This window comes from Ruegeria sp. YTSA064, from assembly GCF_059610325.1.
Map to the genome: position 1 here is coordinate 1 of NZ_JBXWNK010000001.1, position 228,525 is coordinate 228,525.

Consider the following 228,525-nt stretch of genomic DNA (forward strand, 5'->3'; position numbering starts at 1 on the left):
TGGCGCGGTTGACGGGGCTCGAACCCGCGACCCCCGGCGTGACAGGCCGGTACTCTAACCAACTGAGCTACAACCGCGCATTTTGGGTCTATGTGTGATCCGTTTGCCCGGATCAAAGGCTGACAGTGATGGCGCGGTTGACGGGGCTCGAACCCGCGACCCCCGGCGTGACAGGCCGGTACTCTAACCAACTGAGCTACAACCGCCCACTGCCCGTTCATCTCTGAACGTTGGGGTGTATTATGGCTACCGCTGTGCAGCGTCAAGCGGCGTTTTCAAGTTTTTTGCTTAATCACGAATTTTTCCAATGCGAGTAACTTTGAACAAAGCAAATGCGTCGTGAAAACCCTACTCCAACGCAAGCGGACAGCGATTTCAGCTTGCGAATATTTCTTGGATTCTTTATTTGAGCCCGCCAAGGGTGATTAGCTCAGTGGTAGAGCGCTTCGTTCACATCGAAGATGTCAGGAGTTCAAATCTCTTATCACCCACCATGTTTTCAATAACTTATTGGCCGCAAGTAAAGTGCTGGGATCCTTTCAGATCAAACGCGCAGCGCACCCTGAACTACCCACTGACATACACGCCGGACTTCGGGCGATAGAATATCTTCTGGTCATGTAGCCTGCCGAGTAATTCGTGTGCTTTGCGCACAAAGTTCTCGCGGGCCTCTCTGTCCTCATTGCCTTCATCAACAAGTGCGACGGACCTGGCCGAAATCGCATGGCGCATTGCCTCTTCAATCAATTCCATATCTTCCACCGAAAGTTCGAACAGATCGTTGTACCGAGGCATCCTGGGGTCTCCTACAATGGCGTGGGCTCTCAGCGTGAATGATATTCCAACCCGGGTCCAGCGTTATGATACCCTGAAGATAGACACTCGTGGCAGAAAGTGCTCGAAACGACTGGAAGAACTTTCCAATTCGTTGCTTTAGGCACTGAGATTCTTTCATGATTATAGAGACTTGCCATGTTTCCTACGGCCTGCTTATCCTGAAACTGTGGTCTGTCGAACCAACGGATTTCCTGGGTGGGTTAACAAATGGCGAAACTGAAGCGGGAAATCGGCCTCGTTGGTCTAACGTTCATTTCAGTCGGCGGCATCATCGGATCGGGCTGGCTATTCGGACCCCTGCTCGCCGTACAGCATGCCGGCCCTGCCGCTATTCTTTCCTGGATCATCGGCGCCGTTGCGATGTTCATTTTGGCGATCACATTTGCCGAAATATCGGCGATGCTGCCTATCCCCGGCGGCATCGCACGCGTCCCGCAGTTTTCGCATGGCAATATCGTGTCGATGGCGATGGGTTGGACCGCCTGGATTGGCTACAATACGACCGCCCCAATCGAGGTTGAGGCCATGCTTAAATACCTCGCGCCATACGCGTCTTGGCTCCATACGGCAGAAACTGGGGAACTGACCGGGGCCGGTGTCTCTGTTGCACTGCTATTCATGCTGTTATTCGTCGCGGTAAACGCGCTGGGGGTTAAGTTTTTCACCCAGGTAAATGCGACACTGACCTGGGCTAAAATTGCGATCCCAGTTGTCATGTCAGTTCTGTTGATCGCATCAAGATTTGAAACGCAAAACTTTACGACGCCAGATGGATTCGCCCCCTATGGTCTTAGGGGTATCATGGCGGCCGTATCTACTGGCGGCGTGATTTTTTCCTTCATTGGATTCCGACATGTGGTTGATATGGCTGGGGAAGTTCGCAATCCGAAATTTTCTATACCGGCCGCATTGGTTCTTTCCATTGTGCTGTGTGCACTGATCTACCTCGGACTACAGGTTGCCTTTATAGGAGCACTGGACCCCACAATGATCAGCCAAGGCTGGGCGCACCTGAGCTTTGGCGGTCAAGGGCCGTTGGATGGCGTCATCATGTCAGTTGGGCTGTTGTGGTTTCTCAGCCTTTTGAACATTGGTTCGATTATTGGCCCTTTTGGCAATGGGCTTGTAGCGACAGGCTCAAATGCAAGGATCGCAATGGCCCTGTCGCAAAATGGATTCCTACCGAAGCGGTTGCAGATGCTCTCATCCTTTGGCGTCCCTTTGTGGGCACTGGCGCTGAACTTTCTGATCGGCACGCTGTTCTTGCTCACCGTACCGTTCACTACAGTCATCGCCTTGAACGGGGCCGCAATCGTCCTTTCATTTGCGGTCGGCCCCATCGCCGTGGTGTGCCTCCGCGATCTGCTACCTGATCAACCCCGCTCGATCCGTATCCCCGCGGTCAAACTTGTCGCAATCACAGCCTTCGCCATTTCGACGTTGATCGTTTATTGGAGCGGTTGGGACACGGTCTGGAGGCTTGGTATCGCCTTGCTTATTGGCATGGCGCTGCTGCTGATCCGCTTTCACAACCGACTTGATGAGATGGACGCGACAGAAGCCCTTTGGCTGATGCCATATTTCTGCGGCCTGGGGCTGATATCTTACATGGGGCAATTTGGAGACGGTGCGCAGAGGCAAATCCCATTCGGTTGGGACATTTTGCTTTGTGTCGTATTTTCGATGGTGATCTTCGCACTCGCTGTACGTTCGGCCCTGTCGGATAAAAAGTTTCAGGCTTACATCGCTGATGAAGAAGTGCTCGATCCGTCCAAACCGGTAATCGGCCTTTAAACAAAAAAAGGCGGGGATGACCCCGCCTCTTAACTTTATCAGCAGTCTTAATGAGCTGTCGCAGACGGTCCGGCACCTTCGGCCGCTTTTGCAGCCGCCGCGGCAGCCTCTTCCGCAGCCTCGTCCCAATCAATGGACTCAGGCGCACGGATAAGTGCTTGCTCAAGAACTTCCGAAACATGCTTGACCGCGATGATTTCCAGCCCTTCCTTCACGTTATCCGGAATATCTGCCAGATCTTTTTCGTTCTCTTCAGGGATCAGAACAGTTTTGATCCCACCACGAAGAGCAGCCAGCAGTTTTTCCTTCAAACCACCGATTGGCATAGCATTCCCGCGCAGCGAGACCTCGCCTGTCATAGCGATGTCCTTGCGTACCGGAATACCTGTCAGAACCGAAACAATCGAGGTCACCATCGCCAAGCCCGCTGACGGCCCATCCTTGGGCGTCGCGCCATCGGGCACGTGCACGTGGATGTCGATCTTGTCGAACTTCGGTGGCTTCACGCCGATCTGAGGCGAAATCGACCGAACGTACGACGATGCTGCGTCGATGGATTCTTTCATCACATCGCCCAGCTTACCAGTGGTCTTCATCCGACCCTTACCGGGCAGTTTTAACGCCTCGATATGCAGCAAGTCGCCCCCGACCGAGGTCCAGGCCAAGCCGGTGACAACACCGACCTGATCGTCCTGCTCGGCGAGGCCGTAGCGGAACTTAGGCACGCCTAGAAAGTCATCCAGATTTTCCGGCGTAACCGTCACGGTTTCCGCTTCTTTCTTGATGATCTTGGTCAGCGATTTTCGCGCCACCTTGGCGATTTCACGTTCAAGGTTCCGTACACCCGCCTCACGCGTATAGGTGCGGATGATCGATTGCAGCGCCTCATCGGTAAGTTCGAACTCTTTGTCTTTCAGACCATGGTTCTTGACCTGCTTGCCGATCAGGTGCTGCTTGGCGATCTCGCTCTTTTCGTCTTCGGTATAACCAGCCAGCGGGATGATCTCCATCCGATCCAGCAGAGGCCCGGGCATATTGTAGCTGTTCGACGTGGTCAGGAACATTACGTTGGACAGGTCATATTCGACCTCCAAGTAGTGATCCATGAACGTGTTGTTCTGCTCCGGGTCCAACACCTCCAGCATCGCCGAGGCCGGATCGCCACGGAAGTCCTGCCCCATCTTGTCGATCTCATCGAGCAGGATGAGCGGGTTCGTGGTCTTTGCCTTTTTCAGCGCTTGAATGATCTTGCCGGGCATCGAACCGATATAAGTCCGACGGTGACCCCTGATCTCGGATTCGTCGCGCACGCCACCCAGTGAAATGCGAATAAACTCGCGCCCCGTGGCTTTGGCAACCGACTTACCCAGTGAGGTCTTACCCACGCCCGGAGGACCAACGAGGCACAAGATCGGGCCTTTGAGCTTCTTCGAACGCTGTTGAACTGCGAGGTATTCAACGATCCGTTCCTTGACCTTTTCAAGACCATAGTGATCAGCGTCCAGAATGTCCTGCGCACGGCCCAGATCCTTTTTGACACGGGATTTGGTGCCCCATGGCAGAGCAAGGATCCAGTCCAGATAGTTGCGCACAACAGTGGCCTCGGCCGACATCGGCGACATGTTCTTGAGCTTTTTCAGCTCACCCTCGGCCTTCTCGCGCGCTTCTTTCGAAAGCTTGGTCTCGTTGATCTTGGCTTCCAGTTCGGCGACTTCGTTGCTGCCGTCCTCACCATCGCCGAGCTCTTTCTGAATGGCTTTCATCTGCTCATTCAGATAGTACTCGCGCTGCGTCTTCTCCATTTGAGATTTGACGCGGGTCTTGATTTTCTTCTCGACCTGCAGAACGGACATTTCGCCTTGCATCAGGCCATAGACCTTCTCAAGGCGCTCGCTGACGCTAAGGGTCTCCAGCAGTTCCTGCTTCTGTTCGACCTCGATGCCCAGATGACCCGACACAAGGTCCGCCAGCTTGGCGGGCTCGGTGGTTTCACCGACCGCAGCCAGCGCTTCCTCGGGTATGTTCTTGCGCACTTTGGCATAGCGCTCAAACTCATCTGCGACAGTGCGCAAAAGCGCCTCAGTCGTGGTGACATCGCCGGGAATTTCGGTCAGATACTCGGCGCGGGCTTCGAAAAACTGATCGTTTTCAAGAAATTCTGTGATCTGCACACGTGCCTGCCCTTCGACCAGCACCTTAACCGTGCCATCGGGCAGCTTCAGCAGCTGCAGTACATTGGCCAGAACGCCCGAGCGGTAGATACCGTCGATCTCTGGGTCGTCTTCACCAGGATCAATCTGGCTCGACAACAGAATTTGCTTGTCATCCTGCATGACCTCTTCCAGTGCGCGGACCGATTTGTCTCGGCCCACGAACAGCGGCACGATCATATGTGGGAATACCACGATGTCGCGCAGCGGCAGGACGGGGTATGAGGAATTCAGAGGCTCTTGCATGCTCTATCCTTATCATTGGCAAGACGGCGCTGGTCCCTGGATCAGGCAACCATTGGCTGTCTCCTGTCTTGGACGATAAAGGTGGGGCACCTGTTCCCCCATTTCAACCTCATCGCCGTTTGTCGTGATGCAGCATGACCCGATGAATTCGGGACTTCAAGGCGTCCAGCAGACATATCCACCGATTTTGGCCCGGCGCGCTGACAAAACCTCCAATAAATTGTCAGTTGTGGATCAAAATATCCGCTGCTTGGCGCGAGATAAAAAGAACCCGTGGCCGACTTCATTCCTGCATTCCAAACCCTTTTTCGAGGAATGGCAGATAAATCCACCAAACGTCCCGGTTACGCCATATTCTGCGCGATCATAACCGTCGCGATTTTGATTGACAGGTTGGCACAGCATGCGGACAGCGCCTTTATCGGTCATGAAAAATTCATGTCCCCAATCAGACTGACAATCCGCAGGTCGTGGCAAAGCAGGCGCGCCGCTACGCTCAATTATAGTGCAAGATAAATCCGAGGCTCCGGCATCCTGCCCGACCGCACATTGGATGTTTTCAGACGGGGTCTCAAAGGTCCAGACATCTGCGTGGGCCAAGGATGCACAAAGAACGATTGCTATAGAAACAAGTAAGCGAGGCATGGAATCCTCCTTAACAAAACAATGAAATTGATGAAACAAACTGAGAACAGTATAGCAAACAGGGCGATGTTTGTCACCGCATGAGACGCAATCTAGAGCGGTTCTATATCGCCCTGCTCTCGTTGTGCATGAAACTGCGCCTGCCACTGCGCAAATGTTCCTTTAGAAATAGCTTCACGCATGCCCTGCATGATTTCCTGAAAGTAGTGAAGGTTATGCCAGGTCAGCAGCATACCCGAGATCATCTCATTTGACCGGAATACATGGTGCAGATAGGCGCGGGAGTAGTTTGAGCACGCAGGGCACGTACAATGCTCATCCAGAGGGCGCGGATCGTCAGCATGGCGGGCGTTCTTGATGTTTACCACGCTGTAGCGTGTGAACACCTGCCCGGTACGTCCGGACCGCGAAGGCAGCACGCAATCCATCATGTCGATCCCGCGTGCCACGGCACCCACGATGTCGTCGGGTTTGCCCACCCCCATCAGGTAGCGCGGCTTATCCTTAGGCAGGAATTCTGGTGCGTAGTCGAGGCAGCTGAACATGGCCTCTTGCCCCTCGCCCACCGCGAGCCCACCAACCGCGTAGCCCTCAAAACCGATCTGTTTTAGTGCTTCTGCGCTTTCTTCACGCAAGTCCGGTTCCAACCCACCCTGCATGATTCCGAACAAGGCATGTCCGGGGCGATCACCAAACGCATCCCGAGACCGTTCGGCCCATCGCATCGACAATCGCATCGACTCGGCGATGCGGTCCCGATCCGAAGGCAATGCCGGGCATTCGTCGAAACACATCACGATGTCCGATCCCAAAAGGCGCTGGATCTCCATCGAACGTTCAGGTGTCAATTCGTGCTTTGACCCATCGATATGGGATTTGAAGGTCACGCCCTTCTCAGTCAGCTTGCGCAAGCCAGCCAGCGACATGACCTGAAACCCGCCCGAGTCTGTCAGGATCGGGCGTTTCCAGTTCATGAACTTGTGCAAACCACCCAGGCGGTCGATCCGCTCGGCCGTAGGGCGTAGCATCAGGTGGTAAGTGTTGCCCAGCAAGATATCCGCACCGGTTGCGCGGACGCTTTCGGGCATCATTGCCTTAACCGTCGCCGCAGTCCCAACGGGCATGAATGCAGGCGTCCGCACCTCGCCGCGAGGCGTGTTGATCACGCCAGTGCGGGCCTTGCCGTCTGTGGCTTTCAGGTCAAACGAGAAACGGTCGGTCATGTTGGGGCCTCGGGTCGCGGAACCGGGCAGGCTTTGCCCGATCTGCTGGTTCAATGCAACCCGTCAGGGCAGAGATGCAACGCGTTCGGTAAACAGTTGTACAACCCCTGCCCCGTCCACATTCCGGCATACGCGTACTGCAGGCCGCGAAGGGTTAATACGTGTGGCCCCGATGTCAGATCCTTCGAGCGACACCTGCAAACCAGTTTCAACCACATCGAACATTGGCTCATGTGTGCAAGCGATTACTGCCGTTGAATCGTGCAGGCCACAACCTTCAAGCCCGCCAACCTCTTTGTAGAATTTTAAATAGAACCGCGAGATGTTTCGCAGAAAACCACCCATATCGGGGGATTTCTGAGCCAACCCTTCGAAGTCGGCAGTTTCATAAAGCGTTTTCAAGGTCACATCCAAGCCAACCAGCACGGTCGGCAGAGACGCAGCGAATACTTCATCGGCAGCCTTGGCATCATGGTAAATATTCGCTTCGGCATGCTCGGTGATGTTACCTGGGCAGTAAACCGCGCCTCCCATGATCACCAGCTTGGCCACGTTATCAGAAAACTCTGGGTCAAGCTTGATCGCATCCGCAATATTGGTGAGCGGGCCAACAGCACAAACGACCAATTCACCGCGATGCGCGCGCGCCATTTCAACCAGGAACTCTGCGCCTGTCAGCGCGTGGTTCTCGCCAATATGCGGGATATCGGTAAAATCACCGAACCCTTCAGGCCCGTGTACATGCTCGGACGGCGCGTGGCGGTCTTCACCACGTGCAAATGGCGCCCCTTCAGCTACTGGAATATTCAATCCAAGTTTATCTACCAGATAGCGCGCATTGCGACTGGATTGATGCACATGAGTATTGCCAAAGACGGTCGTCAGGCCGACCAACTCTATTTCCGGAGCTGCAGCGGCATAGGCGATGGCCATCGCATCATCGATGCCGGGATCAGTATCAATTATCAGTTTCATCCCCGCCCGATACCGCAAACACAGGTAGGATGCAAAGCGGTCACAGGCAAAGAATTCGCACCGCATTAACTGTTTCAAAGATTTGCATTTGGGCGCACTCAATCCATACCAGAGTTGAAATCGGGCGACTCAATCCCCAAATGTATACCATAGTACACAATAAATGAGGACAGATATGACAGAAGACCAGATTATCGGATTGCTTACTTCGAACATTATTTATTTGCTGGCGGCAGCGCTAATTGCACTTGTCATCTTCAAAGGCATCAAGATCGTGCCTCAATCCGAAAAATACGTGGTTGAACGGTTCGGCCGCTTGCGCTCAGTCCTTGGACCCGGAATCAACTTTATCGTTCCTTTTCTTGATGTTGCACGCCATAAGATATCCATCCTTGAGCGTCAGTTGCCCAACGCAACTCAAGACGCGATCACCAAGGACAATGTTCTGGTGCAGATCGATACCTCGGTATTCTACCGTATTCTGGAACCTGAAAAGACTGTATACCGTATCCGTGACGTAGATGGTGCGATTGCCACAACCGTCGCCGGCATCGTCCGTGCAGAGATCGGTAAGATGGACCTGGATGAAGTTCAGTCGAACCGCGCGCAACTGATTGAACGCATTCAGGAAAGTGTCGAAACCGCCGTTGACGACTGGGGAATCGAAGTGACCCGCGCCGAGATTCTGGACGTAAACCTCGACCAGGCCACCCGTGACGCAATGCTGCAGCAGCTGAATGCCGAGCGCGCGCGCCGCGCACAGGTAACAGAGGCCGAAGGTCAGAAGCGTGCCGTTGAGCTGCAAGCCGATGCCGAGCTTTATGCCGCTGAACAGACCGCCAAAGCCCGCCGTATCCAGGCCGAGGCCGAAGCCTACGCGACTCAGGTTGTGGCCAAGGCGATTCAGGATAATGGATTGGAAGCTGCGCAATACCAGGTCGCCTTGAAGCAAGTGGAATCACTGAACGCTTTGGGTAATGGCAGCGGCTCGCAGACAATTGTGGTACCGGCAAATGCTATTGAAGCGTTTGGGAATGCCTTTAACATGCTGAAAGGAGGAAAATAATGGCTGAACCTTTCTGGCTTACTTGGTGGGTCTGGCTGGCCGCAGCGCTCGCTCTGGCCATCCTTGAGGTCGCCCTGCCAGGCTTCATCTTTCTTGGCTTTGCCATCGGAGCAGCCATCACAGGATTGCTGTTGCTGATACCGGGGCTGGTACTTTCCCTGCCCGTTCTATTGCTGATCTTCGCGGTTCTTTCGCTGGTATCCTGGCTCGCATTACGCCGCATGTTCGCGCTGCCTCACGGACAGGTCAAAACTTTCAATCACGATATCAACGAGTGATTTTGTACTGGCGCCCATTCCGGGCGCCACTGCCCCTCTGGACGCTGGTCAGCGGTTTCCCTATATAATTTCTCAGGTAACAGACCCGAGGCATCAATGACCCACCCCAGCGAACAGTTCGAAGGCAGCCCGCTCATTGCGCCTTCGACCATCGAACATCCTTTGTACGACGCGATAGTGGACGCGTGCCGAACAGTTTTTGACCCTGAAATTCCGGTCAATATCTATGATCTGGGTCTGATCTATACCATCGACATCACCAATGAAAACGCGGTCAAAGTCATTATGACCCTAACGGCCCCCGGCTGCCCGGTCGCCGGCGAGATGCCCGGCTGGATCGTGGAAGCCATTGAACCCGTTGCGGGCGTCAAGGAAGTTGACGTCGAACTGACTTGGGAGCCGCCTTGGGGTATGGAGATGATGTCGGATGAAGCGCGGCTTGAGCTGGGGTTCATGTAACCCCTTTTCTCATCAGGTTTTATCGTTTGTCGTGAAACGGTTACGCGCTTGTTACAAATGCGTAGACATTGTGACACAAAAAGCCGGTACTTTTCGGTTGTTTGCGCAGTGATACATACTGTGCTGGCACACCGGGTCGTAAACCTGTCTGTTGTCCCCAAATTGACCTAGCCCGGATATTGACCGCCCTTGCCCGAGGGCGGTCTTTTCCGGTCGCTGCTAGTTGAGTCCACAGGTCGATTTGATTTCCGCGGCTCTCGCATCCAACTGTTCGACGTAATCGCCTGAAAGCATCTTTAGGTGTTTGTTCTCGGTCCCGGTTATCAATCCCAATAAAGCTCCGGCTGGTAGGATCGAGACAACGCTTTCCGCTTGTTGTTCCTCCGCATGCTTCTTTTCCGCAGCGATCGCACGAAGATCACCCGGTGCTGTGGCACAATTGACCGGGTGCCGTTTGTCATCACCGGCGGCGAGTGCCGGATAAGCCAATGCAATGCAAACCAACCAAGTGGAAATACTTCGACCAAACAACTGCTTTGCTCTCAATGCCATCTTATTTCGCCTCTGTCAGAACAATAAATCCACGTCATCCGACCATATCCCGCGCGATATTGCCAATCCGAATTCCCTATCAACCCGCCACATGTGTGGGAATTGTGCCCTCCCTCTCTTGAGCCCGACGAGCGTCGGCCTTAGATTGGAGATAACGCGCGAATACGGAGCCCATCATGTTTGGCATTCCCGGCAAACAAGCCGTGACTATGACACCCAAAGCCGCCGAACAGATTGTTCGGCTGATGAATTCTGGCGGCCACGCCGGTCTGCGCATTGGCGTCAAGAAAGGCGGCTGTGCTGGTATGGAATATACCATGGACTATGTCGATGAGGCCGACCCAAACGATGAAGTGGTCGAACAGGATGGTGCCCGCGTGATGATCGCGCCAATGGCACAGATGTTCCTGTTTGGGACCGAGATCGACTATGAGGTTTCACTGCTCGAATCCGGCTTTAAGTTTCGCAACCCGAACGTGGTTGATGCCTGCGGCTGCGGGGAATCGATCAAGTTCGACGATACTCTGGCAGCGCAGCGTTAAGACGCTGCCTGCAGGTGCACGTAAGTTTCATTAAATCGCTGCGTCAAGTGCTCTCCAGCCCGAATTATCTTGCCTGAATCCGGCGGGGCGATATTGGTGTCATAAGAGGGATTGAAGAACAGTGGGACCGAGATTCGCTCGTCTGAAGTCCCTTTGACTCTATGTTCGGTTGCCTTGACTTCACCGTCTGTCCAAAACTCCAACATTTCGCCAAAATTGATAATGAACTGCCCCGGCGCCGCGTTTACAGCCTGCCAATCGCCATCAGGCATACGCACCTCTAGCCCCGGAGTGCCATCGGTGGCCAACAATGTCAGGCAGCCATAGTCAGTGTGAGCAGCGATTCCAAAATCGTTTTCTCCTGCCCAATCAGGACGTTGCGGATAGAAGTTACCGCGCAGCAAGGCCATGGGTGTATCAAAGGCGGCATCAAAACTGTTCGCATCCCGACCGATGGCAACGGCAATGGCACGCAGAACACGCATGGCAATGACACAAGCGTCCGAATAGTAGACTTGGATTATTGTCCGGAACTCGCCGGAAAAGTCCGGCCAGAGGTTGGGGGCATATACGCTCAGTTCTCGCTCTGCATAAGGATCATTGGCGGACAGTTCATAGCCGCAGTCAAAGACTTCTTTAAAATCCGGGTTCGCCGTAGGATCGACTTGCTCAGAACGAGGTGCGCCCCAGCCGCGGTTGGCACCGGAGGTGGCCATGTCTACAGTCCGCTTGATCTGTTCAGGTTGCCGAAAAAAGTTGCTATATTCGCTAATCACCTGCTGAACGCGCTCAGCGCTGAGTCCGGCATTGGAAATCGTCAGAAATCCGACCCGGCCAATGGCATGTCTCAGCTTATCCATCTCCGCAGGCTCACGCTGGTCCAGCTTTGTAAGGTCTAGGTTGTCTATCATGCTGCCCTCTGCATTTACGCGTGCAATCTGTCCACACAATTCGCGGTCCGCAACCGGAATTGTCAGCGCTGCTTGCCAGTGATATCCGGGATGCAGAACGCACAAAACCGGAGGGATCGCAATGCGGCGTAAGTTGGCGGCAGGCAATTGGAAAATGAATGGAACCGGCGTTGCGCTGAACGAATTGAAAGAGTTGAGTGCGTCACATCCCTCTTCCCCCGTCGAAATTCTGATCTGCCCGCCTGCCACATTGCTTCATCGCGCTGGTAACACCGTCGAAGGCTCGGGAATCACTGTCGGCGGACAGGATTGCCACGCCGCGACTTCGGGTGCGCATACCGGGGATCTAAGCGCCGAGATGCTGCTTGATGCAGGGGCAGACGCAGTAATACTCGGTCATTCCGAACGTCGAGAGGACCATGGCGAACAGAACGAAGACATTCGCGCCAAGGCCCGCACAGCGATGGACGCGGGGCTAAAAGCGATAGTCTGCGTTGGCGAAAGCCTTGAACAGCGTGAAGCGGCGAACACGCTGGACATCATCGGAGGTCAGATGTCGGGATCAATCCCGGATCAGGCGACCGGCGAAAATCTCATTGTTGCCTATGAACCCATTTGGGCAATTGGGACCGGCAAAGTGCCAACCCTGGAAGAGATCGGCGAAGTGCACGATTTCATCCGCGCCCGGCTGGAACGCCGCTTTGGTGAAGGCGTGGGCCGCTCGGTCCGGTTGCTCTATGGTGGGTCGGTAAAACCCAGCAACGCCGCCGAGATTTTTGGAGTATCAAATGTCGACGGCGCACTTGTTGGTGGTGCAAGCCTGAAAGCCCAAGATTTTTCGGGCATCATTCGGGCGCTTGAAAAGGCCTAAGAAGACTTAGGCCAGTTTCATCACGACCAATCCGGTCACAATCAGAACCGCCGCACCGATCCGCATCGGTGTCAACGCTTCGCCCAGAAACAAGATGCCGACGGTGAACGCACCGACGGCGCCGATTCCGGTCCAGATGGTATAGGCCGTTCCAAGCGGCAACTCCCGCATGGCCATCGCAAGCAGACCAAATGACCCGATCATTGCGACACCCATGATCGCCGTCGGCCACAAACGTGTAAAACCTGCGGTCTGCTTCATTGCGACGGCCCAGACAATCTCAAGCAGGCCAGCGAACAACAGTAATATCCAGGGCATAAGAACACCTCACTCTCCGAGTTCGGGTCGTCCCGAATGATCATCCATGGTGGTGAGGTCGTCCTCTGACGCTTAGATATGTGTTTAGACATCAGTTTCAAGGCACAAAAAAACCGGGCGGATTACGCCGCCCGGTTCATATGATCGGTGTATCCGATCTAGTTGGTTATGATCTCTGGTCCCATGAAGGTGTTGGGCAGGAAGGTCGAAATCCACGGGATATACGTCACCATGATCAGGAAGACGAAAAGCACGGCCAAAAACGGCAGCGCCGCGCGAACAACACTCATCATTGGCATACCCGCGACGCCTGAGGTTACGAACAGGTTCAGACCAACCGGCGGCGTGATCATCCCGATCTCCATATTCACCACCATGATGATGCCCAGATGGATCGGGTCGATGCCCAGCTCAATCGCAATCGGGAAGACCAGAGGCGCCACGATGACCAAGAGGCCCGAGGGTTCCATGAACTGGCCACCGATAAGCAGGATCACGTTAACCACGATCAGGAACGTAACCGGCCCCAGACCCGCGGACAGCATAGCGCTTGCGATATGCTGCGGGACCTGTTCATCGGTCAGAACATGCTTCAATATCAGCGCGTTGGCGATAACAAACAGCAGCGTGACGGTCAGTTTGCCAGCTTCGAACAGCGTATGCTTGGTGTCGGGGTGCACAAAGGCCGTGACCAGAGCATAGGGCTTCTTCAACAACGAAATGTTCTTTGCATCGCCTTCGGTGCTGAGCGGCCCCATGTCCTTGTAAACAAAGCTCGCGATCAGGAATGCGTAGACAGCCGCAACCGCAGCGGCCTCGGTCGGGGTGAAAATACCACCGTAGATTCCGCCGAGGATGATGACGATCAGGAACAGGCCCCAACCCGCCTCGCGCGCCGAGGTGAAGACTTCACCCCAACCCTTCCAGTCTCCTTTGGGCAAGTTCTTGACCTTGGCCATGACGTAGATGGTGATCATCAGCATCAGACCGGCCATCAGACCCGGAATAACGCCTGCAAGGAACATCCGCCCGACCGAAACCTCGACAGCGGCGGCATAGACAACCATCACGATGGACGGCGGGATTAGAATGCCCAGAGTACCGGCGTTACAGATCACACCGGCGGCGAATTCCTTGGAATAGCCAACCTGACGCATCCCGGCGATGACAATAGAACCGATTGCCACAACAGTGGCCGGGGATGAGCCCGAAAGAGCGGCGAACAACATACAGGCGAACACGCCCGCAATTGCCAACCCGCCCGGCAGATGCCCCACACAGGCAATCGAAAACCGAATGATCCGGCGTGCAACGCCGCCTGTCGTCATGAAGGACGACGCCAGGATAAAGAAAGGGATGGCGAGCAACGTAAAGTGCCCTTCGAACGCCTCAAACAGCGTGCCCGCGACCGAGGCCAGCGAACTGTCGGAATAGATCAGCAGGAAGAGGGTCGAGCTGAGGCCCAGCGAAACCGCAATCGGAACACCGATCAGCAGCAGACCAATGACCATCGAGAAGAGAAGAACAACATCCATCAGTCATGCTCCCCCTGCTGCGCGCGAACCTCTTCGATCTCGTCCTCAACCTCGTGGCTGGCAACAAGGCGATCGGTTTCGCCGCGCCAGATTTGAGCGGCAACCTGAGCGAAACGGATCACCAGCAGCAACATCGACAGAGGCAAAACGAAATAGGGAACGACCTTGGGCAGTTTCTCGTAGTACTCACCGTAGTTGATCATATCTTCGAGAAACCGCAGCGGTGCCACCATCGGGATATCATCGACTTCATAGAAGCTCTGGCTACGCGCGCTCATGTCAAAGCCGGTCGGAAACCAACGACCCGAAGTTGGCGGCAAATCGGCAAACACCGCCCAGTAGTCATACGACCCCTTGAGCAAGAGCAGCGAAAACACCAGACAGCACGCAACCGCTATCAGCGCCAAAACCCGGCGCGGCGCAGGGGCCAGCATGTTCAGGATCGCATCGACACCCAGATGCGCGTGCTTTTTCACGGCATACGACGCACCCAGCAGCACCAACCAACCAAAGGTGAATACCGTCAGCTCTAGTGCCCAAAGAATGTTAGAGTTAAACACGAACCGCGCGATCACATTGGCGAAGGTGACAATCGTCATCAGGCCCAAAAGACATGCAATCAAGGTTTCTTCGATATGGTCGACCAGCCCGCCTTGGCCGGATTTCGCACCAGACATCTCTCTGTCCCCGCATTTTTATGATGAGAGTGGAGGGAGTGTGGCGGGCCTTCATGGCCCGCCTGACCTACGCGTCCATAACTCCCCAGTCCCCGGACACGCGGCTTGATCCGGGATCAGAACCCGGCGTTGATCGCCTGTGCGGCGTCGATCTTGTCCTGACCTACGTCGTCAGCGAATTTGTCCCACACGGGCTTCATCGCATCGACCCAAGCCTGACGCTGCTCAGGGTTCAGATCACGAATAATACCGCCTGCGTCAGTGATCGAGGCCTTAGCCGCTTCGTTCACCGCAAAGGCTTCCTTGTTCCGGGTCTCCGTCACTTCGGTTAGAATTGTCAGGAACTGATCACGGACTTCGGGGTCCAAGCTGTCCAGCCAGTCCACAGAAGTGACCACTAGATAGTCGATGATACCGTGATTGGTCTCGGTGATACCATCCTGCACTTCAAAGAACTTCTTGCCGTAAATGTTCGACCAGGTGTTCTCCTGCCCGTCCACAACACCCTGCTGAAGCGCGCCATAGACTTCCGAGAATGCCATTTTCTGAGGGCTACCACCGATGGCTTCCATCTGTGCCACCAGAACATCCGAGGACTGTACGCGGAACTTGAGGCCGTCAGCATCCGACGGATCAACCAGAGGTTTGTTCGCGGACATCTGTTTCATGCCGTTGTGCCAGAATGCCAGACCTTGCAGGCCACGACGCTGCATGCTGTCTTTCATCGCCTGACCATCAGCCGAGGCCTGGAATGCATCAACGGCATCGATGTTCTTGAACATGAACGGAAGGTCGAACAGGCGGAACTGTTTGGTGAACTTCTCGAACTTCGACAGCGATGGCGCGGCCAGCTGCACGTCGCCCTGCAGCATCGCCTCAAGCACTTTATCGTCATTGTAGAGGGTCGAGTTCGGATAGACCTCCATGCACATAACGCCGTTCATCTCGTCATTGACGCGCTGCTCCAACAGCGAGGCGGCAATACCCTTGGGATGTTTGTCGGTATTGGTCACATGGGCAAACTTGACCACGATCTCACCGTCATCACACGCCGCCATCCCGGCCGTCGCAGTGACAGAAAGTGCAATTGCAGTTGCTGCCGTTGTTAGGAATTTCATCAGTCTTTTCCTCCCAGATTTCCCTAATACTTCGATCAAGCGCTCAGTCCGCGCCGTATGAAGCGGAGTGAAGCGAATCAATCTCTCCCTCTCAACGGTTTGTTCCGTTACTAACAAAATTAATAATTGTTGTTTATTATCAATACGTTTAATGGCCCACTTCGCGAGTCAAGAAAACTACCGCAATGCTTTGTGCGAATTTTCGCACAGAGCGACCACGTCGAGTGCGAGTTTTCGCACAAAATCAAATCAACCCGACCGAATCGATTCGTCTGGGCAATGTCCGACCGCAGCCCGCATATGCGCGCTGCCCGGCCCAACAGTCTTGCTGGTATGTTAATACTGGCAAAATTGGCGGGAGGATCTCCCTACCGACGATAGTCTTCTGGTCGGATTTCATAGCGAGCCAACTTGTCATAGAACGTCTTGCGCGGCAGCTTCAGAGCCTTGGCCGCGTTAGAAGCCTTGCCATTGTGGCGCCCAAGTGCAGCGACCAACAAAGATTTCTCGACCCGCGCCAATTGTTCGCTCAGCCCCAGGTCCGCAGACTGTCCGACCTCTTCCGGCATTCCCAACACAAACCGCATGGCGGCAGACATCAAAGAACGCGCATTTCCCGGCCATTCCTGCGCCATGAGAGAGGCCAGATGTTCAGGCGTAATCTCAGGCTCGGCGATACCAGCCTGTTCCGCCGCCTGTGCCACATAACGGCGAAAAATGATCGGGATATCCTCTGGGCGCTCGGACAAAGCAGGAATGCGAACCCGCATGACATCAAGGCGATAGAACAGATCGACGTTGAACCGCCCCTGTCCAGAAAGCTGTGACAAGTCGGAAGTTGTGCCTGCTATTATTCGCGCATCTATCCCCTGCTCGATCAGTTCCAGCGCAGCATATTGAGTGGAATCCGGCATTGCAGAAACCTCATCAAGAAACAGCGACCCGCCAGCCGCGTCCCCACAGACCGTTAACAAACCTTCAGGCGTCAGGCTGGCGGCCGGGCGCTTGACAAACGGTCCCTGCCCGACCGGAGACATCAGATGCACAACCTCGGCCACTTTGGATATTCCGCTGCCCGCCGGTCCAGTGACTAAGACTTCGGCGTGTGTCGGTGCCACGCTCCGCACGCGCTCTCGCAAGGCTTCGGCCTGCTCTGACAAACCGAATAGCATTCGGGCTGCAGGATCGCCTCGCTCTAACTCGCGCTTGAGCTCACGATCACGCAACACCTCTGACCGCGCGGCAATCGCACGCTCCAGAACCGCCAGAAGATCTGCTGCCGCACAGGGTTTTTCAAGAAAATCGAAAGCGCCTTGTCCCATGGCCTGCACAGCCATTGGAATATCTCCTTCGCCGGTCAGCAAAACAACTGGTAGTTCAGGATCAACCTCGCGCGCGAAGTTCAGTAGATGGAACCCATCGCGGCCAGGCATCCGAATATCCGAGATTATCACACCGTCAAATTCGCTATGAATATGATCTTTCGCCGCAACAAATGATCCCGCTGTAACCGGTTCATATTCTGCCAATTCAAGCGTCTGTGCCAAAGCTTCACGAACAGCGGCATCGTCGTCGACCAAAAGCACTTTGCGGATCATGCAGCCTTGTCCTCGCTGAAGGGTTCCAGTTCGACGGTAAATTCAGCACCGTCGTCCGTATTTGCGCCGCGAATGTCCCCTCCGAAACTTTGAACCAAACCGTAGGAGATGGATAGCCCCAGACCCATCCCTTCAGATGAACCCACTGTCTTCGTGGTGTAGAATGGTTCAAACACGCGATCTGGGTCTTCGATACCCGGCCCGGAATCTCTGACCGAAACACGAATGGGTTGCCCCTTCGTCAAAGTGATCGAGATTTTGCGGGCTGCCCGATCAGCCATGGCGTCTGCGCCATTATTGATCAGGTTGACGAAAACCTGCACCAAACGCACTTCACCTCCCCATGCGTAAACCGCTGACTTTGGCGGCTCCCAACTCAATTCGACGCCTTCGTCTCGTAATCGAGACTCAGTCAATTCGGCAGCCGTATTCAAAACTTCAACCAAGTCGACGCGCCCCATCGGCTCGCTTTCGTTTCTGGCAAATGCACGAAGGTTTTTTATGATCCGGGCCATACGCGCAGCCATGTCGGAAATACGGCTCAGGTTTTCGCCGGTTTTTTCTTCTTTACCGCGTTCCAGAAATGCTGACCCGTTATCAGCGAATTGCTGGATAGCCATCAACGGTTGGTTCAACTCGTGGCTGATCCCCGCTGACATCTTGCCCAATGCGCTCAGCTTACCTGCTTGAACCAGTTCAGCCTGAGCTTGCTTGAGCGCCGCCTCGGCTTCTTCACGCTCAGCGACTTCACGGCGCAAAGCCGAATTTGCCGCTGTCAGCGCTCGCGTGCGCTGGGCCACCCTGCTTTCCAATACAGTATTGGCATCCGCTAATGTTCGCCGACGTTCTGAGGCCAGAAACAACAACGCTCCAAACGCGAAACAGATCGCTGCAACCGCTGCTGCTTGTAATCCTGCCAAACGACGAGCAGGCGCGACATCAACCAGCATCTCGGCAGTCATCGCAATCACCGGCAGGTCGAGAGTCAGGTGCAACGCACGGCGAGGAAGATAACGCCCCCAATTCAATTTCCAAACTTCATGCCCGGCAACTCGTGACGACGCAAATTCAACATTCTCACCTGCTGGTGACATCAAACCCTGCTGGCCTTGCTCACGGTGCCAAAGCAACAGATCAGAGCGGTTCGAAATAAAAACGACCCCATCCGCATCAACAAAGAACACCGCATCTGTGCTTCCACGCCATGTCTGCTCGACATCCTGCACGTCGGCCAGAACCATCAGAGCACCCTTTATTTGCCCTGAATCTCCAAACGCTGGCGCTGCATACGAATAGATCCGATCCCCACTCTCGTCTTCGACACCATGCGCGCTCCCTAACGCTCCCTGCATGGCGCGTTCAAAAGCCGGATGCTCAGACATATCGCGCTGCGCCACGGGCTGTGCCGCCGCCAGAGCCTGCCCATCTGTGTCCAGGTAGATCACATTAACCGCAGCGGTCTTGTCAGCCACATCCAACAACACTTTTCGTGCTGCTTGCTGCTGCGCCCCGGCACCAAGCGCCTGTAATGCAGGATGGTCCGCCATCAACGCAGCCACTTCCTGATATACTTGCATCTGTGTGCTCAACCGGTCCGCCGCCAGCTCCAGATCCGCCTCGGCCTTTTCGCTCAGCTGCGACAAGGCCTGACGATAGCCATATGTCCAGACCCCAGCCGACAACAAACCAACTGCGCACAAAAAACCTGCAATGATCCAAATCCGTTGCATATCTAGGGTCTTGCATTCAGCGACGCCCATGGCAAGTGTGCAGCGCATGAAGACGCTCTACCAATCCCCGACTGACCCGGCATTCGTGCAAAACCCTTACCCGTTCTATGACACTGCGCGCCAATTCGGCGATCTGTTCTACTGGGAGGAGTATGGCTTGGTTGCAGCCGCTTCGTATAAGGCCGTGCACACATTGTTGCGTGATCGGCGCTTTGGGCGCGAAGTACCAACGGAATTTGCAAAACCCGGCCCAAGCCACCTTGCACCCTGGCTCGAGGTCGAGTCGCATTCAATGTTGGAACTCGAACCACCCAGGCACACAAGGCTGCGATCGTTAGTCCTGCGGGCCTTTACATCCCGCGCCATTGCCGCGTTGGAGCCCGCCATAGAAGAATTATGCAACGATTTGATCGAGAGATTTCCCGATGGCCCCTTCGATCTATTGCAGGCCTATTGCACACAGGTTCCTGTCATTACGATCTGCCGCCTACTGGGCGTTCCAGAACAGATGGCACCAAAATTCCTGCATTGGTCCCACGCAATGGTGTCCATGTATCAGGCAAACCGAACCCGCGTAATCGAGGATGATGCTGTTCAGGCCACGCAAGAGTTTACGGCCTATCTTGAAGACTACATCGAACTGCGACGTAGAGACCCGCGCGATGACCTGATCACGCGGTTGATCGCAGCGGAAGAAGATGGCGAAAAACTCTCACGCGATGAATTGATAACAACCTGTATCCTTTTGCTGAATGCCGGTCACGAAGCGACGGTGCATGCCATCGGCAATGGCGTGAAAACCCTACTGACAACACGCACTCAGCAGCTTGTCCTGTCACCCAACTCCATTGATGGGGCCGTCGAGGAAATTCTGCGATATGATCCGCCCCTTCATATGTTCACACGCTATGCCTATGAAGAGGTTGAGCTATTTGGGCACCGCTTTTCCCGCGGAGATCAGGTCGCATTGCTTCTGGGGGCCGCCAATCGTGACTCAACGGTCTGGCACCAACCTGATACGTTCAATCCAACACGAGACATCAGCGCCAACACCAGTTTTGGCGGAGGTCTCCATTTCTGTGTCGGCGCCCCTCTGGCACGATTGGAAATGCGTATCGCGCTTCCGATCCTGTTCAACAGACATCCAAAATTGCGGCTTGCAGATGAACCTGAATACTCGAACAGTTTTCATTTCCATGGGCTATCCAAACTGATGGTGGAACCGTGAATCCCAGACGCGCATAAAAAATCAGCCGGTCAGTCGATCCCGGATCCGTTCTTCATCTGGCCAAAAATATCCCCAGGGAGTCGCCCATGGGCGACGGGGGCAGCGCCCCCAATCACTCGCCTTAATTCAACCGACAGATTTTAATGGCAGCATGGTGGTCGACTTGATCTCTTCCATCGACAACAAAGCCGTAACGTTGTGCACCCGAACCTCTGATATCAGTGCCTGGTAAAATGCATCATAGGCACGCGCATTCTTAACTCGCACCTTCAGGATGTAGTCGATGTCGCCCGCCAACCGATGCGCTTCCTGCACCTCAGGACGGTCTCGCAAAGCTTTCAGGAACTTCTGCTGCCATTCCGCTTCATGTTCCGACGTACGGATCAACACAAAGAAAGTGGCCTCGAATCCAAGCGCCTCAGCATCCAGCAAAACCGTCTGTTGACCAATGACCCCTGCCCCCTTCAGCTTGCGTATGCGATTCCAAACTGGCGTCTTCGAACTGCCGACACGGGCCGCGATTTCGTCCAACGACTGGCTCGCGTCCCGCTGCAGCTCGGCTAGAATTTTCCGATCCGTGTCGTCTATCCGCACCGACATTCCAAATTTCCCTCTAAATCAAGACAATGGTTCTGCCCGCAGCCAATGGAAGAGCATTTGTCCTTATTTGCTGGCGCATATGGCGATTTACCGGGAATATTTCCTATATTGCCATTCAAGTCAATTCAGTCACGAGATGATCCGATGCAGGTCAAACAGTCAGATGAACGCATGAACAAGCCCGGCTTATCCCAAGCCGTGTTCGGCCTGCACCTGATCTCTGTTTTTCATAAGGAGTTTGCCTGATGGCCCGCGCTTTTACCCCTAAAGTCGTCACCGCCAACGACCTGTTGGAAGGCGACGTGATTTATCAGACCGAAGATGACAGCTGGTCGCGCGATCTGTCCGAGGCCGAGCTGATCACCGATGAAGCCCATGCGCAGGTTCGATTGCTGGATGCCGCGCGCCAGGCAAACAAGATCGTTGGCGCGTATCTCGCCGATGCGATCGCCGGTGACAAGGGACCTGAACCCACCCATTTCCGGGAGGATTTCCGCCGGACTGGTCCGTCCAACTATGCCCACGGCAAACAGGAAACCTCCCCGCAGCCCCGGGTCTGATTTCAGGCTCTTCTCTCTCCCCTTCAAGGCCCCAGGTCCGGGGCTGCAACTAAGGACAGCTAAACATGTATCGCTACTCCGAGTTCGACACAGCATTTTTGGCAGAACGCAACGCTCAGTTCCGGGCGCAGGTTGAGCGTCGCATTGACGGCTCATTGACCGAAGACGAATTCAAGCCCCTGCGCCTGATGAATGGCCTGTATCTGCAACTGCACGCATACATGCTGCGCGTCGCGGTTCCCTATGGCACGCTCTCCAGTGCACAGATGCGTCAGTTGGCCTTACTGGCCGAGAAGTGGGACAAGGGCTATGGCCATTTCACCACCCGTCAGAACATCCAGTACAACTGGCCCAAACTGAACGACGTGCCGGATATGCTAGACGCGCTGGCCGAGGTTGGTATGCACGCCATCCAGACTTCAGGCAACACCATCCGTAACGTGACAGCCGACCACTTCGCCGGTGCTGCCGCGGATGAGGTTGCCGACCCGCGCCCCTATGCTGAACTGCTGCGCCAGTGGTCCACCGACCACCCGGAATTCCAATTCATGCCGCGTAAGTTCAAGATCGCCATCACCGGCAGCGAAAACGACCGCGCCGTGATCAAGGCGCATGACATCGGCCTGCAACTGGTCGAGCGTGACGGCGTTCTGGGCGCCCGTGTTATCGTGGGTGGTGGTCTTGGCCGTACGCCGATGATCGGTAAAGAATTGTCCGAATTCGTCGCCTTTGACGATTTGCTGGCTTACCTCGAAGCCACCGTTTCCGTCTGGAACCAGATCGGCCGCCGCGACAACAAGTACAAAGCCCGCATCAAGATAACCGTGCATGAGCATGGCATCGACGCCATCCGCGCCAAGGTAAACGAGCGTTTCCTGCAGGTCCGCCCACAGTTCAAGGGCGCTGACATGAACCTGCTGGAAGAAATCAAAGGCCACTTCGCTGCACCTGCCTTCCGCGAAGCATCCGTCGCCTCGTTTGAAAGCGCCTATACCAACGATCCGGTTTTCCGTTCGTGGGTCGACACCAACATCGCGCCGCATAAAAACGCGGACCACGCGATCGTTACGATCTCGATCAAAAAGCACGGCCAGACGCCGGGCGACGCAACTGCCGAGCAGATGCGCGTGATGGCCGATCTGGCCGAAGAGTTCGCCTATGACGAGCTACGCATCAGCCACGAGCAGAACGTGATCCTGCCGCATGTCCACAAATCGGACCTGCCTACGATCCATGCGAAGCTGAAAGAATACGAACTGGCCACAGCTAATATCGGGCTGATCAGCGACATCATCGCTTGCCCGGGCATGGACTATTGTGCGCTGGCAACGGCCCGTTCGATCCCGGTTGCTCAGGAAATCGCGACCCGGTTCGAGGACATGAAGCTTGAGCATGATATCGGCCACTTGAAGATCAAAATCTCGGGCTGCATCAACGCTTGTGGTCACCACCATGTGGGCCATATCGGCATCCTGGGTCTGGATCGCGCAGGTGTTGAGAACTACCAGATCACGCTGGGCGGTGATGCGACCGAGACGGCAGCCGTAGGCGACCGCACCGGTCCGGGCTTTGCGTATGATGAGATCGTTCCAGCCGTGGAACGCATCGTAGAGGCTTATCTTGAGCTGCGTGATAGCGCCGAGGAAACTTTCCTCGAAACTTATCGCCGCGTTGGAATGGCTCCGTTCAAAGCTGTGCTTTACCCTGAGGCGCGGGCTAATGCCGCTTGACCTGATCCAGACGGAACTGGGTTCCAACAGACGCGAACTGACCGAAAAGGTCGACGCGCTGAATACCCGGTTCCGTCATCATAGTGCTCATGACGTGATGCACGGCGCGATTGAAGAGATCGAAGAACTTGCGCTCGTTTCCAGCTTTGGGGCGGAATCAGTCGTGCTGTTGCACATGGCGGCAGTGGTCGACAAAACCACACCGGTATTGTTCATCGACACGCAGATGCTGTTTACGGAAACGCTCGAGTATCAGCACGAGGTTAGTGAACGTCTGGGGCTGACCAACGTGAAAATCATCCAAACGGATAAGGACGATGTTGAGCGTGACGACCCTTATGGGGCACTACATCTAAGTGACACTGACGCTTGCTGCAATTTGCGAAAGACTTTCCCGCTGCAACGGGCGCTATCTGGATATTGCGGTTGGATATCCGGGCGCAAACGGTTTCAATCAGGAACCCGCGCGGCGCTCGAATTCTTCGAAGTCGAAGACGGCACCGGACGGATCAAAGTCAACCCATTGGCCCATTGGGCGCCCGAAGATGTGCGCGCCTATATGACTGAGAACAACCTGCCCCGGCACCCGCTGGTGGCCAAAGGATACCCATCGATCGGCTGTGCACCCTGCACATCGCCGGTCAAAGAGGGCGAAGACCCCCGCGCCGGACGCTGGCGTAACAAAGACAAAGAAGAATGCGGCATCCATTTTGTCGACGGCAAGATGGTGCGTGTTGGAGAGAAAACATGAACGTAATCGTGAATGACCAAGGCTTTTCGCCCGAGGACTGGACCGACGGCTTCGTTACTTTGGACGATGCAGCCAACGATGTTGTTGCACTCGACGTCAGCTCGGACACGGATCCGGATGAACTGATTGACCGTTTGGGTAGCGCTCAGATGGTGCGCGTCGACTTCCCGTCATCAGCAGACGGGCGTGGCTTTACGATCGCACGCGTGCTGCGGTTGAAAGGGTATACCGGTCGCCTTCGTGCAAAAGGCCATGTATTGGCGGATCAGTACGCAATGGCACGTCGCAGCGGGTTTGATGAGGTCGAAATCGATCACAGCCTAGCAGCACGTCAGCCCGAAGATCAGTGGTTGGCGCGTGCCAACTGGCAAGAGAACAATTATCAGGCCCGTCTGCGCGTCTGAAACCCGCCATCGCCAGCTTGTGACGCGAAAGGGGCAATCTGCCCCTTTTCCTGACTTGGATCAAAGATTAAACGGAGATACCGGTTTAGCAGACCGGTGGTGAAATTATGACAGAGATGAAGCCCGTGAGTGAAGCAACCGCCGTAAAGGCCCCCGTCCTGCCCGACGCTCAGACCGTGACCGAGGTCAAGCATTGGACCGACCGCCTGTTCTCTTTCAAAGTGTCACGTCCTGCGTCCTTGCGTTTCCGCTCGGGCGAATTTGTGATGATCGGTCTGCTGGGTGACAATGGCAAACCTCTGCTACGTGCTTATTCAATCGCTTCGCCTTCGTGGGACGAAGAGCTCGAGTTCTATTCGATAAAAGTGCAGGATGGCCCGCTGACCTCGAAACTGCAGCACATCCAGCCTGGCGATCAGATCATCCTGCGGCCCAAGCCCGTGGGCACATTGGTGCATGACGCGCTGTTGCCCGGCAAGCGCCTCTGGTTCTTTGCCACAGGAACCGGCTTTGCGCCCTTCGCATCGTTGCTGCGCGAGCCGCAGACCTATGAAGATTATGACGAGGTCATCATAACTCATACCTGCCGCGACGTGGCCGAGCTGGATTATGGTCGCGAGCTGATCGAGAACATTCGTCAGGACGAGTTGCTGGCTGAACTGATCGGTGAAGGTTTCGCCAACAAGATCCGTTACTACCCGACCACCACGCGAGAAGAGAGCCCAAAAATGGGCCGCATCACCGAATTGCTGAAAGACGGCTCGGTATTTGCCGACCTGGGCATCGAAGGTGGTATCAAACCGGACACCGACCGTGCCATGGTCTGTGGCAGCCTTGCGTTCAACCATGACATCAAAGCAATTCTGGAAGAGTTCGGCCTGCGCGAAGGCGCAAATTCCGAACCCAAGGAATTCGTGATCGAAAAGGCCTTTGTGGGCTAAACGGGTTTGCCGGTCGGGTTGTCGACAGCCTAAACCGGCAAAAACACCCGAATTTCATCGAAAATTCATGCGGCTTGTAATTTATGCCGCTTGAAACACCTCTCAGCCCGGTCTAAATTCCGGGCTCGAAATTCTGCAATCATCAAAGGAATGAACCCATAGCCCGCAGACCTCACAACGCGCCGCCACAGCGAGATACCGGCCCGCGCGTCAATGACAAGATCCGTGCTCCCGAAATTCGCCTGATTGGCGCCGAAGGTGAAAATGTCGGGGTGGTTCATCCCGCAAAAGCCATGCAGATGGCCGCCGATGTAGGCCTCGATCTGGTTGAGATTTCGCCCAACGCCAACCCGCCGGTCTGCAAAATCATGGATTTCGGCAAGTTCAAATACGAACAGCAGAAACGCGAAAGCGAAGCCCGTAAGAAGCAAAAGATCATCGAGGTGAAGGAGGTCAAGTTCCGGCCCAACACCGATACGCATGACTATGACGTCAAGATGCGGAACGTGTTCAAGTTTCTTGAAAACGGCGATAAGGTGAAAGTCACCTTGCGGTTCCGTGGTCGCGAAATGGCGCACCAGAACCTGGGTCGTGAACTGCTGGAGCGTGTGGCCGAGGACGTCAAGGATTTGGGCAAGATCGAGAACATGCCAAAGATGGAAGGTCGTCAGATGATCATGATGATCGGCCCGCTGCCGCAGAAGTAACCGCGCTTCAGGACGTGCTCAAAGGCTCCGCCAGTCTGGTCGGAGCCTTTTTTCATGCCTGGCTCGTCTCGAATCCGCTCTGCAGATTTTCAACGTACCGCGAACTATTTGAGAAGACAGCTATCAGATTTGTCAGATCACGTTTGAGATCGCGCGATCCAACTTGGCGACCAACTCATCGATCTGCTTGCCTTCTATAATGAATGGAGGCGCCAGAAGGATGTGATCCCCATGTTGACCATCGCGTGTTCCGGACATCGGATAACAAATCAATCCTTCCGCAAACGCCGCCTTCTTGATCTTGCCCGCAACTCCAAGTGCTGGATCAAACGGCGTTTTGGTCTCGCGATTTGCCACAAGTTCGATCCCCCGGAACAAACCACGCCCGCGGATATCGCCAACATGGGGATGCTGACCAAACGCAGTGGTCAGGGCTGACTGCAGTTTCTCGCCCATCAGCGCCGCCCTCAATGGCAGATCGTTCTGCGTAAGTTCCGTCACGACCGCCAATGCGGCAGCTGTTGCAACCGGGTGACCAATATAGGTGTGACCGTGTTGGAAGAATCCCGATCCGTTTTGGATTGCGTCGTAGATCCGAGCCGAACACAGCATCGCCCCGATTGGCTGATACCCGGCCCCCAACCCCTTGGCTATACACAAAATATCCGGTGCCACGCCATCATGATCACAAGCAAACAGATGGCCGGTACGCCCCATGCCACACATCACTTCATCAAGGATCAGCAGAACACCATATTGATCACAAATCTCACGAATACGTTTGAAATATCCTTCAACCGCAGGAACAGCCCCTAAAGTCGCGCCGACCACGGGTTCTGCCATGAAGGCCATCACCGTATTGGGCCCCAGACGCAATATTTCGGCCTCCAATTCATTAGCCACACGCTGCCCGTAGTCGTAGCTGCTCTCGCCCTCAGGCTTTTCAGCGTATTCATAACAGGGTGCGATATGGGTCATCTCGATTAGCATCGGCGCAAACTGAGCCCGTCGCCATTCGTTGCCCCCCGCCGACAGTGCTCCCAGTGTGTTACCGTGATAGCTTTGCCGACGTGCAATGACATGACGGCGCTCAGGTTGACCTGTTTCCAGATAGTACTGCCGTGCCAACTTGATCGCGGCCTCAGTCGCCTCGGACCCGCCCGACACAAAATACACGCGGTCCAAATCACCGGGAGCATGTTCGATCAACAATTCAGCAAGCGCCTCAGCCGGTTCCGAGGTCATGAAGCCGGTATGGGCAAACGCGATCTGCTCTACCTGCTGCTGCACCGCTTTGACCACAGTTTCATTGGAATGACCAAGACACGAAACCGCTGCATCCCCGCAATCCAGATAGCGGCGACCGGTTGAATCAATCAGATAACAACCCTCACCACCTGCAGCGACCGGCAATTCAGACTTAGTGTGGCGCGGAAAAACGTGACTCATTTCGAAGTCCTTTTCAAAAGATCAATCAAAGCTGCAACGGATGCGGCATTGTCTGCCCAGGCCTGACCATCACAGCCCGCAATACTGTTTTCAAACCCCACGCGCACATCGCCACCAAACTGTACAGTTTTTTGCAGGCACGCATGCTCTTGCCCGCCAAAGGCACAGACCATCCATGGGTCTGTCGTAGCCGGGAATGCATCCAGATCTTCCGGTGTCGATTCCTGCGTTGTCGAGTAGCGGCCAAGTACAAACAGATGTTCGACCTGATGGGGTTTAACAACTCCATCCTTCTGCCAGCGGACCAACAACTCAACGTCGGTAGCGTCATAGAGAATGTGTTGAACGCGCGTCCCCTGTTCCGCGCACAGCGCATAAACGCTTGGCGCAAGCTCCGGCGACCTAGCAATCTCGCGTACCGAAATCGAAGCCCAATCCGGGTGGACGTTCTTCAAGCATTCGAACTGGGTCTGAACGTCAAAAATTCCGGCAGCCTCTGTGGTAATCTGGATGTCCATCTGCGGTACGGCGTGGTGCAATTCCGCAAGCGTCTCTCGATACAAACCTGCATCCAGAGAATGCTGACCCGCCTGATCACGGACATGCAGATGCAATCCATTGGCACCTGCCAGGCTGCAGGCTTTCGCCGTTTCGACGATTTCTTCCATTGTGACAGGCAAGGCGGGATGATCCCTATGCCCTCTGCGTGCTCCATTTGGCGCCACCAATATGTAAGGCAGGGCTTCGCTTACCAACATCCCGGAACCACCTTCTGACATTTCCAAACGGCTTAATCTGATCCCGAAATATATTCAGCCCTAGTGTTTTCAATTTGCATCATCCATAACATATGTTTTTCTTTAACCATGCAAAACAAACCAGCCCAACTGACCGAGCAGCTACGCGCCGATATCGAATCCCTGCCTCAACAGATGCAGGCCGCAGCAAAATACATCATCGACCATCCCGGGGATTTTGGGCTCGACCCGGTCCGCGTTACGGCTAAGAAAATCGGTGTAAGTTCAAATGTCCTCGTACGTCTGGCGTACCGTCTGGGCTTCGACAGTTTCTTGGCTTTTCGAAAACCATTTCGGCAGACCCTTGTCACCGACCGCGAGGATCGGTTGGGCCAAGATTGGTTAGGCCGCATGCGTTCAGGTGATGACTTTAGCGCGGCTCAAGCAGGGTTCGCGCAAAATGAGCTGAATGTCGTTACCCGCTCCCTGCGTCTGGCTGATCCCTCGTTGGTAAAGCAGGTCACGGACCACATGTTGTCAGCAAAACGCTGCTATATCACAGCAACCCGAGCCAGCTATGCTTTGGCCTATTATTTTCACTATGCCGGTCGGATGGCACACCCCGGATTTCAATTGGTCCCCCGGCACATGGGTTCCGCCGTCGATGATCTGCTCGAGGCCGATTCAGCGGACTGCTTGTTCGCTATCACCGTTCACCCCTATTCTTCGGACACTATCCAATCCATGCGTTTTGCGCGTAAACGCGGGATGCGGATCGTCTTATTGTCGGATAGCGAAGTCATTGCCCCTGGTGTTGACCCGGATGTCGTGCTGCCAGTCAGCACCCGTACTCAACATCACTTTTCCAGCTTCTCCGGGGCCATGGCTGTACTCGAATGCCTGATCGGTCACCTTTTTGCTGCAGGAGGGTCGGCAGCGCGCGACCGCGTCGAACGGTATCAGACGGCTCGAGAAGACACTGGCGCATATTGGCGACCGGCTAAGCCGCCTCGGGTCAGAAAAAAGTAAAGCCCCGGCTTTCACCGGGGCTTATCGATTTGGTTGCGAACCTGCTTAGCTGCAGGCCTCGACGGCCCGTTTTGTCATCACGCTGACCAGATGCGCGCGGTATTCTTTGCTGCCATGCAAATCCCCGATCATGTTCATCGGATTGATGTGCAGACCCAGCAAAGCATCCGTACGGAACTCTTTGTTCAAGGCCTCCTCGGCCTCGGACCAACGGAACACTCCATCTTCGCTGGCGCCGGTTACAGCAACCCGCACGCCATCCGCAAACCGGGCGAGATAGACCCCGACCAATGCAAAACGGGACGCTGGTTGCAAGAACTTCTGATAGCTCGCAGCTTGCGGCACAGGAAAACGCACCGAGGTGATAATTTCACCCTCTTCCAGCGCAGTCGTAAACATGCCTTGAAAGAAGTCATCCGCCGCTATCTGGCGTGTATTAGTGACAATGGTCGCCCCTGAACCCAGCACTCCCGCCGGATAACAGGCCGCCGGATCATTGTTGGCGACAGAGCCACCAATGGTGCCGCGATTACGTACTGCCGGATCTCCGATCTGACCAGCCAAGGCCGCCAGCGCCGGATAGCTGCTCGCTGCATCCGCTGCTACATCTGCGTGGGTCGTGGCACCACCAATGGCAACTGAACCATCATCCTCGACACAGACGCCCTTCATCTCGGCAATCCCGCTGACCGAAACCAGCGTTGATGGCGCCGCCAATCGTTGCTTCAACGTGGGGATCAGGGTCTGACCACCCCCCAACGCCTGCGCATCCTCACCCGCCAACGCGGCAACCGCGTCAGCAATGGTCGAGGGCTTCTCAAAATCGAAATTGTACATTTCGTTCTTCCTTTCCGAAAGGCGCGAATCCGCCCTTCATCTGGCTATAAATATCTCGGGGAGCGCGAGGGGTTGGCCCCTCGCACCCCAACCTTTCAACCATGCATCGCCGTCCAAACACGCGACGGGCTCATCGGCATGTCAATGTGATCAACAGCCTTTCCGCCCGAATTCAGCGCATCCAAAACCGCGTTGACAACGGCAGGTGGCGAACCGATTGCTCCGGCCTCGCCACAGCCCTTCACACCCAACGGGTTGTGCGTACACGGCGTCTGGCTGGAATGGTCGACTTCATAGAACGGCAGATCATCCGCGCGTGGCATCGCGTAGTCCATGAAGGACGCGCTCAGCAGTTGACCGTTCTCGTCATAGGCGCAGTTCTCCAGCAGCGCCTGACCGATGCCCTGACCAATACCACCATGTACCTGACCATCCACGATCATCGGGTTCACGATGTTGCCAAAGTCATCTGCGGCGGTGAACTTCTCGATGCTGACCTGACCGGTCTCGGGGTCCACCTCGACCTCACAGGCATAGGCGCCGGCCGGGAAGGTAAAGTTGGCCGGGTCATAAAACGCGGTCTCCTCCAGCCCCGGTTCAACCTCCAATGGGTAGTTGTGTGGTACATAAGCCGTCAGGGTCACATCACCCCAGGCCACCGACTTGTCAGTGCCCGCGACGCTGAACTGACCGTCTTTCAGCTCGATGTCGGCCTCTGACGCTTCCAACAGGTGAGCTGCGATCTTCTTGGCCTTGTCGATTACCTTTTCAGTCGCCTTGACCATGGCCGAACCGCAAACCGCCAGCGAGCGTGAGCCATAGGTGCCCATCCCAAACGGGATCTTCGAGGTATCGCCATGTACAATCTCGACCATCGACTCATCGATACCGATCATGTCGGCCACAACCTGCGGGAAGGCCGTCTCATGCCCCTGCCCGTGGCTGTGCGCGCCCACCATAACGCTGATCGAACCGGTGGCGTTTACCCGCACCGTGGCAGCATCATATAGACCCGCCCGGGCCCCCAACATGCCAACGATGTTTGATGGCGCGATACCGCAGGCCTCGATATAACAATTGACACCTAAACCGCGAAGCTTGCCATTGGCCTCGCTCTGCGCCCGCCGAGCGGCAAAGCCAGATAGATCGGCCGCGGCCTCGAGCTTGTCCATCGTCCCGTTATAATCCCCGGTGTCATAGGTCAGCGCGACCGGCGTGTCATACGGGAATTGGGTAATGAAGTTCTGACGACGCAGCGCAATCGGATCAACGCCCAACTCTCGCGCGGCCTTGTCGATGACCCGCTCCAACTGGAATGTCGCCTCAGGCCGGCCCGCGCCGCGATAGGCATCCACCGGCACCGTGTTGGTGAACATCGCCCGCACATTCACCTGAATGACTGGCGTCTTGTAGTTCCCCGCCATCAGCGTGCCGTGCAACCAGGTCGGAACCGAGCTGGAGAAGGTCGATAGATAAGCACCCAGATTGGCATGAGTGTTGGTGCGCAAACCGGTGAAGTTGTTCTCCGCATCCAGCGCCAGCTCAATCGTGGTTACATGGTCGCGGCCATGGGCATCCGACATGAACGCCTCGGAACGGCTGGACGTCCACTTGACCGGGCGGTTGCAGGCCTTGGCAGCGAAGGTGCAGAATGCCTCCTCCGCATAGTGGAAAATCTTGGTTCCAAAGCCACCGCCCACATCCGGGGCGACCACCCGCACCTTGTGCTCGGGTAGGCCCAGAACAAACGCGCACATCAGCAAACGGATCACATGCGGGTTCTGCGACGTGGTGTAGAGCGTGTACTCATCCGTGCCCCGGCTGTATTCGGCCACGGCCACGCGCGGCTCCATCGGGTTTGCGACCAGTCGGTTGTTGACCAGGTCCAGAGTGGTGACGTGAGCTGCATTGGCAAAGACCTCATTGACCTTGTCATTGTCTTCTTCGCCCAAATGCCAGTCATAACAAATGTTGTTCTTGAGATCGTCATGAACCAACGTCGCGCCATCCTGCGCAGCCGCTTTCATATCCAGCACGGCAGGAAGCTCTTCGATATCCACCTCAATCGCCTCGGCCGCGTCGCGGGCAAGCGCAAGGCTGTCGGCAACAACAGCGGCAATGGGATCGCCCACATGGCGCACCTTGCCTTGCGCCAGAATCGGATGCGGAGGTTCCTGCATCGGGGCCCCATGACGGTCGGTGACTTCCCAGCCGCAGGGCATTCCGCCCACGCCTTCAAAATCCTTGCCGGTGAAAACCTTCACCACACCTGGCATGCCCTCGGCAGCAGATGTGTCGATATTGGTGATCCGGCCATGTGCGATGTCGGACCGTAGAAAATGCACATAGGCCTGGCCATGCACGTTGATGTCGTCGGTGTAATTGCCTGCTCCGGTCAGAAAGCGTACGTCTTCACGCCGCTTGGAACTGGCTCCGATGCCACTGTCTTTGGGCATTGCTTGTTCTCCTCCCTGGAAAAGAATTTTCGTAGAAAATTCTTACCCGCCTTACTCGGCGGCGATGCTGGAGACGTCCTGGCCGGATGCGGCCATGATCGCCTTAACGATGTTGTGATAGCCAGTGCACCGGCACAGATTGCCTTCAAGGTACTTCCGGATTTCCCCTTCGGTCGGGCGCGGATTATCCTTGAGCAGTGCCGCAGCGCTCATCACCATGCCAGGAGTACAAAACCCGCATTGCAGCCCATGATGATCCTGAAAGGCCTGCTGAATGACATTCAGCGAACCATCTTCTGCAGCCTGCCCTTCGATCGTACCCACATCGGCACCATCCGCTTCCAAGGCCAGCATATTGCAGGATTTGACCGCCTCACCATTCACATGCACGACGCACGCACCACATTGTGCTGTGTCACATCCGACATGTGTTCCGGTCAGCGACAGATGATCACGCAAAAAGCTGGACAGCAGCGTCCGGCCTTCAACGTCACCACTAACGGCTTTCCCGTTCACGGTCATTGAGACCTGTGTCATGAGATCCTCCCAATTTATTGTTTTTCCTTAGCCCCGAGTTAAACACGGGAAATTTTGTTTGAGAACAAAAATATTTGCCCGATTTTTCCGCAACTTCTTTGCTCATCTCACTAATCATGAAGCGTATGATCGAAACGGCAAAAATGCCGTTACGTCACTTTTGTTTGGCAGCGCGAGGTTGCGGCCGTGTAGGGATTTCCTTCAGTAGCCCTCCGACACCCATCGCTGCGATGTCAGCACCCGTCGTCTCGATCCCGCAAGCGACTCGAGACAGCACCCAATCCGCCCCGTTCAGTGCAGGCGAACGGGCGCATCCAGGCAGACCGATGATTGGGCGACCACCCAAAGACCCCAGAAACAACAGGTTTCCTGGATCAACCGGCATCCCAAATCGGTCGACTGCGCCTCCGGCTTCTCGAACAGAGGCCGGTGCCACATCATTTTCATCCGACGTGGCCGATCCGGTCAGAATCATGACGATCTCGCCGCGAACGGACTTTAGCAAGGCTGCTAAATCACCCTGTCGATGCGGAACAACTTTAACGTCGCACAGGTCCATCCCCAATGCCTCAACCCGGCCACGAATGGCGGCAATACCTTTTTCGTTCGAAGGCCCGCCGGCAATATCGGTGATGACGAGCCCGGCGTTCTTGTATTTCGGCACCGAAAGTCGAATGGAGTTCTGCGCCTGTTCGGCCGCACGGCGAACGTCGGTTTGCTGCACCGCATAAGAGATGACTTTGATCGTCGCGACCATGCCGCCTGCCGTCATCTGTTGGTACTGCGGTACGGTTGCGACCGTGATCATCGGATTGACCCGATTGAAGTTTTGCAGTGCATCAGCGTCCAAGATTGCCACGCCTGGACCATCAGCCAGCAAGTTGACCCGCCCTGTGAAGGCGTCGGTCACGCGCAGGTTGGCCTTTGCAGGGTCCGACACTAGGGCTGCAGACAGCATTGCCGCCGCCTCATTCTCATGACAATCGCCGGGCTCAAGCTTGGCGACCGTTACCTCAGTCAGACCAGCCTGCTGCAATTCAGCGATATGCTGGGGCGTCAGCGTGATACCCTTGCGCAACCTCCGGTCACCTGCCTTGACGGAATGAGCCAGAATCGTGCCGCTGGCGTCGGCAACGGCTACCGGACCAAACTTCACGCCTTGCCCCGCAGAACCGCTGTCATTTGTGCAAGGATGGCCACAGCGATCTCGGAAGGGCTGGCCGCACCGATATCCAGCCCGATCGGTCCGTGAATCCTTGAAATCTGCTCGTCTGTAAACCCGGATTGTTTCATCCGATCGATACGCTTGGCGTGGGTGCGCTTGGACCCAAGTGCTCCGATGTAAAACACATCGGCTGACAATGCGGCCTGAAGCGCTGGGTCGTCTAGCTTGGGATCGTGGGTCAGCAGAACAAGCGCCGTTCTTGTGTCCAGCCCCAGTTTCGACACCGCCTCATCCGGCCAGTCTGTCAGGATGGTCTCTCCGGGAAATCGGACGTCCGAGGCAAAAGCTTCGCGTGGATCAACAATCGCTGGATCGTAGCCAGCGAGGCGTGCCATCGGCACAAGTGCTTGGGCAATATGCACAGCTCCAATCACGATCAATCGCAAAGGAGGATTGTGAACCGCAACAAAGGTTTGACCATCTTCTTCGAACCCGGACCTATCCATGCGCAATCGTTCGGTATAGGCGTTTCGACGCAATGCTCGGTGGCCGGTTTCAGTGTTTACCTCATACGCCAAAGGTTCACGCCTCGCCCGTGCGGCGACCAGTTCAGCCAGCATCGGTTCAGACAGGACTTTTCCAACCGGTTCGACGAGAACCCTGATCGTCCCACCGCAGGCCAATCCGACGGCAAATGCGTCATCATCGCTGACCCCAAATTCCAGCAGCCGGGCCTCACCTTCTTCGATGGCCTCCAACGCCTCGACAATCACTGCGCCCTCTACGCAGCCGCCTGAAACCGAACCTTCGATCCTACCGTCGCCTGCAATAACGAGCTGCGCACCGACACGGCGTGGTGCGCTGCCCCAGGTCTCGACTACAGTTGCCAGAGCCGCACCCTTACCGGCGCGATACCATTCCAATGCGGTTTCCGGGCTGCTATCGAATCGTTCCATTGAGACCTCCGACCGTGCTCGGCTTCAACATAGTCAGCTTTACAACAATGAAAAGCGGTCCGAGGTCTAAGTTTCCGGCGCTAACAGGCCGGTTTTGAACTCATATTCATAAAAGATTGATTGTCATCTGACTGCACTCTAGCTTGGACGCAGTTTCGGGTACTTCCCGAAATCACCCCTGCATATTTCAAAGCGGAGACAAACAGTTGAAACGTATTCTTACACTGGGAACGGCGCTTGGCATGATGGCTGCCAGCGCCGGATGGGCTGATACATTTTTGAAGTACGGTGAGGTTGAAGGCTGGAAAGTCTTCATCGATCAAGACAAGAAATCCTGCCTGATCGAAGCGGTGGATGACTCGGAAAATGTCGTGCAGATGGGGCTGACCGAAGATCGCGGTGTCGGCTATGTGGGCGTTTTCACCAAAGCCAAAACCAATATCAAGAAGGGAGAGAAAGAAGCCGTCGCCATCCTCATCGGAGACAACATTTATGTTGGTGAGGCCACTGGCATGAAAGGGAATATCACCAAGGGCTATTCAGGCGGGTATGTTCTGTCAGACGATCCTCAGTTCGCAGATGACCTTGCCAAAAAGAAGGTGATGGTCGTGTTCCCGGAAAAAGAGTTCGCCTTCACAGTTGATCTGACCGGCACTTACAAAGCCATGGAAATGGCGCGAAAGTGCAATGAAGAACAGCTGTCTTAAAATCTAGTCGGCAAGCGCGGACATCAGCCGCGCTTTCTGACCCTGATCGTCAGGCTGAGATATTACGGCGGCCAGATCTTCCAGCGACGCAATCGAATGCCCGGCGCGGAAGCTGTCGACATGTGGAAGCATTGTCGCAACGCCCTGGGCTTTAGGCGCGAACCCACCCCAGCGCAGCAATGGGTTCAGCCAGATCAAGCGTCGCGACGACAGGTGCAAACGCTCGATTTCCTTTTCCAGCATCTCGGGATCGCCCCGTTCCAAACCGTCGGTGATCAACAACACGACCGCCCCCTGCCCCATGACACGCCGCGACCAGTCGCGGTTGAACTGATGCAGGCATTCTCCGATCCGTGTTCCGCCTTCCCAGTCCTGCGCCTCGGCCCCGGCAGCGGCCAGAGCTGCATCGACATCACGTTGATGCAGATGGCGGGTGATGTTGGTCAGGCGTGTGCCAAATGTGAAGGCGTGCACTTTGGCCCAACCTGCGCCTTTGGCATTCGAAACCGCGTGAAGAAAGTGCAGGATGATCCGACTGTACTGGCTCATCGATCCGGAAATGTCGCAGAGCGCTACCAAATTCGGCCAGCGAGGTTTTGGTTGCAGGCGCGCGATATCGCGTAGCTCGCCACCCTGCCGCATGGCTGACCTAAGGGTGCGTGCGCGATCGATGCGGTGACCGAGATGACTGGCCTGACCACGCCGAGACTCGATGGGTTTGACCGGTAGGTTCAGGCGCGACAGCATGCGTTTGGCCTGGGCGATCTCGGATGTGCTCATCTGTTCGAAATCGAGGTTGCGCAAGCGTTCTTCGGAGGACGCGGTTTGGGTCGCGTCGATCTCGATCTCACTTCCTTCTTCCTGCTCCGTCGTTTCCGGCAAGTCGCGTTCGACGCCATCTAACAGCGCCTCAGCCGCGCGTTTTTCCGCTGCATCCGCCTTTCGTTCCTCCTGAACTCCGCGAATGGCCGGTAACATCATCGACATCATGTGCTCGAGATAGCGCGGATCACGCCAGTAAAGGCGGAAGACCTGCGCAAAAACCGTGCGGTGCTCAGGCCGGTTCACGAAACAGGCATGCAGCGTCCAGTAGAAATCTCTTTTCTCGGTGAAACCCGCAGCCTGCACTGCACGGATCGCGTCTACCACACGTCCGGTTCCAATCGGCAGCCCGGCCTTACGCAAAGCGCGCGCAAAATGGGTGATGTTCTGAGCCAGCTTGGGGTTGTCCGGGATATCGAGTGGGAGTTGTTCGGCCATCACACCTCCGAAATATTTGCAAGCGGATGAAGCATCAGGCCGGTTCGAGGTCGGCCTTGGCCTGATCGAGAATGCGCTTGGCCTCGGACCCTTGAAGCTTTTGGATGTCGTCCTGGTATTTTAGGATCGCACCCAACGTATCGCCAATCACCTCGGGGCTGAGGTTGATGACGTCCAGCGCAAGCAGACATTTAGCCCAATCGATGGTCTCGGCCACCCCCGGTTTCTTGAACAAATCTTCAGTGCGAAGGCACTGAACAAAGGCGACAACCTCGCGGCTCAGCGCCTCAGCCGCTTCAGGCGCTCGGGCGTGCAGGATTTCGATCTCTCGATCAAAGTCCGGATAATCCACCCAGTGATAGAGGCAACGGCGTTTCAGCGCGTCGTGCACCTCTCGCGTGCGGTTCGAGGTGACGATCACGATCGGCGGTTCAGGCGCTTTGACAGTACCTAACTCAGGGATCGTTACCTGAAAGTCACTGAGGGCTTCCAGCAGGAACGCCTCAAATGGTTCGTCAGTCCGGTCCAATTCGTCAATTAGCAACACAGGCGCCCCGTTTTCATCCGGTCGCATGGCCTGTAGCAACGGGCGTTCGATCAGATAGTCGTCCGAAAACAACTCGGTCTGTAGCGCGCTCCGATCCGCACCGCCCGACGCTTCGGCGGTTCGGATCGCCACCATCTGAGCGGGGAAATTCCATTCATACACAGCGGAGGAGGCATCAAGACCTTCGTAACACTGCAACCGGATCAAGCGACGCCGCAATCCCGCGGCCAACGCTTTGGCAATTTCGGTTTTGCCGACGCCCGCCTCACCTTCCAGAAACAGAGGCCGACCAAGCTTCAGCGAAAGAAACACAACCGTCGCCAAAGCCCGGCCACAGACATAGCCCTCAGAGCCCAAAAGGTCCTGTACGGCATCGATGGAGTTTGGCTGTGTCATGAGTTCCCCTTTTTCCTGCGCCCCAACAGGTCATGACCACAACCAGAGGTCAAGACCACCATCCGTCAGAGACTTACGACGATCTGCCTCACCGGCAAGGGCAACAGGGTCTTTCGCCACCCAAGCGGCTGTGCTAGCCGGGGGCCATGACCCATTCCCTGACGATCCGCCGCCCCGATGACTGGCATCTGCATCTGCGCGATGGCGCGATGCTGCAAGCCGTCCTGCCTGAAACCGCGCGCCATTTTGCCCGTGCCATCATCATGCCAAATCTGGTTCCGCCTATTGTGACCGGCGATCATGCGGCCGCTTACAGAGAGCGTATTCTGGCCGCTTTGCCCGATGATATGACATTTGAGCCACTGATGACGCTCTACCTGACCGAAGACACGGACCCTACCGATGTCGCAGCGGCGCATGCGACGGGATTGATCAGGGCGGTCAAACTGTACCCGGCAGGTGCAACGACCAATTCGTCTTCGGGCGTTCGCGATTTCGACAAGGTGCGCCCGGTGCTGGAGAAGATGGCCGAGATCGGTCTACCGCTGTGTGTTCACGGCGAAGTCACGGAAGCAGAGATCGATATCTTCGATCGTGAGGCCGTGTTCATCGACCGCGTTCTTGATCCAATTCGCAAAACAACACCTGGGTTGCGTGTGGTGATGGAGCACATCACGACGTCAAACGGCGTGGATTACGTCAAGGCGAACGAGAAAGATTTGGGTGCGACGATTACAACGCATCACCTGATCATCAACCGCAACCACATACTGGTCGGCGGCATCAAGCCGCATTACTACTGCCTGCCGGTCGCCAAACGCGAAGAGCATCGGCTGGCGCTGTTGACCGCCGCGACCTCAGGCGACGCGCGCTTCTTCCTTGGCACAGACAGCGCGCCGCATACGGATTCGAACAAGGAAATGGCCTGTGGTTGCGCCGGGTGTTTCACTGCAACCAATACGATGTCACTGCTGGCTGAAATGTTCGAGCGCGCTGATGCGTTGGAAAAGCTGGAAGCGTTTACCTCGCTTAACGGCCCGGCCTTTTATCGTTTACCTGCGAACGAAGAGACCATCACGCTGACCAAGGGGGACGAGGTCGTCTATCCCGCCAAAATCGAGAGCGGCGACGGCCCCGTGACCGTATTCGATCCGGGCTTTCCGCTGCATTGGCGCGTCGCTTAATCAGTTAGCCTTTCAGCCAAATCCGCTGCGCGCCCACCGGTGCGCAGCATCGACCAGATCGCATCTGCTTCATCCCCACCGATCAGTTTTGACGCTTTGTCCCTGACCCGATCTTCGCGGTCTGAAAGAGACATCGCGGCGAGCAGATCATAGCTGGCCTCGCGGCGGGCGCCATCGCGGCGCAAGAGGGACAGATGGGCTTGGGTCTCGGACAAACTTTCATCTGCCTCTACCGTAATTCGATCCCGCAGGGATTGAAGCCTCGGGTCTGCACAAATCTTGGCAGTATAGCTGCCCGGTAGTGCCGTATCGTACCCCATCGATTGCATTGCGATCACTGTGCGATAAGAAAACTTCGCACCCAACCCGCTAGTCGGCTGCAGTTGATTGCAAACGCTCATCCAGCGGGGGTGCGTTTTAACCTTGATCTCGGCCACCTCTGGTTCGGCAATGTCAAGATCGCGCGCGGCCTCAAGCGCCGCGTGCAGGCCGTGGCAGCAGGCGTGGAACTTGTGGCTTACGTTTTCGAACAACCATTCATCACCCAACCCATCGAGCGCCGCATTGATATCGTCTGCCCCCAGATGTGTCGCCCCAAACCCAAACGGACCTTCCAACGCGTCAGAACCGGGTTGAAATCCATTGCGGATCAACTGAGCCGCCTCAACGCCATTCGAGGCCGCAAGCCCAGCATTATAGGGTTTGCCCATGGTTCCGAACTGTGATTTCTGTCCGGATGCTCTTGTTGCGGTCAGCCCCAACAGATCACGCATCTGCTTGGCATCGAAGGACATGATGCGCCCCGCAGCTACCGCAGCCCCAAACGCGCCCGCCGTGGCGGTCTGGTGAAAGCCTGCCTGATAGTGACCACGGCCCAACCACAGTCCAACGCGGATCGACAATTCCATCCCAACAAGCGCTGCTTCGAGCAAATCGACCAGCGGCCGATCCTCCCACGCCGCAAGCGCAAGGGCCGCCGGAAATACAGCAACCGATGGATGACCGATATGGGCAAAATGGGTGTCATCGTAATCAAGCGCGTGGGAAACGGTACCATTCACCAGCGCCGCAGCGCGTAAAGGGGCCGAACCACCTCCGAACAAGCGGGCCTGCGCGGCACCACTCTCGGCAATAACCATCTGACGAATGATGCGGGAAACAGGCTCTTCCGCACCCGCCCGCCCTACGGCGAGCCAATCCAACGCGGAAAGCGATGTCACGATTCGAGCTTGTGAAGTGGTCGACACAGGACCAGCGGCGAATTCGGCAAGGGCGGATGTGAGATCGGTCATGGCGCGCAGTCTAGCGCGCGCGTCACGCGCGTAAAGCCTTAGCCGTAGAGGACGGCAGCACGTTGTTCGAATGCGCGCACGATACGGTGCATAGCCTCGTTGAACACGACGCCGATGATCCCTTGCAGAACCGCATTTTTGAACTCGAAGTCAACGTGGAACGAGACGTTGCAGCCGTCATCCGTATCTTCGAACTCCCAATCGGAACGCATGTATTTGAACGGACCGTCCAGATACTCGGTATCGATCCGTTTATGAGCATCAAACAACGTAACCCGGCTGCCAAAGCGTTCGCGGAACACCTTGAATGAAATAACCAGATCCGCTTCCATCACCTTGCTATCGCCCGCGGCATAGGTCCGACGGATCCGGGCCGCGGCGCACCAGGGCAAAAACTCAGGGTAGTTTGCCACATCCGCGACCAGATCATACATCTGCTGAGCGGTGTAAGGCAGTGGGCGGGTCTCGGAATGGGTTGGCATGATATCCGGGATTAACTGGTGACAATGGCGCGTGATTTCGTATGTTGCGCGCCAAAGATCAAGGGGGCAGCGATGAGCCAACGCGCATATGTGATAGATGAGATGATCTCGGCCAAGGCAATTGCCGCCCGGATCGAAGAACTTTGCCGCGAAATCACAGCCGAGTTTGGCGGTACCGACAAGCTGGTTGTTGTCGGCCTGCTGCGCGGCAGTTTCGTCTTCATCGCCGATCTAGTGCGTGAGCTAGACCTGCCCATTGAGGTCGATTTTCTTGAGGCATCGTCCTACGGAGACTCGATGGAAAGCAGCCGAGAAGTACGCATTCTCAAGGACTTGCGGGGCGCCATTGAAGGGCGTGATGTGCTGGTAGTCGAGGATATCGTGGACACCGGCCATACCCTGAACCACGTCTCCAAGCTGCTCCGCACCCGTAAACCCCACCGGTTGAAATCCATCGCCCTTCTGGACAAACCCAGCCGACGCGAGGTCGATTTCCGCTCGGATTGGATCGGGTTCGAAATCCCTGATGAATTTGTCGTGGGCTATGGGATCGACTATGCGCAACGCAATCGCAATTTGCCGTTTATTGGCAAGGTTCGATTTGTCGAAGATCAGGATTGATGAATTTGCGCCACTTCCTTCGCATGTCGCAATGGGGGCGAAATCCGCCCTCGGAACGGCGGGTGAAACTGGTGTTCGGCGCAATCCTTGTCTGTCTTTTGGTTGCCGGCGTTGAATATATGGGCTGGTGGCCCGAATGGGCAGAAAGCCAGCCCAGAAAGCTCAAGCCTTGAGCGTTTGTTCGATCGCTGCAAGAAATATGTCGGTCCCGATCGGGATCAGAGCATCCGGGAAATCATAGTCTGGGTTGTGCAGTTGCGGATGATCCCGGCCTGCTCCAAGCCAGAACATCGCAGTTTTCGCGCCTTTGCCGAACTGCCCGAAATCTTCCGAGAACCGCTGTGGCGTCGGCACCAGTTTGCAGGGTATATCGCGTGTTTGGCAAGCCTCTGACAGAATTTGCACGGCTTCATCCGTATTTACACAAGCCTCAAACACATCGTCATAGCTGATTTCGACACCCAGCCCATGCGCTTGAGCGCTTGCGCTCACAAGCTGCTCCGCCTCGCGGATCAAACCGGTCATTCGCGTATCTGATACCGTCCGCAGAGTAACCCAAAGCTCGGCCATGCCAGGTGCAACCCCGAACGTGGTTTCACCCAGCCGCGCATGGGTTAAGGTCGTCAGAGCGTAATCTGCATCCAACGCCCCACCGTGTCCCAATGCGGCCAATGCAGGTATAAGCTCAGCCAAGGCTCCAGCCGGTGAAAGCCCATCCTGCGGTGCGGCTGCATGCGAGGTTTTGCCTGTCAGCACGATCCGCATCCCGCGGGAGGCGCAATTGGCTGGACCGGAGCACATCTCGACCGCTCCCAATTCCAGCCCCGGAAGATTATGCAGAGAATACACGTAGTCCGGTGCAATATTGGCGAACTTGTGATCGGCGCGAAAGGCTATAGCGCCCTGCCCAGTTTCCTCAGCGGGTTGAAAAATCAGAACGACGCGCCCTTTTGCTGGGCGCTTATCACCAAGAACGAAAGCCACACCCAAAACCATTGCCATGTGACCATCATGCCCACACAGATGCCCCTTGCCCGGATGTTGCGACGCGTATCGCGCGCTTGATATTTCCTGAATCGGCAAACCATCCAGTTCGCATCGAATACCTATCGTTGGCCCCGGTTGGCCGCTTTCATAGACTGCCGCAACTCCATGACCACCGATCCCGGTCAAAACCGCATCAGGGCCGCAAGCCAGCAGAAGATTGGAAATACTTGCGGCGGTTCCGCGCTCCTCGCCCGAAATCTCCGGGACCTGATGCAGCTCATGCCGTTTTTCAGTGAGCCAGGATTGAAGCTCGGGTTTCACACCTGATTCAACTTCTTTTGACGGGCCTCACGCAAGCGAGCAAAATCATCACCCGCATGGTATGACGACCGGGTCAATGGGGTTGCCGAAACCATCAGGAAGCCCTTGCCAAAAGCAGCCTTTTCATAGGCCGCGAATTCTTCGGGAGTGACAAAACGATCAATGCCATGGTGCTTGGGCGTTGGCTGCAGATACTGACCAATTGTGAGAAAATCGATATCTGCCGCACGCATGTCATCCATGACCTGACGGACCTGTTGCTCGTCCTCGCCAAGCCCAACCATGATGCCGGATTTTGTGAAAATCGACGGATCCATCTCTTTAACTCGCTGCAGCAAACGCAATGAATGGAAATAACGCGCACCGGGACGAACTTCAGGGTATAGTCCTGGTACTGTTTCGAGGTTGTGGTTGAACACATCCGGCTTGGCTTCGACGACGACCTCTAGAACCGAAGGATCACCTTTCAGGAAATCCGGCGTTAGAATCTCGATCGTTGTCTTGGGTGACCGGTGTCGCACCGCGCGGATGGTCTGAGCAAAGTGATCTGCGCCGCCATCCAGCAGGTCATCCCGGTCAACCGACGTGATGACAACATGATTCAAGCCCAGCTTTTGCACCGCGTGCGCCACGCGCCCTGGCTCAAACGCATCCAGCGTATCCGGCTTACCCGTCGCAATATTGCAGAAGGTACAACCACGCGTACAAATCTCACCCATGATCATCATGGTGGCGTGGCCCTGGCTCCAGCATTCGCCTACGTTCGGGCATCCGGCCTCTTCACAAACAGTGACCAGATTGTTGTCACGCATGATCTTGTGCGTTTCAGCATACCCTTTGCCACCAGGCGCTTTGACACGAATCCACGCAGGTTTGCGCGGCGCTGCATTATCAGGCCGATGCGCTTTTTCGGGGTGTCTTTGTTCGGGTATTTTCAGATCACGCACGGCTGGCTTTCCTGACTTTGGGTCAATTTGCTTGGTGCTTAACATAAACTGACTTTGTTGGTTACACCAGCGGCGCATAGCCGCTATGCAGACCGCATTCGCGACTGCAGCAAAAGCCTCAAATCAGCCACATATTATTACCTGTTTTCAGTCAAATGGCCTGCGAATAAGATATATCGCAAGTGCACCATATCTAATGTTGAAGCCGCTCTGGAATCGTTCTAACCCTCACGTTAATCACATGTGAATCACAGGAGTTTGATGATGAAAACCGGTGCAAAACTGCCTGACGTAACTTTCCACACCCGCGTCCGCGACGAGGCAATCGAAGGCCCCAATCCCTTCCGCTGGGAAGACAAGACAACCGCAGATTATTTTGCGGGCAAGCGCGTCATCCTTTTCTCGCTGCCTGGTGCATTCACCCCGACCTGCTCGACCTATCAGTTGCCCGGTTTTGAAAAAGGTCATGCTGATTTCGCAGCCAAAGGCGTCGACGCAATCTACTGCATGTCCGTCAACGACAGCTTTGTCATGAACAAATGGGCTGCGGATCAGGGTCTGGAAAATGTCAAAGTCATTCCTGACGGATCCGGAGAATTCACCCGCAAGATGGGTATGTTGGTCGATAAGGACAATCTGGGCTTTGGTATGCGCTCGTGGCGCTATGCGGCCATCGTCAATGACGGTGTTGTTGAGGCATGGTTTGAAGAGCCCGGCCTGATGGATAACTGCCCCGAAGACCCTTATGGTGTGTCGTCGCCAGAGAATCTGATGAAACATCTGGACGAAGCCCGCGAACCAGCGCTGGCATAATCCGATCAGACAAACCGATACCAGGCTCGCCATTTCGGCGGGCCTTTTTTTTCAGGTACGAGTTCCCGAGACCACGTCTTCCCCAACCTCACGGATCACCCGCGCCAACCGATTGAACCACTCCTCTGCACCAGTCGAAACGCGACGCACCAAACCGATGGTTCTGGCTGGCTGCGGGGTGCCAAACCGGAGCAACCGCAGACCAGGCACCGCATCTGTCTCGGCCTGCGCTGCGAGTTCTGGCATCAAGGTCATACCGAATCCTTCCGCGACCAACCGAGACAATGTCGCAAGCGATGACGCGCCCATATTTATCTGACCGCTGGTGCGATCCTGCCCGCAAACTTCAAGTGCCTGATCAGTCAAGCAATGCCCGTCTTCAAGCAGCATCAACTGAGCCGTCTTAAGGTCCACCGGCCGCAACGCCTCGGGGCTGATTGTCAGCCGATCCAGCCGGGCTTGACTTCCTGCGAGCAAAAAGCGGTCTTCGAATAATGGTTCTTCGTGAAAGGCTTCGCTGCCTAGCGGAAGCGCCAGAATAGCCGCATCAATCTCACCTGAGCGCAGCATTGAAAGAAGTCGCTCAGTGCGGGCTTCACGAATCTGCACCTTTAACGAGACATCTGACGCGCGCAACCCAGCCAGCACCCCCGGCAGAAGGTACGGGGCAACGGTCGGAATTATTCCAATCGATAGGGAACGGTGCCCACCAGATTGATCACGCGCGAATTGATCCAAACGCGTTGCCGCATTCAGTACATCCTGTGTGTATTCCAGAACATCTCGCCCAAGTGGGGTCAGCAAAATATCCCGCGCCTGCCGTTCGAACAGTGGCCCGCCCATCGCGTCTTCCAGTGCCTTGATCTGAACGGACAGCGCAGGCTGCGATACATTGCAGACCTGCGCACCACGACCAAAGTTTCGTTGTTCCGCGACAGCCCGGAAATACTGCAATTGTCGAATGGTAAAATTCATAACCTCTGACTATCATTTACAGCCCGTTACTCAAGACCATCCTAATAGGTCATCAGCCGATCATGCGGTCTTGCTCGGCCTGATCCTGATAGTGTCGCTTTAGCCGCTGCAAAGCGATACGCAGAACGATCTTGCCCGATCGCGCCGACCAGCCCATGCGCTTTTCCGCCAACTCCAACCCTTCAAGGTAGCAGCAACAACGCAAGGCAACGTCGCTCAAACCCGGCCCTAAATCTGAAAGCGCCTTTGTTACACGGTCCCTGGCACTGGATTGGCCTTGCCCAATATGGGCATCTGAAACGAAATCTCCGCGCCCTCCACAGGTCAGAAAGCGATCCCAGTTCTGCGTGATCTGAGGGCCTATCTGTGCAAGTTCAAAATCCTCACGCAAACGCTCACCCGCGCCGACCAATGTCTCATCAAGGAAAGGTTTACCGCTCTTGTCCCGTCGCCGCGCCAATGCGATCAGGGGGCTTTCGACCGTGTTATAACGAACCTTGGGTTGATTTGAGGTACATGTACCCGAGTTTGCGGGCGTGAATGAAGTCTGAAATTCGGCCATGCCAAATTCATTCTGAGTGCGCGCCCGGTTTTCCACTTCGGCAATCAAGTGGCTCAGTGCCGTGCGTCCCGCACTTGAAATACGATATCGTGAAATCCGACCGGGATTGTCGCACGATATCCAGTCATTTAACGCCAGCGCCTGCGCTGTTCGGCAATCCACAACTGCTGTTTTGGTTGTCCCGCCTTCACCGTTGTCCCGAACCACTACGGCCTTATCCATGTCTTCGGCCACTGCAAGCACAGCACCGGATTCACACAAACGTCTCAGAACACGCAGCGCTTCTCGTTCGAACTCTGCGTTTTGAGTTTCTGGTCGGTTCTCTTCGGATGTTACGACTGCAAACGCAGGATTTTTGAATTCCGTGGGTGAAAAATGCGATTGGGCCAATGATTGTAACGCGGCGTCCACCAAAGGATCATCGCGACGCATCTCGACCCTGCGGATCTGTCGCAATATGGTCGAGGCATGGCATCCAGTCGACCGCGCGATATCCCGTATCGACCGCCCAGATTCTGTATGGTCAAGATATCGTTGTGCTCCTTCGGGAACCCATGCCGGAACGGTGAAAGCCACGCTGTTTTCCATATTTCTTCGCCCTTGTCGACAAAACAAACTGACAGTTTTAGCCGTCGGATTCTTAGTTAACCAAATCTAACTAGAGGTGCTTTCGTTACTCGTTCGTTAATCACAGACGGCTCAGAGCAGAATTGATTCAAAAAGATAAACAGTGGTGAAACCATAGTTCGGGACGAACTACATCAAGGCAACACCCGCTCTGGTTGTGTCACATTTCAGACAGCGAAACTGAACGAAAAGGAAGCTGCCGTGCAGGACCTGATGACCTTGATTACTTCACTCCGCCGCCCGCGACTGCTGACCCGTGCTGCCAAGATCGGGGCGCAGGACTATAATCGCGACCGTCATCTGCAACGTCTTCTGGGTTATGGATCGGTTCCAGGAACGGGCGCTGCGTTACTGCGCCTGCTAGAGTTGGAACGCGAAGTGAATGCACAGCGGATAGAAGAAGACGCGGCCTATTCTCTGGTGCGTCATCTGGATTTGCTGATCGCATTGAATGGCGAGGCGCAACTGTATCAAACCAGTCGCGCCGCGCAATTTCAGTGATTAGGTGAAGGCATCCGGCATGGATGCTTTCTTTTCGGCGACGTATGCGTCCAGTGCCGCATTAACTTCAGGATCAAGTTGTGGCTGCTGATAATTGGCCAAAAGATGTTCAACCCGTGCCGATGCTAGCGTCCGTGTGTCACGCGCGCCTTCTTCTTCCCAGGTTTCGAACGGCTTGTAATCCAGCAAATCGGTTTTCCAAAACGCTTCCTTGAAGTTTGCCTGCGTGTGGGCGCACCCAAGGTAGTGCCCGCCCGGACCAACTTCGCGGATCGCATCCATGGCCTGAGCATTTTCGTCGTATGCGACGCCTTTGGCCAGACCATGCAAAACACCCAACTGGTCAGCATCCATGACGAACTTTTCGAAGTCTGCCACCAAACCGCCTTCAAGCCAGCCGCAGGAGTGAAGCATAAAGTTCACGCCTGACATCAGACCCATATTCAGTGAATTTGCGGTCTCGTATGCCGCCTGCGCATCGGGCAGCTTCGAGCCGCAGAACGAACCTGCAGACCGGAATGGCAGCCCTAAACGACGTGCTAGCTGACCCGCACCATAAGTCACGTGCGATGCTTCAGGAGTACCAAAAGTCGGCGCGCCCGAGTTCATGTCGATCGATGAAACGAAAGCCCCAAAAATCGCCGGAGCCCCCGGACGGATGATCTGGCTATATGCCACCCCGGCCATAACTTCTGCCAGAACCTGCGTCAGCGTACCAGCGACTGATACCGGTGCCATTGCACCACCGACGATGAAGGGCGAGATAATGCAGGCTTGGTTGTTAGCAGCGTAAACCTCAAGCGAACCCATCATCACATCGTCAAATGTCATCGGTGAATTGATGTTGGTTAGCGAGGTCATAACCGTGTTGTTCTGCACGAACTCTTTGCCAAAGAGAATCTCGCACATTTCAACCGAATCCTGTGCTCGCGAAGGATCGGTGACGGAGCCCATGAAAGGTTTGTCCGACAAGGTCATATGCGCCATCAACATGTCCAAGTGACGCTTGTTCACCGGAATATCCGTCGGCTCACACACGGTGCCGCCCGAGTGGTGCAGCCATTTGGACATATAGGCCAATTTCACGAACTTGTTAAAATCGTCCATGGTCGCATAGCGACGGCCGCCTTGCGCATCGCGCACGAACGGAGGGCCATATACCGGGGCCAGAACAAGATTCCGTCCGCCTATAACGACTGATTTCTCAGGGTTGCGCGCATGTTGAGTAAATTCGCTGGGTGCGGATTTGATCAATTCACGCGCGAGACCGCGCGGCAGACGCACGCGTTCACCATCGACATCAGCACCAGCCTCGCGCCAACGTTCCAATGCCGCCGGATTGTCAACAAAATTGACACCGATCTCGGCCAGCACAGTTTCCGCGTTGGTTTCGATGATCTCAAGCGCTTCTTCATTGAGAACTTCGAAATTGGGAATGTTACGTTCGATGTATTTTGCGGTTTCGATCTTTACCGCCGTGCGCTCGGCCCGGCGGGCGGCGCCACCGCCACCTCGTGCTCTGCGCCGGGTGCTTGCCTCTGTCATGAGAAAATCCCGTTTATTGGTTGGTTCGACAAGTGTGTTACATCAACGAACCAAGATGCCAGAGGTAGTTTACGGCGCAATAGAGGTAAAAGCGACATGAACTGGCAGCATCGCTATTTCAGACACATTTGCACGTCACGTCACGCTCTTCTGCATCATGACCGAGTTCCCGGTCACCTCGACTTCTTGCCAGCCAAGATGTGTATACATGGCGCGGGTTGCCCCCATAAGTCGATGCGTTCTTAGGCAAAGCACGGACAACCCCGCTGTCAGCGCATCGGCTTCAGCAGCAGCAAGCAATTTTCTTGCGAGGCCACGCCCCTGAGCTTGCGGCACAACCGCGAGATTGAAGACCATCATCACGCCAGCCTTTAGACCATAAATTATGACACCCAAAAGTTGCGCACCTTCTTCTGCGACAAGGACATTTCGGTTGGCAATATCGCCCTCGATTCCGCTTGCGACATCTGGCATGTCGGCAATTTTCCTGATCGCATCGGCGTAGGCGCTTGTAATACAGATTTCTATCGCATTAACGTCGCCTGATTTCGCAGTTCTAAGAATTAGGTCAGTCATCTGAGTGCCTCCGCCACCAATTGACGTCATTGCGCTTGCACAAGCAAGGCTTGCAACCTAATAGCCAGTCATGACCCAAGCATCCCACGACCGCCTTCTGATCATCGACTTCGGCAGCCAGGTGACGCAGCTGATCGCCCGTCGCCTGCGCGAACTGAATGTCTATTGCGAAATTCATCCTTATCAGAACGTCACGATGGACTTTGTCCGACAGATGGCCCCTAAAGCCGTCATTTTCTCGGGCGGTCCGGACAGCGTTACACGACAGGGTTCACCCCGTGCGCCACAGGAAATTTTTGACTATGGCGTGCCGATCCTAGGCATCTGCTATGGCCAGCAGGTGATGATGCAGCAACTGGGCGGCCAGGTCGAAAGCGGTCACGGCACCGCCGAATTCGGGCGTGCTTTCGTGACGCCTCAGAACCAGTTGGACATTCTTGATGGCTGGTTCGCAGAAGGTGATGAGCAGGTCTGGATGAGCCACGGCGACCACGTCAGTGAAATCGCGCCCGGCTTTGAAGTCTTTGGCACCTCACCCAACGCGCCCTTTGCCATAACGGCAGACCCGTCGCGTCATTTCTATGCCGTGCAATTCCACCCGGAAGTGCACCACACTCCCAAGGGTGCCAAACTATATGAGAATTTCGTCAAACTGGCAGGATTCTCGGGTGACTGGACCATGGGCGCATATCGCGAGCAAATGATCGCAAAAATCCGCGAGCAGGTCGGCGACAAAAAAGTCATTTGCGGTCTTTCAGGTGGCGTCGACAGTTCGGTCGCGGCAATCCTGATCCACGAGGCAATCGGTGATCAGTTGACTTGTGTCTTCGTTGACCATGGCCTTTTGCGCAAGAACGAAGCGACCGAGGTCGTCGGAATGTTCCGCGACAATTACAATATCCAGCTGATCCATGCTGACGAGAGCGAGTTGTTTCTGGGCGAGCTGGAGGGGCAAAGCGATCCTGAAACCAAACGGAAAATCATCGGCAAACTGTTCATCGATGTTTTCCAGAAACACGCCGACACTATTGATGGTGCCGAGTTTCTGGCACAAGGCACCCTGTATCCCGATGTGATTGAATCTGTTTCGTTCTCTGGTGGTCCCTCGGTCACTATTAAATCGCACCACAATGTGGGCGGGTTGCCCGAGAAAATGGGCCTGAAGCTTGTCGAACCCCTGCGAGAACTGTTCAAGGATGAAGTCCGCGCCTTGGGTCACGAGTTGGGTCTGCCCGACAGTTTCATCGGTCGCCACCCCTTCCCCGGCCCCGGCCTTGCGATCCGTTGCCCTGGAGAAATCACTCGAGAAAAGCTCGACATTCTACGCGAAGCCGACGCGATCTATATCGATCAAATCCGCAAACATGGGCTATACGACGATATCTGGCAGGCCTTTGTCGCCATTCTTCCGGTGCGAACAGTCGGCGTGATGGGTGATGGACGGACATATGATTATGCCTGTGCACTGCGTGCGGTGACGTCAGTCGACGGCATGACAGCTGATTACTATCCGTTCAGTCACGAGTTCCTGGGTGAAACGGCAACACGTATCATCAACGAGGTCAAAGGCATCAACAGATGCACGTACGACATCACTTCGAAACCGCCCGGAACCATCGAGTGGGAATAAACTCTCACACGCAAAGCACAAAAATTCTGACACGGCTATTATTCGTTGCGTTGTCTCGTGAAACACCATTAAGTCGGCCTGCCATACGTCGGGACGTAAACCAAGTTTCATGAGCAGCAACTCAATGCAGATCGGCAAGGCCGCGCTCTGGATGACCGGAGCAATCGCCTCGTTTTCATCGATGGCAATTGCCGGACGCGAACTTAGCGTAACTCACGATACTTTTGAGATTATGTTCTATCGCAGCCTCGTCGGGATCTGCATTGTCGCTTTTTTTCTGACGATATCCCGCAAATGGCATCAAGTCTCGACACGGCGATTAGATTTGCATGGCGTTCGAAATGTACTGCATTTTACGGGGCAAAACCTCTGGTTCTATGCGGTGACGGTCATTCCTCTTGCGCAGGTCTTCGCGCTGGAGTTTACCCAACCGATCTGGGTGATACTCCTCTCACCATTGCTGTTGAAAGAAAGGTTGACTGCGCTTCGGTTGACCTCAGCACTAATCGGATTTGCCGGAATACTCATTGTGGCACGTCCTGGCGCGGCCTCGATCAGCCCAGGAGTGATTGCCGCAGCATTGTCCGCTTTATTCTTCGCTCTGACGACGATATCGACGAAAACCCTTACTCGGTTCGCGAGCATCGGTTGCATCATGTTTTGGCTGACTCTGATTCAGGCGGGCCTTGGATTCATCGCATCGGCCTATGACGGACAGATCTCATTACCTAGCGCAAATACAGCGCCGTTTCTTCTGCTGGTCGGCGTGGCTGGTCTATTTGCGCATTATTGTATCACCAATGCTCTCGCGATCGCTCCGGCAACAATCGTGGTACCCTTTGATTTTGCACGCCTTCCGACCATCGCGATAGTGGGCATGATCCTTTATCATGAACCGCTGGACCAGTGGACGCTCTTGGGTGCAGCAGTCATCTTTGCGGGGATTTTCCTGAACGTCTGGTCAGAAAATCGTAACAAATCCGCAACACCCGTGCAGCGTGCGCACACCGAGTAACGTTCCGTCACCAATTGACCAAAATTTAAAGTTTAAGACAGTAAAAGCCGGTAACAAGGCCGGGTGCGTTTGATGGGATGAGCATTACAGGCCGCAGGACAGTGTAGGGAGAAGTATATGAAACGATCGTTGTTTCACGCATGCGCGTTGTGCATCGGGGCAACCAGTGTGCAGGCAGGTGGCCTAGATCGTAGCGGTCAGGGCGTTAACATTCTTTTTGAAGAAGGATCTGTCGTTCAGTTTCGACTGGGCTATACCAAGCCTGATGTCAGTGGCTCGATGGAAGATCAGATCCCGTTGAGCCCAACATTCGGGGAAACCATTGAGTCGGGCAATGTCTCGAACAGCTTCTTCACGCCACATCTGGCGTACAAAACATCGCTGACAGAGAAACTGGATTTTGCGCTGGTCTATGACCAGCCATTTGGCGCCGATATCGATTACTCTTCGGAGTACCCATTATCGCAGAATGTGTTAGGTTTCTCCCCTCCATTTCCTCTAGGCGCAAACCAAGATGTGTTGAGAGCCAAGGCAGACACTGACGCAATTACGGCTCTACTTCGCTATAAACTGGACAATGGGTTCAGTGTAATCGGCGGTGTCCGTGCACAAAGGCTGAAAGCAAGCGTATCAGTACCAATCGCAGGCGCGGGCTTAGAGCCGTTCCCATCTGGTGGATACCGTGTTGAAACAGACGCTGAAATCGATTTTGGCTATGTGGTTGGCGTCGCGTGGGAACGACCTGATATCGCGGCTCGCGTCGCATTGACATATAACTCAAAGATTAAACACGATCTGTCGCAGACCGAGTCAAATGATGCGCTCGCTTTCACGCCATTTCCCGAAATCGCTAGATCGAGCGCAGATACTTCAACCGAGGTTATAACACCTCAATCTGTGAATCTCGACTTCCAAACAGGCGTCGCGCCAAAGACGCTGCTGTTCGGCTCGATCCGTTGGGTCGACTGGCCCCAAACCGTATATGCGCCACCCATCTATACCGGCCTGACAGGTATAAACCTCGTCGACTATGAGGAAGCAACTTGGACCTATTCACTTGGTCTGGGCTACCAATTCACCGACGAATTCTCGGGTGCCGTAACTCTCGGTTACGAAAGTTCGCAAGGGAACTCGGTTTCCAACCTCGGACCGACAGATGGTTTCTGGAGCATCGGTCTGGGTGGCACCTATTCGCTTGAGAAAGCCAAAATCTCCGGCGGCGTACGCTATACCGACATCGGTGATGCCACGGCAAACGGTACCGGTCCCGACAACCGCGCCACTTTCACCGGCAACAGTGCATGGAGTGTTGGCATTCAGGTGACTTACGCCCTGGATTGATCCCAGCGGCAGAAAACACATCGGAAAGCCCCGCCTTGGTATGGTGGGGCTTTTCCATTTACACGCCTTCTTTTCATTGCGGAACACAGCAGCACAATTGACGCCGCGATCAGCCCGATTTAGCTAATGCAAAACAAGGGATGGTGGCGCATGATCTACAACTCGGCAAAGGACTGGCGCGACGCTGCGCGAAAGAAAGTACTGTTCTTCGGTATGTCCGGGTTGGGAAAATCCTATGTCTCGAACACTCTTCGGGATGCAGGTGGCTGGTTCCACTACTCGATCGATTACCGGATCGGGACTCGCTACATGGGCGAATACATCGCCGACAACGCCAAGGCCGAAGCGATGAAAGTGCCCTTTCTGCGCGAGCTTCTGCTATCGGATTCGATCTATATCGGATCGAACATCACGTTCGAGAACCTGACCCCGGTTTCCGCCTATCTGGGCAAACCCGGCAATCCCGGGCTTGGTGGACTTGAAATCTCGGAATACCGGCTTCGCCAGGAACAGTTCCGGCTAGCAGAGATTCACGCCCTGTTGGATACCAAGTATTTTATCGACCGAGCCGAGCGCTTGTACAGCTATCCGCATTTTATCTGCGATACCGGTGGCTCTATCTGCGAGTGGGTCGAGCCCGAAGATCCGAACGACCAGGTCCTGTCCGAGCTATCGCGCCAGACGCTGATGATCTGGATCAAGGGCGACGAGGCCCATACAGAGGAATTGGTAAAACGTTTCGACAAGGCCCCAAAGCCCATGTCTTACCAAGCCGAGTTCCTGCAGCGGGTCTGGGATGAATACCTTGCCCTTAACAACTGCCAAGCCTCCGCGGTCGATCCGGACGCGTTCATACGCTGGACCTATGCGCAAGCGCTGGCGCACCGACAACCGAGATATGAAGCGATGGCACGAAACTGGGGCGTTACAATCGCCGCCGACGATATCGCCAAGGTCCGCGATAGCAGTGATTTCGATGAGTTGATCGAACGCACCCTTGAGGCCCGCGCCAACCCCGCATAAGTTCCAGACTTCTTTCGCAGTTTCAACAGCGTGACCAAATGCCGATTAAAATTCCTTCCGACCTGCCCGCCTTTGACGTCCTGACCAATGAGGGTGTCATGGTCATGGCCGAAGATCAGGCCGCACGGCAGGATATTCGCCCCTTGCGGATCGGCCTGTTGAATCTGATGCCCAAGAAAATTCAGACCGAAAACCAGTTTGCGCGTCTGATCGGGGCGACACCTTTGCAGATCGAACTTTCGCTGATCCGTATGACCGAGCATCAGACCAAAAACACCGCTGCCGAGCATATGGCCGAATTCTACCATCCTTTTCAGGAGGTAAAGGACCAGAAATTTGATGGGTTAATCATTACGGGTGCCCCAATCGAGCACCTTGATTTCGCTGATGTCACCTATTGGGACGAAATCCGTGAAGTGTTCGAGTGGACGCAAACCAATGTGCATTCCACCTTCGGCGTCTGTTGGGGTGGCATGGCCATGATCAACCATTTTCACGATGTCAAAAAACATATGCTGGATGCAAAGGCCTTCGGGTGTTTCCGGCATCGAAATCTTGCGCCAGCATCGCCATTTTTACGTGGTTTTTCTGACGATTGCGTGATCCCAGTAAGCCGCTGGACCGAGATGCGGCAGTATGAAATCGACGCCGTACCCGATCTGATCACACTGCTTGGCAGCGATGATGTGGGCCCCTGCCTGATCGAAGATCCAGCACATCGGGCACTCTATATCTTCAACCATTTCGAGTATGACAGCGACACGCTCAAGCAGGAATATGACCGGGACGTTGCCAACGGTACACCGATCAATGTCCCTATAAATTACTACCCTGACGATGATCCAAGCCAGAATCCGCAGAACCGCTGGCGCAGCCATGCGCACCTGCTTTATGGCAACTGGATCAATTCCATCTATCAGACAACCCCCTTTGATTTGGAAAAGATTGGCCAATAAACTCTTGATAACAATTGGCATTGCGCTAGCAGCCGTTGCCATAGTCACTGCCTGGCGTGGTATGCAACGCGAAGGCAGTGCCGAAGCTTCGTTTCCTCCTGAAGGTCAGATCCTGGATGTCGATGGTATCTCTGTACATGCCGTCGTCATGGGCGAAGGTCCAGATGTCGTGCTGATCCACGGTTCCAGCGGGAATACGCGCGACATGACATTTGCGTTGGCACCGATCTTAGCAGAAAGCTATCGGGTCATCGTATTCGATCGCCCTGGGCTAGGTTATTCTGAAAGCTTTAACCCAGACGGAGAAACCATTGTTGAACAAGCAGAAATCCTACAGAAAGCTGCCTCAGAACTTGGTGCTGAAAAACCCGTTGTTGCTGGGCAAAGCTATGGCGGGTCAGTCGCACTTGCCTGGGCAGTCACACGGCCTGACAATATCGCCGCTGTCGTTTTGATCGCTCCTGCAGCTATCCCCTGGGAGACGCCATTAGACGCATTCAACACAATGGGCGCAACAACCATCGGCAACGCACTTGGCCTGCCGTTGGTCAGCGCCTTCGTTCCTGACTGGTTCGTTTCGAAAGCACTGGATCAGGTTTTTGCGCCGCAAGTAGCCCCCGAAGGTTATGCGGAACATTTCGGCCCCGGTCTGACCATGCGCCGCGCATCGATGCATGCAAATGCCAAACAGCGAGCAAATCTGCTGGACGAAATCACCGAACTTCAACCCCGCTATAACGAGATTACGGTTCCAACTGAAATAGTCCACGGCACCGCCGATACGACCGTTGGGCTGGATTGGCATTCTGAGCGCCTGATAGAGCAAATACCAGGTGCGGAACTGGTCGAACTGGACGGTGTCGGTCACATGCCTCAGGTAGTTGCCGCCCCAGAGGTCGCAGCCGCAATCGACCGTGCCGCCGCACGTGCGGGTTTGCGTTAACCCCATCCGTAATCCATAGTAAGTTATGGATTTTATGGCGAGGCCGCACATGACCAAATCAGAACACGGCGCTATCGAGAGCTATTTTCGCAATGATGCGCCCAAGACTGTTCAATCGGTCATTGAGCAGGCCAAAAAAGGGGAAATTCTAAACCCGACCTACCCTTACCCGAAAAAGATGAAGGGCAAGGAATATGACCAACAGATGCAGGGTTTGCAGATCGAGCTGGTCAAGATGCAGCGGTGGGTCAAGAACACTGATCAGCGCGTCGCCATCCTGTTCGAAGGACGCGATGCAGCGGGGAAAGGTGGAACAATCAAAAGGTTCCGGGGAAACCTTAATCCACGGGGTGCGCGCAATGTTGCGCTTAGCAAACCATCAGATGCTGAACGCAGCCAGTGGTATTTTCAACGCTATATTTCACACCTACCCTCTGCCGGAGAAATCGTGTTCTTTGATCGCAGCTGGTATAACCGGGGCGTTGTTGAAAACGTCTTTGGTTTTTGCACGACAGATGAGCGTGATCGGTTCTTCAGACAGGTTCTGCCTCTGGAAATGGGGTTCAAGAATGACGGGATCCACATGTTCAAGTTCTGGCTGAATGTAGGTCGCTCAGAACAACTGAACCGCTTTCTAGCCCGCGAGACCGACCCTTTGAAGCAGTGGAAACTCAGCCCAATCGACATAGCTGGCCTGCAAAAGTGGGACGAATACAGCCAATCAATTTCCGAAACGCTGACCCGCAGCCATTCCGAAGATTGTCCCTGGACGATCATTCGGTCCGATGACAAAAAACGCGCTCGGCTGGCCGCCATTCGTACAGTGCTCAGCGGGTTGGATTATGATGGCAAAGATGCCGACGTGGTTGGCGAGCCAGACAAAACGATCAGTGGTGGACCGGAAATCTGGGATGCCTGAACTTGGTATGGGGCAATACACGAACTGCGCTGGATTAGGTCAAGACCTGTGCATATATACCCGAATAAGCACTTGAGGACGGGATGACAAAGCGCGGATATCACCATGGAAATCTGAAGCAGGCCCTTATCGAGGCTGCCCTGTCTCTGATTGAACAAAAAGGTCCGACCGGGTTTACACTGTCCGAGGCCGCCAAGACGGCTGGGGTGACGCCCGCAGCGGTCTATCGACATTATGAAGGGCGCGAAGATCTGATTGCTGAGGCCGCGCGACAGGGCTTTGAGATGTTCGCTGACCTGATGCAATTTGCCTATGATAAGGGGCAACCGTCGGCACTGGCAGCATTTGAAGCCACTGGGCGCGCCTATCTAGCCTTTGCGCGCAAGCACCCAGGCCACTACATCGCGATGTTCGAAAGCGGCATATCTCTGAACCGAACGCCCGAGTTGGCCCTCGCCGCCAATCGCGCAAAAAATGTGCTGGAAAAAGCTGCTGGCGATTTGTCTCAACACATACCGCCAGAGAAAAGACCACCTGCTTCGATGTTCAGTGCTCACATTTGGGCGATGAGTCACGGTGTCGTTGAACTTTATGCGCGCAATACCGGTGCAAGCTCTCCCTTCCCTCCTGAAGACCTTTTGGAAAGCGGGATCGGTATCTACTTACGCGGTTTGGGGCTGGTCGCGCAGGACGAATGACAAAGCTTCCAATTCCAGAGCAGGTCAGTCTGCTGTAAGAGGCGCATGGTCCCGCTCCATAACTACTCCAGCGGCTTTCATCGCTTCGACAAGTGCGTCGACCGGTTGTGACTGTTGGAAAACCCGCCGTTTTAAGGTTTCCAGTGGAAAATCGGGCCAGGTCTTTTGGTAAACACTTGCGAGCCGACGCGCCTCAGTCTGCTCTCCGTTGTTCCAGCGCGCCGCCATCAGATATGCCGCGGAAATCGGGCCGAAGGGGCCACCACGCGCGATAGTATCTTCGTAGCTTCGAATCGCGGCCGTAAAATCACCAGAATGAAATTGAGCTGATCCGAGCACATTCCCGAACACAAGCGCACCGCTGCTTTCCGCCAGTTTTTCATATCGCTCTGATTGCGAAATGATATACGTAAAGTTCATTGTGTAGAGCGAGATTAGCGCATCAAATTCAGCTATATGTGGATCTGTTGGTGCAAGATCGACCGCCCTGCGGGACAACGCCGTAGCCTTGTCGTAGTTCCCCAACCCGAATTCCAACCAGGCACGCGATGAAAGTGCCCATGCCGCATCCGGCTCGATTTCCAGCGCATGAGCACTGTTTTCGTCTGCCACAGCAAGCATATCAGTGGCTGCAGGATCGGTAGACTGAAGAATGGCAAGCATGGTTTCGACCTGAGCGGCCCCCGCGTACCCGCAGAAATATAGCGGATCTCGCTCAATCGCGGTTTTAAAGATCAATAACGCGGGTTTCAGGCGCGGCAAGTTAACAACCGGAAACATCACATCCTGTCCGGCACTACACAGATTCATCGCCTCGACCCGCGCCGGAGACACGTCATAGATCGCGGACTGCTCGGCTTTTACATCGCTCGATGGCCATTGCTTTGTAAGGACGGTGCCTCCGACGCCACCCAGCGCAACAAGGGTGATAGCCATCGCCGACATCACACTTATACGCCACAGATTTGTTAATTTTCGGTACTGGCGCGTACCCGGTCTGAACTCTGGTGCATAACGACCAACGGGTAGCGATATCATGATCGGATCAGACGCTCCCGCTCCGCCGTAATAGGCCTTCAACTTTCGTCGCATCCGACCAGCATCTACCCGCACAACGCCTTCGCGTTTAGTCAGTTCGTCGGCGCCGTAGCCATAAACATCCATCGCAATCGTTTTTGCGCGAATTTCATCGGTGCGTCCGGCAAGAGCCTCGTCGACGACATAGGTCAGGAAAGACCGCATTCGGGCCGATCCCTTAAATCCTGCCGAGTCTAAAACACGCTCAAGCGCAGCACGTACATCTTCAGCAGAGAAGTTACGCTTATTGTCGTCTTGCTTTCCATCCCCCATGCCGGTCAAGAACTATCCTTTCACGATAAGGACTTGTGGCCATGTTGCTACCGTAGCATGCGGCTTATTACGTTCAAGAAAATTCGTGCGGAGCGCATGCTGACCGAGCAACCAGCTTCGAAAGTGCTGCCGATGGTCGATAGTGATTTTATTGAAGATCAGTTCCCTGAACACGCTGATCTTCTGCAAAGTTTACGCACCGAGGACAGTGAATTTGACCGGATATGTCTGGATTACCAAGAGATCTTTACTGAAATCGCTCTTTTGCAGCACTCAAACACGCCTCAGCAATCTCGGTTCCTGGCCGATTTGGCCGAAACCCTCGCCGATCTGCGCTGCAGCATCGAAACCAGAATAGTTGAAGCTCAAAACATGCCTCAGAATTTTGGCAAACCCGGAGATTAAAATGAAACTAATACCCATCCTGTCTTCGTTAATTCTGACCACCGGAGCGGCATTCGCCCAGCAGTCTCCGATCATTCACGACGGCGAGTTCAATTATCTGCGCGTCCAATTTGGCGATGCGTGGGACGCACAGGATGCCGAGATTGACGCAAAGCTAGCTGAAATTCGCGAGGCGAAAGGCGGTAATCCACCCAATTTTCTGTACATTCTGATCGATGACATCAGTTTTGGTCAAATGGGTGACCGCAAGATGAACTACGTGATGGGCATCGAGACACCCAGTATCAACCAGTTCGCCACCGAAGGCCTATCGTTGATGCGCATGTATACCGAGCCATCCTGCACCCCGACGCGGACTGCCATGCTTACAGGTCGCCACCCTGTCCGCGCCGGGGTATCAGAAGTCAAAGTTGCGTTGGTGGGCGAAGGCCTGCCTGCCAGTGAAGTAACCCTGCCCGAGATATTGAAGGAAGTTGGCTATAACACCGTACATGTCGGCAAATGGCATCAAGGCGATATCGAACAGGCCTACCCGCACAATCAGGGCTTCGACTGGGCAGCTTTTCCCCTGCATCAACAGGTTCAACTAAGCCTTATGACCCCCGAGGCGATGCGCGCAAACAACATGCTCGGATATGTGCCCGAAGGGCAAAACAATCAGTTTCTGCTGGATGAACGTTTCAAACCCTACGGGTTGGTGACCGGTGTCGAGGCCGAAGCAGGCGGCACTGCCCTTGAGGTGGACATGTTCCCGGGGGAGATCTGGACCCAGGCCAAGTACGAAGAGATGAACGAGCGATATCAACGTCAGGCTCTTGAGCAACTGGAGCGTGCCGCCGCCGAGGAAGAACCGTTTTTTCTGCAATATTGGCCTCTCTACCCCCTTAACTTTGTTTATGCGGATGAGCCACTCTCTCGCAATGGTGGCTTCCACGCTGATAAACTGCAGTTATTGGATGGGTGGATTGGTGATCTTCTGACCAAGCTTGAAGAGACCGGAGAAGCCGATAATACGATTGTGGTACTGATGGCTGACAATGGGCTGATGTACCACTACGAGGGGACCTCGGGCCTTAATCAGCTGATCTATCGCGGTGGTAAGACCCAACATCTGGAAGGCGGCGTACGCACGGACGCTTTCATACGCTGGCCCGGCGTGATCGAAGCGGACAGCGCAGCCGGTGATATCTTTCACGTGTCGGATATCTACACCACCATGGCGCGGATTGCAGGTGCGACTGATCATATCCCACGTGACCGCATCATCGACGGGATCGATCAGACGGCGCTGTTGCTGAATGGTGAAGGTCATGGTCGACGCGACTATGTATATGTCTACGAAGGCCCTGTTCTGCGCTCAGTTGTCAAACAGGAGTTCAAGATGCACCTGCCCGCGCCCGGCCAACCCGGTGCGGCGGCCCCGACCTTCAACATCTATCGCGATCCACGTGAACTGCACCCGTTGGTTGGGTACTCGCTGTGGGCCGGAGCTTCGTTTCAGGACATGATCAAACGCCATCAAAAAATGATCGCCAAACATCCGCATTCCGAGATCGGGCGAGGCATCCCTTATGAGGGTATCGACAACCTGCGCCCTGAATCCGAACTGACGCGCGATGTGTTCATGGGCTGGCAGAATTGAAATCTACAGAAAATCTTGTTTACATATGATAATGTTTAAATGTGAAGGCAACTGCAGAAGCGTTTGCCTTCCACCAAGCAGATGACCGGGGGATATGGGATGAAGATTTCAGGGGTATTGGCTTTGTTTGTCAGCCTTGCAGCGCAGGCCGCGTCGGCACAAGACAATCCAATCCAACACGATGCCGAGTTTTACATTCTGCAAGCACAACACGCAGAACAATGGGCGCAGGATGATACCGCTGTTGATGATGCTCTGACCGCTTTTCGTGGCCGTAACAATGGGCAGCCCCCGAACATAATCAGCGTTCTGATCGACGATATGGGCTTCGGCGACATGGGCATACCCGAACTCAACGCGGTGCGAGGTTATGAGACGCCGAATATCAACGACTTTTCGGATCAGGCCATGCGAATGGTGCGCATGTATACTGAACCTTCGTGCACGCCGACCCGCGTGGCGCAGATGACCGGGCGGTTGCCCGTACGCATGGGTATGGGCGATACCACGGTGGACATTGCCGGGTTCGGCTTGCCGGAAAACGAGGTCACCCTGGCCGAGATTCTGAAACAGGCGGGTTACGCGACCAGCCATGTCGGCAAATGGCACATGGGTGATATCGCCGAAAGTTGGGCAATGAATCAGGGATTTGACTATGCCCAGCACGCCATCCACCAACAGGGCCAGCTGACGATCTTCAATGATGATGCCATCAAAGAACAGGTCTCGGTCGCAATCCAGGACTATGACGATAAATACACGCTGGACGGTTGGTTCCGGCCGGACTCTGCCGCGATGATGACAGTCATCGAAGGGGAAACCAGCGGGCCGATCCGCGAAATTCGCATGGAAACCGGAGAGCGCTGGAACGCTGCGAAATACGATGAGATGAACCAGGCGTTTCAAGACAAGACGATGGAGGAACTGGAGCGCCTCGCAGGTGGGGAAGACCCGTTTTTCCTGCAATACTGGCCGATGATCCCGCTGGACAACACCCGGGCCGGGCGATCAGGACCAGAGAGCGTGAATGGTGGTCTGTATGTCGACAAGATGCAGTTACTGGATCAGTGGCTGGGCGACTTGTTTGCGCGCATCGAAGAACTGGGCTTAACGGAAAACACCGTGGTTGTGGTCATGGGGGATAACGGCCACTTCACCAAATACGCGCCGCAATCCGGGTTCACCCCGCTGATCTATGCGGGCGGCAAAGGCGACACGACTGAGGGAGGTATCCGCGTTGACGCCTTTATCCGCTGGCCCGGCATGATCGAGGCTGACGGGTTGCTCCACAGCATCATCCATGTCTCGGACCTCTATACAACGCTGTCGCGTTTTGCTGGGGCAGATCAGTACATTCCGCGGGATCGTCTGGTCGATGGCGTGGACCAATCTGCCGCCCTGTTGTTTGCTGACGAATCCAAGGCCCGACGCGATCACGTCATCGTCTATTCCGTGAACAAACCCGAGGCGATCGTGAAGGACCAGCTTAAGCTGAAACTGCCGGGACCTGGCGAAAGCGCTATTCTGGCAAAGTTCTTTGATCTCTACCGGGACACGCGCGAGGAATATTCAGTTTCGACCGAGGTTGGCGCCTGGGGAGGGCAGGAGTTCGCACGCATCCTTGGCCGACATATGGCCCGCAAAGAGAAATTTCCCGACACCGCGCCAGCGTATGGTGTGCCATATGAAGGGATCGAGAACATCCGCCCCGAAACCCAGCAAGCGGTCGAGGCTTTCCTGATCAAACGCCAATCCCCGCAGCAATAACACCGTGCAACGGAAATCACGCGCTCAAGACTTTAGGATCATGACATGATTGGACTACTTCTGTTTGCACTGGGTTTGATCGGATCACTCGGGATCGGGTTCATCTATTTCCGAGACCTTGGCGATGTGTCCCAGATGCTGCTGAAGGTGAAGCGCGAGAATATGGTGCGCTTCATCCGTCATGAATATCGCCTGATCGCCATTGGGTTGGGTACATTTGCTGTCGCAACACTTGTACATTTCATACTTGGTGCAGGTCCGTTCTGGCTGTGGCTGGTGTCGGCAGTGCTGGTCCTTTTCTTCTATGGATTCCCCTACGTCTGGGTTCATCTGGGGCTGAGAAACCAACTAAATACCGCGCAGTACTTCCCGATTGACGAGGCCCGTAAATACGTGGGGCCGACCGCGCCCGTGATGGTGATCGACAACAACGGCCACGCTCGTGCACACCCCGACGCGCAGATCATGCGACCGCATCTTGCCGGTAATGAAAAAGGGCTTGGTGGAGAGGACGTCGTCATGACGTATTGTGCCATGGCCAATCTTGGTCAGGGGTACACTCCAAGAATAGAGGGTAAGCGCCTGAATCTCGAGGTTCTCGCCCAGCACGGCAATAACCTGATCCTGCGCGACAACGAAAGCGGCGAGCCGATTCAGCAGATATATGGCTTTCGTGAAGCGGACCAGAACCCAAACACAGATGGCCTCGCATGCCCTCTCCGGCCCGAGGCCCGGATGAAACCGTGGCCTACCTACCGGATGACATTTCGCGGCTTTCAGAAAGCCTACCCGGATGGAGAGGTTTTCCTGAATGAACCTTCCCCAAACCCATTGCTGCGCCTGCTTGATATGATGACCGAAATCACCTTTGGGTGGGGGATTGGCCGTCAACATCAGGAAAACGCTCCAGTGATGGACAACATGGATCGTTCAGACGACCGGTTGCCGAACAAAACCTATGTTTGGGGGATTACCATCGGGCAGGATGCCACCTGCTGGACCGATGATTTCGTCGTCGACAACGATTGGATCGTCAACGCAACGGTCGGAGGTCGAGATGTTGTCGTCAGCCTTGATCCGAAATATGAAAGTTTAGGCGTCTGGTACAATGACAGCGGGCACCCCGTAACCAAATGCGACTTTTGGGGAATGTCTGATCAAGGGCAACTGCAGCGGGTCGAAACTCTACGCGCAGGCATATTCTGGCATGTCTGGTCCGAGTTCTTTCCCAGCACTGATATAAATCGTGTTGGCGTTGGTTCTGGCAAAACCGAGGATGCAGTAGCCTGACCGCAAGACAAATCTGCGCAGATTTTCGCTGCACAGAAACGAAAATTCGAAACAAGACTTTTGACGGGAGAGCAATAATGGGTGCGACACGAAATTGGAGAGGACCACTCCTCGGAATCTCATTGGCGGGCGCAATGGCGTCAATGGCCTCGGCCCAACAGTCCGACTGGTCATACGAGGCCTCAATCTACCTGTTCATGCCTGAAACAGAAACGTCGCTGGATACCCCGTTGGGCACATTAGATGGCACGCTAAGCTTTTCCGACGCGTTGGAGAATTTGGACTTTGCCTTTATGGCTGCATTCGGAGCAACCAATGGGCGTTGGTCATTCCTGGCAGACTACAATTATACAGATCTGTCTTTCAGCAGCGACACGCCTGGCCCAGCGAGCTCGGGCTTGGACACCTCTTTCACCACTCAGTTTCTGAGCGGATATGCAGGATATCGGGTCTATGACGATCAAGACGCATATGTTGATATCGTCGGCGGCTTTAGGTGGTTCAGCACTGAAACTGAATTCGACCTGCAACCCGGTGCTGCCCCTGGGCGCCGAACAACGGTTGATGCAAGCTGGACTGATCCTGTAATTGGTGCCCGCGCACGCGTCAGGTTCTCGGACAAATGGTCTGGTACCGGGTTTATTGATTATGGCGGTTTCCGGAGCGGGAGCGAAACATGGCAAGTTCTTCTAACTGCCGACTACGCAATCAATGACCGTTGGCTGATCCGGGGTGGGTATCGCTATATCTCGTTTGACCACGACATCGACGGTAACGACTTTAAGTTTGATCAATCCGGTCCGCTGTTGGGTGCAACCTACCGTTTTTGATCTGCGATATGCAGTTTGCATAGGCTCAACCAACGAAGATTGGTAGGGCCGACAATGTTCAGCAACATAGTCGGCCATCCTGTTTTCAGTTCACATAATGCAGCGTGTCAAATTCACGTCGCCATGCGGATACCTCTGACTGGATTTGTTCCCCTCCCAGGCCACGCATTATCAAATTAGCCAAACGCTCGACATCCCCAGAGGTCATGCCCCACCGCACCAGTTCTGGTGTGCCGATACGAAGACCGTTCATGTCGCCTTCCACTAACTCCACCGGCAATCCAATACCGCAAGCGAGGAACCCGCATTTGCGAAGCTGCTTAGATGCGGCCTGACCTCCTCCATATGGGGCAGCCAATACCGCGAACTGGTGAGAGTTGGTGAAGCCCTGTGTTCCAGAAAAGACGGGAACACCCTTTGTATCTAATGCGTTGGAGAGAGCTTTGGCCATCGCAATCATCTCATTCGCATAGGCAGAACCGTACGCTTTCCAGTCCAGCATCGTGACAGCAAGGGCCGCAGTTTTGGCCGCATCGAAATTGGCGGTCATGCCAGGGAAAGCGATTGCATCTAGCGCTTTTGCGATTTCTTCGTCATCCGTTACAATCAGGCCCCCAGCCGGTCCTCCGAGGCTTTTGTAAGTGCTCATGGTCATGAAATGTGCACCCTCTTTCAACGGGTTGGACCAAGCGCGCCCCGCGATGATGCCGCATTGATGGGCCGCATCGAACATAACCTTGGCACCGATTTCATCAGCTATCGCACGCACTTCGGCGACGGGGTGTTCAAACAGGTTAAGACTGCCGCCGATGGTGATCAGCCTTGGTCGTTCGGTTTTTGCCAACGCTCTCAACTGATCCACATCGACGGTATAGCCATCAGCGTTAACAGGAGCTTCGATGGTACGCAGGCCAAAGAGACCCGCGCAACCCGCCGCATGATGTGTCACATGCCCCCCAATTGAACCAGGTGGGGCTATGATAGTGTCGCCAGCTTTACAGGTCGCCATAAAGCCATAGAGATTGGCAATCGCCCCGGAGGGCACCCGGACTTCAGCGAACCGAGTATCAAAAACCTCGGCGCAAAGCTCTGCCGCGACAACCTCGATCTGTTCGATTGCTTCCAGACCCATTTCATATTTGTCACCGGGATAGCCCAGCGAGGGCCGCGACCCAATCCCCGAAGACAAAAGCGCCTCGGCCTTTGGGTTCATGACATTTGTGGCAGGGTTCAGGTTAAAGCACTCTTGCTCGTGTATGCGGCGGTTTTCCTCTGCAAGATGCTCGATCCGCGCCATCAGGTCATCTGAAGATGCCGATGACGCCTTTTTTGCGATATCCTGAACCAGTGCTTCGCTTGCGGTGGGCACCCAGTCTCTTTGTGCAAGTGTCATCTGACATCCTCCTAGTTTTTGCCACTTTGGCGGCAGTCGCGTGACATCGCAAAGCAGAAATGATATTTCTTGGTGTAGAAAAACTAAGGCTAGTGCAATGAGTGTTGCCCCCAAGCGCCCCAAAGGCCCTCCATTGAACGCGATGCGGGCCTTTGAAGCGGCGGCTAGAAACGTCAGCTTTGTTGCTGCAGCCGAAGAATTGAACGTCACGCCCGGGGCGATCTCGCAGCATATCAAGGCACTGGAAGGCTGGGCCGGTACACCGCTTTTTCGACGCAACGCGCAAGGCGTTGAACTCACGCCTGAGGGGCAATCGCTTGTCCCGGTTTTCTCCGCTGCCTTTGATCAAATGGCTGATGCAGCCCGAGCCCTGCGTGACCTCAAACCAAACGCTGATTTTCATATCGCCGCCCTGCCCGCCGTTGCCCAACTCTGGCTTCCAAAACGATTGCGACGGATCCGAGAGGAATTGCCGGAAATCAATTTCTCTGTCACCGCTATGGAAACTCCGCCCAGCCTCTCGCGAGAGATGTTTGATCTATCGATATTTTTCGCAGTTCCTGACGGCTCGTCAAACCAAATTGCCTTGGCACAAGACGTAATCGCGCCAGTTTGCGCCCCTACACTTCTGGACCGAGCGCACTATTCAAACGGTTTCCGAGAGATACCGATTTTGCACGACCAGACCTGGAACGACGATTGGTTCACGTGGTCCCGAAATGTGGGCTTTGATTTGCAAATTGACGCAAGCGGCCCGCAGTTCTCGCTATATAGCCTTGCTGTAGAAGAAGCCAAAGCATCAGCTGGTTTGCTGATGGGGCATCTGTGTCTGATCGAAGACGCACTGGAATCCAAAACGCTTCTGCTTGCGCATTCGCGCTCTTGTCCGACAGGTCGATCTCTTGTTGTTTCATTGCCTTCGAAGACGCGACAAAGATCTGAAACAAGTCAAGTTGTTGCGTTACTATCAAACTAATGAAGACCAACTGGGCAGCTAAGCACCCGCGAAAATTTGGCTTGAAATAGTGGCGGAGAGACAGGGATTCGAACCCTGGAGACGGTTTCCCGCCTACACACTTTCCAGGCGTGCGCCTTCGACCACTCGGCCACCTCTCCGGTAGAGGTGACTTATGCGAATTTCTGAACCGAGCGCAAGGCCCCATTCGTAAAAACAGACGGCTCAAAATATGCGAAAGCTGGCGACAAATGGCAGATGGTCTGAAACCTCGTCCTTGAAGGCTTCGCGCCCCATATTCATCGTCCAGTGCATCGGAAACAGTCTCAGGCTGCCGCGAACGTAATCAGTGGAAAATGTGCGCGAGACGGCGAAACCATCCAGTAGGTTGGCGCGACCCTTTTCCAGAATATGCGAGAACCGGTCTTGCAAATCCCAGCACGAAACAAAGTCCATCATGTCATCCCCACCAAGATGGTGGAAATTGCTGACGTCCTGACCGGGGATCATGTTGAAATCGCCCATCAGTAGGATCGTGCGCTGAGTCAGGCCCGGTGTCGCTCGGATTTCGGCGATCTTTGCACCGATGATCTTACATTGGCTATCACGTATCTGTTGTTCAGGCCGGTCACGACCGGATTTCAGGTGCACCGCGATCAGTTTGGCTTTGAACTTGCCGACCTGCACATCGGCGATAAGGGCCTGACGCCCGCCGGAATCATCACCTTCCGAACCGTCAATCAACTCCAGCTCCGTCACCGAAACCCCTGGTTTGTGGAGAAATCCAATGTGGATGTTGCCGTTGGGTTGCTGCAGGATCTTGACCTGATAATCCAAGCCCTTGTCCGCCAAACCCGCTGCCAACCGGTTGATATGTTCTATAGGGCTAACCTCGACCAGCGTGATCAACTCGGCATCAAGCAGGGCCAAGCCTTCAATCTGGTGGATGACCCGCTCACTATTGGCGGGTATGCCCAGACTTGTGTTAACCGGGTTGAAACCCGCAAGGTTCCAAACCGCAATACGCACGAGGCTGTGTGAGAAAGTTACCATCGAAATTCCTCCTTCAAATAAAAATCAGACTACATCGAAATGTAACAATCCGATAATCACTTGGGAAAAATGCTTGATGTGTCGCGTTTAGCGACCGTCGCCATCCGCGTCTGCATCTGCGTCTCCGGCAGAGTCCAAATCATCAGCTGTCAAATCGGCAGGCTTCGCGGAAGGGGCAGTAGGAGATAGGTCTTCGTCGGGCTTAGCCTCCTCAGAATGGCCCGTCAGCACCTCAGGATTTCGCAGCCACAGATCGCGTTGAGCAAACGGAATCTCGATACCCTCTTTAACAAATCTGCGGTTAATCTCATGGTTCATGTCGGATTTGACCGATAGCACCCAGTTCACATCGCGCAGTATTGCCCGGATTTCAAAATCCAGAGAATCCGCACCAAATCCTTGAAACACCACACTCGGCGCTGGGTTGGCCAGAACCATCGGATGCCCATTGGCGATCTCACCCAAAATGGTTTCGACTTTTCGGGTGTCAGTACCGTAGGCCACGCCGACAGGAACGATCACCCGGCCAATGGTGTTGCCGCGGGTATAGTTGGTGACCACTCCGCTGATCAGGTCAGAGTTGGGGACGATCACATCCGTCCGATCAAACGTCTCGATCCGCGTGGACCTGACCGAGATATCACGAACATATCCCATCATGCCGTTGACATCGATCCAGTCGCCTTTTGAGATCGGGCGTTCGACCAGCAGGATGATCCCTGAAACAAAGTTCGACACGATGGTTTGCAGACCGAAACCGATACCAACCGACAAGGCACCAGCCACGATCGCCAAGGAGGAAAGATCAAATCCAGCAACAACAATGGCGACCAACGCCGCCAGGAATATTCCGACATAGCCGGTTCCCGATACGATGGCATTCTGCCCGCCGGGATCGATACTGGTTTTTGGCAGCAATGAGTTGCGCAACCCGCTTTGCAGAAGGCGGGTCAATGTGTATCCGATGGCAAAAACTGCGACGAAGGTGAGGAAATTACTGGGTGAAATCGTGACGCCGCCGATATCGAATCCCAGCAGCAATCGCGACCAGGCCTCGAGCAGGTCTGTCTTGCGTGCGCCCCAATACAGCGCCAGAATAGGCAGCGACAATATCGCCAGCGCAAACCCAACAAGAACCGAAAACAGAGAATCGCGCGCGGCCTCCCCCTGCCCCGATAACCAACCGTAAATCGTGGTGATAAACCGTCGTATGATCACAAGCGCCGCGATCAGAACCAGTGTTTTCACGGCTGGGAAGACGATTGCTTCGGCGGCATTGATATACCCCAATGCCGCCAGTATTGGTGTTGCAATCCCAAGTATGAACAGAGCGCGCCGCAACAATTCAACCAACTGACTAAAACCAGCCGCTCTGCGAGACGTTTCTGAATCGGTCTGCTCTTCCTGTGGTTCTAATTGACGGATCTGACGCACACGTAGCAGCAGCAGCGCCGTAACCAATACGATCGGGAATCCAACAACCGCTCGTGTTGGGTCCGAAATATTCTCAATTTGCTCAAATAGCAAAACCAGATCATGCAAAATAAGCATGACGGCCAGTAGATCGATATAGACCCGCAGTTCTCGAATTCTGCCTGCCGACAATCGTTTGAAATTCTGAGAGGCCCCCATCAGGTAGACCTGTCGACCGATCCAGTCAAAGTAGAAGATGATGGCAGCCCAATAAGGGATATTCTGAATCAGCAACGTGCCGCGCAAGCCCAGAACCCCAGTCTGCACAATCGCCGTGACCAATGCCAGAACGCCCAACCAAGGCAGCAGTATGCGCAGCAGTGAAACGACGAAGGTCCAGACTCCACTTCCGCGCCCCCCCAGAGACCGCAGAAAAGCGCCCCCTTTTTCGGACCATTTGCGCCCAAATAGCAGCAATACCGCAGATATGGCCAACAGAACGAAAATGCCGAGACCGCGCTCACGAATGCGCTCGTGAACGATGTCAGACCGCATATTCGTTACGGTTTCATTGATCAGGCTCTGCGTCGCTTCCTTGACGTCGATCCAGGCTGGGCCCCAGTAAACGGGGTTGAAAGGCGATGGCCCGCGTTCCAGCATCTCTTTTTTCTGACGATCGCGAATGATCCGGTCGATTTCGCTGATTAACCCGTTGGCTCGGCTGAAAGCCTCTTCCGAGATTATGCGCGGCACCCGCAAACTGTTAAGTTGCTCTTCAAGATGTGTGCGCAGCTTGGCAATATCTTCAGGCTCGGTCTCGCCGTCTGCCGGCTCCGCGCCAAGCGCCTTAAGCTGGCCCTCAAGCGTCTGAATACGATCCGTGTTTGCGCCGCGCGCCTTGTTAAAGTCTTCGCGGTAACCGTTTATTTCTGAGCGCAAATTCTCTAACGCGGCATTCGATGCCCGGTTCGCCCGGATCACAGATTCCGCCCGATCCGCCGTGCTGACCCAGCCCTGGTAATATTCACTCTGCCGGTCAGTGAGCTGGGCAGATGCGATCCCACCCAGCCCGATCAGGCAGAATAAACTTAGAAACAGAAACAGGCGGACCTGTCGCAGCATCACACGTCCTCGAATACGCCGGGAATGCTGCGCGGCGCTTCGGTCATCCAATCCGGAACTGGCAGTTCCTTTTCCCGCAGGAAGTCAGGATTGAACAGTTTGGATTGGTAGCGCGTTCCAAAGTCACACAATACGGTCACGATGGTGTGCCCCGGCCCCATCTCTTTCGCGAGACGTACAGCGCCCGCGATATTGATCGCGGTTGATCCGCCCATCACCAGACCTTCTTCGCGAAGCAGATCAAAGATATAGGGCAACGCCTCATTGTCGGTGATCTGCCAGGAATGATCAGGGGTGAACCCCTCCAGGTTCTTCGTTATCCGAACCTGTCCGATGCCTTCGGCGATGGAGCCGCCCTCCATCGCGATCTCACCCGTAGTGTAATAAGAATAAAGGCCGGCCCCCATCGGATCAGCCAGTCCGATTTTTACGCCTTTGGGCTGCAAAACCTCGGCGACACCCGCTAGGGTTCCACCCGACCCGACCGCACTGACGAAGCCATCAACTTTGCCACCGGTTTGGTCCCAGATTTCAGGGCCGGTGGTTTCCACATGCGCCTGCCGGTTGGCGACATTGTCGAACTGGTTCGCCCAGATGGCACCATTGGGCTCGGTCTGGGCAAGTTCCTCAGCCAAGCGGCGGGAATAGTGCACAAAATTGTTGGGATTTCGGTAAGGCGCAGCAGGCACTTGCACAAGCTGAGCTCCGGCAAGTCGGAGCATGTCCTTCTTCTCTTCCGATTGAGTCTCAGGAATGACGATCACCGTCTTGAAACCCATTGAGGCCCCGACCAATGCCAGACCAATGCCAGTATTACCCGCCGTACCCTCGACAATTGTGCCGCCGGGCTTGAGGTCTCCGCGCGCAATTGCATCGCGGATAATGAACAACGCCGCACGGTCTTTGACGGATTGACCCGGATTCATGAACTCGGCTTTGCCGAGGATCTCGCAGCCTGTCTCTTCGCTGACGCGACGCAACCGGATCAAGGGTGTTTTACCGACCGCGTCGGCAAGGTCTTTCGCAATGCGCATGGCGTCCTCTTGTCATATGGTATTGCAGCAGATTTACAGGCGCCCTGACTTGATCACAAGCCGGGATAGTTATGCGCGCAGACGTTCGCGATTTCGCGCCAGCCAATGTGCCAGAGAAAGAAGCGGTAAGTCCTTGAAAACATGTGTATCAACCATGTTCATGAATTCGTCAAACGGCAGAATTGTACTCCGAATATCTTCCCCTTCCGTGGCAAGACCACCACTTTCAACAGTCGTTGTCAGATCACCCAGCCCAACATAGAGGTAGACGTATTCGGTTGACGATCCACTGGATGTATAGGCACCACCTGCATATTCCAGCCGAGACAGAGAAACATGCGCCTCTTCCTGTGTCTCACGATACGCTGCCTGCTCGGGCGTTTCGCCGGGGTCAATCATACCGGCGACCGGTTCCCACATCCATGGTTCGGGGTCGTCGATCAAGAACACAGGTGCGCGAAACTGCTCGACCAGCAAAACCGTATCGCGCCTGGGGTCGTAAGGCAGGACGATGACTGCAGATCCTTGCATCAAGCCGCTGCGGTGCAATACAGGCCCCATCTTGCCATCATACTGACGGTGCTGCAGCTCTATCTCATCGATACCGAAATAGTTGACATAAGGGTGATTGCGTTGGTGGATTACGACATCATGGTTGGTGTCCCGGGCATCTCCGGTGTTTCGCTCACGCGCTGCGAGTCTGGCCCATGCCCGTGTGCGGATCGCAGGGAAACTATTTGCAATCGTCGAGGCGTCAACACACCCATACTGGGCCATAACCTCTTGCGCCGCCAGCATCGACAAAGCGCTCCAATCATTTTTCCATGCCTCAAAATCCCAGAGAGTGTCGGTCTTCCATGCCTCCGAGTCGGGAAAGAACACCAATGCCAGATGATTCCCATCTTCACTGGTTTCAATCGTTTGCTGGCGCAGATCATATTCGAATCCGCCTTCATAAAAGGCCAATCGGGCAAGCTCGTCCTTGCCCAATCCTTGCACCAATACGCCATCTGCCGTTGCGCCTTTTTCAGCAACGATCATGGGAAAAGGCTGGCCCTTTACCGAATACACCGCATGATCAGCTAAGATTGCCGGTTTCGCCGACAATTTGCCCGCTGTTTGACCCATCACGAGTTCCAGCAAAGGCGCATGGCGTAAAGTGCCGTAGAAAAACAGGTTAGACAAAGTAGGAGCCCCGACTTGGCAGGTCCGTTTTAACGCCAGCGTCGATAGGCGATTTCGGTAAGTATCCCAGTGACCACCGCACCAATACCAAGCGTAATCAAAATTTCACTGGGCAGCAGTTGTTCACCATAGGCCACTCCGATCTTGAAGATTTCCAGCAAGGCTTCAAATGGGCCGCCATACCGATGGCGCATCGCCTGACTGAACATCTCGTAGGTGCCTTGAACGAACAATCCCCAGAAAACCAGCGCGGCAACACCAGTCAGACCATTGTTAACTGCAGCCGTCCAACCCCGGCCTGCCCGTTTGCCCATGATAACCCAACCACAGGTCACCGCTAACAACATGTTCACATATGTGAACCAGCCATAGCTTTTGCCCTCTTCACCATTGTTGATGATCATACTTGAAACAAGGAAGGCAATGACCAGCAGACACAACGCGGCGACGAGGCGGGAAGCTGTAGGCATTTGTAGTTCCGTTCTTCAACTTGGCTTAGCTATAGTGATCTGTGTCACATCACAATTGCCGGTGTCAAAGGCTGCGCCGCATGCAGTTAAATAATAATTCCACATGCGGCGAAAACGCTCATCAAACCCCAGTTCTGAAATCTGGTCCCACTTGGCGTTGAAGGTGTCGTACCAGCGGCGCAGTGTCAGATCATAACTTTGGCCAAATTCCTTTGAGCGTACTACTTGAAGCCCTGCCTGATCTATCTGCTCTTTCAGGATGGACGGGGCGGGAAGCATGCCACCCGGAAATATGTATTTCTGTATGAAATCAACACCATTCTTGTAAACTTCCCAGCGGTGATCCGCGACTGTTATGATCTGTAATGTCGCTTGCGCACCGGGCTTCAACCGGTCACGAACAGTGTTAAAATATGCCGGCCAGTATTTCCGACCAACCGCTTCGAACATCTCGATTGATGCAATACCGTCATATTGTCCCTGTTCATCGCGATAATCCTGTAATTTAAAATCTACAAGATCTGATAGCCCAGCCTTTTCAATGCGTTCCTTCGCGTACTTCAACTGCTCCTGACTGATAGTCAAACCAGTCACTCGGAGCCCGCGCTCTTTGGCAGCGTATTCGGCGAAACCGCCCCAACCGCACCCGATTTCAAGGATATGATCCCCTGGTTTGGCCCCCATTTCATCCACCAAACTGGCATATTTTGCGGTCTGCGCATTCTCGAGGCTTTCCTGCCCGGTCTCAAAAATGGCGCTGGAATAAGTCATCGTGTCATCCAGCCACATGCCATAGAAATCATTTCCAAGATCATAGTGATACGAGATGTTCTTCTTAGCCTGCGTCCGATTATTGCGGTGCAACCAGAACCTCAGACGCTCGTAGGCGCGAACCAGGAACTTGCCCGTGAAATCGTCATAAACGGTTTCAGTTCCCAAATGTACCAAGTCCATAAAGCTGCGCAGATCAGGTGTGCTCCAGTCGCCTTCCAGATAGCCGTCCGAAAACCCCAGTTCTCCTTCTCGTAGCAGCCTGGCAAATACGTCGGGATCATGGATATCCACATGGGCAACCGGACCGGCTTTAGGTGCATCCGCCCGAAACACCCGACCATCCGGCAGAGCGATATCAAGGCGGCCGCTTTCCATGCGGCTCAGCATCTTGAAGACTTGTGCAAAATATCTTGGCAGGTCCTCCTGCCCTTCGGTGCTCGTCAGGAACATCCGCTCTCCCCTCTGCGGTTGCAGAATAAAGCTAGGACGGGATTCGGTTTATGGCAAGTTTTCAGTTCCTTACCGGAACTTTTCTGGTTTCATACGCGTCCAATGCTCGGATGCGACCTTCTTTCAGCCCTACCACTGGAGCGCCGTAGCTGTCTTCGTGAGAAAGCCCCCAAGACCGCGGTATGGCACTAAAATAGGCGCGTGCGGTTGGGGACGGGTCAGACCGACCCTCAGCAATCCAGCGCTTCAGATAGGTCGAATGTGGATCAAACCGCTCGCGCTGAGTTTCTGGGTTGAAGATACGGAAATACGGGGCTGCGTCTGGCCCACAACCCGCCACCCACTGCCATCCCATTGCGTTTGCGGCTGGGTCCCAATCAATCAGGCATTCGGCAAACCAATCAGCACCAATTTTCCAGTGCGTCATCAGATGCTTGGTTAGATAACTCGCCACAATCATCCGTGCACGATTATGCATCCGCCCGGTCACGTACATCTGCCTTAGCCCCGCATCGACAAGTGGCACCCCAGTTCTGGCTAACTTCCACGCGCGGACTTCAGGCGTGTCGGGATCAGTATTCCACGGAAACGCATCCCATTCAGGTTTCCAATTGTCGGTCAGGAGATGCGGCCAATGGTACATCAGGTGATAAGCGAACTCACGCCACACAAGCTGCCGTAGAAAGGCCTCGCCCCCTCGCGAACCAGTGCGATCCGCGTTTTGCACCCGGTGCCATATTGTGCGCGGCCCGATTTCGCCTAACGAGAGGTATTCTGAAAGATCAGACGTACCAACCTGATCCAACCGATCTCGCGCTTCCTGATAATGATCGATATTTTCCAGAAACCTATCCAACTGATCCAAAGCCGCGGCCTCTCCAGGACGGACAAACGGTCGTACGATCGTCGCGCCACGCTGCATATCCCGATCCAGATTCCAATCGGACAGCCGATCAGAAGCAGGCCAAAGATCTGGCTTGGCAATTCGTGCAGGAGTCGGTTCTGGCATCGCAACATCTCGTCCGCTCACCGACCTCCACATCGGAGTAAATACACGAAACGGTTGCCCCGCTTTGGTCGCAATCGTCCAAGGTTCGAACAAAAGATGCCCTGCAAAGGATCGCACCTCGATCCCCTGTTCGTTCAAGCTCGCCTTGATATGCTTGTCCCTGTTGATCGCCTTCGGGTCATACGCTCGGGACCAAAATACAGCTCCTGCTCCGGTTTCGTGTATCAGATCTTTTAGGACCCTCAGCGCAGTCCCCCGGCGCAGGATCAGATTGCTGCCGATCTGATCAAGGGCCTTAGCAAACGCCTCAAGACCCAAACCCAGGCGCCATTTGGGCGCTGCGCCCAATGCTTGAACCTGATCGTCCAGAATAAATACGGGTACAATGGGGCGACCCGACCGTACCGCCGCCGTCAACGCCGGATAATCTCTTAATCGCAGATCGCGCCTGAACCATAAAATGATCGGAGAGTGCCCGGGATCCATATCCGCCTCTTGATTCTAAAAGAATACGAACCGGTACGAATATTGGATCACAAAACGCGGTCAAGCGCCTGCAAAAGCTGATCAATTTCCTGATGACTTGTATAGTGCGTGAAGCTGAGCCGCAGAACCCCCTGATCTGGATCAACACCCATGGCCTGCAGAGGACGATGCGCATAGAAATCGCCACCACCTGCCATGATCCCATGTTGGGAAAGCTCAGCTGCAACAGCCTCGGCTTTTTTGTTCAGGCTTAACGCCACCGTCGGCGCGCGCTGTTCGGCCTTGGACGGGCCAATCAAACGCAAAGCGTTTCTATCTTTGACTGCATCGAGCAGTGGCTGCAGCAATGCAATCTCGTGTTGGCGCATCAGGTCATGAACAAAACCACCGCGCGCAGACGCCCCGGTTTCTGGTCCGCCGTGATAATCGCAAAGCAGATCTATATAATCAGCCATGCCAGCACTCGCGGCAATCTGCGCATGATCAGGACCGGCAGGTGTAAACCGCTTATAGAGCGTGCCACCGTTGAAATAGTGGGCCTGGTTCGGAAGCATCTCACTCAAAGGGCGTCGAATAACCATGCAGCCTTGGTGCGGGCCATAGGTTTTATAGGCTGAGAACAAATAGATGTCGGGCCCGAGATCACCGACGTTCGGCAGGCCATGTGGCGCATAAGAAACTCCGTCGACACAGACAAACGCACCCGCGGCATGCGCTATCGCCGTGATTTCAGTCACTGGATTAATCTCGCCGACGACATTTGAGCAATGGGGGAAGCAAACGAGGCGGACTTTCTCGTCCAACAGGTTTTCCAGATCCTGTGGGTTTAGCGATCCACTGTCCGGGTCAATCTGCCATTCGCGGATTTCGATCCCGTCTTCCCTCAATCGACGCCACGGGCCGGTATTGGCCTCGTGGTCCTGATTGGTCACAACGATGGCGTCACCGTGCCGCATCCACTGACGAAAGGCCTGCGCCAGCACATAGGTATTCTGAGTCGTCGAGGGGCCAAAGCTCAGCTCCTCCGTATCCACGCCCATGATCGCGGCCAACCGCCTCCGCGCTTCATCCATTTCTTCGCCGCCCAGACGGCTGGCTTCGTATGGCGCATAAGGTTGGACTTTGCGCTGTGTATAAAACCGGTTCAGGCGATCAATCACCGGCTTACAGGTATAAGATCCACCAGCGTTCTCGAAAAAGGCCTGCCCCTTCAGGCTGGGTTCAGAAAAGGCCGGGAATTGCGCCCGAACGAAATCGATATCAAGTGTGCCCATCACACGTCTCTCCCTGATGGCATGCCTCATTTCGGAAATCCGCCCGCGCAAGATCTGGGCACTTCCAAAACAACCAAGGCATTACTGTCCGGCCGCCATCCCCTTCAGAGGACATGCTATGGCAGCAGTCCTTCTGATGGCAGCTTGCTGCAACCAAACAGGAACAGATAGTCAGACGAAAAAGATTAGGTCAAGTCACTGTGCTGATAACATTTTTCATATCTAGCGCCCAAAAAAGAACCGGGCTGCTTGACCCGGTCTATGTGCTAATTGATGCCCTATCCCTGGACTTTGGTATAGGTGCCCTCACCCGCCAAAATACCGCGGAACCCGCCGGGTTCATCCAGACCAAAAACGATCAGCGGCAGATTGTTGTCACGTGCCAACGCGATGGCCGATGCATCCATCACTCGCAGGCGTTTAGCCAGCACATCGTCATACGAAACGTTGTCATAACGTACCGCGTCCGAGTGTTCTTTGGGGTCCTTGTCATAAACGCCATCGACACCATTCTTACCCATGAAGATCGCTTGGCAGGCCATCTCGTTCGCGCGCAAAGTGGCAGCGGTGTCAGTGGTGAAATAGGGGTTCCCGGTTCCCGCCGCAAAGATGCAGACCCGTTTTTTCTCAAGGTGGCGTACAGCGCGGCGGCGAATATATGGCTCACACACTTCGTCCATCCGAATGGCCGAAATGACACGGGTGAAGACCCCGGCCGCCTCAAGCGCGGATTGCATCGCGAGCGCGTTCATGACCGTTGCCAGCATGCCCATGTAATCGGCGGTCGTACGCTCCATCCCCTGTGCCGAGCCGGAAAGCCCCCGGAAGATGTTGCCACCACCGATGACCATACAGATTTCGACACCCAGATCGTGTACCGATTTCACCTCTTGTGCGATGCGCTGGACGGTTGGAGGATGAAGTCCGAATCCCTGATCCCCCATCAGGGCCTCGCCCGAAATCTTCAACATCACGCGGTCATACGTTGTTTTCGGGGTCTCAGTGGTCTCGTCAGAAGGGGAAAGGCTCATGTTGCGCTCCGGGCTGGCACGGGTTTATTTTCCGGCGCAAAATGAAGCAAAACCTCCGCAGGTTCAATGCGGATAGTCAGGGATGAGGCAATCAGCGATGGCCGATACAAATGAGAACCGGCTTTGGACGCAGTTGCCTCCGATTCCTGATGACAAACCGGTGCTGATCGCTGGGCCTACGGCTTCAGGAAAGTCAGCGCTGGCGCTTTTGATCGCGCAGCGCTGCGGTGGTGTGATCGTCAATGCCGACGCAAGTCAGGTCTATGATTGCTGGCGCATCATATCTGCACGTCCCTCGATCGAAGAAGAAAAACGTGCCCCACATCTACTGTACGGGCATGTCGCATATGATCAGACTTATTCCACCGGACATTGGCTTCGCGACGTCACGCCTTTGCTTAAACAAAAACAGCGCCCTATCATTGTGGGGGGTACAGGTCTGTATTTCACTGCGCTGACCGAAGGGATGGCCGAGATACCTGCAACCCCTCCTGAAATTCGGGCCGAGGCGGACGCTTTATCAATAAGAAACCTGATCGAAGGTCTTGATCTTCAAACGCTGCAGAAAATCGACACCCAGAATCGAGCCCGTGTTCAACGCGCCTGGGAGGTTCAGACCGCAACCGGTCGCTCGCTTGCTGATTGGCAGGCTGATACACCCGCCCCGATTCTGGATCTGGGGAATACAGTTCCGATTGTATTCGACGTCGAAAAAAGCTGGTTACTGGATCGTATTAATCGTCGTTTCGATCAGATGTTGGATCAAGGTGCCATGGCCGAAGTGGCCGCGATGCAGAACCGATTTGACCCTTCTCTACCAGCCTTCAAGGCCATTGGCGTGCCTGAATTGATGGCATGCCTAGAAGGCCGCATGTCCCAGGAAGAAGCCAGGGACCGGGCAACAATAGCTACACGTCGATTTGCCAAACGACAACGAACTTGGTTTCGCGCCCGCATGAAATCCTGGCACCACATTGATGCCGCGTCTCATCAGTAAGGAGCATTCCTCGGGCATTGGAAGCAGTTGGATTTCTTAGTTTTCTCCCCAAAAAAACGACCGAATTTGTTGCAGCGTGACTGTCAATTCTATCCGCGGTGCTTTCGGCTAGTTGTGCGAACACACCACGAAATAATCCTGAATGGCTTACTTTTCCGCCTGATGTCGTTTTTGTACCATCAATGACGATTTCCGACATTGACGCCGCAATGAAACTGGTGCCGAATGGAGGTCATGGGGATGTTCAATAGTCAAGAAAACAAGCCTGCGGCCCGGTCAATCGATCCAATTAGTTGGCCGTAGCGCCCGTTTCAATCAATCACAACGCGAACTTTACCTAATAACTAGTGTCACAGGGAGACATCTATGAAAAACCAGACAATCAATGGAAAGCCGATGCACTGGGCGGCAGAGATGCATGCTCAAGAGTATCGCGACGGCAATCTGAGTCGGCGCGAGTTCATGGCGCGGGTAACCGCACTTGGCGTCGCCGTTCCGGCGGCATATGGCATGATCGGTCTGCAATCACCTGCTGCAGCGCAGGAGCCCCAGAAAGGCGGCACCATTCGCTACCAGATGGAAGTGCGCGCATTGAAAGATCCTCGCACCTATGACTGGACGCAAATTGCGACCTTCACTGCGGGCTGGCTTGAATACCTTGTCGAGTACAACAACGACGGTTCGTTCAAGCCGATGTTGCTGGAAAGCTGGGAAGCCAATGATGACGCCACAGAATACACGCTGAACGTCCGCAAAGGTGTGAAGTGGAACAACGGAGACGACTTCACCGCCGAAGACGTGGCGCGCAACATCGCTGGCTGGTGTGACTCATCGCTCGAGGGTAACTCGATGGCATCGCGCATGTCGTCACTGGTCGACGAGTCAACGCAGAAGGCAGCCGACGGCGCCATCACCGTTGTCGACTCGCACACCGTAATACTGAAATGCAACGCGCCCGACATCACAATCATCCCCGGCATGGCCGACTATCCGGGCGCCATCGTTCACAGCAGTTTTGACGCGAACGACATGCTCTCCAACCCCGTTGGTACGGGCTTCATGATCCCGGAAAGCCACGAAGTGGGTGTTAAGGGTGTATTGGTTCGCAACGAAGGCTTTGACTGGTGGGGCTATGAGGCCGGCAAGGGCGGCTATATCGACCGGATCGAGTTCATCGACTACGGCACCGACCCGGCGGCCTTCCTGGCAGCCTATGAGGCCGAAGAGATCGACATGAACTGGGAATCGGTCGGCGAGTTTGTCGACATCTTCGACGGCATCGGCCTCGTCCGCTCGGAAATTCCATCAGGCTTTACCATCGTTATCCGCCCGAACCAGTTGGCTGAAGATGCGAATGGCAACAAGATCTATGGCGACAAGCGTGTGCGTCAGGCTCTGGCTATGGCTGTTGATAACGAAGTGTGCTTGGAACTGGGCATGTCAGGCTACGGCATCCCCGCCGATAACTGTCATGTCGGTCCGATGCATCCGGAGTATGATTCAGCTGTGACACGCATACCGTATGATCCAGCGGGGGCGAAGGCCCTGATGGACGAAGCCGGAATGGGTGATTTCGAACACGAAGTTCAGTCGATTGACGATGACTGGCGTCGTAACACCACCGCCGCGGTGGTCGCGCAGTTGAACGACGCGGGCATCAAGGCCAAGCATACCGTTCTGCCGGGCTCGACCTTCTGGAACGACTGGACGAAATACGCCTTCTCGTCGACCAACTGGAACCACCGCCCGTTGGGCACTCAGGTTCTGGCACTGGCCTATAAGTCAGGCGTCGCGTGGAACGAATCCGGTTTTGCCAATGAAGAATTCGATACTCTGCTGGCCGAGGCAAACTCGATCGCAGATGTCGACAGACGTCGCGAAGTGATGGCCAAACTGCAGGCGATCATGATTGACGAGGGTGTGACCATCCAGCCCTATTGGCGGACGGCGATGCGCCACCATCGTGACAACATGGTGGGTGTTGAAAAACACATCGCCGACCTGCCGCAGTTGTACAAGTTCGGCATCATCTCCTAACCAAACATCAAAGGCCGCGCCGCTCTGGTGCGGCCTTTTCGTCCTGAACACGGCGACCATAATAACAGCAATGCATGAAGCCGTTTGGCATTCATGCTGGCCGACCAACAGGGGCTAATATGGGACTTTTCATTCTAAGGCGCGTCGGCATCATGCTGGTGACTGCACTGTGCCTGACATTCCTGGTCTTCTTTTTGACCAACCTCTACCCGAACCTCGAAAAGCTTGCGAAAACGCAGGGCAACTTCCGTATGTCGGATGAGCAAGTTGAGAGCTATCTGCAGAAAAACGGTTACCTCCAATCCACTCCGATCAAATACGGTGAATGGTTAGGGGTCTTGCCTTCGTATCGGCATACGAACGAAGATGGAACCGTTCAGGGCCGATGCATTCTGCCCGGGAAAACTGCTGAAGAGTCTCCCAGTTTCTGTGGTATCCTGCAGGGGTATTGGGGTTATTCAACGGTCTTCAAGGAAGAGGTTTCAACCGTAGTTGGAAACAGGCTGGCATTAACCGGGCGGTTGATGTTCTGGGTTATGCTGCTGATGGTCCCTTCGGCACTGATCCTGGGTGTTTTGGCCGGAATGAAAGAAGGTTCAGCAACCGACAGGACGCTGTCGACCTTTGCCATCACCACAACCGCAACCCCAGAATATGTTTCTGGTGTTATCTTCATAGCGATTTTCACTTCGTCCGCTGTCGGCTTGAAGTGGTTCAAGGGCACTGCCACACAAGCGATGGAGAACCCGACATTCGAGAACTTCTTCCTCCCGGTTTTGACGATTGCGCTTTACGGAATGGGCTATATCGCCCGGATGACCCGCGCCTCGATGACCGAGGTAATGACGGCGCAGTACATCCGGACGGCGCGCCTGAAAGGTGTATCGTTCTCGAACATCGTCATGAAACATGCGCTGCGCAATGCGCTGATCGCGCCCTTTACAGTCATCATGTTGCAGTTCCCATGGCTGCTGAACGGCGTGGTGATCGTCGAGACCCTGTTCAACTACAAAGGGTTTGGTTGGGCGCTGGTGCAGGCGGCAGGCAATAACGACATCCAGTTGCTGCTGGCGATTTCGGTCGTGTCGGTGTTTGTGGTGCTGGTGACGCAGCTGATTTCGGATATCGGCTATGTCTACCTCAACCCGCGCATTCGCATTTCTTAAGGAGGGTTAGATCATGGAACCACTTACCTGGACCGGCTCTATCGCCTTCCTCAACCCGCTACTGTTGCTGGCACTTGGGCTTTTGGCCTTGTCCATCGTTGTCTGGATGCTGGCAAGTATCGTTCTGCCCGAAGACCAAATGACAGTGAATCCAGACGGAACGCTGAGTTCGAGCTCGGGTCTTCGCAATCTGATACAAGCCGCGCTGCGCTATAGTTTTCTAGCTATTGTGGGCCTCGCAGTTGCTTATATCGTGTTGGGCATTCTGATGGGCACGAGCGCCGGTATCATTGGCGCCATATCCCAGCAGTTCCTGCCGGTTTGGCTGTCGCTGATCATCCTTTATGCGATGTCGATTGCGTTCAAACGCAAGCTTGGACTTTACGGCAAACTTTTCGACAGCCCCATTGGCATGATCGGCTTTGGCCTTGTGATGTTTTGGGTATTCACCGGGATTTTCGGCGCGCTCGACCTGATCGTCACCCATGACCCATTGGCTCAGCTCTCAGGCATGAAAAACAAGGTGCCGGGTACGCCTCTGGCCAGCTTGGAAGAGGGTCAGTACGCCTGGTACCTACTGGGTGGCGATAACCTTGCACGCGACGTCTTCAGTCGCATGGTCAAGGGTGCCTGGATTGTTGTTCAAATCGCACCTCTGGCGACCATGTTTGCCTTCATGGTTGGTATCACTCTTGGTCTACCTGCGGGTTACTATGGCGGGCGGCTGGATACGCTTCTGTCGTTTCTCGCGAACCTGATCCTGGCCTTCCCAGTGATCTTGCTATTCTACCTGCTGGTCACACCCGAGATCGTTGCGACCGGCGTTCCTAATTATATGGCCGCCGTATTGTTCGTATTCCCAATCATCTTTCTGGGTGTTTTGCTGAATTCGCGGTACTACACACGGCCAAACTTTCGGACTCCGCTGTTGATCGGGGTACTTGGCGTTGCGCTCTGGTTGTATCTCTCGCTGATTTCAACCAGCGGCTACATCATCAACACTGACAGCTACCGTATCTGGGGACTGCCGACCTATCTGGATCTCTTCGACATTCCGGGTGGCATTCTGGTGGTGTTTGTCTCGGTGGTCTTCGTGAACTCACCTACGGTGTTCCGCATCGTACGTGGCTTGGCGCTGGACATCAAAACCCGAGACTACGTGGCCGCGGCCCAGACCCGAGGTGAAGGCCCGTGGTACATCATGCTGTGGGAGATTCTGCCCAACGCGCGCGGCCCGCTGATCGTCGATTTCTGTCTGCGCATCGGCTACACCACCATCCTTCTGGGGACCTTGGGTTTCTTCGGGTTGGGTCTTCCTCCGGAAAGCCCGGATTGGGGGTCTACGATCAACGAGGGGCGTAAACTCTTGTCGATCTATCTGCACCCAGCCCTTCCACCTGCGCTGGCTCTGTTGTCGCTGGTTCTTGGTTTGAACCTGCTGGCGGATGGTCTGCGCGAAGAAAGTCTGAAGGACTGATGTGATCGAGGCCGGGGGGCCAGCCCCCCGGACCCCCCGAGATATTTTTAGCCAGATGAAGGGGATCCCCCGGACTCTCGCGAGGAGATACAAGATGAACAAACTGGCGGATTATGACGGGCCCATCCTGGAGATCGACAAGCTGTCGATCTCGTTCTTTACCCGTCTGCGGGAAATTCCGGCTGTGATGGATTTTTCGGTTAGCGTGCAACCTGGTGAGGCCGTCGGACTGGTTGGTGAATCCGGGTGCGGTAAATCGACCGTTGCCTTGGGCGTAATGCAAGACCTGGGCAAGAACGGCCGCATAGTCGGTGGTTCGATCAAGTTCAAAGGTCGCGATCTGAGCGAAATGTCCACGGAAGAACTGCGTGACATTCGCGGCAATGAAATCGCAATGATCTATCAGGAGCCGATGGCTTCTTTGAATCCGGCGATGAAGATCGGCAAGCAACTGATGGAAGTTCCGATGATCCACGAAGGCGTTGGTGCGGAAGAAGCCTATTCACGCGCGCTTGAGGTGGTAACAGACGTGCGTCTTCCTGACCCCGAACGGATGATGAATTCGTTCCCACACCAGCTTTCAGGTGGTCAGCAGCAACGGATCGTGATCGCGATGGCGCTGATGTCGAAGCCCGCCCTGCTGATATTGGACGAACCGACAACGGCGCTGGATGTGACAGTTGAGGCCGCCGTCGTCGAGCTGGTCAAGGATCTGGGCAAGAAATACGGCACCTCGATGCTGTTTATCTCGCACAACCTCGGGCTCGTGCTGGAAACCTGCGATCGGCTGTGCGTGATGTATTCCGGTGAAGCGGTCGAGCGTGGTTCGATCAAGGATGTTTTCGACGAGATGCAACACCCCTATACGCAAGCGCTGTTCCGGTCGATCCCGTTGCCCGGAGCTGACAAGAACTCGCGCCCGCTGGTGGCGATTCCGGGGAACTTCCCCCTGCCCCACGAGCGGCCCCCAGGCTGTAACTTTGGCCCGCGCTGCGACTATTTCGAAGAAGGTCGCTGTGATGCCAAAGACATCCTGATGGAAGCAGTGCCGGGAAATGACAGACACCATACGCGTTGTCTGAAATTCCAGGAGATTGATTGGAATGCGCCAATCACAGTGGGTGAGCAAAAAGAGAAAGGTGAAATCGGCCGGACTGTCCTGAAAATGGACAACCTCAAGAAATATTATGAGGTGGCTGCGAATGCCTTGTTCGGTGGTGGTGAGACTAAAGTGGTCAAGGCCAACGAAACCCTGAGTTTTGAGGCGCATGAATCTGAAACGCTGGCCATTGTTGGTGAATCCGGTTGTGGCAAGTCCACTTTTGCAAAGGTTTTGATGGGCCTAGAAACTGCAACCGACGGGCAAATTTTGCTGGACAATCGCAACATCGAACAGGTGCCTATCGAAGAGCGGGATGCGAAGACCGTGGGCGAGGTTCAGATGGTGTTCCAGAACCCCTTCGATACGCTGAACCCGTCGATGACTGTCGGGCGTCAGATCATTCGCGCGTTGGAGATCTTTGGCGTTGGCAACTCGGAAGCCGAGCGTAAGAAGCGGATGCTAGAGCTGCTGGATCTCGTGAAGCTGCCGAGGGCTTTTGCCGATCGCATGCCGCGCCAGCTGTCAGGTGGTCAGAAGCAACGCGTGGGAATCGCGCGCGCCTTTGCCGGAGACGCGAGGATCGTTGTCGCGGATGAACCGGTTTCGGCGCTGGATGTTTCGGTACAAGCGGCGGTGACCGATCTGTTGATGGAAATTCAGCGGGAACACAAAACTACTCTGCTATTCATCAGCCATGACCTGTCAATCGTGCGTTACCTCAGTGACCGTGTAATGGTGATGTATCTGGGCCATGTGGTGGAACTGGGCACGACCGACCAGGTCTTTGCTCCACCATACCACCCTTATACTGAGGCGTTGCTAAGCGCGGTACCGATCGCAGACACGTCAGTTGAGAAACAGCATATCGTCCTTGAAGGTGACATCCCTTCGGCCATGAACCCACCGCCGGGCTGTCCGTTTCAGACACGCTGTCGCTGGAAGTCCGAAGTACCAGATGGGCGGTGCGAGTCTCATGTACCCCCGGTTCAGACGCTTGCAGATGGACATCAGGTCAAATGTCACCTTGCCGAAGATATTCTGGCCAAAATGGAGCCTGTCATCAAAATTGCGGCCGAATAATTCCTCGTAAAAGAATGAAGAAGGGCCGGCCCTCGACCGGCCCTTTCGATTTGCGTCACGATTGGTGGGGGGACAGGCGACGCAGGTTGTGGGTGAGTGGCAGTTTCAGTTTGCAATCAGCCCGTCATCACGTTGTTTCCAAAGTGCATGAACTCCTGATTCATGCCGGCAACATCTCCGGCTTCCAGCTTTAAGCTGGCGCTGTCGAGCATCTTATAACTCTGCTGGCTTTTGACCCAATCGTCCGCGGCCTGAAGCGTCGTAAGCGTGTATGACGTAACCTCGTTGAGGTAGTGTGTCGGGATGATGATTTTGGGCTTGAGCTTGGCGACAATATCATTTCCCTGATCGAAGCTTAGGATATGTTCTGACCCATCGACAGGCAAAGTCAGCACATCGACCTGCCCGATCGCATCCCAGAACTCCTGAGGCGGATTGTGACGGTTGTCACCCCAGATCAAGATGCGAATCCCGCCGGTTTCCACTAGGTAGACCACCATATCCATGTGGCCCACGTTGTTGGGCGGGCAAGCTTCGGCACCAAATTCGGCCAATGCGTTGGTCCATTCGTACCATCCCGGCGCAACGCAGGCATGTTTGTCAGCAAAGCCCGTGATCTTTAGGTCGGCAAACTCAAAATTCCCCGCCATCCTGTCCAAAACCATTGTGGAGCTAGGCCGTTCGATAGCGTCATGGTCAAAATGAGCATGAGTGGACATGGTTATGTCTACGGGGATCTGCGGAAATTCGTTGCGGAACCATAACCCCCATGCGCCCGAGGGATCATCCCGCCAAGGGTCGAATAACACGGTCGCTCCGTTTGGCGAGGTGATCTTGATGGCACAGTGACCGTAGTAGTCGATCCCAACAGTTCCCGTGCTGGCCTGCCCAGTCGAGCCCTGCAAATCAATCACATGATTGTTGTTGCCCGGCTGCAGCCAAGCCTGAGATTGTGCTTCGGCTGGTTTGCTACCCAGAAACGAAGCCCCTGCCCCAACGCCCGCAGCGCCAGCCGCCATAAAAAAAGACCGGCGTGAAAGGCCAGTTGCTAGAGTGTCACGTTCCCCGTTCAGAATAGTTGGCTTTAGATCTTTGCGATCCATCTTGATCCTCCCGATTGAGCGGGTGCGGCTGTATCCGCACCCTTCTGATCAGGTTAACAAGGTCTTCGTGGAAGGCTCAGATCAGAAAAATCTGGGGGGAATATGGGGGTAATCCCCATATTCCCAGATCACGAAATCGACAAAAGATGGCTGCGGAGGTTCTGATCCCGCCCTTCGAGTCCCAGTTTCCGGCGAATATTATTGCGATGAAAATCGATCGTTGATGTCTCGCGCGACATGGCCCGGGCTATATCTTTGGTGGTTTTGCCTGACATAACCAGCTGAGCGATTTCGATTTCCGTCGGTGTCATAACCGAAAACGCATCCGAGAGTTTGTCGGAAATCATCGTGGTGATGTCTTGCAGATTTCTCAATGCCAGTTCCAGATAAACTTGCGAGGCGTCGCCTTCGGTCATTTGGCTATGCAACTTGTCCAGATACGGCAGGACCATCGAACGAACCCGTTCAACAATGTCCTGATCGCGTTCTTTCCGGTCGTCGTCCAGACTCGTCAGCAATACCCGAAGTGCAGTGTTGGTTTCTTGTAACTCACGTGTCCTCAACTCAACGCGATTTTCCAACTGGGCCAGTGTTTCATTCAGCTTTTCCTCTAGCGCGCGCCGCAGATAAACCTCTTGAATCAAAGCCAAATCCGACTCAACCATACGTGCAAACTGCGCCAGACCCTCACGGAATAGCAAAGCGCGGCGATTGCGATGGCGATCCAGAACGCAGATGGTTCCGAAAACTGAACCATCCGGCCATTTCAGCGGAAAACCGATGTAAAAGGACATGCCGTGCTCCATGTCCTCATTGTCACTCCAGGCTGGATCGCAAGTAGCATCTTCGACAACAAATTCGCCGTCTCGTTCAAGGACACCCTGGCAATAAAGCTTGGGATTCAGGCGAAAATTCATGCCGACAGGGTACGGATTTTCCGGATGATCCGAGGTGATCAGGACCGCATGATCGGGTGCTTCGGTCTTCATGATCAATGTCGCTGGCACGTCCGCGAGTTGTGAAACTAGATCAACCAGGCGTTGCCAGTTGGCCATCGTTTCGGCTGGTATATCCGGTCGATCCTTGATCATTACAAACCGCACAAGTTTGAGAGCTATCTACCCAGACTAAGGCAGCGCTCTGTACTTGATCAAGAAACAGCCTCTCTGCGCCGCAGCACCGGGTTTTTAGCCGCCCCAGATCACTTTCACATAGTTCTGGGTCTCTTTGTAAGGTGGTATGCCGCCATGCTTTTCGACCGCTTTGGGGCCAGCATTGTACGCTGCCAAAGCAAGCCGCCAGGATTTGAACTTGCGATACTGCCACGACAGATAACGCGCGCCCCCTTCCAGGTTTTGGATGGGGTCATACGGATTGACACCCAGCAACCTAGCTGTCTGTGGCATCAATTGCGCAAGACCCAAAGCACCCTTGTGCGATTCAGCATGCGGGTTCCATCCGCTTTCCTGTTGGACAAGTCGCAAGAACAGCTCTTCTGGCACATTATGCTTTCGGGCCGCATTCCGGGCGTGATTCAGATATTGGCCCCGATAATTTCCGGTGTATCGCTTGGCAAACTTCCCGTTCTCAGTTTTAGGTCTAAGCCGATCTGAATCGCGATACTGGCTTGCAGCACGACCGTCCAATACCTTGGATTGCTTGAGGAAAAGCGCCTTTCGATTCTTTGTTGAAAGGGTTTCCGCCTGCGCCGAAAAGGACACAAGGCAAACACCTAAAACAGAAATACCACCGATCAGAAACCGCATTAAAGCCAATCCTGCACCCTCAACAACCAGCCGAATTATAGTTAAATCAGCCGGAAATGAAAGCTTGGTTAAAGTTGGCCTAATATTTTCCCATTCACCGTTGCAGCATCAATCATGTTTTAACCAAGTCTCAGCCCGTATAGGGTCAGCAGCAGAACACAGCGCCAGATTCGGGCGCCATCCAGTCAGAGTAAAACGAGGGAATAAATGGCGGGTTCAGTCAACAAGGTCATTCTGGTCGGCAATCTGGGCCGCGATCCTGAAGTGCGGACGTTTCAAAACGGTGGTAAAGTATGCAACCTGCGTATTGCCACTTCGGAAACCTGGAAGGACCGCAATACCGGAGAGCGCCGTGAACGGACAGAATGGCACTCGGTCGCCATATTCAACGAAGGACTTGTACGCGTAGCTGAACAGTATCTGCGCAAGGGTTCAAAAATTTACATCGAGGGGCAATTGCAGACGCGTAAGTGGCAGGATCAGTCCGGTCAGGATCGTTATTCGACCGAGGTGGTGCTGCAGGGCTTCGGCTCGACGCTGGTAATGCTCGACGCCCGCGGTGAAGGCGGCGGCGGTGGAGGCGGCTATGGCGGCGGACAAGCCAGCGGCGGATATGGCGACCCATATGGCGGCCCCTCCAGCGCACCAGCCCCTGCGTCGGGCGGAATCGACGATGACGAGATTCCGTTCTAAACCAAGCGGAGACTAAATATGGCATGGTCCTTCTCACTTGGCCGATTACTCGGCTCGGAACTGAGGGTCCATGTCACCTTCTTTTTGCTGCTCGCCTGGGTTGGTTTTGCGGCCTATTCCAGCGGCGGCTTGCCTGCGGCGATTGACAATGTCGTATTCGTACTCGCTTTGTTTGCTTGTGTTGTGGCACATGAGTTCGGCCACGCGCTGATGGCGCGGAGATATGGCATCCGTACCCCTGACATCACTCTGTTACCGATTGGCGGGCTGGCGCGCCTTGAGCGAATGCCAGAAAAACCGATGCAAGAGGTCTGGGTCGCCCTCGCTGGACCCGCCGTAAACATCGCGATTTGGGCGATTCTTGTTGTCTTGGGGGCAAGCATACAGCTTGGTTCACTCGACCAGATTGACTCGGCCGCAACCGGCCTGCTCAGCCGTTTGGCCTATGTGAACCTGCTGTTGGCGGCCTTTAACATGATCCCGGCTTTCCCGATGGATGGAGGACGCGTCTTCCGCGCCTTGCTGTGCATGAAAATGGAACGCGCCAAGGCAACCCGCATTGCAGCACTCGGAGGTCAGATCGTTGCTGTTGGGCTTGGATTTCTGGGGCTAACCTCGGGCAACCCGATACTGGTTCTGATCGCCGTGTTTGTTTTCATCGCCGCAAACGCTGAAAATCAGGACGTCGCGCTGCGCTCGGTTGCGCGGCGTGTCATGGCGCGGGATGCCATGATTACCGAATTCAAAGCTCTGTCGCCCGACGACACGCTGGCAACGGCAGCGCAGGCAGTCATTCACACAACCCAGCATGAGTTTCCGGTTATAGATCAGAATGGTGGCCTTATGGGGTTTGTCACCCGCGACCGCCTGTTTACCGCATTGGCGGGTGACCATCCCCGCTCGGAATTGGCGGTCTCGATTATGGATACCAATATTCCGCAGGTTGAGCTGACCAGCGGATTGGACAAAGTCCTGAATGGCCTACACAAAGGTGCGCCCGCGATTGCCGTATGCACCAAATCGGGGCACATGGTCGGCTATATCACGCGTGAAAATATCGGCGAGTTGATGGTGATCCAGGGGCGCTAAGCCTCAATCACACCTCCAACGCGTCCTTAAGTACAGAAACCACCGTCTCGCGGGGCACATCCGGTGTGACGAAAGCTTGCCCGATCCCTCGCGCCATAATGAACCGCAACTGACCGTCCATGACCTTTTTGTCCTGCGCCATCAGATCGACCAGCGTTTCCGCATCCGGCAACTCACCCGGGATATCAGCAAGGTCCGTCTTCATACCCATCGCGCTCAAATGCGCCCTGACGCGGCTCGGGTCTTCTTGCGAACACAAGCCCAACCGAGAAGAAGTCTCAAACGCCAGCGCACACCCGATGGCGACACCTTCGCCGTGCAACAAGCGATCTGAATAGCCCGTTGCGGCCTCAAGCGCGTGACAGAAGGTATGACCCAGATTGAGCAAAGCCCGGTCGCCCTGCTCGGTCTCATCACGCGCCACGATATCGGCCTTCATCTGAACCGAGCGTGTGACAGCCTGCACCCGCGCTGCCATGTCGCCGGACGTCAACAGAGGCCCGTTATCTTCTAGCCACTCAAAGAACTGGGCATCACCCAACAGTCCGTATTTGACGACCTCACCATATCCAGCGAGAAAGTCTCGCGTCTGTAACGTGCCCAGCACGTCAGTATCGGCCAATACCAGTGACGGCTGATGAAACGCGCCGATCAGGTTCTTGCCCTGCGACGCATTGATCCCGGTCTTGCCGCCAACCGAGCTGTCGACCTGCGCCAACAGCGAGGTCGGTATCTGAACAAAGCTCACTCCGCGCCGCATCACTGCAGCAGCAAAACCCGCCAGATCGCCGATCACCCCGCCACCAAGCGCAACGACAATGTCGTTCCGTTCAACCTTTTCCGCCAGCAACCATTCCACCGCGCGCTCAAAATGCGGCCAGCTTTTGGTTGCCTCACCGGCTGGAAGCGCCAGCGCAGTCATCTTGATACCGGCTGACGCCAATCCATCACGCAGGGCATCCAGATGCATTCCCGCGACCGTTTCATCGGTCAGAACCGCGACACGCGGACGCTTTAATAACGGGGCAATCCGTTCCCCAGATTGCGCCAAAAGTCCGGGGCCGATTTCAACATCATAAGAACGCTCGGCCAGGTCAACATGTACAGTTTGATGCATTAATTTCGTTCCAAAATATCTGGGCGTGTCACCAAGGCGGCGATGACCCGATCCACCATATCTTCGATTGCGGTCTCACCATCCGAGTCCGCCACCAGATCAGATTGTTCATAGATCGGCACCCGCGCTTCATACAAGTCGCGCAGCGTCGCATAGGGGTCCGCTGTACGCAGCAGAGGCCGCGTATCCTTGTGTTTGACACGATTCCACAGCACATCCAAATCAGCCTTTAACCAAACCGAGGCACCACGATCCGAGATCATTTTGCGATTACCTTCGGCAAGAAACGCACCACCACCTGTCGACAGGATACCTCTTTCTTCGTCTAAAAGCCGCCCGATAATCTGACTTTCCTTGCTGCGAAAGAACGCTTCTCCATCCCGTGCGAAGATTTCAGGGATGGTCATGTTGGCTGCCGATTCGATTTCGGTATCGCTGTCAAGAAAAGGAACACCCAGCCGGGCAGCCAGCGCACGACCCACGGCTGTTTTGCCTGCCCCCATCATTCCAACCAAAACGACGGTTTTGTGCAGTCGAAACTGCGTCGCTGTGTCAGAAGGCACCGTGTTATGCTTAATTTCGCTCATTTCGTCGTGAATGACGTGATCTTAGGGAAAATGCTAGTTATAACTTGGCCAAAAGCAAAAATTGAGGCAGCGTTCACCCATGGGCCGTTTGATCAAGTTCCTGATATACATCATTTGCCTGTGTTTCATCGGGCTGGTTGGGTATGCCTATATCGGGCCGTATTTCGGCGCGGACTTCTCCGCCCCGAAAAATGAAATTCGCGAGCCGGTCATCCTGAATGCAGACTAAAGGCACCTTACTGGCGCTTTTTCTGGCCGGAACCGCACAGGCGCAAACGCAAGAGCCATTGTCAGTCATCGACTGGCTAACTGACCCGCCAGAAAACCTGCCGGGCACGGTGCTGATGGAACCCCCTGTGACGCAGACGGGACTGCAACCCGAGGTGCAGGTCACCCCGTTGGAGGCGCTGTCCCCTCCTCTGGGGTTGGTTGCGTCTTCAGTCACTGGTCTGCCGGTGGACCTGTGGCGCAGCAGCGATGCTGATCGGCTCGCGGATTTGATCTCGAAGGTACAGGTCAAGTCCAACCCAGCGATGCAACGATTGTTATTTACGTTGCTCTTGTCCGAAGCCCGCGCCCCAGCGGGTGGGCAGGCGGAAGACACATTGCTGATGGCGCGACTCGAACGTCTTATGCAATTGGGCGCATCCGATCCGGTGCAATCCTTGGTTCAACTGGCCGGTCCGACCGATACGCAAGACCGCTTTAGACGTTGGTTCGATGCCACGTTGCTGACCGGTGACGAAGATCGAAGCTGCACAGCCCTTATCGCACAGCCGAATTTATCAAGGAACTACGCCGCTCAGATATTCTGTAAGGCGCGCCGAGGGGATTGGTCCTCGGCAGCGCTTACACTTGAAGCAGCACATGCGTTGCAGGTCTTGCCCGACGATCAGCTTGCCCTGCTCGATCGCTTTCTCAGCCCTGAATTGTTCGAAGGGGCCGAGTATCTTCCACAACCCGAAGATCCTGATCCTCTCACCTTCCGAATGTTCGAAGCCATTGGTGAACGCCTGCCCACGGCATCTCTGCCTCGGGCCTTTGCAAACGCTGATTTGCGGGACGTTGCGGGGTGGAAAGCTCAGATCGAAGCTGCCGAACGGTTGACGCGGATTGGTGCTCTGACGCCAAACCAGTTGCTTGGCCTTTATACCGAACGCTCCCCTGCAGCCTCAGGTGCGGTATGGGATCGTGTCTCAGCCATACAAAAGTTCGAAGCCGCGCTCGAAACTGGCAAGCCGGTGCCAGTTTCAAACGCGTTAACAGCTGTTTGGGCACAGATGAAATCGGTCGGCCTGGAAGTGCCCTTTGCAGAATTGTTTGCGCCGCGTCTGGCATCAATGAAGTTGCCCGATCAGACTGCAGAAAACCTCCGTTGGCGTATTCTGCTTTTGTCCGAGCTTTATGAAGACGCGGCACGCACGATGCCTGACGAGTCGGACGCCAACAAGTTTTTGTCCGCCCTTGCACAAGGCGATCCGCAGCGCGCGCCCTCTCCTACCCCACTCGCTGATGCCATTTCACAAGGTTTTGCCTGGTCTGCGCCTGTCCCTTCGGACATAAACGCCATGCTGCTCAATGATCAGTTGGGCGAGGCCATTCTGGAAACGATGCAGTTGTTCGCCCATGGCGCGCGCGGCAATCTGGTGGATCTGACGGCCGCGATTGCCACGTTCCGACGTGTCGGGCTCGAAGATACCGCGCGCCGAGCTGCATTACAGCTCATGATCCTGAACGGGGCCTGAGGATGACCGCACCCTCGTCTCAGGATCTGTGGGTTTCCACCTTCCTCGAAGCGCAAGCCGCCGAACTCGGGGCTGCAACCAATACCTTGCTTGCATACGGACGCGACCTTAAGGATTTCTCAGACTGGCTGACACGACGAAAGTCTGGCTTTGCCGAGGCTGACCGAGACGGGATCGAAGGCTACTTGATCGACTGCGATGCGCAGGGCCTGTCCCGCGCCACCCGCGCGCGGCGGTTGTCTGCGATCAAGCAGTTGTATCGATTTGCGTTCGAGGAGGGATGGCGTGACAGCAACCCCGCGATCCAGATCAAAGGCCCCGGACGTGCGAAACGACTGCCCAAAACGCTGGATGTGCCTGAGGTTGACCGCCTGCTTGCCGCAGCACGCCGAACGGGTCGGTCCGAAGCCGACAGAATACGCAACACCTGTTTGATGGAGCTTCTTTACGCAACAGGGATGCGGGTGACTGAACTTGTGTCGTTGCCGGTAAGCTCTGCCAGAGGCGACCCCCGGATGCTGTTAGTTCTAGGCAAAGGTGGCAAAGAGCGGATGGTCCCGCTATCCCCTCCCGCGCGCGAAGCGTTAAGCGGATGGCTCATGGTCCGCGATGCGGCTGAAGAGCAAGCGATAAAAAAAGGTGCACAGGCATCACGTTTTCTGTTTCCTTCGCGCGGGAAATCAGGGCATTTGACACGGCATCGCTTCTTCCTTCTGGTCAAGGAACTGGCCGTCGAGGGCGGCGTTTCACCCGAGAAGGTCACCCCGCACACACTGCGCCATGCGTTTGCGACGCATCTGCTGGCCAATGGTGCGGATTTACGCTCGATCCAGACACTTCTGGGCCATGCGGATGTCGCCACAACCGAGATTTATACCCATGTTCTGGATGAACGCTTGTCGGAACTGGTGCTGGAACACCACCCGCTTGCCAAGGATGACACCACAGATCAAGGCTAACCCCTTGATCGGACGTGGTCGCAGCCCCATAACGGATGCAGCAACAAGAATAACCTAGGACCGATGGAACCCACCTCTTCTTTGCTCGACAGTGCATTCTGGATCACGACAGGATCCATTCTTCTTCTCCTTGTGCTATCGGGCTTTTTCTCTGGCTCGGAAACCGCCCTGACTGCGTCATCACGCGGAAAGCTAAGGGCGCAGGCTGACAAAGGTTCACGCGGGGCGCAGAAGGCGCTGGATATTACCGACGACAACGAACGCCTGATCGGCTCGGTCCTGTTGGGCAATAACCTTGTCAACATCCTTGCCGCTTCGCTGGCCACAGCACTGTTTACGCGGCTATTCGGCGAAAGCGGAGTGGCATTGGCGACGCTAGTGATGACCTTGCTGGTGTTGATCTTTGCCGAAGTGCTGCCCAAGACCTACGCTATTACAAACGCTGAAAAGGCTGCCGCATGGGTCGCGCCTGTTATCGGTGTTGTCGTGACGGTGTTTTCGCCCGTCGTAGCCGCCGTCCGGCTTCTCGTGCGCGGAGTGCTGCGCTTGTTTGGCGTAAAAATCGACCCTGACAGCAACATTCTCGCGGTGCGGGAAGAAATCGCTGGCGCGCTGCAACTGGGCCATTCCGAAGGAGTTGTCGAAAAGGAAGATCGCGACCGTATTCTGGGTGCGCTGGATCTTGGTGATCGCGCGGTGGAAGAGATCATGCTCCATCGCTCGAATATTGAGATGATTGATGCCGATGATGAACCCGAGGCGATCCTTAAACAATGCCTGGAAAGCCCCCACACCCGCCTGCCGGTTTTTCGGGAGGAACAGGAAAACATCGTGGGTGTGGTCCATGCCAAGGACTTGTTTCGCGCGATGTACGCCCAAGTCGGCGGTGCAGATGGCGATCCGGAGCGGCTTAAGAATTTCGACATCGCAAAGGTGGCTAACGATCCTTATTTCGTTCCTGAAACCACCACTCTGGACGACCAGATGCGCGAGTTTCTTAGGATGCATAGCCATTTCGCGCTTGTTGTGGATGAGTATGGATCGCTGCGCGGATTGATCACGCTCGAGGATATTCTGGAAGAAATCGTCGGTGAGATCGCCGACGAGTTCGACATCGACGAAGAAGTACCCGTCACCCGCACCGATGATGGCCAATTCCTCGTCGAAGGTGCAATGACCATCCGCGACGTCAATCGCGCCCTCGACTGGGCCCTGCCGGACGAAGAAGCCAACACTTTGGCTGGTCTTGTCATTCACGAAGCACAGATGATCCCGATCGTTGGGCAGGTGTTTTCATTTCACGGCTTTCGGTTCGAAGTCACCGCACGCGAGGGTAACCGGATCACGGCCCTCAAAGTGCGACCTCTTTAGGTTCGGCAGCGTTCGCAATTGACAAGCGACGCGCAGTGTCGCGAACGGAATAGTATTGCGCCAGAGCCCTCGGCAGGCTCGGCCAAAAGCCGAGGGAGATGCATCGTGAAAACCACCACCCGTGTTGTAGTGATTGGCGGGGGCGTCGTCGGATGTTCGGTCCTCTATCATCTGACCAAACTTGGATGGTCGGATGTGATGCTGCTGGAACGGTCCGAGCTGACGAGCGGGTCGACCTGGCACGCGGCAGGTGGTTTCCACACGCTGAACGGCGACACTAACATGGCCGCCCTGCAGGGCTATACCATACGGTTGTATAAAGAGCTGGAAGAGATCACGGGCATGTCTTGCGGCCTGCACCATGTGGGCGGCGTCACTCTGGCCGACAATCAGGACCGGTTCGACATGCTACTGGCCGAGCGCGCCAAGCACCGGTTCATGGGCCTTGAGACCGAGATTGTCGGGCCAGAAGAGATCAAGAAGATCGCTCCAATCACCAACACCGATGGTATACTTGGCGCGCTTTATGACCCCCTAGACGGGCATTTAGACCCTTCGGGCACCACCCATGCCTATGCCAAGGCCGCGCGTATGGGCGGCGCCACGATCGAAACCCATTGCATGGTGCGCGAGACCAACCAGCGCCCTGACGGCACATGGGATGTGGAGACCGACAAAGGCACTATCCATGCCGAACATATCGTCAATGCAGGCGGCCTTTGGGCACGCGAAGTCGGCGCGATGGCCGGTATCTATTTCCCGCTTCATCCGATGGAACACCAATATCTGGTTACTGACTCCATCCCTGATATCGAGGCCATTATCGACGCGGGTGGCGAGCACCCGCATGTGATGGATCCTGCTGGAGAAAGCTATCTGCGGCAGGAAGGGCGCGGGCTGTGCATCGGCTTCTATGAACAACCCTGTAAGCCCTGGGCTGTTGACGGAACCCCTTGGGAGTTTGGCCACGAGTTGCTGCCCGATGATTTCGACAAGATCACCGACAGTATCGAATTTGCATACCGACGCTTCCCTGTGCTGGCTGAGGTGGGGGTCAAATCGGTCATCCACGGACCGTTTACTTTTGCCCCCGATGGCAATCCCCTGGTCGGGCCTGTGCCCGGCGTGCGAAACTACTGGTCGGCCTGTGGTGTCATGGCCGGTTTCAGTCAGGGTGGTGGCGTAGGCCTGACTCTCGCACAATGGATGATCGAAGGCGAACCTGGACGCGATGTGTTTGCGATGGATGTGGCCCGGTTCGGCGACTGGATCAGCCCCGGTTACACGCGCCCCAAAGTGATTGAGAACTATCAGAAACGGTTCAGCGTCGCATATCCGAACGAAGAGCTGCCTGCCGCACGCCCAAACCGAACCACGCCGATGTATGACATCTTCAGCGATCTCGGTGCCGTATGGGGGCAGCAGTACGGGTTGGAGGTTCCGAACTACTTTGCCAAAGGGGATGAACCAGATTTCGAAACACCCTCCTTCCGCCGCTCCAACGCTTTTGAGGCCACTGGTCGAGAAGTCCGCGCCGTGCGCGAAGGTGTGGGGATCAACGAGGTTCACAATTTTGGCAAATACCGCATCACCGGTGCCGGTGCCCGCGCATGGCTGGATCGCATCATGGCTGGCCGAATTCCGAAACCGGGTCGTGTCTCGTTAACGCCCATGTTGTCGCCCAATGGCAAGTTAATCGGGGATTTCACCGTGTCCTGTCTGAACGAAAATGAGTTTCGCGTCACGGCCTCATATGGCAGCCAGGCGTTTCACATGCGCTGGTTCCTGCAAAATCAGGACGAAGGCGTAAACATCGAAAACATCAGTGACCGGTTGAACGGCTTTCAGATTGCTGGCCCCAAGGCCACCGAAGTCCTGTCGGCCTGTACCCGGGAAGATGTCAGTTCACTAAGGTTCCTTGACGTGCGTGAGATGACCATCGGAATGACCGACTGCATCGTTCAGCGTGTCAGCTATACCGGTGACTTGGGATATGAGATCTACTGTGATCCTGTGGCGCAGCGGCAGCTTTGGTGGACCTTATGGCAGGCCGGCCAACCTCATGGCATCGCACCATTTGGGATGCGTGCGATGATGAGCCTGCGTTTGGACAAGTTCTTTGGGTCGTGGATGCGCGAGTTTTCGCCGGATTATACTGCCGCGGAAACCGGTCTGGATCGGTTCATCTCATTCTCAAAGAACAGCAACTTCATTGGCCGCGCAGCTGCCGAGACCGAACGCGCTGCTGGCACCAATCGCCGTTTGGTTGCGTTCGAGGTCGATGCAGCCGATGCCGATGTTAACGCGTATGAACCGATATGGATTGATGGTTCAGTTGTCGGCTTCTGCACGTCAGGCGGGTATTCCCACTATGCACGCAAATCGATAGCAATGGGATTCCTGCCAACCGAACAAGCAACCGAAGGTTGCGAGGTTTCGATTGAGATACTGGGCAGGATGCGCGCGGCCCGTGTGATCACCACGCCTCTGTTTGATGCCGACGGTGCAAGAATGCGGGGATGACACAATCTGACCTTAGCGGCATGGTGGCGAGATGAAAGAGATTCCCATCATACTGCTCGCCGCTGGCCAATCCTGCCGTATGGGTGGGACCGATAAGCTGATGCAGCCAGTGGGTGGCGTGCCGCTGCTGCGCCGTGTCGCGCAAAGAGCGATTGCCGTTGGTCCTGTTTTCGTTGCCCTGCCCCCGATGCCTCATCCACGCTATACGGTGTTGAAAGATCTCGATGTGCTGCCGGTCGAAATCCCGGACGCACGGGAAGGTATCAATGCCAGTCTAAAGGGGGCGATGGCTGCAATCCCAGCCGATGCGAAGGCAGTGATGATCCTCTTGTCCGACTTGCCGGACCTTACGACTGCAGATCTACGCAATGTCCTGCAATCGGTCAAAACCCATCCTGCCAATCGAATTTGGCGCGGTGCGACCAACCAGGGCGTCCCTGGGCACCCGGTGATCTTTGATCGCTCTCTCTTTGCAGAACTGATAGACCTGACCGGTGACAGTGGCGCGCAATCTGTCGTACGGCGTCACAAGGATGCAGTTCACCTTCATCGCCTGCCCAGCCAAAATGCGCTGTTGGATCTAGATACACCAGAGGATTGGGCAGAGTGGGTAGCCCGCCAACCTTCTGGGCTTCACCCGAAATAAACACGGCCCGGTCGTTTTCGACCGGGCCGTATGCCCAAAAACAGGACTACCACTTTCACCAATCTCTAAAGCACTATCAGATCGCCAATCAGGCTGTCCGACTTTGAGCTGCAGAACCTAAACAAGACCCCCTCGTTAACATGCCGCTCAGCGCTGTGGAGACTGAGATGTGCCTTTGACACCCCCTAGTGTCTCAGGCCCCCTTCACTTGGGCATAACCAATGTCGCCGATCAGATGCGTTCAAACAATGTAAAATTGGAAGAAATGGTAAATTTGAGCGAAGACGGTTTGGCTTTTGCGCAACAATACAACGCTCAAGACTCTACCAGTGGTTGCAACTCCTTAACTCTATTCGGAGCAAATACAGCGTTAATAGTTCATCGATACGCCCATTGCGCCTATTTCATAGACACCTACACACGCACTCAAAGATTAGATCGATTGCGCGATACAACTTTAAGGGGAGAAATTCGACGGGCCGTCCACGTGCCGTTTCTTTGTTAACAAAAATGATTCAATTCAATACTTTTCCGAAATTATTGACTTCGTCGGCAACAATCCACCGATTCTCCCCGATTCTCCCAAGCTGATTCTCGCTGTTAAGCCCTTTCGAACAGAGTCATTAAAGCGGCGAAACGTGGCGAAATTAAGGTTTCTTAATTTTTCTCTCAGGATATCCCAAGGTTGCTGGGGCATCTCCTGTCTGAATGCGCGGGATCAACCGCCAAACACAGACAGGAGTCAAAATGAGCATCCGGAAATCCTCACTGCTTCTTCCAAGCACATCCAGCTGGATGGGGGCTGGCGCACTGGGCGCGGCAATGCTGGCCACAACCGTTCTGCCCGCAATGGCAGACGAGGCGCTGGCTGATCTGGTCGAAACGGTTTCACCCTCGGTGGTGACAATCATCGCCAAACAAGACGCAACGCCAAAACAGGCGCAGGGGCAGGACTTCAATTTCGAAGGTCACCCCTTTGGTGAATTCTTTGAACGCTTTGGAGGCCCGGAAGGGTTCAACATGCCGCAGCGCGGTCCAAGCCAGGGTTTGGGCTCTGGATTCGTGCTGGACGAGGCGGGTTACATCGTGACCAATCACCACGTCGTCGACAACGCAACCGAAGTGACCGTCCGCCTGAGCGATGACCGTACGTTCCAAGCTGAAGTCATAGGCACCGATCCGCTAACGGACATTGCCGTACTCAAGATCGATGCCGGAGAAGACTTGCAGGCCGTCGAAATGGGTGACAGCGATGTCATTCGCGTCGGCGAAGATGTGGTGGCCATCGGCAACCCGTTTGGTCTGAACGCGACTGTTACGACTGGCATCGTATCTGCGAAGGGCCGCAATATATCGGAAGGTCCTTACGCCGAGTTCATCCAGACTGATGCTGCCATCAACAAGGGTAACTCGGGTGGACCGCTGTTCAATATGGAAGGCGAAGTAATCGGGGTGAACTCGGCAATCTATTCGCCTAGCGGAGGCTCGGTAGGATTGGGTTTTGCGGTCACATCCAATATTGTCGACCACATCACTGCCGATTTGCTGGATGACGGTGAAGTCAGCCGCGGTTGGTTGGGTGTTTCGATTCAGAATGTGAGCCCCGAATTGGCGGCAGCAATGGGAGTTGATGTCGCTACCGGCGCCCTGGTATCCGATGTTGTCCCGGACAGCCCCGCCGATGGCGTGCTGCAGCAAGGCGACGTGATCCTGACTTTCAACGACGATGCCGTTGAATCCAGTAATGAACTCCCTGTTCTGGTTGGAACCACCAAGGTTGGCACCGACAGCACATTGACAGTTCTGCGCAACGGCAAGGAAGAACAGATCAAGCTGACGATCGGCCAACATCAGGCGGCATCAGCGGCTACTGACAGCGTGGCGGAAGACAAGTTCGAAGGCACCAAGCTTGGCGTTATCGTGGCTCCGCTGACTGAAAGCGCCCGTGCAGAAGTTGGCGTCGCGGAAACTGTAGATGGCGTTGTTGTCACCGATCTCCAGCCCGAAAGCCCTGCGGCCAAAGCTGGTTTGCAACGCGGCGATGTAATCGTCCGGCTGGGCAATCTGGATACGGTTTCGCCGGATGCGCTGAAGGAAGCACTGGAAAGCGAAAAGACCGATCCAGCGTTGGTTCTTATCAACCGTGGCGGCAACCAAATATTTGTCGCGGTCGAAATCGTCTGACCACACACCTAAGCGCGCCACATGATGGGGAAATCTGGTGCGCTTATTTCTGGCCGACGCGGATTGTCCACGCGCCGCCGGAACAGCCGGGTGCGGCATCGCACCCGGCATGTTTTTTTCAAACAGTATGTGTGTTTAAATCCCGATGTGAAGGAGCCCTGATTATGAGTAGACGCCTGTTAATCGTTGAAGATGACCAAGACACACGGGACTTCATTGCCAAAGGGTTTGGCGAAGAAGGGTACGTTGTCGAAGTTGCATCAGACGGCCGCGAAGGGTTGTACCACGCCACCGATGGCGGATTTGACGCAGTCGTGCTGGATCGAATGTTGCCAGGCTTGGACGGGTTGTCGCTGATCAAATCAATGCGTGCGGCCGGGGTAAAAACACCTGTGCTGATGCTAACCGCCATGAGCGCGGTCGACGAACGCGTCAAAGGCCTGCGTGCTGGTGCTGACGACTATTTGGTCAAACCATTTTCGTTCCAGGAGCTCCACGCTCGGATCGAGGCGCTGCTGCGCCGCCCACAAGAGTCAGAAGAAACCCCTTCCCTCGCCTGCCGCGATCTTGAGATGGATTTGTTGACCCGCAAAGTCACGCGCAGTGGCCGGGAAATCACTCTAACCCCGCGCGAATTTCAGATTCTGGAGTTCTTTCTGCGGCGCAAGAACCGAGTCGTCTCGCGCACCATGTTGCTAGAAGGGGTGTGGGACTATCACTTTGATCCGAACACCAATGTAGTCGACGTGCATATCTCGAAGCTTCGCCGCCAACTCGATGAAGACGGGGCCGACCCGATTATTGAAACGGTCCGAGGGGCCGGTTACATGGTTTCGGATGGATAACCTGCGCCTGTCGCTCAAAAATTCTCGTACGCGGCTGGTTCTGGCCAGTATGGTTCTCAGCACGTTGCTAACAGCGGCGGTGCTTGCGATGGTCTATGTGACTGCCAACCGCACGATTACGGGCGAAACGCGCTCGGTCGTGTCGGCTGAGCTCACCGGATTGGCGGATGAATATGAACGGCACGGCATGATCGGTTTGATCACTGCGATCGAGAGGCGATTGCCAACAGCGGCCGAGCGCGATGCGTTGTATCTGTTAACCGGTCGGCAGGGTACAAAGCTGGCAGGAAATTTATCTCATTGGCCCGAAGGAATCACGGCGGGCAGTGGGTGGGTCGACCTGCAGTTGCGCAAAGGGGATACCGATCAACACGTTCCGATTTCTGCTGCTTCCATCAGATTGCCGGGTGGCGAAAGATTGCTGGTTGGACGAGATGCGCTGGCCAGACAGCAATTTGATCGCGTTCTTCTCCGCTCGGTCGCCCTGGCACTGGTGACCGCACTTGCGCTAAGCCTGTTGACCGGTTGGCTGCTAACTCGGCTTGTGTTCTCGCGGCTAAAGGATATTGCCGACACCGCCGACAATATCGTATCAGGCGATCTGGCGCTGCGCATGCCCTTGCGCGGAACAGGTGACGAATTCGACCAAGTTGCAGGCACTTTGAACAATATGCTTGATCGCATCGAAGAGTTGATCAGCAACCTGCGCACAACTTCCAACTCAATCGCCCATGACCTGCGCTCGCCCCTGTCGCGACTTCGTCAGCGCGTCGAGTCTCTTGCCGAACCCGGAAAAAGCGAACAGGACCGTGATATCGACTTGGCCCGTGCGACTGGGGAAATTGATCATCTGCTGCGCGTCCTCAGCCAATTGACCGAGATCTCGCGGGCAGAAGCCGGTTTGGGGCGCGAGCAGTTCGAGCAGGTTAATTTGCTGCAACTGGTCGGGGATGTGGTTGAACTGTATGAACCTGTCGCTTCTGATCAGAACATCCGACTTGAAGTTGTTGGTAACGCCGAACCGATCCAGGGTCACCGCCCACTTCTCTCTCAGGCATTGTCAAACCTGCTCGAAAACGCGATGCGCTATGCGCCTCCCGGTACTGCGATCACCATCGAAATCCGGGAAGATGATGATTATGCATTGCTTAGCGTCCGAGATCGTGGCCCCGGTGTTCCGGAAAACGATCTGTCACGGTTGCAGATGCCCTTCGTCACACTTGATCCCGCACGGACTGAACGCAACGCGGGGCTAGGTCTCGCACTTGTAGCCGCCATCTCGCATATGCACGGGGGTAGCTTTCAGGCGCGTAACCGCAAGCCCGGACTGGAGACGACTCTGAGACTTTATCGCAAATCTTGATAATTCAAGAGCGGCCCGCAAGACGTTGTAATATAATCAAAGAACTGCAGGCAGAGAGGTGTACCCGTGAAAGCGAATGCGGCCACCTCGCACCCTAGGTCCCTGAACTTGGCAATCAGGAAACCGGTTCAGCAATCGCCCTAGCGCCACGCGACCTTCAAGCCGCGCAAGAGTCAGGCCAACGCAGACATGCGGACCGCCTGCGAACGCCAGATGCCGGTTCGGTTTGCGCGTGATGTCAAAACGCGTCGGGTCGGGAAAGACCTCAGGATCGCGGTTCGCCGCACCGATACAGAGGTGCAGGTTCGTTCCTTTGACGATCAGATGTCCCCCGATCTCAACCTCAGCCGTGGTTTCCCTGTTGCCAAACTGATTGGGGGACCGAAAGCGCAAGACCTCCTCGACTGTCGAAGCGATCAGGTCAGGATTATCCAGCAGGCGTTTGCGTTGTGCCGGGTGGTCGTTCAGCAATGCCAACCCATTGCCGATCAGATTGGTGGTGGTCTCATGGCCGGCGTTCAGGATGAAGATGCAATTCTGTAACAGCTCAATTTCGCTTAATTTTTCGTCTGCACCCTCACCTCGGATCAGGCGGGTCAAAACATCAATCTCAGGATCACCCGGTTTTGCACGGCGACGGGCAACGAGGTCCTGAAGGTAGGCTTTGAACTCACATACCGCGCTGTGGCCTATTTCCAGCTGAGTGTCCGTCAAAGCGGGTTCCAAAGCACCAAGAATAGCTAAAGACCAATCCCTTAGCGGTGCACGTTCATCCATAGGGACGTCCAGCAGATTACCAATGATCTGGATCGGAATCGTCGATGCAAAATCCTCAATCAGATCCACCTGTGCTTTGCCTTCCATGTCGTCGAGCAATACATCAACAGTTTCGATCAGACCCGGCTCCATCCGCGCAATTGCGCGCGGCGTCAGGGCCGAGGTCATGATTTTGCGCACCCGTGTGTGGAGCGGCGGGTCAGAGAACACCAGCGACGTTGTGTGATGCTCGAACAACGGCGAGCCAACTCCAAATTTCGGACCAAACGCTGCCTCTTTGTCCGAAGAATAGAGCGTCGTGTTGCGATAAATCGCATCCAGATCTGCATGACGAGACAACAGTACGGAACCATCTGGTTGACGCAGTATCGGTGCGTATTCGAGCAAAGCATCGTAAAAGGGAAATGGGTCATCGACAAACCCCTCAGGTGGGTTTGTCAGGTCCAGATTTTGCGCAAGATTCTTTAGGCTTATGTCGTTCATGCTTCGCCCCCCTGACGTTTGGGTAGCGGAATAGACTGCAGCAAACAACCTTGTCGGATGACAGGCCACGTCGGACCGGATAAGACAAGACATGTCTGACCCGATTTCATCAATCCGCAATCTTGGCCCAGCGTTCGAACAAGCCTGCACACAGGCGGGAATTATGACAGCTCAGGAGTTGCGCGATCTTGGTGCTGATGAGGCATATGCTCGCCTGTTGCAAGCTGGAACCCGCCCGCATTTCATCGGCTATTATGTCTTAGTCATGGGCTTGCAAGGGCGCCCATGGAATGACTGTAAAGGCGAGGAAAAGAAGGCATTGCGTGAACGGTTCGATGCGATCAAGGCCAGCACCAGTCGGGCGCCTGAAAGCCAGTTGATTTCAGATCTGGATGCCGTTGGCGTGCGTGTATCGGCAAGTGACCTCAAACCTGTCTAAGCAACAAAAAATGCCGCGCCCAACAAGGGCACGGCCAAAAACTTTGATCTGACGAAAGATTAGCCGACCAGCTCGATGCCCGAGAAGAAGTAGGCGATCTCAACCGCTGCAGTTTCCGGAGCGTCCGAACCGTGGACCGAGTTTTCGCCAACCGACTCGGCGAATTCGGCGCGGATGGTGCCGGGGGCAGCATCAGCGGGGTTGGTCGCACCCATAACTTCACGGTTCTTCGCAATTGCGCCTTCGCCTTCCAGAACCTGGACAACAACCGGTGCCGACGACATGAATTCGCACAGTTCGTCATAGAACGGACGCTCAGCATGGACGTCGTAGAACTTGCCTGCTTGGGATTTGGTCATGTGGATGCGCTTTTGCGCAACGATGCGCAGGCCAGCTTCTTCAAACTTGGCATTGATCTTGCCAGTCAGATTGCGGCGGGTTGCATCGGGCTTGATGATCGAGAATGTGCGTTCCAGTGCCATATTGGCCTCTCCTTGACTTAAGGGCGCAAAACCTGCGCCGAAATCCATCGCGCGCCGCCTAACACGGTATTTGTCTCATGAAAAGCGTTATGATCGTTTATCGCTCAGATCGCCTCAGGCAGTGGGTCGGTACGATCTAACCGTCGGACATAGAGCACTGCCAGCAAACCAACAAAGCTGCTGACGCACATCATGCTCAGTACAAGATAAGGCCCGTTTTCGGGGCTCACAAAAGTCCCGGTCATCATGGTCAAGACTGCACCCAGTGCCACGATCAGTGCGCCTGACAGGCCGGCAGCACTGCCTGCCAGTTTCGGGCGTACCGACATCACCCCGGCCGAGGCATTTGCATTGGTCAGACCATTTCCGAAACCCACGCAAATAGCTGATCCGAAAAACACCCAGACCGAGCCCATGTTGCCGATGAACAGCAGCAATCCGCAGAACGGCCCAACCGACGCCACGATCCGACCGAACAGGATCATTGTGGTGAGTTGAGTGCGCTTTGCGATGCGCCCGGTGACAAAATTGCCGACCATAAAACCGCCCGTGATAATCCCGATCCCAAGGCCCAGCATTGCGGGGCTCAGATCGAACCAGGCCGCAGCGACTAGCGGTGCGCCGGTGATGAAACTGAAAAAACCACCGATGGAGAACGCAGCGCATAAGGCATAGCCCCAGAACCTGCGTGCGCGAAACAGATGCGGGTATTCGCGCATCTGCGCAGCGAAAGTCGACGAGCGATTGGTGTTGGTTTCACCCATGTCGAACCACAACAGCAGTAGTACCCCTGCCCCAAGCAGCGAATACATTACGAACCCGGCGCGCCAACCGAACAGCATGTCCAGCGCGCCGCCCAGCATCGGTCCAAGCATCGGTGCCAGAGCCATCGCCATCGCGACATAGCCCAGTTTGCTGGCTGCTTCATTTGGGGGATATCGGTCGCGGATCGAAGCGCTCGACAGAACCGGCCCGGCCACCACCGCCGCCTGAACCATCCGAAATGCAAGGAATGCCCAGATCGAGTCTGCCAACACGCACCCGATTGATGCGACAACAAATATTGTCATCGCGATCAGCAGAACCGGCCGACGCCCGTAACGATCTGAAAGCGGCCCGACGATCAACTGCAAGGCTGCCGAGACACATAGATACCCGGCCACAGATACGTTCATCAGGCCATAATCCACACCAAAATCTTCGCTCATATGCGCCAGCGACGGCAGGAACATGTTCAGTGTCAGAACCGAGAGTGCCGTTGCAAAGATCAGCGTTATCAGGGTCGGAGGTGATTGAGCCGGACGCATATCGAAACCGTTTGGAAGACGAACCGGAACAGCGCTAACACATTGCTTCTGGCTTGAACATGGTGACCTCTGGCGGCGTCTTTGATGCTCTGATAAGAGCGCCTCATGCTACGGATTGAGAATATAAATTATGCAGTTGAAGGCCGTCCCCTGTTCGACGGGGCCAGCGCGACCATTCCCGACGGCCACAAGGTCGGCCTTGTCGGGCGCAATGGTACCGGAAAGACGACGCTCTTCCGGTTGATCCGTGGTGAGCTGTCGCTGGAATCAGGCAATATCTCGTTACCGAAACGCGCGCGGATCGGCGGCGTGGCGCAGGAGGTGCCGTCGTCGGATGTCTCGCTGATCAACACCGTTCTGGCAGCGGATGTCGAACGAAGTTCATTGATGGCCGAAGCTGACAGCGCGACCGACCCGGATCGGATTGCCGAGATTCAAACACGTCTGACTGATATCGACGCTTGGTCGGCTGATGCGCGCGCGGCCTCGATCCTCAAAGGACTGGGCTTTGACGATGAAGATCAGCTGAAGCCCTGTTCTGATTTCTCGGGCGGCTGGCGGATGCGCGTGGCGCTGGCGGCAGTGCTGTTTTCACAGCCCGATCTGCTGCTGCTGGACGAACCGACCAACTATCTGGACCTCGAAGGTGCGCTGTGGCTGGAAAGCTATCTGGCGAAATACCCGCATACTGTCATCATCATCAGCCACGACCGTGGGCTTCTAAATCGTGCGGTGGGCTCAATTCTGCATCTCGAAGACCGCAAGCTGACATATTATGCGGTTCCCTACGACAAGTTTGCTGAACGCCGCGCCGAACGTCTGGCGCAGGCAGAATCCGAGAATGCCAAAGCCAAGGCGCGCATCGCACATTTGCAAAGTTTCGTGGATCGCTTCCGTTACAAAGCGTCAAAGGCGGTTCAGGCCCAATCCCGCCTCAAAATGATTGAGCGCATCCAGCTGGTCTCAACCCCACAAGAGGCAGCTTTGCGCGCCTTTTCCTTCCCCGAGCCGGAAGAGCTGTCGCCCCCGATCATCCAGCTTGAGGGCGGTGTGACTGGCTATGGCGAGACCGAGGTTCTGCGACGACTGAACCTACGCATTGATCAGGACGATCGCATCGCTTTGCTGGGCAAGAACGGTCAAGGCAAGTCGACCCTTTCGAAACTGCTGTCCGACCGACTGCCCCTGATGGCGGGAAAAATGACCCGCAGTTCCAAGCTGCGCATCGGCTATTTCGCACAGCATCAGGTGGATGAGCTGCATGTGGACGAAACGCCTTTGGATCACCTGCGCCGCCTGCGCCCGAATGAGGCACCCGGCAAGTGGCGCTCGCGCCTGGCGGGGTTCGGGTTGAATTCGGATCAGGCGGAAACGCTGGTCGGTCGCCTGTCGGGCGGACAAAAGGCGCGTTTGTCGCTGCTGCTCGCGACCATCGACGCGCCGCACATGTTGATCCTCGACGAACCGACCAACCACCTGGACATCGAAAGCCGTGAGGCGTTGGTTGAGGCGCTGACTGCCTATTCCGGCGCGGTTATCTTGGTCAGCCACGACATGCACCTGCTGTCGCTGGTCGCCGACCGGCTTTGGTTGGTCTCTGATGGCACCGTCAAACCGTTCGATGGCGACCTTGAGGCCTATCGCGCCCTTCTTTTGGCCCGCGAAAAACCGGTCAAAGTGAAACCACAGACCGCCAAACCCAAACGTGCATCACGCGAGACGGTATTGGCCCTACGCGCGGATCTGCGCAAATGTGAAGATCGGGTCAAGAAACTCACGGATATGCACGACAAGCTATCGGCCAAGCTGGCGGATCCGGAGCTCTATAAAGACGACCGGATCAACGATCTGGAAACCTGGAACCGCAAGTTCGCCGAGGTGGTCGAGGCCATGCAAAAAGCTGAGGCCCTTTGGGTTGCCGCCGCAGAACGCTTGGAACAGGCAGAGAGCGCAGCATGATCGACATGGCCTTTTTCGTAACTGCTTTCACCACGATGTTCGTGGTGATCGACCCGTTCGGCACTACGCCGGTCTTTGTTGCTTTGACACAGGACATGGATGCCGCAACGCGCCGTAAGATTGCCATTCGCAGTTGCTTGACCGCCGTTTTCATCCTGATCGCCTTTGCCGCGTTTGGTGAGGCGGTTCTGGGCTTTATTGGTATCTCGATGCCTGCGTTCAAAGTGGCCGGCGGCGCATTGTTGTTCCTGACAGCGCTCGACATGCTGTTCGAGCGGCGCAACAAGCGGCGTGAGAACCGTGCAGAAGAGGAAGAGCATCCTGACCCGTCGGTGTTCCCGTTGGCCATTCCGTTGATCGCAGGCCCCGGGTCGATTGCAACCATCATTCTATTGGCAGGACAAAACCCCGGCATTCAGGGGATCGCAGCCGCCTGTGCCGTCATGCTGGGCGTCATGCTGGTTGTTTTTGTGTTCTTTCTGGCCGGAGGTCTGATTGCTCGCATCTTGGGCAAAACCGGGTTGAACGTACTGACACGGCTGCTGGGTATGCTGCTGGCCGCACTATCGGTTCAGTTCATCCTGGATGGCCTCAAAGCCTTTGGTTTCGCCTCCTGAGGCACCATATTGGCATCAGACAACTGTATTCGGGTGATTGAATGGACGGCGAAGATTTTGGGCGATTGACCTATCTGGTTCTGCTGGGAGCCGCCCTGTTGATGTGGTTTTTCACTCAAAACCGCCAGTCATTGGGCAAAACCATGCAGCAGGTCGCGGCTTGGGTGTTCATCTTTATTGGCGTTATCGCCGTAGTCGGGCTGTGGGATGACATCCGTTCGACCGTCAGCCCTACCCCACAGCTGACCGTAACCGATCAGAGGATCGAAGTGCCCCGTTCGTATGATGGACACTACTATTTGCCGATGCTTGTAAATGGCAAAGCCGTGACCTTTCTGGTCGATACCGGGGCCAGCAATATCGTCATTAGTCCGAAAGATGCCGAACGAATTGGAATCGATACGGATCAATTGAACTATCTCGGCCGCGCCTCAACGGCCAATGGTATCGTGCGCACCGCGCCGGTTCGGTTGGACAGCTTGTCTCTGGGCCCGATTACTGATCGCAATATCCCGGCCTCGATCAATGAGGGCGATCTGGATCAATCGCTGCTGGGGATGGAATATCTGCATCGGTTCTCGAATATCCAGTTTGCTGACGGACGCCTGATTTTGTCGCGCTGATGGCAATCCTCAATTGAGAACAAAGTAAGAACATGCTAGTTTGATCAGCATGTCCACCCATCTTCTTGGCCGCAAGCCCGCGCGCACCCCGCCCGGGGTGGCCCTGCACCCACAGATCAGCCTACAACTGGCCCGTGTGCACGAGGCCTGCGGCCCTGCTCGACGCAGTTTTGCCCTGTGGGTGGCGGGGCAAACTCAGGGTCCGGTAATGTGGATTGCCCCGGCGTGGGAGGTCGTCCAGCTGCATCCCGAAGGCATGTTACCTTTTGCTGACCCGTCCCGGTTTCTGCTGATCCGCCCTGATAAACCCGAAGACCTATTGTGGTGCATGGAAGAAGCCTTGCGCAGTGGTGCTGCGCCCCTGGTTATCGGCGACCTGCCCGGCCCGCCGGGTCTGACCCCTGTTCGGCGGTTGCATCTGGCCGCCGAACAGGGTGGCACATCGGGTCAGGCCCCTCTGGGACTGTTGCTGACACCTGACGATGGCGGCGCGCAGGGGATCGAGACGCGCTGGCATATGGAGCCGACTTATCGGGACGAGGCCTGCAGTTGGCGCCTGACCCGCCGCCGCGCCCGCGCCCTGCCCCCGGCCAGTTGGCACGTGACGCGGACGGCCCCACATTTCGGCCTGCAGTTACAACAGATCAAAACCGAAGACGCACCCACGTTCACATAACTTGTGACTGGTCAAAGCAGAACATGCACCCTAGCGTGCCCGCATGACACATCCGATCCATGACAGCCGATACTCCTGGCTTCGCCTGCTGATCACTCTGGCGATCGCAACGGTGGTCAATGTGGGTATGTGGGCTGTAGTTGTCGTGATGCCCGCCATCGAGGCCGATTTTGGAGCAGGCAGAGCTGCCGCATCGATGCCCTATACGCTCACCATGATCGGTTTTGCCTTTGGAAACATGTGGCTTGGCAAGCTGGTGGATAATCTGGGCGTGACAAAGGCTCTGATCGGGGCCGCCCTATTAAGCGCATTAAGCTATTTGCTGGCCACGCTTGCACCGAACATTGCCCTCCTTTCAGTCGCGCATCTGTTGCTGGGTCTTGGAACATCGATCGGGTTTGGGCCACTGATCGCCGATATCTCGCATTGGTTCATGCGCAGGCGCGGGGTTGCTGTGGCGCTGGTGGCCAGTGGCAACTACCTTTCAGGTGCAATCTGGCCTACGCTGTTATCGGGCATTCTGCAGCGCGAAGGATGGCAACAGGTTTATCTGAGCCTCGCCCTCATCACATTGGTCGTTGTCATACCCCTGTCCCTGCTCCTACGTCGCCAAGTTCCGGTCGAAGCGCACAGCACCGCAGCTGCCGCAGCAGAGATCAAAGCACAAAGCGTCGGCTTTTCACCCCGCACCCTGCAATACATCCTCGGGCTGGCTGGTATCGGATGTTGCGTGGCCATGTCGATGCCGCAGGTCCATATAGTGTCTTATTGCGTCGGCCTTGGCTACGGTCCGGCGGTCGGAGCTGAAATGTTATCATTGATGCTGCTGGGAGGCGTTGTCAGCCGGGTGATTTCAGGGCTGGTCGCGGACCAATTGGGAGGGCTTACCACCCTTTTGATCGGCTCGATCCTTCAGTGCATCGCTCTGTTCCTGTTCCTGCCTTACGACGGTATGGTGTCCCTGTACGTTGTCAGCATGCTGTTTGGATTGGCGCAGGGTGGTATCGTTCCAAGCTATGCTTTGGTTGTGCGCGAATACATGCCGCCACAAGAGGCCGGAGCGCGTGTGGGTTTTGTCATGATGATGACCATTCTGGGCATGGCGCTGGGCGGCTGGATGTCCGGCTGGATCTACGATGTAACCGGCAACTATCAACTCGCCTTTATCAACGGCATCGTTTGGAATGGCATGAACATCGCCATCCTGCTGATGCTCTTGAAACGCTCAAGGCCACGCGGCGACACAGCAATGGCATGACCGATCACACGCGCCGCACACTCATCGCTGGCCTTGCGGCTCTACCGTTCGCGCGCGACGCTCATGCAGCACTCACCCCGTACGTTCTGGCAACGGAGCGCCGCTCGGTCGAATTTACCTACACTCTGTCTGGCACAGCACAAACAGGTACGATGCCAGTTCAGTCGGCGCAGATTTTAATCGACACGAGACGCCTTCAAAACAGTAGGGTCGATGTTGCGATGGACGTGGCCCGAGCTCGTACGAAATTACCCTTTGCGCGCGGCCAGATGTTAGGCAGCAGCGTGTTGAACGCCGCCCGATATCCAACCATTCGGTTCGTCACGACCAAAATTCAACTTGGACCCACTGGTCGCATCTCGGAAGGCGCGACAGTAACGGGTGACCTGACAGTGCGTGATGTAACTCGTCCCGTAACGCTGAAGGCCGATCTTTATCGAAGACCGGGCAGCGCAGTGGATGATCTGGACACCCTATTCATAAGGCTGGTGGGCGCGCTTAATCGGCACGAATTTGGTGCGTCAGGCTATCCTGATCTGGTACAGCCAATGATTGGTTTAAACATCCGAGCCGAAATCATTCGACAGGATTAGCCAAGGAACGCCAAAAAACGACGCTAAGGTGTCGAATAGACACGCGCAATTCGTGACAATAAAGACAAGCTGCCCCCATCATGCGTACGATCATTTCATTTGCCGCACTTTTTCTTTCGGTCATACTATTGCAATTGTCGACCGGCGGTGTCGGGCCATTGGATGCGATCTCGGGCCTGACACTGAACTTTTCGACAGAACAGATCGGTCTGTTGGGGTCTTCGCATTTCCTTGGCTTTTTCATTGGCTGCTGGTGGGCACCGCGCCTGATGGGAAGCGTCGGACACTCGCGCGCATTTGCCGTTTGCACCGCCTTGGGTGCCATGGGGCTGTTGGGACACACGCTGACTGAGAACCCCTATGTCTGGGCCATCCTACGGATCGCGTCGGGCACTTGCGTTGCCGGGTGCTACACGGTGATTGAGGCGTGGCTAAATGCAAAGGTCACAAATGAATCACGTGGACGTGTGATGGGAAGCTATCGCATCGCAGATCTGGGCGCCTCGCTTTGCGCGCAGTTGATCATCGCGGTTCTGCCTCCGGCATCCTATGTTTCATATAATCTTCTGGCCATCTTATGCTGCGCATCGCTACTGCCTTTGACGCTAACACGCGCGAGCCAACCCAAAACCCCGGACGCACCACGCTTACGGCCCCGGCTGGCGTGGCAAAACTCACCGCTTGCAGTGGCCGGGGTGATCGTCGCGGCCCTAAGCTCGGCCTCATTTCGAATGGTCGGCCCGGTTTACGGTCAGGAGGTGGGGCTGGCTGTAGATCAGATTGCGTTCTTTCTGGCCTCATTCGTTCTGGGCGGCGCGCTGGCGCAGTACCCGCTGGGTTGGCTGGCCGACAAATATGACCGACGCTGGGTGTTGATCTGGTTATCGGCCGCAGCGGTCTTAAGTTGCGGTATCACAATGTTGGCCAGTGGAACCGGCACCGTCGGCGTCATGCTGACGGCGGGCTTTTTCGGCCTGACCACATTCCCGATCTTCTCGGTTTCATCAGCCCACGCAAATGACTTTGCCACTACCGAACAACGCGTGGAACTGGCCGCAGCGCTGATGTTTTGGTACGCGCTGGGGGCGATTGCATCACCCTACATCTCATCAACGTTGATCCAACAGTTCGGCCCTGGTGCCCTGTTTGCATTCGTGGCTCTGGGTCATGCATTCCTGATCGTGTTCGGCCTTGCCCGCATGCGCTCGCGCCCAACGCCCGACGAACGGACAAATTACGTCTATGCGCCGCGTACTTCGTTTACGATTGGCAGATTGCTCAAAGGTTCGCGTGAAAAGCACTAAGCGCGATTTCAGTGTGAAATACACAGAGTCGCAAAACCCGGCCTTTTGCTAACCGCCGACATACTGTAGACGGGCGCGCAGACAGTTATCTGGAAACGCAAAATGGCTCGGATTCTCATCACCTCGGCGATCCCTTATATCAACGGGATCAAACACCTCGGCAATCTGATCGGCTCGCAGTTACCCGCCGATCTTTACGCGCGCTATCTGCGTGGTCGGGGGAATGAGGTCATGTTCCTGTGCGCAACCGACGAACACGGCACTCCGGCGGAACTTGCTGCGGCGAAAGCGAGTAAACCCGTCGCGGAGTACTGCGCCGATATGTATGCGGTGCAGGCAGACATCGCCAAACGCTTTGGTCTGAGTTTTGACCACTTTGGCCGTTCATCCAGCGATCAGAACCGTAACCTTACACAGCACTTCGCAGGCAAACTGGATGAGGCCGGGCTGATCCGTGAGGTGAGCGAGAAGCAGGTTTATTCAAACGCCGACGGCAGGTTTCTACCTGACCGTTATATCGAGGGTACATGCCCCAATTGCGGCTATGATCGCGCGCGTGGTGATCAGTGCGAGAATTGCACCAAGCAGTTGGACCCGACCGACCTGATCGAGCCCCGCTCAGCGATTTCCGGTTCGACTGATTTAGAGGTGCGCGAGACCAAACATCTCTATCTGCGCCAATCCGCTATGAAGAATCAGTTGGATGCGTGGATTGACAGCAAGTTAGACTGGCCGATCCTGACCACCTCGATTGCCAAGAAATGGTTGCATGATGGCGACGGTCTGCAGGACCGCGGCATCACCCGCGATCTGGATTGGGGTGTGCCGGTTAAGAAAGGCGATCAGGACTGGCCTGGAATGGAAGGCAAGGTCTTCTACGTCTGGTTCGACGCGCCCATCGAATACATCGCCTGCGCAAAGGAATGGGCGGATGCCAACGGTAAGTCCGATGCCGAGTGGGAGCGATGGTGGCGCACCGACAAAGGCGCGGATGACGTGCGGTACGTCCAGTTCATGGGCAAAGACAATGTGCCGTTCCACACGCTCAGCTTCCCGGCTACCATTCTGGGATCAGGCGAGCCGTGGAAGATGGTCGATCACCTGAAATCTTTCAACTATCTGAACTATGACGGCGGCCAGTTCTCGACCTCACAAGGGCGCGGCGTGTTCATGGATCAGGCGCTGGAGCTTCTGCCTGCCGACTACTGGCGCTGGTGGCTGCTAAGCCATGCGCCGGAAAGCAGCGACAGCGAGTTCACCTGGGAAAACTTCCAGCAATCGGTCAACAAGGACCTCGCTGACGTTCTGGGCAACTTTGTCAGCCGGATCACCAAGTTCTGCCGCTCCAAGTACGGTGAGACCGTTCCGGGTGATGGTGAATATGGTGAGCATGAGCAAACGCTTATCGCTGAACTGACCCGACGCATCCGCGCCTATGAGGGCCACATGGAAGCAATGGAAGTGCGTAAATCTGCGCAGGAGTTGCGGGCGATCTGGGTCGCGGGCAACGAATACCTGCAGGCTGCGGCTCCCTGGTCAACCTTCAAGGAAGACCCGGCGCTTGCTGCGGTTCAAGTCAGGCTGGGGCTGAACTTGATCCGACTCTATGCGGTTCTGAGCGCGCCGTTTATTCCCGAAACTTCGGCAAAAATGCTCAGCGCGATGAACACGCTGGACACTAGCTGGCCCGATGAGGTCGACGCCGCACTGCGTGCCCTGCCCGCAGACCACGACTTCTCGGTTCCAGATGTGCTGTTCGCCAAGGTAACAGATGAGCAACGTGAAGACTGGCAGAATCGCTTCGCCGGGACGCGTAAATAACAACAAATCTTCATCTGTGAATGCAGCAGCAGAGCGCTGAGCAATCCTCTGTCGTGTTTTATCCAGGGGACCCACTGGCCCTAAAAAGATGCCCTTTCCTCTGCAAATTTGCTGTTGGCGCAAGCTAAGTCTGCCAATTGGAAAGAAATTCTTTACCATCTGAACTTCGCAAGAAGTCTCAACATGCTTGAGAAACTGCGCCAAACCCGCCATCCTGCCTGAAACATCACTCGACTCGTCCGCGCATATCTGATGCCCGGGCGCATTATCTTTAGTTTGAACGAGGCGTCATCATGTCCTTTGTATTTAAAAAGCCCACATACCGCCGTCGCGGATACTTCAGGACAATAGGCGCATCTCTCGCTGTAATCGCATGGTCCATCCTTCCGCACTCAGTTACGGCACAGGATCAGTCAGACGCCCCCGCGCCAAAGGTCTCGATCGCGGCGGCCTATACAGAAGAGATTACTGATCAGGCGACGTTTATTGGGCGGGCCGAGGCCATCGACAAGGTCGACATCGTCGCGCGCGTCAGCGGGTTTCTGGACAGTCAGAACGTAGATGACGGCGCCCCCGTGTCTAAAGATGACTTGCTGTTCACGATCGAACCAGACCTTTACCAAGCAACTCTGGAAGCGCGCAAAGCTGATCTTGACCGCGCCGAGGCCAACCTTGAACTGGCCAAAGTCGATCTGGCACGTAAGGAAGAACTGTACAAGCGAGACGCCACACCCGAATCCGAACGTGATATCGCACGTGCCAACGAATTGGTTGCGGAAGCCGAGGTAAAAGCTGCGAATGCGGCCATCCAGCAGGCCGAGCTTGATCTCAGCTATACCCAGATTCACGCGCCATTTTCTGGTCGGATCGGTCGGGTCGAAATTAGTGTTGGCGACGTCGTCGGCCCCAATAATCCACCCCTCGTCACGCTGGTTAGCGAGGCCCCCATCTACGTGAATTTTTCATTGAACGAGAAACAGTTCACCTCGGTTCTTGAACAAATTGGTGAAGATCCAGCGACCCTGGCAGAAAGCAACAAAAGTCCAAACGTCCATGTGACCTTGCCGAATGGAACCGCACTGGATGAGACAGGCGAAATCATTTTTGTAGATAACCGCATTGACCCGTTGACTGGTGCGATCACCCTCACAGCTCAGTTCGAAAATGCCAAACGTCTGCTTGTCGATGGCGCGTTCGTAAACGTCCAGATCGAAGCGTTGGAGCCAACGCTGCAGGTCTTGATCCCTCAAGCGGCCCTGCAACGTGACCAACGCGGGGAATTCGTTTTGGTCGTCAATGACAAACAAATGGTAGAGCAGCGCTACATCACAACCGGAGACCCCGTCGACTCGGCCATTATCGTAACGGATGGTCTGCGTGAGGGCGAAAGTGTGATCGTCGAAGGTCTGCAGCGCGTTCGTCCCGGCGTCGCCGTCGATGCCGTTGTCGCCTCTGAGCAGCCAGGAGAATAACAGATGTTCTCTGCCCTGTTCATCAGCCGGCCCAAGCTGGCGCTTGTAATTTCGCTGGTCCTGACCATCTTGGGCGGGATCGGTTATATGGTTCTGCCGGTTGCGCAATTCCCTGATATCACGCCTCCGGTTGTCAGTGTAACCGCCACCTATACCGGCGCGAATGCCGAAACTGTCGAGAACACTGTAGCCGCGCCAATCGAGGCGCAGGTCAACGGCGTGGACGACATGATCTATATGACGTCAACTTCGTCAGATAACGGTTCTTATTCTCTGAATGTAACGTTTGAAGTTGGCACCGATCCCGATATTGCATCGGTCAATGTGCAGAACCGCGTCGCGCAGGCCATGGCCTCGTTGCCGAGCGAAGTGACCTCATCGGGCGTGGTAACCCAAAAAGCGTCAACAAACATGCTGCTGCTGGTCACGCTGACCTCGCCCAATGGCACGTATGACAGCGTGTTTCTTTCGAACTATGCCTCGATCAACCTGAAAGACGCGCTGGCACGCGTTCAGGGCGTAGGTAAGGCGGATGTTCTGACCAATCTGGAATACGCGATGCGGATATGGATGGATCCGGATAAGATGGCCGCGCTGTCGATCACTCCGGGTGATGTCATAAACGCAATCCGCGAGCAGAATATCGAAGTATCGGCTGGATCGATTGGATCACCGCCTGTTCCAGAAGGGCAAACCTTTCAATACACGATCAAGACCAAAGGCCGCCTGACCTCTGCTGATGAGTTCGGAGATATCGTTATCCGCACCGGGGATGCAGGCGCGATTGTACGTGTCAAAGACATCGCTCGCACAGAGCTTGGTGCGCAGTTTTATTCAGCTTCGGGTTATTTTCAAAGCGTTCCGGCAACGGTTATCGGTATCTATCAGGCCCCCGGCGCGAACGCGCTTGCGGTTTCCGAACGTGTTGAAGCCGAGCTAGACCGTCTGTCCCGAGCCTTTCCGTCGGATGTAGAATATGCCGTTCCGTTCAACACGACAGACTTTGTGGAACAATCGCTCAATGACGTGGTGTCAACACTGATCCTGACATTCATACTCGTGATTACGGTCGTGTTCATATTCCTTGGCAGTTGGCGCGCGACTATTATTCCCGCGGTGGCAATTCCCGTCTCACTGATTGGAACATTCGCATTCCTTCTGGCATTCGGCATGTCGCTCAACACGATCTCACTATTTGCGCTGGTGCTAGCCATCGGCATCGTGGTGGATGACGCCATTGTCGTAGTTGAAAATGTCGAGCGTATCATCGCGGATGAGGGGCTGCTTCCTGCCGAAGCGACACGCAAAGCGATGGGCCAAATCACCGGTCCGGTGATTGCGACAACCCTGGTTTTGCTGGCAGTGTTCGTACCCGTCACCTTTATGCCTGGTATTTCAGGGCGGCTTTATTCTCAGTTCGCGGTCACGATCTCGACCGCTGTCGTGATCTCATCGATCAACGCCCTGACATTGTCTCCGGCCTTGTGTGGATTGGTTCTGAAGGCACGCTCTGGTCCCCCAACCGGGTTGCTGGCTATGTTCGAAGGGTTCATCGGTTCGATGCGCAACGGATATACCGCAATCGTACGAAAATTGCTGATCCTGCCGGTGATTTCACTGGGCATCATCGCGGCCTTCGCTGCCGGTACAGGGTCCATCATGGGTGTCACCTCGAAAGGGTTTATTCCGCTTGAGGATAATGGCTATCTGTTTGTCGACATCCAACTGCCCGACGCCGCAACGCTGGAACGCACCGAAACTGTCTCGGCACGTCTGGATGCGCAGATTCAAGAGATCCCCGGTGTCGCGAGCACCGTACTGGTAAACGGGTTCTCGCTGCTGAACGGCACGACGACAAACGGAGCGGCCATTTTCGTCAACCTTACCAACTGGGAGGAGCGGCAAGAACCTGATCTGAGCGCCGATGCCATTCTGGGCAAGGTTCTGGCGATTGCAAACCAGGAATCTGCAGCGTCGATTGTGGCCTTCAACCCGCCGCCCATTCAGGGCTTGGGCATGTCCGCTGGCGTGGAAATGGAGGTACAGCAAACCGGAGGCGGATCGCCGCAGGATCTGGCGTCAGCAGTGGGCTCATATGTCTATGCCGCGAACCAGAGGCCTGAAATCGCACAGGCCTACACCACTTTCCGCGCAAACGTCCCGCAGCTTTTCGTTGATCTAGACCGGGAAAAAGCCAAGACGCTGCAGGTCTCGGTAGCCGAGATCTTCCAGACCATGCAGGCGCAGCTTGGTTCATATTACGTAAACGACTTTAACCTGTTTGGTCGTGTTTACCGCGTAATGATCCAGGCCGAAGGCTCGTACCGGAACAAGGTCGAGGATATCTCGGACCTCTATGTACGCTCCACCAAAGGCGAGATGGTGCCGTTGGGCACATTGATCGACGTCGAGAACGTACTGGGCCCGGTTCTGCTGAAACGGCACAATCTGTTCCGTTCTGCGACTGTGACCGCAGTTCCAGCGGCCGGACTGTCAACCGGTGACGCCATCACCGCTATGACCGAAGAATCGGCGACCGCCCTGCCCCCCGGTTACGCCTTTGAATGGACAGGGACCGCGCAGCAGCAGCTGGCGTCGGGCAACTTGGTTGTCGTGATCCTCGGGCTGGCGATCTTGTTCGGATACCTGTTCCTTGTCGGCCAATATGAAAGTTGGACGATGCCCGTTTCGATCCTGATGTCGGTGACCGTTGCCTTGTTCGGTGCCGTCGCAGCGGTGGCAATCGTGGGCAGCGACATCAACCTCTACACGCAGATCGGGATGATCATGCTGGTCGGGCTTGCGTCAAAGAACGGGATTCTCATCGTCGAATTTGCGATGGAACAAAGGGCCAAGGGGCTGTCCGTTAAAGACGCCGCGGTCGAAGCTGCCTTCCAGCGTTTCCGCGCCGTGATGATGACCGCGTTGTCCTTCCTGCTGGGCGTGGTTCCATTGCTGGCGGCAAATGGTGCCGGGGCGGCAAGTCAGAAGGCCATTGGTGTGGCCGTATTTGGCGGTATGCTTGCTGCGACACTGTTCGGCGTCATTCTGGTTCCCGTCCTCTATGCCGTTATGCAAAGCATGCGAGAGTGGATCAAAGGGAGCAAGAATGATCCAGGACCGTCAGAGGAAACCGCGTAAAAACGGCAATAAAACGAATACGCCCCGCAGAACAGCGGGGCGTTTTTTTCGTGTGAAGCGACTGGTTGTTGCGTTACCGATTTGTCATCCAGTCATCGAGCCGATCAATCTGCTCGGGGCTTAGTCGTAGACCCAATTTGTTGCGGCGCCATATAACGTCCTCGGCGGTGCGCGCGTATTCCTTGTCCATCAACCAGACAAGTTCGGTCTCGGTCAGGGTCGCCCCAAAATCCTCGCCCAAATCGGTCTGATCTTTGGCCGCCCCCAGAATGTCCCAAGCTTCGGTGCCGTACGCTCGGACCAGCCGATGCGCCCAAGCTTCGGTGAGGAAAGGATAATCCGTCTGCACCTGCCGGATTAAATCTGGCGCACCATCAACGGGGAAATCTCCTCCGGGCAGCGCTACCCCGGCCGTCCAAGGCCCTGCAAGATCTGGGAAGTACTCTCCGATCTTCTCCAACGCGCTTTCCGCGAGGCGCCGGTATGTGGTGATTTTGCCGCCAAAGACATTCAGAACCGGAGCGCCGCCTGTGGCATCAACCTTCAGCGTATAGTCTCGGGTCGCTGCGGTGGCGCTGCTTGCGCCGTCATCATAAAGTGGACGCACGCCGGAATAGGTCCAGACGATATCAGCACGTGTCACCGGTTTCTTAAAATACTTCGTGGCAAATGCGCATAAGTACTCCTGCTCGGCCTCGGTGCAAACTGGCCGCTCCGATGGATCAGAATGATCCTGATCTGTGGTGCCAATCAGGGTGAAATCCTGCTCGTAAGGAATGGCAAAGATGATGCGCCCATCCTCACCCTGAAAGAAGTAGCATTTGTCGTGATCAAACAGTTTGGGCGTCACGATATGACTGCCCCGTACCAACCGGACCCCTTCGCGTGAATTTATGTGGATCTTGGTCTGAATGATATCGCCCACCCACGGGCCACCTGCATTGATCAACATCTTTGCCAGAATTGTCTCAGTCTCACCGCTCTGCTGATCACGGATCGTGATATGCCACATGTCATCAACACGCCTGGCCGCAAGAACTTCGGTCCGAACCCTGATCTTCGCGCCCCTTGCCTCAGCGTCACGGGCGTTCAGAACCACCAGCCGAGAATCTTCGACCCAGCAATCCGAGTATTCGTAGGCTGTTTCGAACTTGTCTTGCAAAGGCGCGCCCTCAGGCACAGAGCGCAGGTTCAACGCGCGCGTTCCCGGCAGGATTTTGCGGCCGCCAAGATTATCGTACAAAAACAAACCCAACCGGATCAGCCAGGCCGGGCGTCGCCCACGCATCCATGGCATCACCGTACTCAGCAATCGCGAGGTTGGCGTCTCAGAATCAAAACGCATATCGGCGTGATACGGTAACACGAAACGCATCGGCCAACTGATATGCGGCATCGCGCGCAGCAGCGTTTCCCGCTCTATCAGAGCTTCGCGGACCAAACGGAACTCAAAAAATTCCAAATACCTTAGCCCACCATGGAACAGTTTGGTCGACGCCGAGGAGGTGGCAGACGCCAGATCGTTCATCTCTGCCAAAGTGACAGACAATCCCCGCCCCGCAGCGTCCCTTGCAATTCCGCACCCGTTGATGCCGCCACCGATTATGAAAAGATCGGTTACCTGACTGCTGTCTGATGACATATCCAAACGATTCCCCAAAAGTGGCAGTTTCGATGGCATTAGCATCACAACACTTCGTATCGTCAACATAACTTTTCGTAAATGTTCGCTTGCGATCAAAATTCTCGAAATTTTTGCAATAACTGCACAATAAGTCTTGTCAGTTTCAAAAAATAGAACAAAAACGAACTATCCCAAGCGCAGAGCTGATCTATGTCACTATCCTTCCGTCAATCAGACATTCTTGAAATCGCCAATGTAGAAGGTCGCGTTACCGTCGACGGACTGGCCGAACGCTTTCAGGTGACGGTTCAGACCATCCGCCGCGACCTGTCCGAGCTATCAGATGCAGGAAAACTGGACAGGGTGCACGGAGGGGCCGTTCTGCGTTCGGGCGTGTCCAATATTGGTTACGAAGACCGGCGTGCCCTGAACCATGAGGCCAAGATTCGCATCGCCGAACGCTGCGCAGCTGATATTCCGGAAGGCAGCTCGATCTTTATGAATATCGGCACCTCGACCGAGGCCGTCGCACGACAATTGCTCGACCACAAGAACCTGATGGTCGTAACCAACAACATGAACGTGGCCAATATCCTTGTAGAGAACCCGGATTGTCAGATTGTCGTTGCAGGTGGTGTTCTGCGCCGATCGGATAGCGGGCTGGTAGGCAATCTGGCAGTTTCAACCATCCGACAATTCAAATTTGATCACGCCATAATTGGGTGCTCGGCCTTGGATTTGGACGGAGATTTGATGGATTTTGACCTACAGGAAGTACTGGTCAGCCAAACAATCATTGAACAGGCACGGCAGATCAGCCTCGTCGCTGACAATTCCAAGTTCCGCAGAACCGCACCTGCGCGCATAGCGTCGCTGGCGGATATTGATACGGTTTATACAGATTCTGACTTTCCTGAAACGCTGGCCCGGAAATGCAATGACTGGCAAACGCAAATTATGGAATGCAAATAGCCCTCCACTGCGCCTTTCGGTTGTCTTTGCTTGCCAGACCACAATCCAGATGACAAAGTCGTGATCAATTGCAATTGGCGCAAGGGGGGCGGCAGCGGACCATGATCGCGCTTTTATTTTCGTTACTTACAGTCACAATGGGATTAAATTACTTTGGCCGGACAAACGCCGGAATGGCCCTGTTTCTGATCACTCTGGCGTTGAGCGTCTATTGGCTGAAATTCCATGCCACCAGCACGCTGACCATTCAGTTGTAGGGAGCGATTCAATGACACCTGAACTGTCTCGTACCCTGAATGCCGTTGGCGCATTTGCTGTCAGCCTTGTACTGGTATTGGCCTACGCCTATCAGTTTTCGCTGAACGAGTTGCCCTGCCCGCTTTGTTTGTTGCAGAGGGTCGGCTTTGTCGCCGTCGGCGTTGGACTTGGGCTGAACCTGCTCTACCGAGCGCGCGCGCGTCACTATGCGCTGATGCTGCTTGCCGCACTTTACGGAGGCAGCGTTTCGATCCGTCAAATCCTGCTGCATATCGTACCAGGCACGGGCCACTATGGCTCTCCCGTTCTAGGACTGCACTACTACACCTGGGCCGCCATCTGCTTTTTTCTAGTCCTTCTGGGAACGGCGATCATGCTGATGTTTGACAGGCAATATGTCAGTGACGCGCAACAAGGCCCGCGTTTCGGAGGAAGCGGGTTGGCCAAGGCTGCCTTTTTCACATTGTTGGTTCTGGCAGGGCTAAACGCGATCTCGACCCTGATCGAATGTGGCCCAACCATTTGTGCGGACCCGCCGACCAGTTACAAATTGATTGACGAACTGGGCAACAACAACTGAGGATGGCACAACCTTCCCAACAGGAGGCGCGAGCATGGGACTTTTGGGGCAGCCGCTAGGCTACTATGACTATTTGACATTCGTGGCGCTTATTCTGCTGTTGGCAGCGGTGATGGCGTTGTTTCTGTTCCTCATGGGCCTGCCCGGACGGATTGCGATCAAACGCAACCACCCGCACGCCGAAGCCGTCAAGATCATGGGATGGATGGGTTTTTTGGCTATAGTCCCGTGGGTGCATGCCTTTATCTGGGCGTTCCATGACGGGGTGACAGTCGACATGCGCCGTGGTCCTGATGAAGAACGCAAAGCGATCCGGGATGAGATCAAGCGTCTTGGCGGCACCATCAAACCAGAATACCAGGACCCGCTGGACACCGACGAAACCAAGCAAGCCTAAAGCCAAAGGAATTCAGCACTCATGTTTGTCGCCCTTGGCATCACGCTGTTCTACATCATTTTTGTCTGGTTCATCTTCTTCAAGATGGAGTGGCTGAAATTCAACATCATGTGGGGGATCGTCTCGTTCTGGGTCGGCGCGCATCTGCTGCTGATCTTTTTGGTCGCGCTGCGGTTCTTTCAGCCCTTCTCAGTCGACAGTCACGTCGTGCGGTCCACCATCCAGATCGTACCGCGCCTGACACAGCCCACAATCCTGTCCGAGGTTCTGGTAGAGCCCAACACATGGGTCACGAAGGGCGATCCGCTGTATAAGTTCGACGACACGGTGTTTTCGCTGGCCGTGGACAAGGCAAATGCGCAACTGGTGGCGGCGCAGCAAAACGCGAAAATTCTCGAACAGGACGTCATAGCTGCAAGCGAGGCGGTTGAGCGTGCAAATGCGCAATTGGCGTATGCCCAAACGGAACAGGCGCGATACGAAAACCTTGTTCCGGCTGGTGGGGCACGTCAGGACGAACTAGATCGCTGGAACGAACAGGTCGCGGAAGATCAGGCGAAAATCAAAGAGGCTCAGGCCAATCTGGAAAAGGCCAACCTCGCGTTGGATTCACAGATCGACGGGGTGAATACCGGCATTCTGGAAGCTGAGGCCCAACTGGCCGAAGCAGAGTACTTTCTTGAAAACACAACGATCTACGCCCCTGAAAATGGCATGATCGTTTCGCAACAGGCCCGCCCGGGGATGGTTGTGGGAGAAATTCGTCTGGGTGCCATTGCCAGCTTTGTCACCGAAGAAGACCCCTATATTCTGGCCACCTTCCGACAGCAAAACCTCAAATTCGTAGAAGTCGGCCAACCGGTTGAAGTTGCGCTGGACCTGTACCCCGGAGAAATTCTGACCGGCAAGGTCGAAGCCGTCTGGTGGGCCACACGTCAAGGCCAATACCTGCCCTCAGGCCGCCTGCCCGGCTTTGAGCTGCCAAAACTGCCCGGTCGGATCGCTGTTCAGATCTCGGTCGATGTGCCTGAGGGGCATACTTTTCCTGCAGGTGGCCACGCTGCGGTGGCGATTTACACAGGCATGGGAAAAAGCTTTGAATTTCTGAGGCGCATCAATATCCGCCTCTATTCCTTCGCCAACTTCATCCGGCCACTGGATATCTGAGGATGCGTACGATGACACTCCGCCGGTTGTTGGGCACCGCCCTTTGCGCTGCCACCCTCGCCGCCTGTACGCCGGTTGGGCCAGATTTCGTACGCCCAAACTCACCGGTCGTGAAGCAATGGATGGAGGTCAACAACCCCAGCGCGGGTCAAAGCGGCCTGACCTCGCGCAGCGCCCCCGTTGTGCGCTGGTGGGAGACATTCAACGATCCGACGCTGAACAAACTAATCGCCGAAGCCTATGCGCAAAACCTGACCTTGCAGGTCGCCGGTGCCCGCGTACTGCAGGCCCGCGCGCAGCTTGGCATCGCATTTGGTGAGCTTTACCCGCAATCACAAGCCGTGGGCGGCTCGCTGCAACGCCGACAGATCAGCGACAACCTTGGGCCGATTTCGGATATCCGGCGTATCATCCCTTTGGACACCGAATTCTCAACCTCGCAAGTGGGTTTTGATGCGCAATGGGAGCTAGACGTTTGGGGCCAACAACGTCGCGGCGTACAGGCCGCACGGTCTAACCTTGCACTACAGGTCGCCAATTATGACGACGCTCTAGTCACGCTTACCGGGGACGTTGCAGCGCTCTATATCAACATCCGCTCCTTGCAGGAGGCTCTGCGCATCGCGCGGGAGAACATCACGATCCAGCAGGAATCGGCAGACCTCACCCAGTTACGCTTTAACAACGGCGTGACGACCGAGCTGGATGTGCAGGAATCAACCGCACTGCTCAACAACACCAAAGCGCTGGTGCCCGAGTTGGAAAGCGATATCCAACAGGCCAAGAACGCGCTTGCGGTTCTGTTGGGAAAAACGCCGTCTCAGATGGCGGGCTTGATCGGAAACTCGGGTCGCATTCCAACAGGACGCAGCAACGTAGCTGTGGGAGTCCCCGCCGAATTGCTACGGCGGCGGCCCGACGTCCGCGCCGCCGAACTTGCGGCAGCCACGCAGTCGGCGCAGGTGGGGATCGCTTTGGCTGATCTCTATCCGCAATTCATCCTGTCTGGGTCGATCGGGTTACAAGCCTCGGGCGGGCGCGATCTGTTCAGTACCAATAGTGCCACAGGATTGGCCAGTGCGGGCGTTGTCTGGAATGTCCTGAACTATGGCCGCATCAAGAACAACGTCCGCGCTCAGGATGCGGCTTATCAAGCGCTGATCGCAAATTACCAGAACACCGTGCTGACCGCTTTTTCCGAGGTCGAAAGCGCGATGGTCGCTTATGCACAGGCGCGCAAACAGGTCACCTTTTATCAGCGCAGCGTCGATGCCTCGCGCAAAGCCGCTGATATTGCCGTTGACCAGTATCGCGACGGTATCGCCAGCTACTCCCGTATCTTGAATACACAGACTGCCCTGCTACGGTCGCAGGCCAATCTGATCGAGGTGCGGCAAGAAGTCTCGTCCAATCTGGTCGCGATCTACAAAGGTTTGGGTGGCGGCTGGCAGATCCGTCAGAATCAGGAGTTCCTACCCGAGACTGTTCTGACCGAAATGGCCTATCGCACTGATTGGGGTGATCTGTTGGAGAAAACGCCAACACGCGCCAGCTTGAATTAAGCCCTATTTCGTCAAACCGCGCAGGCCACCCGAGATCAGGATGTTAACTTCGTAGAGGATACGCGGTGCCGCCAATCCGCCAGGGCTGGCCAGATAGTTGGGGCTCCATTCCGGATCGAATTTCTGCTTGAAGGCGCGCAGGCCTTCGAAGTGGTAGAACTGCTCACCATGTTCATAAACGAACCCACCGATCCGATTCCAAAGCGAGGCCAACTGCCGGTTCTCAATCCCTGAAAATGGTGCAGCGCCCAGCGAGAACCGGTGGAAACCCTGCTCGGACCCCCAAACCATCATCTCGGCGAACAGTGCGTCCATGACAAAGCTGGGGCTGTCGGGTTCGTAACGCATCAGGTCCAGAGACAATTCGGATTTGTTTCCGCCTTGAAACAGGTTGGCGAAAGCCATGATCTTGCCTGTCTCATCCCGCAGAACGGCGTGGTCAAAATAAGACAAATAGTCATCGTCGAACCCACCCAAGGCAAAGCCCTTTTCTTCACCTGCCTTCTGCGCCAACCAGTGGTCCGAGATCTTCCGAAGTTCGGGTAGCACCGGTGCAAGCTGTTCCTTGGGGATGATTTCGAACTTGTACCCTTCACGCTCGGCCCGGTTCTTGGCCTGACGAAACCGTTTGCGCGATTTTCCATCCAGAGAGAAATCCTGCAGCGGCACGCGGGCCACTTCTCCGATCTTGAGAATCGACAGACCGAGGTCCAGGAACGTCGGCAGATACGTGGTCGAGACACTGTAAAAGGCACAAAGCTTACCCTCCCGGTCGGCCATTTCTCGCAATTGCCAGATCAGTTGTTGCCCTGCCTTTTCATCTCCCACCGGCTCACCCTTGGTGATAAGCGCGTTGCCAGTATCGGCATAAGCGAGGAATGCGGTTTCGTCGGGTGAAATCAGGAATTGTTTGTCGCCCGTCAGCGAAATCTGCGACTCGGTGTCTTCACATTCCATCACAAGCCGTTCAACGACTTCGGGAATTTCAGTACGGACCGGAGCCGGAATTTCTCTCCCAAACAGAGAGTTCACCGCCACAATGCCAAGGATCACAGCGACAACAAGGCTCGAGCGTAAGAAACGTGAGGCATCGCCGCTCCAGGCAAAATCCCACCACAAGGCGTTCTCGTATTCAACATGGGAATAAGCGAACAACCCGATCCAGAAAATTACCGCCAGCAATGCGACTACACTGACCAGCCATGGGATATTCAGCCGAAAGATCGACGCACCACTAACCCGGTAGAAAGCCCCCCGGAACATCGCCAGAAGGCCAATCGTAAACAGCAAGGACAGGGCTTCGTGTGTATCCAGCCCCTTGGCGAGCGAGGCAAAGAAACCAGCCGCCATCAACAACATGGCCACCACCCATGCGCGATAGAGTTTGCGGAATAGTCCACGCGATACCAACAGCAGCAAAACGCCCACTGCGCTGCCTGCGAGGTGTGAGGCCTCGACAAACGACAAGGGCAGCACCGCACGCAGTACGCCAAGGTTTTGGGAACTGGAGGGTAAGGCACCCGAGACCAGCAAGATCACCCCGGCCACTGCCGCAACACCCGCGGCCACCATCGGGACAATGGGGCGGATTGCGCGATAAACCCAAGTCATCGCGCCCCCGATGCGTTGGCGCTGAGTCAATGCCGATGCGACCGCAATCGACAGGCTGGCAATGGCAAATGGCAAAAAAGTATAGATCAGCCGGTACAGCAGAAGTGCAGCAATGACATCAGACCGGCCCGAAGCCCCGAGGCCTGCAATCAGGGTCGCTTCGAACACGCCTATCCCGCCCGGTGCATGGCTGAGGATACCCACCGCGATCGCACCGATATAGACCGCGAAGAAATATGGATAGCCAACACCCAAATCGTCAGGCATCAATACCCAAAGCGCCATGGACGCGCCGAACAGATCGCCAACTGCGGCGACTGTCAGCAAGCTTGCCAGCTTACCACCCGGCAGGTTGAACCCAAAGCCGCCATACGCCAATCGCCGCCCACCGCTTGAAAGCCAAACAAACAGAACAATCAGCCCCGCAAGCATGCAGAGGCCTATCACAGTTTCCATTGTCTCACTGATGGGCAGGACCTTGGAAATACCGTCAGGATGGATGGTAAGCAGCAGGCCCAGAAGCAGAACCAGCCCCATCCAGAACGCCACCCACGAGGTCGCGATCACTCCCGCAACGCGCCCCAAATCCAGCCCGAGCGAGGCATAGATCCGATATCGGATCGCTGTGCCGGTGATGTAAGAGAATCCAAGGCAATTCGATACTGCGTAACCGCTCGCCCCAGCCATACCGGCAACGGGCAAAGGCACCTTTCCACCAGCCACGCTCTGCACGGCAAGGACATCATAGAATGAAAGAGACAGAAAACTGAACGCCGTCCAACACAGCGCGAAGAACATGAACTTCCCAGGCTTTGCCGCGATATCACTTTGGATATCTGACCATTTCACATGTGCAGACAGGTCGTGCAGAACCGCGAGTGCTATTCCGGTGATCAGCAGCGGAACCGCAATCTTGACCAATGGCTTTTCCAACAACCCTGTTACGCGCTCGGCTAAATTTGCCACGCGCGTCTCATTGGTGCTCGCCTTTGTGGTCATACCGTACGTCCCTGCCCTATGATCTTCAGATCAGTGTTAATTCAAAGCTTTGCACGATTCTCGAATCCGTCAAAGTGGCTTGAACAGCCTGTCACGAACGGCCCTTGCGCGTAGAAAGCAACAGGTTTGTCTCGGACCGCGTGATGCCTTCCATCCGCCTGATCTGGAACAACACTTCGTCAAGCTCGTCCAGAGTATCTGTGCCGATCTCGGCTATCAGATCCCAACTGCCATTGGTCGAGTGTACTGCCCGAACTTGCCGCATCGCAGCCAGCCGGGATCGGATCCGCTCGGTCCCGCGACCTTCGATTCCAAGCATCATCAATCCACGTACGGGGCTTTCCGACACACCCTGCCGGGTCACCACAGTGAACCCCACGATTTCGCCAGATTGTTTGAGACGCTGCAATCGGCTGCGCACAGTCGTTCGGGTTACGCCAAGCAATTCGGCCAACTCTGACAGCGATGCGCGTGCGTCCCTATGCAGGGCATTCAGCAATCTATTATCCAGTTCGTCCATACTTAATTACCAAATAGAATTTTGTTGATCCAGTTTGATCAATTTGCCCTCTTCTCTCAACTCATATCGTATCGATAGATAGACTTATGAGCAAACAGAACATCATTCTCGCCGGGATTCCGATGGATGCTGGCAAACATCGTCAGGGCTGCCGAATGGGGCCCGACGCCTACCGTGTTGCCGGGCTTGAACAAGCGCTGTCTGACCTGGGACATACCGTGACCGACATCGGCGATACTCACCCGGATCAGGTAGATGTGCCAGAAGACGCCCATCTGTTCTCGCTTCCGGAATGCGTGGGCTGGACACAGGCGTTGAGCCGGACTGCGAATGAAGTCGCAGAGCAGGGTTTGCCGATCTTTATGGGCGGCGATCACGCGCTTTCGATGGGTACGGTGACAGGGATGGCGGCACATGCGGATGAGATCGGGCGCCCGCTCTTTGTTCTTTGGTTGGATGCACACAGTGATTTTCATACACCGAGCAGTACAGATAGCGGCAATTTACATGGAACACCCGTCGCCTATTTCACCGGTCAACCGGGGTTTGAGCCCTTTCCTCCTGTAACCACTCCAATCCCAACCAATCGCGTTGGGATGATAGGATTGCGCTCGGTTGATCCAGCCGAACGCGCGGCGCTGGAAAAGGATGACGCGATGCTGGCCGATATGCGCAGCATCGATGAACACGGCATCAAGACCCCACTTCTGGCCTTTCTCGACAAAGTACGCGAGGCCAACGGCATCCTGCATGTCTCGTTGGATGTGGATTTCCTTGACCCCTCGATCGCACCAGCCGTCGGCACCACAGTCCCCGGAGGCGCGACCGAGCGTGAGGCGCATCTGGTCATGGAATTCCTGCACGAAAGCGGCCTCGTTTGTTCGCTGGACCTCGTCGAGTTGAATCCGTTCCTTGATGAGCGCGGCCGGACCGCAAAACTGATGGTCGATCTTGCGGCCTCGCTTATGGGTCGTCGCATCTTCGATCGCCCGACCCGGAGTTTCTGATGATATCTCTTCAATCTCCTTCGGCTGTAGTGATGGTGCGCCCCCATGCATTCGCGTCGAATCCAGAAACCCGAGACGACAATGCGTTTCAAACGCTGGCAAATCGATCTGCCGCAGCGACTTCAGCGGCTGCGCGGGATGAGCATGACAAAGCAGTAGAACAGCTTCACGCTGCTGGTGTGACCGTTCATGTGTTTGACGATGAAGGTGAGCGCGATACACCCGACAGCGTGTTCCCAAACAACTGGTTTTCGACTCATCCCGGCGGTCATGTCGCCGTATATCCGATGTTCGTACCATCGCGCCGGCGCGAGAGACGCGCAGATGTGATCGAGTTGCTGAAGCGTGAATATCGAGTGCAAGACGTCATCGACTATTCCGGCCTCGAACACGACGACCTCGCGCTTGAGGGAACGGGCGCAATGGTTCTGGATCACGTTGGGCGTATTGCTTACACCGTTCGGTCCAACCGCGCCGATCCGGTGTTGTTGGAGCGCTTCTGTACGCATTTCAACTATGAGCCGATCGCGTTCGATGCAAAGGATGCCGAAGGACGCGATGTCTATCACACCAATGTTCTGTTGGGGATCGGGACGCACTACGCGCTGATCTGTTTGGACATGATTTCCGACCCAGAACGTCGGGCAACAGTTCGGGCACGGCTCGAGGAGTCTGGTCGTACTGTCATCGATCTGTCTCATGAACAGATCGCAGATTTTGCAGGAAACGCGATTGAGCTTAGCGGCAACGATGGTCTTGTTTTGGCGCTGTCCAGCCGTGCGCTAATGGCTCTTACGCCCGCTCAAGTCGCGGTTATCGAAGCCAGCGCAACTCCGCTGCCGCTCTCGGTTCCCACAATTGAAACAGCCGGTGGATCCGTACGTTGTATGATCGCTGGTATCCATCTTTCCCGCCGATAGGAGTCTTTGATGCAACCCTCTGATAAGGCCCTCGTGCCGTTTGTATCCGTCGACAACATGATGCGTCTGGTTCACCACGTCGGGGTCGAACAGATGATCAAACAGATTGCTGCGCAGATCGAAGCTGATTTCAAACGCTGGGAGAGTTTTGATAAAACGCCCCGCATCCCGGCTCACTCACCGCACGGCGTAATTGAACTGATGCCAACCTCGGATGGTGAGGCTTACGGGTTCAAATACGTAAACGGTCACCCCAAGAACACGTCTGAGGGCCTGCAAACCGTTACAGCGTTTGGCCTGCTGGCTGATGTTTATACCGGCTACCCGACATTATTGACCGAAATGACTATGCTGACCGCACTGCGGACGGCGGCAACCTCGGCGCTGGTTGGCAAATACCTCGCGCCCAAATCCGCGACGACGATGGCCATGATCGGAAACGGAGCGCAATCCGAGTTCCAGTGCCTCGCATTCAAGGCCATGTGCGGGATCGATACTGTCCGGCTTTATGACACCGATGCGAACGCGACTGCGAAATGCGCGGCCAACCTCAAGGGCAAGGGGCTGACGGTTGCGCCCTGCAAGACGCCAGAGGACGCGATCGAAGGCGCTCAGATCATAACGACCTGCACCGCAGACAAGAAATACGCCACCATCCTGACAGACAATATGGTCGGCCCCGGCGTCCACATCAACGCGATTGGCGGCGATTGCCCCGGCAAAACCGAACTGCACCGCGATATCCTTCTGCGCTCAAAAATCTTTGTAGAATACCCCGAGCAAACGCGGATCGAAGGTGAAATACAGGCTCTGGAGGATGATTACCCGGTCACCGAGATGTGGGAAGTGATGACCGGACAGGCCAAAGGCCGCACCGACGATCGACAGATCACGTTGTTTGACAGTGTAGGTTTCGCAATCGAAGATTTTTCAGCACTACGATACATTAAAAGTGCAATTGAAGGCACTGATTTCTATGAAGCATTGGATATGCTAGCAGACCCTGACGACCCAAGGGACCTGTTTGGGATGTTGATGCGGGCAGGATAAAGAACCCGCACATCAATAACTGTGCCCCGGCCTTTGGCCGGGGCTTTTTCTTATCCGGCCAGCGATGGCAAGTATAGAACGATCCCCGGAAAAGCCACTAGCAGCGCGATGGTCAGAGCATCTGCAATGAAGAAAGGTGTCACACCCTTGAACACATCCTGAACGCTGAGATCAGGCCGCACCCCGGCAACGACAAAACAATTCAGGCCGATGGGTGGTGTGATCAGGCAGAACTCGGCCATTTTCACCACCAGGATACCAAACCAGATCGCACACATCGGCCCGGACATGCCAAAAGCGCTGTCTGCGGCGCTGACGGCCTCTCCCCCATTCAGGGCCATAACGGCGGGATACACGACAGGCAGTGTCAAAAGCAGCATGCCGATCGCATCCATGAACATGCCCAGCACAGCATAGGCCAGCAAGATGCAGATCAGGATCAGCATCGGCGACATCTCGAGCGAGGTGATCCAGTCGGAAAACGCTCCGGGCAGATCAGCGAACCCTAGAAAGCGGACATAAATCAGAACGCCCCAGATGATCGCAAAGATCATGGCGGTCAGTTTGGCGGTTTCAAGCAAGGCCGACTTGAACTCTGGCCAGCGCATCCCGTGGATCAGGGCAAAGCAGAACACGATGAAGGCACCGATGGCTCCGCCCTCGGTCGGGGTGCCCCAGGCCTTGTCGCCGAAAGGGTTGTAAACAAAGCAGATTATGATGAGGATCACCGCCACGATGGGCAATGCGCCCGGAAGCGCCGCAAATCGTTGTTTCCAGGTAAATCCTGTCACAGGCGGCCCGACGGATTTGAAAATCACGGCGATGCCAACGATCAACAACCCATAAATCACCGCCGAGAACGCACCGGGAATAAAACCCGCAAGCAACAGTTTTCCCACGTCCTGCTCGACAATTATGGCGTAGATCACAAGGATCGCAGACGGCGGAATAAGAGAAGCCAAGGTCCCACCAGCGGCGACCACCCCGGCGGCGAAACGTTTGTTATACCCTACGGACAGCATCTCGGGGATGGCGATGCGCGCAAAGACAGCTGATGTGGCGACCGAGGCACCTGAGACCGCTGCAAAACCGGCGGTCGCAAAGATTGTTGAAACGGCCAAACCGCCAGGCACCCAAGCCACCCAGCGTTTTGCCGCCTCAAACAAGGCGCGGGTCAGGCCAGCGTAATAAGCAAGATAGCCAATCAGTATGAATGTTGGGATCAGGCTGAGTGTATGCGATGCCACCTTAGAGTGCGGCACCTGCCCGGCTGTTTTGACTGCGACCGTCAGCGCTTTGCCAAATCGCCCAGGATCATACCCAAACTTGGCCCAGAATATCCAAATAAGGCCAATCAAGCCTGCCAAACCAGCGGCGAATGCCACCCGCATGCCCGTGACGACCAGGATCAGCAGACCGGCAGTGACCCAAAGGCCGATATCAATCGTATCCATGGGTCAGTTACGTCCTTCGAATTGTTCGGCCTCGGCTGCAGCCTGCGCAGCGGCATCCTGTATCAGCGGTACGGCCACCGGGGAATCGAGCCCTAGCAAGAAGGCGCGTCCATAGCCCCAGACCTGCAAGATCAGCCGGGCACAAAGAACCGAAAAAGCAACGGGTGCCAACAGCTTGGCTGGCCAAATAGGTATCCCGATATCGATTGAGCTGTCGCGGCTCCACATCGGGGCGCCAAAATCAAAGGAGCGGTCGAAATGGGACCAACTGCCCCAAACCAGTGCCAGCATCAGCAGCAGGATCAACAGAACCGAGATCAGTTCAAACAACCACAGCGCCCGCCCTTTCAGGCGCGAGATCGCGATATCCATACGGATGTGCCCGCCATCGCGTTGCACAAACGAAATGCCCAGAAACGCGATCAGGGGCATCGCCTGTTCTATCCAGTCAATATAGCCGGGCAACGGCGCATTCAAGGCGTTTCGGCCGCTGACTGACACAACAGCCAGCACCATCAGTCCGAAGACCGCAAATCCACTGATCAACGCCATAAAGCGCTCCAGTCGCAACAATCGGTGATCCAGCCGACTTAGAAGACTGCCATCCTCAAGCACCGTGGCATGTCCTGCCATCTCAGCAATCCTTTGATTGTAGCAAAGGCCGGGTGCCCAATGACACCCGGCGAAGGGCGATTAGTTACCGCCGCGTTGCTGTTGCAGTGTTGCCTGCACCAGATCGTACAGGTCCTGCGCTGGTAGACCCTGAGCAGTCATATCCTCGATCCATTTCGCCCGGATCGGATCAGCGGCCTTGGCGCGAAACTCTTCAAGCACGGCGTCGTCAATCTCGACCTTTTCAACGCCCTTTTCTTCCAGAACGCCGTCCCACTTTTCAAGCAGTCCACCGTAGTTGGCCAGATAATGTGCGATCGCCTCATCAATCGAGCTATCAAGCGCCTCACGGTGTTCCACTGGCAGGGCTTCATAGGCGTCTATATTTACCACAACTGGGCAATTCACGGTTCCCGGATTGAGGTTCGCCGTCCACCAGTCGGCTTCGTTGATGGTTCCAAACGACAGATGCGCGTGCTGAGCGAAGGCCACTGTATCGACCACGCCCGATTCCATCGCATTGTAGGCTTCGGTTGCTGGCACGGACGTAGGTACTCCACCAACCGCTTCAAATGCTTGCCCCAAACCACCGGTGGCACGAACACGCATCCCGTCGAATTCGGCAAGTTCATCACGAGGGTCACCGGTGCCAACAAGGTTATATTGAGGCATCGGCGAGGTCATGATGATACGCGCGTTCCATTGCGCCATCTCATCTTTGACCGCCGGGTGATCATAAACCGCGTGGCTGACAGCCACTTCTTCATCCAGTGTGTTCACACCCAGGAAGGGCAGTTCCAGAACAGTGATCGCGCGGTTCTTGTCGCGGTGGTAGCCCGCGCAGAACTGCGCCATCTCAAACGCACCAATCTCGATCCCGTCCAGATTTTCCTTGGGCTTCGACAGGCCACCATAGCTGACATTGATGGTGAAATCGCCGCCAGTTTTCTCGTTCACCAGTTCAGCCAGTTTTTCAACATGTTCGGTAAAAGCACGACGTTTACCCCAGACCGAGGCATTCCATTCGGTCGCGGCTGCCTCGGTGACAAACGCCACGCTCAGGGCGGCAAAGGCCGCACCACTCAGTATCTTATTCATTGTGATCTCTCCCATAGATGCGCGCCCTATCGAGGCGCTTGAAAGAGAAGCTAGCGCCTAGTCTGGAATCTGCCAACCCCTGCTTGGATAAGCGGTGTTACCGCAATCAATTCAGCTCAACAAAATGGGGCGATACACTAATATTCCAGAACTGATCCGGTGAGCATTTTGTATGTTACAGATACATTATTGTTATTATTATACAATTACCAGTAATTTCATATTTATTTACAAATAACGCGATTATTCTGAAACTTATTTACAAAGAAGTTCAAGGATTATCGCAATTTATTTATTTCTTTTCTGATCTCCGTATTATTCAACTCGGGGAGGAAATGGATCGACATTGTCTGATCGGCTGGCAATATCGGTCCCATGCAATCCAGTCCAGAGGGAGGAGCCTCAAAAATGACCACCGCTGCCCAGGCAGATGCCAAGACATATCCGCCATCCGCAGAAACCATCGCCCGTGCGCATGTCGACGCCGACAAATACGCAGATATGTATGCCGCGTCGATCAACAACCCTGAGGCGTTTTGGGATGAGCAAGGCAAGCGCGTTGACTGGATCAAGCCCTACACTCAGGTCAAAGACGTCAGCTATGAATTTGGTTCGGTTGGCATAAATTGGTATGCGGACGGTACGCTGAACGTCTCGGCCAACTGCTTGGACCGTCATTTGAAGACGCGTGGCGATCAGACAGCCATTATCTGGGAGCCAGATGATCCAAATGACACGGCTCAGCATATTTCCTATGCCGAACTGCATCGCCGCACGTGCCGGATGGCCAACATCCTTGAGTCGATGGGTGTACGCAAAGGCGACCGCGTTGTCATCTATCTGCCAATGATCCCCGAAGCTGCTTACGCGATGCTGGCTTGTGCACGGATCGGAGCGATTCATTCGATTGTATTTGCCGGATTTTCACCCGATGCGTTGGCGGCACGTATCAACGGCTGCGACGCCAAAGTCGTCATCACTGCCGACGAGGCACCCCGTGGTGGCCGCAAGACCCCGCTGAAGTCGAACGCAGACGCTGCATTGCTGCACTGTAAGGACACAGTGAAATGCTTGGTTGTTAAACGCACTGGCGGGCAAACCACGTGGATTGACGGTCGTGACTACGATTACAACGAAATGGCGCTTGAGGCGGACGACTATTGTGCACCCGCTGAGATGAACGCGGAAGACCCGCTGTTCATCCTCTATACCTCCGGTTCGACAGGTCAGCCCAAGGGCGTTGTTCATACGACCGGTGGCTATTTGGTCTATGCGGCCATGACGCATGAGATCACGTTCGATTATCACGAAGGCGACATTTACTGGTGCACTGCGGATGTGGGCTGGGTCACTGGCCACAGCTATATCGTCTATGGCCCATTGGCCAACGGTGCGACCACACTGATGTTCGAAGGTGTACCCACCTACCCGGATGCTTCACGCTTCTGGCAAGTTTGCGAAAAGCACAAGGTGAACCAGTTCTATACCGCCCCAACTGCGTTGCGCGCTCTGATGGGGCAAGGCAACGAGTGGGTCGAGAAGTGCGACCTGAGCGACCTGCGCACGTTGGGCACGGTCGGCGAGCCGATCAATCCGGAGGCCTGGAACTGGTACAACGAAGTGGTCGGCGGTGGACGTTGCCCGATCGTTGACACCTGGTGGCAGACCGAAACTGGCGGTCACTTGATGACCCCCCTGCCAGGTGCTCACGCGATGAAGCCCGGCTCGGCAATGAAACCCTTCTTCGGCATTCAGCCCGTGGTTCTGGACCCTCAGTCCGGTGTTGAGATCGAAGGCAATGGTGTCGAAGGCGTTCTGTGCATCAAGGACAGCTGGCCCGGTCAGATGCGCACCGTTTGGGGCGATCATGAGCGGTTCGAAAAGACCTATTTCTCGGATTACAAAGGCTACTACTTCACAGGCGACGGCTGCCGTCGGGATGAGGATGGCGATTACTGGATCACCGGCCGCGTCGATGATGTGATCAACGTCTCGGGTCACCGGATGGGTACTGCCGAAGTGGAAAGTGCGCTGGTGGCACATGCCGCCGTGGCCGAGGCCGCCGTTGTCGGATATCCACATGAAATCAAAGGACAAGGCATCTATTGCTATGTCACGTTGATGAATGATCGCGAGCCTTCGGATGATCTACTGAAGGAGTTGCGCACTTGGGTCCGGACCGAGATCGGCCCGATCGCCAGCCCGGATGTGATCCAGTGGGCTCCTGGCCTGCCCAAGACACGCTCGGGCAAGATCATGCGCCGCATCCTGCGCAAGATTGCCGAGAACGACTTTGGCTCGCTTGGGGATACTTCCACACTGGCCGATCCTTCGGTGGTCGAAGACCTGATCGTAAACCGCGCGAACAAGTGAGGATGTGATGGACGCTGCCACGACCATATCCCCCGCCGTTCTGATCCTTCTCGGCCCTCCGGGCGCCGGGAAGGGCACGCAGGCCCGTATGTTGGAAGAGAAGTTCGGGCTTGTACAACTCAGCACCGGTGATCTGCTGCGCGACGCGGTTGCCGCAGGCACTGATGCCGGTAATGCGGCCAAAGCGGTAATGGAGGCCGGTGATCTTGTCAGCGACGGGATCGTCATCGCTATCCTGCGCGACCGCATGGCGGAACCGGACTGCTCCAAGGGCGTCATTCTTGATGGGTTCCCGCGCACTACGGTTCAGGCCGAAGCGCTGGATGGATTGCTTGCGTCTTCAGATCAGAAGATCAACGCGGCCATCAGCCTTGAGGTTGAAGACGCCGAGATGGTAACCCGGATTTCAGGCCGTTACACCTGTGCCGGATGTGGCGAAGGCTATCACGACACGTACAAGCAGCCTATCGAAGATGGCAAATGCGATAAGTGCGGCCACACCGAGTTCAAGCGCCGTGCTGATGACAATGCCGAGACTGTAGCCTCGCGGCTGGCGGCCTATCACGCGCAGACCGCGCCGCTGATTGACTACTATCAGGCCCATGGCGTGCTGAAAGGCATCGATGCCATGGGTCAGATCGACGACATCGCGCAAGACCTTCAAGGGATTGTTAGCGAAGTCATGAATTAAGGGGAGGAGACAAGCCCTAGGGCTTTGATCCTAAATCAGAATACTTCGATGGACCCGCCTTGGCGGACCAGAGAAGTTATGCCTGACGTCACGGGGCGTTTGGCACAACCGAGAAGCGGCCCACCGCACTGGAGGAGTTGGGCAATGGGCCGCCAATGAGGGAAGCGAAGGAGGAACCCGCGATGGCGGATCATTCAACAAACTCCGCGCAGACTGCCGAAGCCGACAAGGGCTATTGGCAGGCCAACCTGCGCCTCATCTACATCAGCCTCGCGATTTGGGCGCTGGTGTCGTTTGGATTCGGCATTCTGCTGCGTCCGCTGCTGTCTGGCATCGCCGTTGGCGGTACAGATCTGGGCTTTTGGTTCGCTCAGCAAGGATCGATCCTGGTCTTTCTGGTGCTGATCTTCAACTACGCCTGGCGCATGAACAAGCTCGACGCTGAACACGGCGTGGACGAGGAGTAAGAGCCATGGATCAGTTTACCATCAACCTGCTGTTTGTGGGCGCGTCCTTTGCGCTTTACATCGGCATCGCGATCTGGGCCCGTGCGGGTTCCACATCGGAATTCTATGCCGCCGGTCGCGGCATTCACCCGGTCACCAACGGTATGGCGACAGCGGCAGACTGGATGTCTGCGGCCTCGTTCATCTCGATGGCGGGTCTGATTGCTTTTACCGGCTATGACAACTCAACCTTTCTGATGGGTTGGACCGGTGGCTACGTGCTGCTGGCTCTGCTGCTTGCGCCTTATCTGCGTAAGTTCGGCAAATACACCGTGTCGGAATTCATCGGCGACCGCTTCTACAGCCAGACAGCTCGCATCGTTGCCGTGATTTGCCTGATCGTTGCCTCGGTGACCTATGTGATTGGTCAGATGACTGGCGTGGGCGTGGCCTTCGGCCGCTTCCTCGAAGTGTCCAACACCTCGGGTCTGCTAATCGGTGCCGCTGTTGTGTTTGCCTACGCGGTGTTTGGCGGGATGAAGGGCGTGACCTACACTCAGGTCGCTCAGTACTGCGTGCTGATCACCGCCTATACTATCCCGGCCATCTTCATCTCGTTGCAGCTGACCGGTACGCCGGTTCCGGCGCTGGGTCTGTTTGGTGACACCGCAAGCGGTGAACCGTTGCTGACCAAGCTGGACGCCATCGTGACCGAGCTGGGCTTCAACGAATACACAGCACACCACTCGAACACGCTGAACATGGTGCTGTTCACCCTATCGCTGATGATCGGTACAGCGGGTCTGCCGCACGTCATCATGCGCTTCTTCACCGTTCCTAAGGTATCTGACGCACGTTGGTCGGCTGGCTGGGCGCTGGTCTTCATCGCGCTGCTGTACCTGACCGCCCCTGCGGTTGGTGCCATGGCGCGTCTGAACATCAGTGACATGATGTGGCCCAATGGCGGCATCGAAGGTGGCGCTGTCTCGGTCGAAGATATAGACAACGATCCGCGCTATGATTGGATGGCTACTTGGCAGAAAACCGGTCTGTTGGATTGGGAAGACAAGAACGGCGACGGCAAGATTCAGTACTACAACGACAAGAATGCCGACATGCAGGCGCTTGCCGAAGAAAAAGGCTGGGTCGGAAACGAGCTAACCAAGTTCAACCGCGACATCCTGGTTCTGGCCAACCCCGAGATTGCCAACCTGCCTGGTTGGGTAATCGGTCTGGTCGCAGCCGGTGGTCTTGCGGCTGCTCTGTCTACCGCTGCGGGTCTACTGCTGGCAATTTCGTCGGCCGTGTCCCACGACCTTGTCAAAGGTGCAATCAACCCGTCGATCTCTGAAAAGGGTGAACTTCTAGCGGCGCGGATTGCCATGGCTGTAGCCATCGTTGTTGCAACCTATCTGGGTCTCAACCCTCCGGGCTTTGCGGCGCAGACGGTTGCATTGGCCTTCGGTCTGGCGGCTGCCTCGATCTTCCCGGCGCTGATGATGGGGATCTTCTCGACCCGCATCAACAACACCGGTGCGGTCGCAGGTATGCTGGCTGGTCTGACCGTAACCCTGGTCTACATCTTCCTGCATAAGGGCTGGCTGTTCATTCCGGGCACCAACTCGTTCACCGATGCTGACCCACTTCTGGGTCCGATCAAGTCGACCTCGTTCGGCGCCATCGGTGCGATGATCAACTTTGCGGTCGCCTACTTTGTCGCGGGCGCTACCAAAGAGACTCCGCAGGAGATCAAAGATATGGTCGAAAGCATTCGCATTCCCCGTGGTGCGGGCGCAGCTCAGGATCACTGAGTGTGATGCGGTCGGCGGCTCTTGTCTTCGATCGCGTCTTTCGACTTACTGTTCCCGCCCGGCACACCACCGGGCGGGATTTTTATTCGGAACTCCGGAGAGCGTAAATGCCCCTGTCTCATGACGAAATCACCCGGTTTCTGAAATCTGTGCACCCCTATGACGCCTTGCCCCAAGATGCTTTGGACGAGTTGGTCCAGCAGATCGAAGTGCGCGAGGTCGATGCCGATGGCAGCATTTACCAGTTGGGCAATGCTCTGCCCGGCGTCTTTGTTATCTACGAAGGACAGGTGGAGATTACAGATGAAAACGGCGCTGTCGTTTCGCATCTCGGTTTGCGCAATTCCTTCGGTGAGCGCGGATTGCTGAAGGATGGCAAGGCCGCAACCCATGCGCGCGCGCATACACCGTCGGTGCTGATCGTGCTGCCACCAGATCTGGTGAAAAACCTGATCGACGGGCACGATGTGGTGTCCAAATTTTTCGACCGCACGCGCGGTGGGCGCAGTGGGCCACAAAGCCTGGCCACAAGTGCAATTGACATTTTGATGGCGCGCGACCCTGCCACCTGCCCGCCTGATACTCCGGTTCAAGACGCCGCGCAGATCATGCGCGACCGACATATCTCATCCCTCTGCGTGACTGAGGATGAAAAGTTGCTGGGCATCGCGACCCTGCGCGATATCTCGGGTAAATTCGTCGCCGAGTCGATGCCAGCAGACACTGCGGTTTCAGCCATCATGACCACCAACCCGATCACGCTGTCCCCCACCGATATCGGCTCGGACGTGCTGCATGTGATGATGGAGCGTGGCATTGGGCATATCCCGATTTCCGAGGCCGGGCGGTTGGTTGGCATCGTCACTCAAACCGACCTCACCCGTTATCAGGCGGTCAATTCTGCCGAGTTGGTGGGCCGGATCGCCCGCGCCAATACTGCCGATGAGATGGCTACAGTCACTGCCGAGATACCCCAACTGCTGGTTCAACTCGTTGCAGGCGGCAACCGGCACGAGATCGTGACACGACTGATCACCGACATTGCTGACACCGCAACACGGCGCTTGCTGGCACTGGCCGAGGCCGAGCTTGGGGCACCTCCGGTGCCATACCTGTGGCTGGCCTGCGGCTCGCAAGGACGGCAGGAGCAGACCGGTGTTTCGGATCAGGACAATTGCCTGATGCTGGATGACAGCGTAACCGAAAACGACATGGCGTACTTCGCCGAGCTGGCGAAATTTGTGTCGGACGGGCTGGACACCTGCGGGTATTTCTATTGCCCCGGCGACATGATGGCGACAAACCCACGTTGGTGCCAACCAGTCAGGGTCTGGCGCGATTACTTCAAAGGATGGATCGACCGGCCGAACCCTGAGGCACAGATGCTGGCCTCAGTCATGTTCGATCTACGCCCGATCGGGGGCAATTTCGACCTGTTCACTGATCTGCAGTCCGAGACTTTGGCCAATGCCAGCGCAAACTCGATCTTCGTGGCGCACATGATCTCGAATTCGCTGAAACACACGCCACCATTGGGGCTGCTGCGCGGTTTTGCAACGATCCGGTCGGGTGAGCACCGCAATACGCTGGACCTCAAGCACAATGGCGTCGTGCCTGTGGTTGATCTGGCACGCATCTACAGCCTTCAGGGTCAGTTAACCGAGGCCAACACACGCGCGCGGCTCAGCGCTGCTGAGGCTGCTGGTGTCCTAAGCGCTACTGGAGCACGCGATCTTTTGGACGCCTATGACCTCATCGCTGAAACCCGGCTTGAACATCAGGCACGTCTGGTCAAGGTCGGTGATGCGCCCGACAACTACCTTCCCCCGGCTGACCTGTCCGACTTTGAGCGAAGTCATCTCCGCAACGCCTTTGTCGTGATAAAAACGATGCAATCGGCGGTTGGACACGGCAAGGGAATGCTGGGGTAAGCAACTGGAAATGAACGGAGAAACCTTATGTTTCTGGAACTGATCGGCACAATCTTTGCGGGCTTTGCTTTTGCGGGTGTTGTGATGGTTGTGAACAAGCTGACCGGGGGACGCCTACCCAAATGGGCCGCGCCGGTTGCAGCGGGTATCGGGATGATCGCGATGACGATCACCAGCGAATACTCGTGGTACGATCGAACACGTGACCAACTGCCCGACAGTTTGACTGTGGTACAAGAAGTCGAGAGCCGTGCCTTTTATCGTCCCTGGACCTACGCGGTACCGTTTGTAGACCGCTTTGCCGCAATCGATTCTGCCTCGGTCCGTACCAATGGCAGCGTGCCCGACGAACGTTTGGTCGATCTGTATTTCTTCGGTCGCTGGGCACCAGTGTCGAAGATGCCCGTTGCGGTCAATTGCGCTGATAACAGCCGGGCCAATCTGGCTGACGGGGCAGAATTCGCTGATGACGGACGTTTGCTGAACGCCAGTTGGATCAAGATTGACGCCGATGATCCGGTGATCGAGGCAACTTGCGGGGTCTGAAGATGTTGAATCACCTTAGCTTGCGCCTGCGGGTCTTTCTATTCTTCCTACTGCTGGCGGCAGGCGGGCTGGTTATCAGCGCTTTGGCTTTGTGGGTCGGCTATCAAAGGGCACGTGATCCCGGACTGTTGGACGCGTTCATCTTTGCAGAGATTCTGATTGCGTTTGGGATGTTGGCGTTGGTTGCCGGAGTTTGGCTTCTGTTCGATGACAATGTTGCAAAACCAATCGAACGGCTTTCGGCACAATTGCGCGCGCGCGCTCATGCCGGGGTCAGCGCTGATCTGGACCTTCAGGCCGCACGCTATTTGGGTGATCTGGCCCCCGCCGCCGCCGGGCTGGCCGAACAATTGGCCGCAAACGCCATGAACACGGCAGAGGCTGTGGCGGCAGAGACCGCTCATTTGGCTTCGGAAAAACAGCGCCTCACCGCGCTGCTGACCGAAATCCCGGTCGCCATGCTGCTGGCGGGACCCAAGCATCAGATTGTCTTGTATGACGCTCAGGCAGCCGAGGTTCTGGCGCAAATCGCGCATCCCCGTTTGAACGCCTCGCTGTTTGATTACCTCGAAGCAACTGGCCTGACCGACGCTTATGCCAAGCTGATCAAGACCGGAAAAGACGTACATTGCACACTGACCAGCGTTGACGGGCGGCAAACCTATTCGGCCCGAATAAAACCCTTGGGCGATGCACCCGGGTATATGCTGGTTTTCGACGACAGCGCTGCACAGATCGAACCGGACGAGGCGCGCCCACTGGTCTATGATTTCGAGCTTCTTGAAACGCCCGGCGACGACGCGTTTGAAGAAAGGCCGTTACTGGATCTTTGCTTTGTGGTGTTTGACACCGAAACCACGGGGCTTCTACCGCATAAGGACGAAATCGTTCAGATCGGCGCGGTGCGCGTCGTGAAGGGCAAAATTGTCGAGGGCGAGCGGTTGGACACGCTGGTCAATCCCGGCATCCCGATCCCGCCAGCCTCGACCAAGGTACACAAGGTCAGTGACAGGATGGTCCAGGGCGCACCCGATATTGCCCAGGCTGGCCGCAGCTTTCATCAATTCGCCCGTGACGCGGTGATTGTTGCGCATAACGCACCGTTCGACATGGCTTTTCTGCACCGCCACGCTGAGCGTATGCAGGTAGAGTGGACCCATCCCATTCTGGATACCGTCTTGCTGTCGGCGGTGCTGTTCGGGGCAAGCGAAACGCACACGCTGGATTCGGTTTGCGAACGGCTGGGTATCACAATCCCCGAAGCCTTGCGTCACACGGCATTGGGCGATGCGGTCGCCACGGCAGAAGTGCTGGTTCTGATGCTGCCAATGCTCAACGCGCGCGGCATGACAACCTTTGGCGACGTCATTGCGGAAACCCGCAAACACGGCCGGTTGCTGGAGGATCTGAACTAGCCGGAAAATCCACAATTCACCGCAGCTTTTCGTGGACAATCCCTGCGCCACATGGCACCTGAGACAGGCCCCTTGAACGAGCGCGTGATGACGGAAAAAACATTCATTCCTGGCCCTGAGGACAATTTTGCCTTTCGCGAGGCGTTGGGCTGTTTCGGCACCGGGGTCACCGTTGTCACCACCAGCACCGCTGAAGGACCCGCCGCAATCACGGTGAACTCGTTCGCATCCGTGTCTTTGGACCCACCATTGGTTTTATGGTGTCTCGACCGGAACTCGAACCGGTATGACGCCTTCAGCGCCTGCGAACATTACGCGATCCATGTGATGGCGCAGGACCAGCATGATCAGGCGCTGCAATTTGCGCGCAACGGGTTCGATTTTTCCCATGCAGATTGGCAGGAAGATGATGCCGGGCGTCCCCGTCTTGCTGAATGTCTGGCCCGCTTCGACTGTCGCTTGTCGGCGCGACACACGGCAGGTGATCACCTGATTCTTGTTGGCCATGTCGAGAAAGTCATGCACCGCCCCGGTCAAGGATTGATCTTTAAACGCGGCCAGTTTGGTGGTTTCGCAGATTTGATCTAGTCGTCCAGCGATCCGTGGACGGCCAATGCTTCAAGCTGCGTTTCTTGCGGCGTGATCACACGAAACGCCTCGTGCACCCCTGCCCCTGTCAATTCCCGGGCCACAGTCAGCAACGTGTTCGGGGCATGATCCTCGCACATCTCGGTCATGTGCGCGATTTCGGTCTGCGCGACATCCATCGCCGCCTCGACCGATGGTGCGCCGTATAACTGCACAAAATGCTCAGCCAGATTCTTTGTCAGTTGGTCAATTTCAGCCTGCTCAATTTGCGTAACCGCAACGAATGTCACGCGCCCAAACGTCTCAAGCCCCAGCCAACCGTTGGCAAAGGCCTGACGTGCCTTGCCTTCCAAGTCGGCCTCTCCCCAATTCGAAAACTCGAAACCACCCGGGATGCACCACTCACCGGTTCGTGCAGGTGAATGGAACACGTTCATGTCGCTTTCATCAAAATGGATTGCGCGGGCGAGATTCATCAGACGGTCTCCAACAGTTCTGTCAGCGGGCGTATTTGGGTCTCTGCGCCCTCGCGGATCAGCATGCCAAACCGTTCGTCGGTGCCGAGAAATACACCGGAGTCCGCGATGGGTTCGCCAACCCCGCGCAGCAGCCCCATCCATTCGGCATGGAGCGGCGCGTTGCCCTCTTCTTGCCAGCGGTTGAGCCATGTCAGCATGTGGCGCGACCAGCTTTCGACCAGTTGCGTCGCCGAAACGTCAGCACAACCTTCATCATAAAGCGCAGTTACATCCGGCGTTTCCCCGGGGGCGTCGCTGGTCGGCAGCAATGCAAGCTCCCAACCGACGACAAGCCAATCAGGAATCTCGCCAGCCTCGGCAGACGAGGCTGCAACCTTCATCGTCCCGCATTTTGCGCCATTCACGCAGATCACTCCGTCCCAGCCTAGATGCACAGCAACTTCTGGAGGAGCCAATGCGCCCAGGGCGTTCTGGAAACCGACGGCACATAGCGGCAACATTGCTATTGCATCCTGCAGCGGCACCTCGGGGGCAAAGACGATGGCAACGCGCAAACGATCCGCCTGAATACTATAGACCACGGTTCCCCCATCACAGCCTAGCGCCGCCATGGCCTGAGCCTTTTCGAACGGATCCTCTCCGGCCTTGGCAGGATGCCCGCTGAGCAATGGGGGAAAGACCGGGTGGCTCATGCATTCCCCTTGGCAATCATGTCGCGAGCGATCTTGCGGAAGGCTTCTGCCTGTGGGCTGTCGGGTTTGCTGACCACGATCGGAGCACCCCCGTCTGCTGCCACGCGGATATCCAGATGCAGTGGTATCTCACCCAGCAGCGGCACGCCCAATGCCTCGGCTTCTGACGCCACACCGCCATGACCGAACACGTGTTCTTCGTGTCCACAATTCGAACAGATATGTGTCGACATATTTTCAATCATCCCAAAGATGGGTGTTTTGAGCTGATTAAACATGTCGATCCCCTTGCGAGCATCGATCAAAGCCACGTCTTGTGGGGTTGAAACAACGATGGCGCCATCCACCTGAAACTTTTGGCTCAACGTAAGTTGCACATCACCCGTGCCAGGAGGCAGGTCAACGATCAGCACATCCAGCGCGCCCCATTGCACCTGCCCCATCATCTGCTGCAATGCGCCCATCAGCATCGGGCCACGCCAGACAACCGCCTGTCCTTCGTTGGTCATCAGTCCCATCGACATCATGGTAACACCGTGATTGCGCAAAGGCAGAATCGTCTTGCCATCAGGGCTGGCCGGACGGCCCGAGACGCCCAGCATCCGGGGTTGCGACGGACCGTAGACATCTGCATCCAAAAGACCCACGCGGCGCCCTTCTGCGGCTAGCGCGCAGGCAAGGTTGGCCGACACAGTGGACTTGCCGACGCCCCCTTTACCAGACGCCACCGCGATGATCCGGTCCACACCCGGAACCGCCTGCGGACCGGTTTGCGAAGGCTTAGGCTTGGGCTTCAAATCGGGTGGGACCTTGTCTGAATGCGCGGTCATCATGGCCGAGACGTTGGACACGCCGTCCACCATCTGCGCCGCTTTCTCGGCTGTGGCGCGCACGGGCTCCATTTTCTCGGCCTGTTTGGGATCAATCTCAAGTACAAAGCGTACCGTATCCCCCTCGACATTCAGCGCGCGCACAATACCTGCGCTGACGATATCCTGTCCGGAAACAGGATCAGTGATCTTCTTAAGGTTCGCCAGTACGGCGTCACGGATGCTCATGCGATCACCTCCGTTGCCCGCCCTTCGATTAGGGTCTTGCGTGTCGACTGATTGCGGTCGCCGCTCATTGCATGATACTCCGTCTCATTTCGTTCATTTGACGCAATTGGCCTGACACCGTTAGGTTTGGCCATGCGCTTTGTCCTGTTGTGCCTGAGCCTGACGCTCACCGCCACCCCCTCTTGGTCACAAGAGGCAATTGGACTCGCAGCGCCAGATGAGATTTCAAACTCGGGTCTTCTGCAACATATCCTTCCGCGCTTCTCTCTCAAGACTGGGGTTCGCGTTGTCGCAGACGATAATGGTGTAATGGCTCTTGCTCCGGCACCTCCTGGCGATCCGGTTTTTGCCCGTGACGAAACAGTCTATCACCTGCGCATTAATGCCAGCGCAAAGGAAATCAAGTTCCGAGACTGGCTGTTGTCCGACATTGGGAAACGTACGGTCGAAAGCTTTGTTCCCGCTGAAGGTGGGCCCTTTAGCGCGAACTTCGAAATCGCAGATGTTGTCGAAGACGCTAAAATCGACGGAGATGCTGCTTTGGGTCAGGATTTGTCGTTTACTCACTGTGGTCGGTGCCATGTGATCGGGCCGCAAAATCGCATGAACGGATTGGGTTCCACGCCGTCTTTCGCCGTCCTGCGCGCGATGCCTGATTGGTCCGAGCGGTTTCAGGCCTTTTTTGCCCTGAACCCGCATCCCGCCTTCACTCAGATTGAGGGCGTAACCGAGCCCTTCCCGCCCGAGCGTCCATCGCCGATCCATCCGGTGGAAATAAGTCTGGATGATCTCGAAGCCATTTTGGCCTTTGTCGCCGCCATCAGCGCCGCCGATCTGGGCGCACCGCTGCAACTTCAGTGATCCTTACGCTTTGAAAAATAATCGTCCGTTGTCACGACACGGGGTCTGGGAGATGATTGGAAAGGATTATCAGCGCTGTGAAACTGAGCATTTACCCTACAATCATCACACATCTGAATCAGCCTTGCCTGATCCGAAGTTGCAAACATCGGATGTGTTCCCGACAGTTTGTCCATTATGCGCTCGATCGTCGACCTGACGCCAAAGGCCGCACCACATTCGATGCATTCGAACGGCTCTTCCTCGTTAAGAACCTGCTGCGACAGGGCCTTGTCGCTGAGGTCAAGCTGCGGCACCAGATTAATGGCTTGCTCAGGACAGATCGTGCGACAGATACCGCATTGCAGGCAGGCATCCTGCTGAAAGTTCAACTGCGGCTTGTCTGGATTGTCGATCAGCGCACCTGAGGGGCACAAAGATACACAACTGAGACACAAGGTGCAGGTGCCAGTGTTTACTACGACGGCGCCATATGGCGCGCCATCGGGCAATGCCAACGGTGATTCGGTCTTGGCATTCAGCGCTTGTGCCGCCAGTCGGGTGATCTGTCGCCGGTTCCCCAATGGAAGAACCGGATCGGTCAATGGTAGCGGCACCTCTTGCGCGTAAAGCAGATCAGCAAACGCATCCGGGTCAACCTCGTCAATCAGGCTCAGGGCACCCTGCCCCGCGATGGCCTGCGCCAAAACCAGTTCCCGATCCAGCGCGTCCCGTTCGACTTTGGGCCCCAACAGGACGTCGACGCGGGCGAAGCCATGTGCCAACCCGGCCAGCATCTCGGCATGACCAAAGCCTGAAACCACGTTCAATTCTAGTGGAATGACATCCGCTGGAAGACCTCGGCCAAACCGGGCAACCATTCGGATCATCTGCGCCCCGTGGGCATCGTGCACCAGCAAACGCGGCGCTGTACCCCCTGCCCGACGAAAAGTTCGCGCCAGTATGTGCATCCTAGAGAGAATGGCAGATACCGGCGGATCCTCGTAAGTAATGGCTGTAGACGGGCATAGGGCAGAACACTCACCACACCCGGCGCAAATCATGGGGTCGATTGCCACATGATCTGTCGCTGATGTGATGGCACCGGTCGGGCATATGTCCAAACAGTTCGAACACCCGGTCTGTCCTGCGCGCGAATGGGCACAAAGCGCTTCATCCAGTCGCACATAAAGCGGCTTTTCAAAGGTACCGACCAGTTGCACCGCATCGAAGGCTAGACGCGCAACCGCAACCGCATCACGAGGATCGGCGCGCAGGTAGCCTTCGCGCTTATCCGGGGCTGCAACCAAAGCCGTACCTCCGGTCAAATCAACAACAATATCACTGCGCGATTTGGCCCGATCCCTCGGCGCGCTCCACGCGAAATCACCACGCCCGCCGGGTTCTAACTGTTGCACTTGATCCAGATGCCACGTGAACCCACCCAGTGCGCCCGACAAGTTCCGCACCTTGGCACGAATAACATCAAAAGCACGGCTCAGCGGTTGAACCTCATCTGTGACCAAAACCGTTACGGCCAAGCTGTCCGATAATTGTTCAGCCAGATCATAAGCGATCTCGCCCGACCCGATGATACAACAAGTGCCTTCGCTGATCACATCAACTGCAGAAGTGATCGGCTGCGGCAACATCGCTTCAGCTGCCAACGCTGCCATTTTAGGCGCTGCATTTTGGCCCTGATCCGACCAGCCAGCACGGTCTCTGAGGTCAACGCATCCCGGCTGATCCACACCCAGATCATCTGCAAGGTCAGAAAACACGACAGTCTCTTGCCCGCAGGCAATCACCACCTGATCGTCGGTCTGAAGCATTTCAGCCACCACGCCAAGTTCTCGGGTACAAAGCGCAGTATGTACCTTTGAACAGCTCAGTTCACAGGCCGAAGATATGCGATCTGCGTCAATTGATTGCGTCCCCTCGCAATCACACAACAAAAGCTTGCTGGTCATGTCTTCTCCCGGACTGTTTGCTGCCCCAATTCACACTAGACCTAATCCGCACCGTGGCAATGCGGTACCGGGCAGAATGGCAGATTTGTGCACTATTTTTCATCGACCCCCAAGCCATCCACGAGCCATTGAGGTCAATAACGAATAAATTATCGAAGAAAACGACCTGATCAATGCAAGTGGACTTGGCACAGCGCCAATTTATGTACCATAGTACATCATAGGGAAGGCAGGGGAGAGCCTTCCGGGGAGGAGCCAGTGGCCAAGGCCGCAAGCCAGATTAAAATGCCGGTTGGCGTCATCGTGCGCAAAACACCCGGGGTCACTCGTTGGGCCCGCTGGAGCTGGCGCGCAGTCGCTTTGTTGCCTGGTGCCGGACCTGCGGATTGGCAAGAGCTGCGCCGCGAAGGTGAAACCGTCGAATATCACGCTGCCACACTGCCTCTATCACTCTGGGCTGACGAGACAGAGGCCTATATGGTGAACCTGTCGGACGGACAGCCCTCGCTTTACCTGGTGCTTCGGGATGAGTTGAAAGGTGAAACTCCCTTGAATGCAGTGCTGATCACGGCCTCTCCGTTTGAAGGTCAGGACTACGCTGATACCGGCGAGGAGATTGTCGAGAAGATCCCGATGACAGAAGGTCTAATCGCTTGGGTGCGCGATTTCACGCTGCAGCATCATCGGGACGAAGTGTTCGTAAAGCGCCGTCGGGATAAGAAGCGCATAGATTTGGTTGAGGACGGAAAAGGCGACGCTCGCATCCGTCAGGACACAGATGTCTACCGCGCACCGCGTCGGGTGCTGCAATGACCCAAGCGCGCGATTTCTGGTCCCGCCGCAAGGCCGCCGTTCAGGCCGAGACCGAAGCAGAAGCTTTGGCCGCAAAGGAACAGATCATCACAACGCGGCAAGCTGAGCTGGAAGAAAAAAGCGACGCCGAAATTCTGTCCGAGTTTGATCTGCCCGATCCCGATACGCTGCAAGCAGGTGATGATGTCTCGGGCTTCATGGCCAAAGCCGTGCCTGACCGCCTGCGCCGCCGCGCCTTGCGGCGCCTATGGCGGCTGAACCCTGTTCTGGCCAATGTCGACGGGCTGGTCGACTACGGCGAGGACTACACCGACGCAGCCTGCGTGCTTGAGAACCTTCAGACCGCGTATCAGGTAGGCAAGGGCATGTTGGCTCATGTCGAAGCGCTCGCTGCCGAGGCTGAAGAGCAAGAATGCGATCCAGAGACAGATACGCTTGATGTGATCGAGGCGCGTGAAGAACCGGCCAAGGCAGAAGAATCTGCGCCGGAACCCATGATCGTGGCTAATGTGGAAGAACCAGAGGAGCTTGAAGTCCCCCCTGCTCCGCGCCGCATGAAATTTGAATTCGAAGGATAACTCTATGACCGCAGACAACGCGCAAACCATTGATATCTCGGCCGAGGATCGTCTGCGCGCGGATTTCTACAATTTTCTGGGTTTGCTTCTGGCTGGTCCGCCCGATCAGTTGCTGCTGGACCAGATGGCAGGGCTGAGCGGTGACGCCTCTGATCTGGGTCAGGCCATAGAGGCGATGGCGCGCGTGGCAAAGGTCACTAAGCCCGCCGCTGCCGAGCGTGAGTTCAATGCGCTTTTCATCGGATTGGGGCGTGGTGAATTGTTGCCGTATGCCAGCTTTTATCTGACCGGTTTTCTGAACGAAAAACCGCTGGCCCAGCTTCGCAATGATATGGCAGCACGCGGTATCACGAGGGCGCAAAATGTTTACGAACCCGAAGACAACATTGCCTCTCTGATGGAGATGATGGCGGGCATGATCGTCGCGCGTTTCGGCGCGCCTGCCTCGCTGGAAGACCAGAAGGCGTTCTGGAGTAAACACATCGGCCCCTGGGCCACACATTTCTATTCAGATTTGGAAGGCGCTGAGAACTCGGTTCTCTATGCCTCGGTCGGCACCGCCGGTCGGGTGTTCATGGAGATCGAGCGCGAAGCCTTCCGAATGACGGCGGATTAATCCGCCACTCGCCGGTGCTTTGCAGCGCCAAACCGCAATTGGGACAGGAGGAGCCCATGAGAAAGACAAAGGAAGAAGGCGCAACCCGCCGCGACTTCCTGAAACTGGCCGGAACCGCAGCCCCTGCTGCTGTTGCCGCAGCCAGCCTGACCGGACAGGCCGAAGCAGCCGAGCTGCCAACGGACGACACCCGGATGCAGGATACCGCGCATACGCGCGCATACATCGAAAGCACCCGGTTCTAGGACTGGACGTTTTCATACCTGACAGACGGTTGCGATTGGCCCTGACGTCAGGATCAGCAGTACCAAGCCAGCCGTGGCTTACACGGCGCGCAAGGGAGGAAAGAAATGCTTAGGAAAAAGACCAACGGGGTTGCGAGACGCCCCCAGCGGACAAGTATCCTGTCCCAGGTCGGCGAGAAAACCGTCGATCGCCGCGCATTCCTGCGTGGCTCGGGCCTGACGATCGGCGGCCTTGCCGCAATCAGCGCCACGGGTGGAACCGTGACGCCTGCCAGCGCCCAGACAGCGGCAAACACCGCCGTTGAGAATATCAAATCCGTCTGCACTCACTGCTCGGTGGGCTGCACGGTCGTAGCCGAGGTACAGAACGGCGTCTGGATCGGGCAGGAACCCGGCTGGGACAGCCCGTTCAATCTGGGTGCACACTGCGCCAAGGGGGCCTCGGTCCGCGAGCACGCCCATGGCGAGCGCCGCCTCAAGTATCCGATGAAAAAGGAAGGCGGCGAGTGGAAGCGCATCAGCTGGGAAGAGGCGATCAATGAGATCGGCGACGGCATGATGAGCATCCGCGAGGAATCCGGGCCAGACAGCGTGTATTGGCTGGGTTCTGCGAAGCATAACAACGAACAGGCCTATCTGTTCCGCAAGTTCGCTGCCTACTGGGGCACGAACAACGTGGATCACCAAGCCCGTATCTGCCACTCAACCACTGTTGCGGGTGTTGCGAATACATGGGGCTATGGCGCCATGACCAATTCGTACAATGACATGCACAACAGCAAGGCGATCTTCATCATCGGCGGCAACCCGGCCGAGGCACACCCTGTCTCGCTGCTGCATATTCTGCGCGCGAAAGAGCAGAATAACGCCCCTCTGATCGTTTGCGATCCGCGCTTTACGCGCACGGCAGCGCATGCGGATGAGTATGTCCGCTTCCGCCCCGGCACAGACGTGGCGCTGATCTGGGGTATCCTGTGGCACATCTTCGACAACGGTTGGGAAGACAAAGAGTTCATCCGCACCCGTGTCTGGGGCATGGACCAGATCCGCGAAGAGGTTGCTAATTGGAACCCGGATGAGGTTGAACGCGTTACTGGAACTCCGGGATCGCAATTGAAGCGCGTTGCTCGCACAATGGCGAACAACCGTCCAGGTACGGTCGTCTGGTGCATGGGTGGTACTCAGCACACCAACGGCAACAACAACACCCGCGCCTACTGTGTGCTTCAGCTGGCACTTGGAAACATGGGCACGACGGGTGGTGGCACCAACATCTTCCGTGGCCATGACAACGTGCAAGGCGCGACGGACCTTGGTGTTCTGTCCCACACCCTGCCCGGCTACTATGGTCTGTCGAAAGGCGCATGGGGTCACTGGGCGCGCGTTTGGGGTGAAGAGCCCGAATGGCTGGCTGGTCAGTTCGCCACGATCAAAGACAAGGAAGGCAAGGATAAACCGCTCCAGAATGAGCGCGGAATCCCCGTCTCTCGTTGGATCGACGGTGTTCTGGAAGACCCGGCCAACATGGACCAGGACAACAATGTCCGCGCCATGGTTCTGTGGGGCCACGCGCCCAACTCGCAGACCCGGATGACGGAAATGAAGACGGCGATGGAGAAGCTGGACATGCTGGTCGTGATCGATCCGTATCCAACAGTTTCGGCCGTTCTGCATGACCGTACCGACGGCGTTTACCTGTTGCCTGCTTGTACGCAGTTCGAAACCCGTGGCTCGGTCACAGCATCGAACCGGTCGTTGCAGTGGCGCGACAAGGTGGTTGATCCGTTGTTCGAAAGCCTGCCGGACGAGGTCATCATGGCCAAGTTCGCCAATAAGTTTGGCTGGGCGGATCGGTTCTTCCGCAATATCGAGATGGAAGATCCCGAAACCCCGAATGTTGAAAGCATCACGCGTGAGTTCAACAGCGGCCTTTGGACAATTGGCTATACCGGTCAGTCGCCGGAACGTCTGAAAAGCCATATGACCAACCAGCATACGTTCGACAGGACCACGCTGCAAGCCATTGGTGGACCAAACGACGGCGAGTATTACGGTCTACCGTGGCCCTGCTGGGGAACCGCCGAGATGGGTCATACGGGGACACCAAACCTCTATGACATGTCCAAACCGGTGGCCGAAGGTGGCCTGACCTTCCGCGCCAGATTCGGCGTGGAACGTGACGGCGACAACCTGCTGGCCGAAGGGGTCTATAGCGTTGGATCGGAAATTCAGGATGGCTATCCCGAATTTACGATGCAGATGCTGATGGACCTTGGCTGGGACGGCGATCTGACCGCAGAAGAACGCGCGGCCATCGACGCAGTTGCTGGCGAGAAAACCAACTGGAAGACCGACCTTAGCGGCGGTATCCAGCGGGTTGCAATCGCCCATGGCTGTGCGCCCTTCGGGAATGCCAAAGCCCGCGCGGTTGTCTGGACCTTCCCGGATCCGATCCCGCTGCATCGCGAGCCGCTTTACACGCCACGTCGCGATCTGGTGGCGGATTATCCGACCTACGAGGACCGGCATGCATATCGGCTGCCCACCCTTTATGCTTCGATCCAAAAGAACGACTTTTCAAAGGATTATCCGATAATCCTAACGTCAGGTCGTCTGGTCGAGTATGAAGGCGGCGGGGATGAGACGCGGTCGAACCCGTGGCTGGCCGAGCTTCAGCAGGATATGTTCGTCGAGATCAATCCTCGCGATGCCAACAACCTTGGCATTCGTGACGGATCGCAGGTCTGGGTCGAAGGTCCTGAGGGTGGCAAGGTCAAGGTGATGGCGATGCTGACCAACAGGGTTGGTGCCGGTGTCGCCTTCATGCCCTTCCACTTTGGCGGCCATTTCCAGGGCGAAGACCAGCGGCACAAATATCCCGCCGGTGCAGACCCCTATGTGCTGGGTGAAAGTACCAACACCGCCCAAACCTATGGCTATGATTCAGTGACCCAGATGCAAGAGACCAAGTGTACTCTCTGCAAAATCTGGGCAGCGTAAGGAGGACGATAATGGCTAGAGCAAAGTTTCTCTGCGACGCTGAACGCTGCATCGAGTGCAACGCTTGCGTAACCGCGTGTAAGAACGAGCACGAAGTGCCATGGGGCATCAACCGCCGCAGGGTGGTAACGATCAATGATGGCAACCCTGGCGAACGCTCGATCTCGGTGGCCTGTATGCATTGTTCGGATGCGCCTTGCATGGCGGTGTGCCCGGTCGACTGCTTCTATCAGAACGAAGAAGGCGTCGTCCTGCACTCCAAGGACCTGTGCATTGGTTGCGGCTATTGCTTCTACGCGTGCCCCTTCGGCGCGCCGCAATATCCGCAGGCGGGCAACTTCGGATCGCGCGGCAAGATGGACAAATGTACCTTCTGTGCTGGCGGCCCCGAGGAAACGCACTCGACCGCGGAGTTCGCCAAATACGGTCGCAACCGGATCGCCGAAGGCAAACTGCCGATCTGCGCCGAAATGTGTTCCACCAAAGCCCTGCTTGCCGGTGACGGCGACGTGGTGTCTGCTGTTTACCGCGAACGCGTAGTGGCGCGCGGCTTCGGCTCGGGCGCTTGGGGTTGGGGTACAGCCTACGACCAGAAAGACGGATAACTCCGCTTTCATGAACCAAACAGGCGACCCGCATCCGTGGGTCGCCTGATCAGGGATTTTGACCGAGGTTCAGATGTTCCGCTTACTCTTCGCATTGCTGTTCACCATCGGGCTGGTCCACGCTTCCGTTGCCCAAACCAACGACGCTGAGGCACCCGCAACCACGAATGAACGCGCTTCGACCGGCGGAGCGACAACGCTTGAGGACATTCTGGCCCGTCAGCGCGGTGAGAAGGTCGATAACAGCTATCGGTCGGAAAATACCGGACAGGGCAATGTGGAAGGCCTGCTCGGGCAAATCGGCACGCGCGGCGTCGCCTCAGACAGCGATGTCTATCGCGCGCTGCGCTATGGATCGGCAGATGTCACCGTTTCATCCCATGGACCAGCAGACAGTGTTTTGATTCAAGATGGCGGTATGTGGTGGCTGAATTTCCGTACCGGGCCACTGCGCGAATACGGTACGTACATCATCGCGGGAATGCTTGCGGTCATCGTTCTATTCTTCCTGATCCGCGGAAAAATCCGCATTGATGGCGAAAAGACCGGGCGCAAGGTCCTGCGGTTCAATAGTTTCGAACGGTTCGGACATTGGTTATTTGCCGGTTCATTCCTGATCCTTGGCATCACCGGCCTGCTGGCGCTTTATGGCCGTGACTTCCTGATCCCGATCTTCGGCAAGGAAGGGTTCGCAACCATCGCTCAGGGGGGTAAATGGCTACATAACAACCTCGCCTGGGCCTTCATGCTTGGTCTGATCATCGTCACCGTGAACTGGATTTCACACAACATACCCAACAAGACCGACCTGAAGTGGCTCGCAGCCGGAGGTGGTTTGTTCACCAAGAACAGCCACCCGCCCGCAAAGAAGTTCAACGCAGGTCAAAAGGTGATTTTCTGGGCCTGCATACTACTCGGCGCCTCGATCAGCTTGTCGGGCCTTTCGTTGCTGTTCCCGTTTGAGCTGCCGATGTTCGCAAAGACATTCCAAATCGCCAACGCAACCGGCATTCCACAGATGCTGGGCCTGAACCTACCCGTGCAGATGTCGCCACAAGAAGAGATGCAATATGCTCAGGTTTGGCACGTCATGGTGGCCTATGTGTTCATTGCAATCATCATAGCCCATATCTACCTCGGCTCAGTCGGCATGGAAGGTGCTTTTGACGCCATGGGCACTGGTGAAGTCGAAGAACAATGGGCCCGCGAGCATCACTCGCTGTGGCTGGAAGAGGTGCAGGAAAAAGAGGCCAGCAAAGCGGCGGCCTCACCCGCTGAATAAATGCGCTGGCTGGTTCTGACGCTTGGCTTGATCCCCCTGCCCGCTTGGTCCGAGTTCTTCACGCTCAAAGGCCATGGCGGGCCGATCATGGGGATCGCAATCGCACAAGACGGGCGCATCGCAACGGCGAGTTTCGACAATTCGGTTGGCCTGTGGACCGGACAGACCCCGGAATGGCTGGAAGGCCATGAAGCTGCCGTCAACACTGTCGTGTTCAACGGCACCGCAATCTATTCTGCTGGTGATGATTTCACGCTACGCCGTTGGCCCGGAGGCGAAATCGTTGGACAACACAAAGGAAAGATCGTCGGGCTCGCTGCATCAAAAACTCATGTCGCCACGGCAAGCTGGGACGGAATGATCGGGCTTTGGCCGGTCGATGGGTCAGAACCTATGTTGCTCGGGCCAACGGGCAGCGGGGTAAACGCCGTGGAATTCACTGCTGATGGATCACAGCTTTATTCGGCGGGTGTCGATGGTTCGGTCCGCCTCTGGGATGTCGCGAGCGGTCAGGAGGTGGATCGCCTTATCGAGCACGGGTTCGGCGTGAACAGGTTGGTCTTGAATTCTATCGACAACTGGATCGCCTACGGTGCCGTCGATGGCGTCACCCGCATCCTTGACCTGGCAACTGGCGACGAACGCGATTTCACCCTGGACCGAAGGCCGATACTGGCGCTTGCCCTCAGCCCTGATCGAAGCCTTCTCGCCGTCGGTGATGGTGAAGGTTTTATCATGGTCATCGACACCCTGAACTGGCGTATCTCGCAAGATTTCAGGGCTACGCTACGCGGGCCTGTCTGGGCTCTGGCTTTTTCGAACGATGGGCAAAATATTCATGCTGGCGGAATTGACGAAGCGATGTATAGCTGGCCGATCGCGGCCTCGGAAGACCGCGAGCAGATGGCGGCGGCCGAACCCAGTTTCCTGAAGAACCCGAACGAGATGGGAAATGGGGAACGCCAATTTGCCCGCAAATGCTCAATCTGTCATAGCCTTTCACCGGATGACCAGCGGCGCGCGGGTCCAACCCTGTATGGGGTGTTTGGACGCAAAGCAGGGACAGTACCGGACTATCTTTATTCAGATACACTGCAAACTTCTGATATCATTTGGGATGAAGAGACAATAAACGCTCTTTTCGACAAGGGCCCGGATCATTACATTCCGGGATCAAAGATGCCAATGCAGCGGATTAGCGGATCGCAAGACCGCATTGATCTGGTCACCTTTTTACGACACGCCACGGCACCCGAAAACTGAGCCGGAGGAAATAATGAAAGCCTTCCTTTCCGCCGTCGTTGCGATGGTCGTCATTACCGCTGCCGCGCCGATCGTTCTGGACAAGATCGGATTCAGCGCTGCAGCGTCGGGTTCCGGCTCTTCGGTGCGTCTAGACTGAATGTCGCAATACCTGACAACACGCGAATTGGCGGATCTGCTGCGCATTGGTGAGCGGAAAGCCTATGATCTGGCGTCCTCTGGTGAAATCCCTTGCGTGCGGGCAATGGGAAAACTGCTGTTCCCGAAGGCAGAGATCATCGCATGGCTCAATGCCTCGCGCTCTGGTCCGCAGGTGGCTGAACCGCCCCTGCCCCCCATTGTCGCCGGCAGCCATGATCCGCTGCTGGATTGGGCGCTGAGGGAAAGTGGCTCGGGGCTGGCCACCTATTATGACGGTTCATTCGACGGGCTGAACCGCCTATCTGACCGCACAGCACAAGCGGCTGCGTTGCATATCCATGAACCCGAAGGCTTTAACACCCAGTCTTTGCGCGACAAAATGGGCAACGCCCCGGTGATCCTCTACCAAATCGCGCATCGGCAGCGCGGCCTGTTGCTTGCGACTGGCACACCTGAAATCTCTGGTATTCAGGACTTGAAAGGCCGTCGCGTCATCCTGCGACAGGACAGTGCCGCCAGTCAGCACCTTTTCGATGCAGAGCTTGGCAAGCATGGGCTCGGCCGAGAGGACCTGAATGCCCTCCCGATCTGCGCCCGCACTGAAGAAGAACTGGCGATTGCCGTACGGGATGGCAAAGCAGAAGCCGGGTTCGGCCTCGGTGCACTTGCGAGCCCTTATGGGCTGAGCTTTGTGCCCACTCACTCTGAACGGTTAGATCTTGCCATCTGGCGACGCGCTTTCTTTGAGCCGCCGATGCAGACTTTAATCCAGTTCCTGCAATCCGAGCGTTTCTCTGAACGCGCTACCGACCTGGGCGGATATGACCTCAGGTATCTGGGCCAGATTCACCACAACGGCGCAAGTGGCTGATCTTTCTGTCTTTCCAATGACAATTGCCAAAGATGAAATTCATCTTGCGTTCGGAAAGAACATCTGCTGCCCATCCAACTCATAGGATTCAATCGCCGCCTGACCATCAGCACCAATCAACCAATCAATGAACCTCTGCCCCGAAGTTGCACGAACTTTTGAGTGCTTCTCTGGGTTCACCAGAATCACACCATATTGGTTGAACATTCGAGGATCGCCTTCAACCAGGATTTCCAAATCACCTCGATTTCCAAACGAAAGCCATGTTGCGCGATCCGTCAGGATATAAGCGCCCATTCCGCTAGCGATATTCAGCGATGCGCCCATGCCCGCTCCAGCCTCGCGATACCATGTTCCCGACGCAACTGTCGGGTCGACATCTGTCACCTGCCAATAACGCATCTCGGCCTTGTGGGTTCCGCTGTCGTCGCCGCGCGAAACGAAGGGCGCTTTGGAGCTGGCCACTGCCGCAAGGGCTGCGATGATATCGGTATCGCCCTTGACCTCGGCCGGGTCAGATTTCGGGCCGACGAGAACAAAGTCATTATACATGACATCGAACCTCTCAACCCCCCAACCATCAGCAACGAACTGCTCTTCGGCTGATTTGGAATGAACCAACAGGACATCACCATCCCCGTTGATTGCATTTCGGATCGCCTGACCAGTTCCAACAGCCACAACCCGCACATCAATACCGGTTTCGGCCTCAAACCCGGGCAAGATATAATCAAGCAAACCCGAGTTTTGAGTAGAGGTCGTGGACTGCACGATAATAAAGGGTTCTTCCGCCAAACTTGCGCCAGCGGTTAGCCCAAGCGCAACAATTGATGCCCGAATGAAATCAGGGATCATCCCATTTCTCCATCTGTATAAATCAGGTAACGAGGCCACCGGCCAGATACCGGCGCGACTCGTCGCTTTCTGGTGCTTCCAGAACCTGCATTGCTTTACCGTGTTCAACAACTCGCCCTGCTTGCATCATCACTATGTCAGATGCCAACCGGCGTGCTTGTCCAATGTCATGCGTCACCATAACGATGCGTACGCCCCGCTCAGAGGCGCGCAGGATCATCCGTTCGATCATCTGCGTTGCGCTGGGATCCAGTGCGCTGGTGGGTTCATCCAAAAACAACGTCTCGGGGTCCAAGGCCAATGCGCGCAATATTGCGAGCCTTTGCGCCTCACCACCGGAAAGCGAACGCGCGGGTTGACGCGCCTTGCCACCTAGCCCGCCCTCATCCAGCAAGGATTCGATACGATGCTTCCTTTCCGCGCGCGGCATGGATCGCCGTTTCAGAACAAAGTCCAGATTGGCAGCAACAGAACGGCGCAGCAAAACAGGGCTTTGAAATACCATCGCCTGTCGTGCCTTGTGGCGGGCATTCAACACAGCACCGTTCTGACAAACCCGTCCCCGATCTGGTTGTATCAGTCCGTGCAGGCAACGCAGCAGCAGACTTTTACCCGCCCCATTCGGTCCAAGAATAAGGGTCGGGCCCGGACCATCCAGACAAAGGTGCGGGACGTCCAGCAATGCCTTGCCATTACGTGCAATACTCAGGCCGCTCACGTCCAGAATACCCGGCGCCCCGGTCACGACATCACGCATGGCGCAGCCCTTCCCGCTCGGCACGAAGTGTCAGCGCACTGACCATCGCGTTTACCGCCACGGCCAAGCCGATCAGGATCACCCCCAAGGCCAGCGCCATCGCAAGGTTACCTTTGGAGGTTTCAAGAGCGATCGTGGTCGTCATCACGCGTGTGACGTGATTGATGTTTCCACCCACTATGATCACCGCACCAACCTCGGCAATCGCCCGACCAAACCCAGCCAACAAGGCGGTAACCAGCGCCAACCGCGCGTCCCACAACAGCACCGGTACCGACGCCAACCGCGATACCCCAAGCGAGCGGAGCTGTTCGGAATATTCCTCGGCCAGCATTTCAACCACCTGGCGGGTAAGCGCGGCCATGATCGGCGTCACCAGAACCACTTGCGCTATGATCATGGCGGTAGGTGTGTAGAGCAGTTCCAACACACCCAATGGGCCAGATCGGGACAACATCAGGTAAACCAGCAATCCGACGACAACCGGTGGCAATCCCATCAGAGCGTTCATCAAAATGATAAGCGCGCGCCGCCCTGGAAATCGGGCGACCGCCAATGCGGCTCCGACAGGCATACCAATGACTGCCGAAATCAGCACCGCAAACACCGAAACACGCAGCGACAACAGAACAATCGCCCACAACTCGGCATCCCCATTCAGGATCAACGAGATCGCTTGATTGAATTCTGATGCAAAACTCTGCATTCTCTACCCAGTAGATGCCATAACATCACTAAATGCCGCTAATTTCAGTGAAAGACTATACCTTTCAACCAGCAAGTACAGGCACGAATCCGGCATCCACAACAGAAAACGCGGCCCCAATGGGACCGCGTTTAGAGTTGCGCGTTTTGCTGAACTTAGTTCAGCGCAGCATCCGTGATTTGGTGTGTCCAAGCACCATCCGGCTGCTTGGTGATAACTGGATCGGAACCACCGGCCAGCAGAGTCTCAACCGTACGATTGAAATCAGCCGGGTCCAGAGCACCATTCGACCCTGCGGTTAGCTTGGCAATCTCACCCATCATGCGTTTCTGATGCTCTTCGGTCTGGGCACCGGTTGCATCATTTTCAAGCACAATCTCAGCGGCCTCATCCGGATTCTCTTCGGCGTATTTCCAGCCTTTCATCGAGGCACGGACAAAACGCTCCATCTTGTCGGCAAAGGCCGCATCGCTCAGATTTTCCTCAAGCACATAGAGGCCATCCTCAAGCGTAGCGACGCCTTGATCTTCGTATTTGAAGGTCACCAGTTCCTCGGGCGTGACACCGGCATCGATGACCTGCCAGTACTCATTGTAGGTCATAGTGCTAATGCAATCGGCCTGGCGCTGCAGCAACGGATCGACGTTAAAGCCTTGCTTAAGAACCTCGACACCGCTGTCGCTTTTGCCATCGGTGCTGATACCCAGCTGGCTCATCCAGCTCATGAACGGGAATTCGTTGCCAAAGAACCAAACACCCAAAGTACGGTTCTTCAGGTCCTCGGGTGCAGCAATTCCAGCATCCTTCCAACAAGTGAGCATCATGCCTGAGCTTTTGAAGGGCTGTGCGATGTTTACCAGAGGCAGACCCTTTTCACGCGCGGCCAGCGCGGCTGGCATCCATTCGACCGTCACGTCTGCACCACCGCCTGCAATCACCTGAGTGGGTGCAATGTCGGGGCCACCGGGTAGAATTGTAACGTCCAGCCCCTCTTCTTCGTAGAACCCCTTGTCCTTCGCCACATAGTAGCCTGCAAACTGGGCCTGCGTGACCCACTTCAATTGCAGCGTCACCTCATCCGCAGCAAGTGCCGCGCTGGCTGCCAGGCTAAAGGCGGCAACCGCCCCGCTGAGTAGCTTCTTCATCATCATATCTCCTAGTTGCTTATGTTTGCCCCGTTTGTGGGGTCTGTTGAATTATTACATTTATCCTCGCTGAGACGGATGCCAGAAGGTCACCGCCTTTTCGATCATCGCCACAAGGCCGTAAAAGGCCGTCCCTGCCAGCGCTGCGACCACGATCTCGGCCCACACCATATCCAGCGACAATTGCCCGACGCTGGTGGATATCCGAAAGCCCATGCCCAGGGTGGGTGAGCCAAAGAACTCGGCCACGATAGCGCCGATCAGGGCGAGTGTGGTAGAAATCTTTAATCCGTTGAATATGAATGGCATCGCGGCAGGCAGGCGCAGTTTAAGAAAGCTTTGCCAATAGGTGGCCGCATAGGTCTCCATCAAATCCCTCTGCATCGCAGTGGCTTCGCGCAGCCCCGCCACCGTGTTCACCAGCATTGGGAAGAACACCATCACTACGACAACGGCCGCCTTCGAATGCCAGTCGAAGCCGAACCACATTACCAGAATAGGCGCTGTGCCCACGATCGGCAGCGCTGCGACGAAGTTGCCGACAGGAAGAAGCCCGAGCCGCAGGAAATCCCATCGATCCACGGCAATCGCCATCAGGAAGGCCGAACCGCAGCCGATGAGATAGCCACTCAAAGCGCCCTTGATGATCGTTTGTACAAAGTCCGCCCAAAGAGTTGGCAAGCTGTCCCAGAAACGAACCCAGATGACAGATGGTGCCGGCAGGATGACCAATGGCACCTCGAGGCCGCGCACGACCAACTCCCAGATGCCAATGACGGTTAAACCGAAGATCAAAGGCGCAAGAAACCGCACCATCCGTGTGTCGGAATAGGGTCCGCTGGCCAGACGGCTGTTCAACCACCAGCCCAATAACCAGACAGCTATTGCACCAAGAATAGGTATCATTGTGCCATCCCCATCCGTTTCAGAACCGTCCGCTCAATCAGCCCCAACAACCCTACAAGACAAGCGGCAAGAATGGCCGCTGCAAACAGCGCTGACCAGATTTGCACGGTCTGGCCGTAATAGCTGCCTGCGAGCAATCGCGCGCCCAACCCCGCCACAGCACCTGTAGGCAGTTCCCCAACGATGGCCCCTACCAAAGACGCAGCGACGCCAATTTTCAGCGATGTAAACAGATAGGGCATCGAGGCCGGCAGACGCAGTTTCCAGAACCCCTGCGAGCGGCTGGCATTATACGTCCGCAACAGATCAAGCTGCATGGCATCCGGACTGCGCAGCCCTTTCACCATACCAACAACGACGGGGAAGAAACTCAGATACGCCGAAATGATCGCCTTCGGAATGATCCCCTGCACGCCGACCGAATACAGAACTACGATGATCATCGGCGCCAGCGCGATGATTGGGATGGTCTGGCTAACAATCGCCCAGGGCATCACCGACAAGTCCATCACCCGGCTATGCACAATTCCAACGGCCAGCAGAATGCCCAGCCCGGTCCCGATAACGAAACCCAGCATTGTTGCACTTAACGTGACCCAACCATGATAGATCAGCGAGCGTTTTGAGGTGATTTTCTTCTGAACCGTGGTCTCCCACATTTCAATCGCAACCTGATGGGGCGCTGGAAGGCGCGGACGCTCTTGCTCCCATGTTGCAGGTATGGCGAAAGCGTTATTCAGGGCCAAACCGATCTCATCCATGTCTCGGCGATCTTTGGCTGAGGGCGGCTGGACTTCGGCCCCCGCACGCTCCTGTTCAGTCAGAACCCCTTTGATATTCATCGGGATACAGGCCACGTACCACACGATAACAATGGCGGCGAGGACAGTGAGGACTGCAATAATTTGCTTCATGCCTGCCACTCCATCCGTATGACAGGTACCGTGTCAGGCGGCACCGGAGGCTCCCGTCCCGTCTCGATAAACCCTTCGCGACGATAGAACCGCTGAGCGTCCACATTCGGCACATGCGTCGTTAGCCAAAGATGGTCGCGCCCCTCCTTCGCTTTATCCAACAACCGTTTTCCAAAACCCCGTCCCGTCCGCAGACAATAAAGCGCGCCCACTTTGTTCTCGACCGGATCAACCGACATGTAACAATCAGGCGGATCTCCGGCGACCCAGATGTCCCGGTTGGGAAACGCCTCACGGATCAGGCTTGCAAGTTCCTCTTGCGGCAGTTCATCGGGCATCCAGCCCGTCTGCTTCGCCCAGGTCCAAATGATCCGCGCGCAATCTGTCACTTCATCTAAAGACGCCCGTCTGATGCCGTCACCCGCCATCAAACATCATCCCCATGACCGGCCCTCAGCCCCTCGCGCACGCGATGAGCAACTTCGATAAACTCGGGCGTATCGCGGATATCCAATGGCCGCTCTTTCGGCAGAGGACTATCGATCACATCTGTGATCCGACCAGGCCGCGGGCTCATAACCACGATCTTGGTGCTGAGATACACCGCCTCGGGAATCGAATGGGTCACGAAACCGATAGTCTTCTCGGTCCGAGCCCACAGCGCCAAGAGCTGTTCGTTCAGATGGTCGCGTACAATCTCATCCAAAGCACCGAACGGTTCATCCATCAGCAAGATGTCTGCATCAAAGGCCAGGGCTCGCGCAATGCTGGCTCGCTGCTGCATACCGCCTGATAGCTGCCAGGGGAATTTGCCCCCAAACCCTTCAAGATCAACGAGTTCCAAGACCTTATTAACCCGCTCATCCTGCTCAGTAGACGAATATCCCATAATCTCAAGCGGCAGCTTGATATTCTTCGCAATTGTTCGCCACGGATACAGCCCCGCCGCCTGAAACACATACCCGTAGGCCCGGTTTCTCCGCGCCTCATCCGGGGCCATACCATTTACGGTCAAAGACCCGCCCGTCGGTCTCTCAAGCGCCGCGATGCAGCGCAGGAAAGTGGTTTTACCACAGCCGGAAGGGCCGATGAAACTGACAAACTCCCCCTTGCCAATCGACAAGTTCACATCTTTCAGCGCATGAATAGGCCCATCATTCGTCTGAAATGTAAGATCCAGCTGCCTTGCCTCAATAACGGGCTGAGTAGTATTTTCTGTATTCATTCCATTGCCTTGAAGAAGCTCAGACCTGGGTCGCCGGAAAGGCGACCCAAGGGGTTTACACACCCGTTGCCGGTATACCTGTCCGCTCAACAGGCCGGGGCGCTGTCAACTCTTTCCAGGTGCTCAGCGCCTTGTTCACATGGGTATTGGCCTCACGCGCCACGAACTTCCCGTGCCCTTCCTGAGTCTGAATCTCACCATCATGTACGGCCACCGCACCGCGGGTCAGCGTGAACCGGGGCAACCCGCGCACTTCCTTGCCTTCAAACACGTTGTAGTCGATGGAGGATTGCTGTGTCTCGGCCGAGATTACCTTGGCCTTGTCCGGGTCCCAAACAACCAAATCAGCATCCGCGCCCACAAGAATTGCGCCCTTTTTCGGATAGCAATTCAATATCTTGGCGATGTTAGTTGAAGTAACGGCCACGAACTCATTCGGCGTCAGACGCCCGGTATTCACCCCATGGGTCCATAGCATCGGCATCCGATCTTCCAACCCTCCGGTCCCGTTCGGAATCTTGGTGAAATCACCCACGCCATACCGTTTCTGCTCCGTCGTAAACGCACAATGGTCTGTGGCCACAACGCTCAACGTTCCAGACTGTAGACCATTCCAAAGGCTGTCCTGATGCTGCTTGTTCCGGAACGGAGGGCTCATAACCCGACGTGCCGCGTGTTCCCAATCGTGGTGGAAGTACTCGCTTTCATCCAAGGTCAGGTGTTGGATCAATGGCTCGCCCCATACACGCTTGCCCTGCATCTTGGCGCGCCGAATGGCCTCATGCGCCTCTTCGCAGGAGGTATGCACCACATAGAGCGGCACACCTGCCATATCTGCGATCATGATCGCCCGGTTGGTCGCCTCGCCTTCCACCTGCGGTGGACGGGAATAGGCATGCGCTTCTGGCCCTGTATTTCCTTCTGCCAACAACTTCGCACTCAGCTCAGCAACCACATCTCCATTCTCGGCATGGACCATCGCAGTGCCACCTAGCTCCGCAAGACGTTTGAACGAGGCAAAAAGCTCATCGTCGTTCACCATCAGCGCGCCTTTATAGGCCATGAAATGCTTGAAGGTGTTGATGCCGCGCGTCTCGATGACGGTTTTGATGTCATCAAACACCTGCTCACCCCACCAGGTCACCGCCATGTGGAACGAATAATCACAGTTTGCCCGCGTTGACTTGTTGTCCCAGCGTTTCAGCGCGTCCAACAAGCTTTCACCCGGATTGGGCAGCGCAAAATCCACCACCATCGTGGTCCCGCCAGCCAGCGCCGCGCGCGTCCCGCTTTCAAAATCGTCACTGGAATAGGTGCCCATAAACGGCATTTCCAAATGCGTATGCGGGTCGATCCCACCGGGCATGACATAACAGCCCGACGCATCAAGTTCCTTGTCACCACGCAGGTCCGGCCCAATTTCGGTAATCACGCCACCTTCAACCTTCACGTCCGCCTTGTAGGTCAGATCAGCGGTCACAACGGTTCCGTTCTTGATCACAGTGCTCATGTTAAACTCCCTGATGCGGTCTGCGCCGCTTGCTTCATCTGGCTAAAAATATCCCCCCGGGGGGGGGGCCCATCGGGCGACGGGGTAAAGCCCCCTATTCCACGATCTCGGCCGTTTCAACGACGGCGTGCAGCAAAACATCCGCCCCGGCTGCAGCCCAATCCTTGCTGATTTCTTCAGCCTCATTGTGGCTGAGCCCATCCACGCAGGGGCACATCACCATCGCTGTCGGGGCAACTCGATTGATCCAGCAGGCATCATGTCCCGCGCCTGAAATGATATCTGTATGTGAATAACCCAACCGTTCAGCCGCGTCGCGCACCGCAGCCACGCAACCTTCATCGAATTTTACTGGATCAAAGCCGCCAACCTTCTCGAATTCGATCTGCAGTCCCATCTCATTGACGATATCCTCTGCCGCGACGCGCAGCCGGTTCTCCATATCGGTGATCACATCCAACTCGGGTGATCTGAAATCGACCGTAAACACCGCCTTTCCCGGGATCACATTGCGCGAGTTCGGGTACACGTCGATATGACCCGCCGCACCAACGGCATGAGGCGCATGTGACCACGCAATCTCATCCACTTTCTCAAGAATACGTGCCATTGCCAGCCCGGCATTCTTACGCATCGGCATCGGAGTAGACCCGGTATGCGCATCCTTGCCAGTCACTGTGACTTGGGTCCAGCTTAGCCCCTGGCCATGCGTGACAACGCCGATATCCTTGCCCTCGGCTTCCAGTATGGGGCCCTGTTCGATGTGCAGTTCGAAGAACGCGTGCATCTTGCGCGCACCCACCTCTTCATCACCGCGCCAGCCGATACGGTTCAACTCATCCCCGAATTTTTTGCCCTCGGCATCCTCACGATCATAGGCCCAATCCTGCGTGTGCATTCCGGCGAATACGCCCGAAGACAACATCGCAGGCGCGTATCGCGTCCCCTCTTCGTTGGTCCAGTTGGTCGCGACGATGGGGTGCTTGGTTTTGATCCCAAGATCATTCAACGTGCGAATGATCTCCAACCCACCCAACACGCCAAGCACACCGTCGTATTTGCCGCCAGTCGGCTGAGTATCCAGATGCGACCCAACATATACCGGCAACGCTTCAGCATCAGCGCCTTCTCGACGGGCGAACATGTTACCCATCTGGTCCAATCCCATGGAGCAACCCGCGTCCTCGCACCACTTTTGAAACAATGCGCGCCCTTCGGCATCCTCATCAGTCAACGTCTGGCGATTATTGCCACCCGCCACACCGGGCCCGATCTTGGCCATCTCCATCAGGCTGTCCCATAACCTGTCGCCATTGATCCTGAGATTCTGCGCCGGAGCTGCCATCTTTTTCTTCCCTGTTGCTTGCGATTTAGCTCGCTTTTGGTGTCTTGATTTGACCATCTGGTCAAACTCACGCTATCACGGGTTCGACATCAGTCAAGAAAATGCATGGTATTGCCGAAATTTTCGACATATCCGCCACGCAGAAAACCAAAAATAGGCACAGGGAAACATGCCCAAGGACCGCGCGCCAACACGGATTCAGCAAAAAAACCGAGCAGCGATTCTAGACGCTGCCCTGAATGTGTTCTCTGCACATGGATATCGCGGGGCCACCGTTGACCAAATCGCCACCGAGGCGGGATTGAGCAAACCCAATCTGCTCTATTACTTCCCGTCAAAAGAGGCGATTCACACTGCCCTTCTAACTGGCTTACTTGAGGTATGGTTGGCACCTTTGCACGAGCTTGACGAAAACGGAGAGCCGCTGGAAGAGATCTTATCTTACGTCCGCCGAAAGCTTGAGATGAGCCGCGACCTCCCCCGCGAAAGCCGCCTGTTTGCAAATGAACTGGTTCAGGGAGCGCCTCGCATTCACGATGCTTTATCCAGCGATCTCAAGAAGCTGGTCGATGAAAAAACAGCCATCCTTACCCGTTGGATGGATCAGGGAAAGATTGCGCGCCTGCATCCCTATCATTTGATTTTCTCAATCTGGGCTCTGACCCAGCATTATGCAGATTTTGACGTGCAGGTTCGCGCAATCTTGGGCGATGAAGATCCTTTTGAAGGCGCCGAGACTTTCGTTGACACACTCTATCGCAAACTTCTAACGCCGTAGACGTTACTTCGCCGGTTTCAGGGCTAGAATACGCTTCAAAATCACGATGGTCATGGCCAGAATTATAGTCAAGTCGCCCATTGTATTGACTGTGTTGGTTTTGGGTACTTTTCCGGCATCCCGTACAATTGCGGTGTACATCTTGGGCTGCTGAACACCTACTGAATGCTCACGTTCGGATGCTTTAATGAAAGTGCTAAAGTCCTTAAGAGATTTAACCTTTTTCGTAACTTGGTTCAGAAATCTCTGATCCAGTTGCCGGTCCTCTTTCAGCTTCTTAAGCATCTCTTCGATCGAGCGTCGAAGTTTGATCAATTGTTCCAGATCCTTTTTGACCTGCTTTTGATGTTTCACAAAATTTTTTGCAGCAAGCGCGTCGCGCTGTTTCGCTTTGGAAAGGGCGACATTCTTCTTGGATGTATCCCGATCAAGCTTTGTGACCCGGTTGCCACCTTTGTTCCGACCCATTGGTGCCGCTGACATGACATGCTCCTTTGATCCTGTCCGTCAGCGGCAGTGTATCACCGAACCGGTTGTAGCGGGATTCCGGAATCTCTTACTCGGCGGCCTTGGCCATCGGATTGTTCGGATGCGTTGTCCAGTTGGCATATTCGGGATTAACCACTTTGCCCGTGCGCGGATCAACCTCTCCGGCCGCCATTGGCTCCATCGAGATACAGCCTTCGACCGGGCAGACATCGACACACAGGTTGCAGGCAACGCATTCTTCATCGATGACTTCGAATACCCGATCTGCCGACATCGAAATCGCCTGATGGCTGGTGTCCTCGCAGGCGGCATAGCAGCGGCCACACTTGATACACTGGTCCTGATCAATTTTCGCTTTTGCGATGTAGTTGAGATTCAAATATTGCCAGTCAGTGACATTGGGCACCGCGCGGCCGATCACCTGATCGATGCTGGTATAGCCTTTCTCGTCCATCCATTCTGACAAGCCTGCAGTCAGTTCGTCGATGATCTTAAAGCCATAGGTCATTGCTGCGGTGCAGACCTGAACATTACCACAACCAAGCGAGATAAACTCTGCAGCGTCGCGCCAAGTGGTCACGCCGCCGATGCCCGAGATCGGCAGGCCACGCGTGGCTTCAGCCCGCGCAATCTCTGACACCATGGACAAAGCAATCGGCTTCACCGCCGGACCACAATAGCCACCATGGCTGCCTTTGCCGTCAATCGATGGTTCGGGGCTGAACGTATCCAGATTTACACTGGTGATCGAGTTGATCGTATTTATCAGCGACACCGCATCCGCACCGCCGTTCTTAGCTGCCGCTGCGGGTTTGCGGATATCGGTTATGTTCGGCGTCAGTTTCACGATAACCGGGCGGTCGTAGTACTGTTTGCACCACCGGGTCACCATTTCGATGTATTCCGGCACCTGCCCAACAGCCGAGCCCATGCCGCGCTCGCTCATCCCATGCGGGCAACCGAAATTCAGCTCGATCCCATCCGCGCCAGTTTCAGCCACGCGTGGCAGAATGGCCTTCCACGCGGCTTCTTCACAGGGCACCATGATCGAGGCGATCAGCGCGCGATCTGGGTAGTCGGCCTTAACACGGGCCATTTCCTCAAGGTTCACCTCAAGTGGCCGGTCGGTAATCAGTTCGATGTTGTTGAGCCCCAGCAGCCGGCGGTCCGCCCCGTAGATCGCGCCATAACGCGGCCCATTTACGTTTACGACCGGAGGGCCTTCGGACCCCAAAGTCTTCCATACCACGCCGCCCCAACCGGCCTCAAAGGCGCGGCGGACATTGTATTCCTTGTCAGTCGGCGGCGCCGAGGCCAGCCAATAAGGGTTTGGACTTGAAATTCCCAGAAAGTTTGATTTTAAATCAGCCATTTATCCGGCCTCCCTGATGCAGGTTTGCATCTTTGCCTTTGAGTTTCACGCGCTCAGAGCAGCATGGATATCCATCGCTGCATCGCGGCCCTCGGCCACTGCGGTAACGGTCAGGTCTTCACCACCTGCTGCACAGTCTCCGCCAGCCCACACGCCGGTCATCGAGGTGCGTCCTGCCCCAGTCACAGCAATCTTATTGCCATCCAGCGTTAGCCCTTCCGGCGCACCGTCAAGCGCCTGACCGATGGCCTTGAAAACCTGATCGGCAGGCACACGAACGGTTTCTCCTGTACCGGTCAGTCGACCATCATGACTAGCAGTATACTCCAATTCGATTTCAGCCGCGGCTCCATTTCCGTGAATGGCCACAGGTTGAACGTTGCACAGAATTCGAACACCGTGCGACGCCGCCAAATCCTGCTCGTACCGGCTGGCCCCCATTGCGTCGCGACCTCGGCGATAGGCGATGGTGACGTGCTCTGCCCCCAGCAGCTTCGATTTCACTGCCGCGTCTACCGCTGTCATGCCGCCGCCAATCACAACGACATTCCGACCGACCGGGAGATCAGCCAGGTCGCTGGCCTGCCGCACATCCGAGATAAAGTCGACCGCCGGGCGCACCCCGTCTTTATCGACCCCATCTGCACGTAGCGCATTCACCCCTGCCAGTCCGATCGACAGGAACACAGCGTCATAGTTCTGTTGCAGCCCTTCCAGTGAAATCGTCTCACCCAGAACCGAGTCGGTCTCAATCGCAATTCCACCGATTTTTAGCAGCCAATCGACTTCGGCCTGCGCAAAATCATTGGTCGATTTATACGCTGCAATGCCGTATTCGTTCAGCCCGCCCGGCTTGGGTTTGCCTTCGTGGATCACCACATCATGCCCCAGCATCGCAAGACGGTGGGCGCAGGCCAGACCAGCGGGCCCTGCCCCTACCACGGCGACCGTCTTGCCCGTTGACGTGGCGCGCTCGAACGGATGCGCGCCCGAGGCCATCACGTCATCAGTTGCATATCGCTGCAGGCGTCCAATCTCGACCGGCTTGCCTTCGGCCGTCTCACGCACGCAAGCCTCTTCACAAAGAGTCTCCGTCGGACAGACCCGGGCGCACATGCCGCCTAGGATATTTTGTTCCAGAATCGTCTGCCCTGCTGCCTGCGGTTGCCCGGCCTGAATCTGACGAATGAACAACGGAATATCGATATCCGTCGGACAGGCCGTTACACATGGTGCGTCATAGCAGAAATAGCAACGATCTGCTGCCACGGCTGCCTCATGCGGAGCCAGAGGCGGATGCAGATCGGTGAAATTCGAGGTCAGCTCATCGCTGGAAAGCCGCCCGGAGACGATCCCGGGTGCCATCTGGCCCTGTGCCATCACTCTACTCCCTGTAGATATGTTTGTTATGAGCTTCAGCTTGCCACATTCTGATTTTTTATCAATTGGTAAATTTACCAAATGGTCAAAAAAATAGAAATCCGGGAAAAATGGCCCGGATTTCCTTAATAATTGCCCACATTGTTAGCACGTTTGGTGTCAGATCATCCCGCTTAGGTGGCCGGATTTGATCCAAACGCGGGCTCCACCCTCTCCTGCGATGGCTGTCGAGCGTGATCCAGGTGGTAGTCGCAGCCAATCCCAAACACCAAATTCTTCGCCTGTCTCGATAAAGCTGCCTTCGAGAACGAAGACCTCAAGCCCCTTGCCAGCGTCCAGTTCAATTTGCTCACCAGCAGCCCAGCATTGCACCTGAACATCCTCATGCGCATCCTTGAACAAATCGATATCTCCGCCCCCGTTGATGGAACGACGCACTTCGGTGCGGTCTTTGGGGTCGAACTGGTGAAGCTTGACGAGGATCGTCGCGCCTTTGCTGGCCGAGGGAGTGTGGGATGAAGTCGGAGGATTACGCACATAGCTGCCGACCGGAAAATCTCCGGTTTCATCCTGAAACACACCATCCAGCACCAGATATTCCTCGCCTCCGTCATGGGTGTGCGCTGAAAATGCGCTGCCAGGGGCAAAACGCACGATGGTTGTGGCCCGCGCCACTTCCTCGCCAATGCGGTCCAGCATCTTGCGTTCAACGCCGGCGGCCGGTGACGCGACCCATGCGGTTTGATCAAAGTGAACGGCGACCCGCTGGGTGAAATCTGCATTGACGCGCATCTGCAATCCTCCTGCGTTGCTGTCACATTAGATGGGAGCACGAGCCGGATTTGCAAACCGGTCATGTTTGGGGTTTTGACGCCCTTCACAGCTTGTTGTACTTCCGGTTGAGACCGGTGCCCAATTCCGGCCCGTTTAGAAAGCGCAAAAAGATGCAGGCAAGCCCAACGACGTTCAACATCCTCATCATCGGGCAAAACAACCGTCTGCAATACGAGGCACTCTTGTTCGCGGCATCGCTGCGCCACAGCTCACCCGGGTTTAGCGGACGTTTATTCGTTGGCGTTCCTCAAAAAGGCCCCTTGTGGCCCCAAGACCCGAGCATTCAGGATGAGGATGTGTTGCAAGCCTTGCGGCAATTGGGTGCTGAGATCCTTCCCTTCGAATCGCAAACCTTTGGAGCAAGCTATCCCCACGGCAACAAGATCGAAGCGCTGTTGGCTATGCCCGAAGGCGAGCCATTTGTCTTCTTCGACACCGATACATTGATCACCGGTGAAATTGCCGATGTGCCATTTGATTTCAACCGGCCCGGCGCCTCGCTCCGTGTCGAAGGCACATGGCCGAAGCCCACACTTTATGGCCCCGGTTATGACGGCATCTGGCGCGCGCTTTATGACCGATTCGGGCTGGATTTCGAAAGCTCGCTCGATTCCAGACAGCCACCGGGATATTGGCGACACTACCTGTATTTCAATGCGGGATACTTCTTCTACAAATGCCCTCACCAGTTTGGTCGGCGGTATCTTGATTACGCCCGTACCATTCGGGACGAAGGTATCCCGGAACTCACCGGGCAGGTCCTAGACCCCTGGCTGGATCAGGTGGCATTGCCGCTGGTCATCCACTCGTTCGGCGGTGGTCGGGATGCGCTGCCAAAAGGTCTGCTGGATGGGTCAGTCAGCTGCCATTATCACCTGTTTCCGATGCTCTATGCGCGAGAAAGCGATCATGTGGTCGAGGTGCTAGAGACCGTTGTGGCTCCCAACAAGATCAAGAAGGTGCTCAAAGGCTATGATCCGATGAAGAAATTGGTGATCCAGCGCAAAGGTGCAAAAATCCGGGCAATGTTCGACAGGAACAACCTGCCAGCACGCGAACAGGTCATACGCAAGACCATCAAGGCCAAGGGACTTTGGCTGCGGTGACGTGGACATTGTGTGGTGTAAAGCAATGTCCTAGAGATTTACTAACGCACATTCCAACAGGAGATTTCGAAGATGTCTGATGGCCCCACCTATGGTTTCGACACGCTGCAGATTCACGCCGGGGCGCGCCCCGACCCCGCTACCGGCGCGCGTCAGACTCCGATCTACCAGACTACGGCCTATGTGTTTCGCGATGCCGACCATGCTGCTGCGTTGTTCAACTTGCAGGAAGTTGGGTTCATCTATTCGCGTCTGACCAACCCGACCGTCGCCGTTTTGCAGGAACGCGTGGCAACGCTTGAGGGCGGTGTCGGCGCTGTTTGCTGTTCCTCGGGTCACGCGGCACAGATCATGGCGCTATTCCCACTGATGGGTCCGGGCTGCAACGTGGTCGCCTCAACCCGCTTGTACGGGGGCACGGTCACGCAGTTTAGCCAGACCATCAAACGTTTCGGATGGTCGGCCAAATTTGTCGACACCGACGATCTGGACGCCGTAAAAGCCGCCATCGACGAAAACACCCGCGCGGTGTTCTGCGAATCCATCGCCAACCCTGGCGGTTATGTCACTGACATCCGCGCGCTTGCGGACGTCGCAGACGCGGCTGGCATCCCGCTGATCGTCGACAACACCTCGGCCACGCCCTACCTGTGCCGTCCGATCGAGCATGGCGCGACTCTGGTCGTGCATTCAACCACCAAGTACCTGACCGGTAACGGCACTGTCACCGGCGGCTGTATCGTGGATTCGGGTAAGTTTGACTGGTCTGCGAATGACAAATTCCCCTCGCTCAGCGAGCCCGAGACTGCGTATCACGGCCTGAAATTCCACGAGACTTTCGGCCCGCTGGCCTTCACTTTCCACGGCATTGCCATCGGTCTGCGCGATCTGGGTATGACCATGAACCCGCAGGCAGCACATTATACCCTTATGGGGATCGAGACACTCTCACTGCGGATGGAGCGACATGTCGAAAACGCCCAAAAGATCGCCGCCTGGCTGGAAGCGGATGATCGCGTGGACTACGTGACCTATGCAGGCCTTCCCTCGTCGCCTTATCATGATCGGGTCAAAGCGCATTACCCGCGCGGGGCCGGTGCGCTATTCACATTTGCGGTCAAGGGCGGATATGACGCCTGCATCAAGCTGGTCAACGCGTTGGAAATCTTCAGCCATGTGGCCAACTTGGGCGATGCGCGCTCGCTGATCATCCACTCTGCCTCGACGACCCATCGTCAGTTGACGCCTGAGCAGCAGGAAGCTGCAGGCGCGGGCCCGGGAGTCGTGCGCGTCTCCATCGGCATCGAAGACGCAGACGATCTGATCGCCGATCTGGATCAAGCGCTATCCAAGGCGAGCGCCTAATCCAATGACCAAGCACGACACAAACGAACTGGGCCAGCCCATTGGCTTGCCGGTCACGGGCGAGTTTCCTCGCCCCACCCCGCCTTACACACCGATGCAGGGCCGGTTCTGTTCCGTTGTGCCGCTAGATGTGAACCGGCATGCGCCCGGATTGTACCGGGCGTTTGCCAGTGACACGGATGGCCATGACTGGACCTATCTGCCTTATGGCCCCTTCGCCTCTGAGGCTGATTTCACCACATGGGCGCAGAACAACTGCATGGACGCCGATCCCATGTTCCATACGGTGTTGGATGCCGACGAAACGCCGGTGGGTATGGCCTCGTATTTGCGTGTCGAACCAGCAGCGGGTGCAATCGAGGTGGGCCATATCCATTTCTCACCCCTGCTCCAACGCAAACCGCAATCAACCGAAGTAATGTATCTGATGATGCGACGGGTGTTCGATGAGCTTGGCTATCGCCGTTACGAATGGAAATGCGACGCTTTGAACGCACCCTCAAAGCGCGCGGCCGAACGCTTGGGATTTACGTTCGAAGGTATTTTCCGACAAGCGACCCATTACAAAGGGCGTAACCGGGATACCGCTTGGTTCTCTATTATCGACAGCGAATGGCCGCGCATTCGCGCAGCATTCGAGAATTGGCTTGCACCGGGGAATTTCGATGCGGCGGGCCAGCAGCGACAACCGCTGCAAGCCCACGTTGGAGCGTAGCTTAGTCCGCGATTTCGAACTCCATAGCGATATTGACTGATACGGAGATCTCTCCACCCGCTACCGGAACGCCACCGGCGTCAGACATCGCCATTTCGCGCATCTGGGCCATCGGGCGAACGCCCCCACCGTGATCGTTTATCGAAATCACAGGACCCAAAGTCACGCCTGAGGCCTCGGCCAATTGTTGCGCCTTATCGGTTGCGTCTACGACCGCTTTCGCGCGCGCTTCGGCCTCAAGCGGCTTAGGCTCCTGTACACTGAAGCTCAAGCCGCCAAAATCATTGGCCCCGTCCTTGATGACGGCATCCATAATCTGACCCAGTTTATCCAAATCCCGAACCCGAACAGAAACACGGTTTGAGGCTGTAAATCCGGTGATCCTGGGTGCTTCGTCGTTTGAGTTCCTGTGCCCAGACCAGACTGGTGACAACGACAGATCGCGGGTCTGCACATCCCGTGATTCCAAGCCCATCTCATCTAACCGTTTTAGAATCTGTGTCACAGCGTCAGAGGTCGCCTGCATCGCAACCGATGCCTGGGCGTCCTGGTTCGTCACGCCAAGCGTTATGGTTGCCATATCTGGCGCAGCCACGGCCGTTCCGGTTCCACTGACGGTGATGCGACGTTCTTCCGCATGGGCAGGCAACGCCGCGACGGCTGCGGTCATGGCAGCCAGAAAAGCAAGTGTCTTCAAGGTGATCTCTCCTTATGACTTGTCGCTAAGATGGGTGTCATACTCCGTACACGGCAAGGGGGAAACGCGCCTTTTTCTTTCCCTCGGCGAGTTCCTGCTCTAATCTCGTCGGGCAGACATCCAAGCGTTTGCATTGAAGCTGACAATTATGGTTCATCGCGATCATGAAACCCGCCTTTGTGCTGTCATTTTCTGAAAACGGTATTTCCTTGCATCACCAGTCGGATGGAGACTGGTACTGCATTGGCACTATCCCGTTGGATGCACCGGATTTCACTGATCAGATCCGGACCCTTCGCGATCAGGGATTCGCACTAGAAAACAACCTAAGCTGCAAGCTCGTGATTCCTTCGGATCAGGTACGTCTTTTGACGGTCGATACCGATGGAATGGATACCGAAGCGGCAACGCAGAAAGTTGAAGAAACATTAGCCTCAGCAACACCATACCAGTTGTCCGAGCTGACCTTTGTCGCAACTCCGAACGGTTCGGACATTCACGTCGCAGCAGTCGCGCAGCAAACTTTGAAAGAAGCGCACTCATTTGCGGTGGAACATGGATTTATCCCAGAAGGGTTCTGGCTTAGTGCCAATGGTGAAGACGCTCTATCAGGGTCCGTTTACGAAGTGCCTGCGTCTGAGATGGACTTCCAGTCAAATGAAATCAGCTCTGCGCTCGTGGCAAAATCGCCGGAAGCCACGCCTGATGAGGCATCGAGTATTCCCATTCATCCCATCGCGGATACCGCTGATCCGACCGCTTTCCGTTCCGCTCAAAGCGCTGAATCGCCCGCGATCTCTTCGTCGGTAGAGGTGAAAAAATATGTCATTCCGGCGGTTGCTGCATCCGTTCTATTGGGCATGGTACTTGGTCTCTGGTCACTGAACAGCGATGAACCTATGGTCGATGCCCCAGAACCAGTCGTGGCAGAGGCGCCCGTTTTAGTTCCAGAGCCACAGCAAGATGTCCCGACAACCGTGGAACCCAGCGCACCAGATGTTGCGGAACTCGCAATTGAACCTGAACCCGCCGAGCCGAACACCGGTGACGAAACTGATCTGTCTGCAACTGATGAGGCCATTCTCGAAGCTTTGAAGGTTGCTCCTGAACCGGTTGAAGAGATTTCTGGCCTGCCAGATTTCGGGACAGAGTTTCATGACTTCACTGGGACCGCGCCTGTTGAACCGAACCCGTTGGCCGAACCACCGCTGGAACAGCTTGCTGATGTCTATCTAACTTCGGTTGATCGCGCTGATCTGTCGACCGACACCGTTGCCCTGCCACCGCATGAAAGCCTCGAAACTGACGAAGCTTTTGAGTTGACCACCCTGCCCGGCGCCGCGGGTCAGAGGTTTGAGTTGGACGAACGTGGTCTGGTGACGCCGACCGCAGAGGGCACTCTGAATCCAGCCGGTGTGATGGTCTACCTGGGCCGCCCTTCATCGGTGCCTCCGGAATCCCCTACACGGTTTGAGACAGAGCCCGTTGTTGTTGAAGAGGTTGACGAAAGGCTCGCATCAATCCGACCCCGCCCAAGGCCCAACAACCTCGTTGATCAATTCGAAAGACAACAATTGGGTGGCCGGTCTCGTCAGGAATTGGCCTCGGTGCGACCAAAACTGCGCCCGAAAAGCCTGCAATCCAAGCCCGAGGTTGACGAAACACCAACCGCTCTGGCGGTGGTTCTTGTTCCACGCCCCAAGCCACGCCCTGCGAATATCGCCGCATTGGTTGCCAAGAAACCCAGCACCCAAAGTGCTTCGCTGGGATCGACCGCGAATGTGGCAACCAGCAGTGATGAGGCCGGTTCATTCCAGCCCAGGGCTGTAAAACCCAAGATACCGACAACCGCCTCGGTTGCGCGACAGGCGACCATCGACAATGCCATCAACCTACGCAAACTCAACCTGATCGGTGTATATGGCACCCCGGCCAATCGCCGTGCCCTGGTGCGCCTGCCCAGCGGGCGCTACAAGAAGCTGAAAGTGGGTGATCGTATCGATGGTGGGAATGTCGTGGCCATCGGAGATAGCGAATTGCGCTATCAGAAACGCGGTAAGAACATCACCCTCAAGATGCCACGCGGATAAAAGAAGAGCGCCCTGTTTGGTAAACGGAGCGCTCAGTTATTTTCATTGATCTCAGATCAGGCGGCCGAAATCTCACCTGATTCAATCTGCTCGCGTTCAATCGATTCAAACAGGGCTTTGAAGTTACCCTCACCAAACCCATCGTCGCCTTTGCGCTGAATGAATTCAAAGAAGATCGGGCCGATTACGGTTTTCGAGAAGATCTGAAGCAGGATCTTGGTCTCACCCCCATCAACAACGCCTTCGCCGTCGATCAGAATACCGTGCTTCATCATTCGATGCTTGGGCTCATCATGGCCAGACACACGGTCGTAAGACATGTCATAATATGTCTCGTTCGGGCCAGGCATGAACTTCAACCCCTTTTCGGCAATCGCATCGGTCGAGCCATAGATATCATCGCTACCCACCGCAATATGCTGGATACCCTCGCCATTGTATTTCTTTAGGTAAGAGACGATCTGCCCGGTTTCACCCCGGTCCTCATTGATCGGTATGCGGATGCGACCGCAAGGAGAAGTCAGCGCTCGGCTGAAAAGACCTGTATGTTTGCCCTGAATGTCAAAGAAGCGAATTTCGCGGAAGTTGAACAGGTCGCCGTAGAATTTGAACCACTTGTCCATGTTACCCTTGAACACGTTGTGGGTCAGGTGATCGAGGTAATAGAACCCATCACCGCGCGGTTTCGATTGCTCCAGCCACTCAAACTCCTCGTTATAGGGCGAGGTGTCATAATACTGATCGATGAAATAGATCAGCGAGCCACCGATACCCTTGATCGCCGGGACATTCATGGTCTTGTCGGCACCGTCATAGGGCTCGGCCCCTTTGGCAATCGCGTGCTCATAAGCCTTCTGCGCATCCACGACACGCCAGCCCATCGCAGGGGCGCAAGGACCATGCTCGGCGACGAATTTCGCGGCAAAGCTGTCCGGATCAGCATTCAGGATGTAGGTCACATCACCCTGTTGCCACAGCTCAACCTTGGGGGTGTCGCGGTGGTAGCCGACATATTCGAACCCCATCCGCGCAAACAGATCGCGCAGTTCCTGCGGTTCGGGGTGGGCAAATTCAACGAACTCGAACCCGTCGGTGCCGGCTGGGTTTTCTTCGCTGATGACAGATTTCGGGGCATTATGCGGGAAAGGACCCATGGCGCGTCTCCTTGGAAAACAGGAATTTCTTTGCTGATTCAAAAATACGCCTTATTCGGTGCTGTTTCTGCGCATTGTTTTCATGTAGACTGAATTTGAGCGCGGAACATCCGCACGAAACACACAAAAACCGGAGATTCACCGCACATGCTGGATGCAACAGACACACGACTGTTGTCAGCTTTGCAGAAAGATGCGCACCTGACGGCACATCAATTGGGTGAGATGTTAAACCTGTCGGCCAGTCAGGCGGGCCGCCGCCGACAGCGCCTTGAGGCTGAGGGCTATATCACCGGATATACGGCCCGGCTGGACCCGCTGATGCTGGGGTTGCAGGTTCAAGGGTTCATTCAGGTGCATCTGGGCACACATGGCCCCGAACAATCCGCCAGCTTCTCCCGCATGGTCAACACGCGCCCCGAGATCACGAGTGCCTGGACGATGACGGGTGAGGCAGATTACCTGCTTCATGTCTATTGTGACGACTTATCCGCACTCAACAGCTTGCTTCACGAAGTCATCCTGCCGCATCCTGCAGTAGCACGTGTGCAAAGCCAGATCGTGATGGACCAATTGAAACGTGACGCGCCGCTCCCGACCTGAGCGGATATAAGAGGACAATAATGGACGAGTTCCTTTATCAGGCATCGATCTATTTGGCAGCAGCGGTGATCGCCGTTCCGTTATCCGCGCGTCTGGGCCTGGGTTCGGTGCTGGGATATCTGGCCGCCGGAATTGCAATCGGACCGATTCTGGGCCTTGTAGGCGCAGAAACAGAGAGCCTTCAACACGTCGCCGAGTTTGGCGTTGTCATGATGCTGTTCCTGATCGGGCTGGAACTTGAGCCCCGCGCCCTTTGGGACATGCGCGACAAGTTGTTGGGGCTGGGCGGGCTGCAGGTTGGCCTGTCAACTGCCGCGATCGCAGCTGTGGCGTTCTACGCGGGCCATCAATGGTCGGTGGCGCTGGCTGTCGGCCTTACGTTGTCACTATCTTCCACCGCTATCGTTCTGCAAACCTTGTCCGAAAAGGGGTTGATGCAGACCAATGGCGGGCGAGCCACATTTTCGGTTCTGTTGACGCAAGATATCGCCGTCATACCTATTCTGGCCTTTCTGCCCCTTCTTGCACTGCCTGCCAGCGTCCACATAGAAGACGATGGCTCGATCAATCGAGGTGTGGATTCCGCCCACGGAGCCGATCACCACGCCACATTGTCGCTGGTCGAAGGACTGCCGGGCTGGGCCGTTACTCTTGTCACGATCGGAGTGGTCGTCTTTGTCGTACTGGCGGGCGTCTATCTGACCCGCCCCTTGTTCCGGTTTATCCACGCCACGCGATTGCGTGAGATGTATACCGCGCTTGCACTGATGATCGTGGTTGGTATCTCGTTTCTGATGACGCTGGTGGGCCTCTCCCCCGCCCTTGGTGCATTTTTGGCGGGCGTCGTTCTGGCTAGCTCGGAATTCCGACATGAAATGGAAAGCGACCTTGAGCCGTTCAAAGGGCTGCTGTTGGGCCTGTTTTTCATCACAGTCGGCGCTGGGATCGATATTGGGTACTTCTTCGCCGATCCATTTGATCTGATCGGGTTGGCGCTACTTGTGATCTTGGCCAAAGGTATCATCCTGTTCATCGTTGGGCGTGCTTTCAAACTACGTGGACGTGATCACTGGCTGTTTACTTTGGGATTGGCCCAGGCTGGCGAGTTTGGGTTTGTATTGCTGGCATTCTCGACACAGCAAAACGTGATCCCTCCGGGCTTGTCGCAAAAACTGCTTATGATCATCGCCCTGACCATGCTGATCGCACCTCTCCTGTTTATCCTCTACGATCTGCTTTCTCGCTATATCGGCGAGAGCAAGCCAAAGGTCGAACCAGATGAGATTGATGAGAGAGGGCCTGTCATAATTGCAGGGATCGGTCGCTTTGGTCAGATCGTGAATCGCCTGGTGCAGGCAAGCGGATTCAAGACCGTGGTTCTGGATCACGACATTGAAACCATCCAGCTTATGCGCCGGTTTGGCGTCAAAGGATTCTTGGGCGATCCGACGCGTCCCGAACTGCTGCGCGCCGCCGGGATTGAAAAAGCCTCGGTTTTGGTCGCGGCCATGGATGATTACAAACAGGTCACTCGTCTGGTCGGATATGCGCGCCGCCAGCGACCTGACCTGCACATCATCGCTCGGGCGCGAGATCGCACTCATGTTTATGAACTCTATCAGGCCGGGGCCAATGACATCGTGCGCGAAATGTTCGATGGGTCACTACGTGCCGGTCGCTATGTTCTCGAGAATATCGGCCTTAGTGAATATGAGGCCGCGCAAGCAGAGCAAACGTTCTATCACCACGACCGAGGATCGGTGCGCGAGTTGGCCGAGCTGTGGATACCCGGCATGCCCACGGCAGAAAACAAAAAATATATCGAGCGTGCGCGGCAACTTGAAAAAGATCTGGAAACCGCGCTGCTGGAACTGGCTGAGGAACACGCCAAGAAGTCGGCTTAACCGTCTGTAACTCCGGCCTCGGCAAACGTTGCCATGCCGGAATGACAGGCCACGGCGCTTTTAAGAATGTTGATCGCCAGCGCCCCGCCCGAACCTTCGCCCAAGCGCAAGCCAAGGCTTAGCAACGGTTCCTTACCTAGCTTGTTCAGCATTGCGGAATGTGCACCTTCGGCACTTTGATGGCCCGCAACAGTGTGATCCAGCGCAGTGTCCGAAAGTTGCGCCAAACAGGCCGCTGCTGCCGTACAGATGAATCCGTCCAGAATGACTGGAATGCGCAATACACGTGCAGCGGCAATCGCCCCTGCCATGGCCGCAATCTCGCGCCCGCCTAGGCATTGAAGGATACGCAGACCGTCGCCTTGACCGTGCAGGGCAACGCCTTCGGCAACAACGCGTGTTTTGTTCGCCAACCCTGCATCATCTACGCCTGTGCCGCGCCCGGTCCAGTCAGATGCATCTCCTCCAAACAGCGCACAGGCGATGGCGGCTGCAGGGGTGGTGTTGCCGATACCCATCTCTCCCACAACCAGCAGATCAGCCTGCGGATCGACGGCTTCCCAGCCTGTGCGCAGCGCGCGCAGCAATTCATCTTCGCTCATCGCGGCGGCTTGGGTGAAATCTGCGGTCGGACAGTCCAGATCCAACGCATGCACATCCATCTTGGCACCCGCAGCCTTGGCCAGTTGATTAATCGCAGCACCGCCGTGTTCGAAATTCATGACCATCTGAACAGTGACCTCAGGCGGAAATGCTGAAACACCCTGCGCGGTCACGCCGTGGTTGCCAGCAAACACAATGACCTGAGGCGCACTGATCTGTGGCCGCGCATCACCACGCCAACCCGCATACCATATCGCCAAATCCTCAAGCCGCCCCAAGGCTCCGGGTGGTTTGGTTAGTTGGCCGTTGCGCTCTTGCGCGCCCTGCACGGCAGAAGTATCCGGACCGGCCGCACCGGTCAGCGCGTCGCGGAAACTGTTCAGATCGTCGAGTTCAGGCAGCATTGAAAGCCTCGTTGCGTCAGAGTGGTCCTGTGTGTTTAACCAAACCTGACAAAGCAACAAGACCCTGAAAGGCCTGGGAGTGACCAAAAACGACACTGCCCCATTTTCCATGTGGGATATTCCGCTTGCGCTGGTCTTGCTGACACGCTTGCCCCTGCCACGCTTGCCGAAAGAGGCGTTTACTCGCCAGTCGCGCGCCGTCTGGGCATTTCCGCTTGCAGGGCTGATCGTTGGTGCCCTGGCGTGTGGTATCGGTTGGATCGCAATCTGGGCGCAGTTGCCCGTTTTCGCAGTCGCAGGCCTGATCGTTGCCGCGCTGATCGCAACCACAGGTGCAATGCATGAAGACGGGTTGGCTGATACGTTCGATGGCCTTTGGGGAGGGTTCACGCCCGAGCGGCGGCTCGAGATAATGAAGGACAGCCATATCGGCACCTATGGTGTGCTGGCACTGCTGCTATTTCAGATTCTACGTATCACAGCCATTGCAGCTCTTGTTGGTGCCGAGGTGATGACAGGTGTGCTGGCTGCATGTGTGTATTCCCGATCTCTTATGCCCGCCTTGATGACTTTTCTAAAAAATGCCCGGCACTCAGGGCTAAGCCATTCGGTCGGCGCACCGCCGATATCTGCGGTATTAGCCGGGTTGGTAGTGGCCGCAGTGTTGGCATTGGGCTTATTGGGGGCTCTGGCGTTGATCCCAATGCTTTTTGCGATGATCGCCAGCCTGATTGTTGCGAAGATCGCCAAGGCAAAGATCGGAGGTCAGACCGGCGACATTCTGGGGGCAACGCAGCAGATAACCGAGATCACATTCCTGCTGACGCTGATCGCTTTGATCTAACTGGCACCCCCCGTCGCAATCCGCAGCGTCGCGCCGCAGTGCTTGCAATGCACAGCGTCCGGGTCGTGGCGAAACAGACCACAGCTGGGGCATTTGTAACGCACTTTCTGCGGCATGAAGATCGCCTGCGCCAGACGCACGAACAGGGCCACACCAACAACCATGATGAAAACCGAAAACAGCTTACCACCCGGCGTCGACAACGTGATGTCACCAAACCCAGTTGTCGTCAGTGTGGCCATCGTGAAATACAGCGCGTCGATATAGGGCGTCTGGGTGTCTTCCGGCACAAAAAAGACCAATACAGCGGTCGAAGTCGCAAAGACAAAGACCAGCAAATTGATTGCAGCGATCACCGCGTCTTCATGCGTTCGGAAAAAGCTGCTGTCACGCCGCAAATCCCTGAGCAAATGGTATGAATGAATCAAACGCAAGGCGCGCAAAATACGCAGAAACGCCAAGTTGCCGGTCAGAAACGGATCAAGGAAAAGCGAAACGATAACAACAATGTCCGCCAACGTGTAAATCTGACGCAGTAGCTTCCAACGATCTTTCGATATCCAAAGCCGGGCAGAAAAATCCATGAGAATGAGCACACCGACCCCAATACTGGTTGCGGTAATACCCGGACCGTGCGGAATATGCGCGGTCACAACAAAGAACACGATCGTCGCGATGTCGAACAGGATCAGACCATACCGAAACCAGACCGAAATCGGGTCGTGGCTGATGTATAGAAACTTCACAGCCTGCTTCATCTTGACCCCGTATCCGCCTAATATTCAGAGAAAAATACCCTGAAACGACTACAGCACCAAGCGACGGTTCATAAAAAAAGCCGCCCCCGATACCGGAGCGGCTTTGAAATGGGTGGTGCATTTGATCAGGCAGCGCGTGAGGTCAGCACCTCATCCACCTGCTTGGCGGCCGAGATTTCATCTGCACCAGACACTGCAGCAACTTCGCGGGTCAGACGCTCAAGCGCCGCCTCATATAGCTGACGTTCGGAATAGCTCTGCTCGCGCTGGTCGTCGGTGCGGTGCAGGTCGCGGACCACTTCAGCGATCGAGATCAGATCACCCGAGTTGATCTTTTGCTCATACTCCTGCGCCCGACGCGACCACATGGCGCGCTTGACCTTGGCTTTGCCTTTTAGCGTTTTCATGGCCTGACTGATCACATCAGGAGAGCTGAGTGAGCGCAGGCCGGATTCGGTGACCTTGTTGGTCGGCACGCGCAGCGTCATCTTGTCTTTTTCAAAGGAGATTACGAACAGTTCAAGCGAGAAGCCTGCAACTTCCTGCTCTTCGATCGATACGATCTGTCCCACGCCATGAGCCGGGTAGACGACATAATCGTTCGGGCGGAACTCAAGCTTTTTCGATTTCGACATTCACATTCATCCTTCATTACAGATCGGGATATGAGACGACAAAAAGACCACAGCCGAGGCCCTAAACGGCCCCGCCAGGCGGCTTATTTGTCATAAAATCAGAACTCCAAAGCGAGCATACTTACGGAGCACATCCCAATCACAGTCATCATTCGACCCCAAGTATATCACAAAATTGCGACACTCAAAAGACCGACCTAAGGCAAATGGGAGATTCCCTTTTTACCTCAATGTATTATGGCGCAGATTGTTGTCTAACGTACGGTTAGGGGCCACCGAATCGGTTAACCACCTTCGCCGGGTGCTTCCGAGAAATATTTCTCCATCTTGCCTTCTTCGCCGTCGCGTTCCTCGGCCTCGGGCAAGGGGTCTTTCTTAGTCACAATCACCGGCCACATTTCCGAGTATTTCCGGTTGAACTCGACCCACTGCTCCATACCCGGCTCGGTATCGGGGCGAATTGCGTCGGCGGGGCATTCGGGTTCACACACACCACAGTCGATGCATTCATCGGGGTGAATGACCAGTGTATTCTCACCTTCGTAGAAACAATCCACCGGACATACCTCGACACAATCGGTGTATTTGCAGCCAATGCAGTTTTCGGTGACAACGTAGGTCATTTTGGAATTCCCGTTTGCGCTTTGGCGACTAGCTAATCCAGTCTGACCGCCTCTTCAAGGTCAGATCACCCCTTTGGGGTGCGAGAAAGATCAAGCGCGCGCCTTTCCTTCTTGGTTGGACGACCTTTTCCTTCAAATCCGGGATTCTTGGGCGGTACATCCTGCTTTTCAGTCATATCAAAGTACAAACCTTGCGCCTCGGGGGCCGGGCCACGGCGCTCTCCGAGCGCTTCGATACGCACAACGCGGACGATCCGCCCCTGGGGAAAGGTCAGGACGTCTCCGGGTGCCACAGCTTGCGCCGGTTTCAGCACCCGGTTTCCGTTTAGCCTGACATGGCCGCCGCTGACCTGTTTAGCGGCCAGGCTACGGGTCTTGAAGAACCGCGCCTGCCACAACCATTTGTCGATCCGCAGCTTGGCCTCGGCCATCGCGGATCAGTTACCGTCCTTCAGACCCATCAGCGCTGCTGCGAACGGGTTGTCGGGATCGATGGCCTTTTCCTTCTTGGGCGGCCGAGACGAGAAGGACTTGGCACCCTGAGGTTTGCCACCTTTCTTACCATGCGGCTTGCGACCATCTTGCGGCTTACCACGCGGCTTGCCTTTGCCCTGCCCCTGCTCGCGACGTGGGCCACGGTTTTGCTGGCGCTGGCGACCCCAGGTGAAGGTATAGAACACCTCGACCTCGGGTTCGTCCGCAGCAGGTGCCTCGTCTGCCGTCTCGGTGCTGTCGGTGGCCTCGGCTGACGCCTCGGCGGATGTCGCGACGTCTTCGGTCGGCGCATCTGGCGCAGAGTTATCTTCAGCGACAGGTTGCTCGGGCGCGTCTGTCGTAGTTTCGGGTGCGGTTTCGACCGGTACTGGCTTCACTTTCTCACGTTCGCCACGTTCAGCCTTGTAGCCCAGCCCCTGCATCAGGTCGGCAAACTGATCCAACGTCATACCAGTGATCGACAGCATATCAGGCTTGGCTTCGAAACCACCCCGGCTGTCCTCGGACCGCAACATGTCGGCCAAACGTTCTAGCATGTCGATCCGGATCGAGCGTTCGCCGGCATCACGATAACCGCACATGGTGTCATAGCCCTGCGGCGCATCCTTTGCGACGGGCACGGTGACCAACCCCGGAGGCGGCGCTTCGGGGAACTCCTGCAGACCGCTCGACAGCGCCCAAAGCACCAGACGCAGACGCGTCGGCGCAGGTTTCAACAGCAGTGGCATGAAGATGGTGAACTGACCAAAACGGATGCCGTGCTTGCGCAGCGCGCCGCGCGCGTCCTGATCCAGATCCTTGACCTCTTGCGCGACCTGCGCACGGGGCAGCACGCCAAGCGCCTCAACCATGCGGAATGCAAAGCCTTTGGCAAGACCGGTCAGCTCTTCGTCGCGCGACAGATTCAGCAGCGGCTCAAACAGCGCCGCCACTTTGCGGTCGATGAAATGCTGCAGCCGGCGCTGCACTTTCTGTTCGACGTCCGGGCCTGCGGCCTCATCGACAAAAACCTCGACAATTGGCTTGAGAGGCTCGGCCCCGGCAACCAGCTTGCCGACAGCATATTCGCCCCACATCAGTCCGCCCTGATCGGTGAAATCTATTTCGGTATCGGGCGCGTTGTAGAAGCGATCGGCACGCAGATGGAATTGCGGCGCGAGTGCTTGCAAAGAGGCCGATTTCAAAGCTTTCGCCTCGGTTCCTTGCGCGCTTTTGTCCGGCGAAAACCGGAACCCTTCCAGACGGCCGACGAATTCGCCTTCGACGGTCACTTCACCCTTGTCATTTACTTCGGCCAAAAGGGCCTCCTTCTGCTTGAGCCGGCGCAGCAAAACAGATGTACGCCGGTCCACAAATCGTTGGGTCAGACGGTCATGCAGAGCGTCCGACAGCCTGTCTTCTACAGTGCGCGTCTCATCACGCCAATGGGATTCGTCACGCACCCATCCGTTTCGTTGCGCAACATATGTCCAAGTGCGAATATATGCCAACCTTTTGGACAGCGCATCAATATCCCCATCCGTACGGTCGATCCGGCGGATTTGCCGCGCCATGAAATCGTCAGGGATAGATCCGCGCTCATGCAGGTGGCCATAGATCACCTCGAGCAGGCTGGCATGTTCGGCGTGGCTTATTCCGCGAAAATCAGGGATTCGGCATACATCCCACAGCAAGCGTACCGATGGTCCATCGCTGGCACGGGCGACAACTTCGGTGACTTGGGACAAAGATTTCAGAACGTTCAGGTCGTCGGCGGGCCGCGCCTTGATCAGGTGCTCATTGTCGGGGCTGATCTCAAGCGAGTCGATCAATGCCTCGATCGTGCCAAACCGCAAGGCGGCATTCCGCCAGTTCAGCTTCTTCATCGGTGTGAACCGGCTGTCCATAATGGCTTGGGCCACGCCCTCATCCAGCGGCGGAGCCTCACCAGTAACGCCAAAAGTGCCATCCGACATGCCACGCCCGGCCCGTCCTGCGATCTGGGCCAGTTCATTGGGCGCCAAAGGCCGCATTCGGCGGCCATCGAACTTGGTTAGGGATGAGAACGCCACATGGTTTACGTCCAGGTTCAAACCCATGCCGATGGCATCGGTAGCCACCAGATAATCAACCTCGCCGTTCTGGTAGAGGTCAACCTGCGCATTCCGCGTTCGAGGGCTGAGCGCCCCCATGACCACCGCCGCCCCGCCCTTCTGACGACGCAGCAATTCCGCGATGGCGTAGACATTGTCGACCGAGAACCCGACAATCGCGCTGCGCGAGGGCATTCGGCTGATCTTTTTGCTTCCAGAATAGACCAGTTGAGACATCCGCTCGCGCCGGACAAACTGCGCCTCGGGAACAAGCGCGGCAATCGCACCCCGCATAGTGTCAGAGCCGAGGAACAACGTCTCATTCGTTCCACGCGAGCGCAGTAGACGGTCGGTAAAAACATGGCCGCGTTCAGGGTCGGCACAGAGCTGGATTTCGTCGATAGCAACGAAATCGGCGCCCATTCCTTCGGGCATCGCCTCGACCGTGCAGACCCAATATTGCGCCCGCGGCGGCACGATACGTTCCTCGCCCGTCACCAGCGCCACGACCGAATGACCGCGAATGGCTACGATCTTGTCATAAACCTCGCGCGCAAGCAGCCGCAGTGGCAGGCCGATCAAACCTGTCCGGTACCCCAGCATACGTTCGATCGCGTAATGGGTTTTACCTGTGTTCGTTGGGCCAAGTACGGCCACGATTCGGGATGACCCGCTCACCTTTGCCCCCTGCGCCCTGAGACTTACAGCGCCTTGCCTTCAACCTGAGGCTTCAGCCGATTCACGGCATTGGTTACTTCTTCATGATGGGGATGTATAGCCAATGCGCGCGAATAGGCCTCGAACGCCTGCTCGGGCTCACCTACAATCTCGAAGATCAGCCCAAGGCCATAGATAGCCTCATAATTGTTTGGGTTAAGGGTCAAAGCGTGTTCAAGATCAGCAGCTGCCATACCAAACCGCTCCATGCCGAAAAAAGCCGATGCACGCACGTGCCAGCCTTCGGCGAATTCAGGTGCGTGATCAGTGAGCGCTGTCAGATGGTCCAGAGCAGCCTCGACATCGCCATCATCCAACGCCTCTCGCCCGCGCTCAAGCAGCAAATCAGCCGAGGCCGAACCGGATTGTGACCACAGCGCCTGCAATTGCCGATCCAAACCGATGGCCTGCTCGGGCGTCGATTGCGCCAGTTGCTCTAACAACGCCGCCTCGTCGCGCGAATCCGCCTCTTGCGCAGTGCAAGTGGTGGAAAACGTGACTATGACGGCAAGTGCCGCGACGGTACGTTTGAGATTGGTGATTGCAATACCCATAACAATGGCCAGTGTAGCGTTGCGACCGGGGATGTCCATTCACGGCGCATGAACAATATGAGGAAGACCATGAGCGATATTCTGGAAAAAGCCGCGGCGGCATTGAATGAGAAACTGTCGGGCGGCGATTTCGACGCATCAGCAAAGTTCGCCATCGCCGATCTGGGATCTATCATCCTGGATGCAAGCGGTGCGCGCGTCAGCGATGATGAGGCTGATGTGACCCTCAGCGCCGATGCGGATACCTTTGAACAAATCCTCAGCGGCGACCTGAACCCAACCGGTGCATTCATGTCCGGCAAGCTGAGCGTTGACGGAGACATGGGAATCGCCATGAAACTCGCCTCGGTGCTGGCCTGATGGAGTTTTCGCCGGCCCCCTTATTCGAAGACGTGGCCGGCGGCCCTGCTGGTGGAGTGGCCCATTGGCTGACTACCGAAGACGGCATACGCATCCGCGTGGCACATTGGCTGCCCGAAGGTGATGCGCGCGGCACGGTGATGCTGTTCCCCGGTCGTACGGAATATATCGAAAAATACGGTGATACCGCCAAAGAATTCGTGAGCCGGAGATTTGCCTGCCTTTCTGTTGACTGGCGCGGACAAGGTCTGGCGGATCGTTTGCTGGATGATCCGAGAATCGGTCATGTCGAACAATTCACTGATTATCAGCATGACGTTCGATCCACCTTGGCACTCGCCACGCAACTGGAATTGCCCAAACCCTGGTTTGTGATCGGTCACTCGATGGGTGGTGCCATTGGGTTGCGCGCGGTTCTGGAAGGAGATGACTTCGCTGCTTGTGCCTTCACAGGGCCGATGTGGGGTATTTTCTTTACACCGATCATGAAGCCTCTCAGCCAGTTGACCGCCTATTGGGGGCCGCGTCTGGGATTGGGAGAGAAAAAGCCGCCCACAACTTCGCTTGAAAGCTATGTGGTGTCGCAACCTTTCGAAGGAAACGTGCTGACGCGCGATCCAGCGATGTACCGAATGATGCAGGACCAGTTGGCCGCGCATCCCGAGCTGGCTTTGGGTGCCCCGTCCACCATCTGGCTGCGCGAGGCGCTGGATGAATGCACCTGGCTGATGGAACAGACCGCGCCCGACATCCCTGCCCTGACCTTCTTGGGTAGTCACGAACAGATTGTGGATCGCAAAGCGATCCGAGCCCGGATGGCCGACTGGCCCAGTGGTACTCTGGTCGAGATCCCCGACGGCGAACACGAAGTTCTGATGGAGGCACCCGAGGTGCGCGAGCCGGTCTTTGATCAACTGGCTGCACATTTCGCGGCAGCCGCGGCGAAACCAAAACCCGAGCCCTGTCATTAAGGCCCAAGCCGACAGCTTGCTTGTGATCCGGACGTGCCGCGCCTAAATGTTTGCCAACGCAGTTTATTCGAGGTGTTCCATGCGCGACCTTCCCTTTCCCGTCCGTGACGCAAATGCAGGCGGCGGTGCCGATGATCTGGGCGATTTGCCGGAATGGGATCTGACGGACCTCTACGCCTCGGAAGATGCACCTGAACTGTCCCGCGATCTGGACTGGCTGGAAGGCGAATGTGCGTCCTTTGCCGCAGATTATGAGGGCAAGCTGGCCGATCTGGACGCCGCTGGCCTTCTGACCTGCGTGCTGCGCAACGAAAAGATCAACGCCATCGCCGGGCGCATCATGTCCTTTGCCGGTCTGCGCTATTATCAACTGACCACCGACGCGGATCGCGCCAAGTTCCTTTCGGACATGCAGGAGAAGATCACCGTATTCACCACTCCGCTGGTGTTTTTCACGTTGGAACTGAACCGCATCGACGATGACGTGCTGGCCGCGCATTTCGCCGCCAATTCTGATCTGGCGCGATACGAACCTGTGTTCCGTCGCATCCGTGCGATGAAACCGTATCAGCTGTCCGACGAGCTTGAGAAATTTCTGCACGACCTCGGCGTTGTCGGTGACGCGTGGGAACGCCTGTTCGACGAAACAATCGCGGGCCTGACCTTCACCGTCGATGGTGAAGAGCTGAATATCGAAGGTACGCTGAACCTGCTGACCGAGCAGGATCGCGCCAAGCGTGAAGCCGCAGCGCGCGAACTCGCCAACGTTTTCCAAAGCAACATTAAAACCTTCGCGCGCGTTCATAACACGCAGGCCAAGGAAAAAGAGATCGTCGATCGCTGGCGCAAAATGCCAACCGCCCAGACCGGTCGTCACCTGTCGAACGATGTAGAACCCGAAGTGGTCGAAGCCCTGCGCGAGGCCGTTGTGGCCGCCTACCCCAAGCTGAGCCATCGTTACTACGAACTGAAACGCAAATGGCTTGGTCTGGACGTGATGCAAGTCTGGGATCGTAACGCGCCGCTGCCGATGGAAGACACCCGGATTGTTGACTGGGCCGAGGCCGAGGCGACCGTGATGGACGCCTATAACGCCTTCGATCCCCGCATGGGCGAAATCGCGGCCCCCTTCTTCTCGAAGGGTTGGATCGACGCGGCAGTGAAGCCCGGCAAAGCGCCCGGCGCTTTTGCGCATCCCACCGTGACCGAGGTTCATCCCTACGTGATGCTCAACTATCTGGGCAAACCGCGCGATGTAATGACTCTGGCGCATGAATTGGGCCACGGCGTACATCAGGTATTGGCCGCCGATCAGGGCGAGATGCTGTCATCGACCCCGTTGACCTTGGCTGAAACCGCCAGCGTGTTTGGCGAAATGCTCACCTTCCGCAAAATGCTTGATCAGGCCGAAACCCCGGAACAGCGCAAGGTGCTGCTGGCCGGCAAGGTCGAGGACATGATCAACACGGTTGTCCGCCAAATCGCGTTCTACGACTTCGAATGCAAACTGCACGCCGCCCGTCGTGAGGGCGAACTGACCCCGGACGACATCAACGCCCTTTGGATGAGCGTTCAGGCCGAAAGTCTTGGCCCCGCATTCGAATTCATGGACGGGTACGAGACCTTCTGGGCCTATATCCCGCACTTTGTCCACTCTCCGTTCTATGTCTACGCCTACGCCTTCGGCGACGGCCTCGTGAACGCGCTCTATTCGGTCTACGAAAGCGGTGCGGACGGGTTCGAAGATAAATATTTCGAGATGCTACGAGCCGGTGGCTCGAAGCACCATAAAGAGCTTCTTGCCCCGTTCGGACTGGACGCCAGCGATCCCGAGTTCTGGGACAAAGGCCTGTCGATGATCTCAAGCTTTATTGACGAACTGGAAGCGATGGAACGCCAAATCTAAGGGGCAGCCTGCAAGGGCTGCCTCATTTCTCTTTGGTTGATTTCATCGTCGTCACGAAAATGGCCGTCACGATCAAAACCGCGCCGACAATCGCAAGCGGTGTGATCGTTGCACCCAGAAACAGCGCCGAATTGACAAAGGTAAACACAACCGACGCGGCGAATAGCAGCGTCGCCGTCAATGTCGACACGCGCGCGGCGGCTTCGTACCAAAGATAATAGGCAAGCGCGGTGGGCAAAACGCCCAGAAGGATCAAGAAGATCACATCATTTGCGGTTGGCATCTGGAACGAGAAAGCCGCCAGTGGCATCAACAAGACGCCCGAACACAAAAAGATGCCAAACAGGAAGTTCAACCTTTCGGCGGTAGTTTCCGAGGTCTGCATCGCGCGGCTGCTGGAAATCAGGAACACCGCCCAGCTGAGCCCCGCCCCGATTTCCATCAGATCGCCCAACAGGGGCTCTCCCCCGCCTTGAAAATCCCGATAAACGGTCAGAAACACACCGAGGATCGCCAGCAGAGTCGCCAATACATCAGTCCGGCCAACGGCGGTATCCGCGAAAAAATACAGGAAAATCAACACGAAGAACGGCGCTGTATTCTCAAGCACCATCGCATTAGCAGCACCTGTATGTTCCAAGCCTATGTGGAACAGAATGTAGTTCACCACCGTCGACAACACGGCCAGCCGGAAGTTCCAATCCCTGTACTGGACCGAGACCCGCGCGCTCATCACCCGCAACATGCAGTAGATCGCAAATGCGGCTATGAACAGGCGTGATACGGCAATCTGTAACCCGCCGAGATCACTGGTCAGGTACCGCACGATAACGCTGTGCGTGCCCCATAGAAACGCGGCGAGGAACCCAAGAACCAACCCGTTTTGCAGTAATGATCTCTGCGGCTGATCCTTCAAAGGACGCTCCTAGCGTTACTTCAGCTGACTGTCTTTCGAACCCCGCCGATTGATCCCGCCGCGGGTCTTGAAGCTGCTGTCACGCTCTTGCTGGCAGTCCAGGCACAGCTTTACGCCTGGCAAAGCAAGGCGGCGTTTTTCAGGGATCGGTTCCTCGCATTCGGCGCAATGGGTCAGGCTTTCGCCCACAGGTCGCTTTTGCGCCTGCATCCGCGCCAGCTCATCCGAAATCGACGCTTCGATCTGTTCACTCACCGCGCCATCGCGCGCCCAACCGCCCGCCATTTGACCCTCCTGATCCGGTCGGGACAGGATACGCGAGACACCAAGGGCGTGGCAAGCTAGAGCGATACAGCTGTATCAAAGACCTGATCGATAACCTCTTGCGTGCCCCGCACGAATTCCAACGGACAGGGGTAGTCAGCCCGATCGCGGACTGAGCGGCAGAATGCCTCGACCTGCAGCTTATAGTGATCGTCCCCTGGAAAGCGCGTCACCTGTACCTCAAGCCCAGGGCGGTGCAACTCGACCCTTGCTTCGCCAAATACACGCGCATTGAAAGGCGCGGTCAGACGGATCAAACCACCTTCGCCGTGAAACACCATCTCCTGATGCGGATGCATTCGGGTCGAGACGTAGGCGGAGTAGGTAAAGTCGGGAAACTGCGCACGAATTTCGGTGAAGACGTCCACGTCATTCTCCCATCTGATCGCACCGCTGACCGAGATCGGCTCTTGCCCCGTCGCATAGCGTGCGCCGCCGATCACATACACCCCGATATCGCGCAGCCCACCCCCGCCGGTTTCTGCGCGGTTGCGAATGTTGGCAGTATCCGCCCGGTTGTCATAGCTGAACGCGCCGCTGACATGGACCAGCTTCCCGATTGCTCCGTCGGCGATCATATTGCGGGTCAATTGCCACTGCGGATGATGTACGATCATGTAAGCTTCGGCGGCCAGCAATCCGGTCTGATCCCGCTTGGCAATCAGAGTTTCAAACTCATCAGCCCGCATGGTCATCGGCTTTTCACATAAAACATGCTTGCCCGCATCCAGCGCCTTCAGGCTCCATTCGACATGCAAATGATTAGGTAATGGGATGTAGACAGCTTCGATCCCCGGATCAGCCAACAGCGCGTCATAGCTATGGAAAACGCTGATATCGGGGCAAAACTGTTGAAATGGCGCTGCTTTGGTCGGATCGGACGTGGCCAGCCCAGCAAGGCGAGCACCATCAGCGGCGTGGATAGCTGGCCCCATGTGCTGAAGCGCAAATTTCGAAGCCCCTAATATGCCCCATTGAACCGGCTTTTGCATGATCACCATCTCCTCGCGATGTTAGCGCCACCAATCATTAGCAGCGAAGGACAGGACTGTCATACCCCTTGGGCAAGAAAAAACCGGCCTGACGTGGATCAGACCGGTTGGCGCTTCGAATGCGAGCGGCTCAACTTGAACTCAACATGCCCTTCTCGCGCGCAAGCTCTCGCATCTTCTTCTGCAACTTCTCAAATGCACGCACTTCAATCTGACGAATCCGTTCGCGGCTTACATTGTACTGCGTGCTCAATTCTTCGAGCGTGACGGCCTGATCCATCAGACGGCGCTGGGTCAGAATATCTTTTTCACGATCATTCAAGACATCCAACGCAGCGGCAAGCAGCTCGCGCCGGGCTTCCAGTTCATCGCGCGCCTCGTAGTCGCCAGCCTGATCAGCATCTTCATCCTCAAGCCAATCCTGCCATTGCATGGTGCCTTCGCCTTCTGACCCGACAGTCGCGTTCAGCGAGGCATCACCACCGGACATCCGGCGGTTCATGCTGATGACTTCTTCTTCAGTTACGCCGAGGTCTTCCGCGATCTTGGCCACGTTTTCAGGACGCAGATCGCCTTCTTCCAGCGCGCCAATACGCGCCTTCGCCTTACGCAGGTTAAAGAACAGTTTCTTCTGTGCCGAAGTTGTGCCCAGCTTCACCATCGACCAAGATCGCAGAACATACTCCTGAATCGAAGCGCGGATCCACCACATGGCATAGGTCGCCAGACGAAAGCCCTTTTCGGGGTCGAACTTTTTGACCGCCTGCATCAGGCCCACGTTGGCCTCGGAAATCACTTCGGCTTGTGGAAGGCCGTAGCCACGATATCCCATAGCAATCTTGGCCGCCAAACGCAGGTGTGACGTGACCATCTTATGTGCAGCCTCGGTATCCTGCTCCTCGACCCAGCGCTTGGCCAGCATGTACTCTTCCTCTGGCTCAAGCAGAGGAAACTTACGAATCTCCTGCATATAGCGGTTCAGTCCACCTTCAGGTGTAGGTGCTGGAAGATTTGAATAATTTGCCATTTATTTCTGCCCCTTGGACAAATGTTTAAGCCCTTAACATGGGATATGGGTACCAGACCCGGTACATTCAAGAGGAACTAATACAAGTCTGGAATTAACCCTATGTAAAGGAAAGCTGAAATTGCGATTTTCACAAGCCTTTGCAGATTATTTCAGCGGCTTTCTCAGGTTTTCCAACAGCGTTGACATATCCTGCGGCAACGGCGCCTCAAATCGCAGCATTTCGCCGGAAACGGGATGTTCGAACCCTAGCACCGCTGCGTGCAATGCTTGGCGTGGGAATGCACGCACAGCTTCAATCGCCTCAGGTGTGAACGCGCGCGCTGCCAGCTTGCGTTTGCCACCATAAACCGGGTCACCGACAAGGCCATGGCCAGCGTGTGCCATGTGGACACGGATTTGATGTGTCCGGCCCGTCTCGAGCCAACATTCGACTAACGATAGGCTACCGGGCGATCCGAACACCTCGACAATCCGCGCTCGTGTCACCGCATGCCGACCACCGTGAAACAGCACAGCCTGCTTTTGCCGATCCGTTTTGTGCCGCGCCAGCTGAGTCGTCAGACGCATAATATTGCCGGGCTCAAAACTAACGCCCTTTATCCCGCGCAATCGGGGATCATTGGCATCGGGCACACCATAACATATGGCGCGGTAGTAGCGCTCGACGCTATGCGCCTCGAACTGAGCCGCCAACCCATGATGCGCTGCATCCGATTTGGCCACGACCAGCAGGCCACTGGTTTCCTTGTCGATCCGATGTACGATTCCCGGGCGCTTGACACCTCCGACTCCTGATAGATCTTCGCCGCAATGATGAAGCAGCGCATTGACGAGCGTACCGTTCGGAGAGCCCGGAGCCGGATGCACCACCATCCCGGCAGGCTTGTTGATCACGATCAGATCGTCATCCTCATAGACAACTTCCAGAGGGATATCCTCGGGGCCGATATGGCTGTCTTCGGCCTCAGCCACTGTAATCCCGATCTGTGCATCTTCGGAAATTTTGGCCTTGGGGTCTTTAATGACCGCCCCATCGACGGTGACTGCCCCCTCGCTGATCAATCGTGTCAGTCGGGTACGCGACAGGTTCTCTTCCGCTGGCACATCCCGCGCAAGCGCCTTATCAAGGCGGGGCGGCGGAGCGGCCGCGATTTGAAACTCTATCAGGCGGGTGCCCATGACTGTCCCTTCCGAACCTCAGGAACCGCAGGAAACACCGCAGCTTCGACTGCTCCGGCGCATGGTCATGCTGCTGACCGCGGTTATGATTGGCGGGGTTCTAGTGACATTCGCCCTGATTGTCATCCGCCTATCCGATCGCACACCGAAGCTACCCGATCAGATCGAGTTACCTGACGGAGCAAAGGCCCAAGCATTGACGATCGGCAACAACTGGTATGCGGTCGTGACCGAGGACAACCGTATTATGATCTTTGACAAGACAACCGGAAAACTGCGGCAAGAGATTGCGCTGGACTAGGGCCGCGTCTACCCCGAAATCCTGTTCAACTGATTGGTAAACCGCTTGTAGGGCGGATAAAGATCGCGCGCTTTCTCTAGATACGGCCGCGCCTTTTTCTTGTTTCCACGTCGCATGTGGATCTGACCCGCCATACCCTGTATGGCGACGCTGACTTCATCCTGATCAGCGGCTTGCAAGATCAGCTTCTCGCCCTGCCCGATCTGGCCCGTCCGCTCCAGCAAACGGCCCATTGCGTACAGAAGAAATGGGCTTTCGGGGTCGCAGGCCAGCGCCTCGGCCATTGTTTTTTGGGCGGCGTCGGCATCGCCCTCCACTTCATAAAGCTCGGCCAGTCGTTTCTGATACAGTGTATTTTCCGGCACTTCGGCTACTATCCGACGTGTTCTGTCGATGGCCTGCGCGTCAGAGACCTCGCCCAGATGCTTTTGCAGTACCACCTGCGCGCTCTGCAATCGCGGGTCGTCTGCGGGTACGTCAGGCAGATCGTCCAAGGCTGAACTCAATGCTTCCAGCCTCTTACGCTGATCAAACAGACGTCTTGCGCGTTGATCCAGCGCCAGTTCCGCCCAATCCAGCAGAACGAAATCAAAGTTGCACGGCCGCCATGATACCACCTTGTGCTGAACAAGATAAAGATTGTTGAACGGTGGAAAACGGCGCTGACGCACCATGCGCTGCAACGACCAGTCGACCGGCGGCAGCAGTCGATGTGCCAGATGTGACCGGTACAACATTCTGGACCCCAGCACTACAACATCCGGCCGTAATGGCTTGGCCCAGAACGCTTTTGCGAAATGCCGTGTCGCCGCCCAGCGTTTGCCCTGCACACCCAGAATGGCGCCACGCAAAGCGCACATAACTGCATAATCTTCGGGCCAGAGATGCGGATTCTCCAACCCCTCACGGGCAAGCGTCTCGCTTTCCTGCCACTTGGACAGGTAAAAACAATTCAGTGATTGCAGCAACGGCATAAAGGCGTTGTCGGCCCCAGTGTCTAGGATGGGTTTGGCACTTTCATACGCCTCTTCACAGCGATCCTGAGCCGATAGATATTGCGCCGCTTTTGCATAGATATGCGCAGCCTCCGATGGGTTCAGAAACTCTGCCGGTCCTTGCGCGACCCGCTCGATGACGCGCTCATTCGCCCCTTGCAATTCCTCCTCAGTCAATACATCGCGAAACACCTTGCGCTGCTGCCCCGATATCCGCGCCGCTGCCATCGAAAAGGCCGAAATATAAGGTGCAATCACCTGATCCGCCCGCGACATTGCGTAGAGTTCCAGAAAGTCTCGTTGCGCTCGTGTCAGACCCGACAAATCAGCAATGTCCGACATTTGCATAAGCTGCGGAAACCGCTGCTTAAACCGTACGATCAACTCGGGCTGATCTGAGAACATGATCGCCGTCTGGCCCCTGGATTTTTCCAGATGGGCCTCATAAAACTCTTCGGGCTCGATCTTGGCGGGCCAGGTTGAGTGTTTCCACGGCAATCCATTCAAGATATCGCCACGACGGATGTGATAGGCAGAAACCCCCTGCCCTGAAAGTTTTTCATCCGCCCGATCCATGATCTGACGAACCTTATCGACGAACCCAACACCGCGGATGAAATCGCGATAACGGGGGCGGATGGCTTCGATATCCTCCCAAGGGAACGCCAGCACCTCAAACCCTTCTTCGACCAGTACCGAACGGCCCGAGGCTAAATGGTCCATCAACCGCTCTGGCGATGGGTCGTTCTGGAAAGCCCAAATCGGCTGAGCGGTCTCATTCAGTGCGTCGAACTCTGGCTGATTAAGAAAATGCGCATCCATCCAATCAGAAGTGAACAGCTCCTCGGGCTGATCCAGTTCCGGTGCGTCCGCGCCCTGTGGGAACCAGTTCACGCGGTAGTCGGTCTCAAAATCTTCAGCCAGACGAATACAGGTCAGGATCATTAACAGGCGCGCGCCCATACGATCCTTGCGCTGCCCAATGAAAACGCCTCGCTTCTGGGTCATGGCAAAGTCCGGGCGGCCGCCCTCATGTCGATTTTGCCAATATCTTGAAACATTAGGACATTCCCAAACCGCGTTTGCCTAACGTCTTACACAACCGCAGCGGCTGCGGCGAGATGCGAAATCTGTGGTGTCATGAGTTTCGCCAAAAATGGCGTTCAACCTGCAACAACCGGTCGGGCCTGTGACAGATCCGGGGAAATTCGAATGGCCTGCGTGATCGTGCTCAGATCAGAGATGGCTCTTTGCGAGATGATATCTCCGGGAATGCGCGTTGCCGCTGCCAAGGCATCGGGCAGAGATATGCCAACTTTTGTCGTCAACACACGCAAGGCAGTGGTCAGATCAAGATCAGCCCCAGCCAGTGTTCCGTCCTGCAAGGTTAGCCTGCCGTTTTCTCGTTGGATGATGCGTCCTTCCAACTTGAACGCGGTCAAGTCTGTCCCGGCGACGGCCATCGCGTCACTGACCAGAAACAGGCGGCCCGGCCCCTGCTTGGCGGCGAAGGCCGCGCGCATTGTCTCTGAGTGAACATGAATCGCGTCTGCGATCAGACCTGCGGACATTGCACCTTGGGAAAGGACGGCGCCAACGAGGCCGGGCTCGCGGTTGCCCAATTGGCTCATGGCGTTGAACAGATGCGTCGCACAATGCGCGCCTGCCTTAACGTACGTCACACAGGTTTCAAACGCAGCATCACTGTGCCCCATTGAGACGATGACTCCCGCTTTGGTAAGCGTTTCGACCTGAGCCGTCGTGACACTCTCGGGTGCAATCGTGACCATGAGCGCAGGCAGCACCTTTGCTGCATCTAACAGTTGCTGAAGATCGGCACCTTCCATGGGCCTGATCAGTGCAGCGTCATGCGCGCCTTTGCGACGCACGGACAGGTGCGGGCCCTCAAGGTGCAGCCCTGCAATCCCTCGCACCCCCTGTTTGATGGCCTGCGTTGCGGCCGCAATGGCGGCTCTGGTCTTTTCAGGTGTATCCGTAATCAACGTCGGCAAGATCGATGTCGCCCCAAGTTGGCGATGTGCCCCTGCGATATGCCGCAGTGTTTCGACAGACGGATCATCATTGAACATGACACCTCCGCCTCCATTGACCTGCAAATCTACGTAACCGGGGCTGAGAATGTCACCCGACAGGTTCTCGATCACTTCACCCGCAGACAGTTGAGATTCGGGCAATATGCAATCCAACCTCCCGTCGACGAAGCGGGCCGCGTGCCCTTCTACCAGCATTTCGCCGTCGAAAATCGGCCCTCCGGCGAAGGTGATCGTCGCAGCGGTCATACCGTTTCCGTCACTTTCCGCAGGTGGCGTGGTGCATCAGGGTTGATACCGCGCCGCGTGGCTACTGCCTCGACCATACCGTAGAAAGACGCAATCGAGGCGACCGGGTCCGTCATCCAGTGCGATGTGCGCACATGCGGCAGCGACGCAGCATCAGCCACCTTGTTGGTTGTCGCAAAGACCTTTGCCCCTTTGCCCGCAAGCGCATCTGCAACCTCGGCAATATTGGCCTCGGCCGCATCACCTGAGGCGAAGGCAATCACTGGAAACCCCTGATCGACAATCGAAACCGGACCATGCAATACCTCGGCCGAGGAATAGCTTTCCGCGTGGATTTGGCAGGTTTCCTTGAATTTCAGAGCCGCCTCATTCGAAATTGCCCAGGACATGCCACGCCCAAGCGTGAAAAGTGATTGGCCATCAACGGCGTCTACGACAGCACCCCAATCGCATGTGATCGCGCGCGACAAAACATCCGGCAGTTTGTGGATCGAAGACAGCAATTCCTCATCGCCCTTGACCTCGGCCAACAACCAAAGCCCGGCAACCAGAGAGGTGACGAACGTTTTGGTGGCAGCCACGCTCAGTTCAGCGCCCGCGTGGATCGAAAGAGCCGAAGAGGCGACCTTGGCCAAGGCCGATCCCGTATCATTGGTAATTGCAACCGAGTATGATCCGCCTTCAGTCAGGGATTTTGTCAATTGAACGATGTCTGGGCTTTGGCCCGATTGTGACACCGAGATACACAGAGCGCCGGGGCAGCGCATGTCTACCCCGTAAATCGATTTGACGCTCGGCCCGACCGACGCCATGGGCAGGCCCAGCAGCAGTTCAGACGCGTATTTCAGATAGCTGCAGGCATGATCCGATGATCCGCGTGCGACTGAGATCAGGAAATTAGGATCATGCTCGCGGATCGCGCCAGCAGTCGCGGAGATCGCCCTGGCACCTTCGGTTAAAAGTCGATCAACGGCAAAGGGTATCTCGTTGATTTCCCGCCGCATTTGAGTTTTTTCGGTGGACATATGTCCCGCCTTTCAGGTTGATAGACGCAGCTCTGCCACAAAATCGTAGGCATCGCCGTGATAGATGGATCGGGTGAGTTCGGCGACGCGCCCGCTTTCGAGGTATGAGGTACGCTGAATGCGCAGCCCCGCTGTACCCTCTGCAACGTCAAGCAAGCATGCCTCGGTGGCTTCAAGGTTGATGGCCGAGATCTTTTGGATCGCGCGCACCGGACGGTTCCCGGATCTTTCCAGGAACGCATACAAGGACCCAGTGACTTCGGTCGGGTTGGGCAGGATATCCAGTGGCAAAGCTGCACGCTCTAACGCCATTGGCCGTCCTCCGGCAGCGCGCAAACGATGAATTCGGGCGACCTGATCATTGGTCGATAGCCCTAGTGCCAACATCTCGTCCGGAGAAGGCAGAAACACCCCGCGCTCCAACCAGGTTGATGTTGTTTCAAAACCACGTCGCTCCATATCCTCGGTAAACGAGGTCAGGTGAGACAATGATTGCTCAACCCGTGCAACGGGCTGACGCACGAATGAGCCTGAACCCTGCCTCTGTTCAATCGCACCTTTGCGCACCAATTCCTGAATCGCCTTTCGCACCGTGACGCGCGACAGATCCGTGAGCTCAGCGATCTCGCGTTCGGGTGGAAGTGAACTGTTCGGGGCTAGAATGCCCTCTTCTATCCCCTGCTCCAACCGATGGCGCAATTGCACATAACGCGGACCAGCGGTCTGACCCAGCCATCCTTCAGGTTTCAGGAAGTCAGCAACGCTCATGTTCGATCTCCTCATGAAACGCACGGGCCAGCGCGATTGCACCGGCCAATGGATCGCCTAGTGGTTCAGTCAGGTCCTGCTGCATGATCTCTGAAAGGTAAGGCGCGTATTGCGGACCGATCCCCCCGGTCAGACAAATCGATAGACCGGGCTTCCAGCCCATCGCCTCGATCTGATCCGCCAGATATCGTGCACCGGCCTCCATGATAGCGCGCGCAAGCGCATCCCCCTGCTCAGCGCTAAGCGTGACTACAGGGGCCAGCGCACCAAACTCGGTGGGCGTCATCATGGATGCAGCCCCTACAATCCCGGCGGCACCATCAAAGCGTGCCAAAAGACCATTCGCCATGTCGGAGGTCGGCGCGATGCCATCGACACAATCGAGAGTGCGCGCCAAAGCCTGCCGGCCAACCCATTGCGCCGAAGCTTGATCCCCTAATACCGGCCCCCAGCCACCGGCCAAGCGAATCTGACCATCTCTCTGCGACGCGAGAAACGACCCCGTACCACAATGCGCCACGAAACCATCTTTCGACCCAAGCGCACCCCTCAATGCGGAGGGCCTGTCATCTTCAATTCGGGCGCGTTCGAACGGCAGCCTCGCTGCGAGTCGCTCTGCCAGCGTTTTGCCAGTGATCCCAGCCAACCCCAAATAGGCCGACGTCCCTGCAATCTGTGCGCCATTTAATCCGGCTTGCTTGGCCAGATCCGCAATACCGCGATTCAGCTCGGCACAAGCTGCTTCGAAATCGGTCGAGACGTTCGCAGCCCCCACCTCAACTTGGCGAGCAACAGAGCCATCAGAAACAGCGATACGACAACGCGTACCACCGCCATCTACAGCGAGCACTATGGTATCAGCAAGACGACTCATAGAAATACCTTTATAATACCTATTTAAGTTTTTGAAGACCCAATTGCGACCAAATTGCAGAATTATGGCTGAAATTCTGAAACATATCGACACAAAAAGAAAATGGTAGACTAATGGTATCTAAAAGGTATGATGTCCAGAACTGAGGGGAGAATCACGTGGCCACGCCAGTAACGGAACAACTGCACAAGGATGCGATCGGGCTAGACGCGCGCCCCTTGGCCGAAGTTGCCGAGTTGCTGGCTCGATCCCAGTCTGAGGCCGCGACCACCCCGCTCACCTCGCTCACCCCCATTTGCACCGGAGCAAAAGCAATGGCGCAAACGATCCGCACGGGTGGTGTCTTGCATTATCTCGCGGCGGGATCATCTGGCCTGATGGCCGCTTCGGATGCACTGGAACTCGGCGGAACTTATTCAATACCTCCAAGCCAAATACGCATTCATATGGCAGGTGGTATGCCAACGGGTGTCGAGATGCCCGGAGATACTGAAGATGCGACCAGCACTCTTGCTCGTGATCTTGTGGATCTGTCCCCCAAAGACACTTTGATCACTGTTTCTGCCAGCGGTACGACGCCGTATACTGTTGCCGCAGCCCAGATCGCGCGCGACAAGGGTGCCCCTATCGTCGGGATCGCGAATAACGGCGATACCGAACTGTTGCGGCTGTCTGATCACCCCATTCTGCTTTCCACACCGCCCGAGCTGGTTTCGGGTTCGACCCGCATGGGGGCAGGCACGGCACAAAAAATCGCGCTGAACATGCTGTCGACCCTGATGGCAATGGAGTTGGGGCATATTCAGGACGGCATGATGATCAATCTGCGTGCTGACAATGATAAGCTCCGCGCCCGCGCCAAAGGGATTGTTTGTCAACTGGCCGGCGTTGACCCCGAACAAGCCGAAACAGCATTGATGACGGCCAGCGGCAATCTGAAATGCGCCGCCTTGCTTGCAGCAGGGGTCCCGACGCTGGGCGAGGCACAGGCCATATTGCACGACGCGAATGATCACCTCCGTCCCGCCCTGGAGCGGATTAAGCAAAACCAAGAAACCATCAACCTGGGAGAAACCAAATGACACGCAAAGTTCTGAGCCTTGCTCTGATGAGTACGGCCTTGGTCACAAGCGCCTATGCACAGGAGGCCACCCTGACAATCGAAAGCTGGCGCAATGACGATCTGGCTCTGTGGCAGGAAAAAATCATTCCGGCTTTTGAAGCCGAGCACCCCGACATCAAAGTGATTTTCTCGCCCTCTGCCCCTGCGGAATACAACGCCGTTCTGAATTCGAAGCTCGAGGCCGGATCGGCTGGTGATCTGATCACCTGCCGTCCGTTTGATGCGTCGCTCGCGCTTTATGAAGACGGCCACCTGACGGATTTGTCCGATCTGGACGCTATGGGCAATTTCTCCGACGTCGCCAAATCTGCCTGGCAAACCGATGACGGTTCGGCCAGCTTCTGCGTCCCGATGGCGTCGGTGATTCACGGCTTCATCTACAACAAGGATGCGTTCAACGAGCTGGGCATCGAAGTTCCTACCACCGAGGCTGAATTCTTTGCCGCCCTCGACAAGATCAAGGAAGACGGCACCTATATCCCGATGGCGATGGGCACCAATGATCAGTGGGAAGCCGCCACAATGGGCTATAACAACATCGGCCCGAACTACTGGAAAGGTGAAGAAGGCCGTCAGGCGCTGATCAAAGGCGAGCAAAAGCTGACCGATCCCCAGTGGGTTGCCCCATATGCGACGCTGGCCAAATGGGCGGACTATCTGGGCGACGGGTATGAAGCGCAAACCTATCCCGACAGCCAGAACCTGTTCACGCTGGGTCGTGCAGCGGTCTATCCAGCAGGCAGCTGGGAAATCTCGGGCTTCAACACGCAGGCCGATTTTGAAATGGGCGCCTTTAAGCCACCGGTCCAGAACGCGGGCGATACCTGCTATATTTCGGACCACACTGATATCGGCATCGGTATGAACGCCGCGAGCGAAAACCAAGAAGCTGCGCGCACCTTCCTGGCTTGGGTCGCAAGCCCCGAGTTTGCCAGCATATTCGGTAACGCCCTACCCGGTTTCTTCCCGCTATCCAGCACTCCGGTCGAGTTGGAAGATCCACTGGCCAAAGAAATCGTTGGCTGGCGCGAAGAGTGCGAAAGCACGATCCGTTCGACCTACCAAATCCTGTCGCGCGGCACGCCGAACCTCGAAAACGAGACTTGGGGTGCATCCGTTGCAGCCATCAAGGGTGCAGAGACACCCGAAGCGCTGGGTCAGCAACTGCAAGACGGTCTGGCCAGCTGGTACGCACCGCATCAGTAACACCTAGGCCACTCACACCGGACGCGACCGCCGCGTCGCGTCCGGACCTTTTTCCCCGGAGATTCCCATGCAGACCCGCCGCATACGCTGGCACATTGCCGTTTTCCTCGCCCCTGCGGTGTTGGTCTATACGGCGGTGATGATCTTCCCCTTGTTCAACACTCTGCGCCTCGCACTGTTCACCGAGGTTGATCAGACACGTATCTACGTGGGCCTGCAGAATTTCCGCACCCTGTTCTTCGATCCAATCTGGTCCGAGCAGTTCTGGAACGCTTTGGGCAACAACTTCTGGTTCTTCCTGATCCACATGCTGGTGCAGAACCCAATCGGTATCGCTCTGGCGGCACTACTTTCGCATCCCCGCCTGCGGTTTGCGGCGCTCTACCGGTCCGCGATTTTCATTCCGACCATTCTGAGCTTTGTCATTGTCGGATTCGCGTGGAAATTAATCTTGTCCCCGCTTTGGGGCATTGCACCTTCGATGCTGGACGCCGTTGGTCTTAAGTCTCTGTTTGCACCATGGCTGGGCAAGGAAGAATACGCGCTGACGACACTGGCGCTTGTCTCGGTCTGGCAATTCGTCGGCATCCCGATGATGTTGATCTATGCCGCCCTGCTGTCGATCCCCGAAGAGATCCTTGAGGCCGGAGAAATAGACGGCATCACCGGAGCCTCGGCATTCTGGAAGATCAAACTGCCGTTGATCATTCCTTCAATCGGAATCATCTCAATCCTGACTTTTGTAGGCAATTTCAACGCATTCGACCTGATCTACGTCTCGCAAGGCGCACTGGCAGGACCGGATTTCTCGACCGATATCCTCGGCACCTTCATGTACCGCACCTTCTTTGGCTTCCAGCTGCAACTGGGCGACCCGCATATGGGCTCCGCCATCGCTGGCGCCATGTTCGCCATAATCTTGATCGGTGTCTGCATCTACCTCTTCGGCATCCAGACCCGAATGCGCCGGTATCAACTGTGAGGGTGAACGCATGAACAAAGCACGCCAAAACCCGCTAAACACGGCCGCCATGCATGGGGCGCTGATCCTCTACACGTTGATCGCCCTCTTCCCGGTCTTCGTGATCATCATCAACAGCTTCAAAACCCGACGCTCGATTTTCCGCGAGCCACTCGCCCTGCCCGATGCCGAAAGCTTCTCGCTGATCGGTTATCAGACGGTGATGAAACAAGGGGATTTCTTCCTTTATTTCCAGAACTCGCTGATCGTGACCGTGGTATCGCTGGCTTTTGTTCTGTTGTTCGGCGCAATGGCTGCTTTTGCGGTGAGCGAGTACAAGTTCAAGGGCAACACCCTGATGGGCCTCTATCTGGCACTTGGGATCATGATCCCGATCCGCATCGGCACCGTTGCGATACTTGAGATGATGGTTGCTACAGGGTTGGTGAACACCCTCTGGGCACTAATCCTTGTCTACACCGCACAGGGCCTGCCCCTAGCCGTGTTTATCCTGTCCGAGTTCATGCGACAGGTTTCGGACGATCTGAAAAACGCGGGCCGCGTCGATGGCCTATCCGAATACACCATCTTCTTCCGGTTGGTCCTGCCCCTCGTCCGCCCTGCTATGGCGACCGTGGCCGTGTTCAACATGATCCCGATCTGGAACGACCTCTGGTTCCCACTGATCCTCGCCCCAGCTGAGGAAACCAAAACACTGACACTGGGCAGCCAAGTCTTCATCGGCCAGTTCGTCACCGACTGGAACGCGGTTCTGTCGGCGCTCAGCATGGCGATCCTGCCGGTGCTGGTGCTCTATGTCATCTTCTCACGCCAGTTGATCCGCGGCATCACTTCAGGAGCTGTGAAATGACCAAAGTTCTGATCGCCGGCCTTGGCAATATGGGGCTGAGCCACGCTTTGGCCAACCATCACCACCCGGACGCTGAAGTCGTGGGGCTCGTGAACCGGTCTGGCCGCGTAGACCATCCTGACTTGTCAGAATATCCGGCCTTTTCCGAATTTCAGACGGCTCTGTCAGAGACGAACCCGGATTTGGTAGTCGTCGCCACCTATTCTGACAGCCATGCTGATTACGCCTGCACTGCGATGGAGGCCGGAGCGCATGTCTTCGTTGAAAAACCACTAGCGACGACTGTGGCTGATGCCAAACGCGTTGTAGCGAAAGCCATTGAAACCAAACGCAAACTGGTCATCGGCTACATCCTGCGCCATCACCCCTCATGGATTCGTCTGATTTCCGAGGCGCGCGACCTGGGCGGGCCGTACGTCTTCCGCCTGAACCTCAACCAGCAAAGCAGCGGGGCCGAGTGGGAGACGCATAAGGCCTTGATGCAGACCACCTCGCCCATCGTCGATTGCGGAGTGCACTATGTCGACGTGATGTGCCAGATCACGGACTCAGACCCCGTGCGCGTCCACGGCATGGGCCTGCGCCTAAGCGATGAGATAGCCGAAGGCATGTATAATTACGGCCAGTTTCAGGTGATCTTCGAGGATGGCTCCGTCGGTTGGTACGAAGCCGGTTGGGGCCCGATGATGTCTGAAACCGCATTCTTCGTGAAAGACATTGTCTCACCGAACGGTTCCGTCTCGATCACCGATGGCAACAAGGGTGCGTCAGCCGATATCGACGGACACACCAAGGTCGGCGGCCTTCTGGTCCATCGCCCCGACGGCGACCAGACAATCGACATGCCGGATGAACCCGGCCATCAGGAGCTCTGCGATGCCGAACAAGCCTATATGCTGCGCGCCATCGCTGAAGACATCGACCTGACCCGCCACATGAACGACGCCGTGCAATCGCTGGCCATCTGTCTGGCTGCCGATACAAGTATCCGCACCGGCCAACCAATTTCGCTGAAAGAGGCAAACACATGACCGCCCTGACGCTAACGAACGTGAACAAGTCCTTCGGCTCCGTCGAAGTCCTTAAGGATATCAACATCGAAGTCGAAGACGGAGAATTCGTCGTCTTCGTTGGACCTTCGGGCTGTGGCAAATCCACTCTTCTGCGCGTGATTGCGGGGCTCGAAGATGTGACCTCGGGCGAGGTTCGCATCGGCGGAGAACTTATGAACCTAACCCCGCCCTCCAAACGCGGCATCGCGATGGTGTTTCAGAGCTATGCACTCTATCCCCACCTGAATGTGCGCAAAAACATGTCACTGGCACTGAAACAGGAAGGTCAAAGCAAGCAGGTCATAGAAGAGCGCGTTGCCAAGGCCAGCAAGATGCTGAACCTTGAACCATATATCGACCGTTACCCCTCGGAACTGTCCGGCGGCCAACGTCAACGTGTCGCCATTGGGCGTGCCATCGTGCGCGAACCCAAACTGTTCCTGTTCGACGAACCTTTGTCCAATTTGGACGCCGCCCTGCGCATGAACACGCGGCTGGAAATCGCAAACCTGCATCAGCAGCTCGATGCATCGATGATATACGTCACCCACGACCAGACCGAGGCGATGACGCTAGCCGACAAAATCGTCGTCCTGCGCGACGGGCGCGTTGAACAGGTCGGTAGCCCGATGGAGCTATACAACAACCCCGCCAACCAGTTCGTCGCAGGCTTCCTCGGTGCGCCCTCGATGAATTTCTTCCCTGCCAGCGTGATCGGCGACAGCGCGGACACGATACTGGGAATACGCCCCGAAGACCTATACCTGACCGACGAGGGCCCCCTGACCGCGAACGTGACTCATGTCGAGCATCTGGGCGGAGACACCAACGTGATCGCGATGATGCAAGACCATCAGATCACCGCGCGCTTATTCGGCCAACATCAGGTTAATGCAGGTGAATCCGTACATTTCGGCTATGCTCAGGATCGAACCTATCGCTTCAACCCACAGGGTGCCCGTCTCACCTGACAATATCGGGTAACGATTTTAGGATTTTGGTGCGGTCGAGATGTATTGAAAACTTAAACACGCCTGTTTCCGGACTCCTCGAAAAACCAGAAGAATAATTTTAAAACAACATAATGAGGCTTCCAGTAGTCTCTAGATGGATCACTGTGTCTCATAGTAAAAGTTGGACCTTGGGGAGGACCAATTATGCAGTCAACAAGCTGTTATCTTTGCAAGTGAAGAACACTCAAACCGGCTAGTACTAGGATGGCGAGAACCTCTGGCTGCCAAAAAGGACGGTGATGCTGGCAAGTAGTTGCTTCGGGTCCATGTCTACAGGCGTCGCAGAGAGATGGGTTTGGGCGCTCTGTCAGCCATAGCTCTGAAGATTCACGCCAAGAAGCAGAGAAATGGCGACCCGTAGCCCGTCAAGGCAAAGACCCGATCAAAGAACAAGAACGGATACACCGGGAAGCTGCTTAGACCGATCACGCTCTGACCGTGGTCGCGAAAGAAACCTCCAGGAAATCAGAGAGAAGCGAATACGCCAAATCTCGCATCTGATCAAATTTCGAGAAGAAGCTTACGGGTTCTTTCTCAGAGTTGTTGCCGCCGGGTAGGCACTGAGATCGGACGAAGTAGGCCAAAAGCACAAAGGTTGAACGTCTGATGAACGAGCGCGCGGATCTACTTAAACCAGAAAAATGAAAAACTCAGGGCGTTCAAATGTATTTTTTACACCAACAGCCTGGCCTTAATCACCATCCATATATGCAGTTTTTCATCCGATATTCGCCGCTTGACGCTCCGACATTTCAGCCATTTCAACGGCCTTGTCTATCAAGAACAACGCCTCCATCTTGGTTTTGGCTTTAAGCATAACTTCTTCGCTAACTTGGAAGCCAATTGGCCGACCTGAAGTGGTGTCACTGGAAATTTCTTTCAATGCCTCCGGAAGCGGTGCTCCCAACTGGTCCACACTCAAATCAATTTGATTGTCATAGATCATCAAGAATACGCCATTTCCCCAATAGGTCGCTACTTTGCGCCCTTGCTGATTGGCTGTCAGAAGCGCGGTACCAGCTAAAGTCATGGCACTACGGAATTCACTGACCGTGCTCGTCTCATAGATTTGTTCGGTGCCTATGCATTTCACCGCCACAAGCTTTGCAGCCATGGAGTGCATCGTTGAAAGCTGAATTACGTAGTTCTCAAATTCAGCTAACCCAATGCAACCGGGCAAATCTCCGAAACATTGCGGATCACTTAAGCGAACGTCCGGACTATTGCCAAAACACAACTCAGAATCCGCTTCAGCTTCCAGCACTTCGATTGCGGCTCTGCGTTCCGCTGCCATTCTATAGGCGTCAGACAACCTCTGCTTCAGATCCGAGAACTCAAAAGGCTTTGTAACGTAGTCCGTTGCCCCAACTCCGAATGCTTCGTCGATGTACTCTTTTTGCACCATGGCGGTCACCATGATAATGGGCGTGTACGTGTATTCTGGTAATTTTCGCACTTCTTCGCAAAGAGTTATGCCGTTCATCTGCGGCATCTGCACATCAAGCAATAAGCAGTCGAACGCTTCATTTGGTCTCGACAGTATTTCAAGGGCCTCCCGACCACTTCTGGCGGTAACGACATCTTTGTACCCGAACGCTTCTAGAACTTTATCAAGCAACTCCAGGATGCTAGGATCGTCGTCTACAGCAAGTATACGCATAACTTTTCACCAACCTCTTACACCTCTCCAACCGTTGGGCATTGCAGACTTTAAGGCAACGGCTGGCTGGCGCATAAAACACTCAGGGATTACTCATCCTCTCTCATTTTCTTCTACGAAGGTGGCAAAACGGTGACATTAGGCAGACTTCCTTATGTCTGCACATTTTTTTTAATCTGTACAAATTTCTCAGCCCGAGGACGCAATTAGAAAAATAACTCCCTCCAAATTTGGATGTCATTTTGATGACTGCTTTTATCAGCAGTCAGGGCTGCCTTGAAATTTCATCAGACAGCGAGACGGCACTTGATCCAGCGTAAGCTCTAATTGAAAGAGCAAAAAAAAGCTTCTTTTCAAAATGTTGCTGCACACGCGGAAATGAATGAAGCCTACGGTTGAAAAGAAAAGTTAAAAAAACTTGCGTAATTGATCTGTCAGGGAACTCAACCATTGGGAGAGAGGAGATTTGGACACACCCATTCATCAATTCGGTTAACTACCGCATAGGTTGGTGGACTTGCCGAGCTGAATCTTGTCATAAGTGCGTCAATAATATGAGCAAAATATGGACCGTCCACTCAGGTTTAAGCAGACATACTCGGTCCCGGAGGGATTTCCGGAACTGACACCCGCTAACGCCACTTCAAGCGCTCCGAGTAAATCGGCGCGAATAGAAGTTTTCGCGGTTAGAAGTAGCCAGCCAATGCCACGTAGTGACGTTGGCAATATTCGTGCGACTACGCTTAGCTTTCGCAATATTCACGAGTATGGCCCACTGCTGGCAAAATACCTCGAAACCAGAAAGTCAATTTTTATAGATCAGCTAAAGTGGCAAGTCGGCGAAGCTGACGGGATGGAATTCGACCAATACGACACGCCAGCCTGTCGGTGGGTTGTGCTGCACGAGTTTGGTGAAATTTTGGCAGGTGTACGACTTCTGCCCACGACTGCACAATGCGGGGTATACAGTTATATGCTGCGCGACGCACAAAGAGGTATTCTTAAAGATATCCCATCTGACGTTCTGTTTGTTGAAGCCCCGGTAAAGCAATCTGTCTGGGAAGCATCCCGTTTCTTCGTGACAAAAGATGTCGCTTCATCACGCAGGCAGCAGGTTCAACAAGAGTTGTTTCACCAGATGACTACTGTCGCAATGGAAGGTGGTGCATCCAGCATATTGGGCATCGTTCCTTCAGTCTGGGCACGGTGGTCACGGCGTCTGGGTGTCAATGCCTCGCCTGTCGGCGCAAAGTTCTCTATCGATGGCACCGTCAGTCAGTCGGTTTTGTTCAACATCTACAAGTAAATTGAACAACCCCGCCGCTGGATGGTCTATTGTACTTTCTAACGCCCGACGCTGACTTCATTGCGACTGGGGTTTATTTTCAGGCTATAGGGAAACCGTGGCTATAATGCATGTTAGCAGCGCTACCAGAGTTGATGCTTAAATTCCCTATCGCATTTCAATTCCGTTGTTTTGAGATCGTGAATTGTTCTTAGACACAAACAAATTGCCGAATAAATAGCACCAAAAAAGCGCCACGGCCGCTCAAAACAAAAAACAGGCAACTCGTCGCTGAGGCCGTTTGCGCCAAACAAAGGTCAAGAAAAAACCCCTTTCTACGAAGAATTTCTCAATTTTTGCCGCGGTTTCGACCCACTCACCTCATAGGTTCAACCCGTTATGAGGATATCGGCGGTTCACCAGTTATGAGACATTCCACATTTGGCAGTGATCGGTTCCAAAGAAATCTAGAGCATCGAGCACAAAGAAAGACCGCACTTACTGTACTGGCGGTTGATGATGATCCTGACATCTTGAAATTGCTCCAATCAGCGCTTCCTGAACTCGAAAACTGCAATGTGGCTGCTGCCAGTTCAGCTGATGAAGCGCTTGGGATGATAGAAGCAGCAGAATCCCCGTTCGACTGTCTGCTTGTTGACATTCAGATGCCTGGAACCTCAGGGATAGAGTTGCTTTCACAAATCCGGAACCTGCCGGAAAATCTGGAAACACCTGTCATAATGCTGACTGCACTGGATGACAGGCAGAACATCGAGAAGGCATTTTTAGAAGGCGCGTTTGATTATGTAACTAAACCCTTCGACTTCTTTGAACTGCGCAGCCGTATGAACGCTGCTCACCTTCTGATGATGGAGAGAAAGAAAACCCAATCCTCATCGGCGTCGATAGAAAATCTTCGCAGTGAATTGGATTTCAACCAGAAATTCAATTTCAAGGATCCTTTGTCTATCGACGAGCAGGAACAATGCTTGGGGTATGTCGAATTCGACAACTATGTCGAGCAGCTTTCACGGAGGCGTCGATTTGACACCTGGGTCACCGCAATCAAATTTCGTGACGCCGAGTATCACTTTGATCTGGGAAATTTTGGTGATTTTCGGCGATCTGTTTCCGACATTGGATTCTGCATTGAAAGAACAACACAGGCTGCTGGAGGAATCTATTCCTATCGCGGGAGTGGCACATTTCTCGTTGTTACACATGGGCGGGAACGCACCCAGAATATTCCGACCGAAGCTTTCCTAAACCAAGAACTAGGGACTGTTCTCAGCAACCGCTGCGCATCTGTCCATCTTAAAGTGGTGAAAGGTACACCGGTATCGCTTCGTTCATTTACGAAGGTTGGAGCATTCGCCTCTTTGGACATGGCTATCAAAAAAGTGAATCATCGCGAGGCCAATCTCAGAAAGGGCCTGGTTACAACTTCCTCCACATTTTCAGAGCCCACACCGGATCGCAAAGAAATGGTCAACGATAGATTGTTTGATGTAGTCTTGCGTGAGCTGTACGGCGATAACACTTACCTCACTCGCCGGCAGTAAGCTAATTCTGTCGCCAGGCCTGACGTCGATCAAAGGTCAGGCACTGGAGTGTAAATATCGACTTTATTCGCGAACCCGTTCGGCATTGAGGATGAGTGGGCCACTCGTACGCATGGTGAATGTCAAAACTGGTTCCGGTAATTCAGACTCTGTAATCGAAAAATTTATTTGGCGGAGCACCGAAGCCATAAGTACCATGATTTCAGTTTCAGCGTACTGAGCACCAATGCAGATTCTGGGACCATCTCCAAATGGAATGTACTGACCTCGAGGCAGTGTAGATCCCAAGAACCGTTCCGGTTGATAGTGGTCAGGAGCATCCCATAGTTTTTCGTTTCTGTGCAAAGAGTAAACTGGGAAGAACAGCGCGTCACCATTTGCAATCTTTACCCCTTTGATTTCAAGGTCGGCAGATGCGTCTCTAGCAAAGAACGCGGCTGAAGGGTAAAGCCGCAGCGTCTCTTTTACATGGGCGCGCAGGAGTGGCATTGCCTCCAGGTCAGAAAACTCGATTGGGCCTTTTGGGCGAACCGACCGAATTTCTTGTCTAACCCTAGCTTGCATATCTTGGTGCAGCGCCAGCAGATAATACCCCCAGGCCAGAGCGTTGGCGGAAGTTTCATGACCAGCGACAACAAAGGTTAAAAGGTTGTCGACGGTTGTCGCTTCATCTTCGAAATCTGTTTTCAACGCCTCAATCATGAAATCGAGGAAGTCCTGTGGTTCGCTGCGGCATTCGGCGCGACGCTGATCAATGACCTGTCTGGCGAGGTTCCGCATATTAGTGACCGGGGCCAGGCTGCGTAGCCAATTCTTGCGCGGCACCCACTTTGGCAAACCCATTAAGTCGAAAAGAGACAAATCAGAAATGTACTCAAAATACTTGATCAGCCCCACGCGTATTTGCTCTGAACTGACTTTCTTGTTACCCGAAAAAATCACCCTAGAAATATTCGTCAACGTTGATGCAGGCGCAATTTGTGCAACATCTACGGGGCCTTCGTGTTCCGCCAATGAATCTGCAATCTCGACACCAGTCTCTGCAAAATGCCGAGCCAGAACCGGGAGGTTCCTGGCGGCGAATAGTGGAGAATACCTACGCCGCTGCTGACGCCATTTTTCCCCTTCAGAGAGTATCAACCCGTTGCCTACAGCCGATCCAATAATGTCTTTAGTGAACTTGGCTTTGGGAAACGAACGACCCTGCCCGACGAGTAATTCGGTTATCATTTCAGGATCGCAGATATAGTGTATGTTCAAAGGCCCGCGAACATAAGTTTCACGCAAAGTTTCGGCCGGGATGACTTCAAACATGTTTCGGCCAGCGGACCTTGCAAACTGAAGCAGTGTCACCGGCTTTTTTGCAAGCCTAGCCGAAACAGGAGCGACAGCGCCCTGTCCCAACTTCGTAAATTCAACTGCAGTCAAACCCCAACCCTTTTAGATTTTCTCCGTCTTTCTGGCACATTAAGATAAAAAAAAATGTACTTAGCAACGAGATCGTCAAATTTGGGCGCCCCACACTGCATTTGCGCAACAAAAATTTTTTTAACCTCTCACACCAGAATCTTGCGTGAAAAGCCAACAATCCCAGTGGCCTTCAAAGGATTAGCGCCAAACTGTGAACCCAATTCAGACCAACTAAGTCCTCATTGTGCCGGTAATGGTATTTTCCAAGCGCGAAAAACGAAGACATCTAGATGACAGCCATCGACGCCAATCTGCCGGACCGGGACTCCGGTGAAACGGAAAACCGGCTTCTGCAAAACATCATAGATTATACTGCCATGAGCTTTGCGCTTCTGTGGCAGCGGCAGGCTATTTATCTGGCCACGACCATTTTGACTGCGTTCTTCTTCGATCCCATTAACGCCATGCTGTTCTATGGGACAATCCTCATTTGCGAAGCGCAAGATTTATTGCTGGCCAAACGCGTACCGCGCTTGAAGCCAGATCAGCACAAAGCAATTAGTATGATGGTTGTTTGGATTCTGTTGAACACGATCCTCAGCGCGGCCGCAATCTGCCTGTATGCTGTTTCAGTTGCTTTCGCACAGCCCGCCGGTGGTCACTTTACTCCAATGTTCTTCTTGTTTGCTGCTGCGTTGTTTGCAGCAATGAACAACCATCAGTTTCTGTGGGCAATGATTATCCGTCTGACAATGTACGGCGTATCGTTCATGTTGATTGTCGTCAAGGATATCTGGACCGAACGCCCCGAGCTTTCATCTGAACTCTGGCTGCACTTCTTCACCGTTATCTTCGTAATGTACTTTCTGATTGACTGTTCGATGGTGTTTCTGAAGCTCTACCGCAGGAATTTGGAACAACTCGAAAAGCTCAAAGCAGAGCACGAAAGAACAAAAGCGGCCTACATTGCGAAAACTCAGTTCATATCGACAGTTAGTCATGAACTGCGTACGCCTCTGACATCGATCAAGGGATCACTTGACCTAATCAACACAGGCGCATTGGGTGAAGCTCCAGAATCAATGCAAAGCCTCATACATTTAGCAGGTAAAAACTGCGAACGGCTCGCATCCCTAATCAATGATGTGCTGGACATTCAAAAAATGGAAGCGGGCGAGATGAACTACCGTGAAGGAACTGTTGATGTACATGCGCTGATTCAGGAAGCGATTGCCTGTAACATGGGATACACCAGTGCTCACAACGTAGAAATTGTAGAAGACTTAAGGGGAAACAATGATCTGTACGTTAAAGGTGATCCCTCCCGCCTTCTTCAGGTGTTGGCCAACATTATCTCCAACGCAGCTAAATTCTCCCTTGATGGAGGCGAGATAACCGTCGGATGCGAGAAAGTCGGCGAGAATATTCGCCTCTTCGTCAAAGACCATGGCATCGGGATACCTGAGGGGAGCCATGACAAAGTTTTCGATCGATTTTCCCAGATAGACTCCTCCGATGAACGTCACGCAGGCGGTACAGGGCTCGGGATGCACATTTCAAAGGAAATTGTTGAGCATTTTGGCGGAACAATAGACTACAGAAGCAAACTTGGTGAAGGCACAGAGTTTTTCATTAAATTCCCTGCGATAAGCGGACATGAAGTAGGTTCCACCGGAGAAGAGCACACCTCACCACCCTGCGCCACGCAACCGGAGCAACGATAACGAATTCCTGCCAAGCAATTTCGATGGCACAACACTTTGCATTTTGAAGCAATCCCGTGATTCAGTAGCGGATTTTCGGTTGTGAAGTTATCCCTATGATCACAAGACCTCGTGGCACACTCGAGATCGTCAGTGGTAAAATGAGGGAGCCTGCATATTGCCAAAGCAACTCCAAAAAGAAAATGCTGTCCCGATCATACGATCGAAACAGCACACTCGTTACCAAATACACTTCCGAAGATGCAGTAGATTTACAACTTTCGGCAAATAGGCCTACTACTTGCAGGCCGCGATATTACTACGAACATCATAAGGGATGAGCTGTCCAAGCACCGAGAAATTCTCGTGTTTTGTTCGTTTTAGTTGTTCTAATTGATGTAATCCGGAAACAAAGAAGCCAATGACCGCCGGACTGTCAACATATTCAGCTTCTTCATCGATTGGGCGCACTCTATTTGAACTAATTCACTCAAGTTTTGACGCCCAACTCTGATTGTATGGTCGTCACAGTTCTTAAGCCCGTGTTGCACGTCTATCTCAATATTCTCGGCTAATCAGCCTTCACAAGTGCGGCAGCTAATTTCGTTGACGCACTCATACAGCCATTTAACCAGCAGTCGAGGTTCCTCCTCGATAAACAGTAATGGTGGAAGCCATTTATGTACTTGATCGGTTGTCGGGCACTCTACTCGACGATCGGAGGTATCAGTGCACGCGTGCAGAAGCAGCGAAAGCGACTACGTTGCGCTGATGACCAAATCACAAGCCTTTAGGTGGACCAAGATCGTTCACGCCAACATAATAAATTGAAATTACACAACGAGATGGATTATTTGGTGCGGTCGAGAAGACTCGAACTTCCACGGGTGTTACCCCACAGCGACCTCAACGCTGCGCGTCTACCAATTCCGCCACGACCGCACTGCCAATGACTTGGTAGAGGGGCGTATAGACGCTGTGCCACGCGATGTGAAGAGGCAAAAACACAGCCGATTGAATTCGCGCGCTTTAGCAATATCTAAACGCGACCAATGCAATCTGGAGCAGCCCATGCCCTCGCCCGATCCCCGCCCTACCGTGCAGATTGATGTCGTTTCGGATGTGGTCTGTCCGTGGTGTATAGTCGGCTTTCATCAACTCGATGCCGCACTGAAGCAAGAGAATGTTCTAGCCCGGTTGCGCTGGCATCCGTTCGAATTGAACCCCAGCATGGGGCCCGAGGGGCAGAACCTGCGAGAGCATATTGCCGAAAAATATGGCTTGACGCCCGAACAAAGCCACCAGGCGCGCGAGCGGTTGACCGCGTTGGGGGCTGAACTTGGATTTACCTTCAATTTCACCGATGACAGCAGAATCGTGAACACCTTTGCCGCGCATCAACTGCTTGATTGGGCGGAAACGAAGGGGCGACAACATCCGCTTAAGCTGGCCTTGTTCGATGCTTATTTCACCAGGCAACAGGATGTCTCTGACGTCGACGTGTTGTTGGGCGCGGTTGAAACGGCGGGGCTCGACACAGTGGCAGCGCGCGCGGCGCTTGAATCGGGTGCACATGCCCAACCGGTGCGTGAGAAACAACGGTTCTGGACCAGCCGAGGCATTTCGGGCGTCCCTTCGATGGTTTTCGAAGGGAAATACCTGCTGACCGGCGCGCAAGGCGCTGACACCTATGCGCAGGTCTTGCAGCGTTGTCTGGCCGAGGCCGCCTGACCCCTTCCCCCTGCCCCTCAGAAGGTCTAAGGAACCGACATGGAATGGAAAACCACTGACGGGCTGATCGACTACGACGAGGCCACCGCCTTCATGGAGGCACGCGTTGCAGCGATTGCGGCGGGCGAAGCGGATGAATGCGTCTGGCTGTTAGAGCACCCGCCACTTTATACCGCTGGGACCTCTGCCAAGCGAGAAGACCTGACCGATCCGGACCGCTTTCCGGTTTATGAAAGTAAACGTGGTGGTCAGTACACCTATCACGGACCCGGTCAGCGTGTGGTCTACGTGATGCTGGATGTGGGCAAACGCGGCCATGATGTGCGCCGCTTTGTTCAGCAGCTTGAGGCCTGGGTGATCGCCGCACTGGCAGAATTCAATGTCACGGGTGAAATAAGAGAAGGCCGCGTGGGCGTCTGGGTTCAGCGGCAGGACAAGCCGCTTTCGATAGCGGGACAGACCGCCGAGGATAAGATTGCAGCCATCGGAATACGCCTGAGGAAGTGGGTTAGTTTCCACGGAATATCAATCAATGTTGAACCAGATCTGTCTCATTTCGGTGGGATTGTACCTTGCGGCATACAGGAACACGGTGTGACATCTTTGGTCGACCTCGGGCTTCCCGTAACGATGGATGACGTCGACGTGGCACTAAAAAAGACCTTTGATGATGTGTTCGCCTCCGAAGGCGTTTGAAAACTAGGTGATTCCACGTACTCGGAACGATCCGGAAACATTACCCAAACAACAATGCTGAATTTCGATGCGTTCTGTTTCGAAAATCATAGTGGCTTGTCCTTCAAATCGCCCCAATTCGCCTCAAATTCAGGGATTCTTCACATCCACTCCTTACAAACGCCATTTGACCACGTAGTATGTAATGACCGTTCATGAGTGAGTGGTGTGTTAACCGGTGATCGCAGGGCTGCCCAGCGAAATCCGTGAAAGTGTTTGGTTACGAGTCTGCCGTTCCGACCCCATAATCGGAACGGCAATTCTCGTTTTAGGGCCTCGGTATTGTATGAATCCCTTGCCTTTGCGGCCTTTCGTGCAGCTTATCGACCCCACGTGCCAGCGGAACTTTCTTGGAATTCAACCCAATGCTGCGCGGATTTTGTCAGCGTGTTTGGCAATCAGATCAAAATCACCCATCTTGCCCGGTGGACGCATCGATACGCCTTCGTAACGGGGCAGGACATGGAAATGTAGATGAAACACCTCCTGCCCGCCCGCAGCTTCGTTGAACTGCTGAACAGTTACACCATCAGCTTCAAACGCGACCTTCACGGCCTGTGCTAATTTCTGAACCGTCGCTATCACTGCCGCAAGTTCTACGGACGACGCGTCCAGCATGTTGCGGCACGGTGATTTTGGGATGACCAACACATGCCCATCAGAGCGCGGCATGATGTCCATCAAGGCGACTGTCTCATCATCTTCATAAACTCGGTTCGACGGGATTTCCCCACGTAAGATCTTGGCAAAGACGTTTTCGGGATCATATTCAGTCATCACGGGCCTCCGGTATTGCGCTTCTTTGCTGTTCTGTGCCGCCCCCCGATGCGGGTCAAGCGGGATTCCCCCATCGCCACTTGAATTCGCGGACTGGCCCCCCAAATCGCTAGGATCAGAGGTTGAAATGCCGGGCTGCGTGGGCTGCCCGCGACAATTAATCTTGATCCAGATCAAACTCGGCCATTGAAGGTCGCCCCCTTGCAATCTAAAACCAGCAGGAATCCCGCGCGTTGGAGAGGTCCGACTGCGCGGTGTAGTTGCAACAGGAGGCACCTAATGGCAGACGCAGCCATTCATGGTCACGAGCATGAAGACCAGCGTGGGTTCTTTACCCGTTGGTTCATGTCGACCAACCACAAGGATATCGGGATTCTGTACCTGATCGTATCGGCGCTGGCCGGTTTGATTTCGGTTCTGATGACTGTCTACATGCGGCTCGAACTGATGCACCCCGGTGTTCAGTACATGTGCCTCGAAGGTTTCATGGCCGATCCATGTACCCCCAACGGACACCTGTGGAACGTCATGATCACCTATCACGGTGTCCTGATGATGTTCTTCGTGGTTATCCCGGCCCTCTTCGGCGGATTTGGCAACTATTTCATGCCGTTGCAGATCGGTGCGCCGGATATGGCGTTCCCGCGGATGAACAACCTGTCCTTCTGGCTGTACGTCGCCGGGACCTCGCTGGGCGTCGCCTCGCTGCTGAGCCCCGGTGGTAACGATCAGCTCGGTTCGGGCGTCGGCTGGGTTCTGTATCCACCGCTGTCCACGACCGAGGGCGGCATGTCCATGGACCTTGCGATCTTTGCTGTGCACGTATCGGGCGCCTCCTCGATCCTCGGCGCGATCAACATGATCACCACCTTCCTGAACATGCGTGCCCCGGGCATGACCCTGTTCAAGGTGCCGCTGTTCAGCTGGTCGATCTTTGTCACCGCGTGGCTGATTCTGCTGTCGCTGCCGGTTCTGGCGGGCGCGATCACCATGCTGCTGATGGACCGCAACTTCGGCTTCACCTTCTTTGATCCGGCCGGTGGCGGCGATCCGATCCTGTATCAGCACATCCTGTGGTTCTTTGGCCACCCCGAAGTGTATATCGTGATCCTGCCGGGCTTTGGCCTTATCAGCCACGTGATCGCGACCTTCGCACGCAAGCCGATCTTCGGTTACCTGCCGATGGTCTGGGCGATTATCGCGATCGGTGTTCTGGGCTTTGTCGTGTGGGCGCACCACATGTACACCGTTGGCATGTCGCTGCGTCAGCAAGCCTACTTCATGCTGGCCACGATGGTCATCGCGGTTCCGACCGGCGTTAAGGTCTTCTCATGGATTGCGACCATGTGGGGCGGCTCGATCGAGTTCAAAACCCCGATGCTGTTCGCCTTCGGCTTCCTGTTCCTGTTCACCGTTGGCGGTGTGACCGGCGTTGTGCTGTCGCAGGCCGGCGTGGACCGTGCCTATCACGACACCTATTACGTCGTGGCGCACTTCCACTATGTGATGAGCTTGGGTGCAGTCTTCGCGATCTTCGCTGGCGTATACTTCTACTTCTCGAAGATGACAGGCCGTCAGTATTCCGAGTTCTGGGGCAAGGTTCATTTCTGGCTGTTCTTCATCGGCGCCAACCTGACCTTCTTCCCGCAGCACTTCCTGGGTCGTCAGGGCATGCCACGTCGCTACATCGACTATCCCGAAGCGTTCGCGCAGTGGAACTTTGTTTCGTCGATTGGTGCATTCATCTCGTTCGCTTCGTTCCTGCTGTTCTTTGGCATCGTGATCTACGCCCTGCTGCGCGGCGCGAAAGAGACGCGGCCGAACCCGTGGAACGAATACGCGGATACGCTGGAATGGACATTGCCAACGCCGCCGCCTGAACACACGTTCGAGCAGCTGCCGAAGCAGGAGGATTGGGATAAAGGCCACGCGCACTGATCCCGACCTGAATGACAAGAAAACCCCGCCCATTGAGGCGGGGTTTTTTGTTCCTGCCTGACCTGTGTAAGCGGGGCAGTCGCCAGAACAGCAAAAATAGAGTATTCTGGTCCGGGCAAAATATCCGGCCAACCGAAGGGGTTTACGATGCCCGAGATCGACTTTTGGTTCTCAATAGGTAGCACCTACAGCTTCCTGACGATCAAACGCCTGGACGATTGGAGTGCCGAACACGATGCCACCGTGAACTGGCGGCCGTTCAATGTGCGGACCGTGATGTCAGAACAGCAGAACATCCCCTTCGCTGGCAAACCGATTAAATCCGCTTACATGTGGCGGGATATCGAACGCCGGGCGGCCAAGTATCATATTCACGCCAACTTGCCAGCGCCCTACCCAATCTCGGACCTCGCATTGGCCAATCAGGTTGCCCTACTGGGAATGACCGAAGGCTGGGGAAAGACGTATACACAATCGCTCTATGGTCTCTGGTTTGAAGACGGCATAGAAGCCGGGTCCGAGACAGCCATCACCGAAGCCCTGCATCGTTGTCAGCAGGACCCCCGCCTAGCCCTCGCACGTGCGCGCAGTCCGGACATTGTGCAATCTCTCGAAAACGAGACCAACACTGCCATCCAACTGGGTGTGTTTGGCGCGCCCAGCTTTGTCGTGCGCGGCGAGGTGTTTTGGGGTGATGATCGGCTGGACGACGCGCTGTCATGGGTGCGTGTTGGACACGTTGTGTGACAGATTGCACTTCGACTCAGGCAGTTGCTGCGCTAGGTTTCGACCATGCCTTATCGATGGATCAAGAATTCAGATACAGAGCAGGAGTTGCGCCTTTGGCCGCATAACTCCTTACCGCCGCGCGGCGCGATGGGGGTTGTTCTCGCGGTCTTTCTGTTCGGTCTGATTCCGCTGTTTGCAGTGCTCGGATCTGTTCTGCTGTGGGGCTTGCTGCCCTTCCTGTTGCTGACCGTATTAGGTCTCTGGCTGGCATTTGAGATGAACTATCGCGCACGCAGCGTGTTCGAGGTTCTCACGTTGGATAAAACGCAGGCGCGCCTCGTGCACCGCAATCCACGCAAAGACGATCTGGAATGGTCCTGCAATCGATATTGGGCGCGCCCCGAAATGCACGCGAGCGGTGGTCCGGTGCCCCATTACGTGACACTGGTCGGAGACGGCCGGGAGGTCGAAATTGGTGCATTCCTCACTGAAGAGGAACGGATCGCGCTTTTCGATGACTTAACCCGGAAACTGCGCGATTCTGCTTGATTAACCGCCGTTTGATGCGGCGCAAAGGTGATCTTTGACCATTGGCCCGACCTTGCCGAAATCCATCTGACCGGTATAGCGCGTTTTCAATTCGCCCATCACCTTGCCCATATCGCGGATTGACCCCGCGCCGGTGGCCGTGATGGCCGTCTGAATAGCTTTGCTGACCTCGTCATCATCCAGCTGCTTGGGCAGGAATTCCTCGATCACTTCGACTTCGCGCAACTCACGCTCGGCCAAATCCAGGCGCCCACCCTCTTCATAGGCGCGCGCGCTTTCCTTGCGCTGCTTGGTCATTTTTCCAAGAATATCAAGCACCTCGGCATCGCCACAGCCTTTGGCCTCTTCATTTACGGATGCGCGC

General features: G+C 55.6%; 213 protein-coding genes and 5 tRNA genes (1 of these 218 only partly in view). 116 read left to right on the forward strand and 102 right to left on the reverse strand.

Annotation, left to right across the window (positions count from 1 at the left end; all coding sequences use genetic code 11):
• Together AC2FI7_RS00005 and AC2FI7_RS00010 are read right to left on the reverse strand one after the other, a co-directional pair.
• Window positions 1–77 (reverse strand) — tRNA-Asp (locus AC2FI7_RS00005).
• A gap of 52 nt (window positions 78–129) precedes the next feature.
• Window positions 130–206: transfer RNA gene (locus AC2FI7_RS00010), tRNA-Asp, on the reverse strand.
• A gap of 213 nt (window positions 207–419) precedes the next feature.
• On the opposite strand from AC2FI7_RS00010, the gene AC2FI7_RS00015 reads away from it, so the two are divergent.
• A tRNA-Val gene (locus AC2FI7_RS00015) sits at window positions 420–494 on the forward strand.
• Window positions 495–567: 73 nt separating this feature from the next.
• Here the strand turns inward: AC2FI7_RS00015 and AC2FI7_RS00020 are convergent.
• Window positions 568–795, reverse strand: coding sequence for a hypothetical protein (locus AC2FI7_RS00020; protein ID WP_010439808.1), 228 nt, complete (start codon window positions 793–795; stop codon window positions 568–570).
• 249 nt (window positions 796–1,044) lie between these two features.
• On the opposite strand from AC2FI7_RS00020, the gene AC2FI7_RS00025 reads away from it, so the two are divergent.
• Window positions 1,045–2,631, forward strand: coding sequence for an APC family permease (locus tag AC2FI7_RS00025; protein ID WP_010439806.1), 1,587 nt, complete (start codon window positions 1,045–1,047; stop codon window positions 2,629–2,631).
• A gap of 47 nt (window positions 2,632–2,678) precedes the next feature.
• Here the strand turns inward: AC2FI7_RS00025 and lon are convergent, their stop codons facing one another.
• The 4 genes from lon to AC2FI7_RS00045 form a co-directional block, all read right to left on the reverse strand.
• A complete protein-coding gene (lon, locus tag AC2FI7_RS00030) occupies window positions 2,679–5,087 on the reverse strand; it encodes an endopeptidase La (protein WP_010439805.1) in 2,409 nt (802 codons plus the stop codon).
• A 234-nt stretch (window positions 5,088–5,321) separates the two neighbouring features.
• The gene (locus tag AC2FI7_RS00035; RefSeq protein ID WP_010439803.1) at window positions 5,322–5,732 is read right to left on the reverse strand and encodes a DUF6636 domain-containing protein; all 411 of its coding nucleotides are present in this window, start codon (window positions 5,730–5,732) and stop codon (window positions 5,322–5,324) included.
• 92 nt (window positions 5,733–5,824) lie between these two features.
• On the reverse strand, window positions 5,825–6,955 hold the full coding sequence (gene tgt / locus AC2FI7_RS00040; protein ID WP_010439801.1) for a tRNA guanosine(34) transglycosylase Tgt: 1,131 nt from the start codon (window positions 6,953–6,955) through the stop codon (window positions 5,825–5,827).
• A gap of 63 nt (window positions 6,956–7,018) precedes the next feature.
• On the reverse strand, window positions 7,019–7,930 hold the full coding sequence (locus AC2FI7_RS00045; protein WP_029621787.1) for a nucleoside hydrolase: 912 nt from the start codon (window positions 7,928–7,930) through the stop codon (window positions 7,019–7,021).
• 175 nt (window positions 7,931–8,105) lie between these two features.
• Here AC2FI7_RS00045 and AC2FI7_RS00050 point away from each other — a divergent pair, with 175 nt between their 5' ends.
• The 3 genes from AC2FI7_RS00050 (at window position 8,106) to AC2FI7_RS00060 (ending at window position 9,733) form a co-directional block, all read left to right on the forward strand.
• Window positions 8,106–8,996, forward strand: a complete 891-nt coding sequence (locus tag AC2FI7_RS00050) for an SPFH domain-containing protein (RefSeq protein ID WP_010439798.1) — start codon at window positions 8,106–8,108, stop codon at window positions 8,994–8,996.
• A complete protein-coding gene (locus tag AC2FI7_RS00055) occupies window positions 8,996–9,274 on the forward strand; it encodes a hypothetical protein (RefSeq protein ID WP_010439796.1) in 279 nt (92 codons plus the stop codon). Before AC2FI7_RS00050 ends, AC2FI7_RS00055 begins: the two co-directional genes overlap by 1 nt.
• Window positions 9,275–9,370: 96 nt before the next feature.
• Window positions 9,371–9,733 (forward strand): SUF system Fe-S cluster assembly protein, encoded by a 363-nt coding sequence (locus AC2FI7_RS00060; protein ID WP_010439793.1) that lies wholly within the window; start codon window positions 9,371–9,373, stop codon window positions 9,731–9,733.
• 219 nt (window positions 9,734–9,952) lie between these two features.
• Here AC2FI7_RS00060 and AC2FI7_RS00065 read toward each other — a convergent pair whose 3' ends face one another.
• Window positions 9,953–10,285 carry a hypothetical protein gene (locus tag AC2FI7_RS00065; RefSeq protein WP_496815422.1) on the reverse strand — a complete coding sequence of 111 codons (333 nt, stop codon included), beginning with the start codon at window positions 10,283–10,285 and terminating at the stop codon, window positions 9,953–9,955.
• A 176-nt stretch (window positions 10,286–10,461) separates the two neighbouring features.
• Between AC2FI7_RS00065 and AC2FI7_RS00070 the strand changes: the two genes are divergently transcribed.
• Window positions 10,462–10,827, forward strand: a complete 366-nt coding sequence (locus AC2FI7_RS00070) for a HesB/IscA family protein (RefSeq protein ID WP_010439788.1) — start codon at window positions 10,462–10,464, stop codon at window positions 10,825–10,827.
• Here the strand turns inward: AC2FI7_RS00070 and AC2FI7_RS00075 are convergent.
• Window positions 10,824–11,738 carry an isopenicillin N synthase family dioxygenase gene (locus AC2FI7_RS00075; RefSeq protein WP_029621786.1) on the reverse strand — a complete coding sequence of 305 codons (915 nt, stop codon included), beginning with the start codon at window positions 11,736–11,738 and terminating at the stop codon, window positions 10,824–10,826. The genes AC2FI7_RS00070 and AC2FI7_RS00075 overlap by 4 nt on opposite strands.
• A gap of 121 nt (window positions 11,739–11,859) precedes the next feature.
• On the opposite strand from AC2FI7_RS00075, the gene tpiA reads away from it, so the two are divergent.
• Window positions 11,860–12,609 (forward strand): triose-phosphate isomerase, encoded by a 750-nt coding sequence (gene tpiA / locus AC2FI7_RS00080; protein WP_010439784.1) that lies wholly within the window; start codon window positions 11,860–11,862, stop codon window positions 12,607–12,609.
• Window positions 12,610–12,615: 6 nt separating this feature from the next.
• Here the strand turns inward: tpiA and AC2FI7_RS00085 are convergent, their stop codons facing one another.
• The 6 genes from AC2FI7_RS00085 to AC2FI7_RS00110 all read right to left on the reverse strand — a co-directional run bounded on the left by AC2FI7_RS00085 (window position 12,616) and on the right by AC2FI7_RS00110 (window position 19,585).
• The gene (locus AC2FI7_RS00085) at window positions 12,616–12,927 is read right to left on the reverse strand and encodes a DMT family transporter (RefSeq protein ID WP_010439781.1); all 312 of its coding nucleotides are present in this window, start codon (window positions 12,925–12,927) and stop codon (window positions 12,616–12,618) included.
• A 158-nt stretch (window positions 12,928–13,085) separates the two neighbouring features.
• Entirely contained in the window at window positions 13,086–14,462 is a 1,377-nt protein-coding gene (locus AC2FI7_RS00090) for a TRAP transporter large permease (protein WP_010439778.1), read from the reverse strand.
• Window positions 14,462–15,139, reverse strand: coding sequence for a TRAP transporter small permease (locus tag AC2FI7_RS00095; RefSeq protein WP_010439775.1), 678 nt, complete (start codon window positions 15,137–15,139; stop codon window positions 14,462–14,464). Before AC2FI7_RS00095 ends, AC2FI7_RS00090 begins: the two co-directional genes overlap by 1 nt.
• Before the next feature lie 116 nt (window positions 15,140–15,255).
• A complete protein-coding gene (locus AC2FI7_RS00100) occupies window positions 15,256–16,257 on the reverse strand; it encodes a DctP family TRAP transporter solute-binding subunit (RefSeq protein WP_010439772.1) in 1,002 nt (333 codons plus the stop codon).
• Window positions 16,258–16,625: 368 nt separating this feature from the next.
• Window positions 16,626–17,855 (reverse strand): sigma-54-dependent transcriptional regulator, encoded by a 1,230-nt coding sequence (locus AC2FI7_RS00105; RefSeq protein ID WP_010439770.1) that lies wholly within the window; start codon window positions 17,853–17,855, stop codon window positions 16,626–16,628.
• Window positions 17,852–19,585, reverse strand: coding sequence for a sensor histidine kinase (locus AC2FI7_RS00110; RefSeq protein WP_037320828.1), 1,734 nt, complete (start codon window positions 19,583–19,585; stop codon window positions 17,852–17,854). Before AC2FI7_RS00110 ends, AC2FI7_RS00105 begins: the two co-directional genes overlap by 4 nt.
• 46 nt (window positions 19,586–19,631) lie before the next feature.
• On the opposite strand from AC2FI7_RS00110, the gene AC2FI7_RS00115 reads away from it, so the two are divergent.
• Entirely contained in the window at window positions 19,632–20,813 is a 1,182-nt protein-coding gene (locus AC2FI7_RS00115) for a cytochrome P450 (protein WP_496815429.1), read from the forward strand.
• A 126-nt stretch (window positions 20,814–20,939) separates the two neighbouring features.
• Here AC2FI7_RS00115 and AC2FI7_RS00120 read toward each other — a convergent pair whose 3' ends face one another.
• Window positions 20,940–21,413 carry an Lrp/AsnC family transcriptional regulator gene (locus AC2FI7_RS00120; RefSeq protein WP_010439761.1) on the reverse strand — a complete coding sequence of 158 codons (474 nt, stop codon included), beginning with the start codon at window positions 21,411–21,413 and terminating at the stop codon, window positions 20,940–20,942.
• Window positions 21,414–21,458: 45 nt separating this feature from the next.
• Between AC2FI7_RS00120 and AC2FI7_RS00125 the strand changes: the two genes are divergently transcribed.
• The 7 genes from AC2FI7_RS00125 to infC all read left to right on the forward strand — a co-directional run bounded on the left by AC2FI7_RS00125 (window position 21,459) and on the right by infC (window position 26,506).
• A complete protein-coding gene (locus AC2FI7_RS00125) occupies window positions 21,459–21,659 on the forward strand; it encodes a hypothetical protein (protein WP_010439758.1) in 201 nt (66 codons plus the stop codon).
• The gene (locus tag AC2FI7_RS00130) at window positions 21,659–21,973 is read left to right on the forward strand and encodes a DUF2849 domain-containing protein (RefSeq protein WP_010439754.1); all 315 of its coding nucleotides are present in this window, start codon (window positions 21,659–21,661) and stop codon (window positions 21,971–21,973) included. Before AC2FI7_RS00125 ends, AC2FI7_RS00130 begins: the two co-directional genes overlap by 1 nt.
• 65 nt (window positions 21,974–22,038) lie before the next feature.
• The gene (locus AC2FI7_RS00135) at window positions 22,039–23,703 is read left to right on the forward strand and encodes a nitrite/sulfite reductase (RefSeq protein ID WP_496815431.1); all 1,665 of its coding nucleotides are present in this window, start codon (window positions 22,039–22,041) and stop codon (window positions 23,701–23,703) included.
• A complete protein-coding gene (locus AC2FI7_RS00140; RefSeq protein ID WP_496815433.1) occupies window positions 23,693–24,454 on the forward strand; it encodes a phosphoadenylyl-sulfate reductase in 762 nt (253 codons plus the stop codon). The genes AC2FI7_RS00135 and AC2FI7_RS00140 overlap by 11 nt, the downstream gene beginning before the upstream one ends.
• On the forward strand, window positions 24,451–24,858 hold the full coding sequence (locus tag AC2FI7_RS00145) for a DUF934 domain-containing protein (RefSeq protein WP_496815434.1): 408 nt from the start codon (window positions 24,451–24,453) through the stop codon (window positions 24,856–24,858). Before AC2FI7_RS00140 ends, AC2FI7_RS00145 begins: the two co-directional genes overlap by 4 nt.
• Window positions 24,859–24,965: 107 nt before the next feature.
• Window positions 24,966–25,799, forward strand: coding sequence for a ferredoxin--NADP reductase (locus AC2FI7_RS00150; RefSeq protein ID WP_010439741.1), 834 nt, complete (start codon window positions 24,966–24,968; stop codon window positions 25,797–25,799).
• A gap of 245 nt (window positions 25,800–26,044) precedes the next feature.
• On the forward strand, window positions 26,045–26,506 hold the full coding sequence (infC, locus tag AC2FI7_RS00155; RefSeq protein WP_238528775.1) for a translation initiation factor IF-3: 462 nt from the start codon (window positions 26,045–26,047) through the stop codon (window positions 26,504–26,506).
• Between the two features lie 132 nt (window positions 26,507–26,638).
• Here the strand turns inward: infC and AC2FI7_RS00160 are convergent, their stop codons facing one another.
• Complete coding sequence (locus tag AC2FI7_RS00160) at window positions 26,639–27,955, reverse strand: aspartate aminotransferase family protein (RefSeq protein WP_010439728.1); 1,317 nt, start codon at window positions 27,953–27,955, stop codon at window positions 26,639–26,641.
• Complete coding sequence (locus AC2FI7_RS00165; RefSeq protein ID WP_037320986.1) at window positions 27,952–28,713, reverse strand: beta-keto acid cleavage family enzyme; 762 nt, start codon at window positions 28,711–28,713, stop codon at window positions 27,952–27,954. Before AC2FI7_RS00165 ends, AC2FI7_RS00160 begins: the two co-directional genes overlap by 4 nt.
• A 108-nt stretch (window positions 28,714–28,821) precedes the next feature.
• On the opposite strand from AC2FI7_RS00165, the gene AC2FI7_RS00170 reads away from it, so the two are divergent.
• Window positions 28,822–29,721, forward strand: coding sequence for a MurR/RpiR family transcriptional regulator (locus AC2FI7_RS00170; RefSeq protein WP_010439723.1), 900 nt, complete (start codon window positions 28,822–28,824; stop codon window positions 29,719–29,721).
• A 45-nt stretch (window positions 29,722–29,766) separates the two neighbouring features.
• On the opposite strand, the gene AC2FI7_RS00175 is transcribed toward AC2FI7_RS00170, so the two are convergent.
• From AC2FI7_RS00175 to AC2FI7_RS00195, 5 genes are all read right to left on the reverse strand, one after another.
• The gene (locus tag AC2FI7_RS00175) at window positions 29,767–30,558 is read right to left on the reverse strand and encodes an FAD binding domain-containing protein (protein ID WP_496815437.1); all 792 of its coding nucleotides are present in this window, start codon (window positions 30,556–30,558) and stop codon (window positions 29,767–29,769) included.
• A gap of 95 nt (window positions 30,559–30,653) precedes the next feature.
• The gene (locus AC2FI7_RS00180; RefSeq protein ID WP_496815439.1) at window positions 30,654–33,014 is read right to left on the reverse strand and encodes a xanthine dehydrogenase family protein molybdopterin-binding subunit; all 2,361 of its coding nucleotides are present in this window, start codon (window positions 33,012–33,014) and stop codon (window positions 30,654–30,656) included.
• Window positions 33,015–33,065: 51 nt separating this feature from the next.
• On the reverse strand, window positions 33,066–33,551 hold the full coding sequence (locus AC2FI7_RS00185; RefSeq protein WP_010439719.1) for a (2Fe-2S)-binding protein: 486 nt from the start codon (window positions 33,549–33,551) through the stop codon (window positions 33,066–33,068).
• A gap of 154 nt (window positions 33,552–33,705) precedes the next feature.
• Complete coding sequence (locus tag AC2FI7_RS00190; protein WP_010439717.1) at window positions 33,706–34,707, reverse strand: molybdopterin-binding protein; 1,002 nt, start codon at window positions 34,705–34,707, stop codon at window positions 33,706–33,708.
• Window positions 34,704–35,672, reverse strand: coding sequence for an XdhC family protein (locus AC2FI7_RS00195; protein ID WP_010439714.1), 969 nt, complete (start codon window positions 35,670–35,672; stop codon window positions 34,704–34,706). The genes AC2FI7_RS00190 and AC2FI7_RS00195 overlap by 4 nt, the downstream gene beginning before the upstream one ends.
• 206 nt (window positions 35,673–35,878) lie before the next feature.
• Here AC2FI7_RS00195 and AC2FI7_RS00200 point away from each other — a divergent pair, with 206 nt between their 5' ends.
• Window positions 35,879–36,379 carry a hypothetical protein gene (locus AC2FI7_RS00200; protein WP_010439711.1) on the forward strand — a complete coding sequence of 167 codons (501 nt, stop codon included), beginning with the start codon at window positions 35,879–35,881 and terminating at the stop codon, window positions 36,377–36,379.
• Window positions 36,380–36,382: 3 nt separating this feature from the next.
• Here the strand turns inward: AC2FI7_RS00200 and AC2FI7_RS00205 are convergent, their stop codons facing one another.
• Window positions 36,383–37,639, reverse strand: a complete 1,257-nt coding sequence (locus AC2FI7_RS00205) for a vWA domain-containing protein (RefSeq protein WP_010439709.1) — start codon at window positions 37,637–37,639, stop codon at window positions 36,383–36,385.
• A 34-nt stretch (window positions 37,640–37,673) separates the two neighbouring features.
• On the reverse strand, window positions 37,674–38,582 hold the full coding sequence (locus AC2FI7_RS00210) for an AAA family ATPase (protein ID WP_010439707.1): 909 nt from the start codon (window positions 38,580–38,582) through the stop codon (window positions 37,674–37,676).
• Window positions 38,583–38,728: 146 nt separating this feature from the next.
• Here AC2FI7_RS00210 and pyrC point away from each other — a divergent pair, with 146 nt between their 5' ends.
• Entirely contained in the window at window positions 38,729–39,766 is a 1,038-nt protein-coding gene (pyrC, locus tag AC2FI7_RS00215) for a dihydroorotase (RefSeq protein WP_010439703.1), read from the forward strand.
• On the opposite strand, the gene AC2FI7_RS00220 is transcribed toward pyrC, so the two are convergent.
• Both AC2FI7_RS00220 and AC2FI7_RS00225 read right to left on the reverse strand, forming a co-directional pair.
• On the reverse strand, window positions 39,763–41,058 hold the full coding sequence (locus tag AC2FI7_RS00220; protein WP_496815442.1) for an MmgE/PrpD family protein: 1,296 nt from the start codon (window positions 41,056–41,058) through the stop codon (window positions 39,763–39,765). The genes pyrC and AC2FI7_RS00220 overlap by 4 nt on opposite strands.
• Window positions 41,059–41,096: 38 nt before the next feature.
• On the reverse strand, window positions 41,097–41,540 hold the full coding sequence (locus AC2FI7_RS00225) for a type II toxin-antitoxin system RatA family toxin (protein WP_029621781.1): 444 nt from the start codon (window positions 41,538–41,540) through the stop codon (window positions 41,097–41,099).
• A 72-nt stretch (window positions 41,541–41,612) separates the two neighbouring features.
• Here AC2FI7_RS00225 and hpt point away from each other — a divergent pair, with 72 nt between their 5' ends.
• Window positions 41,613–42,161, forward strand: a complete 549-nt coding sequence (gene hpt, locus AC2FI7_RS00230) for a hypoxanthine phosphoribosyltransferase (RefSeq protein WP_010439696.1) — start codon at window positions 41,613–41,615, stop codon at window positions 42,159–42,161.
• 162 nt (window positions 42,162–42,323) lie between these two features.
• Here hpt and AC2FI7_RS00235 read toward each other — a convergent pair whose 3' ends face one another.
• Window positions 42,324–43,469, reverse strand: a complete 1,146-nt coding sequence (locus AC2FI7_RS00235; protein ID WP_010439690.1) for an amidohydrolase — start codon at window positions 43,467–43,469, stop codon at window positions 42,324–42,326.
• Window positions 43,466–44,416 (reverse strand): lipoyl synthase, encoded by a 951-nt coding sequence (lipA, locus tag AC2FI7_RS00240; protein ID WP_010439688.1) that lies wholly within the window; start codon window positions 44,414–44,416, stop codon window positions 43,466–43,468. The genes AC2FI7_RS00235 and lipA overlap by 4 nt, the downstream gene beginning before the upstream one ends.
• A gap of 264 nt (window positions 44,417–44,680) precedes the next feature.
• Here lipA and AC2FI7_RS00245 point away from each other — a divergent pair, with 264 nt between their 5' ends.
• Window positions 44,681–45,229: a peroxiredoxin gene (locus tag AC2FI7_RS00245; RefSeq protein WP_010439686.1), complete on the forward strand. Its 549-nt coding sequence runs from the start codon at window positions 44,681–44,683 to the stop codon at window positions 45,227–45,229.
• A gap of 51 nt (window positions 45,230–45,280) precedes the next feature.
• On the opposite strand, the gene AC2FI7_RS00250 is transcribed toward AC2FI7_RS00245, so the two are convergent.
• Window positions 45,281–46,204, reverse strand: coding sequence for a hydrogen peroxide-inducible genes activator (locus AC2FI7_RS00250; protein WP_010439684.1), 924 nt, complete (start codon window positions 46,202–46,204; stop codon window positions 45,281–45,283).
• Between the two features lie 52 nt (window positions 46,205–46,256).
• Entirely contained in the window at window positions 46,257–47,354 is a 1,098-nt protein-coding gene (locus tag AC2FI7_RS00255) for a DUF6456 domain-containing protein (protein WP_496815447.1), read from the reverse strand.
• 252 nt (window positions 47,355–47,606) lie between these two features.
• On the opposite strand from AC2FI7_RS00255, the gene AC2FI7_RS00260 reads away from it, so the two are divergent.
• Entirely contained in the window at window positions 47,607–47,894 is a 288-nt protein-coding gene (locus AC2FI7_RS00260; protein WP_183085404.1) for a DUF6477 family protein, read from the forward strand.
• On the opposite strand, the gene AC2FI7_RS00265 is transcribed toward AC2FI7_RS00260, so the two are convergent.
• Both AC2FI7_RS00265 and AC2FI7_RS00270 read right to left on the reverse strand, forming a co-directional pair.
• Window positions 47,895–49,439, reverse strand: coding sequence for a trimethylamine methyltransferase family protein (locus AC2FI7_RS00265; RefSeq protein WP_010439675.1), 1,545 nt, complete (start codon window positions 49,437–49,439; stop codon window positions 47,895–47,897).
• A 135-nt stretch (window positions 49,440–49,574) separates the two neighbouring features.
• Complete coding sequence (locus AC2FI7_RS00270; protein ID WP_010439674.1) at window positions 49,575–50,015, reverse strand: GNAT family N-acetyltransferase; 441 nt, start codon at window positions 50,013–50,015, stop codon at window positions 49,575–49,577.
• A gap of 70 nt (window positions 50,016–50,085) precedes the next feature.
• Here AC2FI7_RS00270 and guaA point away from each other — a divergent pair, with 70 nt between their 5' ends.
• The 8 genes from guaA to AC2FI7_RS00310 all read left to right on the forward strand — a co-directional run bounded on the left by guaA (window position 50,086) and on the right by AC2FI7_RS00310 (window position 58,540).
• The gene (gene guaA / locus AC2FI7_RS00275; RefSeq protein ID WP_010439672.1) at window positions 50,086–51,645 is read left to right on the forward strand and encodes a glutamine-hydrolyzing GMP synthase; all 1,560 of its coding nucleotides are present in this window, start codon (window positions 50,086–50,088) and stop codon (window positions 51,643–51,645) included.
• Between the two features lie 109 nt (window positions 51,646–51,754).
• Complete coding sequence (locus tag AC2FI7_RS00280; RefSeq protein ID WP_260025889.1) at window positions 51,755–52,660, forward strand: DMT family transporter; 906 nt, start codon at window positions 51,755–51,757, stop codon at window positions 52,658–52,660.
• 117 nt (window positions 52,661–52,777) lie between these two features.
• Window positions 52,778–54,001, forward strand: a complete 1,224-nt coding sequence (locus AC2FI7_RS00285; protein WP_496815451.1) for an OmpP1/FadL family transporter — start codon at window positions 52,778–52,780, stop codon at window positions 53,999–54,001.
• Window positions 54,002–54,151: 150 nt separating this feature from the next.
• Window positions 54,152–55,024: an ATPase gene (locus tag AC2FI7_RS00290; RefSeq protein WP_496815453.1), complete on the forward strand. Its 873-nt coding sequence runs from the start codon at window positions 54,152–54,154 to the stop codon at window positions 55,022–55,024.
• A gap of 38 nt (window positions 55,025–55,062) precedes the next feature.
• Window positions 55,063–55,980 (forward strand): homoserine O-acetyltransferase MetA, encoded by a 918-nt coding sequence (metA, locus tag AC2FI7_RS00295; protein ID WP_319547038.1) that lies wholly within the window; start codon window positions 55,063–55,065, stop codon window positions 55,978–55,980.
• A complete protein-coding gene (locus tag AC2FI7_RS00300; RefSeq protein ID WP_496815455.1) occupies window positions 55,970–56,923 on the forward strand; it encodes an alpha/beta fold hydrolase in 954 nt (317 codons plus the stop codon). The genes metA and AC2FI7_RS00300 overlap by 11 nt, the downstream gene beginning before the upstream one ends.
• 49 nt (window positions 56,924–56,972) lie before the next feature.
• Complete coding sequence (gene ppk2, locus AC2FI7_RS00305; RefSeq protein WP_496815457.1) at window positions 56,973–57,842, forward strand: polyphosphate kinase 2; 870 nt, start codon at window positions 56,973–56,975, stop codon at window positions 57,840–57,842.
• 83 nt (window positions 57,843–57,925) lie between these two features.
• On the forward strand, window positions 57,926–58,540 hold the full coding sequence (locus AC2FI7_RS00310; RefSeq protein WP_010439657.1) for a TetR/AcrR family transcriptional regulator: 615 nt from the start codon (window positions 57,926–57,928) through the stop codon (window positions 58,538–58,540).
• Window positions 58,541–58,564: 24 nt separating this feature from the next.
• Here the strand turns inward: AC2FI7_RS00310 and AC2FI7_RS00315 are convergent, their stop codons facing one another.
• Window positions 58,565–59,890 carry a tetratricopeptide repeat protein gene (locus AC2FI7_RS00315; protein WP_010439655.1) on the reverse strand — a complete coding sequence of 442 codons (1,326 nt, stop codon included), beginning with the start codon at window positions 59,888–59,890 and terminating at the stop codon, window positions 58,565–58,567.
• Between the two features lie 57 nt (window positions 59,891–59,947).
• On the opposite strand from AC2FI7_RS00315, the gene AC2FI7_RS00320 reads away from it, so the two are divergent.
• From AC2FI7_RS00320 to AC2FI7_RS00340, 5 genes are all read left to right on the forward strand, one after another.
• A complete protein-coding gene (locus AC2FI7_RS00320; protein ID WP_139056597.1) occupies window positions 59,948–60,295 on the forward strand; it encodes a hypothetical protein in 348 nt (115 codons plus the stop codon).
• Between the two features lies 1 nt (window position 60,296).
• A complete protein-coding gene (locus AC2FI7_RS00325; protein ID WP_496815460.1) occupies window positions 60,297–61,937 on the forward strand; it encodes a sulfatase-like hydrolase/transferase in 1,641 nt (546 codons plus the stop codon).
• 81 nt (window positions 61,938–62,018) lie between these two features.
• Window positions 62,019–63,704 carry a sulfatase-like hydrolase/transferase gene (locus tag AC2FI7_RS00330; RefSeq protein ID WP_496833106.1) on the forward strand — a complete coding sequence of 562 codons (1,686 nt, stop codon included), beginning with the start codon at window positions 62,019–62,021 and terminating at the stop codon, window positions 63,702–63,704.
• A gap of 45 nt (window positions 63,705–63,749) precedes the next feature.
• Complete coding sequence (locus AC2FI7_RS00335; protein ID WP_010439647.1) at window positions 63,750–64,994, forward strand: DUF3179 domain-containing (seleno)protein; 1,245 nt, start codon at window positions 63,750–63,752, stop codon at window positions 64,992–64,994.
• A gap of 77 nt (window positions 64,995–65,071) precedes the next feature.
• Entirely contained in the window at window positions 65,072–65,824 is a 753-nt protein-coding gene (locus AC2FI7_RS00340) for an outer membrane protein (RefSeq protein WP_120981133.1), read from the forward strand.
• An 85-nt stretch (window positions 65,825–65,909) separates the two neighbouring features.
• On the opposite strand, the gene glyA is transcribed toward AC2FI7_RS00340, so the two are convergent.
• The gene (glyA, locus tag AC2FI7_RS00345) at window positions 65,910–67,217 is read right to left on the reverse strand and encodes a serine hydroxymethyltransferase (RefSeq protein WP_496815463.1); all 1,308 of its coding nucleotides are present in this window, start codon (window positions 67,215–67,217) and stop codon (window positions 65,910–65,912) included.
• Between the two features lie 97 nt (window positions 67,218–67,314).
• Here glyA and AC2FI7_RS00350 point away from each other — a divergent pair, with 97 nt between their 5' ends.
• Window positions 67,315–68,193 (forward strand): LysR family transcriptional regulator, encoded by an 879-nt coding sequence (locus AC2FI7_RS00350; RefSeq protein WP_496815465.1) that lies wholly within the window; start codon window positions 67,315–67,317, stop codon window positions 68,191–68,193.
• A gap of 50 nt (window positions 68,194–68,243) precedes the next feature.
• On the opposite strand, the gene AC2FI7_RS00355 is transcribed toward AC2FI7_RS00350, so the two are convergent.
• The 10 genes from AC2FI7_RS00355 to pyrH form a co-directional block, all read right to left on the reverse strand.
• Window positions 68,244–68,333, reverse strand: a tRNA-Ser gene (locus AC2FI7_RS00355).
• A 64-nt stretch (window positions 68,334–68,397) separates the two neighbouring features.
• Window positions 68,398–69,225, reverse strand: a complete 828-nt coding sequence (locus AC2FI7_RS00360; RefSeq protein ID WP_480872206.1) for an endonuclease/exonuclease/phosphatase family protein — start codon at window positions 69,223–69,225, stop codon at window positions 68,398–68,400.
• Window positions 69,226–69,312: 87 nt separating this feature from the next.
• The gene (locus tag AC2FI7_RS00365; protein WP_010439638.1) at window positions 69,313–71,760 is read right to left on the reverse strand and encodes a DUF3772 domain-containing protein; all 2,448 of its coding nucleotides are present in this window, start codon (window positions 71,758–71,760) and stop codon (window positions 69,313–69,315) included.
• On the reverse strand, window positions 71,760–72,794 hold the full coding sequence (locus AC2FI7_RS00370; RefSeq protein ID WP_010439636.1) for a cysteine synthase A: 1,035 nt from the start codon (window positions 72,792–72,794) through the stop codon (window positions 71,760–71,762). Before AC2FI7_RS00370 ends, AC2FI7_RS00365 begins: the two co-directional genes overlap by 1 nt.
• 69 nt (window positions 72,795–72,863) lie before the next feature.
• Complete coding sequence (locus AC2FI7_RS00375; protein WP_496815468.1) at window positions 72,864–73,979, reverse strand: NUDIX domain-containing protein; 1,116 nt, start codon at window positions 73,977–73,979, stop codon at window positions 72,864–72,866.
• Between the two features lie 29 nt (window positions 73,980–74,008).
• Window positions 74,009–74,449 (reverse strand): TrgA family protein, encoded by a 441-nt coding sequence (locus tag AC2FI7_RS00380; RefSeq protein ID WP_010439632.1) that lies wholly within the window; start codon window positions 74,447–74,449, stop codon window positions 74,009–74,011.
• 15 nt (window positions 74,450–74,464) lie between these two features.
• A complete protein-coding gene (locus tag AC2FI7_RS00385; RefSeq protein ID WP_010439630.1) occupies window positions 74,465–75,673 on the reverse strand; it encodes an SAM-dependent methyltransferase in 1,209 nt (402 codons plus the stop codon).
• Between the two features lie 61 nt (window positions 75,674–75,734).
• Window positions 75,735–77,168 (reverse strand): cryptochrome/photolyase family protein, encoded by a 1,434-nt coding sequence (locus tag AC2FI7_RS00390; RefSeq protein ID WP_010439628.1) that lies wholly within the window; start codon window positions 77,166–77,168, stop codon window positions 75,735–75,737.
• 47 nt (window positions 77,169–77,215) lie between these two features.
• A complete protein-coding gene (locus AC2FI7_RS00395; RefSeq protein ID WP_496815471.1) occupies window positions 77,216–78,442 on the reverse strand; it encodes an aminotransferase class V-fold PLP-dependent enzyme in 1,227 nt (408 codons plus the stop codon).
• 278 nt (window positions 78,443–78,720) lie between these two features.
• Window positions 78,721–79,473: a UMP kinase gene (gene pyrH, locus AC2FI7_RS00400; protein WP_010439624.1), complete on the reverse strand. Its 753-nt coding sequence runs from the start codon at window positions 79,471–79,473 to the stop codon at window positions 78,721–78,723.
• A 97-nt stretch (window positions 79,474–79,570) separates the two neighbouring features.
• Between pyrH and miaA the strand changes: the two genes are divergently transcribed.
• From miaA to AC2FI7_RS00425, 5 genes are all read left to right on the forward strand, one after another.
• Window positions 79,571–80,470, forward strand: coding sequence for a tRNA (adenosine(37)-N6)-dimethylallyltransferase MiaA (gene miaA, locus AC2FI7_RS00405; RefSeq protein WP_010439623.1), 900 nt, complete (start codon window positions 79,571–79,573; stop codon window positions 80,468–80,470).
• A 366-nt stretch (window positions 80,471–80,836) separates the two neighbouring features.
• Window positions 80,837–82,507, forward strand: coding sequence for an ABC transporter substrate-binding protein (locus AC2FI7_RS00410; protein ID WP_010439622.1), 1,671 nt, complete (start codon window positions 80,837–80,839; stop codon window positions 82,505–82,507).
• Window positions 82,508–82,626: 119 nt separating this feature from the next.
• The gene (locus AC2FI7_RS00415; protein ID WP_010439620.1) at window positions 82,627–83,673 is read left to right on the forward strand and encodes an ABC transporter permease; all 1,047 of its coding nucleotides are present in this window, start codon (window positions 82,627–82,629) and stop codon (window positions 83,671–83,673) included.
• Window positions 83,674–83,686: 13 nt separating this feature from the next.
• Window positions 83,687–85,150, forward strand: coding sequence for an ABC transporter permease (locus tag AC2FI7_RS00420; protein WP_010439618.1), 1,464 nt, complete (start codon window positions 83,687–83,689; stop codon window positions 85,148–85,150).
• 94 nt (window positions 85,151–85,244) lie between these two features.
• Window positions 85,245–87,332 carry a dipeptide ABC transporter ATP-binding protein gene (locus AC2FI7_RS00425; RefSeq protein ID WP_496833108.1) on the forward strand — a complete coding sequence of 696 codons (2,088 nt, stop codon included), beginning with the start codon at window positions 85,245–85,247 and terminating at the stop codon, window positions 87,330–87,332.
• Between the two features lie 116 nt (window positions 87,333–87,448).
• On the opposite strand, the gene AC2FI7_RS00430 is transcribed toward AC2FI7_RS00425, so the two are convergent.
• The 3 genes from AC2FI7_RS00430 to AC2FI7_RS00440 form a co-directional block, all read right to left on the reverse strand.
• Window positions 87,449–88,435, reverse strand: a complete 987-nt coding sequence (locus AC2FI7_RS00430) for an MBL fold metallo-hydrolase (protein ID WP_010439614.1) — start codon at window positions 88,433–88,435, stop codon at window positions 87,449–87,451.
• Between the two features lie 128 nt (window positions 88,436–88,563).
• A complete protein-coding gene (locus AC2FI7_RS00435; RefSeq protein ID WP_260025851.1) occupies window positions 88,564–89,526 on the reverse strand; it encodes a LuxR C-terminal-related transcriptional regulator in 963 nt (320 codons plus the stop codon).
• A gap of 96 nt (window positions 89,527–89,622) precedes the next feature.
• Entirely contained in the window at window positions 89,623–90,201 is a 579-nt protein-coding gene (locus AC2FI7_RS00440) for a lytic transglycosylase domain-containing protein (RefSeq protein WP_010439608.1), read from the reverse strand.
• Window positions 90,202–90,408: 207 nt separating this feature from the next.
• Between AC2FI7_RS00440 and ssb the strand changes: the two genes are divergently transcribed.
• Entirely contained in the window at window positions 90,409–90,894 is a 486-nt protein-coding gene (gene ssb, locus AC2FI7_RS00445) for a single-stranded DNA-binding protein (RefSeq protein WP_480454746.1), read from the forward strand.
• An 18-nt stretch (window positions 90,895–90,912) separates the two neighbouring features.
• A complete protein-coding gene (locus AC2FI7_RS00450; RefSeq protein ID WP_496815478.1) occupies window positions 90,913–91,983 on the forward strand; it encodes a site-2 protease family protein in 1,071 nt (356 codons plus the stop codon).
• A gap of 7 nt (window positions 91,984–91,990) precedes the next feature.
• On the opposite strand, the gene aroB is transcribed toward AC2FI7_RS00450, so the two are convergent.
• Entirely contained in the window at window positions 91,991–93,100 is a 1,110-nt protein-coding gene (aroB, locus tag AC2FI7_RS00455; protein WP_496815480.1) for a 3-dehydroquinate synthase, read from the reverse strand.
• Window positions 93,100–93,687 (reverse strand): shikimate kinase, encoded by a 588-nt coding sequence (locus AC2FI7_RS00460; RefSeq protein ID WP_010439601.1) that lies wholly within the window; start codon window positions 93,685–93,687, stop codon window positions 93,100–93,102. Before AC2FI7_RS00460 ends, aroB begins: the two co-directional genes overlap by 1 nt.
• A gap of 79 nt (window positions 93,688–93,766) precedes the next feature.
• On the opposite strand from AC2FI7_RS00460, the gene AC2FI7_RS00465 reads away from it, so the two are divergent.
• The 9 genes from AC2FI7_RS00465 (at window position 93,767) to AC2FI7_RS00505 (ending at window position 105,323) form a co-directional block, all read left to right on the forward strand.
• Entirely contained in the window at window positions 93,767–93,916 is a 150-nt protein-coding gene (locus AC2FI7_RS00465; protein WP_010439599.1) for a hypothetical protein, read from the forward strand.
• The gene (locus AC2FI7_RS00470; protein WP_010439598.1) at window positions 93,906–95,432 is read left to right on the forward strand and encodes a hypothetical protein; all 1,527 of its coding nucleotides are present in this window, start codon (window positions 93,906–93,908) and stop codon (window positions 95,430–95,432) included. The genes AC2FI7_RS00465 and AC2FI7_RS00470 overlap by 11 nt, the downstream gene beginning before the upstream one ends.
• Before the next feature lie 2 nt (window positions 95,433–95,434).
• Window positions 95,435–96,391 (forward strand): tyrosine recombinase, encoded by a 957-nt coding sequence (locus AC2FI7_RS00475; RefSeq protein ID WP_010439597.1) that lies wholly within the window; start codon window positions 95,435–95,437, stop codon window positions 96,389–96,391.
• Between the two features lie 63 nt (window positions 96,392–96,454).
• On the forward strand, window positions 96,455–97,762 hold the full coding sequence (locus AC2FI7_RS00480) for an HlyC/CorC family transporter (protein WP_170778892.1): 1,308 nt from the start codon (window positions 96,455–96,457) through the stop codon (window positions 97,760–97,762).
• A gap of 105 nt (window positions 97,763–97,867) precedes the next feature.
• Window positions 97,868–100,285: a GcvT family protein gene (locus AC2FI7_RS00485; protein WP_010439595.1), complete on the forward strand. Its 2,418-nt coding sequence runs from the start codon at window positions 97,868–97,870 to the stop codon at window positions 100,283–100,285.
• Between the two features lie 31 nt (window positions 100,286–100,316).
• On the forward strand, window positions 100,317–100,931 hold the full coding sequence (locus tag AC2FI7_RS00490; RefSeq protein ID WP_010439593.1) for a nucleotidyltransferase family protein: 615 nt from the start codon (window positions 100,317–100,319) through the stop codon (window positions 100,929–100,931).
• Between the two features lie 747 nt (window positions 100,932–101,678).
• The gene (locus AC2FI7_RS00495) at window positions 101,679–103,115 is read left to right on the forward strand and encodes a Do family serine endopeptidase (protein ID WP_010439591.1); all 1,437 of its coding nucleotides are present in this window, start codon (window positions 101,679–101,681) and stop codon (window positions 103,113–103,115) included.
• Between the two features lie 164 nt (window positions 103,116–103,279).
• Window positions 103,280–103,960, forward strand: a complete 681-nt coding sequence (locus AC2FI7_RS00500; protein WP_010439589.1) for a response regulator transcription factor — start codon at window positions 103,280–103,282, stop codon at window positions 103,958–103,960.
• Entirely contained in the window at window positions 103,953–105,323 is a 1,371-nt protein-coding gene (locus tag AC2FI7_RS00505; protein WP_010439588.1) for a sensor histidine kinase, read from the forward strand. Before AC2FI7_RS00500 ends, AC2FI7_RS00505 begins: the two co-directional genes overlap by 8 nt.
• 36 nt (window positions 105,324–105,359) lie before the next feature.
• On the opposite strand, the gene AC2FI7_RS00510 is transcribed toward AC2FI7_RS00505, so the two are convergent.
• On the reverse strand, window positions 105,360–106,583 hold the full coding sequence (locus AC2FI7_RS00510; protein WP_496815487.1) for a cytochrome P450: 1,224 nt from the start codon (window positions 106,581–106,583) through the stop codon (window positions 105,360–105,362).
• 91 nt (window positions 106,584–106,674) lie between these two features.
• Between AC2FI7_RS00510 and AC2FI7_RS00515 the strand changes: the two genes are divergently transcribed.
• A complete protein-coding gene (locus AC2FI7_RS00515; protein WP_010439582.1) occupies window positions 106,675–107,022 on the forward strand; it encodes a TfoX/Sxy family protein in 348 nt (115 codons plus the stop codon).
• Window positions 107,023–107,081: 59 nt separating this feature from the next.
• Here AC2FI7_RS00515 and ndk read toward each other — a convergent pair whose 3' ends face one another.
• Together ndk and AC2FI7_RS00525 are read right to left on the reverse strand one after the other, a co-directional pair.
• Entirely contained in the window at window positions 107,082–107,504 is a 423-nt protein-coding gene (ndk, locus tag AC2FI7_RS00520; RefSeq protein ID WP_010439579.1) for a nucleoside-diphosphate kinase, read from the reverse strand.
• A 104-nt stretch (window positions 107,505–107,608) separates the two neighbouring features.
• On the reverse strand, window positions 107,609–108,811 hold the full coding sequence (locus AC2FI7_RS00525) for a multidrug effflux MFS transporter (protein WP_496815490.1): 1,203 nt from the start codon (window positions 108,809–108,811) through the stop codon (window positions 107,609–107,611).
• A 105-nt stretch (window positions 108,812–108,916) separates the two neighbouring features.
• On the opposite strand from AC2FI7_RS00525, the gene AC2FI7_RS00530 reads away from it, so the two are divergent.
• From AC2FI7_RS00530 to AC2FI7_RS00575, 10 genes are all read left to right on the forward strand, one after another.
• On the forward strand, window positions 108,917–110,770 hold the full coding sequence (locus AC2FI7_RS00530; RefSeq protein ID WP_010439575.1) for an ABC-F family ATP-binding cassette domain-containing protein: 1,854 nt from the start codon (window positions 108,917–108,919) through the stop codon (window positions 110,768–110,770).
• Complete coding sequence (locus AC2FI7_RS00535) at window positions 110,767–111,387, forward strand: MarC family protein (protein ID WP_010439573.1); 621 nt, start codon at window positions 110,767–110,769, stop codon at window positions 111,385–111,387. Before AC2FI7_RS00530 ends, AC2FI7_RS00535 begins: the two co-directional genes overlap by 4 nt.
• Window positions 111,388–111,428: 41 nt before the next feature.
• Window positions 111,429–112,010, forward strand: a complete 582-nt coding sequence (locus AC2FI7_RS00540) for a retropepsin-like aspartic protease family protein (RefSeq protein WP_010439569.1) — start codon at window positions 111,429–111,431, stop codon at window positions 112,008–112,010.
• 49 nt (window positions 112,011–112,059) lie between these two features.
• Complete coding sequence (locus AC2FI7_RS00545; protein WP_037320815.1) at window positions 112,060–112,686, forward strand: ImuA family protein; 627 nt, start codon at window positions 112,060–112,062, stop codon at window positions 112,684–112,686.
• A 43-nt stretch (window positions 112,687–112,729) separates the two neighbouring features.
• Window positions 112,730–113,944, forward strand: coding sequence for an MFS transporter (locus tag AC2FI7_RS00550; RefSeq protein ID WP_010439563.1), 1,215 nt, complete (start codon window positions 112,730–112,732; stop codon window positions 113,942–113,944).
• Complete coding sequence (locus tag AC2FI7_RS00555; RefSeq protein ID WP_496815495.1) at window positions 113,941–114,537, forward strand: YceI family protein; 597 nt, start codon at window positions 113,941–113,943, stop codon at window positions 114,535–114,537. Before AC2FI7_RS00550 ends, AC2FI7_RS00555 begins: the two co-directional genes overlap by 4 nt.
• 80 nt (window positions 114,538–114,617) lie before the next feature.
• A complete protein-coding gene (locus AC2FI7_RS00560) occupies window positions 114,618–115,841 on the forward strand; it encodes an MFS transporter (RefSeq protein ID WP_010439558.1) in 1,224 nt (407 codons plus the stop codon).
• A 102-nt stretch (window positions 115,842–115,943) separates the two neighbouring features.
• Window positions 115,944–117,662, forward strand: coding sequence for a methionine--tRNA ligase (gene metG / locus AC2FI7_RS00565; protein WP_496815498.1), 1,719 nt, complete (start codon window positions 115,944–115,946; stop codon window positions 117,660–117,662).
• Between the two features lie 293 nt (window positions 117,663–117,955).
• Entirely contained in the window at window positions 117,956–119,134 is a 1,179-nt protein-coding gene (locus tag AC2FI7_RS00570; RefSeq protein WP_170778913.1) for an efflux RND transporter periplasmic adaptor subunit, read from the forward strand.
• A 3-nt stretch (window positions 119,135–119,137) separates the two neighbouring features.
• Window positions 119,138–122,275 (forward strand): efflux RND transporter permease subunit, encoded by a 3,138-nt coding sequence (locus AC2FI7_RS00575; RefSeq protein WP_496815500.1) that lies wholly within the window; start codon window positions 119,138–119,140, stop codon window positions 122,273–122,275.
• Between the two features lie 73 nt (window positions 122,276–122,348).
• On the opposite strand, the gene glpD is transcribed toward AC2FI7_RS00575, so the two are convergent.
• A complete protein-coding gene (glpD, locus tag AC2FI7_RS00580; protein ID WP_029621772.1) occupies window positions 122,349–123,917 on the reverse strand; it encodes a glycerol-3-phosphate dehydrogenase in 1,569 nt (522 codons plus the stop codon).
• A 192-nt stretch (window positions 123,918–124,109) separates the two neighbouring features.
• Between glpD and AC2FI7_RS00585 the strand changes: the two genes are divergently transcribed.
• From AC2FI7_RS00585 to AC2FI7_RS00610, 6 genes are all read left to right on the forward strand, one after another.
• Window positions 124,110–124,871, forward strand: a complete 762-nt coding sequence (locus tag AC2FI7_RS00585) for a DeoR/GlpR family DNA-binding transcription regulator (protein ID WP_170778919.1) — start codon at window positions 124,110–124,112, stop codon at window positions 124,869–124,871.
• A gap of 101 nt (window positions 124,872–124,972) precedes the next feature.
• Entirely contained in the window at window positions 124,973–125,128 is a 156-nt protein-coding gene (locus tag AC2FI7_RS00590; RefSeq protein WP_010439542.1) for a DUF5993 family protein, read from the forward strand.
• Window positions 125,129–125,139: 11 nt separating this feature from the next.
• Window positions 125,140–125,709, forward strand: coding sequence for a disulfide bond formation protein B (locus AC2FI7_RS00595; protein WP_010439540.1), 570 nt, complete (start codon window positions 125,140–125,142; stop codon window positions 125,707–125,709).
• A 34-nt stretch (window positions 125,710–125,743) separates the two neighbouring features.
• On the forward strand, window positions 125,744–126,106 hold the full coding sequence (locus AC2FI7_RS00600) for a DUF3302 domain-containing protein (RefSeq protein ID WP_010439538.1): 363 nt from the start codon (window positions 125,744–125,746) through the stop codon (window positions 126,104–126,106).
• Between the two features lie 21 nt (window positions 126,107–126,127).
• Window positions 126,128–127,273 carry an HlyD family secretion protein gene (locus tag AC2FI7_RS00605; RefSeq protein ID WP_010439535.1) on the forward strand — a complete coding sequence of 382 codons (1,146 nt, stop codon included), beginning with the start codon at window positions 126,128–126,130 and terminating at the stop codon, window positions 127,271–127,273.
• An 11-nt stretch (window positions 127,274–127,284) separates the two neighbouring features.
• Entirely contained in the window at window positions 127,285–128,835 is a 1,551-nt protein-coding gene (locus AC2FI7_RS00610; RefSeq protein ID WP_496815504.1) for an efflux transporter outer membrane subunit, read from the forward strand.
• Between the two features lie 3 nt (window positions 128,836–128,838).
• On the opposite strand, the gene mprF is transcribed toward AC2FI7_RS00610, so the two are convergent.
• Together mprF and AC2FI7_RS00620 are read right to left on the reverse strand one after the other, a co-directional pair.
• Window positions 128,839–131,445 carry a bifunctional lysylphosphatidylglycerol flippase/synthetase MprF gene (gene mprF / locus AC2FI7_RS00615; protein WP_010439532.1) on the reverse strand — a complete coding sequence of 869 codons (2,607 nt, stop codon included), beginning with the start codon at window positions 131,443–131,445 and terminating at the stop codon, window positions 128,839–128,841.
• A 91-nt stretch (window positions 131,446–131,536) separates the two neighbouring features.
• Complete coding sequence (locus tag AC2FI7_RS00620) at window positions 131,537–131,965, reverse strand: Lrp/AsnC family transcriptional regulator (protein ID WP_010439529.1); 429 nt, start codon at window positions 131,963–131,965, stop codon at window positions 131,537–131,539.
• An 86-nt stretch (window positions 131,966–132,051) separates the two neighbouring features.
• On the opposite strand from AC2FI7_RS00620, the gene rocF reads away from it, so the two are divergent.
• Genes rocF through ocd form a run of 3 tightly spaced genes read left to right on the forward strand, consistent with a single transcriptional unit; the run spans window position 132,052 to window position 134,942 of the window.
• A complete protein-coding gene (gene rocF / locus AC2FI7_RS00625) occupies window positions 132,052–132,972 on the forward strand; it encodes an arginase (protein WP_010439528.1) in 921 nt (306 codons plus the stop codon).
• Window positions 132,972–133,892 carry a citrulline utilization hydrolase CtlX gene (ctlX, locus tag AC2FI7_RS00630; protein WP_010439525.1) on the forward strand — a complete coding sequence of 307 codons (921 nt, stop codon included), beginning with the start codon at window positions 132,972–132,974 and terminating at the stop codon, window positions 133,890–133,892. Before rocF ends, ctlX begins: the two co-directional genes overlap by 1 nt.
• 6 nt (window positions 133,893–133,898) lie before the next feature.
• Window positions 133,899–134,942, forward strand: coding sequence for an ornithine cyclodeaminase (ocd, locus tag AC2FI7_RS00635; RefSeq protein ID WP_029621767.1), 1,044 nt, complete (start codon window positions 133,899–133,901; stop codon window positions 134,940–134,942).
• Window positions 134,943–134,992: 50 nt separating this feature from the next.
• On the opposite strand, the gene AC2FI7_RS00640 is transcribed toward ocd, so the two are convergent.
• The 3 genes from AC2FI7_RS00640 to AC2FI7_RS00650 are packed head-to-tail and all read right to left on the reverse strand — an operon-like array spanning window position 134,993 to window position 138,106.
• Entirely contained in the window at window positions 134,993–136,396 is a 1,404-nt protein-coding gene (locus AC2FI7_RS00640; protein ID WP_010439523.1) for a TRAP transporter large permease, read from the reverse strand.
• Between the two features lie 3 nt (window positions 136,397–136,399).
• The gene (locus tag AC2FI7_RS00645) at window positions 136,400–137,029 is read right to left on the reverse strand and encodes a TRAP transporter small permease subunit (RefSeq protein WP_496815509.1); all 630 of its coding nucleotides are present in this window, start codon (window positions 137,027–137,029) and stop codon (window positions 136,400–136,402) included.
• 60 nt (window positions 137,030–137,089) lie between these two features.
• Window positions 137,090–138,106 (reverse strand): C4-dicarboxylate TRAP transporter substrate-binding protein, encoded by a 1,017-nt coding sequence (locus AC2FI7_RS00650; RefSeq protein WP_496815511.1) that lies wholly within the window; start codon window positions 138,104–138,106, stop codon window positions 137,090–137,092.
• Window positions 138,107–138,514: 408 nt separating this feature from the next.
• On the opposite strand from AC2FI7_RS00650, the gene acs reads away from it, so the two are divergent.
• The 8 genes from acs to AC2FI7_RS00690 all read left to right on the forward strand — a co-directional run bounded on the left by acs (window position 138,515) and on the right by AC2FI7_RS00690 (window position 147,907).
• Window positions 138,515–140,479, forward strand: coding sequence for an acetate--CoA ligase (acs, locus tag AC2FI7_RS00655; RefSeq protein WP_496815513.1), 1,965 nt, complete (start codon window positions 138,515–138,517; stop codon window positions 140,477–140,479).
• A gap of 7 nt (window positions 140,480–140,486) precedes the next feature.
• A complete protein-coding gene (locus AC2FI7_RS00660; RefSeq protein ID WP_010439514.1) occupies window positions 140,487–141,170 on the forward strand; it encodes an adenylate kinase in 684 nt (227 codons plus the stop codon).
• Window positions 141,171–141,352: 182 nt separating this feature from the next.
• Window positions 141,353–141,637, forward strand: coding sequence for a DUF4212 domain-containing protein (locus tag AC2FI7_RS00665; protein ID WP_010439512.1), 285 nt, complete (start codon window positions 141,353–141,355; stop codon window positions 141,635–141,637).
• A gap of 5 nt (window positions 141,638–141,642) precedes the next feature.
• Window positions 141,643–143,427: a sodium:solute symporter family protein gene (locus AC2FI7_RS00670; protein WP_010439509.1), complete on the forward strand. Its 1,785-nt coding sequence runs from the start codon at window positions 141,643–141,645 to the stop codon at window positions 143,425–143,427.
• Window positions 143,428–143,534: 107 nt separating this feature from the next.
• Complete coding sequence (locus AC2FI7_RS00675) at window positions 143,535–145,358, forward strand: DUF294 nucleotidyltransferase-like domain-containing protein (RefSeq protein WP_496815516.1); 1,824 nt, start codon at window positions 143,535–143,537, stop codon at window positions 145,356–145,358.
• A gap of 27 nt (window positions 145,359–145,385) precedes the next feature.
• On the forward strand, window positions 145,386–145,904 hold the full coding sequence (locus AC2FI7_RS00680; protein ID WP_010439504.1) for a hypothetical protein: 519 nt from the start codon (window positions 145,386–145,388) through the stop codon (window positions 145,902–145,904).
• A gap of 2 nt (window positions 145,905–145,906) precedes the next feature.
• Window positions 145,907–147,319, forward strand: coding sequence for a 3'-5' exonuclease (locus tag AC2FI7_RS00685; RefSeq protein ID WP_010439503.1), 1,413 nt, complete (start codon window positions 145,907–145,909; stop codon window positions 147,317–147,319).
• Between the two features lie 87 nt (window positions 147,320–147,406).
• Window positions 147,407–147,907 carry a flavin reductase family protein gene (locus AC2FI7_RS00690; RefSeq protein ID WP_029621766.1) on the forward strand — a complete coding sequence of 167 codons (501 nt, stop codon included), beginning with the start codon at window positions 147,407–147,409 and terminating at the stop codon, window positions 147,905–147,907.
• On the opposite strand, the gene AC2FI7_RS00695 is transcribed toward AC2FI7_RS00690, so the two are convergent.
• From AC2FI7_RS00695 to AC2FI7_RS00710, 4 genes are read right to left on the reverse strand one after another with little or no spacing between them, the layout of a single operon-like run.
• Window positions 147,904–148,383, reverse strand: a complete 480-nt coding sequence (locus AC2FI7_RS00695; RefSeq protein ID WP_010439498.1) for a DUF6505 family protein — start codon at window positions 148,381–148,383, stop codon at window positions 147,904–147,906. The genes AC2FI7_RS00690 and AC2FI7_RS00695 overlap by 4 nt on opposite strands.
• Window positions 148,383–149,078, reverse strand: a complete 696-nt coding sequence (locus AC2FI7_RS00700; RefSeq protein WP_010439496.1) for a biotin/lipoate--protein ligase family protein — start codon at window positions 149,076–149,078, stop codon at window positions 148,383–148,385. The genes AC2FI7_RS00695 and AC2FI7_RS00700 overlap by 1 nt, the downstream gene beginning before the upstream one ends.
• Window positions 149,075–150,136 carry an Mrp/NBP35 family ATP-binding protein gene (locus tag AC2FI7_RS00705; RefSeq protein ID WP_010439493.1) on the reverse strand — a complete coding sequence of 354 codons (1,062 nt, stop codon included), beginning with the start codon at window positions 150,134–150,136 and terminating at the stop codon, window positions 149,075–149,077. Before AC2FI7_RS00705 ends, AC2FI7_RS00700 begins: the two co-directional genes overlap by 4 nt.
• On the reverse strand, window positions 150,133–150,270 hold the full coding sequence (locus AC2FI7_RS00710; RefSeq protein WP_010439488.1) for a hypothetical protein: 138 nt from the start codon (window positions 150,268–150,270) through the stop codon (window positions 150,133–150,135). The genes AC2FI7_RS00705 and AC2FI7_RS00710 overlap by 4 nt, the downstream gene beginning before the upstream one ends.
• Between AC2FI7_RS00710 and AC2FI7_RS00715 the strand changes: the two genes are divergently transcribed.
• Complete coding sequence (locus AC2FI7_RS00715; RefSeq protein WP_010439485.1) at window positions 150,269–150,997, forward strand: cytochrome c family protein; 729 nt, start codon at window positions 150,269–150,271, stop codon at window positions 150,995–150,997. The genes AC2FI7_RS00710 and AC2FI7_RS00715 overlap by 2 nt on opposite strands.
• On the opposite strand, the gene AC2FI7_RS00720 is transcribed toward AC2FI7_RS00715, so the two are convergent.
• Window positions 150,991–152,946, reverse strand: coding sequence for a 4Fe-4S dicluster domain-containing protein (locus AC2FI7_RS00720; RefSeq protein ID WP_496815521.1), 1,956 nt, complete (start codon window positions 152,944–152,946; stop codon window positions 150,991–150,993). The genes AC2FI7_RS00715 and AC2FI7_RS00720 overlap by 7 nt on opposite strands.
• A gap of 258 nt (window positions 152,947–153,204) precedes the next feature.
• On the opposite strand from AC2FI7_RS00720, the gene AC2FI7_RS00725 reads away from it, so the two are divergent.
• The 10 genes from AC2FI7_RS00725 (at window position 153,205) to AC2FI7_RS00770 (ending at window position 162,360) form a co-directional block, all read left to right on the forward strand.
• Window positions 153,205–153,759 (forward strand): DUF3305 domain-containing protein, encoded by a 555-nt coding sequence (locus AC2FI7_RS00725; RefSeq protein WP_010439481.1) that lies wholly within the window; start codon window positions 153,205–153,207, stop codon window positions 153,757–153,759.
• The gene (locus AC2FI7_RS00730; RefSeq protein ID WP_496815523.1) at window positions 153,756–154,337 is read left to right on the forward strand and encodes a DUF3306 domain-containing protein; all 582 of its coding nucleotides are present in this window, start codon (window positions 153,756–153,758) and stop codon (window positions 154,335–154,337) included. Before AC2FI7_RS00725 ends, AC2FI7_RS00730 begins: the two co-directional genes overlap by 4 nt.
• A gap of 4 nt (window positions 154,338–154,341) precedes the next feature.
• Entirely contained in the window at window positions 154,342–154,953 is a 612-nt protein-coding gene (locus AC2FI7_RS00735) for a TorD/DmsD family molecular chaperone (protein ID WP_496815525.1), read from the forward strand.
• Between the two features lie 56 nt (window positions 154,954–155,009).
• Window positions 155,010–155,198 carry a twin-arginine translocation signal domain-containing protein gene (locus AC2FI7_RS00740; protein WP_496815527.1) on the forward strand — a complete coding sequence of 63 codons (189 nt, stop codon included), beginning with the start codon at window positions 155,010–155,012 and terminating at the stop codon, window positions 155,196–155,198.
• Between the two features lie 105 nt (window positions 155,199–155,303).
• Complete coding sequence (locus AC2FI7_RS00745) at window positions 155,304–158,198, forward strand: formate dehydrogenase subunit alpha (protein WP_010439475.1); 2,895 nt, start codon at window positions 155,304–155,306, stop codon at window positions 158,196–158,198.
• Window positions 158,199–158,209: 11 nt separating this feature from the next.
• Window positions 158,210–158,803 carry a formate dehydrogenase FDH3 subunit beta gene (gene fdh3B, locus AC2FI7_RS00750; RefSeq protein WP_010439472.1) on the forward strand — a complete coding sequence of 198 codons (594 nt, stop codon included), beginning with the start codon at window positions 158,210–158,212 and terminating at the stop codon, window positions 158,801–158,803.
• 73 nt (window positions 158,804–158,876) lie between these two features.
• The gene (locus AC2FI7_RS00755; protein WP_496815529.1) at window positions 158,877–160,085 is read left to right on the forward strand and encodes a formate dehydrogenase subunit gamma; all 1,209 of its coding nucleotides are present in this window, start codon (window positions 158,877–158,879) and stop codon (window positions 160,083–160,085) included.
• Window positions 160,086–161,348 (forward strand): c-type cytochrome, encoded by a 1,263-nt coding sequence (locus AC2FI7_RS00760; protein WP_496815531.1) that lies wholly within the window; start codon window positions 160,086–160,088, stop codon window positions 161,346–161,348.
• Window positions 161,349–161,361: 13 nt separating this feature from the next.
• The gene (locus tag AC2FI7_RS00765; protein ID WP_260025789.1) at window positions 161,362–161,487 is read left to right on the forward strand and encodes a hypothetical protein; all 126 of its coding nucleotides are present in this window, start codon (window positions 161,362–161,364) and stop codon (window positions 161,485–161,487) included.
• Window positions 161,488–162,360 (forward strand): substrate-binding domain-containing protein, encoded by an 873-nt coding sequence (locus AC2FI7_RS00770; protein WP_010439462.1) that lies wholly within the window; start codon window positions 161,488–161,490, stop codon window positions 162,358–162,360.
• Between the two features lie 39 nt (window positions 162,361–162,399).
• Here the strand turns inward: AC2FI7_RS00770 and AC2FI7_RS00775 are convergent, their stop codons facing one another.
• The 10 genes from AC2FI7_RS00775 to AC2FI7_RS00820 all read right to left on the reverse strand — a co-directional run bounded on the left by AC2FI7_RS00775 (window position 162,400) and on the right by AC2FI7_RS00820 (window position 171,723).
• Entirely contained in the window at window positions 162,400–163,215 is an 816-nt protein-coding gene (locus tag AC2FI7_RS00775; protein ID WP_010439461.1) for an ABC transporter substrate-binding protein, read from the reverse strand.
• 22 nt (window positions 163,216–163,237) lie between these two features.
• Window positions 163,238–163,972, reverse strand: coding sequence for an ATP-binding cassette domain-containing protein (locus AC2FI7_RS00780; RefSeq protein WP_010439458.1), 735 nt, complete (start codon window positions 163,970–163,972; stop codon window positions 163,238–163,240).
• The gene (locus AC2FI7_RS00785; protein ID WP_010439456.1) at window positions 163,965–164,678 is read right to left on the reverse strand and encodes an ABC transporter permease; all 714 of its coding nucleotides are present in this window, start codon (window positions 164,676–164,678) and stop codon (window positions 163,965–163,967) included. The genes AC2FI7_RS00780 and AC2FI7_RS00785 overlap by 8 nt, the downstream gene beginning before the upstream one ends.
• A 155-nt stretch (window positions 164,679–164,833) precedes the next feature.
• Window positions 164,834–165,823, reverse strand: coding sequence for an ABC transporter substrate-binding protein (locus AC2FI7_RS00790; RefSeq protein ID WP_010439453.1), 990 nt, complete (start codon window positions 165,821–165,823; stop codon window positions 164,834–164,836).
• 60 nt (window positions 165,824–165,883) lie between these two features.
• Complete coding sequence (locus AC2FI7_RS00795) at window positions 165,884–166,729, reverse strand: ABC transporter permease (protein WP_010439450.1); 846 nt, start codon at window positions 166,727–166,729, stop codon at window positions 165,884–165,886.
• Window positions 166,726–167,643: an ABC transporter permease gene (locus AC2FI7_RS00800; RefSeq protein ID WP_496815535.1), complete on the reverse strand. Its 918-nt coding sequence runs from the start codon at window positions 167,641–167,643 to the stop codon at window positions 166,726–166,728. Before AC2FI7_RS00800 ends, AC2FI7_RS00795 begins: the two co-directional genes overlap by 4 nt.
• Window positions 167,640–168,071, reverse strand: a complete 432-nt coding sequence (locus AC2FI7_RS00805; protein WP_496815537.1) for a GNAT family N-acetyltransferase — start codon at window positions 168,069–168,071, stop codon at window positions 167,640–167,642. The genes AC2FI7_RS00800 and AC2FI7_RS00805 overlap by 4 nt, the downstream gene beginning before the upstream one ends.
• A complete protein-coding gene (locus AC2FI7_RS00810; protein WP_496815539.1) occupies window positions 168,071–168,868 on the reverse strand; it encodes an ABC transporter ATP-binding protein in 798 nt (265 codons plus the stop codon). Before AC2FI7_RS00810 ends, AC2FI7_RS00805 begins: the two co-directional genes overlap by 1 nt.
• A gap of 55 nt (window positions 168,869–168,923) precedes the next feature.
• Window positions 168,924–170,378: a dihydropyrimidinase gene (hydA, locus tag AC2FI7_RS00815; RefSeq protein WP_010439443.1), complete on the reverse strand. Its 1,455-nt coding sequence runs from the start codon at window positions 170,376–170,378 to the stop codon at window positions 168,924–168,926.
• A 94-nt stretch (window positions 170,379–170,472) separates the two neighbouring features.
• Window positions 170,473–171,723, reverse strand: a complete 1,251-nt coding sequence (locus AC2FI7_RS00820; protein WP_010439441.1) for a Zn-dependent hydrolase — start codon at window positions 171,721–171,723, stop codon at window positions 170,473–170,475.
• 169 nt (window positions 171,724–171,892) lie between these two features.
• On the opposite strand from AC2FI7_RS00820, the gene AC2FI7_RS00825 reads away from it, so the two are divergent.
• Complete coding sequence (locus AC2FI7_RS00825; protein WP_010439439.1) at window positions 171,893–172,501, forward strand: TetR family transcriptional regulator C-terminal domain-containing protein; 609 nt, start codon at window positions 171,893–171,895, stop codon at window positions 172,499–172,501.
• A gap of 3 nt (window positions 172,502–172,504) precedes the next feature.
• Here the strand turns inward: AC2FI7_RS00825 and AC2FI7_RS00830 are convergent, their stop codons facing one another.
• The 4 genes from AC2FI7_RS00830 to AC2FI7_RS00845 form a co-directional block, all read right to left on the reverse strand.
• Window positions 172,505–172,984 carry a hypothetical protein gene (locus tag AC2FI7_RS00830; protein ID WP_496815544.1) on the reverse strand — a complete coding sequence of 160 codons (480 nt, stop codon included), beginning with the start codon at window positions 172,982–172,984 and terminating at the stop codon, window positions 172,505–172,507.
• 73 nt (window positions 172,985–173,057) lie between these two features.
• Window positions 173,058–174,362, reverse strand: coding sequence for an NAD-dependent dihydropyrimidine dehydrogenase subunit PreA (gene preA / locus AC2FI7_RS00835; protein ID WP_010439434.1), 1,305 nt, complete (start codon window positions 174,360–174,362; stop codon window positions 173,058–173,060).
• A gap of 45 nt (window positions 174,363–174,407) precedes the next feature.
• The gene (locus AC2FI7_RS00840; RefSeq protein WP_010439431.1) at window positions 174,408–175,742 is read right to left on the reverse strand and encodes an NAD(P)-dependent oxidoreductase; all 1,335 of its coding nucleotides are present in this window, start codon (window positions 175,740–175,742) and stop codon (window positions 174,408–174,410) included.
• Between the two features lie 159 nt (window positions 175,743–175,901).
• Complete coding sequence (locus tag AC2FI7_RS00845) at window positions 175,902–176,534, reverse strand: cupin domain-containing protein (RefSeq protein ID WP_010439429.1); 633 nt, start codon at window positions 176,532–176,534, stop codon at window positions 175,902–175,904.
• Window positions 176,535–176,686: 152 nt separating this feature from the next.
• Here AC2FI7_RS00845 and AC2FI7_RS00850 point away from each other — a divergent pair, with 152 nt between their 5' ends.
• From AC2FI7_RS00850 to AC2FI7_RS00860, 3 genes are all read left to right on the forward strand, one after another.
• Window positions 176,687–177,682 (forward strand): GT-B fold glycosyltransferase domain-containing protein, encoded by a 996-nt coding sequence (locus AC2FI7_RS00850; RefSeq protein ID WP_010439427.1) that lies wholly within the window; start codon window positions 176,687–176,689, stop codon window positions 177,680–177,682.
• Between the two features lie 72 nt (window positions 177,683–177,754).
• The gene (locus tag AC2FI7_RS00855) at window positions 177,755–179,047 is read left to right on the forward strand and encodes an O-acetylhomoserine aminocarboxypropyltransferase/cysteine synthase family protein (RefSeq protein ID WP_010439425.1); all 1,293 of its coding nucleotides are present in this window, start codon (window positions 177,755–177,757) and stop codon (window positions 179,045–179,047) included.
• A gap of 4 nt (window positions 179,048–179,051) precedes the next feature.
• The gene (locus tag AC2FI7_RS00860; RefSeq protein WP_010439424.1) at window positions 179,052–179,762 is read left to right on the forward strand and encodes a GNAT family N-acetyltransferase; all 711 of its coding nucleotides are present in this window, start codon (window positions 179,052–179,054) and stop codon (window positions 179,760–179,762) included.
• A gap of 1 nt (window position 179,763) precedes the next feature.
• On the opposite strand, the gene AC2FI7_RS00865 is transcribed toward AC2FI7_RS00860, so the two are convergent.
• Window positions 179,764–180,459 carry an SIMPL domain-containing protein gene (locus AC2FI7_RS00865; RefSeq protein WP_496815548.1) on the reverse strand — a complete coding sequence of 232 codons (696 nt, stop codon included), beginning with the start codon at window positions 180,457–180,459 and terminating at the stop codon, window positions 179,764–179,766.
• Window positions 180,460–180,623: 164 nt separating this feature from the next.
• On the opposite strand from AC2FI7_RS00865, the gene AC2FI7_RS00870 reads away from it, so the two are divergent.
• Window positions 180,624–182,549 carry a hypothetical protein gene (locus tag AC2FI7_RS00870; protein ID WP_496815550.1) on the forward strand — a complete coding sequence of 642 codons (1,926 nt, stop codon included), beginning with the start codon at window positions 180,624–180,626 and terminating at the stop codon, window positions 182,547–182,549.
• A gap of 56 nt (window positions 182,550–182,605) precedes the next feature.
• Here the strand turns inward: AC2FI7_RS00870 and hppD are convergent, their stop codons facing one another.
• Window positions 182,606–183,703, reverse strand: a complete 1,098-nt coding sequence (gene hppD, locus AC2FI7_RS00875) for a 4-hydroxyphenylpyruvate dioxygenase (RefSeq protein ID WP_010439415.1) — start codon at window positions 183,701–183,703, stop codon at window positions 182,606–182,608.
• A gap of 147 nt (window positions 183,704–183,850) precedes the next feature.
• Here hppD and AC2FI7_RS00880 point away from each other — a divergent pair, with 147 nt between their 5' ends.
• Together AC2FI7_RS00880 and AC2FI7_RS00885 are read left to right on the forward strand one after the other, a co-directional pair.
• Window positions 183,851–184,306, forward strand: coding sequence for an Lrp/AsnC family transcriptional regulator (locus AC2FI7_RS00880; protein ID WP_010439413.1), 456 nt, complete (start codon window positions 183,851–183,853; stop codon window positions 184,304–184,306).
• A gap of 20 nt (window positions 184,307–184,326) precedes the next feature.
• Window positions 184,327–186,210 carry a monovalent cation:proton antiporter-2 (CPA2) family protein gene (locus tag AC2FI7_RS00885; protein ID WP_120981132.1) on the forward strand — a complete coding sequence of 628 codons (1,884 nt, stop codon included), beginning with the start codon at window positions 184,327–184,329 and terminating at the stop codon, window positions 186,208–186,210.
• On the opposite strand, the gene cobT is transcribed toward AC2FI7_RS00885, so the two are convergent.
• Window positions 186,207–187,217, reverse strand: coding sequence for a nicotinate-nucleotide--dimethylbenzimidazole phosphoribosyltransferase (gene cobT / locus AC2FI7_RS00890; RefSeq protein ID WP_010439409.1), 1,011 nt, complete (start codon window positions 187,215–187,217; stop codon window positions 186,207–186,209). The genes AC2FI7_RS00885 and cobT overlap by 4 nt on opposite strands.
• 79 nt (window positions 187,218–187,296) lie before the next feature.
• Between cobT and cobS the strand changes: the two genes are divergently transcribed.
• Window positions 187,297–188,061: an adenosylcobinamide-GDP ribazoletransferase gene (cobS, locus tag AC2FI7_RS00895; RefSeq protein WP_496815551.1), complete on the forward strand. Its 765-nt coding sequence runs from the start codon at window positions 187,297–187,299 to the stop codon at window positions 188,059–188,061.
• Here the strand turns inward: cobS and AC2FI7_RS00900 are convergent.
• The 6 genes from AC2FI7_RS00900 to AC2FI7_RS00925 form a co-directional block, all read right to left on the reverse strand.
• A complete protein-coding gene (locus AC2FI7_RS00900; protein WP_496815552.1) occupies window positions 188,058–188,819 on the reverse strand; it encodes an ion channel in 762 nt (253 codons plus the stop codon). The genes cobS and AC2FI7_RS00900 overlap by 4 nt on opposite strands.
• Before the next feature lie 125 nt (window positions 188,820–188,944).
• The gene (locus tag AC2FI7_RS00905) at window positions 188,945–189,454 is read right to left on the reverse strand and encodes a CarD family transcriptional regulator (protein WP_010439402.1); all 510 of its coding nucleotides are present in this window, start codon (window positions 189,452–189,454) and stop codon (window positions 188,945–188,947) included.
• A 284-nt stretch (window positions 189,455–189,738) separates the two neighbouring features.
• Window positions 189,739–190,077, reverse strand: coding sequence for a ferredoxin FdxA (gene fdxA, locus AC2FI7_RS00910; RefSeq protein WP_010439399.1), 339 nt, complete (start codon window positions 190,075–190,077; stop codon window positions 189,739–189,741).
• Between the two features lie 65 nt (window positions 190,078–190,142).
• Window positions 190,143–190,508 (reverse strand): RNA-binding S4 domain-containing protein, encoded by a 366-nt coding sequence (locus tag AC2FI7_RS00915; protein ID WP_010439398.1) that lies wholly within the window; start codon window positions 190,506–190,508, stop codon window positions 190,143–190,145.
• Window positions 190,509–190,514: 6 nt separating this feature from the next.
• On the reverse strand, window positions 190,515–193,322 hold the full coding sequence (locus tag AC2FI7_RS00920; RefSeq protein WP_029621765.1) for a helicase-related protein: 2,808 nt from the start codon (window positions 193,320–193,322) through the stop codon (window positions 190,515–190,517).
• Window positions 193,323–193,345: 23 nt separating this feature from the next.
• Window positions 193,346–193,954, reverse strand: a complete 609-nt coding sequence (locus AC2FI7_RS00925; RefSeq protein ID WP_010439392.1) for a tetratricopeptide repeat protein — start codon at window positions 193,952–193,954, stop codon at window positions 193,346–193,348.
• Between the two features lie 30 nt (window positions 193,955–193,984).
• Here AC2FI7_RS00925 and AC2FI7_RS00930 point away from each other — a divergent pair, with 30 nt between their 5' ends.
• The 3 genes from AC2FI7_RS00930 (at window position 193,985) to AC2FI7_RS00940 (ending at window position 197,152) form a co-directional block, all read left to right on the forward strand.
• Window positions 193,985–194,275 (forward strand): SCP2 sterol-binding domain-containing protein, encoded by a 291-nt coding sequence (locus AC2FI7_RS00930; RefSeq protein WP_010439389.1) that lies wholly within the window; start codon window positions 193,985–193,987, stop codon window positions 194,273–194,275.
• Window positions 194,275–195,246 (forward strand): alpha/beta fold hydrolase, encoded by a 972-nt coding sequence (locus AC2FI7_RS00935; RefSeq protein WP_010439387.1) that lies wholly within the window; start codon window positions 194,275–194,277, stop codon window positions 195,244–195,246. The genes AC2FI7_RS00930 and AC2FI7_RS00935 overlap by 1 nt, the downstream gene beginning before the upstream one ends.
• 79 nt (window positions 195,247–195,325) lie before the next feature.
• Complete coding sequence (locus AC2FI7_RS00940; RefSeq protein ID WP_010439384.1) at window positions 195,326–197,152, forward strand: M3 family oligoendopeptidase; 1,827 nt, start codon at window positions 195,326–195,328, stop codon at window positions 197,150–197,152.
• A gap of 22 nt (window positions 197,153–197,174) precedes the next feature.
• Here the strand turns inward: AC2FI7_RS00940 and AC2FI7_RS00945 are convergent, their stop codons facing one another.
• The 5 genes from AC2FI7_RS00945 to AC2FI7_RS00965 form a co-directional block, all read right to left on the reverse strand.
• Window positions 197,175–198,068: a DMT family transporter gene (locus tag AC2FI7_RS00945; protein WP_010439381.1), complete on the reverse strand. Its 894-nt coding sequence runs from the start codon at window positions 198,066–198,068 to the stop codon at window positions 197,175–197,177.
• A gap of 15 nt (window positions 198,069–198,083) precedes the next feature.
• Window positions 198,084–198,353, reverse strand: a complete 270-nt coding sequence (locus tag AC2FI7_RS00950; RefSeq protein WP_010439380.1) for a DksA/TraR family C4-type zinc finger protein — start codon at window positions 198,351–198,353, stop codon at window positions 198,084–198,086.
• A 56-nt stretch (window positions 198,354–198,409) separates the two neighbouring features.
• The gene (locus AC2FI7_RS00955) at window positions 198,410–199,384 is read right to left on the reverse strand and encodes a Gfo/Idh/MocA family protein (RefSeq protein ID WP_029621761.1); all 975 of its coding nucleotides are present in this window, start codon (window positions 199,382–199,384) and stop codon (window positions 198,410–198,412) included.
• 130 nt (window positions 199,385–199,514) lie between these two features.
• Window positions 199,515–200,411, reverse strand: coding sequence for an RNA polymerase sigma factor RpoH (gene rpoH / locus AC2FI7_RS00960; protein WP_010439375.1), 897 nt, complete (start codon window positions 200,409–200,411; stop codon window positions 199,515–199,517).
• A 147-nt stretch (window positions 200,412–200,558) separates the two neighbouring features.
• Complete coding sequence (locus AC2FI7_RS00965; protein ID WP_010439372.1) at window positions 200,559–201,593, reverse strand: RluA family pseudouridine synthase; 1,035 nt, start codon at window positions 201,591–201,593, stop codon at window positions 200,559–200,561.
• Here AC2FI7_RS00965 and AC2FI7_RS00970 point away from each other — a divergent pair.
• A complete protein-coding gene (locus tag AC2FI7_RS00970) occupies window positions 201,592–201,894 on the forward strand; it encodes a DUF6476 family protein (protein WP_010439370.1) in 303 nt (100 codons plus the stop codon). The two genes, AC2FI7_RS00965 and AC2FI7_RS00970, sit on opposite strands and share 2 nt — an antisense overlap.
• Before the next feature lie 8 nt (window positions 201,895–201,902).
• On the opposite strand, the gene AC2FI7_RS00975 is transcribed toward AC2FI7_RS00970, so the two are convergent.
• The 5 genes from AC2FI7_RS00975 to AC2FI7_RS00995 form a co-directional block, all read right to left on the reverse strand.
• Window positions 201,903–203,897 carry a hypothetical protein gene (locus AC2FI7_RS00975; protein WP_496815553.1) on the reverse strand — a complete coding sequence of 665 codons (1,995 nt, stop codon included), beginning with the start codon at window positions 203,895–203,897 and terminating at the stop codon, window positions 201,903–201,905.
• 155 nt (window positions 203,898–204,052) lie between these two features.
• Window positions 204,053–205,189 (reverse strand): N-acetylglucosamine-6-phosphate deacetylase, encoded by a 1,137-nt coding sequence (gene nagA, locus AC2FI7_RS00980; RefSeq protein WP_010439366.1) that lies wholly within the window; start codon window positions 205,187–205,189, stop codon window positions 204,053–204,055.
• Complete coding sequence (locus AC2FI7_RS00985; protein WP_010439364.1) at window positions 205,186–206,214, reverse strand: SIS domain-containing protein; 1,029 nt, start codon at window positions 206,212–206,214, stop codon at window positions 205,186–205,188. The genes nagA and AC2FI7_RS00985 overlap by 4 nt, the downstream gene beginning before the upstream one ends.
• A 12-nt stretch (window positions 206,215–206,226) precedes the next feature.
• Complete coding sequence (locus tag AC2FI7_RS00990) at window positions 206,227–206,982, reverse strand: GntR family transcriptional regulator (RefSeq protein ID WP_010439362.1); 756 nt, start codon at window positions 206,980–206,982, stop codon at window positions 206,227–206,229.
• Window positions 206,969–207,856 (reverse strand): glucosamine kinase nucleotide-binding domain-containing protein, encoded by an 888-nt coding sequence (locus AC2FI7_RS00995; protein WP_010439361.1) that lies wholly within the window; start codon window positions 207,854–207,856, stop codon window positions 206,969–206,971. Before AC2FI7_RS00995 ends, AC2FI7_RS00990 begins: the two co-directional genes overlap by 14 nt.
• Window positions 207,857–208,014: 158 nt before the next feature.
• Between AC2FI7_RS00995 and AC2FI7_RS01000 the strand changes: the two genes are divergently transcribed.
• From AC2FI7_RS01000 to AC2FI7_RS01025, 6 genes are all read left to right on the forward strand, one after another.
• Entirely contained in the window at window positions 208,015–208,938 is a 924-nt protein-coding gene (locus AC2FI7_RS01000; RefSeq protein WP_010439359.1) for an N-acetylmuramic acid 6-phosphate etherase, read from the forward strand.
• A complete protein-coding gene (locus tag AC2FI7_RS01005) occupies window positions 208,935–210,185 on the forward strand; it encodes an ABC transporter substrate-binding protein (protein ID WP_010439357.1) in 1,251 nt (416 codons plus the stop codon). The genes AC2FI7_RS01000 and AC2FI7_RS01005 overlap by 4 nt, the downstream gene beginning before the upstream one ends.
• Before the next feature lie 67 nt (window positions 210,186–210,252).
• Complete coding sequence (locus AC2FI7_RS01010) at window positions 210,253–211,167, forward strand: carbohydrate ABC transporter permease (protein ID WP_010439355.1); 915 nt, start codon at window positions 210,253–210,255, stop codon at window positions 211,165–211,167.
• Window positions 211,168–211,177: 10 nt separating this feature from the next.
• The gene (locus tag AC2FI7_RS01015; RefSeq protein WP_496815554.1) at window positions 211,178–212,017 is read left to right on the forward strand and encodes a carbohydrate ABC transporter permease; all 840 of its coding nucleotides are present in this window, start codon (window positions 211,178–211,180) and stop codon (window positions 212,015–212,017) included.
• Window positions 212,014–213,048 carry a Gfo/Idh/MocA family protein gene (locus tag AC2FI7_RS01020; RefSeq protein WP_496815555.1) on the forward strand — a complete coding sequence of 345 codons (1,035 nt, stop codon included), beginning with the start codon at window positions 212,014–212,016 and terminating at the stop codon, window positions 213,046–213,048. The genes AC2FI7_RS01015 and AC2FI7_RS01020 overlap by 4 nt, the downstream gene beginning before the upstream one ends.
• Complete coding sequence (locus AC2FI7_RS01025; RefSeq protein WP_010439350.1) at window positions 213,045–214,040, forward strand: ABC transporter ATP-binding protein; 996 nt, start codon at window positions 213,045–213,047, stop codon at window positions 214,038–214,040. Before AC2FI7_RS01020 ends, AC2FI7_RS01025 begins: the two co-directional genes overlap by 4 nt.
• 760 nt (window positions 214,041–214,800) lie before the next feature.
• On the opposite strand, the gene AC2FI7_RS01030 is transcribed toward AC2FI7_RS01025, so the two are convergent.
• Window positions 214,801–215,742 carry a response regulator gene (locus AC2FI7_RS01030; RefSeq protein WP_010439349.1) on the reverse strand — a complete coding sequence of 314 codons (942 nt, stop codon included), beginning with the start codon at window positions 215,740–215,742 and terminating at the stop codon, window positions 214,801–214,803.
• 703 nt (window positions 215,743–216,445) lie between these two features.
• Between AC2FI7_RS01030 and AC2FI7_RS01035 the strand changes: the two genes are divergently transcribed.
• Window positions 216,446–217,048 carry an acyl-homoserine-lactone synthase gene (locus AC2FI7_RS01035; RefSeq protein WP_010439348.1) on the forward strand — a complete coding sequence of 201 codons (603 nt, stop codon included), beginning with the start codon at window positions 216,446–216,448 and terminating at the stop codon, window positions 217,046–217,048.
• 404 nt (window positions 217,049–217,452) lie between these two features.
• On the forward strand, window positions 217,453–218,589 hold the full coding sequence (locus AC2FI7_RS01040) for a response regulator (RefSeq protein WP_010439347.1): 1,137 nt from the start codon (window positions 217,453–217,455) through the stop codon (window positions 218,587–218,589).
• Between the two features lie 63 nt (window positions 218,590–218,652).
• Here the strand turns inward: AC2FI7_RS01040 and AC2FI7_RS01045 are convergent, their stop codons facing one another.
• Window positions 218,653–219,903 (reverse strand): cytochrome P450, encoded by a 1,251-nt coding sequence (locus AC2FI7_RS01045; protein WP_496833113.1) that lies wholly within the window; start codon window positions 219,901–219,903, stop codon window positions 218,653–218,655.
• Window positions 219,904–220,289: 386 nt separating this feature from the next.
• Here AC2FI7_RS01045 and AC2FI7_RS01050 point away from each other — a divergent pair, with 386 nt between their 5' ends.
• Window positions 220,290–221,723 carry a sensor histidine kinase gene (locus AC2FI7_RS01050; protein ID WP_010439345.1) on the forward strand — a complete coding sequence of 478 codons (1,434 nt, stop codon included), beginning with the start codon at window positions 220,290–220,292 and terminating at the stop codon, window positions 221,721–221,723.
• Between the two features lie 834 nt (window positions 221,724–222,557).
• On the opposite strand, the gene AC2FI7_RS01055 is transcribed toward AC2FI7_RS01050, so the two are convergent.
• Window positions 222,558–222,644 (reverse strand) — tRNA-Leu (locus AC2FI7_RS01055).
• 129 nt (window positions 222,645–222,773) lie between these two features.
• Here AC2FI7_RS01055 and AC2FI7_RS01060 point away from each other — a divergent pair.
• Both AC2FI7_RS01060 and lipB read left to right on the forward strand, forming a co-directional pair.
• Window positions 222,774–223,433 (forward strand): DsbA family oxidoreductase, encoded by a 660-nt coding sequence (locus AC2FI7_RS01060; RefSeq protein WP_010439344.1) that lies wholly within the window; start codon window positions 222,774–222,776, stop codon window positions 223,431–223,433.
• A gap of 39 nt (window positions 223,434–223,472) precedes the next feature.
• On the forward strand, window positions 223,473–224,129 hold the full coding sequence (gene lipB / locus AC2FI7_RS01065; RefSeq protein ID WP_496815557.1) for a lipoyl(octanoyl) transferase LipB: 657 nt from the start codon (window positions 223,473–223,475) through the stop codon (window positions 224,127–224,129).
• A gap of 396 nt (window positions 224,130–224,525) precedes the next feature.
• Here lipB and AC2FI7_RS01070 read toward each other — a convergent pair whose 3' ends face one another.
• Complete coding sequence (locus tag AC2FI7_RS01070) at window positions 224,526–224,945, reverse strand: HIT family protein (RefSeq protein WP_170469351.1); 420 nt, start codon at window positions 224,943–224,945, stop codon at window positions 224,526–224,528.
• A gap of 279 nt (window positions 224,946–225,224) precedes the next feature.
• On the opposite strand from AC2FI7_RS01070, the gene ctaD reads away from it, so the two are divergent.
• The 3 genes from ctaD (at window position 225,225) to AC2FI7_RS01085 (ending at window position 228,161) form a co-directional block, all read left to right on the forward strand.
• Complete coding sequence (gene ctaD, locus AC2FI7_RS01075; protein ID WP_010439338.1) at window positions 225,225–226,883, forward strand: cytochrome c oxidase subunit I; 1,659 nt, start codon at window positions 225,225–225,227, stop codon at window positions 226,881–226,883.
• A gap of 147 nt (window positions 226,884–227,030) precedes the next feature.
• The gene (locus AC2FI7_RS01080; RefSeq protein WP_010439336.1) at window positions 227,031–227,630 is read left to right on the forward strand and encodes a 2-hydroxychromene-2-carboxylate isomerase; all 600 of its coding nucleotides are present in this window, start codon (window positions 227,031–227,033) and stop codon (window positions 227,628–227,630) included.
• A 45-nt stretch (window positions 227,631–227,675) separates the two neighbouring features.
• Window positions 227,676–228,161: a DUF2244 domain-containing protein gene (locus AC2FI7_RS01085; RefSeq protein ID WP_496815558.1), complete on the forward strand. Its 486-nt coding sequence runs from the start codon at window positions 227,676–227,678 to the stop codon at window positions 228,159–228,161.
• Here the strand turns inward: AC2FI7_RS01085 and AC2FI7_RS01090 are convergent, their stop codons facing one another.
• Window positions 228,162–228,525: the 3' portion of a GatB/YqeY domain-containing protein gene (locus tag AC2FI7_RS01090; protein ID WP_010439332.1), read on the reverse strand. It continues 119 nt past the right edge of the window; the window shows 364 of its 483 coding nt (coding positions 120–483); its start codon lies beyond the right edge, outside the window; the stop codon is at window positions 228,162–228,164.

What these genes read in the sequence shown, in the direction of transcription:
- AC2FI7_RS00020 (WP_010439808.1), bottom strand. Translation starts at nt 795, where the DNA reads ATGCCTCGGTACAACGATCTGTTCGAACTTTCGGTGGAAGATATGGAA.
- AC2FI7_RS00025 (WP_010439806.1), top strand. Translation starts at nt 1,045, where the DNA reads ATGGCGAAACTGAAGCGGGAAATCGGCCTCGTTGGTCTAACGTTCATT.
- lon (WP_010439805.1), bottom strand. Translation starts at nt 5,087, where the DNA reads ATGCAAGAGCCTCTGAATTCCTCATACCCCGTCCTGCCGCTGCGCGAC.
- AC2FI7_RS00035 (WP_010439803.1), bottom strand. Translation starts at nt 5,732, where the DNA reads ATGCCTCGCTTACTTGTTTCTATAGCAATCGTTCTTTGTGCATCCTTG.
- tgt (WP_010439801.1), bottom strand. Translation starts at nt 6,955, where the DNA reads ATGACCGACCGTTTCTCGTTTGACCTGAAAGCCACAGACGGCAAGGCC.
- AC2FI7_RS00045 (WP_029621787.1), bottom strand. Translation starts at nt 7,930, where the DNA reads ATGAAACTGATAATTGATACTGATCCCGGCATCGATGATGCGATGGCC.
- AC2FI7_RS00050 (WP_010439798.1), top strand. Translation starts at nt 8,106, where the DNA reads ATGACAGAAGACCAGATTATCGGATTGCTTACTTCGAACATTATTTAT.
- AC2FI7_RS00055 (WP_010439796.1), top strand. Translation starts at nt 8,996, where the DNA reads ATGGCTGAACCTTTCTGGCTTACTTGGTGGGTCTGGCTGGCCGCAGCG.
- AC2FI7_RS00060 (WP_010439793.1), top strand. Translation starts at nt 9,371, where the DNA reads ATGACCCACCCCAGCGAACAGTTCGAAGGCAGCCCGCTCATTGCGCCT.
- AC2FI7_RS00065 (WP_496815422.1), bottom strand. Translation starts at nt 10,285, where the DNA reads ATGGCATTGAGAGCAAAGCAGTTGTTTGGTCGAAGTATTTCCACTTGG.
- AC2FI7_RS00070 (WP_010439788.1), top strand. Translation starts at nt 10,462, where the DNA reads ATGTTTGGCATTCCCGGCAAACAAGCCGTGACTATGACACCCAAAGCC.
- AC2FI7_RS00075 (WP_029621786.1), bottom strand. Translation starts at nt 11,738, where the DNA reads ATGATAGACAACCTAGACCTTACAAAGCTGGACCAGCGTGAGCCTGCG.
- tpiA (WP_010439784.1), top strand. Translation starts at nt 11,860, where the DNA reads ATGCGGCGTAAGTTGGCGGCAGGCAATTGGAAAATGAATGGAACCGGC.
- AC2FI7_RS00085 (WP_010439781.1), bottom strand. Translation starts at nt 12,927, where the DNA reads ATGCCCTGGATATTACTGTTGTTCGCTGGCCTGCTTGAGATTGTCTGG.
- AC2FI7_RS00090 (WP_010439778.1), bottom strand. Translation starts at nt 14,462, where the DNA reads ATGGATGTTGTTCTTCTCTTCTCGATGGTCATTGGTCTGCTGCTGATC.
- AC2FI7_RS00095 (WP_010439775.1), bottom strand. Translation starts at nt 15,139, where the DNA reads ATGTCTGGTGCGAAATCCGGCCAAGGCGGGCTGGTCGACCATATCGAA.
- AC2FI7_RS00100 (WP_010439772.1), bottom strand. Translation starts at nt 16,257, where the DNA reads ATGAAATTCCTAACAACGGCAGCAACTGCAATTGCACTTTCTGTCACT.
- AC2FI7_RS00105 (WP_010439770.1), bottom strand. Translation starts at nt 17,855, where the DNA reads ATGATCCGCAAAGTGCTTTTGGTCGACGACGATGCCGCTGTTCGTGAA.
- AC2FI7_RS00110 (WP_037320828.1), bottom strand. Translation starts at nt 19,585, where the DNA reads ATGCAACGGATTTGGATCATTGCAGGTTTTTTGTGCGCAGTTGGTTTG.
- AC2FI7_RS00115 (WP_496815429.1), top strand. Translation starts at nt 19,632, where the DNA reads ATGAAGACGCTCTACCAATCCCCGACTGACCCGGCATTCGTGCAAAAC.
- AC2FI7_RS00120 (WP_010439761.1), bottom strand. Translation starts at nt 21,413, where the DNA reads ATGTCGGTGCGGATAGACGACACGGATCGGAAAATTCTAGCCGAGCTG.
- AC2FI7_RS00125 (WP_010439758.1), top strand. Translation starts at nt 21,459, where the DNA reads ATGGAAGAGCATTTGTCCTTATTTGCTGGCGCATATGGCGATTTACCG.
- AC2FI7_RS00130 (WP_010439754.1), top strand. Translation starts at nt 21,659, where the DNA reads ATGGCCCGCGCTTTTACCCCTAAAGTCGTCACCGCCAACGACCTGTTG.
- AC2FI7_RS00135 (WP_496815431.1), top strand. Translation starts at nt 22,039, where the DNA reads ATGTATCGCTACTCCGAGTTCGACACAGCATTTTTGGCAGAACGCAAC.
- AC2FI7_RS00140 (WP_496815433.1), top strand. Translation starts at nt 23,693, where the DNA reads ATGCCGCTTGACCTGATCCAGACGGAACTGGGTTCCAACAGACGCGAA.
- AC2FI7_RS00145 (WP_496815434.1), top strand. Translation starts at nt 24,451, where the DNA reads ATGAACGTAATCGTGAATGACCAAGGCTTTTCGCCCGAGGACTGGACC.
- AC2FI7_RS00150 (WP_010439741.1), top strand. Translation starts at nt 24,966, where the DNA reads ATGACAGAGATGAAGCCCGTGAGTGAAGCAACCGCCGTAAAGGCCCCC.
- AC2FI7_RS00160 (WP_010439728.1), bottom strand. Translation starts at nt 27,955, where the DNA reads ATGAGTCACGTTTTTCCGCGCCACACTAAGTCTGAATTGCCGGTCGCT.
- AC2FI7_RS00165 (WP_037320986.1), bottom strand. Translation starts at nt 28,713, where the DNA reads ATGTTGGTAAGCGAAGCCCTGCCTTACATATTGGTGGCGCCAAATGGA.
- AC2FI7_RS00170 (WP_010439723.1), top strand. Translation starts at nt 28,822, where the DNA reads ATGCAAAACAAACCAGCCCAACTGACCGAGCAGCTACGCGCCGATATC.
- AC2FI7_RS00175 (WP_496815437.1), bottom strand. Translation starts at nt 30,558, where the DNA reads ATGTACAATTTCGATTTTGAGAAGCCCTCGACCATTGCTGACGCGGTT.
- AC2FI7_RS00180 (WP_496815439.1), bottom strand. Translation starts at nt 33,014, where the DNA reads ATGCCCAAAGACAGTGGCATCGGAGCCAGTTCCAAGCGGCGTGAAGAC.
- AC2FI7_RS00185 (WP_010439719.1), bottom strand. Translation starts at nt 33,551, where the DNA reads ATGACACAGGTCTCAATGACCGTGAACGGGAAAGCCGTTAGTGGTGAC.
- AC2FI7_RS00195 (WP_010439714.1), bottom strand. Translation starts at nt 35,672, where the DNA reads ATGGAACGATTCGATAGCAGCCCGGAAACCGCATTGGAATGGTATCGC.
- AC2FI7_RS00205 (WP_010439709.1), bottom strand. Translation starts at nt 37,639, where the DNA reads ATGGCCGAACAACTCCCACTCGATATCCCGGACAACCCCAAGCTGGCT.
- AC2FI7_RS00210 (WP_010439707.1), bottom strand. Translation starts at nt 38,582, where the DNA reads ATGACACAGCCAAACTCCATCGATGCCGTACAGGACCTTTTGGGCTCT.
- pyrC (WP_010439703.1), top strand. Translation starts at nt 38,729, where the DNA reads ATGACCCATTCCCTGACGATCCGCCGCCCCGATGACTGGCATCTGCAT.
- AC2FI7_RS00220 (WP_496815442.1), bottom strand. Translation starts at nt 41,058, where the DNA reads ATGACCGATCTCACATCCGCCCTTGCCGAATTCGCCGCTGGTCCTGTG.
- AC2FI7_RS00225 (WP_029621781.1), bottom strand. Translation starts at nt 41,540, where the DNA reads ATGCCAACCCATTCCGAGACCCGCCCACTGCCTTACACCGCTCAGCAG.
- hpt (WP_010439696.1), top strand. Translation starts at nt 41,613, where the DNA reads ATGAGCCAACGCGCATATGTGATAGATGAGATGATCTCGGCCAAGGCA.
- AC2FI7_RS00245 (WP_010439686.1), top strand. Translation starts at nt 44,681, where the DNA reads ATGAAAACCGGTGCAAAACTGCCTGACGTAACTTTCCACACCCGCGTC.
- AC2FI7_RS00250 (WP_010439684.1), bottom strand. Translation starts at nt 46,204, where the DNA reads ATGAATTTTACCATTCGACAATTGCAGTATTTCCGGGCTGTCGCGGAA.
- AC2FI7_RS00255 (WP_496815447.1), bottom strand. Translation starts at nt 47,354, where the DNA reads ATGGAAAACAGCGTGGCTTTCACCGTTCCGGCATGGGTTCCCGAAGGA.
- AC2FI7_RS00260 (WP_183085404.1), top strand. Translation starts at nt 47,607, where the DNA reads ATGACCTTGATTACTTCACTCCGCCGCCCGCGACTGCTGACCCGTGCT.
- AC2FI7_RS00265 (WP_010439675.1), bottom strand. Translation starts at nt 49,439, where the DNA reads ATGACAGAGGCAAGCACCCGGCGCAGAGCACGAGGTGGCGGTGGCGCC.
- AC2FI7_RS00270 (WP_010439674.1), bottom strand. Translation starts at nt 50,015, where the DNA reads ATGACTGACCTAATTCTTAGAACTGCGAAATCAGGCGACGTTAATGCG.
- guaA (WP_010439672.1), top strand. Translation starts at nt 50,086, where the DNA reads ATGACCCAAGCATCCCACGACCGCCTTCTGATCATCGACTTCGGCAGC.
- AC2FI7_RS00280 (WP_260025889.1), top strand. Translation starts at nt 51,755, where the DNA reads ATGAGCAGCAACTCAATGCAGATCGGCAAGGCCGCGCTCTGGATGACC.
- AC2FI7_RS00285 (WP_496815451.1), top strand. Translation starts at nt 52,778, where the DNA reads ATGAAACGATCGTTGTTTCACGCATGCGCGTTGTGCATCGGGGCAACC.
- AC2FI7_RS00290 (WP_496815453.1), top strand. Translation starts at nt 54,152, where the DNA reads ATGATCTACAACTCGGCAAAGGACTGGCGCGACGCTGCGCGAAAGAAA.
- metA (WP_319547038.1), top strand. Translation starts at nt 55,063, where the DNA reads ATGCCGATTAAAATTCCTTCCGACCTGCCCGCCTTTGACGTCCTGACC.
- ppk2 (WP_496815457.1), top strand. Translation starts at nt 56,973, where the DNA reads ATGACCAAATCAGAACACGGCGCTATCGAGAGCTATTTTCGCAATGAT.
- AC2FI7_RS00310 (WP_010439657.1), top strand. Translation starts at nt 57,926, where the DNA reads ATGACAAAGCGCGGATATCACCATGGAAATCTGAAGCAGGCCCTTATC.
- AC2FI7_RS00315 (WP_010439655.1), bottom strand. Translation starts at nt 59,890, where the DNA reads ATGGGGGATGGAAAGCAAGACGACAATAAGCGTAACTTCTCTGCTGAA.
- AC2FI7_RS00320 (WP_139056597.1), top strand. Translation starts at nt 59,948, where the DNA reads ATGCGGCTTATTACGTTCAAGAAAATTCGTGCGGAGCGCATGCTGACC.
- AC2FI7_RS00325 (WP_496815460.1), top strand. Translation starts at nt 60,297, where the DNA reads ATGAAACTAATACCCATCCTGTCTTCGTTAATTCTGACCACCGGAGCG.
- AC2FI7_RS00330 (WP_496833106.1), top strand. Translation starts at nt 62,019, where the DNA reads ATGACCGGGGGATATGGGATGAAGATTTCAGGGGTATTGGCTTTGTTT.
- AC2FI7_RS00335 (WP_010439647.1), top strand. Translation starts at nt 63,750, where the DNA reads ATGATTGGACTACTTCTGTTTGCACTGGGTTTGATCGGATCACTCGGG.
- AC2FI7_RS00340 (WP_120981133.1), top strand. Translation starts at nt 65,072, where the DNA reads ATGGGTGCGACACGAAATTGGAGAGGACCACTCCTCGGAATCTCATTG.
- glyA (WP_496815463.1), bottom strand. Translation starts at nt 67,217, where the DNA reads ATGACACTTGCACAAAGAGACTGGGTGCCCACCGCAAGCGAAGCACTG.
- AC2FI7_RS00350 (WP_496815465.1), top strand. Translation starts at nt 67,315, where the DNA reads ATGAGTGTTGCCCCCAAGCGCCCCAAAGGCCCTCCATTGAACGCGATG.
- AC2FI7_RS00360 (WP_480872206.1), bottom strand. Translation starts at nt 69,225, where the DNA reads ATGGTAACTTTCTCACACAGCCTCGTGCGTATTGCGGTTTGGAACCTT.
- AC2FI7_RS00365 (WP_010439638.1), bottom strand. Translation starts at nt 71,760, where the DNA reads ATGCTGCGACAGGTCCGCCTGTTTCTGTTTCTAAGTTTATTCTGCCTG.
- AC2FI7_RS00370 (WP_010439636.1), bottom strand. Translation starts at nt 72,794, where the DNA reads ATGCGCATTGCGAAAGACCTTGCCGACGCGGTCGGTAAAACACCCTTG.
- AC2FI7_RS00380 (WP_010439632.1), bottom strand. Translation starts at nt 74,449, where the DNA reads ATGCCTACAGCTTCCCGCCTCGTCGCCGCGTTGTGTCTGCTGGTCATT.
- AC2FI7_RS00385 (WP_010439630.1), bottom strand. Translation starts at nt 75,673, where the DNA reads ATGTTCCTGACGAGCACCGAAGGGCAGGAGGACCTGCCAAGATATTTT.
- AC2FI7_RS00390 (WP_010439628.1), bottom strand. Translation starts at nt 77,168, where the DNA reads ATGGATCCCGGGCACTCTCCGATCATTTTATGGTTCAGGCGCGATCTG.
- AC2FI7_RS00395 (WP_496815471.1), bottom strand. Translation starts at nt 78,442, where the DNA reads ATGGGCACACTTGATATCGATTTCGTTCGGGCGCAATTCCCGGCCTTT.
- pyrH (WP_010439624.1), bottom strand. Translation starts at nt 79,473, where the DNA reads ATGAGCCTTTCCCCTTCTGACGAGACCACTGAGACCCCGAAAACAACG.
- miaA (WP_010439623.1), top strand. Translation starts at nt 79,571, where the DNA reads ATGGCCGATACAAATGAGAACCGGCTTTGGACGCAGTTGCCTCCGATT.
- AC2FI7_RS00410 (WP_010439622.1), top strand. Translation starts at nt 80,837, where the DNA reads ATGAAAAACCAGACAATCAATGGAAAGCCGATGCACTGGGCGGCAGAG.
- AC2FI7_RS00415 (WP_010439620.1), top strand. Translation starts at nt 82,627, where the DNA reads ATGGGACTTTTCATTCTAAGGCGCGTCGGCATCATGCTGGTGACTGCA.
- AC2FI7_RS00420 (WP_010439618.1), top strand. Translation starts at nt 83,687, where the DNA reads ATGGAACCACTTACCTGGACCGGCTCTATCGCCTTCCTCAACCCGCTA.
- AC2FI7_RS00425 (WP_496833108.1), top strand. Translation starts at nt 85,245, where the DNA reads ATGAACAAACTGGCGGATTATGACGGGCCCATCCTGGAGATCGACAAG.
- AC2FI7_RS00430 (WP_010439614.1), bottom strand. Translation starts at nt 88,435, where the DNA reads ATGGATCGCAAAGATCTAAAGCCAACTATTCTGAACGGGGAACGTGAC.
- AC2FI7_RS00435 (WP_260025851.1), bottom strand. Translation starts at nt 89,526, where the DNA reads ATGATCAAGGATCGACCGGATATACCAGCCGAAACGATGGCCAACTGG.
- AC2FI7_RS00440 (WP_010439608.1), bottom strand. Translation starts at nt 90,201, where the DNA reads ATGCGGTTTCTGATCGGTGGTATTTCTGTTTTAGGTGTTTGCCTTGTG.
- ssb (WP_480454746.1), top strand. Translation starts at nt 90,409, where the DNA reads ATGGCGGGTTCAGTCAACAAGGTCATTCTGGTCGGCAATCTGGGCCGC.
- AC2FI7_RS00450 (WP_496815478.1), top strand. Translation starts at nt 90,913, where the DNA reads ATGGCATGGTCCTTCTCACTTGGCCGATTACTCGGCTCGGAACTGAGG.
- aroB (WP_496815480.1), bottom strand. Translation starts at nt 93,100, where the DNA reads ATGCATCAAACTGTACATGTTGACCTGGCCGAGCGTTCTTATGATGTT.
- AC2FI7_RS00460 (WP_010439601.1), bottom strand. Translation starts at nt 93,687, where the DNA reads ATGAGCGAAATTAAGCATAACACGGTGCCTTCTGACACAGCGACGCAG.
- AC2FI7_RS00465 (WP_010439599.1), top strand. Translation starts at nt 93,767, where the DNA reads ATGGGCCGTTTGATCAAGTTCCTGATATACATCATTTGCCTGTGTTTC.
- AC2FI7_RS00470 (WP_010439598.1), top strand. Translation starts at nt 93,906, where the DNA reads ATGCAGACTAAAGGCACCTTACTGGCGCTTTTTCTGGCCGGAACCGCA.
- AC2FI7_RS00475 (WP_010439597.1), top strand. Translation starts at nt 95,435, where the DNA reads ATGACCGCACCCTCGTCTCAGGATCTGTGGGTTTCCACCTTCCTCGAA.
- AC2FI7_RS00480 (WP_170778892.1), top strand. Translation starts at nt 96,455, where the DNA reads ATGGAACCCACCTCTTCTTTGCTCGACAGTGCATTCTGGATCACGACA.
- AC2FI7_RS00490 (WP_010439593.1), top strand. Translation starts at nt 100,317, where the DNA reads ATGAAAGAGATTCCCATCATACTGCTCGCCGCTGGCCAATCCTGCCGT.
- AC2FI7_RS00495 (WP_010439591.1), top strand. Translation starts at nt 101,679, where the DNA reads ATGAGCATCCGGAAATCCTCACTGCTTCTTCCAAGCACATCCAGCTGG.
- AC2FI7_RS00500 (WP_010439589.1), top strand. Translation starts at nt 103,280, where the DNA reads ATGAGTAGACGCCTGTTAATCGTTGAAGATGACCAAGACACACGGGAC.
- AC2FI7_RS00505 (WP_010439588.1), top strand. Translation starts at nt 103,953, where the DNA reads ATGGATAACCTGCGCCTGTCGCTCAAAAATTCTCGTACGCGGCTGGTT.
- AC2FI7_RS00510 (WP_496815487.1), bottom strand. Translation starts at nt 106,583, where the DNA reads ATGAACGACATAAGCCTAAAGAATCTTGCGCAAAATCTGGACCTGACA.
- AC2FI7_RS00515 (WP_010439582.1), top strand. Translation starts at nt 106,675, where the DNA reads ATGTCTGACCCGATTTCATCAATCCGCAATCTTGGCCCAGCGTTCGAA.
- ndk (WP_010439579.1), bottom strand. Translation starts at nt 107,504, where the DNA reads ATGGCACTGGAACGCACATTCTCGATCATCAAGCCCGATGCAACCCGC.
- AC2FI7_RS00525 (WP_496815490.1), bottom strand. Translation starts at nt 108,811, where the DNA reads ATGCGTCCGGCTCAATCACCTCCGACCCTGATAACGCTGATCTTTGCA.
- AC2FI7_RS00530 (WP_010439575.1), top strand. Translation starts at nt 108,917, where the DNA reads ATGCTACGGATTGAGAATATAAATTATGCAGTTGAAGGCCGTCCCCTG.
- AC2FI7_RS00535 (WP_010439573.1), top strand. Translation starts at nt 110,767, where the DNA reads ATGATCGACATGGCCTTTTTCGTAACTGCTTTCACCACGATGTTCGTG.
- AC2FI7_RS00540 (WP_010439569.1), top strand. Translation starts at nt 111,429, where the DNA reads ATGGACGGCGAAGATTTTGGGCGATTGACCTATCTGGTTCTGCTGGGA.
- AC2FI7_RS00545 (WP_037320815.1), top strand. Translation starts at nt 112,060, where the DNA reads ATGTCCACCCATCTTCTTGGCCGCAAGCCCGCGCGCACCCCGCCCGGG.
- AC2FI7_RS00550 (WP_010439563.1), top strand. Translation starts at nt 112,730, where the DNA reads ATGACACATCCGATCCATGACAGCCGATACTCCTGGCTTCGCCTGCTG.
- AC2FI7_RS00555 (WP_496815495.1), top strand. Translation starts at nt 113,941, where the DNA reads ATGACCGATCACACGCGCCGCACACTCATCGCTGGCCTTGCGGCTCTA.
- AC2FI7_RS00560 (WP_010439558.1), top strand. Translation starts at nt 114,618, where the DNA reads ATGCGTACGATCATTTCATTTGCCGCACTTTTTCTTTCGGTCATACTA.
- metG (WP_496815498.1), top strand. Translation starts at nt 115,944, where the DNA reads ATGGCTCGGATTCTCATCACCTCGGCGATCCCTTATATCAACGGGATC.
- AC2FI7_RS00570 (WP_170778913.1), top strand. Translation starts at nt 117,956, where the DNA reads ATGTCCTTTGTATTTAAAAAGCCCACATACCGCCGTCGCGGATACTTC.
- AC2FI7_RS00575 (WP_496815500.1), top strand. Translation starts at nt 119,138, where the DNA reads ATGTTCTCTGCCCTGTTCATCAGCCGGCCCAAGCTGGCGCTTGTAATT.
- glpD (WP_029621772.1), bottom strand. Translation starts at nt 123,917, where the DNA reads ATGTCATCAGACAGCAGTCAGGTAACCGATCTTTTCATAATCGGTGGC.
- AC2FI7_RS00585 (WP_170778919.1), top strand. Translation starts at nt 124,110, where the DNA reads ATGTCACTATCCTTCCGTCAATCAGACATTCTTGAAATCGCCAATGTA.
- AC2FI7_RS00590 (WP_010439542.1), top strand. Translation starts at nt 124,973, where the DNA reads ATGATCGCGCTTTTATTTTCGTTACTTACAGTCACAATGGGATTAAAT.
- AC2FI7_RS00595 (WP_010439540.1), top strand. Translation starts at nt 125,140, where the DNA reads ATGACACCTGAACTGTCTCGTACCCTGAATGCCGTTGGCGCATTTGCT.
- AC2FI7_RS00600 (WP_010439538.1), top strand. Translation starts at nt 125,744, where the DNA reads ATGGGACTTTTGGGGCAGCCGCTAGGCTACTATGACTATTTGACATTC.
- AC2FI7_RS00605 (WP_010439535.1), top strand. Translation starts at nt 126,128, where the DNA reads ATGTTTGTCGCCCTTGGCATCACGCTGTTCTACATCATTTTTGTCTGG.
- AC2FI7_RS00610 (WP_496815504.1), top strand. Translation starts at nt 127,285, where the DNA reads ATGACACTCCGCCGGTTGTTGGGCACCGCCCTTTGCGCTGCCACCCTC.
- mprF (WP_010439532.1), bottom strand. Translation starts at nt 131,445, where the DNA reads ATGACCACAAAGGCGAGCACCAATGAGACGCGCGTGGCAAATTTAGCC.
- AC2FI7_RS00620 (WP_010439529.1), bottom strand. Translation starts at nt 131,965, where the DNA reads ATGGACGAACTGGATAATAGATTGCTGAATGCCCTGCATAGGGACGCA.
- rocF (WP_010439528.1), top strand. Translation starts at nt 132,052, where the DNA reads ATGAGCAAACAGAACATCATTCTCGCCGGGATTCCGATGGATGCTGGC.
- ctlX (WP_010439525.1), top strand. Translation starts at nt 132,972, where the DNA reads ATGATATCTCTTCAATCTCCTTCGGCTGTAGTGATGGTGCGCCCCCAT.
- AC2FI7_RS00640 (WP_010439523.1), bottom strand. Translation starts at nt 136,396, where the DNA reads ATGGATACGATTGATATCGGCCTTTGGGTCACTGCCGGTCTGCTGATC.
- AC2FI7_RS00645 (WP_496815509.1), bottom strand. Translation starts at nt 137,029, where the DNA reads ATGGCAGGACATGCCACGGTGCTTGAGGATGGCAGTCTTCTAAGTCGG.
- AC2FI7_RS00650 (WP_496815511.1), bottom strand. Translation starts at nt 138,106, where the DNA reads ATGAATAAGATACTGAGTGGTGCGGCCTTTGCCGCCCTGAGCGTGGCG.
- acs (WP_496815513.1), top strand. Translation starts at nt 138,515, where the DNA reads ATGACCACCGCTGCCCAGGCAGATGCCAAGACATATCCGCCATCCGCA.
- AC2FI7_RS00660 (WP_010439514.1), top strand. Translation starts at nt 140,487, where the DNA reads ATGGACGCTGCCACGACCATATCCCCCGCCGTTCTGATCCTTCTCGGC.
- AC2FI7_RS00665 (WP_010439512.1), top strand. Translation starts at nt 141,353, where the DNA reads ATGGCGGATCATTCAACAAACTCCGCGCAGACTGCCGAAGCCGACAAG.
- AC2FI7_RS00670 (WP_010439509.1), top strand. Translation starts at nt 141,643, where the DNA reads ATGGATCAGTTTACCATCAACCTGCTGTTTGTGGGCGCGTCCTTTGCG.
- AC2FI7_RS00675 (WP_496815516.1), top strand. Translation starts at nt 143,535, where the DNA reads ATGCCCCTGTCTCATGACGAAATCACCCGGTTTCTGAAATCTGTGCAC.
- AC2FI7_RS00680 (WP_010439504.1), top strand. Translation starts at nt 145,386, where the DNA reads ATGTTTCTGGAACTGATCGGCACAATCTTTGCGGGCTTTGCTTTTGCG.
- AC2FI7_RS00685 (WP_010439503.1), top strand. Translation starts at nt 145,907, where the DNA reads ATGTTGAATCACCTTAGCTTGCGCCTGCGGGTCTTTCTATTCTTCCTA.
- AC2FI7_RS00690 (WP_029621766.1), top strand. Translation starts at nt 147,407, where the DNA reads ATGACGGAAAAAACATTCATTCCTGGCCCTGAGGACAATTTTGCCTTT.
- AC2FI7_RS00695 (WP_010439498.1), bottom strand. Translation starts at nt 148,383, where the DNA reads ATGAATCTCGCCCGCGCAATCCATTTTGATGAAAGCGACATGAACGTG.
- AC2FI7_RS00700 (WP_010439496.1), bottom strand. Translation starts at nt 149,078, where the DNA reads ATGAGCCACCCGGTCTTTCCCCCATTGCTCAGCGGGCATCCTGCCAAG.
- AC2FI7_RS00705 (WP_010439493.1), bottom strand. Translation starts at nt 150,136, where the DNA reads ATGAGCATCCGTGACGCCGTACTGGCGAACCTTAAGAAGATCACTGAT.
- AC2FI7_RS00715 (WP_010439485.1), top strand. Translation starts at nt 150,269, where the DNA reads ATGCGCTTTGTCCTGTTGTGCCTGAGCCTGACGCTCACCGCCACCCCC.
- AC2FI7_RS00710 (WP_010439488.1), bottom strand. Translation starts at nt 150,270, where the DNA reads ATGGCCAAACCTAACGGTGTCAGGCCAATTGCGTCAAATGAACGAAAT.
- AC2FI7_RS00720 (WP_496815521.1), bottom strand. Translation starts at nt 152,946, where the DNA reads ATGACCAGCAAGCTTTTGTTGTGTGATTGCGAGGGGACGCAATCAATT.
- AC2FI7_RS00730 (WP_496815523.1), top strand. Translation starts at nt 153,756, where the DNA reads ATGACCCAAGCGCGCGATTTCTGGTCCCGCCGCAAGGCCGCCGTTCAG.
- AC2FI7_RS00735 (WP_496815525.1), top strand. Translation starts at nt 154,342, where the DNA reads ATGACCGCAGACAACGCGCAAACCATTGATATCTCGGCCGAGGATCGT.
- AC2FI7_RS00740 (WP_496815527.1), top strand. Translation starts at nt 155,010, where the DNA reads ATGAGAAAGACAAAGGAAGAAGGCGCAACCCGCCGCGACTTCCTGAAA.
- AC2FI7_RS00745 (WP_010439475.1), top strand. Translation starts at nt 155,304, where the DNA reads ATGCTTAGGAAAAAGACCAACGGGGTTGCGAGACGCCCCCAGCGGACA.
- fdh3B (WP_010439472.1), top strand. Translation starts at nt 158,210, where the DNA reads ATGGCTAGAGCAAAGTTTCTCTGCGACGCTGAACGCTGCATCGAGTGC.
- AC2FI7_RS00755 (WP_496815529.1), top strand. Translation starts at nt 158,877, where the DNA reads ATGTTCCGCTTACTCTTCGCATTGCTGTTCACCATCGGGCTGGTCCAC.
- AC2FI7_RS00760 (WP_496815531.1), top strand. Translation starts at nt 160,086, where the DNA reads ATGCGCTGGCTGGTTCTGACGCTTGGCTTGATCCCCCTGCCCGCTTGG.
- AC2FI7_RS00765 (WP_260025789.1), top strand. Translation starts at nt 161,362, where the DNA reads ATGAAAGCCTTCCTTTCCGCCGTCGTTGCGATGGTCGTCATTACCGCT.
- AC2FI7_RS00770 (WP_010439462.1), top strand. Translation starts at nt 161,488, where the DNA reads ATGTCGCAATACCTGACAACACGCGAATTGGCGGATCTGCTGCGCATT.
- AC2FI7_RS00775 (WP_010439461.1), bottom strand. Translation starts at nt 163,215, where the DNA reads ATGATCCCTGATTTCATTCGGGCATCAATTGTTGCGCTTGGGCTAACC.
- AC2FI7_RS00780 (WP_010439458.1), bottom strand. Translation starts at nt 163,972, where the DNA reads ATGCGTGATGTCGTGACCGGGGCGCCGGGTATTCTGGACGTGAGCGGC.
- AC2FI7_RS00785 (WP_010439456.1), bottom strand. Translation starts at nt 164,678, where the DNA reads ATGCAGAGTTTTGCATCAGAATTCAATCAAGCGATCTCGTTGATCCTG.
- AC2FI7_RS00790 (WP_010439453.1), bottom strand. Translation starts at nt 165,823, where the DNA reads ATGAAGAAGCTACTCAGCGGGGCGGTTGCCGCCTTTAGCCTGGCAGCC.
- AC2FI7_RS00795 (WP_010439450.1), bottom strand. Translation starts at nt 166,729, where the DNA reads ATGATACCTATTCTTGGTGCAATAGCTGTCTGGTTATTGGGCTGGTGG.
- AC2FI7_RS00800 (WP_496815535.1), bottom strand. Translation starts at nt 167,643, where the DNA reads ATGAAGCAAATTATTGCAGTCCTCACTGTCCTCGCCGCCATTGTTATC.
- AC2FI7_RS00805 (WP_496815537.1), bottom strand. Translation starts at nt 168,071, where the DNA reads ATGGCGGGTGACGGCATCAGACGGGCGTCTTTAGATGAAGTGACAGAT.
- AC2FI7_RS00810 (WP_496815539.1), bottom strand. Translation starts at nt 168,868, where the DNA reads ATGAATACAGAAAATACTACTCAGCCCGTTATTGAGGCAAGGCAGCTG.
- hydA (WP_010439443.1), bottom strand. Translation starts at nt 170,378, where the DNA reads ATGAGCACTGTGATCAAGAACGGAACCGTTGTGACCGCTGATCTGACC.
- AC2FI7_RS00820 (WP_010439441.1), bottom strand. Translation starts at nt 171,723, where the DNA reads ATGGCAGCTCCGGCGCAGAATCTCAGGATCAATGGCGACAGGTTATGG.
- AC2FI7_RS00825 (WP_010439439.1), top strand. Translation starts at nt 171,893, where the DNA reads ATGCCCAAGGACCGCGCGCCAACACGGATTCAGCAAAAAAACCGAGCA.
- AC2FI7_RS00830 (WP_496815544.1), bottom strand. Translation starts at nt 172,984, where the DNA reads ATGTCAGCGGCACCAATGGGTCGGAACAAAGGTGGCAACCGGGTCACA.
- preA (WP_010439434.1), bottom strand. Translation starts at nt 174,362, where the DNA reads ATGGCTGATTTAAAATCAAACTTTCTGGGAATTTCAAGTCCAAACCCT.
- AC2FI7_RS00840 (WP_010439431.1), bottom strand. Translation starts at nt 175,742, where the DNA reads ATGGCACAGGGCCAGATGGCACCCGGGATCGTCTCCGGGCGGCTTTCC.
- AC2FI7_RS00845 (WP_010439429.1), bottom strand. Translation starts at nt 176,534, where the DNA reads ATGCGCGTCAATGCAGATTTCACCCAGCGGGTCGCCGTTCACTTTGAT.
- AC2FI7_RS00850 (WP_010439427.1), top strand. Translation starts at nt 176,687, where the DNA reads ATGCAGGCAAGCCCAACGACGTTCAACATCCTCATCATCGGGCAAAAC.
- AC2FI7_RS00855 (WP_010439425.1), top strand. Translation starts at nt 177,755, where the DNA reads ATGTCTGATGGCCCCACCTATGGTTTCGACACGCTGCAGATTCACGCC.
- AC2FI7_RS00860 (WP_010439424.1), top strand. Translation starts at nt 179,052, where the DNA reads ATGACCAAGCACGACACAAACGAACTGGGCCAGCCCATTGGCTTGCCG.
- AC2FI7_RS00870 (WP_496815550.1), top strand. Translation starts at nt 180,624, where the DNA reads ATGAAACCCGCCTTTGTGCTGTCATTTTCTGAAAACGGTATTTCCTTG.
- hppD (WP_010439415.1), bottom strand. Translation starts at nt 183,703, where the DNA reads ATGGGTCCTTTCCCGCATAATGCCCCGAAATCTGTCATCAGCGAAGAA.
- AC2FI7_RS00880 (WP_010439413.1), top strand. Translation starts at nt 183,851, where the DNA reads ATGCTGGATGCAACAGACACACGACTGTTGTCAGCTTTGCAGAAAGAT.
- AC2FI7_RS00885 (WP_120981132.1), top strand. Translation starts at nt 184,327, where the DNA reads ATGGACGAGTTCCTTTATCAGGCATCGATCTATTTGGCAGCAGCGGTG.
- cobT (WP_010439409.1), bottom strand. Translation starts at nt 187,217, where the DNA reads ATGCTGCCTGAACTCGACGATCTGAACAGTTTCCGCGACGCGCTGACC.
- AC2FI7_RS00900 (WP_496815552.1), bottom strand. Translation starts at nt 188,819, where the DNA reads ATGAAGCAGGCTGTGAAGTTTCTATACATCAGCCACGACCCGATTTCG.
- AC2FI7_RS00905 (WP_010439402.1), bottom strand. Translation starts at nt 189,454, where the DNA reads ATGTCGAAATCGAAAAAGCTTGAGTTCCGCCCGAACGATTATGTCGTC.
- fdxA (WP_010439399.1), bottom strand. Translation starts at nt 190,077, where the DNA reads ATGACCTACGTTGTCACCGAAAACTGCATTGGCTGCAAATACACCGAT.
- AC2FI7_RS00915 (WP_010439398.1), bottom strand. Translation starts at nt 190,508, where the DNA reads ATGGCCGAGGCCAAGCTGCGGATCGACAAATGGTTGTGGCAGGCGCGG.
- AC2FI7_RS00925 (WP_010439392.1), bottom strand. Translation starts at nt 193,954, where the DNA reads ATGGACATCCCCGGTCGCAACGCTACACTGGCCATTGTTATGGGTATT.
- AC2FI7_RS00930 (WP_010439389.1), top strand. Translation starts at nt 193,985, where the DNA reads ATGAGCGATATTCTGGAAAAAGCCGCGGCGGCATTGAATGAGAAACTG.
- AC2FI7_RS00935 (WP_010439387.1), top strand. Translation starts at nt 194,275, where the DNA reads ATGGAGTTTTCGCCGGCCCCCTTATTCGAAGACGTGGCCGGCGGCCCT.
- AC2FI7_RS00940 (WP_010439384.1), top strand. Translation starts at nt 195,326, where the DNA reads ATGCGCGACCTTCCCTTTCCCGTCCGTGACGCAAATGCAGGCGGCGGT.
- AC2FI7_RS00950 (WP_010439380.1), bottom strand. Translation starts at nt 198,353, where the DNA reads ATGGCGGGCGGTTGGGCGCGCGATGGCGCGGTGAGTGAACAGATCGAA.
- AC2FI7_RS00955 (WP_029621761.1), bottom strand. Translation starts at nt 199,384, where the DNA reads ATGCAAAAGCCGGTTCAATGGGGCATATTAGGGGCTTCGAAATTTGCG.
- rpoH (WP_010439375.1), bottom strand. Translation starts at nt 200,411, where the DNA reads ATGGCAAATTATTCAAATCTTCCAGCACCTACACCTGAAGGTGGACTG.
- AC2FI7_RS00970 (WP_010439370.1), top strand. Translation starts at nt 201,592, where the DNA reads ATGACTGTCCCTTCCGAACCTCAGGAACCGCAGGAAACACCGCAGCTT.
- AC2FI7_RS00965 (WP_010439372.1), bottom strand. Translation starts at nt 201,593, where the DNA reads ATGGGCACCCGCCTGATAGAGTTTCAAATCGCGGCCGCTCCGCCGCCC.
- AC2FI7_RS00975 (WP_496815553.1), bottom strand. Translation starts at nt 203,897, where the DNA reads ATGACCCAGAAGCGAGGCGTTTTCATTGGGCAGCGCAAGGATCGTATG.
- nagA (WP_010439366.1), bottom strand. Translation starts at nt 205,189, where the DNA reads ATGACCGCTGCGACGATCACCTTCGCCGGAGGGCCGATTTTCGACGGC.
- AC2FI7_RS00985 (WP_010439364.1), bottom strand. Translation starts at nt 206,214, where the DNA reads ATGTCCACCGAAAAAACTCAAATGCGGCGGGAAATCAACGAGATACCC.
- AC2FI7_RS00990 (WP_010439362.1), bottom strand. Translation starts at nt 206,982, where the DNA reads ATGAGCGTTGCTGACTTCCTGAAACCTGAAGGATGGCTGGGTCAGACC.
- AC2FI7_RS00995 (WP_010439361.1), bottom strand. Translation starts at nt 207,856, where the DNA reads ATGAGTCGTCTTGCTGATACCATAGTGCTCGCTGTAGATGGCGGTGGT.
- AC2FI7_RS01005 (WP_010439357.1), top strand. Translation starts at nt 208,935, where the DNA reads ATGACACGCAAAGTTCTGAGCCTTGCTCTGATGAGTACGGCCTTGGTC.
- AC2FI7_RS01010 (WP_010439355.1), top strand. Translation starts at nt 210,253, where the DNA reads ATGCAGACCCGCCGCATACGCTGGCACATTGCCGTTTTCCTCGCCCCT.
- AC2FI7_RS01015 (WP_496815554.1), top strand. Translation starts at nt 211,178, where the DNA reads ATGAACAAAGCACGCCAAAACCCGCTAAACACGGCCGCCATGCATGGG.
- AC2FI7_RS01020 (WP_496815555.1), top strand. Translation starts at nt 212,014, where the DNA reads ATGACCAAAGTTCTGATCGCCGGCCTTGGCAATATGGGGCTGAGCCAC.
- AC2FI7_RS01025 (WP_010439350.1), top strand. Translation starts at nt 213,045, where the DNA reads ATGACCGCCCTGACGCTAACGAACGTGAACAAGTCCTTCGGCTCCGTC.
- AC2FI7_RS01030 (WP_010439349.1), bottom strand. Translation starts at nt 215,742, where the DNA reads ATGCGTATACTTGCTGTAGACGACGATCCTAGCATCCTGGAGTTGCTT.
- AC2FI7_RS01035 (WP_010439348.1), top strand. Translation starts at nt 216,446, where the DNA reads ATGCCACGTAGTGACGTTGGCAATATTCGTGCGACTACGCTTAGCTTT.
- AC2FI7_RS01040 (WP_010439347.1), top strand. Translation starts at nt 217,453, where the DNA reads ATGAGACATTCCACATTTGGCAGTGATCGGTTCCAAAGAAATCTAGAG.
- AC2FI7_RS01045 (WP_496833113.1), bottom strand. Translation starts at nt 219,903, where the DNA reads ATGTTTGAAGTCATCCCGGCCGAAACTTTGCGTGAAACTTATGTTCGC.
- AC2FI7_RS01050 (WP_010439345.1), top strand. Translation starts at nt 220,290, where the DNA reads ATGACAGCCATCGACGCCAATCTGCCGGACCGGGACTCCGGTGAAACG.
- AC2FI7_RS01060 (WP_010439344.1), top strand. Translation starts at nt 222,774, where the DNA reads ATGCCCTCGCCCGATCCCCGCCCTACCGTGCAGATTGATGTCGTTTCG.
- lipB (WP_496815557.1), top strand. Translation starts at nt 223,473, where the DNA reads ATGGAATGGAAAACCACTGACGGGCTGATCGACTACGACGAGGCCACC.
- AC2FI7_RS01070 (WP_170469351.1), bottom strand. Translation starts at nt 224,945, where the DNA reads ATGACTGAATATGATCCCGAAAACGTCTTTGCCAAGATCTTACGTGGG.
- ctaD (WP_010439338.1), top strand. Translation starts at nt 225,225, where the DNA reads ATGGCAGACGCAGCCATTCATGGTCACGAGCATGAAGACCAGCGTGGG.
- AC2FI7_RS01080 (WP_010439336.1), top strand. Translation starts at nt 227,031, where the DNA reads ATGCCCGAGATCGACTTTTGGTTCTCAATAGGTAGCACCTACAGCTTC.
- AC2FI7_RS01085 (WP_496815558.1), top strand. Translation starts at nt 227,676, where the DNA reads ATGCCTTATCGATGGATCAAGAATTCAGATACAGAGCAGGAGTTGCGC.